The sequence below is a fragment of the Arthrobacter sp. 2MCAF15 genome (assembly GCF_052115605.1).
Classification (GTDB): Bacteria; Actinomycetota; Actinomycetes; order Actinomycetales; family Micrococcaceae; genus Arthrobacter.
In genome coordinates, this window is record NZ_JBFRGZ010000001.1 from 57,029 (window position 1) to 287,714 (window position 230,686).

Here is a 230,686-nt window from a genome sequence, read left to right on the forward strand (position 1 = left end):
ACGACATCGCGCAGCCTGCCCAGACGGTCGCCCAATGGGTCGAAAACGTCCAGTCCGAGGAGGCGCGCGACAAACACCCGCGAAAGATTCGTGCTCACTCATACAGGCTACCGAGTCTGCTCTCTTTTAGCTGAATTTCCAGCCGGAGACCAGTCGGATAGGTGAGAATGGGCATATGTCAAACATTTTTGGTGCTCCCAGGGCCGGTGCCCCCGGCTCGGACGAGGCCCGCGCCGTCCCGAGAGGCGACGTCGTCGGTTCGTACAACTCCTACCTGGATGCCCAGAAGGCGGTGGACTACCTGGCAGACCAGCAGTTCCCCGTGCAGATGGTGTCGATCGTGGGCAACGACCTGAAGATGGTGGAGCGGGTGACCGGCAGGCTGACCTATCCCCGGGTGGCCCTGTCCGGCGCCCTCAGCGGCATGTGGTTCGGCCTGTTCGTCGGCGTGATGCTGTCCTTCTTCTCCACGACCCCCGGTTATTTCTCGATTGTGACGTCCGTGCTGATGGGTGCCGCGTTCTTCATGCTCTTTGGCATCGTCACGTATGCCATGCAGCGCGGCAAGCGGGACTTCACGTCTACGAGCCAGGTGGTGGCGACCAACTACGACGTGGTGGTCTCCTTCGAGGCCGCCGGTGAGGCGCGGCGCCTGCTCCACCAGCTGCCTATGACGCCGCATGACGCGTCCGGGGCAACAGCGGGCAGCTACGTCCAGCACGATTACCGGCACCAGGAACCGCAGCAGCCCAGCCCGCAGCAGCCCGGGCAGCAGGGCCCCGCGCCGCAGCGCCCCGCAGGCTGGAACGATCCGTACGGCCAGCGGGCGCCGGAGACCGGCAATGATCCGGCGGGACAGTACCAGGGCGGTGCGCCGCAGCAGGCAGGAGCCTCAGGCCAGGCCCCGGCGGCATCCGCCGGCGCGGCGGAGGAGACAGCCCGCCCGGCCGGCAGGGTGTCCGGAGTGAGCTACCCGGACCTCCCGGACGGCCGCCCGCAATACGGGGTCAGGGTCACGGACGGCGACAAGCCCGCGCCGGGCCAGGACGGCCAGCAGCCCTAACCGGCGGCACGCCGTAGCCACATAAAAAGTAGCTCCAGAAAAGTAGCCACATAAAAAGTAGCCACATAAAAAGCAGCCGCAGAAAAAGGGAGGGTCCACAGGGACCCTCCCTTTTTCGGCGCTTCTATCGTCTCCGCGGGACGGACGTTACGGCGTCTGGCTGTCGGCTTCCAGGTAGATGCCCGCCATCCAGGACTCGACGTCGTCGGCCTTGCGCGGCAGGGCGGCGCTGAGGTTGACCGGGCCGCCGGCCGTCATGAGGATGTCGTCCTCGATCCGGACGCCGATGCCACGGTATTCCTCGGGGATGCCGATGTCCTCGTTCTTGAAGTACAGGCCCGGTTCGATCGTGAACACCATTCCGGGCGTGAGCACGCCGTCGAGGTAGAGTTCCCGCTTCGCCTGGGCGCAGTCGTGGACGTCGAGGCCGAGGTGGTGGCTGGTGCCGTGCGGCATCCAGCGGCGGTGCTGCTGGCCCTCGGTGCTGACGGCTTCCTCCAGGGAGACGGGCAGGAGCCCCCATTCGGCGAGCCGTTCCGCCAGCACTGTGGTGGCTGCGGTGTGGATGTCCCGGAACTTGGTGCCCGGCTGGGCGGCGGCAAAGCCGGCGTCGGCGGCGTCGAGCACTGCCTCGTAGACCTTGCGTTGGATGTCGGTGAACTTGCCGTTGGCCGGCAGCGTGCGCGTGACGTCGGCCGTGTACAGCGAGTCGGCCTCGACCCCTGCGTCCAGGAGCAGCAGTTCGCCGGCGTTGACCTTGCCGGTGTTCCGGGTCCAGTGCAGCACGGTGGCGTTGTTGCCGGAGGCGGCGATGGTGTCGTAGCCGAGCTCGTTGCCTTCCTCCCGGGCGCGGGCGAAGAACGCCCCTTCCACCACGCGCTCGCCGCGGTGGTGGGTCAGCGCCCGGGGGAGCGCCTTGACGACCTCCGTGAAGCCGGCCACGGTGGCGGCGACGGCGGTCTTCATCTGTTCGATTTCCCACTCGTCCTTGAGCAGGCGCAGTTCCGAGAGGGCCTCGCTGAGCTTTTCGTCCAGGGCGTCCAGCACGCTCAGGTCAAGGTTGTCCGGGTCCTTGGCCGTGTTGTAGCGGGCGGTGTCAACCAGGGCGTCGATGTTCTCGTCTACCTTGCGGACCAGTCTGATGGAGATTCCGCCGATCTCGGGCGCGCCGACGTTTTTGGTGATGGCGAGTTCGAGTTCGGCGATGTCTGCCGTGTCCAGGCCGAGCTTGGCCTTGAACTCCTCCAGGGTCGGGCGGGCGCCGATCCAGAACTCCCCGGACCGGGAATCGGCGTAGAACTGCTCGGTGTCGCGGCCGGCCAGCGGGCGGAAGTACAAGGTGGCGTGGTGGTTGCCGCCGTCGTCGCCCGTACCTTCGGCCACCGGTTCCAGGATCAGGACCGCATCCGGCTCGTGGTCCAGGCCGAGGCCGGTGAGGTGCGCGAAGGCCGAGTGCGGCCGGAAGCGGTAGTCGCAGTCGTTCGAGCGGACTTTCAGCGGGCCGGCGGGGATGACCAGGCGTTCACCTTTGAACAGGCCTGAGATGGAGCGGCGCCTGGCTGCGGCGTGACCCGCGACGGCGTCCCGTTCGGGGAGTTGCTGCGTGGCCGGCGCCCAGTTGCTGGCCATGAAGGCCTTGAAAGCGTCCGAGCTGGGCCGCTGCGAGCGGTTGTTGACGCGCTCTTCGAGGGGCTGGGAAGCGGAGATTAGGGTGTTATCTGCATCGTTCACCGTCCCATAGTCTCACCAGCGCCGCGGCTTAGGCCAACGGCGCGCCACCGCCGCCGGGCGGCCGGGCCGGTGGAGGCGGAGGCTTTGATCCGGCCATCTACTACGCTGGTGGGGTGAGGATTGACCTGCATGCCCACTCCAACGTTTCCGACGGCACCCAGGCGCCGGCCGATGTCATTGCGTCCGCCGCCGCTGCCGGGCTCGACGTCGTGGCCCTGACCGATCATGATTCCACCGCCGGGTGGGCCGAGGCCGCCGCCGCGGCCCGGAAAACGGGGGTCGCCCTGGTCCCGGGCATGGAGATCTCGTGCCGGACGGCGGAAGGCATCAGCGTCCACCTGCTCAGCTACCTCCACGACCCCGCGCATCCCGGGCTGCTTGAGGAAATCACCAAGTCCAAGGATGCCAGGCGCACGAGGGCCCAGAAGATGGTCACCCTGCTCTCGGAGGACTACCCGCTGACGTGGGACGACGTGATCCACCACGTCGCGCCGGGCGCCACCCTCGGCCGCCCGCACATCGCCGACGCGCTGGTCGCCGCGGGCGTGGTGGAAGACCGGGCCGAGGCCTTCGGTTCCATCCTGACCGGACGCTCGCGCTACTGGGTGCAGCACTACGCGCCGGAGCCGGCGCTCGCCGTCGCACTGGTCCGCGCAGCCGGTGGCGTGCCGGTGTTCGCCCACCCCGTCGCGTCTGCCCGCGGCCGGATCGTGGGGGAGCAGACCTACCGGGAGATGATCGACGCCGGGCTGGCAGGCCTGGAAATCTACCACCGGGACAATCCCGAGGAGGGCCGGACGTTCCTCCGCCGGATCGCCGAACAATACGGCCTGCTGGTCACGGGATCCTCCGACTACCACGGCACTGGGAAGCCGAACCTGCTGGGTGAAAACCTGACCAGCCCGGAAGTCTTTGCCCGCATCGAGGACATGGGGACCGGCTCGTCCGTGGTGCGCTGAGGCTGCCCCGGACCCAGTTGCGCTATCACTTAGCGTCCCTCAGGGGCCGGAATGGCCCCGAATGGCAGCCACAAGTGATAGCGCAACCGGCAGGTTGGCACGGACCGCGGGGCCGGGGCGGCGCGTCAGGGCGTCGGGAACGACGTGAACTGCGCCTTAGCGGCGAGTCGCTTGGTCATGACATCGACGGCGGCCAGGTTCTGGTCCACGCACACGAACCTGCGGTCGAGTTTCGCGGCCACCGCTCCGAGCGTGCCGGAACCGGCGAAGAAATCCAGGCACCAGTCGCCCGGCCGGCTCGAAGCCGCAACCACGCGGCGGATGAGCCCCTCCGGCTTCTGCGTGGGATACCCGGTTTTCTCCTTGCCGGTCGGCGAAACGATGGTGTGCCACCAGACGTCCGTGGGAAGCTTGCCGAGCTCGCGCTTGGCGGGCGTGACGAGCCCGGGCGCCATGTACGGCTCACGGTCCACCTCGGCGCTGTCGAAGTGGTACTTCGCCGGGTTCTTGACGTAGACAAGGATGTTGTCGTGCTTGGTGGGCCACCGGTACTTGGCCCGGGCACCGTAGTCGTACGCCCAGATGATCTCGTTCAGGAAGCATTCCCTGCCGAAGATGGCGTCCAGCATGACCTTCGCGTAGTGCACCTCGCGGTAGTCCAGGTGCAGGTACAGGGTGCCGTCGTCGGCCAGGAGCCGCCAGGCCTCCACGAGCCGGGGCTCCAGGAAGGACCAGTAGTCGCTGAAGGCGTCGTCGTAGCTGTGCAGCGCGCCCTTGATCGTGTCATAGGACCGGCCCTTGAATCCGACGCGGTCGCCCTCGCCGCCGGCGTTGAGCACCATCTTGGTTTCCTGGCGCTTCTGGACGCGCCCGGTGTTGAAGGGCGGATCCACGTAGATCAGTGTGAAGGCGCCGTCCGGCAGCGTGGGGAGGTATTCCGCGTTGTCCGCGTGAACCACCAGGTTGCTGCCGTCCGGCGCCCAGACGGTGTCAGTCATGGAGGGGATTAGGCCTCGGCGCCGCTCGGCTGTGCGTCGCCGCCTGCAACAACCTCGCCGTTGCGCCGACGGGTGCGGGTCCGGCGGCGGGCACGGGTTGCCCGGTCCACCTCGGTAGGAGCGCTGGCCGAAGCGGCCCGCGCAGACGCGGCCGACGCGGGGGCCTGGGCCGAAGCCTCAGCCGGGGCGGCGGCAGCGGAGTCCGTGGCGGCCGGACGGCGACGGCGCGAAGCCGGGCGTCCGCCGTTTTCGCCGGCAGGGGCGCCGCCGCTGCGGCGGTTCTCGCGGCCGCCTTCACGGGAGTCGCGGCTGCCGGAGCGTGCGCCGTCGCGGGAGGAGCGTCCGCTGTCCTTTGTGCCGGGGCGTGAGTTCTTCTTGCCGGTCTCGCCGAGGTCCTCGAGGACCTCCGCGTCGACGCCGGCCAGCACACGCTTGTCGCGGGGCAGCCGGCCCTTGGTGCCCTCGGGGATGTCGAGTTCCTCGAAGAGGTGGGGTGAGGAGGAATACGTCTCCACGGGCTCGGGGTAGCTCAGGCCCAGGGCCTTGTTGATGAGCCCCCAGCGCGGCATGTCGTCCCAGTCGACAAAGGTCACGGCCGTGCCCTTGTTGCCGGCGCGGCCCGTGCGGCCCACGCGGTGCAGGTAGATCTTTTCGTCTTCGACGCACTGGTAGTTGATCACGTGCGTGACGTCGTCGACGTCGATGCCGCGGGCGGCGACGTCGGTGGCCACGAGGACGTCCACCTTGTTGTTGCGGAAGGCACGCAGTGCCTGTTCGCGGGCGCCCTGGCCGAGGTCGCCGTGGATGGCGGCCGCAGCGAAGCCGCGGTCCACGAGTTCCTCGGCCACCTTCGCAGCGGTGCGCTTGGTCTTGGTGAAGATGATGGTGCGGCCACGGCCGCGGGCCTGCAGGATCCGGGCTACGACCTCGACCTTGTCCATGCTGTGCGCACGGTAGATCAGCTGGCGGATGTCGCGCTTGGTCAGGCCTTCGTCGTCCGGGTCCGCGGCGCGGATGTGGGTCGGCTGGGTCATGTAGCGGCGGGCCATGGCGATGACCGGGCCGGGCATGGTGGCGGAGAACAGGAGCGTCTGGCGGACGGCGGGCGTGCCGGCGATCAGGGTTTCCACGTCCGGCAGGAAGCCGAGGTCCAGCATTTCGTCGGCCTCGTCGAGGATGACGATCTTGACGTTCTTCAGGCTCAGGTGCTTCTGCTTGTACAGGTCGATCAGGCGGCCGGGGGTGCCGACAACGATTTCGACGCCGTTCTGCAGCGACTCGACCTGCGGCTCGTAGGCTCGGCCGCCGTAGATCGTGGCGATGCGGGCGTTGCGCTTCTTGGCGGCGTTCTCGAGGTCCTTGGCCACCTGGACGGCGAGCTCGCGGGTGGGCACGATCACCAGGGCCTGCGGGGCGCCGGGAACGGCCAGTTTGTCGAAGCCGGCGTCGTCACGGCCCACGACGCGCTGCAGCGCCGGGATGCCGAAGCCGAGGGTTTTACCCGTACCGGTCTTGGCCTGGCCGATGATGTCGTGCCCGGCCAGTGCGACCGGAAGCGTCATGGCCTGGATGGGGAAGGGGTGGGTAATGCCGGCGTCGGCCAGCGATTCCACGATGTCCGCACGGACGTTGAAGTCGGCGAAGGTCTTTTCGGCAATCTCGTGCGGCTTTTCGTCCGAGATGATGGTTTCTTCAGGCTCGATGGTCTCCGTGCCGGAATCATCGATCAGAAGCTGGTGCGTGTGCAATTCACTCACAGGGGAGTTTCCTTATTCATTTTGGGCTGCGCTGCTTGCTCAACGGGGCCGGCCATTGGCCGTTCCGGAGCACGCTCGGGCGCGCAAGCAAATCCAGTGGAAGCCGATCGCGGGCTATCTAAATGCTGGCACTGGGGACCAGCGGGTGGATCTCAAGATCGCGTAGGGGCGGGCTTGTTGAATTCGAAAATCATGGAAATCAACGACCGGGCATCCATTTCTACCTCTCCAGTCTAGCTGTACCACGGGCGGATCCTCGACTGGACCCATGAACGGACCCGTGGACTGACCACGGGAGCCCGCCCGGCAGGGGACTGTCAGGGGCCGGGCAATGGACCGTCAGCCCACGAGCTCCAGCTGGATTTCGCGGGTGGCGATGTCCGAGGACACCACCCGGACCCGGACTTGGGTGCCCGGTTCCAGGTCRCCGGGGCAGCGTGCGGTCACGGCGGGTTCGGCGATCTGGACCATCCCGGACGGGCCGTTGCCGTTTCCGTTGGACTTGCCGCCGTTCCCGTTGCCGTTCGCCTTGCCGGCCGTGCCGCCGTTCCCATTGCCGTTCCCGTCGCCGCCGGTGGTGCTCTTCGCCGGCTTCGAACCGGAGATGACGACGGCGTCGAATTCCTGGCCGATGTGGTTGACCAGCAGGGCAGCCTCCACGGTGTCCAATGCCAGCCGCTCCAGCTTTGCGGCGAGCTGGTCCGAGGTGCCCATGATCGCCGGAAGGGACGGCAGGGCCGCCCGGGCCCAGTCCGGAACCTCGGTGCCGCTGCTCAGGGCTTCACAGATCACCAGCACGAAGCGGTCCACCAGCCGCCGCAAAGGCGCCGTGGAATGGGCGTAGGCGGCGCCGATGGCTGACTGTACGGCGGCTTGGGGTACTGTCCCGTCGAAGTGCGTGTACCCGGCGCCACGGAAAAGCATGCCGGCCGAATGCACAATGGCCAGCTGCCGGGGGTCGGTGGGGTCCAGGGTCCGCAGGTACTCGCCGTAGCCCATTTCTCCGTCCCAGGGCTTGCCAAGGGCGTGGGTCTGGCGGTGGAAATGCCGCAGCGACGCCTCGTCCGGGGCGGGCATGGTGCGCAGGATGCCGACCTTGCCCTGGAGCATGAGTGCGGCGGCGGCCATTCCGGTCATGAGGGAAATCTGGGCGTTCCAGTCCTCCACCGGCAGCGGCGGGGCCGCGACAATCCGGTAGCCGCCGTCGGGCAGCTGCTGGATTTCCTGTTCGGGCATGTTCAGGCTTGCCCCGCCGCGCAGGCGTTCGAGTTCCACCCGCTTGATGCCGACCTCTTTGAGCAGCTGCAGCACGGGCGTGGCCGTGCCGGCGTCGAGGTCGGCCTGGACGGCCTTGTAGCTGAGTTTCGCTCGGCTGCGGACCCGGGCCCGGCGCACAAGGACCGATGTCACCTCTGCCGCGGCGTCGAGCCCGAACTCCCAGACGAACGCGGAGCACAGCTGACCTGCGAGCAGACTGCCGGCGGCCTCGCTGATGATCTCCGGATGCAGCGGAATCCTGCCGTCGGGGGTGTAGAAGGTCTGCCCGCGGCGCCGGGTCTCGGCGTCGAGCGCCCCGCCCGGGGCGACAAACGACGGGACGTCGGCGATGGCGTAGAACACCTTGTAGCCCTTGTCATCCCGTTCGATGAACAGGGCCTGGTCGAGGTCGGTGGACGATGCCGGGTCGATGGTCACGAACTCGACGTGCGTGAGGTCCAGGTCCGGGAGCTTGTGCTCGGCCACGGCCGCCGCCGCGTCGCGCAGCACGTCCTCGGGAAACGGGCCGGGCAGTTCCAGGGTAGTGCGCAACGCCTTGAGGGCCCCGGCCAGCTGGTTCTGCTGCTCGTGGACACTGGGGGTCAGGCGATGATGGGACACGAAAATCAGGGTAGCCCGATTTCCGCCATTAGTCTTGGATCATGAGCGCAACTCCGGAGGATCCTGCCCTCTACAACAGCTTCCTGGCGGATCTGCTGGGAGTGATGGCGTACGGCGAGCTTTCCGCCTTCGAACGGCTCTCTTCCAGTGCCGGATATTCGCCCACACTGCGTGACCGTGCCGTGCTGGGCAGGATGGCGGTGGCCGAGTTCCAGCACTACGAACTCATCCGGGCACGGCTCGAGGATATGGGCCTGGACACGGAGGCTGCCATGCTGCCGTTCCAGCCCTCGGTGGACCTCTTCCATGAGCGCACACGCCCGGCGGACTGGTACGAGGCGCTCATGAAGGCCTACGTGATCGACACGGTCTCCGCGGACTTTTACAGCGCCGTCGGCGTGTACGTCGACGCCGGGACCCGGGAGCTGATCGCACAGGTCCGCTCCACCGGCGAGTCCACGGGTGTGCTGCAGGAGCGCCTCAAGGCGGCCCTGGCCGATGACCCCCGGCTGGCGTCACGCCTGGCGCTGTGGGCCCGGCGCCTGCTGGGCGAGGTCCTGACCCATGCCCAGCGGGTGAGCCTTGAGCACGCATTCCTGGGCGGGCTGTCGGGACTGGGCGACGCGGATGCCAGGGCACTGGTGGTGGGTCTGACGGCCGAGCTCGCAGCGAACCACGCGCGAAGGATGGCAGGACTGGGGCTCCCCGGCTAGGTTCCGGGCGGGGGTTTCACCGGGCCGAGGGTTCACTGCCAGGGACGGCCCAGGGCGCCGGCCAGGTTCAGGGCGGGGGAACCTGTTCAGGAACCAGCGTTCAGGAGTCGGCGTTCAGGAATCAGCGGCGTCCAGTGCCGCCAGCAGTGCACCGGCGGCGTGGGCCGGATCGTCGGCGTCGGTGATGGCCCGGACCACCACGATCCGCCGGGCGCCGGCGTCGACTACCTGCTCCACGTTGCCGAGGTCGATCCCGCCGATCGCAAACCACGGCAACAGGCTTTCCGTCCGGCCGTCGGGGTTTCCGGCGCCCTCGGCGTCCGCCTGGCCGGTTGCCTGGGCGGCGTAACGGACCAGGTCGAGGCCGACGGCGGCGCGCCCCGGCTTGGTGGGAGTCGCCCACACGGGCCCCACACAGAAGTAGTCCAGTCCCTTGCGGCTGGGAGAAGCAGCAACAGCGGCGTCCACCTGTTCCGGGGTGTGGGTGGACAGGCCGATCACGGCGTCTTTGCCCAGGAAGCCGCGGGCTGCGTCCAGCGAAATGTCCTTCTGGCCGATATGGAACACCGGGGCCCCGGACAGGGAGGCGATGTCCGCCCGGTCGTTGACGGCCCACAGCCGTCCGTGGCGCTGCGCCGCGGCGTGCAGGACCTCCAGGAGTTCCAGTTCCTCGGCCGCCTCGAGCGACTTGTCGCGCAGCTGGATGATGTCCACTCCGCCGGCGAAGGCGGCGTCCACGAAGTCCTCGAAGTCGCCGCGGTCCCTGCGGGCGTCGGTGCACAAGTAGAGGCGGGCGGTGGTGTGGAGGTGGTCCTGGCTCATGGGACCAGCCTAGTTCCTCTAAACTGGGCGCATACCGCGGGAGCCCGCAGCAGCCATGGAGCCGCTGCCCGGCTGAGAGGGCGTCAGAGCCGACCGCTTGACCTGATCCGGCTAGTACCGGCGTAGGGAAGGAATTTTTCATGGGCACACAAGTGGGCACACAAGTAGGCACACAAACCGCGCGTGAAGCCGTGGCCGCAGATGACGCCACCGCCCGGGATTGTTACACCGGAGACGCATCCACTCACGGAATCACCGCAGGGGACATCACCGCAGACGTTGCCGTGATCGGCGGCGGGGTGATCGGCCACGGCATCGCCTTCGAGGCCAGCCGCGCGGGCCGGTCCGTGGTCCTGATCGATGATTCTCCCGGCACCGGAGCGAGCTGGGCCGCGGCCGGCATGCTCGCCCCCGTCAGCGAGCTGCACTACCAGGAGGAGCAGCTGCTGGAGCTGATGCTCGAGTCTTCCCGGCTGTGGCCCGGATTCGCGGCCGGGCTCGACGCCGGTCCCGTTGGCCAGGACTCCCGGGCGGGTACCGGGTATTTGACGACGCCGACGCTCGCCGTCGGGGCGGACGCGGCGGACCGGCGCGCGCTCGCGGACCTGAGGGAAGTCCAGAAAGCCTGCGGCCTCAGCGTGGAACCGCTGACAGTGCGCGAGGCACGGGGCCGGGAGCCCCTGCTGAGCCCCGGCATCTCGTGTGCCTTCGACATCCCGGCCGACCACCAGGTGGATCCCCGCCTGCTGATCGCCCGGATTGCCGGCGTCCTGGCCGCGGAGGACCGCGGCAGCTTCATCCGGCGGCGCGCTGCAGGGCTGCTGTGGCAGGACGGCAACGTTGCAGGGGTCCGCCTCGATGGCGGCGGTAACGTACGCGCCGCGGAAACCGTGGTCGCCAACGGGCTCGGCGCCGCCGATCTTGGCGAATTGCCCGCCGGGCTCACACTGCCGCTGCGGCCCGTCTACGGTGACATCCTCCGGCTCCGCGTGCCCGCGCACCTGCAGCCGCTGCTCACGGCCACCGTGCGCGGGATGGTGCGCGGGGTCCCGGTGTACATCGTGCCCCGCCAGGACGGGACCGTGGTGATTGGTGCCACCCAGCGCGAGGACGGCCCGTCGGATCCGCAGGCGGTGTCGGCCGGCGGCGTCTACCAGCTGCTGCGGGACGCGCAGCAGCTGGTGCCCGCCGTCGCCGAACTGGAGCTCCTGGAAGCCACGGCGCGGGCGCGGCCCGGCACGCCGGACAACGCCCCGCTGCTTGGCCGGGTCGGCCGCCCGGGCGGCGGGGATGTCCCCGGACTCATCATCGCCACAGGTTTCTTCCGGCACGGGGTCCTGCTCACCCCGGCGGCTGCCGCCGTGTGCCGCCAACTCATGGACGGGACGCCGGACCCGCGCTGGGCCGGTTTCCGCCCCGACCGTTTTTCCCGCATCCCGGACACGTTCGGGGACAGTCCCAAGAAGGAAGCAGCATGAACATCAGACTGAACGGAACGGAGCAAAGCGTCGCCGACGGCGCCTCCGTCAGCACGCTCGTGAGCCAGCTCACGGGCCGGAGCATCGGCCCCGACGGCCAGGCCGCCGACGGCCGGAAACTCGGTGTCGCCGTGGCCCGCAACGCCGAAGTGGTGCCGCGCAGCCAGTGGCACGCCACGGCGCTCGCCGACGGCGACGACGTCGAACTTGTCACGGCAGTCCAGGGAGGATGACCAGCATGAACGAGACCACACTGGCAGGAACACCGGCCGTGCAGGCGCGCGGGGCGGTGGCCGATCCGTTGGTGATCGACGGCGTGGCGCTTGGGTCCCGCCTCATCATGGGCACCGGCGGCGCGCCGAGCCTGGACGGGCTGGGTGCGGCGCTTGTTGCCTCCGGAACTGAGCTGACCACGGTGGCGATGCGCCGCTATTCGCCGGCGGAGACGGGCTCGCTGTTCCAGCTGCTCGAGGACCAGCAGATCCGGGTGCTGCCCAACACGGCTGGCTGTTTCACCGCCAAGGACGCCATCCTCACCGCCGAACTGGCCCGCGAAGCCCTGGAAACGGACTGGGTCAAACTCGAAGTCATTGCCGATGAGCACACCTTGCTGCCGGACGCCGTCGAACTCGTGGACGCAACCGAACAGCTTGTCGCCCGCGGATTCAAGGTCTTCGCCTACACCAACGACGACCCCGTGCTTGCCCTCCGGCTGGAAAACCTCGGCGCCACGGCCGTGATGCCGCTCGGCGCCCCGATCGGCACCGGGCTGGGCATCCTGAACCCGCACAATATCGAGCTGATCGTCTCGCGGGCGTCCGTGCCGGTGGTCCTGGATGCCGGAATCGGCACGGCCTCGGACGCGGCGCTGGCGATGGAACTTGGCTGCGACGCCGTGCTGCTGGCAACGGCCGTGACCCGGGCCCAGAACCCCGTGCTCATGGGGGAGGCCTTCAAACACGCTGTCATCGCCGGTAGGCTGGCAAAAAAGGCCGGCAGGATTCCGCGCCGCGAGCACGCCCTGGCGTCCTCGGCGATGGAGGGCCGGGCCGAGTTCCTGTAGGCAAGTTCCTGCAGGACAGGGTCCGGCTTCGCCCGCCGGCCCATTCGCCCAACCAGCACAGGAGCCTGCAGTGCCAGCCACGGACGACGTCCTTACCCGGCCACAGATCGATCAGGCCCTGGCGGGCCTTCCGGATTGGCGGTACCGCCTGGGCGGCCTGGTGACGGTCTACAAATGTCCGACGTCGGCCGCGGCGCTGGAACTTGTTGCCGCCGTCGGGCGCGTGGCCGAGGACCAGAACCACCACCCGGACCTGGACTGGCGCTACAACCGCGTGTTCCTGCGTTTCACCTCCCACGACGCGGGCACGGAGGTCACGTCCCGGGACGTCCGGGCCGCGGCGGCAGTCAGCGGGGCGGCCCAGGGCGCCGGCGCCGCCGCAGAGCCGGGCCTGTACCGGACGGTGGAAATCGCCATCGATTCGGAGGACCCCGCCGGGGTTTCGGAGGTTTGGCGGGTCGCCCTCGGCTACCGCAAGGGCCGGTTCGGCGACCTCGTGGACCCCTACGGACGCGGGCCCGGACTGTGGTTCCAGGAGACCTCCACCCCGAACGCCAACCGCATCCACCTGGACATCCACCGGAGCAAGGCCGAATCCGGGCCCGTCCTGGAAAAGACCGCGGCGACCGGGGCCTTAATGAACCGTGACCACGCACCCAAGTGGGTGGTGGTCACGGATGCGCAGGGTAACCGGCTGTGCCTGTGCACCGAGGACGGCCACGAGCCGGACCTGCCGGCGTAGCGCCTAGAGCTTCAGGATGCCGGTGAGCCGATCGGTGTCCTGCCGGGTCCGGGATTTGCCCAGGTAGATGACGGCCGCGATCGACGCCGCCGCGCCGAGGACCATCGGCAGGATCCATGGGATCCAGGTCAGGCCCGGCTGGTAGCCAAACCCGGCCGCCATGAAGATGATCCAGCTCAGCATGCCGACAGCCGTTGCGACTCCCGCCGGGACGCTGATCCCGTATTTCGTGTGCCGCTTGTCGTTGGCCCACACCACAAAGCCCGCAGCAACGGTCACCATGGCGACCACAATCAGGGAAAGCATTCAGGACACCTCGCGCTAGTCAAGAAAACGGCTGTGAAAATGGTTTGGAAAACCGGCTGTGAACGGGTTGTGAAGCCGCTCCAACGCCGGCCGGCCTGAGCCTAGAGTGCGCCGAAACCGACGCGGCGGGCTTCTTCTGCCCCGATTTCAACGTAGCCCAACACGTTGGCGGGGACGATCACCAGGCGGCCCTTGTCATCCTTCAGGCGAAGTTCGCCGCCCTTGGCGATCGCGTCGCCCACCACCTTGGCGACGGCGTCGGCGTCCTGGGCCGATTCGAGGACTATTTCGCGGCCAATGTTCTGAATACCAATCTTTACTTCCACAGCAAGGCCTCCCAGCCAGTCAAAACCGCATAAACGTCTTAGGTCAATCTCTAGTTGTACTCTAGGTCTCTTTGGGGAAGCGGGAGATTCCGCGCCAAGCTAAACGGTAGATCAGGTCGCTGGCCACATCGAGATCCAGGTTTCCGTCCGTTTCCAGCCAGTACCGGGCGCTCACCTGTGCCAGTCCGGCCAGTCCGCGGCCCAAAAGCTGGGATTCCAGTTCCGGAAGCTTGGTGTCCTCGGCGATGACGCGTGCGACGGCGTCGGCAAAGGTCTTGTTGAAGGCTTCCAGCCGCGCGCTGACGTCGGGATCGTTGATCAGGTCAGATTCGAAGACGAGCCGGTGCGCCTGGTCGTCGTGGGCGATGAAGCGGAAGTACGCGCGCATGACCGCCTGGACGCGTTCGTCATTGTCCGAGGTGGAGTTCAGGGCGCCCAGCAGGAGGTCGATCAGCTTGCTCAGGTGGCTGTCCAGCAGGGCCAGATAGAGGTCCCGCTTGGACGGGAAGTGCTGGTACAGCACCGGCTTGCTGACATGGGCGGTCTCGGCGATCTCATCCATGGCGGCCCCGTGGTAGCCGTTCGCCACGAAGACCTCCTGCGCTGCCGCCAGCAGCTGCGCCCGGCGTTCATCACGGGGCAGCCGTGCCGAGCGCTGTCCGCTCCGCGTTTGCCCGGCCGGCGGCTTGCCGGTCTCGTCCCGCTCCACCGGTGCCTGATGAACCACTGTCGGCCTTCTTTCCCTCTACATCCACTTGCCCGCAGGGCACTCAACTGAAAAACACTCAACTGAAAAGAACCCTACGGAAAAGCACTCAACTGCTGTGCACTGCATTCAACTACACTTTACGCGCGGGTAATATGACCTGGCGGTATCTTCGGGCATAGATTGAAGTATGGCTTCCAAGTTCACCGCCCCCGGTGCCCCCGCAACGCCCCCGACGCAGCTGGATCCGCTGCCAGGACCGCTGGTTGACCCGGCATCGGAGCTCAGCCCTGCGGAGGTGGAACGCTATTCGCGCCACCTGATCATTCCCGAGATCGGCGCGATCGGCCAACGACGCCTCAAGAACGCGAAGGTCCTGGTGATCGGGGCAGGAGGCCTGGGATCCCCGGCCCTGCTGTACCTCGCCGCCGCCGGTGTCGGCACACTCGGCATCGTTGACGACGACGACGTCGACCTCAGCAACCTCCAGCGGCAGATCATCCATGGCGTCGCGGACGTGGGCCGGCCCAAAATCGAGTCCGCCCGCGATGCCATTGCGGCCCTGAACCCGCTAGTGGACGTCCGGCTCCACAACGTCCGCCTCGACGCGTCCAACGCACTGGGACTCTTCGCCGACTACGACCTCATCCTCGACGGCGCCGACAACTTCGCCACCCGCTACCTCGTCAACGACGCCGCCGCCATCCTCGGCAAGCCCTACGTCTGGGGATCGATCTTCCGCTTCGACGGCCAGGTAAGCGTCTTCTGGGAACAGTTCGGGCCCACGTACCGGGACCTCTACCCGGAGGCGCCGCCTGCCGGATCCGTGCCCTCCTGCGGCGAAGGCGGCGTGTTCGGCATGCTCTGCGCCGCCGTCGGAGCGCTGATGGTGACCGAGGCCGTCAAGCTGATCACCGGCGTCGGCCGGTCCCTGCTGGGCCGGCTGGCCCTCTATGATGCGCTGGGCGGGACCTGGCGCGAGATCAAAGTGGCCCGGGATCCCGCGGCCGAGCGCATCACCGAACTCACCGACTACGAGGCGTTCTGCGGGATCACCCCGACGGCGGACGCGGGAACCGAGCACACTGTCACGGCCACCCAGCTCGCCACGATGCTGGCCTCGCGCAACGCCGGGCTCAAGGACTTCCAGCTCGTGGACGTGCGGGAGCAGGGGGAGTACGAGATCGTCCGCATCGACGGCTCAGTGCTGATCCCGCAGGGCCGCATCCTTGCCGGGGAAGCGTGGCAGGAACTGCCGCAGGATGCCGATATCGTCTTCCACTGCAAGGCCGGAACACGGTCCGCCGCCGTCCTGTCCGCCGCCCGCGCCGCCGGATACCAGCGCGTCAGCCACCTCGAGGGCGGCATCCTTGCCTGGGTGCGCGACGTCGAACCCGGGAAGCCGGTGTACTGAGCCGTTTTACTGAGACCATGACCCAGAACAACAGCGAGGAACCCAGCATGACATCCCAGCGCAAGATTGGCTCCGGCTTTAGCCGGGATTCGACGGCGGCCGAGGTGATTGCCGGCATCGACCTGACCGGGAAGACCGCGATTGTCACGGGCGGCTACTCGGGCCTGGGCCTGGAGACCGTGCGGGCCCTGGCCTCCGCCGGCGCCAGCGTTGTGGTGCCGGCCCGGCGCCCCGAACACGCCCGCGATGTCCTCGCAGAGTCCGGGCTGTCCCCGGAAACCGGCGGCGGCGACGTCAGCGTCGCCGCACTGGATCTTGCCGACCGGGCCAGTGTGAAGGAGTTCGCCGCCGGCTTCCTGGCCGGTGCGGCGCCCGGCACGAGTCGCAGCCTGGACATCCTCATCAACAATGCCGCCATCATGGCAAGCCCGGAGCACAGGGTGGGTCCGGGCTGGGAAGCGCAGTTCGCCACGAACCACCTGGGCCACTTTGCCCTCACCAACCTGCTGTGGCCGGCACTCTCCGCAGCGCCGGGAGCCCGCGTGGTCTCGCTGTCCTCCACCGGCCACAAGCTCTCGCCGATCCGCTTCGATGACATCAACTTCGACGCCGGCTACGACAAGTGGCGGGCCTACGGCCAGGCCAAAACGGCCAACGCGCTCTTCGCCGTCCAGCTCGACGCCCTGGGCCGGGACTTCGGCGTGCGCGCCTTCGCTGTGCATCCCGGCGGGATCATGACCGAACTGCAGCGCCACCTGCCGCGCGAGGAGATGATCGCGGCAGGCTGGATGGACGAGCACGGCACGCTCGACCCCCGGTTCAAGACACCGGCGCAGGGCGCCGCCACCTCAGTTTGGGCCGCGACGGCGCCGGCCCTGGAGGGGATGGGCGGCGTCTACTGCGAGGACTGCGAGATTGCCGAACCCACGGTGACGGGATCGCCCGAAGCGAGGATCAGGGGCGTGGATGCCCATGCCGTGGACCCGGAAGCCGCCGCCCGGCTGTGGCAGCTGTCGGCCGAAATGACCGGGATCAACGCTTTCCCCGGGTAGGCGGGTAAACCAGTTAAACCGGGTAGGCGCGGGAGCCGGTGGGCCGTGGAGCGCGGGAACCGGCTACGCGGTTTCGCGGATGTCGCCGGCGCCGCGGTTCCCGGGGCCGTGGTCCGCGGTGCCGGGGCCCGCATCAGTGTGATCCACGGGGCACGCGGCCGCGGTACCGGGAGCACCGGCGGCCGCTGCGCCGGCGGAGGGCTCCACCGTGATGCCGTACAGCGCCTCCAGGGCGGCAACGTAGGCGTCCTGCTGACCGTTGGAGGCCAGCTCGCGTGCCCGGACGGTGGGGACGTGCAGCAGTTGTTTCACCATGCGGCGCAGGGCGAACTCGACTTCCTCCGCGGCGGCGGTGCAGCCGTGCCGGGCGCGGACCTTTTCCATTTCCGCGTCCAGGACGTTCATCGTGTGGCGGCGCAGCGCGACAATCGCCGAGTCCACGGACCGGGCCTCGCGCTCCTGTTCGAAGGCGCTGGCCGCCCCGGACACGATGCTGCTGGCCTGTTCGAGCGACTCTGCCTGTTCCTGCGGCGCCGCGAGGCGTACGGATTCCAGCGTGAGGAGTTCGACGCCGTCGAGGTCGCCCACGGCGGGGTCAAAGTCATGGGTCAGGGCGAGGTCGATCGCGATGAGCTGCTGGGGCGAGTTCGCCCGGATCCGGGCGAGTTCGTCCGCTTCGACCCGGCTGTCGGAGCCGCTGCAGCCGATCATGACGTCGGCCGCGGCCACGGCGGCCGGAAGCGTGTCCTCATCCAGGGCGGTGCCGCCCCGGGTGGCAACGAAACCTGCGGCGCGGCCGGAGGAGGAATAGACATGGACGTCGGTGCAGCCGCGTTCGCGCAGCAGCGACATGGTGGCTCCGGCATAGGCGCCGGTCCCGAAGACGACTGCTTTCTTGGCTGACCAGTCAGGGTTTTCAGAGAGGTCCGTTGCCAGATCCAGCGCCACGGAGACGATGGAGAGGCCGCGCGAACCCAGCGCCGTCTGGGCGCCGACGTCTTTGGCGGTTTTGGATGCGGCCTGGAACAACCGGACCAGGCCGGAGCTGGCGGTGCCCTCGTGCTGAGCGGTGATCAGGGCGCGGCGGACCTGGCCGGCAATTTCGCGTTCGCCGACCACGGCGGAGTCCAGCCCCGAACTGACCGCGAAGAGGTGCTGGCTGACCTCGGCGCCGGTTCGGGTGCTAAAGGCGCGGGAGACGATCTGGTCGTTGAGTCCGCTGGCGCCGCTGATCTGCGTGATGAGGGCTGCCCGGGCTGCGCCGACCGCGTCGGCATGGGGGGCCTCGCCATAGATTTCCAGGCGGTTGCAGGTGGCAAGGACAACGGCACCCGCCACGGCCGGCGATCCGGCGAGGGCGGATGTGGCGAGCCCTGAAGCGCCGGTGCTCAACTGAGCAACGGTTTCGAGGTCGATGTCGGCGTGTGTAGCCACCAATGAAAAAAGAACCACAGCATCACCATCATAGCTTTTTCGTGCCCGTGTAGAACAACTGTCCGGGAGTGGGCTCAGGCACGCTGGCCTGTGATTCCCGCCACGGCGCAGCACTCGTGGCCAGTGTGAGAGTCGGCGTGACAGGCTGTCGTTATCTTTTGGACACAAATTTGGGCACAATCGAAGTCATGACTCCAAGCGCTGCGGCACGTGCCGGCACGACAAATTCCAGTACGTCCGAGACCGGTGCAGCCGACAGTGCTGCCCATAAGGGCGCCGTCGCCGGTGGCGCCAGCGGCCTCGATGCCGGCCACCCGCTGATGGACGGCCGCACGGCGGATTCGCCTCTGATCACCGCCTATCGCGGCGGCAAGCCCTCCCGCCGCCCCGTCTGGTTCATGCGGCAGGCCGGCCGCTCGCTGCCCGAATACCTCAAGATCCGTGAGGGCGTGGCGATGCTGGACTCGTGCCTGCGCCCGGAGCTGGCTTCCGAGATCACGCTGCAGCCGGTCCGCCGCCACGACGTCGATGCCGCCATCTTCTTCTCGGACATTGTCATCCCGCTCAAGCTGGCCGGCGTCGGCGTGGACATCGTGCCCGGCGTGGGCCCCGTCCTGGACGTGCCGGTCCGCACGGCCGCGGACGTCGCCGCCCTGCCGCAGCTGACCTGGGAAGCCCTGGAGCCCATCCGCGAAGCCGTCCGGCTCACCGTGGCCCAGCTCGGGAGCACCCCGCTGATCGGTTTCGCCGGCGCGCCCTTTACCCTGGCGGCCTACATGGTGGAAGGCAAGCCGTCCCGCGACCACCTCGGCCCGCGCACCATGATGCACGCCGATCCGGAAACCTGGACTGCGCTGGCCAACTGGGCCGCCGACGCCTCCGGCATGTTCCTCCGCGCCCAGTTGGAGGCCGGGGCCTCGGCCGCGCAGCTCTTCGACTCCTGGGCCGGTTCACTGGGACTGGCCGACTACCAGCGCTTCGTTGCGCCGGCGTCGTCCCGTGCCCTGGACCATGTGCGCCACCTCGGCGCGCCGTTGATCCACTTCGGCACTGGCACCTCGGAACTGCTCGTCGCGATGCGCGACGTCGGCGTCGACGTCGTGGGGGTCGACTACCGGCTGCCGCTGGACGAAGCCAACCGCCGCCTCGGCGGCACCGTTCCGCTGCAAGGCAACATCGACCCGGCCCTGCTCTCGGCACCATGGGAGATCCTCGAAGCGCACGTCCGCGACGTGATCGCGGCCGGTTCCGCCGCGCCCGGGCATGTGGTGAACCTCGGCCACGGCGTGCCGCCGGAGACCGATCCCGACGTGCTGACCCGCGTGGTCGAACTCATCCACTCCATCGCTCCGGAGTAACGGCGTGGACGCAGGCGCCGCAGGGGCGCCCACGCAGCGCACCGCCGTCGTGATCGGGGGCGGGATTTCCGGCCTGCTGGCGGCCCGGGAGTTCGCCCGCGCCGGCGTACCCACCACGGTCCTGGAAGCCAGTGATGTTTGGGGCGGCTGCGTCGGCAGCCATGCCGTGGCCGGATTGACCCTGGACAGCGGGGCGGAGTCTTTCGCGACCCGCACGTCCGCGGTGGCCGATCTTGCGGCGGAGCTTGGGATTGCCGGCGAGATCGTCGCGCCGAACCCCGGCGGAGCCTGGGTCCAACTGCCGGACGGCCCGCGTGAACTGCCCAAGACGGGGGTGCTGGGCATCCCCGCCAGCCCCTGGGACCCGGAAGTCCGCCGGTCACTGGGTCTGCTGGGGTCCCTCCGCGCCTCCATCGACGCAGTACTGCCGGCCTCGCTGGGCACGGGGGCCGAGGCCACGAGCGTGTCCGAGCTTGTCCGCCGCAGGATGGGCAGGCGTGTGCTGGACCGGCTCGTCGCACCGGTGGTCGGCGGTGTCCACTCGGCCGACCCCGCAGTGCTCGACGTCGACATGGTGGCCCCCGGGCTGCGGGCCGGGATCCGCCAGCACGGTTCCCTCGCCGCCGCCGTCGCGGCGCAGCGCCGGGGAGCGAAGGCCCAGCCCGCAGGGCTCCGGAAGAACGAGTCCGCCGGGCTGCGGAAGGCCGGATCCGCCGTCGCGGGCCTCCGCGGCGGAATGCATACCCTCGTGGCCGCACTGCTGGCCGATCTGCGCCAGCGCGGCGTCACCCTGCTCAGCGGCACGCCGGCACGGTCCGTGCGGCGCACCGCCGACGGCTGGCAGGTCGTCACGGACGGGGCCACGTTCGACGCCGGGCTCCTGGCCGTTGCGCTGGACGGTCCCGCCGCCGTCGCGCTGCTGGCCGAATCCCTGCCCGAACTTGACCGGCTTCGCCCCGATGCCGGACCCGACGTCAGCCTGGTCACCCTCGTGGTGGACCTCCCGGCCCTGGACGCGGCGCCACGTGGCACCGGCATCCTCGTGGCCCCGCAGAGCCCTGGCCTGCAGGCCAAGGCGTTGACGCACGCCACGGCCAAGTGGGCCTGGCTGGCGGACCGGACCGGGCCCGGGAGGCATGTGCTTCGGCTCTCGTACGGACGGGCTGTTGCTCCGGGGGCTGTTGCTCCGGGGGCTGACACTCCCCGGGCTGTTGTTCCCCGTGCCACGCCGGATTCCCGTGGCGGGGGAGCGGCGCCCGCGTCGCGCTCGGACGAGGAACTGTTCCGGGCCGCGCTGGCTGACGCTTCGGCGCTGCTGGGCGTGCCGGTCAGCGCGGGCGATGTGGCGGGCTGGGACGTGGTCCGTTGGGCCGGGGCGCTGCCGTTTGCGTCCCTCGGCCACAGGCACCGCGTCGCGGCTGTCCGGGGCATTTGCGCCGCGGACGGCACGCTTGCCGTCGTGGGCGGCTGGCTGTCGGGGAACGGCCTGGCCGCGATCGTCGCGGACACCCCGTCGCAGGTCAGACGCCTGTTGCCGTGAAATTGCAGGCCGCGAAGGCGGTTCGGCCAGCCCCTGGCGCACCCTCAGTCACAGGAACCACAACGGCTCCAAAGACACTCTGAACCACACCGCCCCATGGGTTACCTGCCGGTATTCCGCGGTCTTTGGCCGGTTTTCCCTCACCGTGGATTCCGGCTAGGCTCGATGACCATGGTTATTTTCAGGTCCAAGGTGTCAACAACGAAGACCAGAGGCCATAGGAGCCTCCGACGCGGCGCACTGGCAGCCGCACTCGGGGCGGTATTGGCTGCAACCGCGGGCGTTCCGGCCTCCCATGCGGCCACGGAATTGTCCGCGGCGGCGTCCACTCCGCCGTCGGCCCAGGGCTCGCTGACCCTCGGCCTGGACGACGTGCTGGACAGCCTGCTGGGTTCCTCGACGACGCCGAGCTCCTCGCCGTCTGCCAAGTCGGAGTCAACCCCGTCAAAGTCGCCCTCGCGCAGCAGCAGCCCTCAGCCCACCATCCCCGAGTCCTCCAGCCCCGCCCCGAGCAGCCCCCAGCCCGGCACTCCGGATCCCACGGCCTCCGGCACCGGCGCCCCGCCGGCCAGCACGCCGTCCGCCACAGCCGCGCAGCCGTCGGCGCCGCAGGGCCCCGGCGCACCGGTGACTGCCCCGGAGACGGGTGTGCCCACCGCAGGCGGGGCGGCCGGATCCGTTCCGACGATGCCGGGCAGCGGACAGACTGACGGCCAGCCGGCCGGGAGTGGCAGTGGTGCCGAACAGGCGTCCGGGTCCCAGCCCGGAGCCGCTGCGCCGGCCGCCGGCACCCCGGCGTCGACCTCGGCCGCAGCGCGGCCTTCCTCGACCGGTTCAGCCACGGCGGAATCGACCAGTGCGCACACCATGGGCAAGGGGCATTCGGGGAATTCCTCCCTGCAGGCCACGGCAGCAGTGGAACCCGCAGGACCGTCTCCGCTGATCGGCTGGGGCATCTGCCTGGTGGCAGTCTCGATCGGCGCCGGCGTTGCAGCCGTCCGGATGCGACGGAGCTGACGGCCCGCCTGCCGCGCACGCGACACCGTACCCGGCAACCCACTGCACCGAGCTCCCCACTGCACCGCACTCCCCACCGCACCCGCCTCCGTGTGAAATAAAGCACTTCTACAGCTCGTAGAAGTGCTTTTTTTCGACTTAGCTGGGGAGAGGAGGCAGACTGGTATGCATGAGCCACACTTCTGCCGAATCTGTCACTAAAACCGGAATGTCAGCCCCCGGAGAATCAGTCGCCGGGGCATCGGCGCCCCAAGATTCAACCGAGCAGTTCTTCACCCTCTGGACCGTTTTCAAGCGGTCCGCGGACGTCCTGCGCGGCGCCGACGCAGCCGAGGACTTCGAATCCCTCATGAAGAGTCTCGCCGAGGCCGGCGTCGTCCACCGCGGGAGCTACGACGTTTCCGCCATGCGCGCCGATGCGGACATCATGGTCTGGCTGCACGGCCCCCGGCCGGAAGCGCTGCAGCGCGCGGTCCGGGACATCCGGCGCAGCAAGCTGTTCGCCGGCACCGAGATCGTCTGGTCCGCCATGGGCGTGCACCGCGAGGCCGAATTCGCCAAGAACCACACCCCGGCATTCTCCCGCGGCGTGGAACCCGCAGAGTGGCTCTGCGTCTACCCCTTCGTCCGCTCCTACGAGTGGTACCTCCTCCCGGACGCCGAACGCGGCGCCATGCTCCGAGACCACGGCATGCTGGGCCGCGACTTCCCCCAGGTCATCTCCAACACCGTCTCCTCCTTCGCCCTGGGCGACTGGGAATGGATCCTCGGACTGGAAGCGCCCGAACTCGTCGACCTCGTGGACCTGATGCGGCACCTGCGCGCCACCGAAGCCCGCCACCATGTCCGGGAAGAGATCCCCTTCTATACGGGCCGCCGCGTCACCGCCGCCGAGATTGCCGAGGTCCTTGCATGAGTCCGCTGGATCCCCAGGAATCCGCCGCCTCAGTAACCGCCGCGAACACCGTCACCGATGCCGGCCGGATGGCCCCCAAGGAGTATGACGCCGTCCTGCTCGCCTCCTTCGGCGGGCCCGAAGGCCAGGAGGACGTCATCCCGTTCCTCCGCAACGTCACCCGCGGCCGCGGCATCCCCGACGAACGGCTCGAGGAGGTCTCGCACCACTACCGGGCCAACGGCGGCATCAGCCCCATCAACGGACAGAACCGCCAGCTCAAGGCCGCCCTCGAGGCCGAACTTGCCGGCCGCGGCATCGGGCTGCCCGTGTTCTGGGGCAACCGCAACTGGGACCCGTACATCCCGCAGACCCTCCAGGAGATCTACGACGCCGGCCACCGCAAGGTCCTCATGCTCACCACGAGCGCCTACTCCTGCTACTCCAGCTGCCGCCAATACCGTGAGGACATCGGCCTGGCACTAACGGAAACCGGTCTCGACGGCAAGCTCGAGGTCGACAAGGTGCGCCAGTACTTCGACCACCCCGGCTTCGTGGAAYCGTTCATCGAGGGCACCGCCGCCGGCCTCGCCGACGTCCGCGCCCAGCTGGCCGCGGCCGGCACCCCGGACGCTCCGGTGCACATCGTGTTCGCGACGCACTCCATCCCGACCCGCGACGCCGAGGCAGCCGGGCGGTCCGAGGGCGAGCCCCGCCATTTCGAGGAAGATTCCGCCTACGCCGCGCAGCACCTGGCCAATGCGAGCGAGATCATCCGCCGGGTGGAGGCCGGGACGGGCCTCACCGCGCCGTGGTCCCTCGTCTACCAGTCCCGTTCCGGGGCCCCGCACGTGCCGTGGCTGGAACCGGACATCAACGACGCCATCGAGGAGCTCGCGGGCCAGGGCGTCAAGGGCATCGTGATTGTGCCCCTGGGCTTTGTCAGCGACCACATGGAAGTCGTCTGGGACCTGGACACCGAGGCGCTGGAGACCTGCGCCAAACTGGACCTCGCCGCCACCCGCGTCCCCACCCCCGGAACGCACCGCAAGTTTGTGGCAGGTCTCGTGGACCTGATCTGCGAGCGGACCACCTCGAACAACATCGCCGAACGGCCCCACCTGACCAATCTCGGCCCGTGGTACGACATCTGCCGCCCCGGCTGCTGCGCGAACTTCCGCGGCGAAAAGCCCACCATCGCCGGAGCCGACACCACGGTCGGGACGGGCCACGCGCCCTACCCGGCCACACCCGCGGCTGAGGACATGAGTGCACCGGCGGCGGGCCGGGGGACCCCATGACCGTCCGGATCGGCACCCGCGCCAGCAAGCTTGCCCTGACCCAGACCCAGCAGACCGCGGACCAGCTTGCCGCCGTCGGCGGGTTCCCTGTTGAACTGGTCCACGTCCGGACCGAGGGCGATGTCCTGAAAGGCTCGCTGTCCCAGATGGGCGGAACCGGCGTCTTTGTCGCCGCGCTGCGCGATGCCCTGCTCCAAGACAAATGCGACGTCGCCGTGCATTCGCTCAAGGACCTCCCGACGGGTCCGGCCCTCGGCCTGAGCCTCGCGGCCACGCCGAAACGCGTCGACGTCCGGGACGTCCTGTGCGCCCGCGACGGGCTCAAGCTCGCCGACCTGCCAAACGGTGCCAGCGTCGGTACTGGCTCTCCCCGCCGCGCGGCCCAGCTCCGCGCCGCGCGTCCTGACCTGGACATCCGGGACATCCGCGGCAACGTGGACACCCGGCTGGGGCGCGTCCCCGGGCTGCCGGGCAACACGACCGACGCCGTCGTCGACGGCAAGTCCTGCGACCTTGACGCCGTCGTGCTCGCCGCCGCCGGGCTGCACCGGATCGGCCGGCTCGACGCCGTCAGCGAGTACCTCGAAACCGACGTCATGCTGCCCGCCGCAGGGCAGGGTGCCCTGGCGATCGAATGCCGCACCGCCGATGCGCCCCGCAGGGCCGGTTCCACGGCGGGCTCCCAAGGGGTGCTGGCGCAGGCCCTCGCGGCCCTCGATGACCTTGACACCCGGCTCGCCGTGACGGCCGAACGCGCACTGCTGGCCCGGCTCGAAGCCGGATGCGCCGCCCCCGTGGGAGCCTACGGCTACCGCAAGGGCAGCATGCTTTACCTCGAAGCCGTGGTCTGCGCGGTCGACGGCACGGCAACGGTCCGCGACAAGAAGGCCACCGACGGGCTCACCGAAGTCGGGGCGACGCTGCTGGGGATCGAGCTGGCGGAAGTCCTGCTGGCCCGCGGCGCCGCCGACATCGCGGACCTGGCCGCTTCCTGAACCGCGGATTCCACGACTTCATGGGACGGCACAGCGACCGCAACCACACGGACGGGCCATCAGGCATGAGGGTGCCGAATGGCGCCCGGGTGCTGGTTGCCCGCAGCCCGGACCGCGCGGGGGAGCTCGTCACGGCCCTGCGCGGTGTCGGAGCCGAACCCCTGCTCCTGCCACTGATCGACTTCGAGCAGGCCAACGACCAGCACTCCCTCGACGTCGCCTTTGACGCCCTCGGTGCCGGGGCCTACACGTGGCTGGTGATCAGCAGCGTGACCACCGTCCAGGCCCTCGAGGCGAAGGCCGCCGAACGCGGCACCTCGCTCAGCGACTGGCTGCCCGGCCGCCTCCTCGTGGCCACGATCGGCCCGGCGACCCGCCGGGTCCTGGAATCCCGGGGCATCAGCGTCGACCTTGCACCCAGGGGACAGCAATCCGGAACCGGCCTGCTCGACATCTGGCCCGAGAACCAGGGCAGCGTACTGCTGCCCCAGGCGGACATTGCCGACCCGCGGCTCCGCAAGGGCCTCGAGGCCCGCGGCGCCGCCGTCCAGGCCGTCACCGCCTACAACACTGTCGACTATCCGGCCGACCCGCGCCGCGCCTTGCCCGCCTGCCCGGTGGCCGTGCCCCAGGCCTTGGCACAAGAGGGCAGTCCAGCCGGGGAGGACGCACCCGTGCTCACTGCGGCCGAGGCGAAGGTGGAAATCGGTGCCGGCCGGCTGCACGCCGTCGTCGCCGCCTCGCCCAGCGCCGCCCGCCGCATCCACGCGGACCTCGCCCCGCTGGGCGCGTGCCGCTTCGTCGCCATCGGGCGCTCGACGGCGGCCGAGGCGGAGTCCCTCGGACTCACCGTCGCCGCTGTCGCCCAGGAACCGACGGCGTCGGGCCTGGTCGCCGCCGTCGTCCGGTCCCTTGACCACCAGCCCCCCTCACCTCATCCGTCAGTCGCAGAGCCCTCAGCAAAGGACACCATATGAGCTTCCCGACCCACCGGCCACGCCGGCTCCGCACCACCCCGGCCATGCGCCGGCTGACGGCCGAACACCGGCTCTCGGCCTCGGAGCTCATCCTGCCGGCCTTCATCCGCGAGGGCCTGACCGAGCCCAACCCGATTGCCTCAATGCCCGGCGTGCAGCAGCACACCACCGAGTCACTCAAGCGGGCCGCCGCCGAGGCCGTGCAGCTGGGCATCGGCGGCATCATGCTCTTCGGCGTCCCCGCGGTTCGGGATGCGCGCGGGACGGCCTCCCTGGACCCCGACGGCGTGCTGAACAAAGCCATCCGGGACGTCCGCGCCGAGGTCGGCGACGAGCTCGTGGTCATGAGCGACGTGTGCCTCGACGAATTCACCGACCACGGACACTGTGGTGTCCTCGACGCCAACGGCTACGTCGACAACGATGCCACCCTGGAGATCTACGGCCAGATGGCGGTCGCGCAGGCCGAGGCCGGCGCCCACGTCCTGGGCCCCTCCGGCATGATGGACGGCCAGGTCGCCGCGATCCGGCAGGCCCTCGAGGACGCCGGGCACGCCAACACCGCCATTGTGGCCTACGCCGCGAAGTACGCCTCCGCGTTCTACGGCCCGTTCCGCGAGGCCGTGGACTCGCAGCTGACCGGCGACCGCCGCACCTACCAGATGGACGCCGCCAACCGACGGGAGGCCATCCTCGAGGTGGACCTGGACCTGGCCGAAGGCGCCGACATGGTCATGGTGAAGCCGGCCATGAGCTACCTGGACATCCTCGCCGACGTCGCCGCCATGAGCCCGGTCCCCGTGGCCGCCTACCAGATTTCCGGCGAGTACTCGATGATCGAGGCCGCCGCCGCCAACGGCTGGATCGACCGCCGGGCCGCGATCACCGAGTCTGTCCTGGGCATCAAGCGCGCCGGCGCCAACATGGTGCTGACGTACTGGGCGAGCGAGCTTGCCGGCTGGCTGAAGGAATCCCGGTGAGCACGGCCCCCGAGCCCCGGGTCTCCGCTCCCGTTTCCACACCCACGGCCCCGGTGGGACCCAACCGCATCCTGCTGGGCCTGAACACCTTCGGCGACGTCGGCGTCTTCCCGGACGGGCACCCCGTCCCGCACGCCCAGGTCCTGCGCCAGCTCCTGGAACAGGCCGAGCTCGCGGAGGAGGTCGGCCTGCACGCCTTCGCCGTGGGGGAGCACCACCGCCGCGATTTTGCGGTGTCCGCCCCCGAAGTCTTCCTGGCCGCCGCGGCCGCCCGCACCAAGCACATCCGGCTCGGTTCCGCCGTGACGGTCCTCAGCTCCGATGACCCGATCCGGGTTTTCCAGCGCTTCGCCACGGTGGATGCCATCTCCAACGGCCGCGCCGAGGTGATGCTGGGCCGCGGATCGTTCATCGAATCCTTCCCGCTGTTCGGCCTCGACCTGGCCGACTACGAGGTCCTCTTCGAGGAAAAACTTGAGCTCTTTGACAAGGTCCGGGCACAGAAACCGGTCCATTGGGAGGGCCGCACCCGGCCGGCCCTCAGCGGACTGAGCGTCTATCCGCCGCTGGAACACCACCTGCTGCCGACCTGGATCGGCGTAGGCGGCACTCCCGAATCGGTGCTTCGGTGCGCCGAGTACGGCTACCCGATCATCTTCGCGATCATCGGCGGCCAGCCGCGGTCCTTCGCGCCCCTGGCCAACCTCTACCGCGAGGCGATGGCCAAGTACGGCCACCCGATGCAGCAGATGGCCACGCATTCACCCGGCCACGTCGCCGCCACGGACGAGGAAGCCCGGGAAGAGTTCTTCCCGCACTGGCTCGACCAGCGGAACCGGATCGGGGCCGAACGCGGCTGGGGCCCGGCGAGCCGGGGCGAATTCGACGCGATGTGCACGCCCGAGGGAGCCCTTTACGTGGGCTCGCCGGAGACCGTGGCCGCGAAGATCGCCCTGCTCAAGAAGAACCTGGGCGTGGACCGGTTTGACCTCAAATACAGCAACGGCACCCTGCCGCACGCGGCCATGATGCGCTCCATCGAACTGTTCGGCACCGAAGTGGCGCCCCGCGTCGCGGCGCTGCTGGCCGGGCCGTCTGCCGGTTCGCCGGCGGCGCACTGACCGGGCCGGCGAACTGAAAGAATAGGAACCATGACTTCCAGCATGCCTCGCAACGAGGAACTCTTTGACCGCGCCCGCCAGCTGATGCCCGGCGGCGTGAACTCGCCGGTGCGCGCCTTCGGCTCCGTGGGCGGGACGCCGCGTTTCATGGTGTCCGCCAAGGGCGCCTACCTGACCGATGCCGACGGCGCCGACTACGTCGACCTCGTCTGCTCCTGGGGCCCGGCGCTGCTGGGACACGCCCACCCGGAGGTCCTGGCCGCCGTGCATGCCGCCGTCGACCGCGGACTGTCCTTCGGCGCATCGACGCCGGACGAGGCCAACCTCGCCGCCATCGTCAAGGAGCGCGTCCCGGCCGCCGAACGCGTCCGGATGGTCTCCACCGGCACCGAAGCCACCATGACCGCCGTCCGGCTGGCCCGCGGCTTCACCGGGCGGAACCTCATCATCAAGTTCGCCGGCTGCTACCACGGCCACCTCGACGGCCTCCTCGCCGCCGCAGGCTCCGGCCTGGCGACCCTCGCGCTGCCCGGCTCGGCCGGCGTCACGGCCGCGACTGCCGCCGAAACCCTCGTGCTGCCCTACAACGACCTCGACGCCGTCGAAGCCGCCTTCGCGGCGCACGGTCCCAATATTGCCGCCGTCATCACGGAGGCCGCTCCCGCCAACATGGGCGTGGTGACCCCCGGCGAGGGCTTCAACGCCGGCCTTGCCCGGATCACCCGCGAGCACGGTGCCCTGCTGATCCTTGACGAAGTCCTGACCGGCTTCCGTACCGGCTACTCCGGCTACTGGGGCCTGACCGGAGGTGCCGCCGACACCGCCGAACCGTGGACCCCGGACCTGCTGACGTTCGGGAAGGTGATCGGCGGCGGCATGCCGACGGCGGCCCTCGGCGGACGCGCCGACGTCATGGACTACCTCGCGCCGCTGGGCCCGGTCTACCAGGCCGGAACGCTGTCCGGTAACCCGGTGGCCATGGCCGCCGGCGTCGCGACACTCACCCACGCCACACCCGAGGTGTATTCGTTCGTGGACGCCCGCTCTCTGGAGCTCTCCGCGGCGCTGTCTTCCGCGCTCGATGCGGCCGGGGTGGACCACTCCATCCAGCGGGCGGGCAACCTGTTCTCCGTGGCCTTCGGCACGGCCGCCCGGGGCGTCCACAACTACGACGACGCCCAGGGCCAGGAAGTGTTCCGCTACGCCCCGTTCTTCCACTCCATGCTGGACTCCGGGGTCTACCTGCCGCCGTCGGTCTTCGAGGCCTGGTTCCTCTCCGCCGCGCACGACGACGCCGCGATGAACCGGATCTTCGACGCCCTGCCGGCCGCGGCGAAGGCGGCGGCCGCCGCAACGCAGTAGCCTGATCCTTTAAAGCACTAATGGCACCCGCAGCCGCGGGTGCCATTAGTCGTTTAACACTGCCATTAGCAGCGGCGAACTACAGAACGTCGGAGAGGAAGCCCTGCAGCCGTTCGGTCCGCGGGCTGGTGAAGATCTGTTCCGGCGGACCGGACTCCACCACCACACCGCCGTCCATGAACGTGACTGTGTCCGAGACATTGCGGGAGAAGCCCATCTCGTGGGTCACCACCACCATGGTCATCCCGCCCTTGGCGAGGTCGGCCATCAGCGCCAGCACACCCTTGACGAGCTCCGGGTCGAGGGCCGAGGTGGCCTCATCGAAGAACATCACTTCCGGCTTCATGGCCAGGGCGCGCGCAATGGCGACGCGCTGCTGCTGGCCACCGGAGAGATTGGCAGGACGCGCGTCGGCCTTGTGTTTGAGCCCCACCAGGTCGAGCTGCTCGAGCGCCTCGGCCCGGGCCTGCTCGGCCGGCAGCTTGCGCAGCTTCCGCAGCGCCAGGGATACGTTGTCCACCACGGTCTTGTGCGGGAACAGATTGAACTGCTGGAACACCATGCCGATCCGCTGCCGCAGCTCGTCCGGGTTGTCCTTCAGGACCGAGCGGCCATCCAGCAGGATGTCGCCCTGATCCGGTTCGATCAGGCGGTTCATGACCCGCAGCAGGGTGGACTTGCCGGATCCGGAGGGGCCGATCACCGAGGCGGTGGTGCCCGTCTCGACGTGCAGGTCGATGCCGCGCAAGACGTGGTTCGAGCCGAAGGACAGGTGCAGGTTCTTGCCGGAGAGTGAACCGGAAGCGAATTGGCTCATGCCTGTGCTCCCTTCCCGATCAGGGCCGCGGCGTCGTCCGGCTGCCGTTTCTCCGGACGGCCGGTGCGCAGGCGGTTGTCGATGTAGTTGACCAAGTGAGTGAGCGGAACGGTCAGGATGAGGTACATGATCGCCGCGGCAACCAGCGGCGACAGGTTCCCCGTGTTGGCCGCGGCGTCGTTACCGATGCGGAAGATCTCGCGCTGGCTGGCCACCAGGCCCAGCAGGTAGATCAGGGACGAGTCCTTGATCAGGGTGATGAACTGGTTGACCAGGGCCGGAAGCACGCGTCGGATGCCCTGCGGAATCACCACGAGGCGCATGGAGGAGTTGTACGTGAAGCCCAGGGCGCGGGAGGCTTCCAGCTGCCCCWTTTCCACGCTCTGGATGCCTGAACGGAAGATCTCGCCGATGTAGGCCGCCGCCATGAGCGTCAGGGCGAAGATGGCGAGCGGGAACGGGTTGGTGGATCCGGTCGTTACCCGGATCACGGGCCCCAGCCCGAGGCCGATCAGGAGGATGACCACAATCGCCGGGACGCCGCGGAACACGTCCGTGTAGATCCGGGAGAGCAACCGCAGGGCAGTGACGCGGGACGTGCCCATGATGGCCAGGACCATGCCCAGGATGCACCCGAGCACGCCCGAGGAAACCGCCAGGATCAGCGTGTTTGGCAGGCCGACCATGATCATTTTCGGCAGGACGGCCGCCATCGCCCCCCAGTCAAAGAAGGTGTTCGCGAGTTGATCGAGTGCATCCATGGACTAGGACTTCGGAACGGTGACGGCCTTGGAACCCGGGGACCACGTGGCCGGGGTCTCGCGGTCCGGGTACCATTCCTTGGTCAGCTTGGACCAGGTACCGTCGGCGATGACGGCGTCCAGGCCGGAGTTCAGCGCGTCAATGAGCGGCTGGTTTTCCTTGTTGACGGCGTAGGCGGTGAAGTTCTGGGTGTTCACAACCGACTCGGCGATGACCGTGCCGTCGCCGTCCTTGACTTGGCCGGTGGCCTGCTGGGACGGTGCAACCCAGGCGTCAACCTGGCCGCTCTTCAGGTTGGCGTAGGCGGTGTTGTAGTCCTCGAAGCGGACGGGCTCGATCTGGAGCGTGTTGGTGACATAGTCATCCTGCACGGTGCCCTGGACCACGGCAATGCGGGTGTCCTTGGTCAGATCCTTGAAACCCTTGACGTTGGAGTCCTTCTTGGCCACCACGGCCATGTAACCGAAGTCGTAACCGTTGGTGAAGCCGACGGTCTTGCGGCGGGCGTCAGTGGTGGAGATCGACGAGGACCCGAGGTCGAACTGCTTGTTCTGGACCTGGGCAAGCAGCGACGCGAAGCCGGTTGCCTTGAACTCCACCTTGAGGCCCAGCTTGTCCGCAATGGCGCGCAGGAGCTCGTTGTCGTAGCCCGTGAACTTGCCGGACTGGTCGATGTAGATGTTCGGCGGGGCGTCCGACAGGGTTCCTACCGTGAGGGTTCCATCGCTGATCAGGCCCAGCTTGGACTTGTCGATCTTGTCCAGGGGAGTGACGTCCTTGGTGGTGTATTTGTCCGTGGATTTCTGGTCGCTGCCCTGGAGGGCATCGGACGGTGACGCCGTTGTCTGCGCCGCGCCGCCGCCGCACGCTGCAAGGGAGACCGCCACGGCGATGGCCACGGGAACGGTAGTCAGCCACTTCAAGGCTTTGCTTTTCATCACGCAATCACTTTCGTCTGAAATTCAGTGGGTCGCGGGAGGCTCATCGGGCCCCAGGCTGCTGGCTTGGGCGCCGGGTGGAGCAGGCACACCGCGAAATATAATTGTGTCACCCGACATGGACGCCTTTTCAATTCGAATGAATCGGGGATCGGGTGCACATTTTGCGAAGTATCTTCAGGAAGCGGCGTGATCGACGGTGATCCGGGTGGCGGCGGAAGGGCCGGGCGGAATGATCGGCGCGGGATCATGCGGCAGTCGGGAGCGCCGGCCGGTGTGACTTCGGTCCCAATTGCTGGAATTGCGTGCAGCGGGGGGCTAGTTGGGTCTTACCGAGGGCGAACGTTTCCTTTTAAGAAGTCCGCCCGCGCGCGAGGGCAGTCCGTCTGCACGCGAAGCAAGTGCGCCCGCACCCGCTTGCGGGCGTCCGGAAGCCCGGGCGTGGAAATCTAGAAGTCGCCGCGGCTGGCGTCCTCAGGCGGCAGGACGGGCCAATCGCCTTCGATCACTGCAGCCGGCTTCGTCTTGCGCAGGTAGCTCTGGAAATCAGCGGCCTGCGACGAGGCCCATTCGACCTGGAGCTGGTGCAGGTTGCCCGCCGGCATCCTGAGCTTGGGAAATTTTCCGGCCATGGCATCGAGCATGCGCAGCGTTGCCAGGGCATCGGCCGCCGAGGTGTGGGCGTTGTCCAGGCTGACGCCGTACTCCTCGCACAAGGCGGTGAGCGTGCGCTTGCCCTTGCGGTACCGGTCCACCTGCTTGTTCATGATGTAGGGGTCCAGGACGGGGAACCGGCTCAGCTGCGGGACGCCGTAGCGGGCAGACTCGGCAGCGAGCACGGTGAAGTCGTAGCTGGCGTTGAACGCAATGACGGGCACGCCGGTGTCGAACAGCTCCTGCAGCACAGCGGCGAGTTCGCGCGTCACCTCCACGGCGGGCCTGCCGTCGCGGCGGGCCTGCTCAGTAGTGATCCCGTGGACGTCGCTGGCCTCGGTCGGAATCTCCACGCCGGGGTCGGCGAGCCACTCGTGTTCCTTGATCACTTCGCCGCTGGAGTCCACGAGGGTGACCGAGGCGGTGACGATCCGCGCCGAGCGGGAATTGCGGCCCGTCGTTTCGAGGTCGAATGCTGCGCGGGGAAGGCTGTTCCAGGTGCTCATGCTTCAACGCTACCTGCTGCCTCCGACAGTTCTTGACCACCGTGTCGGCGTGCCTTCAGGGCTTGGGGCCGGGCGTGCAACGGCTAGGCTGGATCGATGCGGACGGAGTATGTGGAGGCGGTGCTGGAGCTCGTGGCGTTGATCCCGGCCGGCGCGGCGGTGGCCTACGGCGACGTCGCGGAACTCCTCGGTGCCGGCGGCCCGCGCCAGGTCGGTTCGGTCATGAGCCACCATGGAAGCAGCGTGCCCTGGTGGCGTGTCCTGAGGTCCAGCGGGGACGCCCCGCCCGGCCTCGAACACGAGGCCCTTTCGCTCTACCTGCAGGAAGGGACGCCCCTGCTGGGCAGGTACCAGGATTTCCTCCGTACCGGAGATGGACGGTGGCGCGTTGACTTGGCCTCCGGCCGGTGGGCGCCCACCGACGCCGACTTCGACAGGATCGACGCGATCGCCGAGCGCCTCGAGCGGGCGTCCCATAAGTTGTCGGTCCCCGATGATGAAATGACTGTGTGAGTACCTCCAGCACAGCACTGCGCCTCCTGCCGCCCCGGACCCACCACAGCGCAATCCCCGTGCTGTCGCCGGACCAGCTCGACGCCGTCGAGGTCCCGCCCGGCTCCGGGCCTGTGCTGGTGCCCGGCGCACCCGGCACCGGCAAGTCGACGGTCCTCGTCGAGGCTGCCGTCCGCCGCACCCTGCGAGACGGCCTGGACCCGGAGCGGATGCTCATCCTCGCTCCCGGCAGGCTCGCCGCGGATACCCTCCGTGACCGCTTCACGGCCCGCCTGGACCGGAGCCTGAGCACGACGCCGGCCAGGACCTGGGCGTCATATGCCTTCGATCTGATCCGCCGCGCCAAGGCCGAAGGCATCCTCCCGCTGCCCCGTCAGCCGAAGCTGCTCTCCGGCCCGGAACAGGACCTGATTATCAAGGAACTGCTGGAGGGGCATGCGCTGCCCGGCCTCGAACTGCCGTGGCCGGAGGACCTCGACGCCGCCCTGCAGACCCGCGGCTTCCGGCAGGAAGTGCGCCAGCTCTTTGACCGGATCATCGAGTCCGGGCGGACGGCCGAAGATCTCGTGATGTTGGCCAGGCGGTGCAACCGGCCCGACTGGATTCCGGCGGCCGCCTTGTACTCCGAGTACCGCGACGTCCTGGACCTGCGCATGCCCGAGGCCTTCGACCCGGCCGGCATCATCACCGCCGCGCGCCAGATCTTCCAGGACTTCCCGGATTTCCTCGCCGCCGAACGCGACCGCCTCCAGCTGATTCTCGTGGATGACATCCAGGAGGCGAACCCCGCCGTCTTTGAATTGCTTGCCGACATCGCCGCAGGCAAGGACGTCATCGTCACCGCCTCGCCGGACACCGTGGTCCAGGGCTTCCGCGGGGCACGCCCCGATCTAGTGGCGGAGCTTCCCCGCCTCCTGGCGGCCGACGGCGCAATCCTGGAGCGTCCGCTGTGGACCGCCCACCGGCAGGCACCGGCCGTGGCGGAGGCCTGGTTGTCGGTCGCCGGGCGCATCTCCCGCAGGTCCGGCGGGCAGTCCGCGCGCCGGCTAGAACAGCCCGGAGCGGTCCCGACGCCGGACGGGCCGGACAGCGTGGACGGCCCAGCTCACGGCCCTGCAAACAGCGCAGCTGACGGCCGAGGCGGGACTGTCGAAGCCCACCTGCTGCCGTCCCCGGTCCACGAACTGCGGTACGTGGCGCAGCGCATCCTCGAAGCCCAGCTGAACGACGCCCGGGAACTCGGGGACATTGCCGTGATCGTGCGCAACGGCGGCCAGCTCAGCCAACTGCAGCGGTACCTCGCCGGACAGGGGATTCCGGTCCGGATTCCCGTCGCTGAATCCGCTGTCCGTGACGAGGTTGCGGTCCGTCCTTTGCTGGATGCCTATGCGGTTGCCCTGGACCCCGCCGCGCTCACGCCCGAATCAGCCGTGTCCTTGCTGACCTCCCGGATCGGCGGCGCAACCTCGATTGAACTGAGGAGGCTGCGGCAGTCGCTGCGCCGCGAGGAACTCCTGGGCGGTGGCGGACGCACCAGCGACACTCTCCTGGTCGAGGCCCTGCTGGAGCCCGGGGGACTGGCGACGCTGGGCATCGAGGGGCACTCGGCCCGCCGGATCGCCCGGATGATCCGCGCGGGCCGGGACACTGCAGAGGCCCCCGGAGGCAACGCCGAGACGGTGCTCTGGGCGCTCTGGCATTCCACCGGCCTCGCCGCCCGCTGGACCGAGGCCGCCCTCGCCGGAGGGTCGGCCGGTGCCCGGGCCGACCGTGACCTCGATGCCATGATGGCGCTGTTCCATACCGCAGAACGCTTCGTGGACCAGCTCCCCGGTTCCGGACCGGAGCAGTTCCTTGAATACCTGCTAAGCCAGGAACTTCCCATGGATACCCTGGCAGCCAGGGCACAGCTGGAAGACGCCGTGGAGCTCATGACCCCCGCCAGCGCCGCCGGCCGGGAGTGGCCGGTAGTGATTGTCCCGGGGCTTCAGGAAGGCGTGTGGCCCAACACGCGGCTGCGCGGCGAGCTGCTCGGCAGCACATTGTTCGCCGATGCCGTCGAACACGGCGTGGACTATGCCATGCGGCTGGATCCGCTCAGCAGGCTGCGGGAAATCCGCTATGACGAGCTCCGGAGCTTTTCGACCGCGGTGTCCCGGGCCCGGCAGGTGCTGATCTGCACGGCCGTGTCCTCCGAGGATGAGCAGCCCTCCTCGTTCCTGGACTATGTGGCGCCGCTGCGGCACGGACAGGACCGCAGGGGCTTTACCACGGTGGAGCGTCCGCTGACCCTCCGGGCCCTCGTGGCGGAACTTCGCCAGCACGCCCAGCTCGACCCCAAGGCTGCCGAATCGGCCGAAGCAGCGGCGGTGCTGGGAGTCCTGGCCACCGCCCAGCCGCCTGTTCCGGGCGCCCACCCCGCGAGCTGGTGGGGGCTGGCCGAGCTGACCTCCGAAGAGCCGGTCGTTCCGCCGGGCGGTACCGTGTTCGTGTCGCCCTCGAAGGTCGAAACAGTACAGAAATCGCCGCTGGACTGGTTCGTCCAGGCCGCGGGCGGAGAAGCCGCGACGGATTTTGCCCGCAGCCTGGGAACCCTGGTCCACGCCATTGCGCAGGACCTCCCGGACGCCTCGGGCGGCGAATACGTCGCGGAGCTTGTCCGGCGCTGGCCCACACTGGGAATGAAGGACAACTGGGAAGGCAAACTGGACTTCCAGCGTGCCGAATCCATGGTCCGCAAACTCGCCCAGTACGTCCTCGTGATGCGCAGCGAGGGCAGAAGCCTTGTCGGCGTCGAACAGGACTTTGAGGTCAAGCTCCCGGACGTCACGGCGGAGGCGGTCGCCTCCGCCGTGCCGGTCGGGCCCGCGGTGCCTGCAGGAGCCGAGACCGGCGACGGCGAGGGCATCGGGCCGGCGCGGCCCGCGGTGCTCCGGGGCCAGGTCGACCGGCTGGAGATCGACGCCGAGGGCCGGCTGGTGATCGTGGACCTCAAGACCGGCAAACGCCAGCCCGGCAAGGCGGATCTGGACCGTCACCCGCAGCTCGGCGCCTACCAGGCTGCCGTGCTGGCCGGTGGTTTTGCCGGTCCGGACGACGGACCCCCGCCGCTTCCTGGCGGGGCCGTTCTGGCCCAGCTTGGGACCACCACAAAGAGCCCAGGCATCCAAAGCCAGGCTCCACTGGACCCGAACGAGAACTGGGCGCTGGAGATGGTCGGTGACGCTGCCCGCGTCATGTCGGGCAGTACTTTCCAGGCCCGCCATGACCCGTCCAAGGGAGGCCACGGCGGCCACGGCTGCCGGCTCCCGGAAGTGTGCCCGCTGTGCGTGCGGGGAAAGCAGGTTACTGAATGACCCCCGAGGCACCGGCGACCGGCCCGGCCGACCCGCATCCCGCCCCGGACGCCGGCCCCCTTCCCGGGCCGCTCCCCAAACCGCGGTTTAGCCCGGAGGAGCTGTCCGCGATGCTGGGGGAGAGCAACAGCCCCACTGCCGAACAGTCCCTGATCATTTCCTCGCCGCTCACTCCGCGGCTGGTGATCGCCGGCGCGGGTTCGGGAAAGACTGCCACCATGGCGGACCGGGTGGTATGGCTCGTCGCCAACGGCTGGGTCCGGCCGGAGGAAGTCCTCGGCGTCACCTTCACCCGCAAGGCCGCCGGTGAACTCGCCTCGCGGATCCGGGCCAAGCTTGCCTCGCTGCAGCGCATCGCCGCGGCGGACACCGGCAACACCGTCTTCCCCGCAGGGTTGCTGAGCACGGACGCGCTCGAGCCCAAGGTCTCCACCTACCACTCCTATGCGAGCGGCATCGTGTCCGACTATGGCCTCCGCCTCGGCGTCGAACGCGACGTCGTGTTGCTCGGCGGCGCCCAGTCGTTCCAGCTCGCCAGCGAGGTCGTGGAAGCCTTCGACGGCGACTACGAACACTTCCGGTCCGCCAAATCGACCCTCGTCAAGGCCGTGATCCAGCTGGCAGGAGAATGCGCGGAGCACCTGCAGGACCCGGCCCAGGTCCGTGCCTGGCTGCTGGAGCGGATCGCCGAGTTTGACTCGCTCCCGTACGTCGCGGACGCCAAGAAGAACCCTACCCAGGCCGCAGGCGAGCTCGGCGCGATGCTGCGCACCCGGGCCAGCGTCGCGGACATGGTGGGCCGCTACTCCGTGGCGAAGCGCGCCCGCGGCGCCCTGGACTTTGGCGACCTCGTGGCCCTGGCGGCGCGGGTGGCCAACGAGATTCCGGTCGCCGCCCACACGGAACGCCAGCGCTACAAGGTGGTGCTGCTTGACGAGTTCCAGGACACGTCCCACGCCCAGCTGGTGCTCTTCTCCAGGCTCTTCGGCGACGGCCATGCCGTCACCGCGGTGGGCGACCCGAACCAGTCCATCTACGGATTCCGCGGAGCGTCCGCCGGACAGCTCTTCCACTTCGTTCGCGAATTCCCCGTCCGCGTCGGCGGCGACGGTACCGACACAGGCCACGGCGACGGCGATGAACAGGGAAGCGGCCAGGCCGCGGCGGCCGGGCGCTATGCGGTGGCGCCGACCTCGTACCTAACCACCGCGTGGCGCAACGGGCGCAACATCCTGGCCACGGCAAACCTCATTTCGGCCCCGCTGAGCAAGGCCGCGGCGACCCTCGGCGCCGCCGGGGCCAGGGACACCGCCGATGCCGTCGAGGTCCCGCCCCTGCAGCCCAGCCCGGTCGCGGTCCAGGGCAGGGTGGTGATGGGCCGGTTCGCCACGGACGAGGCTGAGGCCGCGGCGATCGCCGGTGACGTGCTGAAATTCCGTGTGACGGACTTCGACGCCCGGCCGGCGGCCGATCCTGTGCCGCCCGCCATGGCCGTCCTTTGCCGTCGCCGCGCGCAGATGGAATGCATTCGCCGGGAGTTCGAACTCCGTGGCATTCCCTATGAAATCGTCGGGCTCGGCGGGCTGCTGGACACCCCCGAAATCATCGATCTTGTCGCCACGCTCCGGGTCCTGGCCGACCCCGGCCGCTCGGACTCCCTCATGCGCCTGCTGGCCGGCGCGCGGTGGCGGATCGGCCCGGCGGACCTGATGGCCCTGCGGGACTGGTCCAGTTACCTCGCCCGCCGACGGGGCCGTCCCGGCAGCAACGAGGACGACGCAGAGGACACAGTTGATGACGCCGTGGTTGAGGGCGACATCACGGACGCCGCCAGCCTGGTCGAGGCCCTGGACTGGCTGCCCCGCGACGGCTGGACTTCGGCGCACGGCCGCAGGCTGAGCCCCGAGGCCCGGGACCGTCTGCAGCGGCTTTCGGAGGAGCTGCGGCAGCTGCGCAGCTACATGGGGGATGACCTCACCACCTTGCTGGGCGAGGTCGAACGGGCCATGCTCCTGGACATCGAAGTTGCGGCGCGGCCCGGGATCAGCAYCCACCAGGCGCGCCGCAACCTGGACGCTTTCCAGGACGCTGCCGCCGGGTTCCTGCACACCTCCCAGCGGGTCGACGTCCTGGCGTTCCTCGCGTGGCTGGAAGCCGCCGCGGCCGAGGAGAACGGCCTGGACGCCGCCGCGCCCGAGGTGAACCACGAGGCCGTCCAGCTCCTGACGGTGCATGCCTCCAAAGGCCTGGAATGGGATGTCGTGTTCGTTCCGGGACTCAACTCCGGGGCGTTTCCGAGCAGCAGGGACTCGCGGTGGAGCAGTGGCAGCGCGGCCCTGCCGTGGCCGTTGCGCGGTGATCGCACCGACCTGCCCCAGTGGGACCTGGACCAGCCGGACCAGAAGGGCTGGCTCGACGCCGAGAAGGAGTTCAAGTCCGCCGTCCAGACGCACGGTGAAGCCGAGGAACGGCGTCTGGCCTACGTGGCGTACACGCGAGCCAAACACGTGCTGTGGATTTCAAGTGCCGCCTGGGTCGGATCCCGGGCCGGTTTGGCCGAGATGTCGCCCTTCCTCGCCGAGCTCGAGGGTCTCACCGCGGACGGCGGAGCCGAAATCCACCCGCTGTCCGTCAGCGAGGACGCGCTGCCGGCGGAAAGCCCCTTGACTTCCGAACTCGAAGTCGCCGCGTGGCCCTATGATCCCCTCGAAGGCCCGCAGGACCCCCGGACGGGGAAGCGGCTTCGGCTTGTTCCGGGGCGGCGGGCCGCCATGGAATCCGCCGCGGCCCGTGTCCTGCAGGCGATGGACGCAGGCCCGGACAGCCACATGGACCCCACCCCGGGCGGCCACCCGGCTGCGGCCCTGTCGCATTCGAGTGTCGACGACGTCCGGCGTCACGTCCTGCGCGGCCCCGCAGCCGGGTGGGCGAAGGAGGCAGCCACGCTGCTGGAACGCCGGTCCCGGCGTTCGGTGGTCCAGGACGTGCATCTGCCCGGCCATATCTCGGCGTCCACCCTCGTGGACCTGGAAGATGACGCAGGCTCCGTCGTGGCCCGCCTGCGGAGGCCGGTCCCGCGCGAACCGGGGATGTCCGCCCGCAAAGGCACGGCCTTCCACGCCTGGGTGGAGGAATACTTCGGCGCCGCCGGCATGCTGGACCTTGGCGAGGCTGCCGGCGCTGACGACCACATCGATGAGGCCTACGGCCTGGACTCCATGGTGGAGACGTTCCGCCAGTCCGAATGGGCCCACCGCGCCCCCGCCCATGTTGAAGTCCCGGTCGAGACCCGGATTGGCGACGTCGTGGTCCGGGGCAGGATCGACGCCGTGTTCCGCGACGCCGACGGCGGCTGGGATCTCGTGGACTGGAAAACCGGGCGCCGCCCCTCGGCGGGGCAGCTGAAGGTGAAGGCTGTCCAGCTCGCCGTGTACCGCCTGGCCTGGGCCCGGCTCAAGGGGGTCCCGTTGGAGGACGTGCGGGCAGCGTTCTACTACGTGGCCGACAACCAGGTGGTCCGTCCACATGACCTCGGATCAGCAGAAAAGCTGGAGGAAATCGTGGCCGCAGCGCTGGGGAGGCCGGCGGCGGCGACGGGCGCCTAGCGGGTCGGGGTGTCTACCACCGTGATGGCGGCGGTTGAGGTCTCCTCGCCTGAATCGGGCGCAGTTGCGGAAACAGGCCGCACCACCGCGATCGACTGCGTCGACGTGTCGTCGACGGCGGGAGCCGCAACCTCGGCGTCGGAGTCCTGGGCCCCGGCCTGCGAGGCGGCCTGCGGGGCGTCCTCCGCCGCGTCAGCGGACTTGGATTCGGAGTTGTCAGCGGCAACCATCGCTGCGTCAGGCCTGGTCTCTTCAGCTGCCGTCGCTTCAGATTCCGTCGCGTCAGCCTCCGCCTCACGGGGGATGGGCGTGACGTGCACAGCGGGCGTGGCACCGATCTCCGCAGGGGCAGGGGCAGGGGCAGCGGCTGCCGGTACGGTATCGGGGACCGGCTCCATGGGCAGCAGCGTGACCTTACCGACGGCGGGCGGTGTCCCCCCGGCCGGAGCGGCTGGGGCGGCTGAAGCTGCCGGCGCGGCCGGAGCCGCCGTCGGCGCTTCGTCACCGTCACCGGCCTGGCCTGCCCCGGATTCGTGGGCTGCGACCGGCTGCGGGAGCGGCTCAACGCTGATGGGCTGGCCGCCGTGTTCGGCCACGTCGTCGGCCAATGCGGCGAGCATGGACTCTGCCTCATCGATCATGTCCTCGTTGCCGGCGGCCAGGCCCTTGACCAGGTACTGCGCCAGGGCGAATTCGGCGGACAGTGCCGCCCGCCGCAGCAGGTGGGCATCGGGCACGTCGCGCCGGCTGGAGGTGTAGTGATCCAGGACCGCGTTGACAAAGTCCTGCTCGTTGGACGCGACCAGCCAGGCCATGTCGTCCGCCGGGTCGCCGATCCGTAGGTCGGTCCAGCCCGTCACTGCGGTCACGCGGTCGCCGTCGACCAGCAGGTTGTCCTCGTGGAGGTCGCCGTGGACAACGCAGGGATTGAAGCGCCAGAGCGAGACGTCTTCCATGGCGTGTTCCCAGCGCCGCAACAGCAGCGGCGGGATTTTTCCGGTCGTGGCGGCCTGGTCGAGTTCATTGAGGCGCCGTTGGCGGAATTCGTTGGGTGTGTAACTGGGCAGGTCGGCATTGCTCACAAGCGACCGTGGCAGGTCATGGATCGCGGCCAACGCCGCCCCGATTTCGCGGGCCACGCCGGGCGATCCGCTGCTGAGCTCGTCCAGGGAGCGCGTGGCGCCGGCCAGATGGGAGTAGACAAAGGTGCTGAGCTGGCCCTGCCGGACTGTTCCCGCCACCGTGGGCATGAGGAATGGCAGCTCGGCGCGGATGCCGGGAGCGAAGGCCCGCAGGACCAGGAATTCGGTTTCCAGCCGGGCACTGGCTTCGGCGTGCCGGGGGGAGCGGACGCGCCAACGCTTGCCCTCGGAGTCCAGCAGGAGGGCCGCGTCGAAGTCCGCCGGATCGTCGGGCGCAGAGCTGACGGCGGTCGGGGTCAGGCCGGGTACCGCCGCCGTTGCCACGGCTGCCAGTTCGATAGGTTTCCTTCTCACCCTTCCACGGTAGATTGAGCGGCGCCTAAGACGGCGATGCACTCCGGCGAGTCTTGAGATCGGCGTCAAATGAGGGGCAAATGTCGGATAAATCAGCGGCAAAGGGCCCCTTCCGGGCCAGCCTTCCAGCGCGCGGCCGCATGGGAGGCAAATGTCAATTGTCTGCCCGAGTCAGTACGGTGGGTACATGAGTCTTGCGGAGTCACCGGCACCTTCTAAAGGATCGTCACAAGCGTCAGGGCAAACCCCCTCCGAATCACCGGCACCCGAAGCGGCGTCGCCCGTGCAGCTCCTGCCGGCAAACCACCTGATGGAGACGGTCCTGCCGGTGCTCCCGGCGCTGATCGACCGCGGATCCGTTGCCCGGCAGAAGCCCGGAATGCTGGCGGAGCTGGTCGGCGCGGGCTCGGCGCAGGCCGTGGTGCTCTCCGGACGCCAGGCGCTGGTCAGCGGCAACAGCCTGGTACTCCTGAATGCGGCCGAGCTCTCCGGGCATCTGGAGAACACCCCGTACGCCCCGGAACAGGTGATCTACCTGGGATCGGCCCTGCCCGGTTCGAACCTCGACCCGGGCACCGAGCTCGTCCTCTTCGTCCTCCCGGCCCAGTTCGAAGTCCGGGCCGAGGAGTTCGAGGCCCACGTGGCGGGCATCCCCGGCGATGCCCAGTGGGCGGGGTTCCGCGAGGTCGCCGCGCGCTTGGACGCCACGGACACGGCACTGTTCATCGAAGCCAGTGCCATCGCCAACTGGCACGCCACCCACACCCACTGCCCGCGCTGCGGCACGCCCACGCAGCCGGAAGCCGGCGGCTGGGTCCGGCGCTGCCCGGCGGACAACTCCGAGCACTTTCCCCGGACGGATCCGGCCATCATCGTGACCGTGGTGGGTGCCGACGGGAGGCTGCTCCTCGGCGGGGGCGGCCCTCTTGACGCCAAGAACTATTCGACCCTCGCCGGCTTCGTAGAACCGGGGGAGTCGCTTGAACAGGCGGTCAAGCGCGAGATCGCCGAGGAAGTGGGCGTCCGTGTGACCGCCTCCCAGTACCTCGGATCGCAGTCCTGGCCGTTCCCGGCGTCCCTGATGCTCGGATTCACGGCCACCACGGAGGACACCGAAGCCCGGCCCGACGGCGTTGAGGTCACCAGGGCGCGCTGGTTCAGCCGGAGCGAACTGCAGGCCGCAATCCTCAGCGGCGAGATCGTCATCTCCAGCCGGCTCTCCATCGCCCGGTCCCTCATTGAACACTGGTACGGCGGCGTCATAGCGGACGCCGCGGACAGCGCCTGACATTGTCTTTCAGGCTGACACTGCCTGCCTCCCCAACCGCAGGACACCGACTACCGACTGAGCAGCAAAAGTGACCCCAGAAAAAGTGACCCCAGAGAAACTGAACTTCAGCACTGTTCCCGGCTTGGAGACATCCGACGGCCCCACGTCCGACGCCGCCGCATCCGGCGCCCCCGGCGGCACGTCCGACGTCGCCGCCGAACCGGACTCCCGCTCGCTGGAGGAACGGATCCTCGGCGGCCTCGACGCCGAGCAGCGCGAGGTCGCCAGCACCCTGCAGGGACCCATGTGCGTGCTTGCCGGTGCCGGCACCGGCAAGACCCGCGCCATCACGCACCGGATCGCCTACGGCGTCCACTCCGGGGTATACAGCCCGCAGCGGCTCCTGGCAGTCACCTTCACGGCCCGGGCGGCCGCCGAGATGCGCAGCCGGCTCCGTGACCTCGGGGTCGGCAATGTCCAGGCCCGGACCTTTCACGCCGCGGCGCTGCGCCAGCTGCAGTTCTTCTGGCCGCAGGCCGTCGGAGGTGCCCTGCCCAACCTGCTGGACCACAAGGCACAGATGATTGCCGAGGCCGCGAGGCGGCTCCGGCTCAGCACCGACCGCGCCTCCATCCGCGACCTCGCCTCCGAAATCGAGTGGGCCAAGGTGTCCATGCTGACACCGGCGAACTACCTGGAAAACGCCCAGGGCCGCGGCAACCCGGGCGGCTTCGACCTGACGGCCGTGGCCCGGGTCTTCCAGTCCTACGAGGACGTCAAGACCGACCGCAACGTCATCGACTTCGAGGACGTGCTGCTGATCACCGTGGGTATCCTGCAGGAGGACCCCAAGGTGGCGGCGACTGTCCGGGAGCAGTACCGGCACTTCGTGGTGGACGAGTACCAGGACGTCTCGCCGCTGCAGCAGCGGCTCCTGGAGCTGTGGCTGGGCGGACGCGACGAGCTCTGCGTCGTGGGCGACGCCAGCCAGACCATCTACTCCTTCACCGGCGCCTCCCCGAAGCACCTGCTCGGCTTCAAGGGGATGTATCCCGAGGCCCACGTGGTCAAGCTGATCCGGGACTACCGTTCCACGCCCCAGGTTGTCAGGCTCGCCAACGACCTCCTCGCGGGCCGGCGCAGCGGAGGCCCGGCGGCGGACGCCGCCTGGGCCACGCCGCTGCAGCTCGTGGCGCAACGGCCGGCGGGCCCGGTGCCCCGGTTCACCGAATGTTCGGACGACGAGGCGGAGGCCGCCACGGTTGCCGCCCGGATCCGCGAACTCCTCGACGCCGGCACCCCGGCCAGCCAGGTCGCCGTGCTTTTCCGCACCAACGGGCAGTCCGAAGCCTACGAACAGGCGCTGGCCTCGGCCGGGATCGGGTACCAGCTGCGCGGCGGTGAGCGGTTCTTCGCCCGCAAGGAGGTCAGGGACGCCATCCTGCAGCTTCGGGCCGCCACCCGGGCGGTCGCCGAAACCGCCTCGCCCGAGCCGCTCGGGCAGCTTGTCCGCGACATCGTCGCTTCCCTCGGCTACACCGACGCGGCACCGCACAGTGGCGGTGCGCTCCGGGAGCGCTGGGAATCGCTGGCCGCCCTCGTGGCGCTGGCCGACGAACTCGTCATCAGCAGGGGAACGCAGTTCTCACTCTCGGACTTCGTCAACGAGCTCCAGGAGCGGTCGCTGGCACAGCATGCACCGACCGTCCAGGGAGTCACCCTCGCATCGCTGCACGCCGCCAAGGGACTGGAATGGGACGCCGTCTTCCTCGTGGGGCTCAGCGAAGGGCTCATGCCCATCTCGTTCGCGGACAGCCCGGAGGCGGTGGACGAGGAACGCCGGCTCCTGTATGTGGGCATCACCCGCGCCCGCGAACACCTGTCCTTGTCCTGGTCCACCGCCCGGACGCCGGGCGGCCGGGCCAACCGCAAGCCCTCACGCTTCCTGGACGGCCTGCGTCCCGACTCGGTGGCCAGCTCCCAGCTCCGGGGCAAGGGGGCGGCGCCGCGCCGGAAGGCGGCCGTTCCGGCGTCGTGCAGGGTCTGCGGCAGCATGCTCTCCAGCGGTGCGGAGCGCAAGGTGGGGCGCTGCAACCAGTGCCCGCCCACGTACGAGGAACAGACGTTTGACGCCCTGCGGCAGTGGCGGAAAGAGGTGGCCCTCGAGGCGGACGTCCCGGCTTTTGTCGTGTTCACTGATGCCACGCTGACCGCCATCGCCGAGGCGCGGCCCGACTCGTTGGAACAGCTGGCCAAACTCGCCGGCGTGGGTCCGTCCAAGCTGGAGAAGTATGGCGAGGCCGTCCTGGTGGTCCTGGCCGAGAGCACAGTGCAGTGATGTCCGGTGCAGTGATGCCCGGTGCAAAAAAGTCCGGTGCAAAAACGTCCGGCGCAAAAATGTCCGGCCAATCCGGGTCGCCGGGCCCCGGCGCCGTTCCGGCGGCCACGCCGCTGACCACCGCCGACGGCGCCCCGGTGGTGGTCCGCCGGTCCGCCCGCCGACGCCGGACCGTCGCCGCGTTCTGGGAAGACGGCACCGCCGTGGTCGCCATCCCCGCGTCGTTCAGCAGGGCACAGGAACGGGAATGGGTGCACCGCATGCTCGAAAAGCTGCGGCTCCAAGGGGCCCGGGGCGCGCGCGGCACCGGCCGGCGGCGGCCCCGCAGTGACGCCGACCTTGCCGCCCACGCCGCCGAACTGTCAGCGAAGTACTTCGGCGGCAGGGCAGTGCCCTCCTCGGTCCGCTGGGTCACGAACCAGAATTCGCGGTGGGGCTCGGCGACACCGTCCGAAGGAACCATCCGGCTCTCGGCGAAGCTGCAGCCCATGCCGCAGTGGGTCATCGACTATGTATTGCTCCACGAGCTCGCCCACCTCCTGGTGGCGGGCCACGACGCCGCATTCTGGCGGCTGCTGCAGGCGTACCCGGAGACGGAGCGTGCCAAGGCCTTCCTGGACGGGGTCTCGTTCGCGACCTCACGCGGCTTGGCTTCCGCTGACGCTGCCGGCGGCGGATACGACGAAGCCCCGGACGGAACCGAAGTCCCGGCCGGGGCCCACTAGCGCTCGAACCGCCTCAGGCACTAGGCCTTGGGCTTGCCGCCCTCTTCCGGTCCGCTGTCCTCTGTTCCGCTGTCCTCTGTTCCGCCGTTCTCTGTTCCGCCGTCGGGGCGGTCCTCGTTGCTGGCCGCCTCGTCGTCGTTGGCAGCCGGCTCCTGGCCGGTGCCGGTGCCCTCGGTGCCGGCGGGCTCGTCGAATCCTCCGTTAAGGAGCTTCTGCAGGGCGTCGTCCACTTCGCTGTCGCTGGCCTCGGCAAGTTTCCGGCGTTCGCTGAAGCCCTGCGGATCGTCCAGGTCCTCGGCTGTGGGCAGCAGGTCAGGGTGCTGCCAGACGGCGTCGCGGCCCTCTACGCCGCGCTCGTTCTTGAGCGAGGCCCACAGCGTGGCCGCTTCCCGGAGCCGGCGCGGCCGCAATTCGAGCCCCACCAGTGAGGAAAACGCGTGCTCCGCGGGGCCCCCGGTAGCCCGGCGCCGCCGGACCGTTTCGCGCAAGGCAGCGGCGTTAGGCAGCAGCTTCTCTGTCGCGCCCCAGCTCAGTTCGTCCACCCAGCCTTCCACCAGTGCGAGGGCCGTCTCGAGCTTTTCGAGGGCCTGCTCCTGGGCAGGCGTGCGCTGCGGCATGAAGACACCCTGCGAGAGCGCCTCCTGGATACCCTCGGGGTTGCTGGGATCGATCTCCCGGGCGAGTTCTTCGATCTTGGACGTGTCGATGTGGATGCCGCGGGCGTAGGCCTCGATCGCGCCCAGCAGGTGTCCGCGCAGCCAGGGGACCTGGACGAACAGGCGGGCGTGCGCCGCTTCACGCACGGCGAGGAAGAGCCGGATGTCGTTCTCCGGCAGGCTGAGGCCCTCACCGAACTTCGCCACGTTGGCCGGCAGGAGAGCCATCTCGAGGTCTGCCAGGGGCACACCGATATCGGTGGAGCTGACCACCTCGGCCGAGAGCGCGCCGATCGCCTGGCCAAGCTGCATGCCGAAGATCGCGCCGCCCATGTTCTGGATCATGGAGGAGGCGCCGCCCATCATGGACTTCATTTCCTCGGGCATCTGCTCGGTCATGGCGGCGGAGAGCGCATTGGCAATGCTGTTGGCCACGGGCTCGGTCAGCCGCTTCCATGTTCCGAGCGTTTCCTCGACCCACTCGGCGCGGGACCACGCCCGGCCGATCAGGCCCGTGGCCGGAAGGCCGGTGACCTGGTCGAGCCAGAGTTCGGCCAGCCGGAGGGCCTCGTCGACCTCCCTCGACTGCTGGGCGGTGACCGAGGGATCGGATCCGCTGGCGGCAACCCGCCGGGCGTTCTCGTGCGCCAGCTGCCAATTGACGGGCCCTTCCGAGGGGGCGCTCATCATCGCCTGGACCTGGGAGAACATCTGGGCCAGGAGGTTGGGATCGTCCGGGAGGCCGGCAGCCTTGGCTAGTTCGGCGGGGTCGATATTGCCCATGCCCTGGCCGCCCATCAGGTTCTTGAGCATTTCGGCCAGGGGATCCTTGGGTTCCTCGTCGCCATTGGACGGATTGAGTGGGTTGGAGGTCATGATCCCGCCGATCGTCGGTGTGGCTGCTTCTCAACTTTCACGGTACCCCCCGGCGAGAGCGGCTGTCTGCCGAAACCGCGCCACGTTCGCTGTAGGCAAAGAGCGGTCCGGGGTGCTAAGCGCGTAGGCTTGGAAGTTGGAATATTTGCACGCGGCAGCCTCGCGGTAGGCTGCGGCCCTGGTGCGTGGTCGCGGTGTCCTGTCAGGCTTGTCAGGGCCGCCCCTCGTGCCGGCACGGAGAGGTCGTTCAATGACAGTCACCCAAGGTGAACAGCCCGCCAGCGACCCCGCGGCCGGCCCCGTCCGGGGCAGGAGAGCGCGGCTGGCCGGCATTCGTGCGCCCCGCAAGCGCAACAACCGGTCCTCGGCCATGCTGGTCTCGGGGCTGCTAGCCGTGGCCCTGGGCATCACTGCGGTGAGCCTGCCGGTGCCGTACGTGGTCGAATCTCCCGGGCCCACCTTCAACACCATCGGTCAGGACAACGGCAAACCGGTCATCAGCGTTACCGGCCATGAGACGTTTCCCGCCAAAGGCAGCCTGGACCTCACCACCGTCTATGTCGACGGCGGCCCGAGCGGTCCGGTGACCGTCTTCGAGGCGTTTTCGGCTTGGCTGAACGGCACGAAGGCCGTCTACCCCCAGGAGCTCCTGTTCCCGACCGGCGTCACCAAGGAACAGTCCCAGCAGGAAAGCGCCACCGCGATGACGACCTCCCAGGAGAACGCCATCGCCTCGGCAATGAAAGAACTGAATATTCCGTTCGGGCAGAAACTGCAGGTCGCCGGCCTCCCGGACGACTCCGCTTCGAAGGGGCTGCTGCAGGACGGAGACGTTCTGGTCTCCATCAACGGCAAACCCATCACAGCGCTGGCCGTCGTCCAGGCCGAACTGGCCGCCGGGAACGGCAAACCCGTCAAGGTCGTCGCGGAACGCGCCGGCGCGCAGGTGCCCGTCACCATCACCCCGGCCAAAAACAGCGCGGGGCGCTATATCCTCGGCGTACTGCTGCAATACAAGTTCACCTTCCCCTTTGACGTCACGATCTCCCTCGATAAAGTCGGCGGCCCCAGCGCTGGCATGATGTTCGCGCTCGGCATCATCGACACCGTCACCCCCGGTGACCTGACCGGGGGCAAGCACATCGCGGGGACCGGAACCATCACCCCGGACGGTGCCGTGGGTCCCATCGGCGGGATCGCCCAGAAAATGCACGGGGCGCGGTCCGGCGGCGCCACCTTGTTCCTGGCCCCCGCGGCCAACTGCGACGACGTCGTGGGCCACATTCCCGACGGCCTGCAGGTGGTCAGGGTCGAGAACCTCACCGAGGCCCGCAAAGCGGTGGAACTGGCCGCGTCAGGCGGCGACACATCGGGCCTCCCTGTCTGCACCAGCAACTAGACTGGCCGCGGAACTAAGCGCCGGCCCCAGTCGTGGCACTAATGACGGCCGCCGCCGTCCCGCCGGGACCCTGCTGCAGGGCCCTGACGGAACGGCAGCGGCGGCCGCTAGAATGCATCAACCCCGGCACGGCCGGCACTTAGTCGCAGGACTGAGTTACAGCAGCGACTAATAACTAAAAACCAGCAGTAGACGACCAGCTATGAGGTACCGAGTTTGTCCCGTCCCGCCAGCACTGTCCCGCCCGGAAGACCCCCGACACGACGCGGCGCCCTGACGCCGACGCTGATCATCGTGGCCTTGATAGTGGTCGGGTTCATCTTCTTCGCCAACGTTTGGACGGATGTCCTCTGGTATCAACAGCTGGGCTTCTTCGAAGTGTTCATGACCGAGAACCTGGCCAGGATCGGGATCTTCCTGGCAGGGTTCGCCGCCATGTTTACCGCCGTCTTCTTCGCCATCCGCGTGGCGTACCATGCGCGGCCGGTGTACGCGCCCGATTCGGAAATCCGGGACAACCTGAACCGCTATCAGGCCCAGCTCGAACCGGTCCGCCGCGTGGTGATGGTTGGACTTCCCATCCTCTTTGGCCTGTTCGCCGGCAGCGCCGCCGCCAGCCAGTGGCAAAAAGTCCTGCTGTTCCTGAACCAGGAGCCCTTCGGCCAGAACGATCCGCAGTTCGGCCTGGATATCAGCTTCTACCTCATGACCCTTCCGTTCCTCGGTTTCGTCACCGGGTTCCTCATCAGCGTCACGGTGGTCGCGGGCCTTGCCGGCATCCTCACCCACTACCTTTACGGCAGCATCCGGATCATGGAACGCGGGATCTTCACCAGCCGCGCCGCCCAGATCCACCTGGCTGTCACCGGCACAGCCTTCCTGCTGCTGATGGGCGTCAACTTCTGGCTGGACCGCTATTCCACAGTGCAGAACAACAGCGGGCGCTGGGCGGGCGCGCTGTACACGGACGTGAACGCCGTCATTCCGACCAAGGCCATCCTGGCGGTGGCCGCTGCGATCGTCGCCGTGCTGTTCATCGTCGCCGCGGTGATCGGCAAGTGGCGCCTTCCCGTGATCGGCACCGCCATGCTCATCATCACGGCCATCCTGGCCGGCGGCGTCTACCCCTGGGTCATCCAGCAATTCCAGGTCCGGCCTTCGGAGCAGACACTGGAGAACCAATACATCCAGCGGAACATCGCCATGACCCGTGCCGCCTACGGCCTGGATAAGGTCCAGGAAAAGCGGTACAACGCCACCACTGCCGCCACCACCGGCGCGCTGGCCCCCGATGCGCAAACCACCGCCAACATCCGCTTGCTGGATCCGAACCTGATCTCGGATGCGTTCTCCCAGCTTGAGCAGTACCGGCCCTATTACCAGTTCCCCAGCGCCCTGAATGTGGACCGCTACGAGATCGACGGCAAGATCCAGGACACGGTCATCGCCGTCCGTGAACTCAACCCGGACGGGCTGGCCACCAACCAGCAGTCATGGCTGAACCGCCACGTCGTCTACACCCACGGCTACGGCGTCGTTGCCGCCAAGGGCAACAAGTTCACCGTTGACGGCAAACCGGACTTCCTGCAGTCCGGCATCCCGTCCAACGGCGCACTCGGCAACGATTCGACGTACCAGCCCCGCATCTACTTCGGCCAGGACTCGCCCGACTACTCGATCGTGGGCGCCCCGGCCGGCGCCGCGCACCGCGAGCAGGACAGGCCCGCGGGCAAGGAAGGCGACGCCGAAACCCAGTACACCTTCACCGGCAACGGCGGCCCGAACGTCGGCAGCTTCTTCAACAAGATCCTCTACGCCATCAAGTTCCAGTCCTCGGACCTGCTGCTTTCGGACGGCGTGAACGCAGAATCCCAGATCCTCTACGACCGCAACCCGCGGGACCGCGTCGAGAAGGTAGCGCCCTACCTGACCGTGGACGGCAACCCCTACCCCGCCGTCGTCGACGGCCGGGTGAAGTGGATCGTGGACGGATACACCACGAGCCCGTACTTCCCATACTCGCAGCAGGAGCAGCTCTCCGCGGCCACGGCCGATTCGCAGACCGCCGCGAACCGGACGGTAGCCCTGCCGAACAGCACGGTGAACTACATCCGCAACTCGGTCAAGGCCACAGTGGATGCCTACGACGGCTCCGTGACCCTGTACGCCTGGGATGACCAGGACCCGGTGCTGAAGGCGTGGGAGAAGATCTTCCCGACGTCGGTGAAGCCGTATTCGGAGATGTCCGGCCAGCTCATGAGCCACGTGCGGTACCCCGAGGACCTTTTCAAGGTCCAGCGGGAGCTCCTGGGCCGCTACCACGTGACCAATCCGGACAGTTTCTACACCAACATTGATGCCTGGTCCGTTCCTAACGACCCGACCGTCAAGGACGAGGTCAAGCAGCCGCCGTACTACATGTCGCTGAAGATGCCCGACCAGGACAAGCCCGCGTTCCAGCTGACCTCCTCGTTCATCCCGCAGGTGGTCAACGGCAACGCCCGCAACGTGCTCTACGGCTTCCTGGCCGCGGACTCTGACGCAGGCAACCAGAAGGGCGTCAAGGCGGACAGCTACGGCCAGCTCAGGCTCCTGCAAATCCCGCCGGAAACCCAGGTCCCCGGCCCCGGCCAGGCACAGAACAAGTTCAACTCCGACCCCACCGTTTCGCAGGCCCTGAACCTGCTGCGCCAGGGTGCCTCCGCGGTGCTCAACGGCAACCTCCTGACGTTGCCGGTAGGCGGCGGCATGGCGTACGTCCAGCCCGTCTATCTGCGCTCTACGGGTGAAACCTCCTACCCGACCCTGCAGCGCGTCCTGGTGGCGTTCGGCGACAAGATCGGGTTCGCACCCACTCTGGATGAGGCGCTGAACCAGCTGTTCGGTGGAAACTCAGGTGCCGCGGCAGGGGACTCGGCCAACAAGGGGCAGACCCCGGCCACGCCCACCACACCCGGGGGTACACCGGCAGCGCCTGGCACCACCGACGCGAAGGCGGAGCTGAAGGCCGCCCTGGACGACGCCAGCGCCGCGATCAAGGCCGGCCAGGACGCCCTGGCGAAGGGTGACTTCGCGACCTACGGCGACCAGCAGAAGAAGCTGGCCGCGGCGCTGCAGAAGGCGCTCGAGGCCGAGGCGAAGCTGGAAACCCCGGCACCGGCCGGTACGGCCACGCCGGCGCCGTCGGCCAGCCCGTCGGCGACGGCGGGCGGCTAGCCCCGCGCGGAGCCGGTCCCGTGCCGTACGCAGACCACAGGCCGGGTTTGCCCTCCACAGAGAGGGCAGGCCCGGCCTGTGGCGTTCGACGGCGGCTACCGCGGGCGGCGAGATGCACATCACGTCACCTCGATTTGGCCTCAAGTTCACCGGCAGGTAGAGTTGATCTTGCGACGCGGGGTGGAGCAGTTCGGTAGCTCGCTGGGCTCATAACCCAGAGGTCACAGGTTCAAATCCTGTCCCCGCAACTGGAGAAAAGGTCCGGAACACTGGAAACAGTGTTCCGGACCTTTTGCTTTAAGCGCCGCGGGCCCGCCCCGGATGCGGTCCGGGGGCACTTTTGGCACGGACGCGCCGAGGAGGCTGGACGCAGGGGCCGGAATGGTGTCCAAAGGAGCCCCGGTCGGCCGGCGGCCATCCCCGATTGCGCCCACCAGGGCTAGGAATGGGGCAGTGGTCAGGGCGGCCCGGAAACTAGGGTAGAGTTGATCAAGCGACGCGGGGTGGAGCAGTTCGGTAGCTCGCTGGGCTCATAACCCAGAGGTCACAGGTTCAAATCCTGTCCCCGCAACCGAGGAACACCAGCAGGACAAACTGCAAGATATAGGAAAGGCCCGGATCTGATGATCCGGGCCTTTCCTTTTGCCCCCGCGGACTGCTACCTCTGCAGGTGGCCACTTCTTCCGCGCGGCGCAACCCGGGCCGGAACTCATGGGCCCGGGTTGCCGGTCGTCTGCCGGTCGTCAGCGTCGTCAGCCGTCCTTGAGCCGCTGATATGTGGCCAGGGCACGTGCCCGGGTCTCAGCAAGGTCCACGATGGGTCCAGGGTAGCCGTTGGCGCCGTCAGGGGCCTTCCAGGGCTCGTGGACCGCCTTGTCGTCCAGGCCGGCCAGTTCGGGGATGTAGCCGCGGAGGTAACGGCCGGCGGCGTCGAACTTCTTGCTCTGGGTGACCGGGTTGAAGATCCGGAAATACGGCGAGGCGTCGGCGCCCGAGCCCGCCACCCACTGCCAGTTGGCCGGATTGCTCGCGGCGTCGGCGTCCACCAAGGTGTCCCAGAACCAGGCCTCGCCCAGCCGCCAGTCCGCCAGCAGGTTCTTCACCAGGAAGGACGCGGCCGCCATGCGCACGCGGTTGTGCATCCAGCCGGTCTGCCAGAGCTGGCGCATGCCGGCGTCAACCAGTGGATATCCCGTGTGGCCCTGCTGCCAGGCTTCCAGCTCGTCTCCCGACGGCGGCTGCCACTGAAAGCCGTCGAATTCCGGCCGGTAGTTCCGCGTCGCCAGGTCAGGATTCTCGTACAGCAGCTGCCAGCAGAACTCCCGCCAGCCAAGCTCGGAGCGGAAGACGCCGACGTCGGCCGGTGCGCCCGGCGGAAAACTGTCCCGCAGCGTGTGCCAGATCCGGAAGGGGCTGAYTTCGCCAAAGCGCAGATGCGGGGAGAGCCGGGACGTGCCTTCGACCCCGGGAATGTCACGGCCGGTGCCATATTCCGCTGCCGGCCCCTCCACGAAATCCATCAGGCGGCCGTGGGCGCCGGCTTCCCCGGGTGTCCAGGTGCCAGCCAGCCCCGTGCTCCAGTCGGGGTCGCGGGGGAGCAGGCCCCAGTGCTCGAGCGTGTCACCGGCCGGTGGTCCGCCGGCACTGCTGGCTGCCGGAGCAGGCAGCCGGTCCGGGGCGGCCAGCGGTTGCCGGGGCTCGGCGCCGGCCAGGCAGGCCTTCCAGAACGGCGTGAAGACTTTGTAGGGCCCCCCGCTGCCGGTCCGGACGGTCCATGGCTCAAACATGAGGTTGGCTTGGAAGCTGGTGGCCCTGATGCCCTCCTCAGCGGCCCAGCTCTTCAGGGCGGCGTCGATGCTGCGCTCAGGCTCGCTGTACCGGCGGTTCCACAGCAGCGTGTCGGCAGAGGTGTCCGCGGCGAGGTCTTTGATGATCCCCTCAGCCGGGCCGCGACGGAGCACCAGCCTGGACCCCATGGCCTCCAGCGCCGCGGCGAGCCCGGCCAGGGAGTGGTGGAGCCACCACTTGACCGCCCCGCCCAGGGGCCGGACGCCGGGAGACTCCTCATCCAGGACGTAAACGACGGTCAGTGGCGTGCCCAGGGCCGCGGCCTCCGACAGGGCGGGATTGTCGTCCAGCCGGAGGTCGTCGCGGAGCCAGACAAGGGTCGAAGACATGAAACCACGGTACACGCGCGGCCGCGGGTACCGTGCAATGGCGGTAACGGTGCAAGGGCAAGGGCAAGGGCAAGGGCAATGGCAAGGGCCGGCCCCCGGCGGGCGAACCTGGAGTCAGGTGCACCCGCCGGAGACCGGCCCTGGTCAAACGTGCGTGCGGAAGGCACTTCCGGCAAAGTCCGCCGGAAGGGTCAGGTCACAGCTTGTCGAAGTCTGCCTCGTCCACCGTGGAGTCGGACGCAGCCGGGGTGGCGCCCGTGCCGATGGCCGCGGGGGAGCCGCCGGACTTCAGCGCCGCCAGCCGGGCTTCGATCTCGGTCTGCTCGCCCAGGTCCTCCAGTGAATTGAACTGGGCGTCCAGGCTCGAGGCGGCGAGCTCCTGCTGGCCGCGGACCTTGGCTTCCTCGCGGCGGATCTTCTCTTCAAAGCGGCCCACCTCGGACGTGGGGTCCATGATGTTGATGCTCTTGAGGGCGTCGTGGACCTGGCTCTGTGCCTCGACGGTCTTGGACCGGGCCACCAGCTCATTGCGCTTGCTGGTCAGTTCGTTGAGCTTGCCCTTCATCTGGTCCAGGCCCTGCTTGAGCTTGTCCACCACCTCGGACTGGGAGGCGATGTTCGGCTCGGCGGCCTTGGCCTCGTTCTCGGAGGCGATCTGGCGCTGCAGCGCAACTTTGGCCAGGTTGTTGAACTTCTCGGCGTCGCCGGCGTCGCCCTTGGCGCGGTATTCATCGGCTTTTCGCGACGCGGCGAGGGCCTTGTTGCCCCAGTCGTGGGCGTTGCGGACGTCCTCGTTGTAGTCGTCCTGGAGCATGCGCAGGTTGCCAATGGTCTGGGCCACGGCGGACTCGGCCTCCGCGATGTTGTTCGTGTAGTCACGGACCATCTGATCCAGCATTTTCTGCGGATCCTCGGCCTGGTCCAGCAAAGAGTTGATGTTGGCCTTTGCCAGCTGCGCCATGCGGCCGAAAATGGACTGCTTAACCATGGTGTTACCTTTCGTCCTGCTCTGATGTCTCACTGAATCCAGTGATCAGATGATGTGTGTCGCTTCTAGTCGCTGTCCGCCGGTTGTGGCCGGCGCGTGGTCTGTGGTGAATCGCATCGCTGTTTCCCGGTGCTGTTTCAGGTCCGGTTGCGGCAACGGGTCAGAAACTCCCGGAGTCGCCGCCGCCGAAGTCGCCGCCGCCGCCAAAGTCGCCGCCGCCGCCCCAGCCTCCGCCGGAATCGTCGCCGCCCCAGCTGCCTCCGCCTCCACCCCAGCCTCCGCCGCCTCCGCCGTGGAGGATTGAGTTGATGAGGATTCCGCCGAGGATCGCCCCGCCGAGCCCGCCTCCGCCGCTGCCGCCGAACATCCCGCCGCGGCCATAGCCCTGGTTGGCGTAGCCGCCGAACTGGTCAACATCGGACTGGGCCAGCTGCGCGGCCTGGGCCGCCAGCGCGTAGGCCTGCTGGGCGTACTGAAGTGCGGTGACCGGGTCGGTGCGGGAGATGGACAGCGCATAGTCCAGGTTGCGCTGGGCTTCCGCCAGGCGTGTGCGGGCGTCGGTGCCCACGCCGCCGCGGCGGGCGGTGATGTAGTCCGACGTCGCGCTGATCTGGGCCTGGGCCGACATGATGCTCTGCTGCAGTGACGCCTGGGCGCGGCGCGCCTGTTCCTGCTGGTCGCGGATTCCGCCCAGCGACTGGTCGAGTGTCTGGTGCGCCGCTTCGACGCGTTCCAGGGTGGCGATGGGATCGATCTTGCCGCCCTGGATTTCTGCCTTCACCTGGGCCAGCGCTGCCTCCACTGCGGCCACCGGACCGGAAAGCTCCGGATGGGCGCCGGACTGGAGCATCGCTTTCGCCTGGGCCAGGTCCTGGGCAGTGTCGACGACGGCGGATTCCAGGCCGCTGCGCGCCTCGTCGAGGCTGCCAGCCACCTTGGTGATGGCCCCGATCAGCACGTTGGTCTGGTGCAGGCTCTCTTCGGCCGCACGCACAGCCACCGCGGCAAGGCCGTTCTCGCCGGCGGCGAGCTTTTCCTGCGCCGCGGTTGAGGCGTTCTGCACGAATTCGAGGCGTTCCTTGGCCTGCTTGATATTGTCCGCAACCTGGACCAGGGCGCTCTCGGCGTACTTGGCGCGCAGGTCCGTCAGCGATTGTTCGGCGCTGGCGATCTTGGCCTCGGCTTCCGCGGCTCCGGCACCGACGGCGGCGAGGGCCTGCGGGGCGTTTTTCTCCAGCTCCCGGAGGGAATCGAAGTCCGCCTTTTGCTCCTGCAGTGATGCCAGAGCTGCCTCGGAGCGGCGGATGATTTCGCCAAGCCAGCTCCGTTGCTGCTCCTCGGTGTCGGGGATGTGGTCGTCCAGCTGCTGCTGCAGCTTGAACGATTCCGTCATGTGCCCCTTGGCCTCCTGCAGCGCCTTGGTGAAGTTGCCCACCGCCGAGTCACCGTATTGGGCCTGGGCGAATCCAAGTTCCTGTTCGCTGGACTTGATGGCGTCATCGGCCTCGATCAGCAGCGAATCGCTCTTGCGGCGCAGTTCAGCAACGGTCAGGCCCGCCAGCGGATCCAGCTCCGCACCCTGGGGTCCGTAGGACGCCCCGGCACCCTTGCCGGCCTTCTTCCGGCGGTTGCGGAAGTACAGGTAAGCTCCGCCACCTGCCACGGCCACGACGCCGACTCCCACCAGGACGGCGCTGCCCGCTCCGGCGTCGGAGGGCACAGTGCCGCTGCCGCCGGACGCCGCGTCGCCCACCGCGCCAGCGGTATCAATGGCCGCCTGCGCGAAGTCGCGCTTCCCGCCGGCCAGGTTCGGGACTATGGCGTTCTGGGTGATGTCGGACGTCTTGGGGTAGATCGCGCTGGCCGAGTTGGGCGAGAAGTAGTAGTGCCCGTCGTCGGACATGGTGAGGATGACGTCAGCCTTGCCCATGCCCTTGTTCGTTGCGACAGCCTGGGCCCACGCCTTGGGGTCGGCAGGGTTCTCGAAGGTCTTTGCCGTAATGACATAGAGGTTGTACTTGTGGTCCTTCAGGAGCTTCTGGATGGCGTCCTGGACCTCGGCCTTGCGGCCGCCGAGCACGTTGCCGCTGTCCACGATGTTCTGCCCGGACGGAATAGTCACCGGATCTTCGGCCAAAGCTGGAGCGGCGGGGAGCGCCAGCAATCCAGCGACGCCGAGGACGGCGAGGAAACGATTCAACTTAGACCGCATGTGCAACCCTTCAGCACTTCTGGGACCGGTTCGGTCGAACCAGCCGTCACAGAAAGCAGCAGCGCCCCCACGCAGATGTAAAGCCGCAGGTCGCTGTGGCATTTCCATTTGATTCTATGGTGCACCCAAATGGCAGTCCACCTAGGGGAATATGCCACCAGCGAAACGCGCCTAAACTGGGAAACACAGGCCTGCAGGCCGCAAGCTATCCGTTCAGGAACCTCCCAGCAAATGTCCGCTCTAGTGTCAGCCAGAGCGTCCATAGTTATAGGCAGACGAGGATGAAAGGAAGTCTCATGACTGAGAACCCAGTGCCGGGTGCGTCACCGGAGCCGACACCACAGAACCGGGAACCAGCGGCAGCGCAGGAGGGCTCACCGGAGCAGACGCATGCTGTTGGTGCGTCCGAGGCGGCGCCCGGTAGCCCGGCGAGCCCGGCACCTGAGAACCCGACCCTCCGGCTGGACCGCGCCGAGGACGGCGCGCCGCGTCCGGTCTACCAGCAGCAGCCCTCCGAGCCCCAGCGCTCCGCCGCGGATACCCAGCAGTTCGGCGCACCCGCCCAGCAAAATTCAGCCCAGAATACTCAGGCCCAGAATACTCAGGCCCCGATCAATCAGGCCCAGCAGGCGGGCCCTTACGGCGGATCGTCCCAGCCCGGCCAGGGGCACGGCCAGCCCGACCAGCCCACCCACCCGCCTTACGGCCAGGCGCAGCACGGCCAGGCCCAGTACGGACAGCCGCAGTATGGCCAGTCCCAGTACGGTCCTGCACCCTACGTTGCCCACTCCGGTGGCCAGCCGCCGCAGGGGCCGTCCTATCCTTCCGGCTCGAGCTTTGCGAACAACCCGGCGCATGCCCCCAAGCGCAAGGCGGCCTTCGGCGTGCCGACCCTCGTGGCCAGCATCGTTGCGGCCGGCCTGATCGGCGGCGGCGTGGTGGCTGGCAGCAACGCCCTGCTGGCGGACCGTTCGTCCACGGCGGCCACAAGCAGCACCACCCAGGCAGGGCCGGTGATCGTCAACAACCGCGAAGACGTCAACGCCATCACCGCCGCCGCCCTCAAGGCTTCTCCCAGTGTTGTGACCATCAAGGCAACCAGCGGCAGTGACGGCGGCACCGGCAGCGGAATCATCCTCGACGCCGAGGGCCACGTGCTCACGAACACCCACGTTGTCACGCTCGACGGCAAGGCCGCTAACGCCACCGTGGAGGTCCGGACGAGCGAGGGCAAGGTTTTCTCCGCGAAGGTCGTCGGCACTGATCCGCTCTCCGACCTCGCCGTGATCAAGATCGATAATCCCTCGGGCCTGGTCCCGGCAACGCTGGGCGACTCCGGGAAGCTCAACGTCGGGGACACCGCCGTCGCCATCGGATCGCCGCTGGGACTCACCGGCACGGTCACGGACGGCATAGTCTCGACACTGAACCGGACCATCAGCGTGGCGTCCTCGGCCGCGCCGAAGAACGGTGCGGACAATTCCCAGGGCGGTGACCAGGGCTTCCAGTTCGCGCCTCCGGGCGGCGGCCAGACCCCCAGCACCGCGGATCAGGGATCCATTTCGATCAACGTCATCCAGACCGATGCGGCCATCAACCCGGGCAACTCCGGCGGCGCGCTGGTGAACACCAAGGGCGAAATCATCGGCGTCAACGTCGCGATTGCCTCCGCCGGCGGCGACTCGGCCACCGGCAGCAGCAGCGGCAACATCGGTGTGGGCTTCAGCATCCCGATCAACAACGCCAAGCGCGTGGCCCAGGAGATCATCAGCAACGGCAAAGCCTCGCACGGGCAGTTCGGCGTAAGCGTGAAGGCCAAGGCCGCAGGCTCGTCCTCCTCCGGGTTCTCGGTGGGCGCTGAGGTCGCGACCGTCGAGTCCGGCTCGGCCGCTGACAAGGCCGGGGTCAAGGTCGGCGACGTCGTGACGAAGTTCCAGAACCTGACCATAAGCGATCCCAACCAGCTGACCGCAGCAGTGCGCGAACAGGCGGCGGGTGCCACGGTCAAGGTCACGGTCCTGCGCGGCGGCCAGCAGAAGGATCTCGACGTTACCCTCGGCACTGCACCCGAACAGTAGAACCAGAACAGTAGAACCAGAACAGTAGAACCACTGCAATAAAAAGCACGGCAGGCAGTGACAGCAAGGCCGGGCCGCACCGAATGTGAAATGGTGCGGCCCGGCCTTTTGCGTGCCGGTCCTCTGCCGGTGGGGACTGGTGGTCCGGCTTGCCCGGCGGGGGCGCTGACACAGGCGTTAACCGTGGCCGCGTTGCTGGGCAGCTATATGGTTAGCTAGGAACAGCCCGGCTGCCGGGCGTTCCGTGGCCATGACCCCGCCAGGGGCGGCTATCCACCCGCATGGAAGGCTGCTGTAGACACAGTGGAAGAAACTTTGAAAATCATTGTGCTGGTCAAGCACGTCCCGGATGCGCAGTTCGACCGTCACCTCACCGGTGGGGCCAACACCGTGGACCGCTCCGAAAGCATCCTGTCCGAGCTGGATGAGTACGCCCTGGAGGCTGCGCTGCAGCTGACCGAGGCCCGCGGCGGGGAAGCTGCCGGCAACAAGGTCATCGCCCTGAGCATGGGGCCGGCCGGCGCCGTCAATGCGGTCAAGAAGTCCCTCCAGATCGGCGCCAGTGAAGGCGTGCACCTCAGCGATGAGGCCCTTGCCGGTTCCGACGCCGCGGCCACGTCGCTGGCCCTGGCCGCCGCGATCCGCCACCTGGGCGCGGACGCCCCGGCGGACCTCATCATCACCGGCATGGCCTCCACGGACGGCGAGACCTCGCTGGTTCCTGCCCAGCTCGCTGAGCGGCTGGGGCTTCCGCAGGTCACCTTTGCCGCATCGCTGGAGCTCGACGCCGGCAAGCTCACCGCCCGCCGCGACGGCGACACGCACGCGGACACCATTGAGGCCGACCTGCCCGCCGTCGTGTCCGTCACCGACCAGATCAATGATCCCCGGTACCCGAACTTCAAGGGCATCATGGCGGCGAAGAAGAAGACCATCACCACCTTGAGCCTGGCCGACATCGGCGTCGACGCGGCCCAGGTGGGCGCGTCCGGTTCCTGGACCGGCGTCGAGACCGCAGAGGCCCGCCCGCCGCGCACGGCCGGCACCATCATCACGGACGAAGGCGACGCCGGCATCCAGCTGGTCGAGTTCCTGGCCGCCCAGAAGCTGCTCTAAGGGGATTAACCGAATATGGCAAAAGTACTCGTTTTCATCGACAACCCCGGCAAGGCGCTGAAGAAGTCCAGCCTGGAACTGCTCACGATCGCCCGGTCCCTGGGTGAGAGTGTTGCTGCCGTCAACGGCGAACTGCACGACGACGCCGCCTCGGCCCTGGCGGCCTACGGCATAGGCGCGCTGTACGTCCCGTCCGCGGCTGACCTCGACGACTACCTCGTGGGACCCAAGGCATCCTTCCTGGCTGCCGCCGTGGGCGCTGCCGGGGCGGACGTGGTCCTGGCCGAGAACTCGGCCGAGGGTAAGGAGATCGCCGCGCGGCTCAGCATCAAGCTCGGCGCGGGTGTCATCACCGACGTCGTGGCCGTGGACCCGGACGGAACAGCACACAAATCGGTGCTTGCCGGCTCCTACACCACCACGGCGAAGGCCACGACGCCCGTTTCGGTGCTGACCGTGAAGCCCAACAGCGTCACGCCCGAGCCCGCGGTCACCGCCACGGCGCCGGAAAGCACCACCGTGCAGGTTCCTGCCGATGCCACCGCGGCCGCCGCCCGGGTCACGGCCCGCAGCGAAAAGCCTGCCAGCGGACGCCCCGACCTGACCGAGGCCCGGATCGTCGTGGCCGGAGGCCGCGGCGTGGACGGCGACTTCGGTCCGCTGGAGGACCTTGCCGACGCCCTGGGCGCGGCCATCGGCGCCTCGCGGGCCGCCACGGACGCCGGCTGGATCGGCCACGACGCGCAGATCGGCCAAACCGGCAAGACGGTTTCGCCGCAGCTCTACATCTCCGCAGGAATTTCCGGGGCCATCCAGCAGAAAGCCGGCATGCAGACCGCGAAGGTGATTGTCGCCGTGAACAAGGACGCCGAATCGCCGGTTTTCGAGATCGCGGACTTCGGCGTTGTGGGCGACCTCTTCCAGGTCCTGCCGCAGGCTACCGCGGAAATCAAGAAGCGCAAAGGCTGACCGCATGAACACCAACGCCGTTCCGGCGCAAAGCCCGTTCGACCCGGAAACCTCCCGGATCGAGCGGGTGCTTTGTTTCACGGCCCACCCTGACGACATCGACTTCGGCGCCGCCGGCACCGTGGCGGCCTGGACCGCCGCCGGAGTCCAGGTCAGCTACTGCATCATGACTGACGGCGACGCCGGGGGCTTTGATCCCGGGCAGCGCGAGGAAATCGTGCGGCTGCGCATTGCGGAGCAGGAGCGCGCCGCTGCCCTGGTCGGCGTCACTGACATCCATTACCTGCATCAGCGGGACGGCTACCTCGAACCCTCGCATGAGGTGATGCGCGAGGTGGTGCGCCTGATCCGTGAGCTGAAGCCCGACGTCGTGGTGTCCATGCATCCGGAACGGAACTGGAACCGGATCCAGAAGAGCCATCCTGATCACCTGGCCGTGGGGGAGGCTGTGACCCGTGCCGTGTACCCCGCGCTGGAAAACCCCTTCGCGTACCCGGAGCTGGCCGAGGCCGGGCTGGAGGCCTACAAGCTGCCCTGGCTGTGGCTCTTCGCCGGGCCGGAAGAGCGCGAAAACCACTTCGTGGACGTCACGGAGCACGTGGACAGCAAGCTTGCCGCCATCCATATCCACGTCAGCCAACACCCCGACGTCGACGCCATGGAGCGCACGGTCCGCGGCCTGATGCTCGGCACCGGGGCCCGTGCCGGACTTCCCGCCGGACGCAGCGCCGAGGCGTTCCATGTCGTAACAGTCAACGGCCAGGGGACCATCGCCGGGTTCTAGTGTTGCCGCAGCACAACCTCTGCCATAAGCTGGCCTCTGTTTAAATCATATTTATTTGATGGAAGGCAGACTTTGATGGCGAAGACTGCGCAACACCCCGTTCTTGTGATCATGGGCGTCTCCGGATCCGGCAAATCAACTGTCGCCGGACTGCTGGCCGGCCGGCTGGGCTGGGACCTTGCCGAGGGCGACGACCTCCACCCCGAATCAAACGTGGCGAAGATGCACGCAGGCCAGCCGCTGACCGACGAGGACCGGTGGCCCTGGCTGGAAAGTATCGCCGACTGGATCCGTGCCCACACAGAGGCCGGGACTCCCGGCGTCGTGACCTGCTCGGCGCTTAAGAAGCGGTACCGGGACATCCTGCGCGGCGAAGGGGTGGTCTTCGTGTTCCTCGAGGGGTCACGGGACAAAATCTCGGACCGGCTGGCCTCCCGTCACGGGCACTTCATGCCCCCGGCCCTGTTGGAGTCCCAGTTCGACGCGCTCGAAGCGCCCACGCCGGACGAAAACTCTATTTCCCTGTCCGTCTCCGCAACGCCTGCGGAAGAAGCCCAGGAAATCATCACCCGACTTAATCTCGACGCTGCCGACGCCAGGCCCTGAGCCTTCCCGCGTTCTGCCGCGACCAAGGAATTTTTGTGAAATCTCTGATAGCAATGCAGCTTCCGGCTGCCGTTGAAGCCGGGTCCGGCGTCAACACCCAACTACTGATCATCGCGGGCCTGGGCATCGCCCTGCTCGTTGTGCTGATCGCCAAGTTCAAGTTCCACCCCTTCCTGGCCCTGATCCTGGGGTCCGGTTTCGTCGGCCTCGCCGCCGGCGTGGAACCTGCGAAGGTGATCATCAACTTCGAAGACGGTGTGGGCGGCGTCCTGAAGGAAGTTGGCCTGCTGGTCGCGCTCGGCGCGATGCTGGGCAAGCTGCTCGCTGACTCCGGCGGCGCCAACCGGGTGGTCGACACCCTCCTGGCCAAGGCCACCGGAAACAAGCTGGTCTGGTCCATCACCCTAGTGGCAGTCATCATCGGCCTGCCGATGTTCTTCGAGATCGGGCTCGTCCTGCTCCTGCCGGTGATCGTCCTGGTCACGCAGCGTTCGAAGATGCCGCTCATGCGCATCGCCATCCCGGCGCTGGCTGGCCTGTCCGTGCTGCACGGCCTGGTGCCCCCGCACCCGGGACCGCTGATCGCGATCAGCGCCGTCAAGGCCGAACTCGGCACCACGCTGGCCCTCGGCATCCTGGTTGCCATCCCCACGGTGATCATTTGTGGTCCGCTGTTTTCGCGCCTCGCGGCCAGGTGGGTGCCGGTTGGCGCCCCCGCCGTCGCCGGCGGCGTCGACACCGTGCACGGCGCGGACATGGAGGGCGTCAAGCGCCCGCCGAGCTTCCTCGTCACGCTGCTGACCATTCTCTTCCCGGTGGTGCTCATGCTCCTCAGGGCGGTCGTGGACATCATCTGGCCGGACCCCAAGACGGCCCCGGCCATCCGGATGTTCTTCGACTTCGTCGGCCAGCCGCTCGTGGCCATGACGCTGGCCGTCCTGCTGGCCATGGTGACCTTCGGCTACGCCGTGGGACTCAATGGTGCCTTGATCACGAAAAAGATCAGCGCCAGCCTCGGCCCGATCGCGGGAATCCTGCTGATCGTCGGCGCGGGCGGCGGCTTCAAGCAGACGCTGATCGGCGCCGGCGTGGGGGACTCCGTGAAGGCCTGGGCGGAGGGGACCAACATGTCCGTCCTTGTGCTGGGCTTCATCGTGGCCGTTGCCCTGCGCCTGGCGACCGGTTCGGCCACCGTCGCGACCGTGACCGCCGCCGGCATCGTGGCACCGCTGGCGAGTTCACTGACACCGACCCACGCCGCTTTGCTGGCTCTCGCGATCGGCGCCGGCTCGCTCTTCTTCTCGCACGTGAATGACGCCGGGTTCTGGCTCGTCAAGGAGCTGTTCGGACTCAGCGTGGGCCAGACGTTCAAGACCTGGTCGGTCATGGAGACGCTGATCTCCGTGATCAGCTTCGGCCTGGTCATGCTGCTCTCGACGGTCTTATAGCTGTACGGGCGGGGCAGCAACGCCGTCGTTTGATGCCTTAAAGACGACAATGCCGCCCGGCCTTGGCACCCTTCTACGGAAGGAGCCAAGGCCGGGCGGCTTTGTCGTCTCAGGGATACCTGGAGTCGTGCGGCTCCGGGTATCCCGCCGGACTGCTAGGCGTTCAGCGGCGCTGCTGCCACGGTCGGCAGCGTTGGCGACGCGGATCCGCCCTCGGGTTCCACGGTAATGCCCAGGGCTGCGGCGGAACCGATGCCCTTGACCACTGCGGGCTTGGCCAGGGCTTTGGCGTCCATGAGGCCCTGCGATATCGGTGCCGAGCCGTCCTTGGGGATCAGCCACATCTGGTAGACCTTGCCCGCGGGCGGAGCCGGGACGCCGTTCATTTTGACGACGGCGGCGTCCCTGGACGCGGAAATCGTGACCGTCGCGGTACCGCCTCCGTTGACCTCAACGGTGGCCTGGCGGACGTCGCTGGCCTGCATCACCTGGTTCAGCGGATCGTTCTGGTTGGCCACATACGCGCTCACTCCCACGCCGCCGAGGGCGATCACGCCGGCAGCGGCGACGCCGACAAGCCAGTTCCGCATGCCCTGAGGCCGGCGGCGTTCTTCCCTGCGCTTGCGGGCGGCACCGAGTTCGTCAGTGGCGGGCACTCCGGAGCTCTCGCCAACCGGATTCGGCATCACGGGCGCGGTCCCCGGTCCCGTGCCGGGCAAAGGTACCACCACAGGGGCCTGCACCGATGTCTGCGCCGGCAAGGTGGACATGATCCGGTCCAACAGTCCGGGCGGGGGCTCTTCCTCGGCGGTGAAGCTGGCGGCCAGGGTCTCCCGGGCCTGCCGGACACGCTCGTTGAAGGCATTCTTCTCTGCTGCCGGTGCGGAAGCGAGGAAGTGCTCGATCGCGGCGCGTTCGGCGTCGTCCACGGCGTTGAGGGCGTATACCTCGGCAAGGTCCACGAGGCGCCCGGAAGCCAGGTCAGCGGAGATCTCTGCGGTGAAGCCGCCGGGGAGGCGGCTGTTGTCATGCGGATTCATGTCGGTCAATTCAGCTCACCCCCAAGCAGGTCTTCAGTCGGATTAGTCCATCGCGGATGCGGGACTTGATGGTAGGAACCGCGGCGTTCAGCCGCTCGGCCACTTCGCGGTAGGTGAGGCCGCCGTAGTATGCCAGGCGCACGGACTCCTGTTGCGTCTCGGTGAGCGTCTCCAGGCACCGGACCACGGCCTCGGCCTCGAGCCGGCTGCCGACCTCGTCAGAGACGGAATCGTGGTCGATTTCCTGGCTGCTGGCGCCGTACTTGGCTTCGCGGTCGGTGGCGGACTGCGATGAGCGGACCTTGTCAACGGCCCTGCGGTGGGAGATGGTCATCAGCCAGGCGAGCGGGCTGCCGGCCGCGGGATTGAACTTGGAAGCGTTCTGCCAGACCTGCAGGAAGACTTCCTGCGTGGTGTCCTCGCTGAGTTCGGTGTCGATCAGGACCCGGCGGGCCATGCCGAATACGCGCCTCGAGGTGAGGCTGTAGAATTCCGCGAACGCTGCCTGGTCGCCCTGCGCAATCAGTTCGAGCAGGCTGCCGAGCCGGCCGTTGATGTCGGCTGAGGTACCCGCAGGTGCTGCGGCCTCGGGGTTCGGGGCATTCGGAGTATCCATCACCCCCAAGCATAAGGCGCCAATGGGCGCCCGCGGGCCAAGAGGTGCTGCATGCGGCGACGGGCCGGGCCCTGCCTCCCGCGCAGGGTGTCTATCCACCGGGGCTCGTTCCAGATGTACTGTTCTCACCCGCCTCTCCTCGCTTCCTTCCGTTTTGTCCCCAAAAAACGTGCTGAGTTGACGGTCTTGTGTCCGCCTTCAGAAGTGATTCGGTGCGACCCTGAACCCGGATGGGCGGTGCCTGCAGGATTCTTTGCCGCGGGCTCCTCACCCGGGGCAGCCAACGGTCCTGCCGGCTCCCCGCGGTGGACCCGTTACAGCTTGGCGCCCGCGAACCCGTTCTGCCGCCACGCCTCATAGACAGCGATGGACGCCGCGTTGGCCAGGTTCAGCGAGCGGAGCGCCGGCAGCATCGGCAGGCGGACGCGGGACGTCACCCGCGGACTGTATTTGATCTCCTCGGGCAAGCCCACGGATTCAGGACCAAACAGAAGGACATCGCCCGCGCGGTATTGGATGTCGGTGTACGTCGTTTCGCCGTCGGAGGTGAAGGCAAAGACCCGCTCCGGCTGCAGCGCCGCCCAGGCCGCGTCGATGTCCGGGTGCACGGTTACGACGGCGAGATCGTGGTAATCCAGGCCGGCCCGGCGCAGCTTGGCATCGGAAAAATCAAAGCCCAGCGGCTCCACCAGATGCAGTTCGGCGCCCGTGATGGCTGCCAGCCTGATGGCGTTTCCGGTATTGCCGGGGATTTCGGGGGTGTGGAAGAGGATGCGGAACACCTGTCCATCCTAGCGAGCCGCCGGCTAGTGCATTCCACCAAGGAGGCGCGCCAGCACGGGAACGTTGACCGTGTTGGGTGCCGGTCCCGAGCTGAGGAACTGCTTGAGGCCGCGGGCCAGTCCGGCGGCGTTGACCACCTCGACAAGCCCCGAACCCTCTGCGTACCCGCCGCCCTGGCCCCCGGCTGTGCGCCGGTGCCGGTCGATCACCGGCTGGTGCAGATTGCCGTCCGTGCTGTGGACAACAATCCAGCCCGTGACATTGAGCTCGGGAAATATGTCCTGCATCCGGCGCACCACGTGGGCCAGCTGGGGCGGGGCGACGGATCGTCCGCCGTGCGTCAGCGTGCTCCCGTTCCAGGCGTACGCGCCCGGCGGCAGCAGCATGGACCCGATGATCGCGAGCCGGTACCCCGCCAGGACGGCGTGGTCGATGTGGCTGTTGTCCGCCGGGGACTGCAGCCCGTTGATCAGGCGCGCCGCCGGAATGGCGGCCAGTATCTGCCTGCTGATCAGCTGCACGGTGCGCATCTCGCGCTGGATCCGGGCCTCGGCCCCGAAGATCCCGCGCTTTCGGGGCATTCCGTGGACCTGCTGCCGGGCCACGCCGGCGGGTATCAGGGGTACCGCGGCCACCGCGTCGAACTGCTCGAACGGGGGAACATAGACGGGCGCGTCCGCCGCCGTGTTCCGCGGCGTGTTGGGGCGGCGCACGTTGGCCGAGGCCCGGCTGCCCGCGGCCGGCGCATCGAAGTGGGCGCCCTCGTCGCCGGCCGGAGCCGAATATGCGCTGCCATAGGAACGGTCATAGTCTGCACGGCGCTTGGTATCGATAAGCGTCTCGTAGGCGAGGGTGACGCGCCGGAACGCTGCGGGATCGCCGCCTTGGTCCGGGTGGGCGAGCCGGGCGGCCTTGCGGTACGCCACTTTGATGTCCTTCTCCGTCGCCGTCACGGGGATCCCTAGGACCTGGTAATGCGAGCTGCTGCCCTGCGTCAAACAGAGATCCTTTTCATCGTTGGTGCCGGCGCTGAGGATGCCGGACCGTTCGCGGGCGCCCGGCGTGCCCAGTTTAACCGGCTGGAGGAATAACGAGCGCGCGCACCGGGATGGTTCCCGGCGGCTGGCATAATTGCGCGCATGATAATCGCCGTCGCCGTCAACCCGCGCGCATCCTTTGGCCGGGGGCGGCATGCCGGGAAGGAAGCGGCGGCGCATTTCCGGACCGCCGGAGCGGATGTCCTGCTGCTGTGCGAGGAGAGTTATTCAGAGCTGGCGCAGGCGGTCGAGGGAGCGCTGGCATCGGGAGTGGATGCCCTGGTGATGGTGGGCGGCGACGGCATGGTCCACCTCGGGCTCAACGCGCTCGCCGTTGCGGGGGACGGGGGCAGGGTTCCGCTGGGCATCATTCCCACCGGGACCGGCAACGATATGGCGCGGGCGCTGGGACTACCGCTGCACAACCTCCCGGCGGCCTGCGGACGGGTGCTGCAATCCCTGGCCGACGGCGGCCGGATGATCGACGCCGGGAGGATCACCACGGGAGGAACTTCCTGCTGGTTCGCGGGCGCCGTCTCGGCCGGGTTCGATGCCGCCGTCAACGAACGGGCCAATGACTGGCGCTGGCCGCGCGGCAAGATCCGCTACCAGCTCGCCATGCTTCGCGAGCTGGCCTCGTTCCGGGCCATCGAATACACGGTGACTGCCGACGGCGAGCGGTGGCGGCAGCGGGCCATGCTGATTTCCGTGGCCAACGGCCAGTCGATCGGCGGCGGGATGAAGATCGTTCCGGGGGCGGTGCTCGATGACGGCCGCCTGGACCTGTTTGTTGTCAGCCGGTTGTCCCGGGCCGGCCTGCTGGCCGTGTTCCCCAAGGTCTTTTCCGGCAGGCACGTGGGCCACCCCGCCGTGCACATTCGCCGGGTCCGAACGGTGGAACTCGCGGCCAGCAATATTGTGGCCTACGCCGACGGCGAGCGGATCGGGGCGCTCCCGATGACCATCGAGGTCGTTCCGCGCGCCGTCTGTATTCTGGCGTAGCAGCCGGGCAAACCTGCGCTACGCAGCCGCCTGCGCGGACCTGCGCGGGGACAGCCTGTTCAGGGCCAGGGCGCCCACGAGCAGCCCGAAGTCCCGCAGCGCGACGTCATAGAAGCTGCCGAGGACAATCAGGTTGATGATGATGCCCAGCAGCCAGGCGGCCACGAGTGCCGACCCGAAGCGCGGGCGCAGCGCCACCATCACCCCGGCGAGGATTTCCACCACGCCAACGATGTACATGATGGTCTGGGCCGGAAGCGGGACTACCGACGTCGCCACCGGAGCCAGATACATGGTCCAGTCGGTCAGCAGGTTCGTGAACTTGTCCAGGCCGAACAGGATCGGCGCCACCGTGAAGACGGTCCGCAGCAGCAGGAAGGCCTGGCGGTGCGGGTCCGCCTTGAGCTGCTGGGCCGACGTGGCGAGGACTGGGGAAGCTTTCATGGCACGCTCCTTCTAAAAGTTGATATCTAGATTTTAGAACCCCGCCTGACGATTAAGCAATGATTCTTGTTTTTAGAGATATTCTTGGTTCATGACCAAACTTCCGTGGAATAACCGGCTCACGGCGGTCGCGTCCCTGGGCGACGAGACCCGCAGGAGGCTGTTCGACTTCGTCGCCTCGGCGGCAGGCGCCGTCGGCCGGGACGACGCCGCCAAGGCCGTAGGCCTGGCCCGCAGCACAGCGTCGTTCCACCTGGACCGGCTGGTGAAGGACGGGCTGCTGGCCGTGGAGTTCCGCAAGCTCGGGGGCCGGGAGGGCCCCGGCTCGGGCCGGCCCGCCAAGCTGTACCGGGCCGCCGTGGACGAGGTGGCGGCCTCCGTCCCGGACCGCCACTATGACCTCGCCGCAGAATTGCTGGTTTCGGCGATCGAGGCTGCGGGCAGCGACGGCGGATCTGCCCGGGATGCCCTGCTGCGGGCGGCCCGCGCCAAGGGGGAGTCGGCGGGTGAAGAGGCAGCCCGTGCAACCGGAGGCGGGGCGGCGCCGGAAGCCGCCGGCCCGCAGGGCGGTGCCACCCCGTTCGCGGACTTCCTGGTGGGGCAGGGCTACTGCCCGGCGGACGACGGCGCCGGGGGACTGGTGCTGTTGAACTGCCCGTTCCACCGCCTCGCCGCCGGCCACGCGGACGTGGTCTGCGCGATGAACGGGGCCTTCCTCGGCGGGGCCACTGCGGCCCTGGGAATCGACCCGGGCCGGGTGGAGGCGCTGGCCATCGAAGATCTCAGGAAGCAGGGGGGCGCGCAGCCCGGGCAGTGCTGTGCCCGGATTCTTCCAGCGTGACCGATGGCGTGCCCTTGATTCCGGTCAGCAGGACGCCGGCGACCACCATGAGGCCGCCGGCGATCTGCACCAGGCTGAGCGGTGTCCCCAGCATCACGGTAATGATGGCTGTGAAGACAACCATCAGGTTCAGGTAGTTTCCCGCGGTTCCCGGCGGCGTGGTCTTCAGCGCCAGGTTCCAGAAAAGGTAGGAACCCAAGGAAGGGAACAGTGCGATATACGCCAGTGACCAGCCTTCGGCCGAGGTATCGGGGAACCGTACGTTCAGGGCGAGGGCGAAGGGCGCCAGCATCACGGCCGCAATCACCACCTGCACGGCGGTGGCCGAGATGGCCGGCACATCCAGCCGGCGGGCAATGATTGTGTAAAAGCTCCAGACGAGGATCGCGCCGGTCATCATGAGCTCGCCGGTGTTGATGGAGAGGCTGAACACCCGTGCCAGGTCACCCCGGGTCAGTACGGTCAGCACACCCAGCAGGCCAAGGCAGATGCCGAGCCAGCCCAGTCGGGTGGTCCGCTCCCGCAGCAGGAGAATCGCCATCACCACGATCAGGGCCGGGTTCGCGGCCGTAATGAGGGCAGCGTTCATAGCGGACGTGTACCCGAGTGCGCCGTAAAGGAGCAGTGTGTAGCCGATCATGCCCAGGACGCTCAGCACCAGGAGCGCGGGCCAGCGGCGCAGCACCGCGCGCGAGTCCGGCTTCTCGACACAGTGGGCCAGGAGCAGCAGCGGCGCAGCGGCCAGGGTCCAGCGCCAGAAGGTCAGTTCCAGGGGCGTCATTGAGGCGGCCGCAGCGTGTCCGACCACGAAATTGCCGGACCAGAACAAGGTGGCCAACACCAGGTAGAGGGACGCTTTCACCGCACGAATCTACACCCGCCCGCCGCCCTTCCGGGCGCCTCGGCCCAGCGCAGCCGCAGGCGCCCGGCAACGCCGCCTGCAGGACCCGCAGGTAGAATTGGGCTGTGCCTGTATACCTCGACCATGCCGCCACCACCACGCTCGCCCCGGAGGCGCTGGCCGCGCTGACGCGCGAGCTGGCCCGGACCGGCAACCCTTCCTCGCTGCATGGATCGGGCCGCCGTGCCCGGCGCTCTGTGGAGGACGCCAGGGAGGTGCTGGCGGCCGCGGCGGGGGCACATCCCTCCGAGGTCATCTTCACCTCGGGCGGGACCGAGGCCGACAACCTGGCGGTCAAGGGCCTGTACTGGGCCCGCCGCGCCGAGGACCCGGCGCGCACGCGTATCCTGTGTTCCGCCGTCGAGCACCATGCGGTGCAGGACGGCGTCGAATGGCTCGAACGCCACGAGGGCGCCGAGGTCTGCTGGCTCCCGGTGGACGCCGCGGGCGTCGTCGACCTCGCCGTGCTTGAGGCCGAGCTGTCCCGGGACCCCGCGACGATCGCGCTGGTGACCGTCATGTGGGCCAACAATGAGGTCGGAACCATCCAGCCGGTCGCCCGGATCGTGGAGCTGGCACACGCCGTCGGCGTGCCCGTCCACTCCGACGCCGTCCAGGCGTTCGGGTCCGTGCCCGTGGACTTCCGCGCGATTGGCCTCGATGCCATGGCTGTCTCCGGGCACAAGATCGGCGGCCCGGTCGGCGTCGGCGCTCTCATCCTGGGCCGGGCGGTGAAGCTGACCCCGGTCCAGCACGGCGGCGGGCAGGAACGCGACGTACGCTCCGGGACCCTGGACACGGCGTCGATCGCCGCTTTTGCCGCGGCCGCCGAGGCCGTCGCCGCGAAACTCCCCGAGGAGGCCGCCAGGATCGGGGCCCTTCGGGACCGTCTGATTGGGGGCGTCCTGCAGGCCGTGCCCGAGGCCGTGCTGCGAGGCGCCCCGGGCGCGGGGCGGTTGCCTGGCAACGCGCACTTCACCTTCCCCGGCTGCGAGGGAGACTCCCTGCTGTTCCTGCTGGATCTCGCCGGCGTCGAGTCCTCCACCGGCTCCGCCTGCACCGCAGGTGTTCCGAGGCCCTCCCACGTGCTGCTCGCCATGGGCCTGGATGAGGACACGGCGAGGGGTGCTCAGCGGTTTACCCTCGGGCATTCCTCGACCGACGCCGACGTCGACGCCCTGCTTGCCGCGCTGCCGGGCGCCTATGCTCGGGCCCGCCAGGCCGGCATGGCCGGACACGAATCCAGCATCCAGACCGCGGGAACGGTTGCCCGTGAATCCGCGCGGCAGGCCTCCACCGGCAGCTAAGCCAATAGCTGGTCCAGCGGGGTAGAGGCGTCCGCGAGCAGCTCCGGGCTGACGGCAGCGCGTGCGCCGATGAGCGCCTTGATTGCCTTTTGCGGCTTGGCGGCGCGGGGCCAGTTCACGTTCATCCCGGCAACCACCTGGCCCTCGCGCTGCCAGAAGGCCAGGAACTCCCTGTCCGCCAGCGAGCCACGGATCACCGGCGCCCCGGCAACGAGCGTCGGGAAACCCGAGTACTCCATGCTGACCTCGAACTGGTCCGTATAGAAATACGGGATCGTATCCAGGGCGGCATCCAGGCCGAGCATGGCCCGGCCGGCGACTTTGCCGCCGTTGAGGGCGTTGGACCAGTGCTCGCTGCGGTGGTGCTCGCCGGTGAACGGGTGCAGGGCATTGGCGACGTCACCTGCGGCGAAGATCCCGGGCGCCGAGGTCCGCAGGGACGCGTCCGTGAGGATACCGTTGCGAAGGTCGATCCCGGCCGCCTCGGCCAGCCCCACCTCGGGCACCACGCCCACGGCAATGACCACAAGGTCCGCCGGGAGGAGCTCGCCGGTGTTGGTGCGGACACCGGTCACCCGTCCGGACGTCCCCGTGATTTCCGCGGCCGAGGCCGGCAGCCGGAACCGCACGCCGTGGGCCTCGTGCAGCTCGCGGAAGAAGCCACCCAGGTCCGGGCCGATCGCCGCCTCCAGCGGCACCTCTTCGAGTCCCATCAAGGTGACGGTGTTGCCGTAGCTGCTGGCGGCGGCGGCCAGTTCCATCCCGATCCAGCCGGACCCGACCATGACCACATTCAGGCCGCCCTCGGCCAGACGGGCACGCAGGCGGCGGCTGTCCTCCACCGTGCGGAACGTGCTGACGCCGTCGAGCCCGCTGCCAGGCAGCGGGATGCTGCGCGGCCGCGCTCCCGTGGCGAGCAGCAGGGAAGCGTACTCCAGCCGCCCGCCGTCGCCCAGGACCACGGCCCGGCCGCCCGGGTCTACCTCCGTGACGTGGGCACCGAGCCGGAGCTCGACGTCGTTCTCCGCGTACCAGTCCGCGGGCACCACCGGGAGGGCATCCTCGCCCGCCTTGCCGAGCAGGTACTCCTTGGACAGCGGCGGCCGCAGGTACGGCGCGTGGGACTCGGAAGCGAGCACCGCAATCCGGCCGGAGAAGCCCTCGGCGCGCAGCGTCTTGGCCGCCGTGGCGCCCGCGAGGCCGCCGCCCACGATCACGATGTCGTCATTGGCCATGGTCTGCTCGATTCCGCGTCTGGGCGCATCAGGTTCTAAACCGCTTCGGTTTCTTAAACGGCATCTGTTTCTAAAACTGCTTGCTCTGACGCTAGAAGCGCGAAGCTGCGCCGTCAAGGCTTTTTGGGCGAGGATTCGGCGTGGCGATAGAATGGCGTGGCAGGCATTGTGCTATCTCCGCGGACCCAGCGTCAGTGACAGTGGGTGCCTGCGACCCCCTGAACCCTAAAGAAAGACATGATGCGAGTTCTTGCAGCCATGAGCGGCGGCGTCGATTCCGCCGTTGCCGCCGCCCGCGCCGTCGAGGCGGGGCACGACGTCGTCGGCGTCCACCTCGCGCTGTCCCGGATGCCGGGCACCCTGCGGACCGGCAGCCGCGGCTGCTGCACAATCGAGGACTCCCGTGACGCCTGGCGCGCCTGCGACATCCTCGGGATCCCGTACTACGTGTGGGATTTTTCCGAGCGCTTCAAGGAAGATGTGGTCCAGGACTTCATCGATGAATACGCCGCCGGGCGCACCCCCAACCCGTGCATGCGCTGCAACGAGCGGATCAAGTTCGCGGCCCTGCTGGAGAAGGCGATCGCGCTGGGCTTCGACGCCGTGTGTACCGGCCACTACGCCAAGGTCATCACCGACGCCGACGGCAATCCCGAGCTGCACCGCGCCGCCGACTGGGCCAAGGACCAGAGCTACGTGCTCGGCGTGCTCACCCACGAGCAGCTCAAGCACTCCATGTTCCCGCTCGCGGAGACGCCGTCCAAGGCCGAGGTCCGCGCGGAGGCGGAGCGCCGAGGACTCTCTGTGGCCAACAAGCCGGACAGCCACGACATCTGCTTCATCCCCGACGGCGACACCGCCGGCTGGCTCGCCGAGAAGATCGACATGACCACCGGTGACATCGTGGATGAGTCCGGCGCGAAGGTCGGCGAGCACCCGGGCGCCAACGCGTTCACCGTGGGCCAGCGCCGGGGGCTCAAGCTCGGCACGCCGGCCGCGGATGGCAAGCCGCGGTTCGTGCTGGAGATCCGGCCCAAGGAAAACAAGGTGGTGGTGGGCCCGGAGGCGCTGCTCGCCATCGATGAGATCCGCGGCATCAAGGTTTCCTGGGCGGGGCTGCCCATCGCAGAAGTGGCCACGTGCGAGGAGTTCGACTGCTACGCCCAGGTCCGCGCCCATGGCGACCCGGTCCCCGCCCGCGCTCACATGGCCGGTGACGAGCTCGTGGTCACCCTCGCCGAGCCGTTGCGCGGCGTGGCCCCCGGCCAGACTGTGGTGCTCTACCAGGGCAGCCGTGTGCTGGGCCAGGCCACGATCGATGCCGCCCGCTCGCTGCAGCGGGCCGCACTCTAGGCGCCCGCCACACCCAGACCCCACGCAATCAAACGAAGGGCCCCGCCACGTGGCGGGGCCCTTCGTCGCGTTGCCCCGGCTTGCCGCGGGCGTTGCAGATGCGCCCGCTACCTGTCGAAGATCCGGGCAGAATCCTGAAGAAAATGAGAGAAACCTTCGAATCGTGTAAATTTTGTGTCTCAACTCACAAAATGCAACGATTCACCGAATGGTTGTCTGGTTGAATCTAGGAATCAGCAAAGCGTGCCGCCCATCGAGTCATTCGTTTCACTTTGGGCTGCGCTAGAACGCATCGAACAGAAAGTTCACAGATGGCAATGAACAAAAAGGCCTGGCAGAGCGTCATCGCGCTGGCCGGGGTTTCCGCCTTTGCACTGACGGCCTGCACAGGGCCGACCGGCGGCGCTGGCGGGTCATCAGCCGCAGCAAGCGGTCCGATCGCCTACGGCACCACGGACAAGGTCACCGCCTTGGATCCTGCGGGCGCGTATGACAACGGTTCGTTTATGGTGATGAACCAGATCTACTCTTTCCTCCTCAACTCGAAGCCCGGCAGCGCAGATCCCGTGCCGGACCTGGCCGAGTCTGCGTCCTTCACCTCGCCGACCGAGTACACGGTCAAGCTCAAGCCGGGCCTCAAGTGGGCCAACGGGCACACGCTCGACTCCAAGGACGTCAAGTTCTCCTTCGACCGGCAGACCAAGATCAACGATCCCGCCGGCCCCGCCAGCCTGCTGACCAACATCGACAGCATCACCGCCCCCGATGCCAACACCGTGGTCTTCAAGCTGAAGCAGGCAAACGACCAGACCTTTGCTCAGATCCTCAGCAGCCCCGCCGCGCCGATCGTGGACGATGAAGTCTTCCCGGCCGACAAACTGCTTGACGACGACTCGATCGTTAAGGCCAAGGCGTTCTACGGCCAGTACGTGATCGACACGTACAAGAAGAACGAGCTGGTCAGCTTCAAGGCATTCCCGGATTACCAGGGAGTCCTCGGCAAGCCGGCCAACGATGCCGCCACGATCAAGTACTACGCCGACCCCACCAACATGAAGCTGGACATCCAGCAGGGGAACATCGACGTCGCGAACCGCAGCCTGAGCGCCACCGACGTCGATGACCTGAAGAAGGACTCCAAGGTCAAGGTCAACATTGGCCCCGGCGGCGAAATCCGCTACATCACGTTCAACTACGACACCATGCCGTTCGGCGCGAAGGCTCCGGATGCAGATCCGGCCAAGGCGCTCGCCGTTCGCCAGGCCATCGCGAACCTCGTTGACCGCCAGTCCATCGCGGACCAGGTCTACAAGGGCACCTACCTGCCGCTGTACTCCAACGTTCCCAGCGGTTTCCTCGGCGCCAACGAATCGTTCAAGGACGCTTACGGCGACGCCGGCAAGCCCAGCCTGGACAAGGCCAAGAAAGTCCTGGCCGACGCCGGTGTGACGACCCCCGTCTCGATGAACCTGCAGTACAACCCGGACCACTACGGCAAGTCCTCCGGCGACGAGTACGCCATGATCAAGGACCAGCTGGAGAAGTCCGGCTTGTTCAAGGTCAACCTGCAGTCCACGGAATGGGTCACCTACAGCAAGGCCAGCCGGGCCGATGAGTATCCCCTGTTCCAGTTTGGCTGGTTCCCGGACTTCAGCGACGCCGACAACTACCTGACCCCGTTCTTCCCGGAGGGCGGCTTCCTGAAGAACCACTACAACAACCCGACCGTCAACGACCTGATCAGCAAGCAGCTCACCACCGTTGATAAGACTGAACGCGAGTCCACGATCAAGGATGCGCAGAATGCCCTCGCCAAGGACATCTCCACGCTTCCGTTGCTCCAGGGCGCGCAGGTTGCCATTTCCGGCAGCGGTGTCAAGGGTGTCGATTCCACCCTCGATGCCTCCTTCAAGTTCCGTTTGGGAACTATTTCCAAGTAAGGCTGCATCCGTGCTGTCCTGACCAGCCTGCGAGGCGGGGCGCCCTGAAGGCGCCCCGCCTTTGCTGGTCATTGCCGCACCCCGCAGTTCACGCCGGCCCGCCCAAGGCCGCGACAGCACAATCTTAGGTACCAATGACAACATTGACTGAGGCGCCACTAAACGACGCCGACGGACTTCTTCCGTCCAAGAAAAAATCCTCGGGTGGGGGCTTGGGGACCTACATCCTGGTCCGGTTCTTCCTGATCATTCCGACCATTTTCATTTTGGTGACTTTGGTCTTCTTCCTGATGCGGGTCATCGGCGACCCCATCACCGCAGCCCAGGGCGGCAGGCTTCCCCCGGAGGCGCTCGCGCAGCGCATCCACGACGCCGGCTACGACCGCCCGATCCTCGTGCAGTACCTCGAATACGTTGGCCAGGTGGCGACCGGCAATTTCGGCACCACCATCACCGACCGCCGGCCCGTTGTCGAAATGATCATCACCTTTGGCACGGCAACCTTGGAACTGGCCATCAATGCCCTCATCGTGGCGCTTTTGGTCGGCATCCCGCTCGGGCTCATCTCCGCCTACAAACGCGATAAGGCGCCCGACGCCGTCCTGCGGTTCTTCGCCATCCTCTGCTATGCCACCCCGGTATTCTTCGCCGGCCTGCTGATGAAGCTGGCCTTCTCCGTCTGGCTCGGCTGGCTGCCCGTCGCAGGACGGGCCTCCACTAGGACCGAACTGGCCATGGGAAGCCTGGCCGCACCGACCGGGATCTACTGGCTGGATGCCTTGCGCAGCGGCAACATGGCTGCGTTCGGCGACGTCGCGTCCCATTCAGTCCTCCCCGCACTCACTCTGGGGCTGCTGACGGCAGGGGTCTTCCTGCGGCTGGTCCGCACCAACGTCATCGGAACACTGGGCAAGGACTACGTCGAGGCCGGCAGGTCCCGCGGCGTCAGCAATTTCCGGCTCGTGACCAAGCATGCCTACAAGCCTGCCCTGATTCCGATCATCACGGTCATGGGGCTCCAGATTGCCCTCCTGCTCGGCGGCGCCGTCCTCACTGAGTCCACCTTCGAGTGGAAGGGCCTCGGCTACCAGCTGGTGCAATACCTGAACGCCCGCGACTTCGTCGCCGTCCAGGGAATCGTCGTAATGCTGGCGGTTATCGTTGCCGTCACGAACTTCATCGTGGACGTCGTCGCAGCCCTGATCGACCCGCGAGTGAGGTACTAACCATGAATGCAACCAAAGTAAGCGGGCGCAAGCAGCCCCTCTTCTACCGGCTGCCGGTGATCTCGCATTTCCGCTCGAGCGTCGGGCTGCAGCGCGGCATGCTCGTCACCGGCATGGTCCTGTCCGTCGTCTTCCTGCTCGTCGCCGTGTTTGCGCCGTGGATCGCGCCCTACGGGTTTGCCCAGCTCAGCGACGCGGCGGGTCCCTTCCCGACACAGCAGCCCCCCAGTCCGGCCCACATCTGGGGCACCACGGTGGGCGGCTATGACGTCTATTCCCGAGTGCTCTGGGGTGCCCAGACGGCCGCGGTGGTCATCATCGTCGCCGTGGCCATGTCAATCTTCCTCGGCGTAGCCCTCGGCCTCGTCAGTGGATACTTCGGCGGCTGGCTCGATCGGTTGCTCGTGGTGATCGCCGATGCGATCTACGCTTTCCCGTCCCTGCTGCTGGCCATCGTGATGTCAATAGTCATCAGCCACGGCCAGTCCAGTTTCTGGGGAGGCATTGTTGCCTGCTCCATCTCCATCTCGGTGGTGTTCGTCCCGCAGTACTTCCGCGTTATCCGGGCCGAGACCATCCGGCTAAAGGCGGAGCCGTACGTCGAGTCAGCCAAGGTGGTGGGTGCCTCAAGCGTTCGCATCATGGGTCGGCACATCTTCAAGAACGCAACCCGCACGCTGCCATTGATTTTCACGTTGAATGCGTCCGAGGCCATCCTGACCCTGGCGGGCCTCGGCTTCCTCGGGTTCGGCATCGAACCGACCTCTGCCGCCGAGTGGGGCTACGACCTGAACAAGGCCATAGCAGACGCCTCCTCGGGCATCTGGTGGACCGGTGTTTACCCCGGTACGGCGATCGTCCTGACCGTGCTTGGGCTGACCCTCGTCGGTGAAAGCATCAACGACCTCAACGATCCCCGCCTGCGGGGCCGGAAGAAGGCTGTGGCGGGCAAGAGCGGACCTGACTCCACCGCCGGTGCCCAGGCTGCACTCGAAGCAGAATCGAGAGTTCTATGACCATCAACATCGACAAGCCTGGCCAGGGCGCGGGCCCGGTCCTGGACATCGACCGCCTCAAGGTCACGTTCGCCACTGATGCCGGGGACGTGTACGCCGTCAAGGACGTCAGCCTCCAGGTCAACCCCGGCGAGGTTGTGGCCATCGTTGGCGAATCGGGATCCGGCAAGACTGTAACGGCCAAGACCATCCTGGGACTCTTGCCGGAGACGGCTATCAGTCAGGGCGCGGTCCTGATCAACGGCAACAACGTCATCAGCGTCAGCGAGGCGAAACTGCGGGAGATCAGGGGCCGCGATGTGGCCATGGTGTTCCAGGAACCATCCACCGCCCTTAACCCGGTCTTCACCGTGGGCTGGCAGATCGCCGAAGGAATCCGCGCACACGCCGGCACTGGCGGCCGCAGCAAGGTCTCGGCCAAGGAAGCCAAGGCGCGGGCAATTGAAGCCCTCCGCAAAGTGGGCATCCCGGACCCGGAAACGCGGGTCAACTACTACCCGCACCAGTTCTCGGGCGGCCAGAAACAGCGCGTTGTGATTGCCGCAGCGCTGGCCCTGAACCCTGGCCTCATCGTGGCGGACGAGCCGACGACCGCCCTGGACGTCACCGTGCAGGCCGAGATCCTTGAACTGCTGCGGGACCTGCGCGACAACTACGGAACGTCCATCGTTCTGATTACGCACAATATGGGCGTTGTCGCCGACCTCGCCGACCGCGTCGTGGTCATGTATCAAGGCGACGTTGTGGAGGAGGCATCCTCACGGGTGCTCTTCGCCCAGCCCAAGGAGGACTACACCAAGAAGCTCCTCGCCGCTGTGCCGCACCTGGGACGCAACTCCGCGTCGGAGGGCATGGTGGAGCGCGCCCACCAGGGCGGCAAAGTGCTGGTTGAGGCCAAGAACCTGACCATCGAGTACCCGGGGCGGCTGGGCAGCCCGGCCTTCAAGGCCGTTGACGGCGTCAGCTTCACCGTGTCCGAAGGCGAAGTTTTCGGTCTCGTGGGGGAGTCCGGTTCCGGCAAGACCACCATCGGCCGGGCGATCGCGGGACTCAACAGGACCACGGGCGGCAGCCTGAATGTGCTGGGTTACGAAATGCTGAACTTCAAGGAGCGCACCTTCAAGCCGCTCCGCAAGGAGATCGGCTTCGTGTTCCAGGACCCGGCGGCCTCGTTCAACCCGCAGCTGACCATCGGCGACTGTGTGGCGGAACCGCTGATCATCCACTCCAACCCGACCGCGGCTGAGGCGCGCAAGCGGGTCGGTGAGCTGCTCGAGTCAGTGCAGCTGCCGGCGTCGTACGCTGACCGGTTCCCGCACGAACTCTCCGGCGGGCAGCGCCAGCGTGCCTCCCTGGCGCGGGCGCTCATCCTGAACCCGAAGCTGCTTATCGCGGATGAGCCGACCTCGGCCCTGGACGTGTCCGTGCAGGCCGTGGTGCTGGAGCTGTTCAAGGAAATCCAGCAGGAGTTCGGCTTCGCGGCCCTGTTCATCAGCCATGACCTCGCCGTGGTGGACATGCTCTCCCACTGGGTCGGGGTGCTCTACAAGGGCAAGATGGTAGAGCAGGGCCTCGGTAACCAGGTGATGGGCAACCCGCAGCACGACTACACGAAGAAGCTCATCGCTTCCTTGCCTGTTCCGGATCCCGACGAGCAGGCCAGGCGCCGCGAGGCGTTCAAGGCCGTGCTTCACAGCTAGGCCCACCGCCAAGGGACATGCCCACCGTTCACCATGAACGGTGGGCATGTCCCTTTTGCGTGCCGGGCCAGGCCCCTGCAACGGTGCTTAACAGCCGAAGGCATTAGCCGCCGTGCCCCTAGACTGGATCAATGACCGAGCAGAACCTCAATCTTCCTGAAACCGATTCCTACGACCCGGCGGCGAGCTCCCTGGCCGGTTCCGTGGACCCCGCGGTGATGGCGGAGCTGTTGTCGATCCGCTCCAGCATCGACAACATCGATGCCACCCTCGTCTTCCTCCTGGCCGAGCGCTTCAAGGCGACCCAGAAGGTCGGCTTCCTCAAGGCCGCGCACCAACTTCCCGCCGGGGACCCCGGCCGGGAAACGGCCCAGATCGCCCGGCTGCGGCACCTCGCCGCCGAGGCCCACCTCGACCCGGCATTCGCGGAGAAATTCCTGAACTTCATCATCGGTGAGGTCATCCGCCACCACGAGGCCATTGCCGAAGACCACCAGGCCGCCCAGGCCTCCGGCTCCGCGGACGCAGCCCGCACCGCAGACGCCTGACCATGGCCGGAACAGACTCGCCCGCTCCGGGGCAAGTGACCGCGACGGGCCTGGGCCCGTGGCCGGGCGAGGACCCGGCTGAGGCCGCCCGCATCATCCGCGGTGAACTGGGCAGCCCGCACCTGCCGTTCCTTGCCGAACTTCCCGACCGCGGCGTCGGCTCCGATTCACTGGGCCGGACCGCGTCCCTGCTCGTGGAGCTGGCAGTCGACGTCCAGCCGCATGGCTGGAGGTTCGTGGACCGTCCCGGCAAGGACCTGCAGCGGGCAAAGTCAGCCCTGTCCACCGACATCAACATCCTGGCGGACGTGATCGGGGCCGAGGAAGCGCCGTCAGAGGATATCAAGATCCAGCTGCGCGGGCCGCTCAGCCTTGCCGCCGGCCTGCACCTGCACAACGGGGAACGGGCCCTGATCGACTTTGGCGCCCGACGCGAGATTGCGGCTTCGCTGGCAGCGGGTGTGGAAGGTTACCTCAAACGGGTGGCAGAGGCTGCCCCAGGTGCCCGGATCGTGGTCCAGATCGACGAACCTGAGATTGCCTCCGTGCTGGCCGGCACCATTCCCACCTCCAGCGGTTACCGGACCCTGCGCTCGGTGCCGGGCCGGGAAGTCACCGAGTCCTGGCAATTGGTCATCGACGCGCTCCGGGCCGCCGGCGCCGTGGAAACCGTCGTGGCCGTCTCCGAGGTCGAGGCTCCCTTCGAGCGGATCCTGGCGGCAGGCGCCGACGGAATCGCCGTGCCGCTCCGGGCCCTGACCTCGCGCCAGTGGGAACAACTCGCGGGCGCGGTGGAGGCCGGCAAGCGGCTCTGGGCCGGCGCGCTGGACGTGACGGATCCCGCCGCGAGACTGCCCAGGGTTGGCGACGTCGTGGAAAACGTGTGGCGCCCGTGGCGGCAACTGGGTCTGCCGGCGTCCACGCTGGGGGCGCTGAGGGTCACGCCGTCGGAGGGGCTGGCGTTGTACACACCGGCCGCGGCGAGGGCGGTCCTGACCCGGCTGACCCAGGTGGCGGACGGACTCAACCAGCTCGCCCTCGGCTAGCCAGCCGCCGGGCCCGCCGGCGATGCAGGCTGGGGATCAGATCCTGCTCTCCCAACCGTCCGGACGTGCGTGCCCGGGAAGGTAGCCCGGCGTCGCCACACCGCCGGGATAGGGCTCGAGCCGGTAGTCGAAGTGGCCGGCGTACACCAGGACCAGGCCGAGCTGGGGCTGGATCACCTTGACCTGGATCCGGTGGCGGCCGCCGTCCTGCGGCTCCCACCACTGCTCGGCATAGGCCTTGGCGTCGAGCGCCGCCGGCAGCGGAATCCGCAATGGACCCAGGAACAGCCGGGAGGCCTCGGAGACGCCGCGGAGCCTGCCCTCGGGCGTCACGCTGAGATTGAGGTCGGTGGTGAGCCGCCGGAACCTGCCCACGTAGTCCACGAGCCGCGGCCGGCTCCCGGATTCGTCAAGGCTGGTGGTGTCGTGGAACAGCCGGGTGGTTCCGGGGAAGAAGATCTCGCGCCGGGCCGTCAGGCTTGACCTGCCGAACGGGTCCAGATGGGCGTGGTTTTCGATCCGGAAGCGGACGCCCTCGCCGTATTCGGGGAAGAAGGCCTGCTCGCCGGCGGTGAGCCGCAGCAGGGGCCTCAGCCAGGCCTGCCGGCAGCCGACGACGTCGAAGACCCCCTCGCCGACGCCATAGTGGCCGGACCCAGGCGCCAACGCGAAGTATTCTTGGAGTTCCGGCTGCAGCCGGGCAGAGTCAGGGCCCAGGGCGCGCTTGTAGATGGGGGTGTTCACGGGTTCCTCCTGCGGTCCGGGCCGGTGTAAGGGGCTTTTCCACAGCATGCAGGACATGGCGGCAATTGTCACAACTTTCCGGCGCATCGGCGCGGTCCGGGCCGCCACGGCACGCCCGCCTGCGCCATGCCGGTGGGCCGCCCGATACGACAAAGCCAATTCAATGGGGGAATATATAACTATGAAGGCACGCATTCTGGTAGTGGACGATGACGAGGCGCTCGCCGAGATGATCGGTATTGTGCTGCGCAATGACGGCTTCGAACCCGTCTTCTGCGCCGACGGAGCAAAGGCGCTGGACGTGTTCCGCTCCTCCAAGCCGGACCTCGTCCTGCTCGACCTGATGCTTCCGGGCATGGACGGCATTGAAGTGTGCCGCCAGGTCCGTGCCGAGTCGGACGTCCCGATCGTGATGCTGACCGCCAAAGCGGATACCTCGGACGTGGTCCGCGGCCTGGAGTCCGGGGCCGATGACTACGTTCCCAAGCCTTTCAAACCCGCCGAGCTGGTCGCCCGCGTCCGGGCCCGGCTTCGCCCGGGCGACCAGAAGGCCCCGGAAACGCTGCGGATCGCCGACGTCACCATCGACGTCGCCGGCCACCTGGTCAGCCGCGGCAACGACCGGATTTCCCTGACGCCGCTGGAATTCGACCTCCTTGTCGCCCTCGCCCGCAAGCCCTGGCAGGTGTTTACGCGTGAACTGCTCCTGGAGCAGGTCTGGGGCTACCGGCACGCCGCCGACACCCGGCTGGTCAATGTCCATGTCCAGCGGCTGAGGTCCAAGATTGAACGCGATCCAGAAGCCCCCGAAGTTGTATTGACGGTCCGTGGTGTCGGCTATAAAGCAGGTTCCTGAGCCTGCGGACCGCAGTGTCCCGCAGAGCATAGCGACGGCGGAGTCGCCGGAAATGACGCCGGAAATGACGCAAGACACGGCGCCGGCAATGATGCCGGGCACGGCGCCGGCAGAGTTGTCCGCAGAGCCATCCGCCCCGTCCGCCCCGCCCGCCGTCGACCTCGACGGCGAGCCCGCCGTCGTACCCGAAATCCTGCACGAGCCCGGGGCGTCCCCTGCCGGCGGCGGACCGGGTCTTTGGCGCGGATTCGCCTTCCGGACCCGGCTGTGGGCCAAACGCGCGAGGATCGTTGGCGTCCGGGTCGCACGCCTGGTCCGGACCGGGGGACGGCGCTTCTGGCCCGGCGTCCTCTACCTGCTCCGCTCGGTGCAGAAGAAGTGGCGGCGTTCGCTGCAGTTCCGGACCGTCCTGACCACGCTCCTGCTGGCCATCGGCTCGTTCGCGGTCGTTGGCGCTTACCTGTCCAACCAGATCGCCAACAACCTGTTCCAGGAGCGGCTGGCCCAGGCCGAATCGGAGACGCGCTACAACGTCAAGCAAGTCCAGGACACCTTCGACGGCGCCCAGGTCACGGACCAGTCCAGCGTCATCACGCTGGTTTACGACACCCTGAACGCCGTCGAGGGCCGCGGGTCCGTGATCCAGCGGCGCTACGTATTCGAGGCGATGCCGGAGCAGACCAAGCCGCGCAACCGCTGGGTTGAATCCCGGGCCTCCGACCAGCTCACCATCGGCGTCATCCCCCCGGACCTGCGCAAAGCCGTGCAGGACTCCGGCAAGGACCAGTACTGGGCCTCCACGCAGTTCCCCGTGGGGACCGAGGACCGGCCCGGCATCGCTGTCGGCAACAAGGTGACCTTCAACGGCACCGTCTACGAGCTTTACCTCATCTACGACCTCAACACGGCGCAGAAGACACTGGACGAGATCCAGAACGTCCTGCTGGCCGGCGGTGCACTGCTGGTGCTGATGATCGGCGGCRTCGCCTGGTATGTCACCCGCAACGTGGTCAGCCCGGTCAGCCATGCCGCCGTCGTCTCGGAGAAGCTCGCGGCCGGGCAGCTGCAGGAACGCATGGTGGTCAAGGGCGAGGACGAGGTCGCCCGGCTCGGTGCCTCGTTCAACCACATGGCGGCAAGCCTCCAGGAGCAAATCACGCAGCTGGCCACGCTCTCGCAAATGCAGCAGCGGTTCGTCTCCGATGTCTCCCACGAGCTCCGCACGCCGCTGACCACGGTGCGCATGGCCGCGGAAGTCCTTTATGACGCGCGCGAGGATTTCGACCCCATCAACAAGCGGTCCGCAGAGCTGCTCTACAACCAGGTGGAGCGCTTCCAGTCGCTCCTGGCGGACCTCCTGGAAATTTCCCGCTTTGACGCGGGCGCGGCCACCCTCGACGCCGAACCAACGGACATTGTGCAGCTCGTGGCGCACGTCATTGAGGGGGTGGCTCCGGTCGCCGCCGAATATGGCTCAGCCGTGACCCTCAACGCCCCGGCCGGCAGCATCATTGTCGACATGGACGACCGCAGGATCGACCGGATCCTGCGCAACCTCATCCTGAACGCCCTTGAACACGGCGAGGGCCGGCCCGTCAACGTCTCCGTCGCCGCCAACGGCACTTCGGTGGCCGTGGCCGTACGGGATCACGGCATCGGCATGACCCCGGCTGAGGCCGCCCGCGTCTTCGACCGCTTCTGGCGCGCCGATCCCGCCCGGGCCCGCACCACGGGCGGCAGCGGGCTGGGCCTGTCCATCGCCGCGGAGGACACCAAGCTCCACGACGGCTGGCTGCAGGCGTGGGGGAGCAAGGGCCACGGCTCGAACTTCCGCCTGACCCTTCCGCTGCGCCGCGACGAGCCGATCACCAAGTCCCCGCTCCAGCTCGAGCCGGTGCACGTCGGGCTCCCGGCGGCGGGAACCCAGCGGACCGTCGTGCTGCTGGACCCGCCGCGAACCGCTGAAGCCTCGCCGGGGACCCCGGAGACCGGCGCCCGCGGGGCGGCTGCAAACGGCGCCACAGATGATTTTGCTGATGACTTCGCTGATGACTTCACTGGCGTCGGCGGGGCAAACCCGGACGGCGGCGGCGCCGTCGGCGGGGCAAACCCGGACGGCGGACCGGCCGGCCCCGGGGGAACTGGGACGGAGGGCAGGGCATGAGCAGTGTTTCCATGTCGGGAAAATTCACCCGGGTGGGGGCAGCGTTGCTTGCTGTGCTCCTGCTGCTGTTGACCTCGTGCGCCCAGATTCCGCGCTCCGGGCCTGTGGGCAAGAGCACGGACGAGAGCGCGGGAAACCCCAACGCCCCGGTCTTCTTCCCGTCCGCGCCGCGTCCGGGCGCGGGACCCGAGGCTGTCATCGAGGACTTCTACCTGGCCGGCAGCGGCTATGAGGACGACTACGCCGTGGCCCGGCAGTACCTCACCCAGGGTTCGTCGGTGACCTGGAAACCGGACCAGCGGGCCCTCGTTTTCCGAAAGGCCACCGTGGTGGCCACCGGCGTCGAAAACGTCTTCAACTACCAGCTCGACGTCGCCTATTCGGTGGACGCCGACGGCGTGGCCACGCAGCTTCCCGAAGGCACCACCGAGAGCATCCCGGTCACGCTGACCCAGGTGGACGGCGAGTGGCGGATCTCCGATCTCCCGGACGGGACGGCCATTCCGGAAGAGACCTTCAAGGTCATCTACGGCGCGTACCCGATCTATTTCTACGACCCCACGTTCACGTACGCCGTGCCGGACGTCCGGTGGTTCATCCGCAAGAAGACCGTCAAGGCCATGACGAGCGCCCTGCTGGGCGGACCTGCCCCGTACCTCAAGGGCGCCGTCGTCAGTGCGTTCCCGTCCGGCATCAAGCTGGCACGCGAGTCCGTGCCCGTGGTCTCCGGCGCAGCGCAGGTCGATCTCACCGCCAAGGACCTCGTCGACGCCTCCAACGAGGACCGGCTGCGGATGCAGACCCAGCTGGCCCTGACGTTCCGCAGCCAGCCGGATGTCATCAATGTCGAGCTCCGGGCAAACCAGGACCTGGTGCGTGTCGAGGACAACGGAACGGTCCTGCCCCCTGTCCGGGATGAAAGCATCCCCGCCCACCAGATCGCCGTCAGCAACAACGACCTGGTCCGGTACGAGAACAACCGGCTCTCGCCGCTGCCTGACATCCAGTCCGTCGCGGCCCTCTCGCCGCGGGCACCTGCGGAGTCGACCGAGTCGCAGGCCGCCGCGTTCCTCAACGCCGCCCGCACCACGCTGTACTCGATCGTTCCGGGCCAGCCTGCCAGGGCATTGACCACGCGGGCCTCGCTGTCCAGGCCGTCCTTCGGCCGGTACGACTGGGTCTGGACCGCCGGACCGGGTGCAGCCGGAGCCACGGAAGTGGTGGCCTACCGGCCCGTCGGCGTGGCGGAGAGCGCCAACGTGCCCACTGTCACCCTGACGCCGGGTTGGCTAGCCGGGAGGACCGTCAAGGAGTTCCGGATTTCCCGGGACGGCACGCGTGCGCTGGTCATTTCGGAGCAGAACGGGAAGAGCAAAGTCCAGATCACCGGGATCATCCGGAACGCGGACGGCACGCCAAGGGACCTGACCGTGCCCCTGACGCTGCTCACCCCCCGGGATCCGGACCAGGGAGTCTGGGTGGATGACACCACGGTCGCGGTCATGAAGGCCTCCGCCAGCGATGCCGTCACCCCCGAGCTGTTGTCCCTGACTTCAGCGGAGCCGCAGCAGCTGGCGCCGTGGCCCGGTCTCACTGCCCTCAGCGCAGGCAACGGCACATCCGAGATCTACGGCCAGTCAGCGGAAGGGATCTTCCAGCGGCTGGGCAACGGCTGGTCACCGCAGCTCAAGGGACCGATCGACCCGTCGTTCCCCGGCTGACCGGGGAGTTGTCCACATAGCGGCCTGCGGCGCTGCCACCGACGCCGTCCCCGGTCCAGGATCGGAGCATGAACAGCCACGCAGCCCGGCAGGCAGCACAGCAGACAACCCAACACACCGGACAGGACATCGGGCACGGACGGCCGGCCGCGGATCCGGACCTTGCCCCGGCCGCAGCCACATCGGCGCGGCACCGCGGCAGCTACGCCCGGCCGCTGGCGAGGCTGTGCGACAGGACGGCCGAGGCAGCGGGGGAGGTGGTCGCCCTGGCCATTCCCGTGGACTGCGTTTGCTGCGGCGCGGAAGACTCGGCGCTCTGCGGCGCTTGCTCCCGGCAGCTCCGCCTGCTGACGCTGAAGCCGTTCCGGGCCGAGGCCCAGGCCCCGGCCCTGATGGACATGGACGGCTCGGTGCTGTTGCCCGTGGTGGCAGCAGGGGCCTACCGGGCAGAGCTGGCCCAGTGCCTGCTGTCCTTCAAAAGCCATGGGCAGCAGCGGCTGGCCGGCGAGCTGGCCCGGGGCCTGGCGCGGGCCCTGCACGCCGCGGCCGGGCAGGCGCAGGGTCTCGTCCTCGTCCCCGTGCCCACAAGCTCCGCCGCATACCGCAAACGCGGTTTCAGCCCCGTCCATCTCCTGCTCCGCCGGCTCGTCCGCGGCGGCGAAATCCCGCGCTTCACCGTCGCCGATGCCCTCCGAAAAACGCGGCCGCCGGCGGTGAGTTGGATGCCGCTCGAACTGCTGCGGTCCCGCCGGAACGGGGAGCGGTACCTGCGCGGCGGACAGAAAGGACTGGACCGCGGTGCCCGCGCTTTGCGGGTCCGCGGGTCCATGCGGGCCCGAGCCGGCCCCTGGTCGCCGCAGGTCGGGGGACGGCCCTGCATCATCGTCGATGACGTGCTGACCACCGGCGCGACCCTGGCGGAGGCGGCCCGCGCGCTGCGGGCTGCGGGGGCCATTGTCAGCGGTGCCGTGGTGGTGGCCGCGACACGCCCGCCTGCCCCTGCCGACGTCGGCGTCGCCAGGCCCGACATGGCGGGCGTGAAGGGCGGGACGTAAAAAAATAAACCGTAAAAGGATGAATAACAGGTGTCTATGAACTAACGTCGATGATGGGTACCAAGAACAGATGTACCTGTCGATAGCGGCTCGGAAAGGGGCTCGACTGTCAGTCAGATCGGCCCCGGGAAGTACCGCCGTCGTGTCACCGAAGTCATTTGGAGGGCACCATGGAGTTCATGATTAGCGGACGCAACTTGACGGTCTCAGACCGATTCCGCGAATATGCCGACGACAAGATCTCAAAGATCGCGTCGCTGGGAGACAAGGTCCAGAGGGTAGACGCGAAGGTCACCAAGGAGACCAAAGCCCGCCAGACCGCCGAATCGCTCACGGTTGAGTTGACAGTCCTGGGGCGCGGCCCGGTTATCCGCGCAGAGGCGAGTGCCGCCGACAAGTTCGCCGCGTTCGACCTCGCTTACAACAAGCTTCTTGAACGCCTGCGCAGGGCCAGGGACCGCAGGAAGGTCCACCACGGCCGGCACACCCCGAAGTCCGTCACCGAGGCGACAGCAGCCCTCGAACCGGCCAGCCCCAGCGAACCTCTTTACGTGGAGGCGGCGCACCAGCAGGAGACCCAAACGCCGGCGGCGGAGAAGTCGCCCTACGATGTCGAGAACGATATTCCGGCCGGCGATTCGCCCGTGCTGATCCGCCGGAAGGTGTTCCCCGCGGCCCAGATCACCCTCGATGACGCCGTCGACAACATGGAACTTGTGGGTCACGACTTCTACCTTTTCGTGGACAAGGAAACCAAGGCGCCGTCGGTCGTTTACCGGCGCGAGGGCTGGACGTACGGGGTCATCTCCTTGGACCAGACGTGCGAGCCCGGACATTCGAGTCTGGAAGAGAAAATCCTGGCCTACCGTTCAGAGGATGAGCCCGCCAGCGCATAAGCTGGGGCAAAACATCCGACGAAGGGACTAACGTGCAAGCATCGCTGAGCCTGTCACAGGCACGGCGGATCGCATTGGCAGCCCAGGGATTGGACAAAGTACGGCCCGCCGGACCCGTGAGCGCACGGGCGGTGGGCCGTACCTTTGCCCGGCTGCACTTGGTCCAGATCGACTCCGTCAATGTGGTGTCCCGCAGCCACTTCCTGCCATTCTTCTCGCGGCTGGGCAACTACGACCGCACCATCTTGCAGCGGATGGCCGGGACCCACCCCCGCCGGATGATCGAGTACTGGGCCCACGAAGCGTGCTTCATCCGCCCGGACCACTTCCAGGATCTCGTGCAGTGGCAGAACCGCAAATGGGTGGGCGCGCACACCATGGACCCGGAACTGCGCAACGGCGTGGCGGCACGGGTGCTGGAAACCCTGGCGGCCGGGAAACCAATGACAGCGGGCGAACTGACGGCCAGGCTCGGCCATGTGGAGGACCGGCAGCAGGACAACTGGGGCTGGAACTGGAATGTGGTCAAGAGGGTGCTGGAACATCTGTTCGAAGAGGGCCTTGTCTCCGCATCGTCGCGGACCGAATCCTTCGAACGGCGCTATATGCTCACCGCCAGGGTGCTGCCCGGGCCGGGAGGAACGCCGGAGCCCGAACCGGACGCGGCCGCCGCGATGGACCGTTTGATCGACGCCGCGGCCCAGGCCCACGGTATTGGGACCGTGCGGTGCTTCGCGGACTATTTCCGGACGCCGCAGAAAGCCGCCGCCGTGTCAGTCGCGAACCTCGTGGACACCGGCCGGCTGCAGCCGGTGAAGGTCGCCGGCTGGGACCGGCCGCTGTACCGTCACGCAGAGGCCAAACTTCCGCGTTCAGCCACCGGCCGGGCGCTCCTGAGCCCCTTCGACTCCCTGGTGTTCGAACGCCGCCGGCTCGAGGAACTGTTCGGGTTCCACTACCGGATCGAGATCTACACTCCGGAGCCGAAGCGGAAGTACGGCTACTACGTCCTGCCGTTCCTTCTCCGCGACGGGATCGTCGCGCGGGTGGACCTCAAGGCGGACCGGGCCGGCGGCTGGCTCCTGGTCAGGGCCGCCCACGCCGAACCCGGCGCGCCGGCGGACACCGCCGTCGAACTGGCCGCGGAACTGCACCTCATGGCAGAGTGGCTGGGACTGGCCGGGGTTGTTGTCTCGCCAACGGGGGACCTCGCGCCGGCGCTCGCCGAAGCCGTGGCTGCCCGGTAAACAGCAGTATCCGCTGTGAGGGAACAGGCGCCACCGGCCCTGCGTCTCTCCCGTAGACTGAACACGCCAGAATTCGGCAGATTGAGACTGGGAGCAATTTCACGTGGCATCACTTATCGAAAAACTTCTCCGCACGGGTGACAAAAAAACCCTGCGGCAACTGCGGAACTATGCCGATTCCATTAATGCCCTGGAGAGCTCCTTCCAGACCTTCACGGACGCCGAGCTCCGCGAGGAGACGGACCGTCTGCGCGAACGCCACCAGGCCGGCGAAAAGCTCGACGATCTGCTGCCCGAAGCGTTCGCTGCGGTACGCGAAGCCTCCTCCCGTACCCTTGGCATGCGCCACTTCGACGTGCAGCTCATGGGCGGCGCCGCCCTGCACCTGGGCAACATCGCCGAGATGAAGACCGGTGAGGGCAAGACCCTGGTGGCCACTGCTCCGGCCTACCTCAATGCCCTCTCCGGCAAGGGCGTCCACGTAGTCACCGTGAACGACTACCTCGCCGAATACCAGTCCGACCTCATGGGCCGCGTCTACCGCTTCCTTGGCCTGACCAGCGGCTGCATCCTCTCCAACCAGGACCCCTCGCTGCGCCGCGAGCAGTACGCCGCGGACATCACCTACGGCACCAACAACGAATTCGGCTTCGACTACCTGCGCGACAACATGGCGTGGGACAGTTCCGAACTCGTCCAGCGCGGCCACCACTTCGCCGTCGTTGACGAAGTGGACTCGATCCTGATCGATGAGGCCCGCACCCCGCTCATCATCTCTGGCCCTGCCCAGGGCGATACCAACCGCTGGTACAGCGAATTCGCCAAGGTGGTCACCCGCCTGCACGCCGAGACCGACTACGAAGTGGATGAGAAGAAGCGCACCGTCGGTGTCCTGGAGGCCGGCATCGAAAAGGTCGAGGACTACCTCGGCATCCACAACCTCTACGAGTCCGCCAACACGCCCCTGATCGGCTTCCTGAACAACGCCATCAAGGCCAAGGAACTGTTCAAGCGCGACAAGGACTACGTCATCCTCGACGGCGAGGTGCTGATCGTCGATGAGCACACCGGCCGCATCCTCGCCGGCCGACGCTACAACGAGGGCATGCACCAGGCCATCGAAGCCAAGGAAGGCGTCGAGATCAAGGCCGAAAACCAGACCCTCGCCACAGTCACGCTGCAGAACTACTTCCGCATGTACGACAAGCTCGCGGGCATGACCGGCACGGCCGAGACCGAGGCCGCCGAGTTCATGAGCACCTACAAGCTCGGCGTCGTCGCGATTCCCACCAACCGCGACATGACGCGCATTGACCAGGCCGACCTCGTCTACAAGAACGAGACCGTCAAGTTCGACGCCGTGGTCCAAGACATCGCCGAACGCCACGAAAACGGCCAGCCGGTCCTCGTGGGCACTACCAGCGTCGAGAAGAGCGAATACCTCTCCCGGCTGCTGGCCAAGGAAGGCGTCCGGCACGAGGTCCTGAACGCCAAGAACCACGCCCGTGAAGCGTCCATTGTGGCCCAGGCCGGCCGCAAGGGCGCCGTAACCGTCGCGACCAACATGGCCGGCCGCGGTACCGACATCATGCTCGGCGGCAACGCCGAGTTCACCGCCGTCGCCGAACTGGCCAAGCGGGGCCTGGACCCGGAGGAAAACTCCGAGGAATACGAGGCCGCATGGCCCGAGGCGTTCGAGTCTGCCAAGCAGGCCGTCAAGGACGAGCACGAGGAAGTCCTGAACCTGGGCGGCCTCTACGTTCTGGGTACCGAACGGCACGAGTCCCGCCGCATCGACAACCAGCTCCGCGGACGTTCCGGACGCCAGGGCGACCCGGGCGAGTCCCGGTTCTACCTCTCGCTGACCGATGACCTCATGCGCCTGTTCAACTCCGGCGCGGCCGAACGGCTCATGAACAGCTCGGTGCCGGACGACGTCGCGCTCGAATCCAAGCTCGTCTCCCGTGCCATTGCCTCGGCCCAGGGCCAGGTGGAAGGCCGCAACGCCGAGCAGCGCAAGAACGTGCTGAAGTACGACGACGTCCTGAACCGCCAGCGCGAGGCCATCTACGGTGACCGGCGCCGCATCCTGGAAGGCGACGACCTCCACGAGAAGGTCCAGTACTTCCTCGAAGACACCATCAACGCGTTCATTGACGCGGCCACGGCCGAGGGCACCGGCGACGACTGGGACTTCAACCTGCTCTGGTCCAACCTCAAGACCCTGTACCCGGTGAGCTTCACGCCGCGCGACGTCATTGACGAGGCCGGCGGCAAGTCCCGCATCACCGTCGACTTCCTCCGCGAAGAGATCCTCTCCGATGCCCGCCTGGTCTACCAGGCCAGGGAACAGGCGATCGGCTCCGAGAGCATGCGCGAACTGGAGCGCCGGGTGGTGCTGTCCGTCATCGGGCGGAAGTGGCAGGAACACCTCTACGAGATGGACTACCTCAAGGAGGGCATCGGGCTCCGCGCTATGGCCCAGCGCGATCCGCTGGTCGAGTACCAGCGCGAGGGCTTCATCATGTTCCAGGCCATGATGGAGGCCATCCGCGAGGAGAGCGTCGGCTTCCTGTTCAACCTCGACGTCGAAGTGACGCCGGCCGAGGACGTTGTAGTGGCGGACGCCGAGGGCCAGCACACCGAACACCACGAGCCGCAGATCCACGCGGCCGGACTCGAAGCTCCGGAGAAGCCCGCGCAGCTGCAGTACACCGCCCCTGGCGAGGACGGTGCCGCCCAGACCCGGATCGAGGCGAAGAGCTCCGGGCGATCGGGAAACCCGGCCAAGGCCGCCGCCCAGGACATCGGTCGCCGCGCGGCAAAGAAGAAGCGGCGCTAGGCACGAAGCCAACGCAAGGGAGGACCGGAGCAACTGCTCCGGTCCTCCCGCGTTTCCGCCTCCTTTCCCTGACAGGCCCGGCCCGGTCAGGGACGGCCCGGTTCCTGCCTGTTGCTGGCTGTTGGGGGCTGGTTCTGCCTTCGGTCCGCTGCCTTGGATTGCGTCCCCGCCGTTCAGCCGATTTCCAGCACGGTGACGCGCCAGGCAACTGTGCCTCGCTCCAGTCGCAGCGCGACCGCGCGGACCCGTGCTTCCTCGACCACCACAGCGCTGGCCTCGTAGATGCCATCAGACACGCGGCAGGCCCGGACGGTCCGCACGGACGGGTTACGGTGCAGCCGGCCCGCTGTTGGCGAGCTGCCGGAGGCGACCCGGCGGGTCAGCGCGGCGCGGTGCTGCAGGGCCGCCAGGCAACGCGGATCCAGGCGGCGGGAGAGCTGCTGGGCCGGCCGGGTGCCGGCCAGCACCTCTATGGCGGCCTGCACGGTGCTGCGCGAGATCGCACAAACCTCGCGGGCTTCGTCAACGACCTGCAGGGGCGGAGCGGCCGCAGCGGCGTGGATGGCCGGCGTTGCCGTGCCGGACACAACCCGGAGGGCAGGGACGTGCGGGACTGGGGTAGCCGCGGCCGGGCGGATCCCGGTGATTGCGTTCATGACGGTTCCTTTGCTGATGGCGGGTGACGGATGGAGGTGATGCTTCTGGGGGTGAGGCTCCTGCGGGTGCGGGTGCTGATGTTCGTGCGGATTGCTGGTTCTGGGTGTTCGGCCGGCCTTGTCGCGGCACGGCAGGTGACTTAGCCTCCCGGCGGGAGGATGAGGACCTGTCCGGGCCGCAGCAGGTGCGGGTTGGGTCCGATCGCTTCGCGGTTGCCCGCATACAGCCGGGGCCACTCCCGGGCGATGTCGGCGTCGGACGCGAACGGCCCCAGCGACGCCGCGGCGATGCTCCACAGTGAGTCGCCGGACCTGACCGTCACCTCCCTGCGGGCGGCAGGAGTGTCCTGCGACCGCACGGGGCGTGCGGTGAGAGGGCCGGCATCCACGATCGGACTCAGCGGCTTCCATCGTGGATCCACCCCCGTAGCGGCGGCTGGACCGTGCGGCTCCGGCACTGGAGCCTGCCCGGTTGACGGTGTCCACGACGCCGATACCGCTGCCTGGGCGGGCCCGCCCGGGCCGGACCCGTCGGGTGCGGTGGCCGCGGTGGCCAAAGGTGCGGTCAGCAGTTGCAGCCCGACGGCGGCGAGAACCAGCCGTCGCATGAACGCCGGACTGAACCGGCCCGTGGCGGCCGCCGCGCGGGTCCTTCCGAGTCGGTCGAGCATTGCCGCTGCGACGGCGATGCCGAAGGACATCACCCACCAGGTGATGACGATCAGCCCGGCGGTATTTGCCGCGATCCCGAGCTGGTCCTCGAAGGAAAGCGACTGCTGGCGCGCCGAAGCCGACTGCCACCGCTGGACGAGGAAACTTCCCGTGGCCGCGAGGAAGATCCCCAGCAGCAAAATGACCGCGGCCATGGCCGCGTCGGCCCGAACCGTTTGCCGGGCCCCGGACAGGGCCACGCCCGCGGCCCCGGCCTGAGACTGGGACTGGGAATGCGTTCCTCGTGTCCGGTCCATGGCTCCTGCCTCCTTTCGTTCAACATCGTTTGATATCATTTGATGTTGTTTGATTACTTTTAATGCTCTTGATGGAAGTCTGGTCCCGTAAGGATCCGTTTGTCTAGATCCAGTCCATTGCCTGTGGATTGTCGGCCGGCTGTGGAATCCCGGACAGCGGTGGACTGAGCGGTGGACTGACCCCTGGATTCACCTGCCGATTGACCGGTGCGGTAGGCGCGCCTACGCTGGCGCCATGCGGTGGGACGCCCTGTTTGACGACATGGAGGCACAGCTGGCTGCGCGCCAGCGGCTGGATTTTGAGGCGGAAATTGCCGAACGCGCACTCGTGGAGTCGGCTGGGGTGGAGCTCGCGGACCGGCTCCGCGGGTCCCTCGGGCTGAGGATCCGCGTGCAGGTGTCCTCAGGGTCGTCGTTCGAGGGCGAGCTCAGCCACGCAGGCAGCGAAGCCCTGGTGCTTGATGAGTCCCAACATCAGGTACTCATTCCCTACGCGGCGGCCGCACAGTATGTGGGTCTTTCACGGGTGGCGGTCACCGAGCCGTCCGCCGTGCGCCGGCGGCTCGGTTTGGGCAGCGCCCTGCGCGGGCTCGCCAGGAACCGGGCACGGGTAACAGTTTTTGTCGCGCGCGGGCGGGCAGAGGCGGGGCTTCACGGCGCCATTGAAACGGTGGGCCGGGATTTCCTGGACCTGGCCGTGACCCGCGAGGGCCAGGAACGGGCTGCGGCAAGCGCCCGGCAGGTGGTGAGCATTCCTTTCGGCGCCCTGGCGGGCATCAGGTCCGCCGGAGCCGCGGGCGGCTAGTCAACACCGCGGGCTCAACTCCCGGCAGACTTCGCCTTCGCCTCTTCGATCATCCGGCTGGCCTCGGCATAGCGTTCCTGGATGTACTGCTCCAGCATTTTCTCCTCGACACGCCACTGGCCGCGTCCGCCCACCTGGATGGCCTTCAGCTCGCCGCTGCGGACCAGCGCATAAGCGGCCGGGGAGTTGATCTGGAGCTGCTCGGCAACATCTGCGAGAGTCAGGAATCGGGGCATGAGTCCATTTTGCCACCGTTGATGCCTCTTGGTGCCGTTATCCACAGTTTGCGTCTGTTTGGCCGTGGATCTTCCGCCGGGACCGCCCGGGCGTAACAATAGGGGATGTCCGGCATCCCGGGAACGGACGGCGACGACAGGGGGAGCGGACGCATGAGTGGAAGCGCGGCAGCCGAAGGGGCCCGTTTGAAGAGGCCGTCCTGGAAGGACCCCCGGCTCCTCGTCGGAATCCTGCTGGTCCTGGCATCCGTGGTGGGCGTTGTCTCGCTGGTCGGCGCCGCGGACCAGACCACCGAGGCGTATGCGGCGCGCGAGCCGATCGCCGTCGGCGAGACACTTACGCTCGAGAAGGTGCACCGGGTCAAAGTACGGCTCGGCGACGTGGAGCAGCACTATCTGACCCCGGAGGCCGGCCTGGAATCCGGGCTTGTGGCCGTGCAGAGGATCGGCAAGGACCAGCTGCTGCCGCGCGAAAGCGTCGGCCGGCTCGATGGGCTGGACCGCAAGCCGGTCGCCGTCACCGTTGAGGACAATCTCCCCGCCCAGGCCGTGGCGGGCTCCCGCGTGGACGTCTGGGTGGCGTTGCCGGACACCCGCAACGGCTTCAGCGAGCCCACCCTGCTCCTGTCCGGCGCAGAAATTGCGCAGGTCACCGCGGGCAGCAGTGCCCTGGGTTCCTCCCGGTCCACAGTGGTGATGGTGCTCGTGCCAGACGCCCAGATGCCCAAGCTGCTGGGAGCCCAGGCCAACAAAGCAAAGATCGCGGTCGTGTGGAATCCGGGCGGTGCCGCCCGATGAGCATTCCCGTGGTGACTGTGGGGGATTCCCGCGACGATCTGGTCGGCGGTTTGGAACGGCTGCACGGACCCGTCTCCGTTGTCCGGCGGTGCGGCGAACTGGCGGAACTGCTGGCAGCCTGCCAGAGCGGGCTGGCCCGCGCCGCCGTCGTCGCGACGGGAAGCGAAGAGCTGACGGCCTCGCTGGTGGACCGGCTGTCCGCCGTCGGGGTGGTGGTCATCGCCCTGACCGACAATCCGGAGGAAACGGCCCGGCTGCGGACCATCGGAGTGGCCGCAGAAGCCCGTGCCGTTGATGCCGCAGCCCTGGCGTCGCGGATTTCTGCAGCGGTGGCCCAGCTCAGCGGCGACGGACACCGCCAGGAGCCAGCCGCGGCCGACGTCGACTCCGCCTCTTCCGCCGCAGCCACGGCCGCTGGACAGTCGCCGCGGCCATCCGTAGCGCACGCCGCAGGCACCCGCAGCGATGCCGCGAAGGGCCGGATCATAGCGGTCTGGGGCCCGGCCGGCGCGCCGGGCCGCACCCTGGTGGCCGCCAACATCGCAGGTGAGCTGGCCGCGGAAGGACAATCCGTGCTGCTGGTCGATGCCGACAGTTACGGCGCCAGCGTGGCCGCCCTCCTGGGGCTGCTCGATGAGGCTGCCGGGCTGGCGCAGGCCTGCCGGCTGGCAGACCAAGGGCTGCTCGACGCCGAGGCCCTGCTCAGGATCGCCACCACCGTGGCGACCAAGGCCGGAACGTTCCGCGTGCTCACCGGGATCACGCGGGCGGACCGCTGGACCGAATTGCGTGCCGCGGCGCTCACGCTGGTCCTCGAGCGGGCACGCGAGATCGCCGATGTCACTGTGGTGGACACCGGCTTCTGCCTCGAAGCCGATGACGAGCTGGGCTTTGACGCGGGCGCGCCGCGGCGCAACGCCGCGACCCTGAGGAGCCTGGAACTGGCCGACACAGTCTTTGCCGTCGGAGCGGCCGACTCCATAGGAGTGCCGAGGCTGGTCCGCGGCCTGGCCGAGCTTCAGGCAGCCGTCCCGCAGGCATCACCCCAGGTGGTCATGAACAAAGTCCGCGCCGCCGCCGTCGGCCGGTCGCCGGAACGCCAACTCCGGGCGGCATGGGAGCGCTACGGCCCGGCGGTGTCCCTGTCGGCGTTCCTGCCGTCGGACCCCGCGGCGAGCGATGCGGCGCTGCTCTCGGGGGCGCTTTTGCTCGAATCAGCCCCCGAATCCGAGCTGCGGCGGGCGATCGCCAAATTGGTTTGTGCACCTGACCAGCGAAACACGAAATCCTTTGTCTTTTCTTCCACAGCACGGCGCCGGACAAACGGTTAGGGTCATCGTAAGGGCCGCAAAGAGGCGGCTGTGAACTTCTTTTATGGAGGCGTTTCGATGTCGTCTGGGTCCAGCGTGGAGGATCAGCCCGTTTCGATCAGTGGTAGCAAGAGCTACCTCGGGGATTACTACGAGCACCTCGCGGAGGAGGACTTCCGGGCATATCCGGAGGAAGTCCTGACGGCAAGGGCCGATACCCACCGCCAAATCGCGGCGACCCGGCTGCCCGGCGTCGCGAACATTGCCATCCATGACGAGGCCGACTGCACCGTCCTGTACATCGTCACCGATGACATGCCCTTCCTCGTGGACTCCGTCAATGCCGAACTGGTCCGCCAGAACGCCCCCATCCACCTCGTGCTCCACCCGCTTTTCGTGGTGACCCGCAACCGCGAGACCGGAGAACTGGTCAAAGTCGCGCGCGTCCCCTCCCACCTGGGCATCTCCAGCGGAGACACGGCGGCCATGCCGAACCTCTCCCACCTGATCGCCGAGGGCGACAACTCCTCGCACATGGAATCCTGGATCGCCGTCGAAATCGACCTCGCCGGCGAGGACAAGCGCGCGGAACTCGTCAAGGGAATCTCCCGGGTGCTCGGCGACGTCCGCGCCGCCGTCGAAGACTGGCCGAAGATGCGCACGAAGGCCCTTGAAATCGCCGCGGACCTGGACCGGCTGGCCAACCGGGCGCAAATTGCCGAGCTCCGCCAGGCCCAGGACCTGCTCCGCTGGCTCGATGACGGAAACTTCACCTTCCTCGGCTACCGCGAATACGACCTCGTGAACGAGTCCGGCGAGGATGTGCTGGAACTGCGCGAGGAAAGCGGACTGGGCCTGCTCCGCGCCGGCGCGGACACCCGCCAAATCCAGCACCTGACCGAGGCCGGCAGGAAGAAGGCCCGCGAGAAGCGCGCCCTCGTCATCACCAAGGCAAACTCGCGCTCCACCGTGCACCGCCCCGCATACCTGGACTACATCGGCGTCAAGAGCTTCGACGCCGCGGGCAACGTCAACGGGGAACGGCGCTTCATCGGCCTCTTCGCCACGACCGCTTACGCCGGATCCGTCCGGGACATCCCGGTGGTCCGGGAAAAAGTGGCCGCTGTGCTGCACGACGCCGGCTTCCCGCCGGATTCCCACTCGGGCAAGGACCTGCTGGGCATCCTCGAAACCTATCCGCGCGACGAGCTCTTCCAGATCGAAATCCCGGACCTCGCCGCCATCGCAACTGGCATCCAGCGGCTTCAGGAACGCCGCCGGACCCGGCTCTTCCTGCGCCCCGACATCTACGGACGGTTTATGTCCGCCGTGGTCTACCTGCCGCGCGACCGCTACACCACCAACGTCCGCCTGCGCATTGAGCAGGAACTGCGGGAGACGTTCAACGCCGTGTCCATCGACTACGAGGCGCGGATGACCGAATCCGCGCTGGCCCGCCTGTTCTTCCGGATCCGGCTGCCGAAGGACGCCGATGTCAGCCACGTCAACAGCGATGAGCTGGAGAAGCGCCTGGTCCGGGCCGCCCGTTCCTGGGGCGAAGGCATCTCCGAGGTCCTGCGCGCCCGCGCCGACAGCGGCGGATCCGGCGTCAGGGAGGACGGGTCCAAGGAACTGGCCGCTGTCTGGGCCGAGGCGTTCCCGGCCAGCTATCGCGTGGACTACGAGATCGAAGACGCGCTGGAGGACATCGACCGCTTCGAGAAGTACGGCGCCGCGGCCGAACGTGCCGCGGAGGCCGCCAAGGAGCTGCCCGGCGTCCACGTCTACCTGCCCGAAGGTGCCGGAGCCACGCTGGAAGAGGACGCCCGGGTCAAGCTCTACATGCTCGAGCCAAAGAGCCTGAGCCAGATCCTGCCGTACTTCCATAACCTGGGCCTCGAGGTGCTGGACGAACGCCCGTTCGAGATCGAGACCGCGGATCACCGGGACTTCTTCCTCTACGACCTCGGCCTCAAGTACCCCGCCGGAGTGGATCCCCGCGCCACGGGCCAGCTGCTGGCCGAGTCCTTCGGCGCCGCTGTCACCGGCGCCGTGGAGTCGGACAGCTTCGACCGGCTCGTTCTGCGCGAGGGCATGCACTGGCGCCAGGTGGTCGTGCTGCGCGCCTACGCCAAGTACATGCGGCAAATGGGCAACACCAACTCCTTCGGCTTCCTGGCCGACACCCTGCTGGCGAACCCGGATGTCACCCGGGGACTCAGCGCCCTGTTCGCGGCACGCTTTGACCCGGCGCTCAGCGACGCCGACCGCCTGCTCAAGGAGATCGAGGTCCTCGCCGGACTGGATGAGGCGATCGAGCAGGTCGCGACCCTCGACGCCGACCGGGTGCTGCGGACCTTCAAGAACCTGATCCAGGCCACGCTTCGGACCAACTACTACCAGAACAAGGCCCACCTGAGCTTCAAACTGGATCCTTCGCGGATCGAGGGCCTGCCGTTCCCGCGCCCCATGTTCGAGATCTGGGTCTACTCTCCCCGGGTCGAGGGTGTCCACCTCCGCTTCGGCAAGGTGGCCCGCGGCGGGCTGCGCTGGTCCGACCGGCGAGAGGACTTCCGCACCGAAATCCTGGGCCTGGTCAAGGCGCAGACTGTCAAGAACGCCGTGATCGTCCCGACCGGCGCCAAGGGCGGCTTCTACGCGAAGCAGCTGCCGGACCCGGCCGCTGACCGCAGCGCCTGGATGGCCGAGGGCATCGAAAGCTACAAGACCTTCATCCGCGGCCTGCTGGACATCACGGACAACCTCATCACGACGCCGGAAGGCGAAACGCTGGTGCCGCCGGCCGACGTCGTGCGCCATGACGACGACGATTCCTACCTCGTGGTGGCAGCAGACAAGGGCACGGCGTCCTTCTCCGACGTCGCCAACGGCCTGGCCGCGGAATACGGCTTCTGGCTCGGCGACGCGTTCGCCTCCGGCGGCTCGGTGGGCTATGACCACAAGGCCATGGGCATCACCGCCCGCGGCGCCTGGGAGTCGGTCAAGCGCCACTTCAGCGAGCTGGACCTCGACACACAGTCCGAACCGTTCACGGTCGTGGGCGTGGGCGACATGTCCGGAGACGTGTTCGGCAACGGCATGCTGCTCTCCAAGCACATCCGTCTGCTGGCAGCCTTCGACCACCGGCACATCTTCCTGGATCCCACGCCGGACGAGGCAACGTCCTACGCGGAGCGCCTGCGGCTCTTTGAACTGCCTCGGTCATCCTGGGACGACTACAACAAGTCGCTCATCAGCGAAGGCGGCGGCGTCTTTGCCCGGCAGGCCAAGTCGATCCCCGTGTCGGCACAGGTCCGCGCCGCCCTCGGCCTCCCTGAGGGCACCACGGAGCTGAGCCCGCCGGAACTCCTGCGCGCCATCCTCCTCGCGCCGGCGGACCTGCTCTACAACGGCGGCATCGGCACTTACGTAAAAGCCAGCACCGAAACGAATGCCGAGGTCGGCGACAAGGCCAACGACTCCATCCGCGTCGACGGCCGCGAGCTGCGGGTCAAGGTGGTCGGTGAAGGCGGAAACCTGGGCATGACCCAGCGCGGACGCATCGAGGCAGCGCTCCAGGGCGTCATCCTCAACACCGACGCGATCGACAACTCGGCCGGCGTTGACTGCTCGGACCACGAGGTCAACATCAAGATCTTCGTGGACCGGATGGTCGCGGCCGGCAAGCTTGACCCTGCCGAACGTGCGGACTTCCTGGCATCCATGACCGAGGAGGTCGGCCGGCTGGTACTCGAGGACAACATCGACCAGAACATCCTCCTGCTCAACGACCGCATGCGGGTCTCCGAATGGAGCCCCAGCTACGAACGGCTCATGGACTGGCTGGAAAAGTCTGCCGACCTCAAGCGCGACCTCGAGGCGCTGCCCACCACGGCCACGTTGCAGGAGCGCCTGGAACAGGGCCAGGGGCTGACGTCCCCGGAACTTTCGGTCCTGGCCGCTTACGCCAAGATCGAACTTGCCAGCGCGCTGCGCGACAGCGACCTCGCCGATGACCCGTGGTTCCGCACGACGCTGCGGGCCTACTTCCCGAAGCAGCTGCGGGAGAGGTTCGACGCCGAACTGGACACCCACCCGCTGCGCCGCGAAATCATCGCGACCGTGGTTGCCAACGACATGATCAACCTCGGCGGCATTACCTTCGCGTTCCGCACGATTGAGGAAACCTCGGCCACGGAATCCGCCGTAGCCAAGGCGTTCGTGGCCCTCCGCGAGGTCTACGAGCTGGACATCATGGTCAAGGAACTCAACGAACTGCCGGCGTCGTTCCCGACTGAACACTGGAGCACCGTCCACCTGGACATCCGGCGGCTCCTGGACCGCGCCGTCCGGTGGCTCCTGGGCCAGGGTTCCGCGTCCCGTCCCATTGCCGACATCGTGGCCGAATTCAAGCCGCTCATGGATCCCATGCGGGCCCGGCTGCTGGACTACCTCCGCGGCGACGACCGCGCCCGTGTGGCCGAATGGCTGGAGAAGGCGCGCGGCTGGGACCTTCCCGAGGACCTGGCACACCGCTGGGCGGAGCTGTTCGAGAGCTTCGTGCTCCTGGACATCGCCAAGATCGTCCATGTCAGCCCGGAATCCGTGGCCGACATTGCCCACGTGTATTACACGGTGTTTAACCGCTTCCACGCAGATTCGCTCCTCGAACGCATCACCAAGCTTCCGAGGGCGGACCGCTGGCAGGCTTTGGCCCGCGCAGCCCTGCGCGATGACCTCTACTCCACCGTCTCGGACATGACGACGGCGGTCCTGGAGAGCACTCCGGCCGGGACGCCCGCGGAAGAGAGGCTGGTGGCCTGGGAAGGCCAGAATGTGGAGCAGCTCGGCCGGGCGAAGTCCATGTTTGACGAGGTCAATGCCCTCGAGGCCGATGACATGGCCTCGCTGTCGGTAGCATTGAGGCTCTTGAGGTCAATCGTTCGACGCTAGGGGCTGCCGTCCCCGGTGTCGCAAATGGAGGTGCTGTGGCAATCTTTACGGACCCTATCAGGGAGCATGCTGATTTTGGGCCGGGGGACGCCGAGTGGCTGCACCTCCTGGTCGGCGACTGGCAGATGGTCGCCGACCTCGCGTTCGCCGACCTTGCCCTGTGGTTCCCGCATCCTGAGTTCGGCTACGTGGCACTCGCCCACGTCCGCCCCTCCACCACGCACACGGTGTTCCACGCCGACTTCGTGGGGGAGGGGATCAGGTCGGACCTGCAGCCGCTGGTCGACAAGGCCTGGGAGAGCCGCGCGATCGAACGCTCCAACGAGACCAACTGGAGCAGCGACATGGCCCTGCGGGTCGAGGCGGTCCCGATGGTCCGCAACGGCCGCACCCTTGCCGTCGTGACCTCGCACATGGACCTCTCCAGTTCGCGGATGCCCTCACGCCTTGAGCTCACCTACCGCCAATGCGCCTACGATCTGTTGCGCATGGGAACCCTGGGGCTGTGGCCGGACTTCGCGTCGCCCACGGGCTCGCGGCGCGGCGCCCCCCGCGTGGGTGACGGCCTGATCAGGCTCGACGCCGAGGGGATCGTGCAGTACGCCAGCCCCAACGGCGTTTCCGCGTTCCGCCGCCTCGGTGACGGCGAGTCCCTCGAGGGCCGGTCCCTCGCCGAGGTGACCGCCGGGCTCCTGAAGGACCGGCGCATGGTCGATGAGACACTGCCGCTCGTCGTCACGGGCCGCATGCCGTGGCGCAGCGAAATTGAGTCGCGCGGCGTCAGCCTATCTTTGCGGGCCATCCCGCTGCGCGACGAGCAGCAGCGGTTCGGGGCCCTTGTCCTGTGCCGGGACGTTTCGGAGCTGCGTCGCCGGGAGATGGAACTGGTCACCAAGGACGCCACTATCCGCGAGATCCACCACCGGGTGAAGAACAACCTGCAGACTGTGGCCGCCCTGCTGCGGATGCAGTCGCGGCGCATGGTCAGCGACGAGGCCAAGCAGGGGCTCGAGCAGGCCATGCGGCGGGTGGCGACCATTGCCCTCGTCCACGAGACGCTGTCGCAGGGCCTGACCCAGAGCGTTGACTTTGACGAGCTGATCGGCCGCCAGTTCCGGCTTTCGGCCGAGGTCGCCTCGCCCTCGCAGCAGGTCAAGACCCAGCGTTCTGGACTCTTCGGGGACCTGCCGAGCGACTTCGCCACCCCGTTGGCCCTCGTTATCAACGAACTGGTCACGAACGCCGTCGAGCACGGGCTCGAAGGTCGGACCGGTACTGTCTGGCTGGTGGCCGACCGCTCAGAAACCGAGGACGGCGACGAACTTCTCACCGTGAGGGTGGAGGACGACGGCGTCGGGCTGCCCGACACGCCGTACACCGAGGGTCTTGGCCTGCAGATCGTGCGCACACTGGTCATGAGCGAGCTCGGCGGCACCATCCACTGGCAGGCCAGGGAGGGCGGGGGAACCGCAGTCCAGATTGTCCTGAGCCTTACGGCGCGTTGAGGGCTTAAACGGGCAATGGCCGCGGACCCGTGGGTCCGCGGCCATTGCTGCTGTTTGGTGCTTGGCGGCCGGAATTCCGGCAGCGGGATCAGGAAGCGCGCCGTGCCCGTGCTGCGCGGCGCTTCAGGGCGCGGCGTTCGTCCTCGCTCATGCCGCCCCAGACGCCGGCGTCCTGGCCGGACTCCAGAGCCCATTGCAGGCAGGTGTCCACGACGGGGCAGCGCCGGCAAACGCTTTTCGCTTCCTCGATCTGCAGGAGGGCAGGGCCGGTGTTTCCTACGGGGAAGAACAGCTCCGGGTCCTTGTCAAGGCAGGCTGCGCGATTACGCCAATCCATGCTGATCAGTCACTCCATTCCTGGGAACTCGTTAAATGCCTTTGTGAAATTATTCACTAGAGGCTTCATAAGAAAAGGGCCCATTGGGGCCCCCTCGGTCATCTGGATTAAGCGTGTCATGTTAACGCTGTGTAAACAAGGGGTAATAGAGGTCAGGATGCCTCGAGACCGTGAGCGATGCATCACATTCAGTGGCGGCGTCCTCACATCTAGACGACTATGTCCGGTAGTGTGCCAGTGTGTCAAGGCCCCCTGTGAACCCTGAAGACCCGCATGAAAATGCCGGCGAAGACCCGCATGAAAATGCCCGTGAAGACCCGCGTGAAAATGCCGGCGAAAACGGTGAAGACCATGCCGGTGAAAATTCGCTCCCGCGCCCAGCCGGAGAATCGGCCGGAGCCGCCGCCGGGGACTCTGCCGGAATCTCTGTGCGGCCACGCGGAATTATTGTCATCGCGGTCGTCGTCGCGCTGGAGGCCGCGGCGCTGCTCGTGGCCGGYGGCTGGTACGGAACTCAGCTCCTGACCGGCGCGCCTGTCCTCTCCTTCTGGGGCGCAGTCTTCACGCTGTGCCTGCTTCTGGCGTTCTCCATATGGCTCTTTGCCGTGGCACGTTTTTTGCTGCGCGGGTTCCGTTGGCCGCGGGCAGGTGCACTGGTGGCCCAGCTCTTCGTACTGACCATTGGCTTCCCGACCCTGACAGGCGGTTATCCGGTGGCCGGGCTGGCCATGCTCATCCCCGCTGTGACCGCGATCGTGCTCCTGTTCGACAAGCGGGTCATAGCCTTCGCCTCACGGGCCGCCGGAGCCCCGCCCGCTCTCTAGCGGGCCGTCTCGGGCCTCATGCTGCCCGGGGAGTAAGCGGAGCTGCCTGCCGGCAGGCCACGCCGCAGCCAACTGGACCGGCGTTGCCCGGCCGTCGGAAATGACGACGGCGCGTCCCGGCGGAGGGCTGTCTTCCGCGTCAAACCGGACCCCAAACGGCTCTCCATCCATGAGCCCCCGCGGACAAATCAGGACCGCCCGTCCCTGGCTGCGGGCGATGGCAGCGAGGACCACCCGTTGCCCGAAGGCCGGGCCGAATCCCGCAGCGAGGATCACGCTCCAGCCAAGACTGTTCAGGGCCGCCAGGGCGCTGTTGGCCTCCTGTGAAAGCAGGTCAGCGTCGTCCGCGAGCGCTATCGCTGTGCGGTCCAGGACGCCCCTGAGCGCGCTGGCGTGGACATCGGGCCAGTACTTGCCGGGATCGGTGCCCCGCTGCGGCGCGAGCCAGGTGCGGCCACGGTTCATCCGCGGGAGCGCAGCCAGCAGGCTGCTCTTTCCGGATCCGGGGCCGCCGAGGACCGCGAGGACGCCACCGTCCGGCAACCGAACTGCCTCCGTCCGAAGTTCGTCGCCGCCGACCCCGAGGAGCAGCGGTGCTGCCGGCTGGCCCGGGCCGGAGCTGCCGCCGCGGGCCAGCACCTCGTCCACGGTCACCAACGCAGGCAGCGGGTCCACACGGAAGGGCCTCGTCGCGATTGCCCCGCCAGTGGCGTACGGCGCGCCGGTGACCGCTGGTTCAAACAGCTGGGCCGCGTGGCCGCTCGCCAGGGGGCCCGGCACAAAGGCGCCGAACACAGCGACGCGGCCGGAGACCGGTTCCAGCGCCGGCAGCCGCGGCCACGCAAGTCGGCCCTCTTCGGTGGAACCTGCGGGAAAGTAGATCCGGTTTGGCAGGCCAGCAAAAAACCTGGCTGTCACGAGCTCGCGCCCGCCGGAGGCGATGACCGTAATCGCCGCCCTGGAACCGTCCCGCACGATGTCGTGAACCAGGTCTTCGGCCCACGCCAACGGCCCGGAACGGAAGGCCGAAACCCAGGCACCCCAGCCACTGAGCACCAGAACGAGCCCGGGCCGTGGTCCGGCCGCGGGTGCACTCAACCGTGACGTGACCTCTTCGGCGACCCGCCGCAGCACCCGGGCGGCCCGGCGGACTTCGTGCAGGCCGGCCACGGCGCCGACCCGGGGGGCCGCTGCGGCGGCGCTGAAGGCACCGGCGGCGTCGAGTATGTATAAGTGCGACTCCACGGTGCGGTTCAGGAGCTGATCGACAGCGAGGACCACGGCGGCGTCGGCGGTGCCCGCGCCAGCCTCGACAAGGCCCAGATTCCCATGCCCGGCAGGGCTCCAGTCCAGCGCAGCGACGCATTGGAGTTCGGGCAGGTCCACTCGGCCCAGCCGGACCGTGTTTCGGTCGCCGGACCGGGAATCGGGATATGACAACTGCAGCGGCAGGCGATCTGCCACCGGCCGGCGGGGCCGCCGCCCGCCGGAATCCTGCCACAGGCGCACAACCGTGTCGATGAGCGGCGCCGCCCCCTGGGCCGGAGTCTTGACCGGGCCGCCGTCGGGATCATCGTCGCCGGCGGAGTCACCGGGGCGAAGCCCGGCAACGGCCTGCGGCCGCATCAGATGCTCCGTGGCCGTACGGACAGTGACCGCTCCCTCCGTCATCGCAGCGACCCCGGGCGTCAGCGTGGCCGTCTGGAACTCCTCGGGGGCCTGTGCGCCGCGGCTCAGGAACGCCCGTCCGGGACGTGTGATGGGGATGGCGGCCGCGAGTCCAGAGCCCATGACGTCGAAAGATTCGGGCCCGGACTGGACCCGGAGGGCAATGGAGGAGGTGACATTGGCCCTGATGTCGGCGTTCAGTGCTCCCTGCGGGCGCTGAGTGGCCATGATCAGATGGATCCCAAGTGACCGGCCGATGGCGGCGATCCTCATGAGCTCGGAGAGGGCGCCGGGCACTTCATCGACCAGGATCCTGAACTCATCTATGAAGATGACCAGATAAGGGACGGGCGGCCCGGCCGCCTGCGACGACTCATACGCCGCGAGATCCGGGGTCATCGCCCGGGCGAGGAGCTCCTCCCTTCGCCGGACCTCGGCCCGCAACGAAACAAGAGTCCGCTCCACCTCTGCGGCGCCCAGATCCGTCAGCATGCCGACGCAGTGCGGAAGCCCTGCCAGCGGGGCAAGACCCGAGCCGCCCTTGAAATCGATAAAGAGAAGGTTGACGCGGTCCGGTGAGTGGCTGGCCGCAAGGCCCGCGGCCAGAGTCCGCAAGAACTCGGATTTCCCTGAACCGGTGGTTCCCGCGACCAGGAAGTGCGGACCGTCCGCCTTCAGATCGATCCGCAGAGTCCCGAGGATCCCAGCGCCGACGGGCGCACCGAGTCCGGCGTCCGGGCCGCTCCGGGACCAGCGCCTAGAGACTTCCCGCGCTCCGAGGGGAAGGACGTCAGCCAGGTTGCGGCGATCCAGGACTGCCGGCGGGGGAGTTGCCGTGGTGCGCTTCGTAGCACCGAAGCCCCGGCAGAAACGGTCAAAGACCACGGCAGGGACCAGATCGGGGATGAAGACCCTGGGCGAAGCCCCCGCCGTGACGAGGACGCTGCGCCGGCCGAGGACAATTCCAGGGTGTCTTCCGGGGCGCTGCTCCGCCGAGCACTCGATCACCCTCCACCCGTGTGCCGTGGCAAGGGACCGGAACGCCGGCCCCTCACCGGCCGTCCGCGTGCTCGCAGCCGTCCCCGGCGGCCCGGGCGAGTCCCAAAGGATGAGGACTCCGCGGTCGAATCCGCCGCCGGTACCGCCCGTTCCGCTGGGACCGCTGCTACCGCCCGTTCCGCCGGGACCACCGCTACCGCCCGTTCCGCCGGGACCGCCGGGACCACCGCTACCGCCCGTTCCGTCGGCGCCGCCGGTCAAAATGGCAACGGTGGTGGCGTCATGTGCGGATAAGGTGACGCCCGGCAGGAAGCGCGCCGGCAGCGGTAGCGTATCCGCCGGGCCATGCAGGAGCAGGTGGGTGCTGCCGCAGGCCGGATAGGCGGCCAGTTGCATGACGAATGAGCGCACCAGCCCGGCCATGGCGGCCGCGGGGCCATGGACGGTTACCACCTCCGGTGCCGGGTCCAGCGTCAGGGGCACCTGCCCCAGCGGCGGCGGCCGGAAACCGGAATCCGGTGGTTCAATCCGGATATTCGCCGACTGATCCGCCAACCCGAGCCGCAGACAGATGTCCGATGACTGCCCCTCGGCGGTGCGGCCCGCAGCGATCAGTCCCGCCGCGCAGGCGATGGCCAGGTCGGCCGCGGAAGGGGCGGCCCGCCGGCGGCGTTCCCTGTCCTGCACCGTGGCCTGGGCAACTGCGGCGATCAGGTCGCGGCGCTGGCGGCGCCCTGACAGCATGGGGACGAGGACGGAGACGGCAGACACGGCGGTGAAGGCCAGAAACATCCACATGCCGGTGAGAAGTGCCAGCCCGACGCCGACCAGCAGCGGCAGCGCCGCGGCCAGGGCCATGGCGGCCCGGTGGGTGGGGGCGGCGGCGCCGCGGACAACCAGCGGGGCGGCAACGCTGGAGCCCGCGAGAGCCGTCACGGAGTCCGCGGCATTCTCAGGGACGGACGGCGGCCCGAGCCGGAGCGAAATCGTGGAGTCGCCGCACCGGATCGAGGACGCCGTGCTCACCGCGGCGGTCCGCACTTTCCGGCCGTTGATGATGGTCCCGTTGACGCTGCCGAGGTCCACGACGGTGACGTCCGAGTCCGATACGTCCAGGCGGGCGTGCTCCCGGGAGAGCGCGGCATCCGGGATCACGATTTCGGTACCGCTGCGTCCAATCCGGAACCGCCCCCGGTGCAGGGCCACAAGCGTGCCCGCACCCGGCCCGCCCTCCACCGTGAGCAGCAACGTGGCAGCCTGCGGCCGGCCCTGCACGGAGCCGGATGCCGCAGCGCCTTCAACCAACACGGCACCGTGGACCAGGGGAGGCACGCCCACGCTCATAGCGGCGACAGGGGCTCCCCGGACGGACAGCCCGCCAGTCCCGTAGCGCCGCGCGATGGCCGCCTCCAGGTCCGCGCCCGGGCAGCGGTCGGGGACCTGGATGGCCAGCTCAATGAGCTGCCCATCCGGCGTCGAACCTGACGTGGGCGTGGGCGGGGTAGGGACGCTAGGCGTGAGCCCGCAAGGTACGAGCGTGCGGGGTACGAGAGTGCAGTGGAAGATCATCGGCGACATCCTTTCCGGCATGCGGTCCGGGTTCCACGCTAAGGACGTTTCGCCCCTGCCACGCCTGGGAAAGTGACCCATGTGGAAAACGCTCCGGGAAGGGCGGCAAAGCCTGCAAAACGCGGTTCGAGGGCCGGGGCCGGAGGCGGGCACCAGAGGGTGGGCCGAGGCGCGATTCGCCGGTACCCACCGTGTCTCAGGTAGGCTAGATCAGCAGACAATGCACAACATTGAGCTGCCCGCATTCGAACCAGGAGAGTTTGTGACCGCTGACCTCGTCATCGTAGGGTCGGGCTTTTTCGGCCTGACAATCGCAGAACAGGCCGCCACTGAGCTGGGCTTGAAGGTAGTCGTCATCGACCGCCGGCACCACATTGGCGGCAACGCCTACAGCGAAAAGGAAGAGCAGACCGGCATCGAGGTGCACCGCTACGGCGCCCACCTCTTCCACACGTCCAACGACCGCGTTTGGGAGTACGTGAACCGCTTCACGACGTTCACGAACTACGTCCACAAGGTCTACGGCGTGCACAAGGGCGAGGTCTACTCCCTGCCCATCAACCTGGCCACGATCAACCAGTTCTTCCGGGCCAACCTCACCCCCGGGCAGGCTCAGGACCTGATCAAGGAACAGGCAGGCGAACTGGCCGGCACCGATCCGCAGAACCTGAACGACAAGGGCATCCAGCTGATCGGCCGCCCCCTCTACGAAGCGTTCATCAAGCACTACACCGGCAAGCAGTGGCAGACGGATCCGAAGGACCTGCCCGCGAGCATCATCTCCCGCCTCCCGGTGCGCTACAACTATGACAACCGGTACTTCAACGACAAGTACGAGGGCCTGCCGACCAACGGCTACACGGCATGGATCGAAAAGATGGCCGAGCACCCCAACATCGAGGTCAGGCTCAACACGGACTTCTTCGATGAGTCCCACGAGTACAGCAAGGGCAAGGTCGTCGGGAACATCCCGGTCGTTTACACCGGCCCCGTTGACCGCTACTTCGACTATGCCGAAGGCGATCTGTCCTGGCGCACCATCGACTTCGAAGAAGAAGTTCTCGACGTCGGGGACTTCCAGGGCACGTCGGTAGTGAACTACAACGACGAAGACGTCACGTACACCCGCATCATCGAGCCGCGCCACTTCCACCCGGAGCGCGAGTACCAGACGGAGAAGACCGTCGTCATGCGCGAATTCTCCCGTGCGGCAGAGAAGGGCGACGAACCCTACTACCCGATCAATACGCCGACAGACCGCGAGCGGCTGCTCAAGTACCGCGACCTGGCGGCTGCAGAGCAGGATGTACTCTTCGGCGGCCGGCTCGGCACGTACAAGTACCTGGACATGCACATGGCGATCGGCTCGGCCCTGGCCATGTTCGACAACAAGATCCGCCCGCACTTCGAAAGCGGCACCAAGATTGAAAGCGGGGGAGTGGACGCATGAGCGCCGCAACCGATACCCAGGCACAGTCCGTCCAGCAGTGGAGCACCCTCCAGCGGGTCATCCTGCCCAGTGCCAGCCAAATGGACACCGTCCCCCTGTACATGGACATGGGCACGGCGACCGGCATCCAGCTGCCCACGGTCGGCGGCGGCGACGGCAAGAAGGCCCGGGCGCAGTCGTTCAGCAGCTCCACCAAGGAAGCCCACGTTGAAGACTTCCTCTCACGCAGCTCCACCAAGGTCCGTTCGGGAGAACGGGTGTCCTTCGGCAGCTACTTCAACGCGTTCCCGGCGAGCTACTGGCGGCGCTGGACGACGGTGGAGAAAGTGCGCCTCCAGGTCCGCACCCAGGGCACCGGATCGGTCATCGTCTACAAGTCCAACGCCCGCGGATCCCTGCAGCGCGTTGACACCCGGCGCGTCGAGGGCGCGGCGGAGAACACCTTCGAGCTGTCCCTGGCCCCCTTCGGCGACGGCGGCTGGTACTGGTTCGATCTTGTCGCGGGCTCTGAACCGCTGGTCATGGTCGACGCCGAGTGGCAGGGCGCCGCTGTTGACAGGGCGCCCGGTTCAGTCACGCTTCAGATCACGACGCTGAACAAGACCGACTTCTGCCTCAACAACCTCCGGCTGCTGGCTGAAAACCCTGATGCCCTGAAGCACGTCCAGGAGATCCTGCTGGTCGACCAGGGCACCCAAAAGGTCGAGGACGCGGACGGTTTCGCCGACGTCCGCGCTTCACTTGGGGGCAAGCTGCGGATCATCAACCAGTCGAACCTCGGCGGCTCCGGCGGCTTTGCCCGGGGAATGTTCGAGGCCGTGGAAAACGGCAGCGACTACGTCCTGCTGATGGACGACGACATCGTCGTCGAGCCTGAAAGCATCATCCGCCTGCTCACCTTCGCTGACCGCTGCAAGACGCCCACAATCGTCGGCGGCCACATGTTCGATCTCTACAACCGGACGGTTCTCCACACGTTCGGCGAGGTCGTCAACCCGTACCGCTTCCAGCCGTCATTGCCGAGCGAGGACATGGTCCTTGGGCACGATTTCCTCTCGTCAAACCTGCGCCAGACCTCCTGGCTGCACCGCCGCTGCGACGTGGACTACAACGGCTGGTGGATGTGCCTGATTCCGACCGAGGTGATCCGGGAGATCGGCCTTTCGCTGCCCCTGTTCATCAAGTGGGACGATTCGGAGTACGGCCTGCGTGCCAAGGCGCACGGCTTCCCGACCGTCTCCCTGCCGGGTTCGGCCGTGTGGCATGTGTCCTGGATCGACAAGGATGACCTGGTCGGCTGGCAGGCTTATTTCCACGCCCGTAACCGGATTACCGCGGCCCTGCTCCACAGCCCGTACGAATACGGCGGCCGCGTGGTGCGCGAATCGCAGTATGCGGACATCAAGCACCTCGTGTCGATGCAGTACGCCACAGCGCACGGCCGCGGCTGGGCACTCGAAGATGTCCTCAAGGGTCCGTCCGGTTTGGCGGAGCTGCTTCCCACGAAGCTGCCCGAGATCCGCAAGATGATGGCCGGCTACTCGGACTCCATTTTCCGGGCCAACGCGGATGAATTCCCGACGCCGAAGATGGCCAAGCCGCCGCGCCACGGGCATGGCGTATCGCAGCCGTCCAAGGTCACCCTTCTGCCCTGGGCCGCCAAGACGGTCGCACGGCAGCTGTTCCGCCCGGTCACGACGACGAGCGCGGAACGTCCGCAAACCAACATTGCGCACCAGGACAACCGCTGGTGGAGGATCGCGCAGTTCGACAGCGCCATCGTCTCCAACGCCGAAGGCACGGGTGCCTCCTGGTACAAGCGGGACCCCAAGCGCGTGAGGGAAATGCTCACCGAGAGCAGCCGGTTGCACGCCGCCCTGCTCAAGGACTGGAAGTCGCTGAGCAAGCAGTACAAGGCGGCACTGCCCGAGCTCACGTCCCTGGATTCCTGGAAGAAAATCTTCGAAGAGCACACCCAGAGCGAAGTGAAGTAGCGTGACAACCACGATTTCCGGGGAATTGACCCGCCCGGGCCTCGGTGGTGGATTTCGGGATCTTCGCCAGTCCAGTTTTCTGCTGAAACTGCTGGTCCGCAAGGAACTGAAAGTCCGCTACCGGGGCTCGGTCCTGGGCCTGCTCTGGTCCTATGTGAAGCCCGCTGTGCAGTTTCTCGTGTTCTATGTGGCCCTGGGCGTCTTCCTGGGCCTGGAACGCAGTGCAAAAAACCCGGACGGCCTCTCGAACTATGCCGTGTATCTCTTCTCCGGAATCGTGCTGATCAACTTCTTCTCTGAAGCCCTCGGGAACTCCGCGCGATCGATCGTGAACAACGGCAACCTGATCAAGAAGATCTATCTTCCCCGGGAGCTGTTTCCGGTGGCGTCGGTCTGGGTGTCGGCCGTGCACTTCTTCCCCCAGCTGGTTGTCCTGGTGGTCGGATGCGTCTTTGCCGGGTGGCATCCGGACGCGTTCCAGCTTTTGGCGGCGGTAGGCGGATTCGCCATTGTGGGCTTCCTGGCCACCGGGCTCGGCCTGTTGTTCGGGGCCGCCAACGTGTATTTCCGTGATTCGGAAAACCTCGTTGACATGCTCCTGATGGTGGCGACGTGGGCGTCGCCGGTCATGTACTCCTGGACGATGGTGGAAGCAAAGCTGGGCCCGGGGCTCTTCGCCCTCTACCAGGCAAACCCCATCACGGTGGGCGTCGAGTTGTTCCACTACGCCTTCTGGTACCCCACAACTGACGGTTCTGCCGCGATGCCGCCGAACCTGTTCAGCCTGTGGCTGCCGATCGGCATGATCATTTCGCTGGTGGTCCTGGCACTGGGACAGCTAACTTTTCGGCGGCTTGAAGGCCGCTTTGCCCAGGAGCTCTAGATGGCAAACGCGATTGAAGTTTCCAATGTCAGCAAGGAGTTCGTGCTCCGCCACACCCGTTCCATCAAGGAGGCGGTTGTCTGGCTCGTGAAGGGCCGCAAGGGGGATCTTTCCAAGAAGTTCCACGCCCTGAAGGACGTCTCCCTCATGGTGGAAACGGGCGAAACCGTGGCACTGCTCGGCCTCAACGGATCCGGCAAGTCCACCCTGCTGAAGCACATCTCCGGCGTGATGCTCCCGGATTCCGGCAGCGTCTACACGCGCGGCCGCGTGGCGGGCCTGATTGAGGTCGGGGCGGGTTTCCATCCTGACCTGTCCGGGCGCGACAACGTATACCTCAACGGAGCGATCCTGGGGATGACGGAGAAGCAGATTAACGAGCGCTTCGACGCGATCGTGGAATTCTCCGAGATCGGTGAATTCATCGATACGGAAGTCAAGTTCTATTCGTCCGGCATGTACCTGCGCCTGGCGTTCTCCGTGGCGGTCCACACCGACCCCGAGGTCTTCCTGATCGACGAAATCCTCGCCGTGGGTGACGAACCATTCCAGCGCAAGTGCATATCCAAGATTCAGGAACTGGCCGGACACGGCAAGACTCTCGTCGTCGTCAGCCACGACCTCGACCTCGTGTCGCGCATCTGTTCCCGGGGTGTCTATCTCGAGCACGGCAACGTAGTATTCGACGGACCTATTCACGAGGCCGTTGCCCTGCTGCGGGCCTAAAAGCACTACCGCGGCCGGTGCGGCAGCGCGCCAGAAGGGACCATGTCCAATGGACATGGTCCCTTCAGGTTCCCGGCAAGCGCAGACTAGCGCAAAATAACGATGACGTTGTTTGAAAACAGGAAGAGAACTGTGACCACTTTGCCGCCGGCGGCTGTTCTGCCCCAGCCCCAGGGTTACCCCGCGCGAGCCGCGTCCGCCACCGCTTCCGGCACGGGACACAATGGCCGACGGCGACTGGACATTCAGGGGATGCGCACCCTGGCGGTGGGTGCGGTGATCCTCTATCACGTCTGGCCCGATCTTCTCCCCGGCGGGTTCGTCGGCGTCGACGTATTTTTCGTCATCTCCGGCTTCCTGATCGTGGGATCGCTTGTCCAGGAACTGGCACGTACCGGGCGCATCCGGCTTTCGGTCTTCTATGCGAAACGAATCAGGCGCCTGCTGCCCGCTTCCAGCACCGTCCTGCTGGCGACGATCCTGGGTGCTGTGGTCCTGCTGCCGCAGAACCGCTGGCAGTCCATTTCAGTGGACGTCGTCATGTCGGCCCTGCAAGTCCAGAACTGGCATCAGGCATTCAGCGTGGACAGCTATGCGGCGGCGACGGCCCTGGTCTCGCCGGTACAGCATTTTTGGTCACTGGCGGTGGAAGAACAGTTCTACCTGGTGATTCCCGTCATCCTGTTGGCGGGCGTGGCCGTTACCGTGAAACGGCGCTTCAGGATCGAAACCATATCCTTGTGGATCCTGGCCGCGGTGTCGCTGGCATCATTCATCCACAGCGTGGCATTCTCGTCCTCCCAGCATGACATGGCGTACTTTGCGACCAGCACGCGCATGTGGGAGCTCGGCGCCGGAGGTATCGGCGCCCTGCTGATTCCGAAGCTGCGGCTGCGCCCGGTGCCGGACTGGCTTTCGGGCTGGATTGGATTCGGCCTGATCGTCTATTCCGCGGTGGCTTTCTCCGTGGCGATGGACTTCCCCGGCAGCATCGCGGTTGTTCCTGTTGCCGGGACCCTGCTGCTGCTCACAGCGGGTTCGTCCGTCTCAGCCGGGGCCGGCCCCGGCACGTACTCGGTGACGCGGGTCCTCAGCCTGCGGCCCGTCACGTACATCGGCGACCTTTCGTACTCCCTCTACCTGTGGCACTGGCCGGTCGTCGTGGTCTACGTCTTCCACCTCGGGAGGGCTCCGGGCATCATCCAGGGCACAGCGATGGTGGCCATCAGCCTGGCCCTGGCTGTGGCGTCCTACCACCTCGTCGAGCAGAAGTTCCGGCACGGAGCACGCAGCCCGCAGGCGCCTTCACGCGCTGGCCGGTGGGACTCAGTGCGCAGGAATGCCTTCGTCCTGGCAGCGTGCCTGACCGTAGCGGCATCGCTGGCGGCGCTGGCGCCCTGGGCAGTGGTCGAGGCGAAGTCCCAGCAGCTGAACGCAGCCCTGAATCTGCGTGAATATCCTGGCGCGACGGCGTTTGATCCCGGCCGGCCGGCGCCCGTCCCCGGCGATGTACCCGTCCGGCCCGATCCCGGTGTGGCCTCCAAGGATGTGCCGCTGACCTGGTCGGAGACTTGCGGGAACTTCAGCCCGTCCGCCACGGGCGCCGACCAGTGCATTTTCGGGCCGCCGGGCTCATCCCAAACGATGGTCGTCGTCGGGGACTCACACGCCGCGCAATATGTGGATCCGCTGGTGATGGCTGGTTCGGCCGCGGGCTGGAAGGTACAGGCCATGGTCCGAAACGGGTGTCCCTTCACGGCCGCGCCGCCGTCGGACGGCACCACGGTGTACCGCGGTTGCTCCGAGCAGAACAGGGCGACGATGCAGCGAATCCTGCAGCTGCGGCCACGGCTGGTGGTGGTATCGGGAATGGCTCCGGCCGGTTACCGCCAGGCCCTCAACTGGGCGTGGGGCAGCCCGGAAGAACTCGTCAACGGCTATGTCCAGCTCTTGAAGCCCCTTCTGGACGCGGGAATCCGCGTGGCAGTCGTGCCCGACTCGCCCTATCCGGACTTCTCGGCTCCGGATTGCGTGCAGGCCAACGGATCTGATTCGCCTAAGTGCGAGTTCAGGGTTTCCGACGCCGGCGCCGCAGATCCGCTGCAGCTGGCCGGGGCCCGCGTGCCGGGCATCGAGATCCTCGATATGTCCGCCTACTTTTGCAGGAACGGGGTCTGCCCGGCCGTCATCGGCAACGTGCTCGTGTACCGGGACAACCACATGACCAACACCTTTGCCAAGACGCTGGCACCGGCGCTGGCCCGCCAACTCAACTTCTAGGCCCGCGCTTCTGGATCTTGCTCGGGAGCTGAAACGCAGGGCTCAGTTGCCGCAGGCTGTGACCTTGTAGAGCTTCGCCTCGCCCTGGCTGTCAACCAGCCGCACGCCTGGATTTGATGCCAGGTTTCGCAGGCCGGCGGGGGTGTGGTTTCCGCCGTGGACTTCGATCGGGCCAAAGTCGAGGATATAGAACGCGTTCGCATTGCGGACCGCCTGGCACACGCTGGCGTCCGTTGTCACGTTGCCAATCGAATCGTAAATCCGCTGAACATCGGGGGAGACGTAGCTCATGACATGCAGCTGGGCGGATTTGCGGTCGCCCAGGGCGTAGGAGAGCGCCGCACCCGTGTAGGGGTTGTCGATCAGCAGGGCACCCTCGGGAACGGACTGGGGCAGGCGTTTCATGAGCTGGAGCTCGTCGGTGGAGACGAGCGGCGAATCGGCGGCAAGCTTGTAGTTTCTCGCCCCCTGTTCGACCTCAAGCTCCAGGCCGCCTTGCTGGCCGAGGGCCACGGCGGCGACTACCACGGCAGCAATGCCCACGGTTCGATATGCGGCGGTTCCGGTGCGGCCCCAGCGCGGTGAGCCGTCGAGGACCCGTTCGAGGGGCTTGGACCGCTCGCGCACGGCCAGGATACGGCGTCCTGCCCAGTCGATGCCGACGGCGACGAGCAGGACCGCAACCACCGGCAGCAAAGCCGCGATCCGATAGCTGTCGTTGTACCAGACGCCGGTCAGGAGGTCCCGGGTCTCGGACTGCGTAAATCCGGAGACCACAACGAACAGGTACGTGAACAATGCGAAGACGGCGGCTATCCATACACGCTGCCAGCGGTCCTGGAAGCAGGCCCAGAGGCCTAGGAGTACCAGTGGTGCCACAAGCCAGGCCAGTGACAACCCGGTGGGCGAGATGGTGACCGCCTCGCCGATGGCCTTCGGGATGCTCTGGTACGGGCCCCAGAAGGAAGCCTCCAGGGGCGGGCGCAGATTGGTCCACAGGAGGCTGAACGCGACCGCGTAGGCAACCGCCGGCAGGACCAGCCTGGTGACATACAGGCGGGCGCCTGCCTGCTTGCGCCGGAGGGCAGCAGCATAGTGCCACGCGAGTGTCGCGACCATGGGCAACGTCCAGGTCAGCCATGCCATGAACGTTGTGGGGTGCGCGACAATAAGTCCGGCAAGTGCCAGGAGCAGGGCCAAAATGGTGGCGAGGTCGCGGCGGACAAGTCCAGGCGTAAGCCCGGCACAGGAGGCTGCGAGGGCGACGCTCGCCGGCAGCACGCTGATGGCCAGCAGGTTGGGGTAGAGAACTCCGAAGTCCATCATGAGCAGCGGGAAGGCGCCAAGCGACGCCGACGCAATGCCTGTGGCGATGAGCGCGGCGGGGCGGTCCCCGACGACCCACTTGGCCAGGAGCATGCATCCCAGCGGCCAGAAGACGGCAGCCAGCACGATGCTGGTGATGTTGACGGAGAGCGGGACGCTCGCCCCCGTTGCCAGGGCGACGAGGGTAGCTACGGCGTTCCACCCTGCCGGGTAGGCGCCGCCGCCGGTCATGGCGCCAAGGGTCAACGAGGAAGCCTGGCCGGTGTCCAGGGCAAACTTGACCGAATTCAGGTGGAAGACGGCGTCGTAGGTCTGGGAAATGGCCTCGGGGCTGCCGATCAGGTGGATGGAGTGGACGGCAAGGAGCGCGCCGGCGATGACGACGCCGGCGAACGCCGTGAGGTCGCCACGGACGTCCGGAATGTTCAGCGGATTCGGTCCGGTTTTGGCCGGACCGGATGGCCGGAAACGGGCCGCCCAGAGGCCAAGCAAGGCGAGTGCCACCGCCACCGCAGCCACGGGAAGCACCCCGAACCTGACCTTGAGGAAGGGGGTCAGTGTGGATGTGATGACGACGACGCCCACGGTCAACGCAGGGGCCAGCGCCAAGGCGCTAAATCCCCTGAACCGCAGGGCGATGGCGATGATGAGCCCGGGCATGACAAGGACGACGCAGGCGATGAGGACCTGCGGCAAGACGGACAGCCACATGAAGGGTTACGGCTCCAGAAGTCCGAGGAGGTACGCGCCATAGCCGCTCTTGACGAGCGGCTCCGCGCGCTGGCGGAGCTCATCATCGCTCAGGAAGCCCTGGCGCCAGGCGATCTCCTCGGGGGCGCCGATCTTCAGGCCCTGGCGGTTCTCGACCGTCCGGATGAAGTTCGAGGCGTCATTCAGGTCATCAAAGGTTCCGGTGTCGAGCCAGGCCGTTCCGCGGGGCAGGATTTCGACGCGGAGCTTGCCCTTTTCGAGGTAGGTGCGGTTGACGTCGGTGATTTCCAGTTCGCCGCGGGGAGAAGGCTTGAGGTCCTTGGCGATCCCGACGACGTCGTTGTCGTAGAAGTACAGGCCCGGCACTGCATAGTGCGACTTGGGCCGCTCGGGCTTTTCCTCCAGTGAGACTGCTTGGCCGGCATCGTCGAACTCCACGACGCCGTAGGCCTTGGGGTTCTTGACCCAGTAACCAAAGACGGCGCCGCCGTCGATGTCTTCATGTTTACGCAGCTGGGTCCCCATCCCCTGGCCGTAGAAGATGTTGTCGCCCAGCACCAGCGCCACGGTTTCGTTCCCGATGTGTTCCTCACCGAGGATAAAGGCCTGGGCCAGTCCGTCGGGAGAGGCCTGCTGGACATAGGTCAGGCTGATGCCGAACTGCGAGCCGTCTCCCAGGAGGCGCTTGAACTGCTCAGCGTCGTGGGGGGTGGTGATGATCAGGATGTCCCGGATGCCGGCCAGGATCAGCGTCGACAGCGGGTAGTAGATCATCGGCTTGTCATAGACCGGGACGAGCTGCTTGCTGATGCCGTGAGTGATCGGATGAAGTCGAGATCCGGTCCCGCCGGCAAGAATAATTCCGCGCATGGTATACATCCTCTCCTACCCGTCTGCCGTCGGCCAAACCCGCGCAGGGGCATGGTGCTCCCTGCCGTCGGGGTGGCGTCAGACTGTATGCCGGCGGCCGGTCCGACCCCGGAGGCCGTCGACGGCGCCGCGGAGGGCCGAGGTGAGCCGTGCAGAACGGCCGGGGGCCAGCAGGGTCACGATCAGCAGATGCCGAAGATCGGCCCACATTCCGCCGGCCACCCATCCGGGATACCGGCCGGCGTACCGGCGGCCCGTGAGGACACGATTCCTGAAGATGTAGTAGTAGCGCCAGGTCGCCGCGGTGCGTACCTGCAGCGGCCGGCCGCCGGCCGCGACGGGCCGGCCCAACACCCTCGCGTCCACCATTGTTCCGAGCGAGTGGTCGAACTCTGCTGCCGCGAGGACGGTCGGAAGGCCTGCGTGGAGGGCCCGGTAGTAGTACTCAGTGTCGACCAGGTCGATGAAGAGCTCTTCCCAGAACCCGCCGATGGCCTCCAGGGTACTGACCGGGATCAGGAGGCCAGACTGGATCGGTTCCCTGCCCAAGGCGAGCCCGTTCCGGGTTCCGGCACGCAGGACCGGGTTTCCATGAATCCTGGCCGGGGAGATGAGGCCGGGCTCGACGCCCACGGCGCGGGCCTGCGCCGCCGCATCGCGCAGGGCCTGGACGTAGCCCGCGGGCAGGTGGGAGTCCTGATCAACGGTGAGGATGTATTCGGGGTTGCCGCGCTCGCGTGCCGTGCGGACGCCGGCGTTCAAGGCGGCGCCAATGCCCACGTTCTCCGGGAGGCGCACGACGTCTGCACCGGCTGCGGCGACCGCGGCGAAAATGGACTCGTAGCCGGGACCGCCGCCGTCGTCAACCACCACCACGGCTTCCACCTGGTCCTTGAGGGAAATGACGTTGTTGACAAGCGCGGCCGTGGGACGGAATGCGGTAACGACCCCCGTGACGCCGGTGGCGCCCGTGGCAGGGACGAGGGACTTGCCAGTCACGTGGGGATCGCTCACTTTCCGAAGGAATGCCGCAGGAGGATGCCGAGCGTCCCCGAGGCACTTTGCCGGAGCGTGCCGGCGAGGATCAGGAGGGCATGGGCGCGGGAGGTGAGCCGCAGCCGCGCGGCGCGGGCCGCCTTGCGCCAGCCCTTCGCCGTGCACAGCGCCGCGGCCAGATCGAAGAAGTCGCGYTCACCGACGAACCGGGATCCGTCGACGAGTTTCGCGGAGGACGCGCTGCTGGTGTGCCGGCGGTATTCGAAGCAGATCTCGGGGACGATCAGCAGCTCGGCCCCGCCAAGCACCATGTCCATGACCAGGGCGAGGTCCTGGATGACGGGGAAGCCGTCGCGGAAGTCGTAGTCCCGGATCCGGTCGCGGCGGAAGGCAAGGGAGGGCCAGTAGAGCCAGTCGCCGTGCAGGAGGCTCACCGCCAGCCGTTCGCCGGCCACGAGGCGTGGCCCCGTGCCGCGGGGCTTGACCAGCCGCTGCTTGACGATGTCCACCAGGGGAACGGAGGCTTTGCCGTGCTCGTCAATGATCTGGACACCGGGCTGGATTATCCAGGCATCGGGGAACTCGGCGTGTGCGCGGAGCACGACGTCAACGAAGTTTGGCAGCAGCACGTCGTCGCATCCCATGACCACCAGGACGTCCTCGGTGGCCAGCGATACGCAGGTCCTGAAGTTTTCGGTGATTCCGGCGTTCTTGTCCTTGCGGATGTACGTGATCCGGGGGTCATCCATGGCCTCGACGTAGCGCCTGACTTCGTCGCCCGGGTAGGCGTCGTCGACCACTGTGAGGCGCCATTCCGGGCTGGACTGTGCCACAACGCTGTCGACGGCCTGCATCATGTAGCTGACGTCGCCCCAGTACGGGATAAAAATGTCTAATGCCATATCGCCGCGCCTACTTCGCCGTCGGCGTCGCCGGAGCGTCGCCGTCGGAGTCTTGGGAGGACATGTCCTCGACCATGGTCCGGAGGATCGCTACTTCCTCGGCGAGGGTTCGCGTCTCGTCTTCGACCACAGACAGTTCCCAGGACAGGTGCAGGCAGACACCGAGCAGCAGCAGGATGCTGATGATGAACAGCAGGTTGGACGGCAACTGGACGCCGACCCGTTCCGCCACGATCGTCAGCAAGCTGGGAAATGCGGCCAGAATCAGGGTGCCGATCCCGACGAAGAGCCAAAGCGCGGCGTATTTCTCGCGAAGCTTTTTCCGGCGGAGCATCTCGAAGACGACGCCGACGATCGCCAGGGCAAGGAAAAAGGCGGCCCAATTGCCCATCAGACGGCTCCTTCGGCGGCCAGCGCGGGACCGGAAATGGTTGACCGCTTGCGGGTCAGCGCGAACATGAGGGCGAAGACGGACCGGCCGAGATAGACGGCGGCCTTCACGGGGTTGTGGCTGGGCGTGCCTCCCTGCCGCGGGCGCATTTCCACCGGGACTTGGGTCACGCGGCAGCCAGAACGGATCGCCACGACCAGGGAGTCGATGGTGTCGCCCAGATATTCCGCGGGGTAGTGGTCCAGGTACTGGTTGATGGCACGTTCGTTCGCGGCCCGAAAGCCGCTGGTCACGTCCGTGAGCCGGGTCTTGGCCAGCCCGGAAATGACCTTGGCGAGGAGCTGCATGGCCCACTTGCGCGGGCCGCTGACCGTGTAGTCGCCGCGGTCGGCAAATCGGGCTCCGATGGAGATATCGGCGTGCTCCAGGCCTGCCAGGACCTCGTGGATATTGCGCGGATCGTGCTGTCCGTCGGCATCCACCTGGATCACGCGCCGGTAGCCGAGGCGCTGGGCGTACTTGAATCCGGCCCTCATGGCGCCGCCGACCCCAAGGTTGAACGGCAGGGTCAGCACTTTTGCCCCGGCTGTCGTGGCCACGGCGGCCGTGGCATCCGTAGAACCGTCATTGACGACCAGAACATCATAGGGCCGGCCAATGTTGAGCACTTCCCGGACCGTATTCCCCACGGACTCGGCTTCGTTCCACGCCGGCATTATGACCAGCACACGGGTCGAGTCAAGAATTTTCATAGTTCTCCAATATAGCAACGGCCCTCGGGCGGCCGATGGAGTGGGCGGAACCAGGGCAGGGATGTGTGATGGCCCGGGCGAACACGGCGGCGGAGGCGGCCGCCGGCCACGGGCATCTGCCGATCACGCTGCCGATCCTACCTTCCGGCCCTGGCCGCGGGCGGCCGCGGGCAGGATCCGGAGGGACGGGCGCAGCAGGCCAAGGAACAACAGCGCCTCGCTCACGGCCATGCCCAGCGCGACGCCGGGAACATTGGCCGCCGTGCCGGCTGTCACCATCAGGAGCACGCCGACAACTGCCGAGATTGCGGTCCAGATGAGCACCGACCGCTGGCGCTGGGCCGGGATCAGCACGTTCCTGATCAGGGGCGTGGAGGAGGAGATGAAGAAGAAGGACACACCGTAGTACAGGCACGTCAGCGTGTCCGCGCGGACAGCCTCGCCAAACATGACGCCGGAGACCCACGGGCCGAAGAGCGTGAGGAAGATCCCGCCGGCGAGCCCCAGGGCAGCATGTGCAGCGATGGCGAAGAGGTGCCGGCGCCGCGGATCGGCAGCATCGTGTTCCAGGGTCCAGCCCTGGAACGTGTTGCCCAGCGCGACGATCGTGAAGAGTCCCAAGCGGTAGATGGCGTCAGCGGAGGCGAAGCCGGCCGTGGCGGCGGCCGAAGGCACGGTGGCGGTGGCGATCGGAACGGGGGACGAACCGTAGGCGCTTCCGGTGAAGTTGATGCCGGCAGTACCGGCGTTTGGCATGATCTCCCGCAAGACCTTCCGCGGGCTTCGGGGCAGCCAAGTCCCGGGCTCGCCGAACCTGCGGTGGAACGCGACCAGCGCCACCAGCGTCGACACGACGGACACCGCCCCGTACGTCCAGACCTGGCCGGTGACGAGGATGATCGGGGCGCTGATAATGGCCGCGAAGAAGCGGGGGAGTGTGTCGTAGACAGCAAGGATGCGCGGCTGGCCCGTGCCGATGCCGTACCACGCGGGGGAAAACCCCGTCAGTGCCGTCGCCCAGGCCATCGTGATGGCATCGAGGCGGAAGCCTTCTCGGGCCACGAGCGCGACTATCACGCTCATGACGGGCAGGACGAGGACCGCGATCAGGGTCCGCGAACGGATACTGCTGGAATACAGCGCAGCCCGCCTCGGGAAAGCGCCGGCGCGCGCAATTTCAACGGGGCCGGAGATGTTCCAGCTCCAAAGGATGATGGTCGCGGCAAAGATGCCGATGGCTTGGCCGGAGGTGATGCTGGACCATCCGGCGGCCCCCACGACGCGCGAAACGACCGGCAGGAGCAGGAACGGCAGCACCAGCGCCAGCAGCGGCAACACGGTGAAGCCTGCAAGCCTGATCAGAACGGGTCTCATGCGGTACGGTCCTCGTGCTGGGGAGCTTGACCTATCGATGATACGTGATTGCCTGGTACCGGCCGCTGGAACAGGAGTCGCCGCGGGAGTCCCTTAGAGTGGTTCGCATGAACGACGAGAGCGGCACCGGCGAACCGAAGATCAGGGTCAGCGTGTGCATGGCCACCTACAAGGGGGCTGACTTTGTCGGGGAGCAGATAGCGTCCATCCTCGCCGAGCTGGGTCCCGACGACGAACTCGTCGTCGTCGATGATGCGTCGCCCGACGACACCGCCGACGTCGTCGGACGCGTCGGTGATCCCCGGATACGTCTGGTCCGCTCACCGGTCAACCGCGGCTACGTGCGCAGTTTCGAGGAGGCCGTCCGGATCAGCCGGGGAGCGTACGTGTTCCTGTCCGACCAGGACGATATCTGGATTCCCGGCCGGGTGGAGCTGATGCTCGCGGCCATGTCCGATTCCCTGGTGGTCGCCAGCAATTTCGACATGCTGGGCGGCGGCAGCCGGCCCTGGATTCCGCGGCTGAAGTCCGCCGACTCGCGGCGCCACGCCGCGAACCTGTTCGCCATCCTGATCGGATACCGTGCCTACTACGGCTGCGGCATGGCCTTCCGCCGGGAGGCTGCGGGCTACTTCACACCGATTCCCGCCTACGTCCGGGAGTCCCACGATCTCTGGCTGGCCATCTGCGGCAATGAAGCGGGATCGATTGCCCACCTTGACGAGTCGACCATCTACCGCCGGATTCACGAGACCAACCAGACGCCGGCCGGCTGGCGGTCGCTGCCCAAGATCGTCGGCGCCCGCGTGATGCTCGTTCGGCTCATGGTTGAAGCCTTCCGGCGGACCCGCCGCGGTTCTGGGCAGGCAACGGCCGTTCGGTAAGCTGGCTTAATGCAGAAACTCCTCGTTACCGGCGGCGCCGGTTTCATCGGTTCCAACTTTGTCCACTACGTCCTGGAGAACACCGACCATCACGTCACGGTCCTCGACAAGCTCACCTACGCGGGCAATGTGGAGTCGCTGGCGGGCCTGCCTGCAGACCGCTTCACGCTGGTGCAGGGCGACATCTGCGACGCCGTTGTGGTGGAGAGCCTGGTGGCCGCGGCCGACGTCGTGGTCCACTACGCCGCGGAATCCCACAACGACAACTCCCTGCACGATCCGCGCCCGTTCCTGGACACGAACATCATCGGAACGTATACGCTGATCGAGGCCGCGCGGAAGCACAACAAACGCTTCCACCACATTTCCACCGACGAGGTCTACGGCGACCTCGAGCTCGATGACCCGGAGCGGTTCACCGAGAGCACACCGTACAACCCCTCCAGCCCGTACTCCTCGACCAAGGCGGGCTCGGACCTGCTGGTCCGCGCCTGGGTGCGGTCCTTCGGCCTGCAGGCGACCATCAGCAACTGCTCGAACAACTACGGCCCGTACCAGCACGTGGAGAAGTTCATCCCGCGCCAGATCACCAACGTGATCGACGGCATCCGTCCCAAGCTGTACGGCAAGGGCGAGAACGTCCGCGACTGGATCCACGCCAATGACCACTCCTCCGCCGTCCTGGCGATCATCGCCAAGGGCCGGATCGGGGAGACCTACCTGATCGGCGCCGACGGCGAGAAGAACAACAAGGACGTCGTCGAGCTGATCCTCAAGCACATGGGCCAGGCCCCGGACGCGTACGACCACGTGGTGGACCGGCCCGGCCATGACATGCGGTACGCGATCGACTCGGCGAAGCTCCGCGACGAACTCGGCTGGGAGCCGCAGTTCTCCAACTTCGAGGCCGGCATTGAAGACACCATCGCCTGGTACCGGAACAACGAGGACTGGTGGCGGCCGCAGAAGGCCGCCACGGAAGCCAAGTACAAGGAACAGGGCCAGTAGATAATGTCGATCGAGTTCTCAAAAAAGCTCACGGCACACCAAACCCCGATTCCCGGCGTCGTCCTCTACGACCTTCCGGTCCACGGTGACAACCGGGGCTGGTTCAAGGAGAACTGGCAGCGCGAAAAGATGGTGGCCTTGGGCCTGCCCGACTTCCGTCCGGTGCAGAACAACATCTCGTTCAACGAGTCGGCCGGCACCACCCGCGGCATCCACGCCGAGCCGTGGGACAAGTTCATCTCCGTGGCCACGGGCCGGATATTCGGCGCCTGGGTGGACCTGCGCGAAGGCCCGACGTTCGGCGCCGTATTCACCGCCGAGATGGATCCCAGCCAGGCTATCTTCATCCCGCGGGGCGTAGGCAACGCCTTCCAGACCCTGGAAGACAACACCGCGTACACCTACCTCGTCAACGACCACTGGTCCGCGGACGCACAGGGCCAGTACACCTTCCTGAACCTGGCCGACGAGACCGCTGCGATTGCCTGGCCCATTCCCCTGGAACAGGCCGAGCTCTCCGACAAGGACAAGGCGCACCCGCGGCTGGCGGACGTCACCCCGATGCCGCCGAAGAAGACCCTCGTGGTCGGCGCCAACGGCCAGCTCGGCAAGGCCCTGCGCAAACTCTACGACGGCGACCCGTCCGTAGAGTTCGCCGGCCGGGACGAGTTTGACCTCGGTAGCGAGGACGCCTTTGCCGCACGCAACTGGAAGAACTACTCCGCCATCATCAACGCCGCGGCGTACACCGCGGTGGATGCCGCCGAGTCGGCCGAAGGCCGCGCCGCCGCCTGGGCGCTCAACGTCACCGCCGTCGCCCGGCTGGCCCGGACCGCCGTCGAACACGACCTCACGCTGGTCCACGTGTCCTCGGACTACGTCTTCGACGGCACGCGAGCCAGCCACGACGAATCGGAGCCCGTCGCGCCGCTGGGCGTGTACGGCCAGACCAAAGCTGCKGGCGACGCCGTCGTCAGCGTGGTGCCGCGGCACTACATCGTGCGCACCAGCTGGGTGATCGGGGAGGGCAACAACTTTGTCCGGACCATGGCCTCGCTTGCGGACCGCGGCATAGAACCATCGGTGGTTGATGACCAGATCGGGCGGCTGAGCTTCACACAGGACATTGCCGCCGGCATCCGGCACCTGCTGGAAACGGACGCCGACTATGGGGTCTACAACCTCAGCAACGACGGCGAGCGGCAGTCTTGGGCGGACATTGCCGCGGACGTCTACGAGCTGGCCGGCAAGCCGCGGCACGCCGTGACCGGAGTCAGCACGGAGGAGTACTTCAGGGGCAAAACTGTTTCGCCGCGCCCGTTGAACAGCGCCCTCGAGCTGGACAAGATCAAGGCCACCGGGTTCAGTGTTCCTTCCGCGGCTGAGCGGCTGAGCGACTACCTCGGGTCCTGATCCGGCAGAGATCACCCCGGACACCCGGACGCAGAACGGCTCCCGCAATGCGGGAGCCGTTCTGCGTGGTGCGGATCTTGCCGTGGACCTCTAATAAGTGAGCGATTGGCAGCCCAGCAGGGAGTTGTTCAGGCTCAGCGCCGAGACCGCGACGCCGTAGGCGCAGACCCGGTACTGGCCGCGCTGGGTGATGGGGACCGCTGACGTGAAGCCGTGGTCTCCGACAGTGTCAAGGGCCCGGTTCACGTCCGCGCGCTTCAGGTCCGCCGTGAAGGCGTAGCCCTTCCTGATGCCATCAGGCGAAGTCACGTAGATGTGGTCCGGGATGGACTCGGCCGGGAAGGACGGATCGAGGGTCCAGCCCGACGCGATGATTGATGCTTTGCCACCGGAGACCTGGATCGAGGCTGAATCCAGGAAACCCATGGTGGCCGGGGTTGGGTCCGCGTCGATGGATTTGCACCCGAGGAGCGTGTTGCCGGCCGTGACCGGGGCGACGCCGATGGCGTAGGCGCATACGGAGTACCGCCCGGCGCGGGTCAGGGGGACGGACATCTGGAATCCGTGGTCGCCGACGGTGAACAGGGCGGCATTGACGTCGGGCCGTTTGAGGTTTGCCGTATAGGCGTAGCCGGGATTTGATCCGTCAGGAGACTGGACGTAGACGTGGACGGGCACGCTCTTCCACGGCTGCACGGGATCCAGCGCCCAGCCGCTGACCTGGAAATTCGCCGAGTTGGGTGCCTGCCTGAGCGAGAGCGAGTCGTAGGAGCCGAACGGTGCCGGGTTCACGTCGACATTTACGGATTTGCAGGACAGCTGCACGTTTGAGTTTTGCCCGATGCTGTAGACGCACGCGCGGTAGGTTCCTGGAACGGTGGCTTTCACCTGGTAGTCGAAGCCGTGGGCCAGCCCGAGGCCGGTCGCGTCGGCGACATCCTTCCGGGCGACGTTGGCGCTCATCCGGTATCCCGTGGTTTTTCCCGCCGGATCGGTGATGTAGGCATCGGCGTACGTGGAGGCCGCGGTGTTGGCGAGATCGGCCGCCCAGCCCTTGAGCTGCAGCGTGACCTGATCGGCCGTACGGACCTGGCCGAAGCTGTCGAAGGACCCGGTTGGGGCTTCCACACCCGTCGCCCGGAGCGATTTGCAGTCCAGGAGCGTGTTGCCGAAGGCTCCGATGGCGTAGGCGCACACTTTGTAGGTTCCGGAAGCCGTTATCCGGACCGTGCCGTCGAAGCCGTGCGACGCCCCGTAGCCGAGCGCCTGGTCCACGTCCGGCCGTGACTTGTTTGCCAGCCAGGGGTAGCCCGTGGTTTTCCCGGACGGGTCAGTAACGTAGATGTGCGTCTGGATCGACGACGCCACATTGGACAGGTCCGCGGACCAGCCCCGGGCGCGCAGGTAGACCGCGGCGCCGTCGCGGGTCATCGAGAGGTCGTCGAAGGACCCGGTGGGCAGGGGGGTTCCGGCGAAGCGCTGGAGCGAGGGATAGTCCCCGTTCCAGATATTGGAGTCACCCGTGAACGGCCCGGTGCTGCTGTACTGCCACATGCTGTAGACGCTCCAGCTGGAGGGGACCGCCCCGGCGATATCGGTGGCGGACAGCGGGTAGGACGCGACCCACAGCGGATAGTCGCCGAAGCCCGGCGCGTTGGCGGTGCACTGGTTCCACCACAGGGTGTTGGTGTAGATGACGGGGAGACGACCCGTGAGGGCCCGCATGGTGTTCCCGAAGTCACGCACCCAGGACGTCAGCTGCGCGGGTGACATGCCGTAGCAGGTGTTCCCGAAGTAGAAACCGTTGATGGTCCGGCCCGCATAGGGGTTGAACTCGAAGTCCAGGACAGGCGGCATGGTCTTGCCGTCGGCACTCCAGCCGCCACCATTGTTGACGAAGAACCGCGCCTGGTCGGCCCCGGAGGACCAGTTCGGGATCGCGAAGTGGTAGGCGCCCCGGATCATCCCGACGCTGCCGGCGCCCGCGTACTGGGCGCCGAAGGAATCATTGATGAAGTAGTTGCCTTCGCTGGCTTTGACGTACGCGAAGCGTGCGCCCATGTTCCACTGGCTCTGCCAGTTGACGCTCGTCTGGTGGCCGCTGACGTCCAGGCCCTTGACCCCGAACGACGGCGACCAGGTGCCCTGGGTGGTCAGCGTTTCGAGCGCGGCGGACTGGGTGGAGGCCTTAAGGAGTGGCGATGGCGCGCTGACCCGGGCGGAACGCTGGCCCATTTCGGCGCCGCCGGGGCCGATCGCCGCTGCCATTGCGGCAGGGTCCTTCGTGCCACCGGGCTGCGGCGCCGCCTGCGCCGCCTGCGCCGCAGCTTGCGTCGTGGATCCGGGAGCCGGCGCGGAGGGCGTTTTGGCAGGAGTGGCCTTGCCGGCCGCGGCAGCCGGCGCTGGAGCGGTGGTGGCCGGCGTGGTAGCGGGCGCAGGGGTGGCAGTGGGCGACGGCGGGGCGGGCTGCGAGGGCGCGGTGGCAGGGGAGGGCAGCGCAGGCTGCGCCGGTGCGGGCTGCGATAGTTCGAGGGCAGCTGCCGGAGACGGGAGGCCGGTGGCGGCCAGGATGCCGACGGCGAGGAGGATCGCCCCTGCACGGCGGTATCGGTGGCTCATGGGGATAGGTATTGTCCGCTTCATTTTCCGCTCCGGAGCACTGGCACAGCGTAGGATCCATGCCGCACGGGTCTCACGCCCGCGACGCTGCAATGAGAGCTGGACGGGCTAAGAGAATGTCTGACTTAACGCGCTCACCCTAACATCGGCCAACATGTGAGACCAGAGATTCAAGAGTTACCAAAGTGAATGTTGTGATGTTGAAACCTGGCGGTTATCCACATGCACGCCGCCGGCCCTTGTCCCGCCGGTTGCCCGCACCTAGTTTTAACCCAATCGCCCCTCTGAACTGGGGCGGCACTCATTGGGGGGCCACGTGGAGGCTGTACGCATTGTCGAGGACGAGGTCCGCGAGCTGATCCGCCGGCGGGGCCTTGACCCCCTGCGGCAGACCGGAGAAGTCCGGCGCCTTGTCGAGGCGGCGGTCAGCGACTACGACGAGCGGGCCCTCCTGGCGCCGCTGCCTCCGTTGGGTCCGTTGGAGTCCGCCCGGAGATTTGTCTTCGACGCGGTCGCGGGCTTTGGCGCACTCCAACCGTTCCTGGACGATCCGGGTATCGAGGAAATCTGGCTCAACGCGCCAAATGAAATCTATGTGGCGCGAAACGGCGAATCGGAACTGACCTCCGTGTCGCTGACGGACCAGCAGGTCCGGGACCTTGTGGAGCGGATGCTGAAAAGCTCCGGCCGTCGCCTGGACATGTCCTCACCCTTCGTGGACGCTGCCCTCCCGGACGGCTCCCGCCTCCACGTGGTGATCCCGGACGTCACGCGGCGTCACTGGGCCATCAACATCCGCAAGTTCGTCGTCAAAGCCAGCCGGCTGGAGCATCTTGTGGAGCTGGGGACGGTGACGCCGCAGGCGGCCAGGTTCCTCGGGGCGGCCGTCGCCAGCGGGCTCAACATCCTGGTCTCGGGCGCCACGCAGGCCGGCAAGACCACCATGCTCAACTGCCTCGCCGCGAGCATCGGCACCCGGGAACGGGTCATCACGGTGGAGGAAATCTTCGAGCTGCAGCTGCCGCTCCGCGACGTCGTAGGTCTCCAGTGCCGGCAGCCGAACCTGGAGGGTCAGGGGGAGATTCCGCTGCGGCGGCTCGTCAAAGAGGCCTTGCGCATGCGGCCGGACCGGCTGGTGGTCGGTGAAGTCAGGGAGGCGGAGAGCCTGGACATGCTGATTGCTTTGAATTCCGGCCTCCCAGGGATGTGCACCGTCCATGCGAACTCCGCGCACGACGCGGTGACGAAAATTTGTACGCTGCCGTTGCTGGCGGGCGAGAACATCTCCAGCGCGTTCGTCGTCCCCACGGTCGCATCCTGCATCGACCTGGTGGTCCATTGCAGCAGGCACGCCAACGGCCGCCGGCAAGTCACGGAGATCCTCTCACTGGGCCGCAGGGTGGAAAACGGGATTATCGAGTCTTCCATGGTGTTCACGATGTCGGACGGGCAGCTGCTGCCCAAGGCCAATTCCATGCCCGCCGCGGAAAAGTTTGCCCGTTCCGGGTACGACGTCGCGGCGCTGCTGGAGCAGCGCTGATGGCGCCGCTCCTGGGGATGCTGGGCGGGGCCGGCCTCCTCCTGATCTGGTGGTCCGCGTGGGAGAAGCCCGGGAGTGCGCGGCGCAAGCCTCGGACCAGCCGGCTTGAGGACCTCTTGCGGTCGGCGGGCATTGAAAAGGTCAGTGCGGCGGGGCTGCTCGCCTCGTGCCTTGGCGTCGGGGCGTTCACGACACTCGCATTCTTCGCAGTGACCGGTTCGTGGGCGATCTCCGGATGCTTTGGCCTGTTTGGCGGGTGGCTGCCGATGGCCATGGTCCGGTGGCGTGCGCGGAAGCGCACCGCTGTCCTGCGCCAGCTCTGGCCCGACGTCGTTGATCACCTGCGCTCAGCCATCAGGGCCGGACTGTCCCTGCCCGAAGCCCTTATCCAGCTGGGCGACAAAGGCCCCGTGGAGCTTCGCCAGGTGTTTGTGGACTTCGGTTCCGACTACCGTTCGGGAGGCCAATTCGATCCGTCGCTCACCCGGCTCAAGGACCGGCTGGCCGATCCCGTGGCGGATCGGATCGTCGAGGCACTACGGCTCACCAGGGAGGTGGGCGGTTCGGACCTCGGGCGCCTGCTGGGCACGCTCGCCGAGTTCCTGCGGGAGAGTGCCCGGACCAGGAGTGAGCTGGAGGCAAGGCAATCCTGGACAGTCAATGCCGCGCGCCTGGCCGTGGCTGCGCCGTGGATTGTGCTGGTGTTGCTGGCCAGCCGTCCCGAGGCCGTGATGGCCTACAACACCCCGCTCGGGGCGGCCGTTCTTCTGGGCGGCCTTGCTGTCTCCCTGGTGTCTTACGCGGTCATGCTGCGAATTGGTGCGCTGCCGGAAGAACAGCGGGTCCTCCGGTGACGGGGCTGATGGCGGGCGCCACGGTGTGCGGGGCCGTGCTCGGCGCGGGGCTCTGGCTGTTCCTGGTCCGGCTTCCGTTCATGCGCCCGACGACGTTTGTCGAACGCATCGGCCCGCAATTGAGAACCCACAACCTGGAATCCCGGCTCTTGCGGACCGCGCCAAGGAATGTCACCCCGTTTGGGCCGCTGGAACGGATCCTCCGCCCGGCGATCCGGGACGGCGTCAGGTCCCTGGGCCGGATCAACCTTGGCGCCACCGCGTTGAACCGCAGGCTGGCGCGCGCCGGCAGCGCCAAGACGGCGGTGGACTTCCGGGCCGAGCAGCTTCTGTGGGCTGCCGCCGGATTTGTCCTCGCCGTCAGTGCCGTGGCGCTCGCGGGCTCGGCCGGCCGCTTCAGCCCGTTCGTGGCGGTCGTGGCCGTGATGGGGAGCGCCGCTGGCGGGTTCCTGCTCCGGGACTACCTGTTGGGCGCGCACATCAAGAGACGGGAGGCGCTGATGATGGCGGAGTTTCCCAGCATCGCCGAACTGATGGCCCTGGCTGTCAGTGCCGGCGAAAGTGCCACCGGCGCGCTGGACAGGGTCTGCCACAGCGCCAGGGGTGAGCTGGCGCAGGAGTTTGCTCGTGTGCTCGCCGAGACCCGGTCCGGCAAGCCACTCGTCGAGGCCCTGCACGAGTTCTCGTCCCGGACCGACCAGGGGGCGCTGGTGCGTTTCGTTGACGGAATGATCGTCGCCGTCGAGCGCGGAACGCCCCTCGCCGACGTTCTGCGGGCGCAGGCACAGGACGTCCGGGACACAGCCAAGAGGGAGCTCATGGAGTCCGCCGGCAAAAAGGAAATCGGCATGATGGTGCCGCTGGTCTTCGGGGTCCTCCCGCTGACGGTCATCTTCGCGGTCTTCCCTGGCCTGGCCGCGATCAGCCTCGGACTCTAGGAAGCCGGATCCAAGAAAAGTCACATGACGAGGGAACAGGATACGAGAACGTCCCGCACGCCCGGACGGGCGAGCCTGGGCTGAAGCGCACGCTCTGCCAGCGAAGCATCACGAAGTATCGGATCCGAAAAATCAGGACTGCAGAAAAAACTGAAAACCAAGTAACCAAAAAACCAGGAAAGAGGACACGGTGAAGAACTTCGGAACTCGGGTGGCGCTGGTGGCTTGCGCTCTCGGCATGTTGACCTGGTGGTCTCCTGCGACGCGGTTGAGGCAGGAGGACCACGCCGAAAAGGGCGTCCATCATCCCCAACGAGGAGACGTCCCCGGCTGGGTGATGATCACCCTCATGTCGGCGGTTCTCGTGGCCGCCCTGCTGGCCCTCGCCGGCCCGGCACTCGAGGGACTCTTCAACCAGGCCATGGACAAGGTCGGACAGTAGCCGGTGGCAGCCCGGGGCCAGGGGAGCGGGCGCCAAGGCATCGAGCTTCAGGACGGCCAGGGAGCTGAGCGCGGCGCCGCCGTGGTGGACTTTGTGCTGATCGGCTCGTTGCTCACCTTGCTCTTCCTCGCGATCGTCCAGCTCACCTTGGTCATTCACGTCCGGAACACGCTGATTGATGCCGCCGCCTCGGGCGCCAGATACGGAACGTTGGCCGACCGCAATGACGGGGACGCCAGGGACCGGACCGTCCAGCTGATCACCGCGGCGCTCAACCCCGACTTCGCGCGGGACGTGGCTACCAGCGAATCGACTTATCAGGGCATCCGCACACTGGAGGTGACCGTCCGGGCGCCATTGCCGGTCATCGGCTTCATCGGCCCCCGGGCGCTGCTGGAGGTGAAGGGCCATGCGGCAAACCAGCCCTGACCCTGAGCGCGGCACGTCGCCGGAACAGGGGAGCGCCGTGATCGAGTTCGTCTTCCTCTCCGCGCTGCTGATGGTGCCGCTGGTGTACTTCATCATCACCGTGGGCCAGATCCAGGGCGGCTCGTTCGCGGTGGTCGGCGCCGCCGACCAGGCCGCCAAGGTCTACGTGGCCCAACCGGATGCCGCAACCGGCCGGGCCGCCGCCGAGCAGGCCGTTCTCCTGGCGCTCGCCGACTACGGTCAGCCGGCGGAAAATGCGAGCATCGACACCCGCTGCGCGCCTGCGGACTGCCTGGCTCCCGGCTCGGCGGTGACGGTTACAGTCCACCTGACGGTTCCCCTGCCCTTCGTGCCCTTCAGCGACGCGCTGCATCTGAATGCGAGCGAGCTCAGTGCATCGGCAACCCAGCTTGTGGGCAGGTTCCGGTGAGCATCGAAATCCGCCGGGAGGAGGGCCAGGTGGTCGTGCTGAGCATCGGCTTCATCCTGATTGCCCTGCTGGTCGCGACCGTCGTGATGGCCGCCTCCAGCGTCTACCTCGAACACAAGAAACTGCTCTCCCTCGCGGACGGGGCCTCGGTGGCAGCCGCGGACAGCTTCACCCTCGGCCAGCTGGGCAACGCCGGCGGCACGCCGTCCGCGGTCCTGAGCGGGGCCCGGGTGCGCAGCGCCGCCGTCGACTATCTGGGCCGCAACGGCGCGTTCGGACTCTTCAGCGGCCTTACCGTGGCGCCGTCCACAGGCAGCCCGGACGGCGCCACCGCCGTCGTGGTGCTCAGCGCAGCCGTCCACCCGCCGGTCGTGAACTTCCTGGTGCCGGACGGCATCCGGATCGAGGCGACGTCGACGGCGCGGTCCCGCCTCTCCCGCTGAGCCGCCCGTCCACCCCCTGTTGCCCTGTCACTTTGGGCTGCCAAACCGGTCTTTTGGCAACCCAGAGTGATAGGGCAACCGGCTACAGGGCAACGCGGGCGGTCGGGGGGCTAGGACACATAGCGTAGGCTTAAAAAACCATGGCAAACATTGATTTTCCCGCTGAAATCCGCGCGCTGCGGGCCACCTATGCGTCCATCGAGAACGTCTCGAACGTCGAGGCGCTCAAGGAAGACATCGCCGAGCTCAGCGAGCGGGCCGGTGAACCCAACCTGTGGGATGACCCCGCCGCGGCGCAGGTCATCACCTCGAAGCTCTCGCACAAGCAGACAGAGCTCGAGCGGCTCAACAAACTGGTGGCCCGGATCGACGACCTCGAGGTCCTCGTGGAACTCGGCCAGGACGAGGACGACGCCGACTCCATGGGCGAGGCCGCCGCGGAACTCGAATCCGTCCGCAAGGCCCTGGCCGACCTCGAAGTCGTCACGCTGCTCTCCGGCGAATTCGACGAGCGCGAAGCCGTGGTGACCATCCGGGCCGGCGCTGGCGGGGTGGACGCGGCGGACTTCGCCGAAATGCTGCTGCGGATGTACCTGCGCTGGGCCGAACGCCACGGCTACCCGACCACCATCATGGACACCTCCTACGCCGAAGAGGCCGGGCTGAAGTCCGCCACCTTCGAAGTCAAGGCGCCCTACGCCTTCGGCACGCTCAGCGTCGAGGCCGGCACGCACCGCCTGGTCCGGATCAGCCCGTTCGACAACCAGGGCCGCCGCCAGACCTCCTTCGCCGCCGTGGAAGTGATCCCGCTGATCGAGCAGACGGACTCCATCGACATCCCGGACAACGAGATCCGCGTGGACGTGTTCCGCTCCTCCGGCCCCGGCGGCCAGTCGGTCAACACCACCGACTCCGCGGTGCGCCTGACCCACATCCCCACCGGCACCGTGGTGTCGATGCAGAACGAGAAGTCCCAGCTGCAGAACCGCGCGGCAGCCCTGCGCGTGCTGCAGTCCCGCCTCCTGCTGCTGAAGAAGGAACAGGAGGACGCGGAGAAGAAGGCGTTCGCCGGCGACGTCAAGGCCTCGTGGGGCGACCAGATGCGCTCCTACGTCCTGAACCCGTACCAGATGGTCAAGGACCTGCGCACCGAGCACGAGGTCGGCAACACCTCGGCCGTGTTTGACGGCGAAATCGACGATTTCATTGACGCCGGCATCCGCTGGCGGACGGACAACCGCAACGCCGAGAAGTAGGCCCGCGCGTCGATTGGCGCCCCCGCTGGCAGGTCCCTGACAATCGCGCGACACGCCCCGCCGTTCCGGCGGTTCCACCAGGGCCCGTGCGTATAGTCGAGGGGCCGGAGCTCTACTTCCCCCAAACGAAAGCCCTTGCCCCGGCGGCAGAATCGGGCCCCCGCGGCCTCCTCCTGCAGGGTACTTAGGGCCATGATCCGTTTCGAAAATGTCACCAAGGTCTATGACCAGAAGGCGCGGCCGGCGCTGGATTCGATCAACCTTGAGATCGACCGTGGCGAATTCGCCTTCCTTGTCGGCGCCTCCGGCTCCGGCAAATCGACGTTCCTGCGCCTGGTCCTCAAAGAGGACCGCGCCTCCTCCGGCGCCGTCTACGTCGCCGGCCAGAACGTCGCCAACATCTCCAGCTGGCGCGTGCCCCGGCTGCGCCGCGGAATCGGCGTCGTCTTCCAGGACTTCCGGCTGCTGCCGCAGAAGACCGTCTTCGCCAACGTCGCCTTCGCCATGCAGGTCATCGGCAAGAGCCGCAGCGTCATCCGCGACACCGTCCCGGAGGTCCTGAAGACCGTAGGCCTTGAAGGCAAGGAAAACCGGCTCCCGCACGAACTCTCCGGCGGCGAGCAGCAGCGCGTGGCGATCGCCCGCGCCGTCGTGAACCGTCCCGGGATCCTGCTGGCCGACGAACCCACCGGAAACCTTGACCCCACCACCTCCATGGGCATCATGGGCGTGCTGGACAAGATCAACCAGAACGGCACCACCGTGGTGATGGCCACCCACGACGACGACATCGTCAACGAGATGCGCAAGCGGGTGGTGGAGCTCAAGAACGGCGTCGTGATCCGCGATGAGGCCAGAGCCCTCTACACCTCCATGATTCCCGTCGTTGGCCAGTCACGCCGGCTGCGCGACGCCAGCGGCCGCGACGAGCCGCCGCCCGCGGCCCCGCCTCGGGCCGGCTCACGCGCCGAAGCCCGTGCCGAGGTCCGCGCCGCAGGGGAGGCCCAGGCGTGAGGCTTGCATTCATCCTGAGCGAGATCGGCAGCGGCCTGCGCCGCAACCTGTCCATGGTGATCTCCGTGATCCTGGTGACCTTCGTGTCGTTGACCTTCGTTGGCGCCGCCGGCATGCTGCAGCTGCAGATCAACCAGATGAAGGGCTACTGGTACGACAAAGTCCAGGTGGCCATCTTCCTCTGCAGTGACGGTTCGACGGCGCCCGGCTGCGCCACCRGCCCGGCCACGCCGGAGCAGGAGGACAACCTGCGCAAGCTCCTGCAGTCGCCCGCGGTGGCCCAGTACGTCAACGACTTCCAGTACGAGTCCAAAGACGACGCGTACAAGCACTTCAAGGAACAGTTCTCCAATTCCCCGATCGTTGACTCCGTGACCCCGGACCAGCTTCCGGCCTCGTTCCGGATCAACATGAAGGACCCGGAGAAGTACGAGATCATCAGCGAGACCTTCTCCTCCCAGGCCGGTGTGGAGACCGTGATCGACCAGCGGCAGCTGCTGGAGCGGCTGTTCTCGGCCATGAACGCGGCGTCCCTGGTGGCCGTCAGCATCGCCGGCGTAATGATCATCTGCGCCATCTTGCTGATCGCGACCACCATCCGGCTGTCCGCGTTCAGCCGCCGCCGGGAAACAGGCATCATGCGCCTGGTGGGCGCGTCCAAGATGGTCATCCAGCTGCCGTTCATCCTCGAAGGCGTCATCGCCGCAGTGATCGGCGCGGCGCTTGCTTCCGGCACCCTGTGGGCCGTGGCCCACTTCTTCCTGGGCGAGGTCATGTCCAAGCAGTATCCGGACACCGCGTTCATCTCGCCCGGCCAGACCCTGATCCTGGCGCCAGCCCTGATTGGCCTGGGCGTCGTCCTGGCCGGAATTTCCTCCCTGCTGACCCTCCGCCGGTACTTGCGGGTCTAGCTTTGCGCAACGAAAAGGGAATGCTCATGACACCGATGGCCCGCCGCCCCCTCCGGCAGTCCCTCCGGCATCGCCTGGTGGGACGCCGCAGCCGGATGATCAGCGCCACCCTGGCCCTGATCCTGGCCGGGACCATGGGAGCCTCGAGTCCGGTGGCCTTCGCCGACGACCTCGAGGACCAGCAGGCCGCGCTCCGCGACGAGGCCACCCGGGTCCAGCACTCCCTGGAGTTCGTGGACGGCAGGATCGCGCAGGCCGCGGCGGACCTGGTCCTGTACCAGGGCCAGCTCCCCGGAGCCCAGCAGGCCCTCCTGGATGCCCAGGGCCGGGTGGCCGGAGCGGTCCAGGAAGTGGAGGCCCTCGCGGCCCGCGTGGACCTGGCACAGCAGAACAAGGCAAAAATCACGCAGCAGCTCGAATCGGACAAGCAAAAAATTGCTGACACCCGGAAGCTGATCGGGCAGATTGCCACCCAGGCCTATAAGTCCGGCGGCGTCCCGTCCAACCTGTCCCTGTTCTTCGGTTCGAACCAGGGCGGCAGCCTCACGGACACCATCGACCTCGCCGACCAGGCGCTGCGCAGCCAGAACTCCGCGATGGACAAGCTCACCCAGCAGAACGCCACCAACGTCAACGCGCAGGCCCGGCTGGCAGCCGTCGAGGCTGAAATCACCGACCTCAAGGCCAAGGCCGACGCCGCGCTGGCACGGGAAAAAGCCGCCCGGGACGAGGCCCAGGCCAAGAAGGCCGCGGTGGACAAGCTCATCGCTGACACCACCCGGCTCGACGCCGAGCTCCAGGCCGCCAAGCCCGGCATCCAGAAGCAGCTCGCCCAGGTCAAGTCGCAGCAGGACGCCGTCGCCGCTGAAATCGCCGAACGCGACCGGAAACTGCGGGAGGCCTGGGAAGCCGAGCAGCGGCGCATCGCCGAGGCCGCGGCGGCCGCCGCCCGTGCGCAGGGCCAGGCCACCCAGCCGTATGTCCCGCCGGCGCAGGGCTCACCGTCGGCCTTTGGCCTGCAGCACCCGTTCCCGGGCAATATCCCGATCACCTCCGGGTTTGGCTGGCGTGCGACGCCGCCGGGCACCATCGACTTCTACGGCCAGGGCGGCTATATGCACACCGGCATTGACTTCGGCGCCCCCTGCGGCACGCCGGTCTACGCCGCGGCGGCAGGCACCGTCTTTTCGGCGGGCTGGGCCAACGACGGCGGCGGCAACAACGTCAAGATCTCGCACGGCGTCATCCAAGGCAACTCGCTGACCACGATCTACTACCACAACACGTCCGTGGCGGTTTCGGTCGGACAGCACGTCAACCGGGGACAACTGATCGCCTATTCGGGGACCACGGGCAACTCCACCGGATGCCACTCGCACTTCGAGACCTGGCTCAACGGCCGGGCCGTGGACCCGATGAACCTGCTGTAGAACGGCCCTGCCCGGCGAGGGTCCGCGGCTGCGGCGGCGGCCCTGCCGTAAACTGGAAAGGCTCCGCACCATTTGGCCGGAGTGAACCACCAACAAACCTAGGAGTACTACCGTGCCCAAAGAAAGTGGCCGTAAGGTAGTGGCCACCAACCGCAAGGCCCGGCACGACTACCTCATCCTTGACACCTATGAGGCCGGCATTGCGCTGATGGGCACGGAAGTGAAGTCCCTGCGCGAAGGCCATGCCTCGATGGTGGACGGCTTCTGCACGTTCTACAACGACGAGCTGTGGATGGAGGGCATCCATATCCCCGAGTACCACCAGGGGAGCTGGACCAACCACGCCGCGCGCCGCCGTCGGAAGCTGCTGCTGCACCGCGAGGAGCTGACGAAGATCTCGCACAAGATCCGCGAGTCCGGGTTCACGATCGTGCCGCTGCAGCTGTACTTCGTGGACGGCCGCGCCAAAGTCGAGATCGGCGTCGCCCGCGGCAAGAAGGAATACGACAAGCGCCAGACGCTGCGCGAGCAGCAGGACAAGCGCGAGGCGCAGCGGGTCATGCGCGAACGCAACCGCCGCTAGCGGCCACGGGCCCGCAGGGGAATGTTTCCTGGTGGCCGTGCGTTATGATTGGTAGTCCGGGAAGGATACGTAAGTGTCCGGTCCGGGATTGATAAAAAAATACGGGGATGATCGGTTTCGACGATGTTAGTCGCGACAGGTGAAGCGGGCCGAGGATGCAGAATTATCTCGTAAACGCTGTCTGCAAACCAATAAGTGCCGAATCAAAACGCACTGACTTCGCTCTCGCTGCCTAAGCAGTAAGACCAGTCCGTCAGCCCGAGGTTGCTATTGCCCCGGATCCTGGCGTCATTTAGATAGCCACTGCTGTTTACCTCCGTCATCGGGGTAAGCGGGACACTTAGATGACTGGGCCCGGATCAGCCAGCTGTTTGCAGCATGGCCGGGGCCGAGAAACTCCAACGCAAACTGCGCCCGGAGAAGCCCTGACAACACGACATCGGACGGGGGTTCAATTCCCCCCATCTCCACATGGGAGCCCCGGCAAGGGTGCTCCACCCCGTATCGAGAACACAAAACTCCCTGCTGACTTCGGTTGGCGGGGAGTTTTGTGCGTTAACACGGCCGCCCTGGTCGCGGACCCGCAACGTGGTACCCGCGGTGATTGGTGCGGGCCAGAATCCGAAGACCCCTTACGGCTCGCGGACGGATTCTGCATACTTAGCTGGCACGCACTTGTGAAGGAAGGGCATCGTGTTTTCCAGCATCAATGACATTCCGTGGACGGAAATTCTGAAGCAGAAGCATTTCCACCCGGCGCCGCGGGACTGGGAGGACCAAGTGATCTACTTCCTGCTGATTGACCGATTTTCCGATCAAATGGTTCCAGTGCCTCTATTCGACCGACGCCACCAAGGTGGGCTCGCTGGTTGCCGCCGAGCCGCGCAACGGCCTGGCGATCAGGATCGAGGTTCCGCCGGCAGGATTCGGCGTCATGGCGCCCTAGATCAGGCCCTGCCGACGCCTCATGACAAAGGAAAGGGAAGCGCCTCCCGGCGCCTCCCTGCCCGTGTGACCGGAACCCCGTATGACCGGAACCCCGTGTGACCGGAACTACGTGCCGAGGATCTTCGCCTTTTGGGCAACGAACTCTTCCTCGGTGAGGATGCCTTGTTCCTTCAGCGCGCCGAGCTCCTTGAGCTGCTGGATGGCGTCGTCGGTGATGCCTCCTGCCGGTGCGGGTGCCGGGGGAGGAGGTGGCGGCTGCTGGTAGGCAGGTTGCTGGTAAACCTGTTGTGGGGGTGGCTGCTGCTGGGCCATTTGCGCGTCGTAGGCCTCCTGCTGCTTGGCCGCTGTCGCGGCGTCCTTCTCGGCAAACTTATTGGCCTGCCGGCGCTGGACGCGGCCGCTGACCGCCGATGCCGTCCCGGCAACCACTGCTGTCCTCGCCATGCCCCTAAGAAGTCCCATTATTCTGCTCCTGTCACGTCTCGTCTTGTGCGTCAGTGTTACGCGTCGGCTGCCGGCGGCGCGGCGTCGACGGCCTCCAAGGCGTCGAGCGCTTCCATCACGTCCGGTGCGGGGATCCGCGTGCTCGCGATGAGCTCGCCTCCGCTTTCGCGGACGGCGGCGACGAACGGTGCCGCCCAGGTGTTCTCGTAGACAATCAGCGCGGCCACCGTGCCTGGCAGAAGCGTGGCCGCGGCCTCCGCAATGTCGTCATCGCCAAGCAGCCCGGAGCGTGCGCCGTCGAAGTAGGCGAATCCGGCCGCTGGACCGCCGGGGTCGGTCAGTTCGAGCACCTCCACCGTGCCGTCCTCGTTCTTCATGACGACCAGGAGGTCGAAGAGGCGGACCACGCCCTGCTCGACGAGCTTGACGAGTTCTTCGCTGGCCCGTCCCGTCAATCCTGCAATGGGGAACTCGAGGAGTACGAAGTCGACCGGCCCGTGGGCCTCGGTCTCCGGTGTGGTAGTCACTGGCTTTCCTCCGGTCTGTTTCGTGCGCACCGTCCAGCGCGCCTCTCTCTTGCTGTGGGGCAGGATCCCGGCTTTCCCGACGAGGATCTCAAGTCCACTAAAGCGCCACCGGGAGTCCCGCCGCATCATCCGTTTCGGGTGAGCCCACAACACAGCAAAAAAGGCCGGAAGCAACGGCTTCCGGCCTTTTCGCTGTGTCAGCGCTTCTTGATGTGCGACACCTGATCGGTGTGGGCGTCGACGATGTGCTTCGCCTTTTTCTCGGCCCGTTTCTCTTTGATGGTCTTGACCGACTTCTTCGTCGTGCTCTGGTGCGGCGTCTTGTCAGGCATGGTGCTCTCCCTCACGGCAGGGGCCCGGAGTAGCCCCGCCTTTTACGCTACGCCTCGGGGACGGCGGCGTCCACGATGCCGGCGAAGCGGCTGCCGACGCCGTCGTACACACTGCGCACGAGCCCCGGCCCCAGGACAGGGATGTCTCGGGCTTCGTGGTGGGCGCAACAGACATACGTGAAGTCCGGCCACCACTTCTTGGGCCGGGCAGCCTCGGAGAACCCGCAGACCGCGCAGGTGAGCTGGACCCAGACGGGCCGCTTGCCGGTCCGGTTCGCCTTGGACTGGACCAGCCATGCCGGGGGATTGTCCAGCAGCTCGCCGAGCTCGGCCTCGGACAGTCGTGAAGGGATGCCGTGACGGTGCGCCATTTCCAGCGGAATGTCGAGGATCTGGGCTGCTTCACGTCGGGTAACCATCCTTCAACTTTACGGGAACGACGGCGGCCCGTAGCCACCGGGAGCCGGCAGAGGGTCCTCAGCCGGCGAGGTAGATGCCGAGCGCCGCGGCGGCGAGACCCGCGAGGAGGTTCGAGCCTATGTTCAGCGCCGCCGCCCGGTAACGCGTTTCGCTGACCAGGCGAACCGTCGCGGTGCTCCATGAGCTGAAGGTTGTCAGCCCGCCGGCGAGTCCGGTCGCGATGGCTGCGTGCCAGTCGGCTCCCAGCTCCAGGTGGCCGGTCAGTCCCACGGACAAGCCGATGATGAACGAGCCTACGACGTTGACCGCAAACGTGGCCCACGGCCAGTGCGGACGGGAGCCTTGGTGGTGCGCGAACCAGGAGTCGACGGCGAACCGCAGGAGCGCTCCCGCCACCCCGAAGACACCGACCAGGATCGCCGTCATCATCGGGCGCCTCCGCGAAGGTCCGCAATTGCCTTACCGGTTTTCCAGCCGGCAGCGGCGGCCCCGAGGCCCAGGACGAGCGAGAGCGCGAGGTAGGCCAGCCAGGTGGMGTGGAAGCCGGCAATGATCTGCTGGTCAATGGCCATCACCAGCGCCGAAAAAGTGGTGAAGGACCCCAGGATGCCCGGACCGATGCCGGCACGCAGCCAGAAGGCCGTCTGTGGCCGGGCGATCCAGAGGGTGGTCAGGGCGGCCAGGATGAAGCTCCCGGCCACGTTGATCGCCAGCGTGGTCCAGGGCACCGCGCCGGTGCTTTCAGGAAAGACCAGGCCGGCCCCGTAGCGCAGTTCCGTTCCGATCAGCCCGCCGACGGCGACGGCGGACCAGGCCTTCCAGCCCGGAACGCCGGGGCGCGGCACGGTGTGGCGCGGGTCCAGGGCACTCTTCACTCAGCGCACATTTCAATCAAGGGCGGGGACACTGCAGCCCGAGTGCGCGGCATCACTGTGGACCCAGAGTGCGGAGGCGACTTCCTCGGCGAAATCGAATTCGCGCGGTGCCGCGGCGGAACCGATCCGTACCACCATGGGGCCGCCGAAGGGCCGGCGGCCCACCACTTCCACTTCGGCGTCCAGGACGATGTCCTCGGCCGCGAGGTAGCGCAGGAGCTCCGGGTTTTCGTCGCTGATCCGGGTGATCCGGCCGGTATGGCCGTCATCGAGGTCGCTCAGGCGGTGGGCGGCCGGCACCAGGACGGAGCCGTCAGCGGCCGGGATGGGATCGCCGTGCGGGTCCCGGGTAGGGTTCCCCAGCTTGGCCGCCATCCGTTCAATGAACGTGTCGGAGACGGCATGCTCCAGGAGCTCGGCTTCGTCATGGACCTCGTCCCAGCGGTACCCGAGCTCCCGGACGAGGAACGTCTCGATCAGCCGGTGCCGCCGGACCATGGACAGGGCGAGCCGGACGCCGTCGCTGGTGAGAGTGACGGCGCTGTAGGGCTTGTGGTCTACGAGGCCTTGGTCCTTGAGCTTGCGGACCATTTCCGAGACCGAGGAGTTGGCGACGCCAAGGCGCTGCGCCAATTGCGAGGAAGTGATGGGCTTCCGCTGCCACTCGGTGAAGGAATAGATGACCTTGACGTAGTCCTCGATCGAGGAGGAGGGCGTACTGGTCTTCACAGACCTAAGCCTACCGTCAGCTCTTCCCTGCGAACGTGAGCCACAGCAGGACCAGATTAAGTGCCACGACGAGCACGACGCTGATGATGGCTGCGATTCGCAGGGCCATGCCGTCGGCAAACTGGCCCATCAGGGCCTTGTTGCTGGTCAATACAACGAGCGGGACCAGGACAAAGGGAATCCCGAAGCTGAGGACCACCTGGCTTAGGACGAGCGCCCACGTGGGGTCGAAGCCGACGGCCAGCAGGACAACGGCCGGAATCAGGGTCACGACGCGGCGGGCCATGACGGGGATCCGGATCTTGAGCAGGCCCTGCATAATGGTTCCGCCTGCGTAGCAGCCCACGGAGGTGGATGCCAGGCCGGACGCGAGGAGCCCGACCGCGAAGACCACCCCGACGATGGGGCCCAGATTGGCGGTGATGGCGGCGTGCGCGCCCTCGATCGTGTCCGTGCCGTCCTCGCCCCCGAGGGTGGAGGCGGCAAGGAGCAGCATGCCGATGTTGACCACTCCGGCGATGGCCAGCGCGGCCACGACGTCGAGCCGTGTGGCCCGGACCAGGCGGGCGATGGCCGACGGGGGGACATGCAGGTGTTGGTCCGGCCGGTGCCGGTCGCGGGACAGCGCCGAGTGGACGTAGATGGCGTGCGGCATCACGGTAGCGCCGAGCATGCTGGCGGCCAGCAGGACGGTGTCCGGGCCCTGGAAGCCGGGCACGAGGCCGGCCAGGGCTGCCCCCGGATCAGGCGGGCTGATGAACAGACCGGCCAGGAAGCCGATGGTGATGATGCCGAGCAGGAACATGATGATGAATTCGAAGGGCCGCTGTTTTTCCCGGGCCTGCACCGCGAGCAGGAGCATCGACACCGCGCCCACAATCACGGCGCCAAGCGGGAGGGGAAGCCCGAAAAGCAGGTTCAGGGCGATTGCCCCGCCCACCACTTCGGCGAGGTCGGTGGCGGCTGCCACGATTTCGGCCTGCAGCCAAAAGGCGCGGCGGGCGAGCGGTTTGAGCCGCTCGCCCAGGATCTCCGGGAGGCTCTTGCCCGTGACGATACCGAGCTTGGCGGACTGGTACTGGACCAGTACGGCCATGATGTTGGCGGCCACCAGGACCCACACCAGCAGGTAGCCGTACTGCGCGCCGGCGGTCAGGTTGGCGGCCACGTTGCCAGGGTCCACGTAGGCGATAGACGCCACGAATGCCGGCCCCAACAGTCCGATCAGCGCCCTGCGGGCACCCGGATGTTTGTAGGTGCGTGCGTCCTGCGGCGGTTGTTCGTGTCCCTTGACGTCCAGCACTGCCTGCTCCTGTGGTTGGTGCGTCGGCGTTGACGCGATGATCGGCACCGGCTGGGGCCGGCATCAAAGTTACGGATGCCTACAAGTAATTATTAGGCATACCGAAACAATAGGCCCAGCAGGCCCTGCATGCAATCCGGGCGTCAGGTCCGCGTCGCCCGCCACGTCTGGGTCAGGTAGGGGAGTTTGAGGACGTCGCCGGGGGAGTGGCCCAAGTGCTGGTGCAGGTACCAGTCGAGGTTGGCCATGACTTTGGCCCGGGTCGGCTCCGATGCCGCGAGGTAGTAGCTGCGGGACTTGGTCAGCTCCTGGATGTCCTCCGTGGTGACCGGATCCTCCCATCGGGTCAGATGGCTCTCCAGGCCCGTGAACTCAGGGCCCACGGGCGGCCGGAAGTGCGGTTTGTGGACGTCCCCGGCATGCATGATGCGCGAGAGCCGGTGCACCCACGGCACGGCGGTGTCGAGCTGGTTCCAGACCAGGCCAAGGACGCCGTGCGGCCGCAGGATCCGGGCGATCTCGGTACTGGCCAGACGGGGGTCGCACCAGTGCCACGCCTGGGCAACCGTGACCACGTCGAAGGACTCCGGTTCAAGTCCGGTGTCTTCGGCGCGGCCTTCGACGGCGGTGACAGCCGGCAGGGTCCGGCGCAGCTGCCCGAGCATGTCGGCGGAGGGGTCAACGGCAACCGTGCGCAGTCCCCGGGCGACAAGCAGCGCGGTGAACTTGCCCGTGCCGGCGCCAATGTCTGCCGCGTCCCTGGCTCCCGCCGGGATCAGCCAGTTGGCCGAATCCTGCGGATAACCGGGGCGGACACGCTCATAGTGCTCCCCGCCGTCCTGGAAGCTCTGGCCGAGTTCCTGGCGCCGTTCACCGCGCAGTTTGGGACCGGTGTGCAGCTTTGATGCGCTGTGCAGTTTCGGTCCGCTGTGCAGTTTCGATGCGCTGGGCAGCTTGGGTTCGCCGCGTGGCACGTGCGATCTCCTTCGGAAAGGTCCTGCTTGTTGATTCGGATACCTTTCGAATTTACCGTACCCGCGCCGGGCCCTGATTCCGCCGTCCTGCTGGTCCACACGCCCAGCTCGACGCGGCTAGTCCAGGTTGCAGGGGGCGGCACCGGCGGTGCCGGGGGTGTTCGGCGCCCAGTGCGGGTAGGTGCGGGTGTCGTGGGCCGGTACCCAGCGGCCGGCATCCACCACGTAGTCCCAGCCGAGTCCGGTTTGCCGCAGTTGCTGCAGGCCGGCCAGCAGGCGCTCGGCATCCTCCAGCCGTGAGCCGAGGCCGAAGCTCGCGCGCAGGGAGCCGGCGGGCAGGCCGAGCCGCTTGAGCAGCGGGTGGGCGCAGAAGCGGCCGTCGCGCAGGCCAATGCCGTGTTCGGCCGACAGGTAGGCGGCCACCAGCCCGGCGTCGTAGCCTTCGACCGAGAAGTTCACGACGCCGATGGTGCCGGTCTGATCGCCCGCTTCGGAATCGGCAAAGATCCGGTGCACGGTCACGCCTTCGATGTCTTCGAGACCCTCGACCAGGAAGGACCGGATGGCGTCCTCGTGGGCCTGCCACTGCTCCGGGTCCAGTGCCGCGATGACCTGGGTGGCGCGGGCCAGGGCGGCGGCACCCAGGACGTTCGGCGAGCCGCCCTCGTGCCGGGCCGGTCCGGTGGTCCAGCTGACGGAGTCGAGCCGGGCGTCACGGACGGCGCCGCCGCCGGCCAGGTGCGGGGTGCCGGCGTCGAGCCAGTCCGTCCGTCCCACCAGCACGCCGGCGCCGAACGGGGCGTACAGCTTGTGCCCCGAGAAGGCGAGGTAGTCGACGTCGTCCGTTGCGATGTCGATCCGCCGGTGCGGGGCCAGCTGCGCGGCGTCGACGACGATTCTGGCGCCGTACTCGTGCGCCAGTGCGGCGAGGGTCCGGATTGGCAGGATCTCCCCGGTGACATTCGAGGCGCCGGTGACGGCGAGCAGGCTGACGCCGCCACGGGCGAGTTCGTCCCGGAGGCGGTCCACTGTGGCTGCGAGGGTGGGAGCGGCCACGACGCTGCGGTGCGGGACGTTCTGCCAGGGCAGGAGGTTGGCGTGGTGCTCGATGTCGAGATAGAGGACCTCGCCGGCGGGGCGGCCGTCGCGCAGCGGCAGGCAGCCGGCCAGCAGGTTCAGTGAATCGGTGGTGTTGCGCGTGAAGATCACGGAATCGTCCGCACGGCCGCCGACGAAGTCCCGCACAATGTCCCGGGCGTTCTCGTAGACGGAGGTGCTGATCTGCGATGCGTAGCCGGCGCCGCGGTGCACACTCGCGTAGTACGGCAGGATTTCGTTCAGGTAGGCCGAGACGACGGACAGGGCCGGTGCGGAGGCGCCGTAGTCGAGGTTGGCGTAGCGGGCGTAGCCGCCTGTGATCAGCGGGGCCTGGATTTCGGCCCCGGTGACGGCGGCCAGCGGCCGGGCCGCGACGGCACGCCGTCCGTCAGGGCGCGCAGCGTCTGAGCCGGCGTGGAATTCGGGGGCTGCGGGGAAAATGGCAGTTGTCATGGGACCTCACTCGACCAGGACCCCACATGGTGGGAATCCGCGCTTGCCGGGTCCGTTCCGGACCGGCCAGGTCGTCACCCGGGGCACCCCACCGCGAAAGGAGGGTTGCCGGCCAGCAAACCGGGGTTTAGCGCTGGCACTCGTGACCTGCATCGAGCGTAGGACATCAGTGCAGCCGGGGAAAAGGCGCCGGCGATTGTGAAGCGGATTATTACGGACCAGGGCTACGAAGCACGCGGATCCGCCGCCACACGCGCCAGGGGAGGCAAGGTGCGGGCGCCGGCGGGCTGGACACTTAGGCCGAACAGGGCCTCCAGTGCGGCCGCGTAGTCGTGCTGCCGGCCGTCCGCGGCCAGTTCCCGCGCGCGGACTGTTGGAAGGTGAAGCAGCCGGCGGACCATTCGGCGCATCGCCAGGTTCACATCCTCAGCCTGGGCGGCGCTGCCGTGTTGCCGCAGGGCGCGCTCCATTTCAGCTTCGAGGACCTGGTGGACGTGCCGGCGCAGGGCCACGATTGCGGCGTCGGCTGCACGCAGTTCCTCTCGCTTTTCGAAGCGGTGCGCCGCCTGCCGGACCATGGCGCGGGCGAGGCGGAGCGCCTCGGCGTCCGCCGGGGGAGCGGCGGATCCAACAGAGTCCAGGGTGATCAGCTCAACGCCCGGCAGATCCGCCACGCCGGGGTCGAAGTCATGGCTGGGAGCGAGGTCGATGACGGTGAGGGGATGGGCGGTGCCATCCCGCCAATCCGCCAGTTGGGCTGCCCGGATGCGCTTCTCCGTGCCGCTGCAGCCGATGATGATTTCTGCCCGCGCAACGGCGGCGGGCAGCTCCCGGTCCGTCAGCGGCGTGCCACCCCGGCTTGCCACAAACGCCTCCGCCCGGCCGGATTGGGAGAAGACGGAAATGGTGGGGCATCGTTTGCTCCTGAGAATCTCCGCCACGCACGCGGCGTAGGAGCCGGTGCCAAAGAGGACCACGGACGCATCTGCCAGGGACGGCTGTGCTCCTCCGGCGGTGGCCAAATCAAGGGCCACAGATGCTATGGACCTGCTGGCGCTGCCGAGCGCGGCCCGGGCCCCCACAGCCCTGCCGGTGCGGGACGCCTCCTGAAAAAGCCGGACCAGAAGCCCGCCCGCAGTACCCGCAGCCTGTGCTTCAGCCAGGGCGCGCCGGACCTGGCCCGCGACTTGGCGCTCGCCCACCACGACGGAATCCAGGCCGGCTGCAACGGCGAAGAGATGTTCCGCCGCCGACGCCCCGGTGAAGTGCTCGAACAGGCACGCAAGCCGCGCCGCGGGCAGGCTCGCGCAGAGGCGGACCGTACCCAGGGCCTCGGAACAGGCGGCAGCTACAAGGTCCCCGGACGCCACCTCGCAGTAAATCTCGAAGCGGCTGCAGGTGGACAAGACGACGGCCCCGGACACGGCGGAACTGCCGGCGAGCAGATGCTGGCCCAGTTCCGGGGAGACGGCGTGGAGCCTGGCGGCGGACTCTATGTCCAGGTCCCGGTACTTCGCAATGAGGACCAGCAGGACCGGACCGACGCCGGGGTCGGGGGTTTCAGGATCCGCGGGGTGAACCGATCCAGACATGGCTGCCCTCCTGCCACTCGATGCCCGCTCCGCGCCATGACTGACCGTGCCATGACTGACAGTGAAGCTGGGGACAGAGTCGTACAGGGGCCCTTGGGAATCCTTGAGGGTGGAGCCTAGAGGAGGTCGTCGAGCCCGGGGTTGAGCCGCTTGAGCACTTCCGAGTGGAGGATTGAGTTGGTGGCCAGGGCGTTGCCGCCGAAGGGGCCGTCCTCGCCCTCGAGCGAGGTGAAGCGGCCGCCGGCCTCGGTCACGATCGGCACCAGCGCGGCCATGTCGTAAAGGTTCAGTTCGGGTTCGCAGGCGATGTCCACGGCACCCTCGGCCACGAGGCAGTACGACCAGAAGTCGCCGTAGGCGCGGGTCCGCCAGACCTCTTCGGTGAGGCCCATGAACTCGTCCAGGTTCCCGCGCTGCTTCCAGCCGCCCAGGCTGGAGTAGGACAGCGAGGCGTCCTCGAGCCTGGATACGTTGGAGACCTTCAGCCGAGTGGCGGCGGCGAGCGAGCGGCCCGTGTAGGCGCCTGCTCCCTTGGCAGCCCACCAGCGCTTGCCCAGTGCCGGCGCGCTGACGACGCCGACCACCGGCTCGCCCTCGTCGACGAGGGCGATCAGGGTGGCCCAGACCGGGACGCCGCGGACAAAGTTCTTGGTGCCGTCGATCGGGTCGATGATCCAGCGGCGGGAGCCATGGCCCGAGCTGCCGAATTCTTCGCCCAGGACCGCATCGCGCGGACGGGAGCGGGAGAGCTGGCCGCGGATGGCCTCTTCAGCCGACTTGTCGGCATCGGTGACAGGGGTGAGGTCCGGCTTCGTCTCGATCCGAAGGTCGAGCGCCTTGAAGCGGCTCATGGTCTGGGAATCGACGGAATCTGCCAGTACATGGGCAAGGCGCAGGTCATCGTTGTAGCTTGAAGCGGATTGGCTCATGGTTCCAAACTACCGTCAAAGCGGCCCGGCCGCCGGGAGGCCGCGGCACTGCGCCGCCGCCCGCGAACCCGGCTGGCTAGGACACGGTGCCCAGTTCCTTGGTTTCCTGCGCTTCCATCCGCGGGTCCGTGCCCAGCAGCCGGCGCAGGGACGCGAGCCGGGCAGGTCCGGAGGGTCCCGCGTGCCCGGCCGCAACCCACTTATCGACGCCGCAGTTCACGGCGGTGGCGTCGTGTTTGCAGCCGCGTTCGCAGTCATCGGTGCCCGGTTCCAGGTCCGGGAAGGAACGCAGGATCCGGTCCGGGTCCACGTGGGCCRGTCCGAAGGACCGGATGCCGGGGGTGTCGATGATCCAGCTGCCGGCCGGGGCGTCGTTGACCTTCAGTGCCAGCGCCGAGGAGGAAGTGTGGCGGCCGCGGCCGGTCACCGCGTTGACGCCTCCGGTGGCCCGTTCGGCCCCGGTCAGGGCGTTGACCATGGTGGACTTGCCGACGCCGGAATGGCCCAGCATCACGGTGACCTTGCCGTCGAGATAGCCGCGCAGCTGGGACACCGCGTCCTTGTCGAGCCGGGCGGAGAGCCCGTCGTCGGAGCGGGCGTCGATGCCGGAAGCGGCGGAGTCCGCCGTTTTGGAGATGATGACGGGGAAGTCGAGGTGCTGGTAATTGGACAGCAGCTCTGCGGGGTCCTTGACGTCTGCCTTGGTGACGAGCAGCAGCGGCTCAATGCCGGCGTCGTACGCGGCCACCAGCGCGCGGTCGATGAAACCGGTCCGCGGCTCGGGGTTGGCGGCGGCGACCACCACCACCAGCTGGTCGGCGTTGGCCACGACGGCGCGTTCGATCGGATCGGTGTCATCGGCACTGCGGCGCAGCAGCGTCTTGCGGTCCTGGATCTTGACCAGCCGCGCGAGGGTGTCCGGCTCGCCGGTGACGTCCCCCACCAGGGAGACGAAGTCGCCGGCCACCACAGGATTGCGGCGCAGTTCCCGGGCCCGCGCCGCGATGATCTTGCGTTCGCCGGGGGTCCCTTCATCGACGACGGCGGTGTAGCGGCCCCGGTCAACGGTGATGATGCGTCCGGTGACGGCGTCGTCGTGGGCGGGCCGGTCCTTCGTGCGCGGCCGGGTGCCCTTCTTGTTCGGGCGGATCCGGACGTCGGACTCGTCCCAGGAATCAGTGCTGCGTGCCACCGGCGGTGTCCTCATCTGCGGCGGGTCCCTGTGCCAGCATCGCTTCCCAGAGCTGCGGGAAATCGGGCATGGTCTTGGCCGTGGTCGCGATGTCCTCGACCTCCACGCCGGGCACGGCAAGGCCAAGGATGGCGCCGGCGGTGGCCATGCGGTGATCCGCGTAGCTGTGCACCACTCCGCCGTGCAGCGTGGCCGGGCGGATGATGAGACCGTCGGCGGTCTCTTCGGCGTCGCCGCCGAGGCGGGTGATTTCGGCGACGAGGGCGGCGAGCCGGTCCGTTTCGTGGCCCCGGAGGTGGGCGATCCCGGTCAGCCGCGAGGGACCCGCGGCCAGGGCGCAGAGCGCCGCCACTGTCGGGGCGAGCTCGCTGGTCTCGTCGAAGGCGCCGCCCTTGATCTGCGGCCCGCCGGTGACGGTCAGGGTCCCGCGCTCCACGCTCACGTCCGCGCCCATGGCGGTCAGGATACCGCGCCAGAGGTCGCCCACCTGGGTGGTTTCCGCGGGCCAGTTCGGGATCCGCACGGTGCCGCGGGTGGCGAGGGCCGCCGCCAGGAACGGTCCGGCGTTGGAGAGGTCCTGCTCGATCCGCTGGTCGAAGGCGCGGATCGGTCCCGGGGAGACGACCCAGTGGTTCGGCACGGAGTCATCGACCGCCACGCCCACGCCGCGCAGCACGGCCACAGTCATGTTGATGTGGTCCAGGCTTGGCACGGGCTTTCCGACGTGTTCGAGGTGGAGTCCCTCGGTGAAGCGTGCACCGGCCAGCAGCAGGGCCGAGACGAACTGGGACGACGCGCTGGCGTCGATGACGAGGTGTCCGCCGCGCACTTCGCCCGTGCCGTGGACGGTGAAAGGCAGCGACGACGCCGTTCCGCCGTCGGGCGCGCTCACCGCGACACCCAATCCGGTCAGGGCCTCGATGATGGTGCCCATCGGGCGTTTGCGGGCGTGCGGGTCGCCGTCGAAGCGGGATTCGCCACGGCGCAGCGCCGCGACCGGGGGCACAAAGCGCATGACGGTGCCGGCCAGGCCGCAGTCGATGGCGGAGTCCATTGCCGCGTAGTCCAGGCTGATCGGACTGATTTCCAGGTCGGGGCCGAAGGCGCCATCGCCGGGAACCTCGGTGACTGTGGCTCCCAACTGCCGCAGGGCCTCAATCATCAGGGCCGAATCCCGGGAGTGCAGGGGAGCGCGGAGACGGGACGGCCCGTCTGCGAGGGCCGCGAGCACGAGGTACCGGTTGGTCAGGGACTTGGAGCCCGGAACGGTGACGGTGGCATCGACCGGCCGTGCCGCGAAGGGCGCAGGCCAGTGTGGACCGGTGTCGGGAGTATCCAGGCCGGCAGAGTGGGAAGGGGCCGCTGCGGAGGGGGTGGTGCCAGTCATTACCGTCTTAGGCTCCGGCTGTGTGGTCGACGGCCTTGCGGACGACTTTGTCGGCCTTTTTCAGCTGTTTGTTGGTTGTCTTCCGGGCGTCCGCGGCCAGGTGTCCGGCCCGCCAGGCCAGGCTGGGCTTGCCGGCGGTATCGACCGCGGCGAGGAGGACGCCGCCGGTGAGGGAGACGTTTTTCAGGAGCTGCTTGCGGCGGGCGTTGCGGGCCTCCTTGGACGTGATGTCCGCGCTGCGCCATTCGACGTAGGTGTTAAGGACCGAAATCACGGCGAGCACGGTGGCTGCCAGCCGGGCGGACTTGCCCAGAGCGAAGCAGACGCCGGCGCCGACCTGGGTTCCGCCGATCACCCGGGCCAGGACTTTTTCGTTGGGCTGGAACGGCAGCGAGTCGGCCGCGCGGCGCACCAAAGGGGACAACTGTGTGGCGGTGTCGTCCGCGTTCTTGAGCTTGTCCATGCCGGCGAGCACGAAACTGGAGGCGAGCATGGGCCGGGCGAGAAAGCGGACAAACGACATGAATTTCCTCCTGGATGGACGAACCGCGGCTTCACTGCGGGAGAACCGGTTCTAGTCTTGCACTTTTGCGGAATATTTGCCCGCAGCGCGTGGTTGTGAAAGGCAGATCCCAGCAGGCTCAGGAAGGCGGACATTTGACGCGGGTGTTGGACAGGGCGGAACTGGAAACCGGTTCGGGACAAACGTGGGGCCTCGCGCTTCCGGCTGTTCCAGGTGCCCGGCAGAAGGTAACAGTAGACTTGAACGCAATGAGCACCATGGACCCGGCCGTTGCGGCCATGCACGAGGTTGCCGGAAACGACGCCACGCCCACGAAAAGTTCTGCCGCCTTGGAAACCGAGGTGGACGGAAAGCCCCTGGACGTCTCCACCGAGTCCGCGGAAGAGCGCCGTGTGCGCTTTGAGCGTGACGCCATGCAATATGTCGACCAGTTGTATTCGGCGGCCATGAGGATGGCGCGGAATCCCTCCGACGCCGAGGACCTGGTCCAGGAGGCGTACACGAAGGCGTTTTCCGCGTTCCACCAGTACAAGCCCGGAACCAATCTGAAGGCCTGGCTGTACCGCATCCTCACCAACACCTACATCAACCTGTACCGGAAGCGCCAGCGCGAGCCGCTGCAGTCGAATTCGGACACCATCGAGGACTGGCAGCTTGCCCGCGCCGAGTCGCATACCTCGTCCGGACTGCGGTCGGCGGAGGCCGAGGCCCTGGACCACCTGCCCGATTCCGATGTGAAGCGCGCCCTGCAATCGATTCCTGAGGAGTTCCGGCTAGCCGTGTACTTCGCGGACGTCGAGGGATTCGCGTACAAGGAAATTTCAGAGATCATGAACACCCCCATCGGGACCGTCATGTCCCGGCTGCACCGAGGCCGGAAGATGCTGCGGGACATGCTTGCGGACTATGCCGCCGAACGAGGATTCAGGGCCGCCACCGAGTCAAACGACGCGGCCGACAGCAAGAAACAGGAGAACAGGAAATGAGCGACTGCCAGGGACTGGGCGATTGCGACGACGCCCGGATGCAACGTATCTATGAATATCTGGATGGCGCACTCACACATGAGGACATCGCAGAGATCAAGAACCATCTGGACAGTTGCCCGGAGTGCCTGGAGCAGTACGACCTCGAATGCGTCATCCGCGTGATGGTCAAGCGTTCGTGCACCGAAGCGGCTCCGGAAAACCTCAAGAACTCCATCCTGGACCGGATCCACTCGATCCGGACTGTGGAAGCCTGAGCCCTGCACCGCTCACTGCCTGAGGCTGGCGGCACGGCCTAAGGCTCTCCTCACTGCATAAGCGAAAGACCCCGGAACCGTGAGGTTCCGGGGTCTTTCGCTCAAAGCATTCAATCCAAGCTTTTGCTTAGGCGTTGGGGCGCTTACCGTGGTTCGCGCCGCCACGCTTACGGTCACGACGTTTACGTGCACGTTTGCTCATAGCTGGCCTCCTTAATCTTGGTACTCAAAAGAGCTGCCCTCAAGTCTCCCACATCACGGCACGTGCCGCGAACCGGGGGCGCCGTGCGACGGGCCGCGGCCGGGTTGCCCCGGGGGTCAGGCATTGAGCGAATTACGGATCGAGATCCGGGCCTGGTCCAGCACCGTCCTGACGGTTTCGAGCGTGACGGCCGTGACGGGGCTGCTCCCGGCGTGGCGCCGCAGTTCCACCCGCATGTCGTCACGGAAGGCCTGCACCAGCATTTCCGCCTCCTTCAGCCGCCGTTCGCCTTCCGGGGAGTACCACGGGCTGCCAGCGCCCGCGGCGGAACCGGTTCCGCCGGCAGAACCCGCACGGGCCGAGGTCCGCGCCGCCTCCGCCGTCGCCGCGAGGTCGGCCCGGAGGCCGCGCATGTTGACGCGGATGTCCTGGCGAAGGTTGTCGGCGAGACGGCGCACCGAGGCCGAAATGTCGTTCTCGACGCCGGCGAGTTCGTCCCGCCGGCTGTTCAGTTCCAGGAGTCCCGCCGGGGTGATGCTGTAGTTGGTGCGGCGGCCCTCCGTGTGGGTGGCCACCAGCCCTTCCTCCTCAAGCTTGCCCAGGCGCGGGTAGATGGTGCCGGCGCTGGGGGAGTACGTGCCGCCGAAACGCTCGCTGAGGGCCTTGATGAGCTCATAGCCGTGTTTGGGGCCCGACTCGAGGAGGGCGAGCAGGTACAGCCGCAGTGCCCCGTGGGCGAAGACGGGAGGCATCAGCCGGCCGTTTCGGTGTCCACGGTGGGCTGGCCGTGGAAGATCGACGTCTTTCCCGAGACCGAGTTGGTCCGGACCAGCATCAGCTTGGTGTCCGGCCCCGCGATGGTCTGCACCGTGCCGCCGGACTGGTGGGCGTACTTTTGGTCGTCGATAACCACCGCGCCGCTGGCGGACTTGGCGATGATGTCCACTCCGACGTCGTGCGGAAGCCGGATGGTGACGTCACCGGAGACCGAATTGGCGCCAAAGTCCTGGGTGAAGCCGTGCAGGTCGAAGTTCAGGTCGCCGCTGACGGTGTTCGCGCGGATATGGCTGAATTCGCCCGAGGCCGTGACCTCGCCGGAGACGCTCTTGGCGGTCAGGACACCGCGGTGGTTGCGGGCGATCACCTCTCCGCTGACGGTCTTGACCGACAGGTCCCCGGAGGTGCCGTCGGCCAGCACGGATCCGGAGACGGTGTTGAGCCGGGCGTGGCCGCTGGTTCCGGAGACCATGCCGTCGCCGCTCACCGTCCCGGCCTCCACCTCGACTCCGGCCGGCAGGGCGATGCTGATGACCACCGAATTGCTGCTGCCGTTGTTGACGGTGTCCATCAGGTTCTTGAACCAGCCCTGCGGCCCGTGCAGCTGGTGGCGCACTTCCAGGCGGCCGTTGATGACAGAAACCGACAGCGGGTCGCCGTGGATTTCGGACACCTCGACCCGTGCCACATCCTCGTCATGGGTGACGATGTCGAAGCGGCCGCGGACGATGCCGAGCTTGAGGGAGCGGACGTCGTCGACGTCGATTGTCTGCGGGCCGGTCACGGTCCACGAGTTCTCTGACATGGTTCCTCCGGAAAGCGAAAGGTGGCTGGGGACTAACGATATATCGCGACTATGAAGTCACGATATATCGCGCCTGTCGCCCAGGTCAAGATATATCGCGAAAATCCCGGAAGGGTGGGACCAGCAGCTGGCCTGCCGCCGCCGGCGGGACTATTCCGGCGCGTCCAGGCCCAGCCACTGGAACCAGCCGCGGTGCAGCACCAGCCACGCCATCAGGCCATACCCGGCCTGGCCGGGCGTGCCGCCGTTGGCCGCGAGATCCTGGCGCCACTGCTCGTGGTTCAGCAGCGGCGAGAAAGTGTCGACGTACAGGTGCTTGCGGCGCGTGGTGACGTCGGCGAACGCGGTGTTGAGTTCGCCGAGCCTGCGGTTTTGCGCGGGGTCAAGCGTGGGCGGCGGCCCCACGACAAAAACCTCGATCTTGTTCTGGGAGGCTGAGTCCAGGATGTTGGCGAGGTTCAGGCGGCTGCGGGCCGTTGACAGGCCGAACTCAATGTCGCGTCCGGACAGGCCGATCACCAGGCGGTTTTCGTGGTTGTTGCCGAAGCGGCGGCCGGCCTCCTCGAGCCAGCGCGCGGCGATTCCCTCGGTGCCCTCTTCCGGGCACGGCAGGGAGTAGCACTCCAGGGCCATCCCGTCCTGCGGTGTGCGGGCCAGTACCCGGCCCCACCAGCCCAAGGCGCGCGGATCACCGAGCCCGGCCAACAGCTCGTCCCCAACGGCTGCGATCCGCAGCTTCCGATCTTCCACGACTACCTCTTCACTTCAACGCTGTCCATCAAGCTGACCACTAATAGTCCATTAAACAGAACTGCCCGGCCGGAGTGTTGTGTTTCAGTCTCCGGCCGGGCAGTAATGACGCTATTTACGAGCGAATGCCTGCTTGAGCAGGGCGTCCTGTTCCGCCGCGTGGCGCTTCATCGACCCTGCCGCGGTGGAGGCCGAGGCGGGGCGCGAGATGAGCCGGACCCGGCGGTCCAGGGCGTCGGGCAGGTTCAGGCCAATGAACGGCCACGGACCCTGGTTGGCCGGCTCGTCCTGCGCCCAGACCACTTCGGCGTTCGGGTACTTGGCCAGCTCGGCAGCGATCTCGGCGACCGGCAGCGGGTAAAGCTGCTCAACCCGCACGATCGCCGTGGTGGTGTTCTCGGTCTTCTGCCGGGTGGACAGCAGATCGTAGTACAGCCGGCCGGAGACCAGCAGCACGCGTTCGACGGCGTCGGCCTGCAGCTGGGCGTGCTCCGGGATGACGGGGCGGAACGAGCCGGTGGTGAAGTCCTCCACCGAGGACGCCGCGGCCTTCAGGCGCAGCAGCTGCTTCGGCGTGAAGATGATCAGCGGCTTGCGCGGCTTGCTGTAGGCCTGGCGGCGCAGCAGGTGGAAGTGCGAGGCCGACGTCGTGGGGTTGGCCACGATCATGTTCTCCTCGGCGCACATCTGGAGGAACCGCTCGATGCGGGCGGAGGAGTGGTCCGGGCCCTGGCCCTCGTAGCCGTGCGGCAGCATGAGGACCAGCGAGGAGCGCTGGCCCCACTTCTGCTCTGCGGAGGAGATGAACTCATCGATGATGGTCTGCGCACCGTTGACGAAGTCACCGAACTGCGCTTCCCAGAGCACCAGGGCGTCCGGGCGCTCCACGGAGTACCCGTATTCGAAGCCCATGGCGGCGTATTCGGAGAGCAGGGAGTCGTAGATCCACAGCTTGGCCTGGTTGTCCGAGAGGTGGGACAGGGGCAGCCATTCGTCGCCGTTGGCCCGGTCGTGGAAGACGGCGTGACGCTGCACGAAGGTGCCGCGTCGCGAGTCCTGGCCGGCGAGCCGGACGGGGACGCCTTCCATGGTGAGCGAGCCGAACGCGGCAAGTTCGCCGAAGCCCCAGTCGATGCCGCCTTCGCGGGACATCGCTTCACGCTTCTCGAGCAGCTGTTTGAGTTTGGCGTGGACGGTGAAGCCCTCCGGGATTTCGGTGTGGGCCTTGCCGATGCGTGCCAGGGTCTCCGCTGAGATCGCCGTGGAGGCCGGGGCGCTGACACCGGAATCGGACTGCTGCGCCATGGGACGTTCGAGATCGGACACCGCGGCGGAATCGGCCGTGATGATCGGGATCGGGGACGTCTGGGCCGCGTGCGTTTCGGCGAAGACGCGCTCCAGGCGTTCCTGGTAGTCGCGCAGCAGCTGCTCGGCTTCTTCCTCGGTGATGTCGCCGCGGCCGATCAGCGATTCGGTGTACAGCTTACGGACGGAGCGCTTGGCTTCGATCAGGTTGTACATCAGCGGCTGGGTCATCGAGGGGTCGTCGCCCTCGTTGTGGCCGCGGCGGCGGTAGCAGACCATGTCGATGACAACGTCCTTGTGGAACCGCTGGCGGAACTCGTAGGCAAGCTGGCCGATGCGGACCACGGCTTCCGGGTCGTCGCCGTTCACATGGAACACCGGTGCCTGGATCATCTTCGCGACGTCCGTGGAGTACGTGGAGGAACGCGAGGAGGACGGCGCGGTGGTGAAGCCGACCTGGTTGTTGACCACGATGTGGATGGTTCCGCCGGTGCGGTAGCCGCGCAGCTGGGAGAGGTTGAGCGTTTCGGCCACAACGCCCTGGCCGGCGAATGCGGCGTCGCCGTGCACCATGATCGGCAGCACGGGGAAGGCCTCGCCCTGGTCCAGCCGGTCCTGCTTGGCGCGGACGATGCCTTCGAGGACGGAGTCGACCGCCTCGAGGTGGGACGGGTTCGCGGCGAGGTAGACCTTGGTCTCCTTGCCGTTGTCCGAGGTGAAGGTGCCCTCGGTGCCGAGGTGGTACTTCACGTCGCCGGAGCCCTGGACCGAACGGGGGTCCTGGGTGCCTTCGAATTCGCGGAAGACCTGGGCGTAGGTCTTGCCCGCGATGTTGGTGAGCACGTTGAGCCGGCCGCGGTGGGCCATGCCGATCGCCACTTCGTCGAGTTCGTCGTCGGCGGCGTCGGAGATAATGGCGTCCAGCAGCGGAATCAGGGACTCGCCGCCTTCGAGCGAGAAGCGCTTCTGGCCGACGAACTTGGTCTGCAGGAAGGTCTCAAAGGCCTCGGCGGCGTTGAGCTTGGAAACGATGCGCAGCTGCTCGTCGCGGCTCGGCTTCGAGTACGCGTGCTCCAGCTGGTCCTGGAACCACTTGCGCTCGGCGGGGTCCTGGATGTGCATGTATTCGATGCCGGCGGTGCGGCAGTAGGCGTCGCGGAGGACGCCGAGGATGTCGCGGAACTTCAGCATCGGCTTGCCGCCGAAGCCGCCGGTGGGCCACTCGCGGTCCAGGTCCCACAGGGTCAGGCCGTAGGTCAGGACGTCGAGGTCCGGGTGCTTGCGCTGGACGTACTCGAGCGGATCGGTGTCCGCCATGAGGTGGCCGCGCACGCGGTAGGCGTGGATCAGCTGCTGGATCCGGGCGACCTTGTTGATCTCGTCGGCCGGGTCCACCTGCAGGTCCGGGCTCCAGCGTACGGGCTCGTACGGGATGCGCAGGGCCTCGAAGATCTCGTCGTAGAAGTTCTGGGCGCCCAGCAGGAGCTGGTGCACGAGCTTGAGGAACTCGCCGCTGCCGGCACCCTGGATGACGCGATGGTCATAGGTGGAGGTCAGGGTCAGGACCTTGCTGATCGCGTTCTGCGCGATGATCTTCTCGCTGGCACCCTGGAACTCGGCCGGGTAGTCCAGTGCGCCGACGCCGATGATGGCGGCCTGGCCCTTGGACAGGCGGGGCACCGAGTGGACGGTGCCGATGCCGCCGGGGTTGGTCAGGGACACGGTGGTGCCGGAGTGGTCATCCGCCGTCAGCTTGCCGTTGCGGGCGCGCTTGATCAGGTCCTCGTACGTGTGCCAGAACTCGGCGAAGTTAAGGGTCTCCGCCTTCTTGATGTTCGGGACCATGAGCAGGCGGGTGCCGTCAGGCTTGGGCATGTCGATCGCGATGCCGAAGTTCACGTGTGCCGGCTGGACAGCCACCGGCTTGCCGTCGATCTCGTCGTAGTAGACATTCATCGACGGGAACTGGGACAGGGCGCGGATCACGGCGTAGCCGATCAGGTGCGTGAAGGAGACCTTGCCGCCGCGGGCGCGGGCCAGGTTGGAGTTGATGACCACGCGGTTGTCGATGAGCAGCTTTGCCGGGATGGCACGCACACTCGTGGCGGTCGGCACTTCCAGGCTGGTGACCATGTTCGACGCAATGGCCTTGGCCGGGCCGCGCAGGACGGAGACGACGTCCTCTTCCGGCGCCGTCGGGGCCTTTACGTTCTTGGGCAGCTGTGCCGGGATCGGCGCCGTGCCGGGGCCGGCGTCGGAGGTCCTGGCGCCATCCCGGGCGGCGGTGGCCGGGGCCCGCTTCGCTGCGGGAGCCGGGGCGGCGGGGGCAGCCGCGACGGGAGCGGGGGCAGCCGGTGCAGGTGCTGCCTGCGGTGCGGCGGCGGGCGCTACAACGGGAAGTTCACGGGTGGCAGGATGCACAGCTGTCGCGGTGCCGGACGTTCCGTTGGCGGAAGAGGCGTCACTAGCTTCGAAGGATTCGAACAGCGGCCACCACTTGGCGTCAACCGTGTTCTTGTCCTGCTGGTAACGCTCGTACAGTTCGTCAACGAGCCACTCGTTTCCGCCAAATTCCTCTGGTAGACGGTGGCTTGGCTGCTCTGGCACTTGAAATACGCCTCTTCCATGAGTTTGATTCCCTCTGGCTTCCACGGTGCCTCGGCACGACGATTGAGCCAGTCTCTGCGTCCAGTGAACCCAGACCCATGCCAGTCTAGTGAGGATTCTTGCCAAACCGCCAATAAGGGTGACCCAAATCATGATCCGCCCCATCAGCCGCCGAAATGGAGTGAAGAAGTGGTCCAGAATCGGCCGGAATGACGTGCCGGCGGGGCCCGGGACCCGCCCTAGAATCAAAGGAGAACCCGCATGGCGCCAAGCGCGCCAGCCATAGGGTGCCAGCTAAGGAGCAACCGTGCGTTTCCTGAATGAGCCCACCACCGACCTGACGTACTCCGACCTGTTCCTGGTACCGTCCCGCTCGGATGTCACCTCCCGCCTGGACGTCGATCTCACGGCCGACGACGGCACCGGCTCGGCGATACCCCTGGTGGCGGCGAATATGACGGCGGTGACGGGGAAGCGGATGGCCGAGACCATGGCCCGCCGCGGCGGCCTTGGAGTCCTGCCGCAGGACGTCCCGCTCGATGTCATCCGGGATGTCACGGCCTGGATCAAGGGGCGCCACCCGGTCCTGGAGACCCCGGTCACGCTCGCGCCCACCGACACCGTCATAGATGCCCTCCACCTGATGGGCAAGCGGCCGCACGGGGCCGTGGTGGTGGTGGATGAATCCGGCGCCGTCACCGGTGTGGTCCGGGCCGCCGACTGCGAGGGCCAGGACCGGTTCGCGTCCCTGGCCTCCGTCGTCCGCCACCAGCCGCTGGTGCTGGACGCCGCACAGCTTGGGAACGGGTCGGCCGCCGCGGCGGATGCCGCGCAGGCCCTCCGCCGCGCCTTCGAGGCGATGGATGCAGCCGGAACCGACTACGCTCCGGTGCAGCAGGACGGCGTCCTGGCCGGCGTGCTCACCCGCAAGGGCGCCCTGCGCTCCACGCTCTACCGGCCCTCCCTGGACAAGGACGGCCGGCTCAAGGTCGCTGCCGCCGTCGGAATCAACGGTGACGTGGCAGGGCGGGCGGCCGAATTGCTGGCCGCCGGCGTAAACGTGCTGGTCCTCGACACCGCGCACGGCCACCAGCAGAAAATGTTCGACGCCCTGGCTGCCGTGAAGGGACTCAACCCGGGCGTCCCCGTGGTGGCCGGCAATGTCGTCACCGGCGGGGCCACGCGTGAACTCATCGAGGCGGGGGCGGACATCGTCAAGGTCGGCGTGGGTCCGGGCGCCATGTGCACCACCCGAATGATGACGGCCGTGGGCCGTCCGCAGTTCAGCGCCGTCCTGGAATGCTCCGCCGCCGCGCGCGAAGCCGGCGGCCGGGTGTGGGCCGACGGCGGGGTCCGCTACCCGCGCGACGTCGCCCTGGCCCTGGCCGCCGGGGCCAGCCAGGTAATGATCGGCTCCTGGTTTGCCGGTACACACGAAAGCCCCGGGGACTTACAGCTCGACGCTGCCGGCCGGCAGTATAAGGAAAGCTTCGGCATGGCCTCCGCCCGGGCGGTACAGAACCGGAACCAGCGCGAGGGCGCATTTGAGAAGGACCGCAAGGCCCTGTTCGAGGAGGGCATCTCCACGTCCCGCATGTATGTGGACGCGGCGCGGCCCGGCGTCGAGGACCTGCTGGACATGATCACGGCCGGCCTGCGCAGTTCCATGAGCTACGCCGGCGCTGCCGATCTCGCCGCCTTCCGGGAACGTGCCGTGGCTGGCATCCAGTCCGCGGCAGGCTATGAGGAAGGCCGGCCCGTCCCGCAGAGCTGGTGATTCCCGCACACCCCTATGACGCGGGCGGGCGGGGGTTGGCGGCGGCTGCTCCTGTAGACTGAAATTCTTATGGACAGTAAATCTAGGTGCCGGCCTGGGGGCTGTCAGCGGAGAACGGAAACCGTTACCGCGCAGTCCACCCGCAGAGCCGGCAAACCCCGTTCACGCGCCCATCATTCTCCGGCCACGCGCCACCCCGGAGCCTTCCAGGAAACAGGGTCGGCCGCCGCCGACCATCCTCCGCCAGGCAGACCCTTCCAGTATCTACGGCCCCTGCGACGGCCGTTGAATTCCGCCGCCGCCGCTGCCGTGGAAGCAGGCCGCTGACATGGAATGGCTATTTCTCGCAGCAGGCCTCCTGCTCATCCTTGGCACAGGGTTCTTTGTCGCCGTGGAATTTTCTCTCGTCGCCTTGGACCAGGCCACCGTGCAGCGCGCCGTCGATAGCGGCGACACCGCCGCCGAGCCCCTGCTCAAATGTCTCAAGTCGCTCTCCACCCAGCTCTCCAGCTGCCAGCTGGGCATCACCATGACCACCCTGCTGACCGGTTACGTCATGGAACCGTCTGTCGGCAAACTGCTCGAAGGCCCCCTCACCGCTCTCGGCGTCCCGCCCGCGGCGGCCGCCTCCCTCTCCCTGGTCCTCGCAATGGCGCTGGCCACCCTGCTCTCCATGCTGATCGGCGAGCTGGTGCCCAAGAACATGGCCATCGCGCTGTCCTTCCCGGTCGGCAAGGCCGTTGCCCGGCCACAGCTGGTGTTCACCGCCATCTTCAAACCCGCCATCGTGGTGCTGAACGGTTTCTCGAACAAGGTCCTCAACGTCTTTGGTCTGGAGGCCAAGGAGGAAATCTCCGGCGCCCGCACCCCGGCCGAACTGGCCTCGCTCGTCCGTCGCTCCGCGGCCATGGGCACCCTTGACGCCGGGACGGCCAACTTCATTTCCCGGACCCTGAAGTTCTCCGGGCGGACCGCCGCGGACGTCATGACCCCCCGCATCCGCGTGGAGACCATCGACGCCGACCAGCCGGTCTCGGATATCGTCGAGGCCGCCAAACGCACCGGATACTCCCGCTTCCCCGTGATCGGCGAGTCCTCCGATGACATCCGCGGCGTGGTGCATATCAAGAAGGCCATCGCCGTGCCCTCGGACCGCCGCGCCAAGCTGCAGGCAGGGGCCATCATGACCGATGTGCTCCGCGTCCCCGAAACCATCCACCTGGACGCCCTCCTGGCCGAACTGCGCGAGGGCAACCTTCAATTGGCAGTCGTCCTCGACGAGTACGGCGGAACCGCCGGCGTCACCACCCTGGAAGACCTCGTGGAGGAAATCGTCGGGGAAGTGGCCGACGAACACGACAAGGTCCGCCCCGGCCTGCTTCAGAGCGCCTCGGGGGACTGGTACTTCCCCGGCCTGCTCCGGCCCGACGAACTCTCCGAACAGATCCCGGGCCTGACCGTGCCCGATGAGGCTGCCTACGAAACGGTGGGAGGCTACCTCATGAGCCAGCTCGGCCGCATCGCGGCAGTCGGCGACACAGTCGACGTCGACGGCGGGACACTCAGCGTGACCCGAATGGACGGCCGCCGGATCGACCGGATCTGTTTCCGGCCGGCCCGGGAACCCGGCGACGGCGAGCCCGGCAACGAGCCCGGCACCCAGTCCGGCAGCCAGTCCGGCAGCCAGGCAGGTGCCGCATGAGCGACTGGGCCGGAATTTTGTGGCTTGCCCTCCTGCTGGTGGCCAATGCCTTCTTCGTGGCGGCTGAATTCGCTGTCATGTCCGCGCGCCGCAGCCAGATCGAACCGCTGGCCGAAGCCGGCTCCAAGCGGGCCCAGACCACGCTCCGGGCCATGGAAAATGTCTCGCTCATGCTCGCGTGCGCCCAGCTCGGCATCACGGTCTGCTCGCTGCTGATCCTGCTGGTGGCAGAGCCCGCGATCCACCACCTCCTGGCTGTACCGCTGGAAGCGTTGGGCGTTCCTGCGGAGGCCTCCGACATTGTGGCGTTCGCCGTCGCCCTGCTGGTGGTGACGTTCCTGCACGTCACGTTCGGCGAAATGGTGCCCAAGAACATCTCCGTGTCGGTCGCCGACAAGGCGGCGCTGCTGCTGGCACCGCCCCTGATGTTCATCGCGCGCGTGGTCAAGCCCTTCATTGCTGCCCTGAACTGGTCCGCGAACCATATCCTGCGGCTCATGCGGATTGAGCCCAAGGATGAGGTGACGTCCTCCTTCACGCTTGAAGAAGTGCAGTCGATCGTGCAGGAATCCACCCGCCACGGACTTGTGGACGACGACGCCGGACTCATTACCGGAGCGCTGGAGTTCTCCGAACACACGGCCTCGCGGGTGATGGTCCCGCTGGGAAAGCTCGTCATGCTCAAGGCGGCCACCACGCCGGCGGAATTCGAAAAGTCAGTGAGCCGGACCGGGTTCTCGCGCTTCCCGATGCTCGATGACGACGGCATGCTGGCCGGCTACCTCCACATCAAGGACGTGCTGTCCATTCCGGATGCCGGGTACCACGAGCCGATTGCGGAAAGCCGCATCCGGTCGCTGGCGAACCTGGCCATGGACGACGAAATCGAGAAGGCCATGTCCGTCATGCAGCGCACGGGCTCGCATCTGGCCCGCGTGATCGGCCCGGACGGACTGACCCAGGGGGTGCTGTTCCTCGAGGATGTGATCGAGCAGCTTGTCGGAGAAATCCGTGACGCGACGCAGGCCAGGGGCTACCGCAGGCTGGGCCAAGACCAGTAAGGGACAGCCCAGTAGCGGACAGCCCGGTAGCGGACAGGTGCGCTGCGGCCCGCCGTGTATCCCTAAATAGGAATGATTCCTATTTAGGGATACACTCGGGCTGTTGCTATTGCTCCTGATTCTCAATAACAGATCCGAGGTTTCCCGTGCGTCGTCCCGCTGCCCGAGCCATGCTGGCTGGTTTTGCCGGCTTAGGCCTCCTGCTCACCGCGTGCAGTCCGACGGCGGGCGGCTCGCGGGGGACCGCGGGCGACGGCGTGATCGACGTCGTGGCCTCCACCAGCGTCTACGGCGACATCGTCTCGAGCATCGGCGGCGACAAGGTCCGGGTCACCTCGGTCATCAACCGCACCAGCCAGGACCCGCACTCCTACGAGGCAACCACGCAGGACAAGCTGGCGGTCTCCAAGGCGGAGCTCGTGGTGGAGAACGGCGGGGGATACGACGCCTTCATCGACACCCTTGCCACCGACACGGGGCTGGACCACGGCAACATCATCAACGCCGTGGACGTCTCCGGCCTTGCCACCGGAAGTCCGGCACCGGCAACAACTGACGCCGCCGGCCACGCGCACGAGCACGCCGGGCTGAACGAGCACGTCTGGTACAGCCTGCCGGCCATGTCCCGCCTCGCGGACGCCGTCGCCGACAAGCTGGGTTCGCTGGAACCTGGCTCGGCACAGACGTTCCGGACCAACGCTGCGGCCTTCAAGGACTCTCTCGGCGGACTGGAAACCAAGCTCGCCGCCATCAAGGCCTCGGCGGGCCATTCGCCCGTTGCGGTCACCGAACCCGTCCCGCTGTACCTGCTCGAGGACGCCGGACTGGAGAACCAGACCCCGGAGGAGTATACGGCCGCGATCGAGGAAGACGCCGATGTGCCGCCCGCCGTGCTCAAGGCCGCCGCCGACCTCGTGGCATCCCGGGGCGTGAAGCTGCTGGCCTACAATACCCAGACGGAGGGACCCCAGACGGTGACGCTGAAAAAGGCCGCCGAGACCGCCGGCGTCCCGGTAGTGAATTTCAGCGAGACCCTTCCGGACGGCCAGTCCTACCTGCAGTGGATGACCGGGAATGTCGAGAGCATCGGCAAGGCCCTAGGATGATCGGAACAGCGGGAGCAGCAGTCTCCGCGGAAAATCGAGGAAACCCCCTTTGACACCGGTAGTGAGCCTCCGTGGTGCCTCCCTGGCGTTCGGCCAACGGACGCTCTGGGAGGGCCTGGACCTGGACATCAACCCGGGTGAATTCTTTGCCGTGCTCGGTCCCAACGGCAGCGGCAAGACCACCTTCCTGAAGGTCCTGCTGGGGCTGCAGGAACTGAGCACGGGAACGGCAGTTCTCGGCGGCCGTCCCGTTGAGCGGGGTAGCCGCAGGATCGGCTACGTGCCGCAGCAGAAATCATTCGACCCCGACACGCCCCTGCGCGCCCGCGACCTCGTGGCCCTCGGCGTCGACGGCCACCGCTGGGGCATCCGCCTGGGCGGCGCAAAAGTGAACCGGAAGGTCGATGAGCTCCTGGACCTCGTGGGCGCAACCGACTACGCCAAGGTGCCGGTGGGGCAGCTCTCCGGCGGTGAACAGCAGCGCCTGCGCGTGGCCCAGGCCCTCGCTACGGATCCCAACGTGCTGCTGTGCGACGAGCCGTTGCTCTCCCTCGACCTTCAGCACCAGCAGGCCGTCAGCGCCCTGATCAACAAGCAATGCCGGGAGTCGGACAGCGCCGTGGTGTTCGTGACCCACGAGATCAACCCGATCATGGACTACGTGGACCGGGTCCTGTACCTGGCCGGCGGCCGGTTCCGGGTGGGCACGCCCGAGGAGGTCATGACCACCGAGGTGCTCTCGGATTTGTACGGCAGCCACGTTGAAGTCATCCAGGCCAACGGCCGGCTGATTGTCGTGGGGCTGCCGGATGCCACGACGCACCACCACCAGGACGCACACTCCGTCGCGGGCGAGGTGGGCTAGGTGGATCTGGGCAACCTGCTGCATTCAATCTTCAACTTCGAAAACTACGGCGAGCTGCTGGTCCTGGTGCAGAACTCGATCTGGGCCGGCGCCGTCCTGGGGCTGCTGGGCGGACTCATGGGCACCTTCGTGATGAAGCGCGACCTGGCGTTTGCGGTCCACGGCATCTCCGAGCTCTCCTTCGCCGGGGCAGCTTTCGCGCTGCTGATCGGCGCGAACATCATCCTCGGCTCACTGGCGGGATCGGTCCTGGCGGCCGTGGTGCTGGGGGTGATGGGTGTCCGCGCACGGGACAAGAACTCGATCATCGGCGTCATCATGCCCTTCGGGCTGGGCCTGGGCATCCTCTTCCTGTCCCTGTACGAGGGCCGGGCAGCCAACAAGTTCGGCCTGCTCACCGGGCAGATCGTGTCGGTGGGAACGGTCCAGCTGCAGGTCCTCGCGTTCGCCGCCGTCGTGGTGATGCTGGCGCTGGTCGCCATTTGGCGGCCGCTGACCTTTGCCAGCGTCGACCCCGACGTCGCCACCGCCCGCGGCGTGCCCGTGCGCGCCCTGGCCCTGGGTTTCATGGTGCTGCTGGGGATCAGTGTGGCGCTGTCCATTCAGATCGTCGGCGCGCTGCTGGTGCTGGCCCTGCTGATCACGCCGGCCGCTGCGGCCATGCGGGTCACGTCCTCGCCCCGGCTGGTGGTCACGCTGAGCATCCTCTTCGCCATGGCGGCGACCGTGGGAGGCATCCTGCTGGCCCTCGGCGGCCGGCTGCCGATCAGCCCCTATGTGACCACGCTGTCGTTCCTGATCTATGTGGCTTGCCGCGTGATCGGCGGCGCCCGGGCCAAGCGGGGGCTCAACGGCAGGGTGTTGCGGGCCGCCTAAGGCCTCCGTGCCGCGCCCGCTGACGCCCTGGCGGAATTTCCCCATGTTTGGCGGCGGCCTCCGGCGAGTCCCGGCGACCTGCCGGTCAATACCGGTCCATGGGGTCAAAGATGGGGAATTTCCGCAGCCCTGGGGCTACTGGCCGGCTTTCAGGGCCGTGCATTCGGGGCACAGCCCGAAGATTTCCACGGTGTGCTCCACAGCCGTGAAGCCGTGCTCCTTGGCGATCCGCGCCGCCCAGGCTTCAACAGCCGGGGCTTCGACTTCCACGGCCTTGCCGCAGTTGCGGCACAGGAGGTGATGGTGGTGCCCCGTGACGGCGCAGCGCCGGTAGACAGCTTCGCCGTCGGCGTTGCGCAGGACATCCACCAGCCCGTCCTCGGCGAGGGACTGCAGGATCCGGTACGAGGTGGCCAGGGACACCGCGGTGCCGCGCTCCTGGAGGATGCGGTGCAGTTCCTGGGTGCTGACGAAGTCCGCCAGATCGTCCAGGGCGGCACTGACGGCGAGGCGCTGCTTGGTGACACGCTGTTCCTTGCCCTGCGCAGGTGCCGGGGCCTCTGCAGGTGCCGAGGCCGGAACCCGGCTGCTGCCGGCGGTAGCGCCTTGGGACATTGTGGAACTCGCTTCGTCAAAGTGTTCGCGGCTTCTCGCTGCGGGGTGGTGGCAATGTCCAAGATTACCAGCGTGCAGGATCGCCGGCAGAGCTCCGTGGACACCGTGACGGTGGGTGCCTAGGCTGGCCGGATGAAGCTGACCAAATTCACGCATGCCTGTGTCCGTCTCGAGCAGGATGGCCGGGTGCTCGTATTTGACCCGGGGACATTTTCGGAGACGGACCAGGCCCTGGCTGGGGCACATGCGGTGCTCATCACCCACGAGCACGCCGACCACGTGGACGTTGACGCCGTCGCCGCCGCGTTGCAGTCCAATACAGCGCTGGAACTGTTCGCTCCGGAGGGGGTGGCCGCGGCGCTCCGCGGGAAGGCGCCCGACGCCGGGAGCCGGATCCACGCGGCGGCTGCTGGTGAGGAATTTGAGACCTCCGGCTTTGCGGTCAGGACGTTCGGCGGCCAGCACGCGCTCATCCACCCGCAGATCCCCGTCGTGGCCAACGTCGGCTACCTCGTCGATGCCAATGTCTACCACCCGGGGGACTCCTTCGCGATTCCCGACGGCGTGGACGTGAAGACGCTGCTGGTGCCCATCCACGCCCCGTGGAACAAGGTGGGTGAAGTGGTGGACTTTGTGATCGGCGTCCGCGCGCCGCAGGCCTTCCCGATCCATGATGCGCTCCTGAACGACATGGGCCGCGGCCTCATTGAAGGGCACGTGACCCGGATCGGCGCCAAATACGGCACCGAGTACCGGCACCTCTCCAGCGGCGACTCAGCGGAGGTCTAGCCGACGCCGGCCGCAGCCTGCGCTGTTGCGCCTACGCGGGCGCGCTCTACTTCTACGCGGGCGCGCTGGCGGCCGAGGCCGGCCATGTGCCCGTGTTGAAGAACTCGCGCAGCACAGCTTCGTGGGGCTCGGGGTCCAGGCCGTGGGCCTCGAGCCACTCCGTGTTGTAGTAGTTCCCGGCGTAGCGGTCCCCGGCGTCGCACATCAGCGTGACAATGCTGCCCCGCCGGCCATCGGCAATCATCGCTGCGATCAGCTGCCACACGCCCCAGAGGTTGGTGCCGGTGGACGGGCCGGCGTGCAGCCCGGCGTGTTGTTTCAGGTGTCGCATGGCCGCCACGGACGCGGCGTCGGGAACCTGGATCATGTGGTCGATCACGGCGGGCACAAAGCTCGGCTCCATCCGCGGCCGGCCGATGCCCTCGATGCGTGACGGCCCTGCCGTTGCGCTCCCGCCAGCGGCTGCCCCGCCACTGGCTGCCGCGCGGGTGGCGGGCATCCCGCCGTCGGGCCGGCTGTCCCGCCAGCCCGGATAAAACGCGGAGTTTTCCGGATCGACGACGGCGAGCCTGGTCTCGTGGCAGTGGTACCGCAGGTACCGGCCGATCGTGGCGCTGGTCCCGCCGGTGCCGGCCCCGACCACCACCCAGCGGGGGATCGGATGCTCCTCAAGGGCCAGCTGGCCAAAGATCGACTCGGCGATGTTGTTGTTCCCGCGCCAGTCCGTGGCGCGTTCGGCGTACGTGAACTGGTCCATGTAGTGCCCGCCGGTGCTCCTGGCCAGATCCGCGGCGGCGTCATAGACCTCAGAGGCGTGGTCCACCAGATGGCACGAGCCGCCGAACTGCTCGATCAGGGCGATCTTCTCCCGGCTGGTGGTCCGCGTCATCACCGCGATGAAGGGCAGTCCGAGCAGCTGAGCAAAATACGCCTCGGAGACGGCGGTGCTGCCGCTGGACGCCTCAACGATCGTGGTGCCCTCCCGGATCCAGCCGTTGACGAGGCCGAAGAGGAACAGCGAACGCGCCAGCCGGTGCTTGAGGCTGCCTGTGCGGTGGGTGGACTCGTCCTTCAGGTACAGCTGGACGCCCCAGTGTTCGGGGAGCGGCACCGAATACAGGTGCGTGTCGGCAGAGCGGTTGTTTTCGGCGTTGATCCGGCGGACGGCTTCGTCGGCCCAGGCCCGGTCCTGCTGATGCGCGATGTTCACCGCTACAGCCTACCGGGGCGGCGGGACGCCGCAGATAGAGTGGGCGGATGGACACCATTCTTACTGCTGCTGCCCTCAAGGACCGACTGGACGGGCTGGACGGACTGGACGGGGCCAGCGGAACCGGCCAGCGAACCGTGCTCCTCGATGTCCGGTGGGCGCTGGGGGATCCCCACGGCCACGACCACTACCTTCGCGAGCACATCCCTGGAGCCGTCTTCGTCAATCTGGCCACCGAACTCGCCGGACCAGCGGATCCGGGACGCGGAAGGCATCCTCTGCCGCCGCTGGAGCAGTTCCAGGAATCCGCCCGCCGCTGGGGCATCAACGACGGCGACACGGTCATAGCGTACGACGACAGCGGCAATATGGCCGCCGCCCGGCTGTGGTGGATGCTGCGCAATGCGGGTTTCCGCGAGGTTTACCTGCTCGACGGCGGGTTGGCCGCCTGGCGGGACGCGGGATTCGAAGTGGCGGCGGGATCTGAACAGCCGGCGCCCGGGAACGTCACCTTGTCCGAGGCCCACATGCCAGCGATCGACGCCGAGCAAGCCGCTGCCTGGGGCCGGCAAGGACTGTTGTTCGACGCCCGGGCGGCCGAGCGGTACCGAGGGGAAATCGAACCAGTGGATCCGCGCGCGGGCCACATTCCGGGGGCTGTGAGTGCCCCGACCACCGCGAACCTGGAGACCGACGGACGCTTTCTTGGCGCGGCAGAGCTGCGGGCGCGCTTCGAGCGGCTCGGCTACCAGGAAGGCGTCCCCGCTGCCGTTTACTGCGGGTCCGGGGTGACCGCCGCCCATGAAATCGCCGCCCTCGAGATCGCAGGCTTTTCGGCTGCCCTGTATCCGGGATCGTTCTCGGAGTGGTGCCACAGTGCCTCCAACGATGTGGTCACCGGGCCGGAACCGTACGGCGAGGACAAGGTTTCAAAGTAGTCGCCTGAACCGGCTCCTGCCGGACATCGATGTTGAGCGCGCGAAGCTCGGGCCCGCGGCGTCAGCGGTTTCCGCCGATCCCGAGCTGGAGCCCGAGCCCCTGCCCAGGCCGGAGGTGGAGCCCGAGCCCCAGGAGGTCGGCGCCCGCTGACACTCGCAGCCTGCCGCCAAGTTGCAGGGAAGCCGCCCGCTGATCGATTCGATCGGCGGGCGGCTTTTTCGTGCGTGCAACTTCATGCCTGCGATTCGGGATGGCTTGTGGCTCAGTCCCTCGTTCAGGCCGCTAGTGAGCCTGTGGGCCGCACATGCTTGAGCTTCTTCGCGTGGTGGCGGAGTTGGCGTCGTTGGCGGGATCCGGGTTGTTCCGGGGCTGGTGAGCGTAGCTGTGTTCCGGGCAGGGAGGGTGCGGTGGAGTGGTAGGTGTGGCCAGTGGGAGTGGTGAGCTCGAGGGTGTGGCGTGGTCCTTGGATGGCCCGGGCGGTCCAGCCGCGGGTTTCTTTGGTGTGGTTGCAGGCTTCGCAGAGTCCGGCGCCGTTGGCCGCGGTGGTAGGTCCGCCGTTGTGGTGGGAAACGATGTGGTCCAGGTGCCGGATAGGGGCGTCGCAGTATGGAGTACGGCAGGTGTCGTCCCGGGCCTGGATGAAGCGTCGGAGCCATGGCGGGAAGATCCGGGCGCGAGAGTCCATGCCGATCAGCTCTCCGGTGCCGGGATGGGTGTAGAGCCTGCGGAGCCAGACCTTGAACGCGGCTTCATCACCGAAATCTCCGGACGTGTCTGCGCCGCTAGGGGAACCGCCGGCGGGGCCGTCAGGTTCCAACGAGCCGGCGGGGCCGTCGGGTTCCAACGAGTCAGTGGGCCCGGTGGTGACGAGGGCGCGGGCCCATTGGGCGGGAACGGTGCCGTAGCCGGGAAGGCGGGCCGGTTCGCTGTCGGCCTGGAAGAGGGTGCGGTCGGTCATGACGAGCTGGATATCAACCCCGGAAATCCCGCCGGGGTTGCCGGCGGCGCGTTCGACGAGGGCATCGGCCATCAGTTGGCCGCGGCTCCTCGGATCCCCGGCGGCGCGTTGGGTGTCGGCGTGCCGGGCCAGGGCGGTGTACACGGCGACGGCCTGGGCGACGGGCAGCAGAGCGGTCAGATAGGCCATGGTGTCCGGGGCCGGGCGGAGGCTGACGTGCCGTTCGGTGGCGGCGTGCGCGGCCCGGTCCGTCACGGAGCGAGGGGCGCACCGATAGGCGGCGGCCCGGGCTGCGGCGGTGATGGCCCGATCGCCCATCCCGGCAAGGGTGCCGGTGTCCGGGGCGAGTTGGGCGTCGACGGCGGTACGGTCGGCGGCAGTCAGGCAGGCGGTTTCGCGCACGAGGAGGGTGGCGCGCCATTCGTTCAGGACCCCGGTTTCCAGTGCGGTGAGGGTGTGGGGCATCTCGGTGACCAAGGCTTGGGCCAGACCCAGGAGGCGGCCGCCTTTGGCGGGGGATTCGCGCCGGGCCAAAGCGATCTGCGCGCCGACACCCGCCCCGAGTTTATCGGCGGGCATCCCGGCGGCGGCCTGGGCGCGGCGCTGGAGCAGGTCGAAGGTCACCGCGATCCGGGCCTGCGCGGCGGCCGCGGCCGACTTCACGTCCTCGAGTTCCCGGAGCTGGTCGATCATTCCGGCACTGTCCGTGGCCGGGCGGAGGGCGGACACCATCCGCACCAGGTCACCGGCGGACGCCATCAGCGGTGGGTCCGGAACCGCGTCCGGCCCGGCAGCAGGAGCGTGCCCGGCGCGGCCGAAGCCGGTGCCGCCGCGTTCCGCCGGAACCCCTTCGGGCCCCTGATTGCCGTCCATGAACCAAGTCTCCCAAAGGGGTCCGACATTAAAGCGAGGGTGTCAGATTGTCGGCGTTGGAGAGACTCAGCCGGTGGAGTGATTGGGGAATCATTGTGACCGAACCGTGTGGGGTGCTTCCGGAGGAGCTCGCGCGCAAGGCTGCGCCGGCCGGGGTCCATAGTTGCGTTGAAAGCCTGGGGAGTAGCTGCCGGAGGGTGTGGCGGTAGTCGAACCCCGGGGGTACTCCCGCTGCGGCCCGGCCCTCAGTGTGGCGGACCGCCGCAGGGCAACAGAGCGCCGACGGCCGGCGTCGTATGTTCAGCGTGCCGGAGTGACGCCCGCGGCCCACGGACCGGAGTGACGCCCGCGGTCCGCGGACCGGTGAACAGTGCCCACACCGCGGCGGGCCCCATCAAAGTGGAATACGGACCGGGACCGGGGGTAGCGTCAACGTATGACACCTGGACGTCCCGTACCCCCGCCCCTCGCCAAGCCGCTGCCGGATTCCGACACCCCCTCCGGCACCACCGAGCACACCACCGCGGGCAGCGTCGCGCAAACCGCCGGCCCCACCCTGGCCGCCGCGTACGGTGCCACCGCACCGGATAGCGGACTTGTTCCCTTGACCGTGTTCCGCCGGGCGCCGAAGGCGGACGACGTCGAGATCGCCGTCGAATTCTGCGGGTTGTGCCACTCGGACGTGCACGCCACCCGGGGCGAATGGGGCGGCGACACCTATCCGTTGATCCCGGGCCACGAGGTCGTCGGCCGGGTCACCCGGCTCGGCTCCGCCGTCGACGACTTCACGGTGGGTGAGCGCGTGGGCGTGGGCTGCATGGTGGATTCCTGCCGTGAATGCGAAAGCTGCCAGGACGGCCTCGAGCAGTACTGCGAAAACGGCCTGGTGGGAACCTACGGCGCCAAGGATCCCCGCAACGACGGCGCCATCACCCAGGGCGGCTACGCCACCTCCATCGTGGTGGACCGGAACTATGTCCTGCGGGTCCCGGAGACCCTGGATCCTGCCGCCGCCGCACCCCTGCTGTGTGCAGGCGTCACCACGTATTCGCCCCTGAACCACTTCGAGGTCGAGGAAGGCGACGTGGTCGGCGTCGTCGGACTGGGCGGCCTCGGCCACATGGCCGTCAAGATCGCCAAGGCCATGGGCGCCGAGGTCAAGGTCTTCACGACGTCGGAGAACAAGTTCGCCGCGGCGCGCGAGCTGGGCGCCGACGACGTCATCCTCTCCACTGATCCGGCCGCGATGGACGCCGCGAACCGCAGCATCGACGTCATCATCGACACCGTCGCCGCGCCGCACGACCTCAACCCCTACTTCCGCACGCTGCGCCGCGACGGCGCGCTGTTCCAGCTGGGCATGCCCCCGACGGCGATGCCGCCCGTCAATCCCGGGGCTCTGATCCGGCGCCGGATCGCATATGCGGGGTCGCTGATTGGCAGCATCGCCGAGACCCAGGAGATGCTGGATTTCTGCGCCGAACACGGCGTGGTGTCCGACGTCGAGGTGATCGGGGCGGACCAGCTCAACGAAGCTTACGACCGCATGGTGGCCGGAGACGTGAAGTACCGTTTTGTCCTGGACGCCAGCACACTGGGGTCCCCGGCAGAAAAGGCAGACGCGTGAGCACTCTCTTCACCAAAATCATCAAGGGCGAGATCCCGGGCCGCTTTGTGTGGCGCGAGGACGACGTCGTGGCATTCCTGACCATGGGTCCGCTGGCCGACGGCCACACCCTCGTGGTGCCCACTGAGGAAGTGGACCGCTGGACGGACGCCTCGCCGGAGGTCCTTGGCCGGGTCATGGAAGTTGCCCGCAAGATCGGTGCCGTCCAGGTGGACGTGTTCGACGCCTCCCGGGCAGGTCTGATCGTGGCCGGCTACGAAATTAACCATCTGCACGTCCACGTGTGGCCCTCCACCTCGATGGCGGACTTTGATTTCGGCTCGGCGGACCAGCACCCGGATCCGGCCAGGCTGGACGCCAACGCGGAGAAGCTCCGCGAAGGCCTCCGCGCGGCCGGCCACGCCGAGCACGTCCCGGCCGCCTAGAAACGACGCCACCCACGGCCGCCAACTGGCGCCGGCGCAGCACCCCAAGGGGATTACGCCGGCGCCAGCACTTTGTTGAGCGCCGCCCGGATGCGCTTCTCGGACACCGAGTAGGCGGTCCCGAGTTCGACGGCGAAGAGGCTCACCCGCAGTTCTTCGATCATCCAGCGCACGTGGGTTAACTCGGCGCCGGCCCGCCGTCCGGGCAGCAGCGCGGAGACGGCGTCGTCGTAGTCGTCCTCGAGGGCCTGGACGGCGGCCATGTGTTGGGCATCCCGCTGGACGTTGCCCGCCAGCTTCTCTAGGCGTTTCTCGATCGCCGCGAGGTAGCGGGGCAGCTGGCTGAGCTGGGCGTAGCCCGTCCGTGCCACAAAACCCGGGTACACGAGCTGCTCCAGCTGGCTCTTGACGTCGTTGAGCGCGCTGATCAGGGCCAGGCTCGAGGTGCCCTTGAGCTGCTTTTCGATCCGGCGCGTGCTGGCCAGGATGCGCTCGACGACGGCGGTCACCGTGAAGACCGTGTCGATCAGCTCCGCCCGGACAGTCTCGTAGAGCGCCTTGAACGATGCCTCGTCCCAGGGCAGCCCGGCCGGCGTGAGCTTGTCGATGGCGGCCAGGGCGCAGTCAGCGATCAGCGCCGTCACGGAGCCGTGCGGGTTCTGGCTGAACGTCAGTTTCTCCGTGTTGTTCAGGTGCTCCAGGACGTACCGGTCCGGTGGCGGCACCTTGAGGGCAAGGAGCCTGATGACTCCGCCGCGCATGGCTTCCTGCTGTTCGGACGCGGTCTGAAACAGCCGCAGGGCCACGGAAGTTCCCTCGTCCACCAGGGCGGGATAGCCGGTGACGGTGTGCCCGCCCACGCTGCCCTGGACCTGGCGTTCAACGGTTCCGAACGTCCAGTCCTTGAGCCCGGACTTTTCTGTGAACCCGCCAGGGGACGCGGCCGCACCGAGGGGAGGCGCCGACGTGCCCGCCCGCGCCGTCCGGGCCGTTTCCTTCCCGTTCGAGGTCCCGTTCGTGGCAGCTTTGCCCCTGGCCGCCGTCCCCTTCGCCGGTGCCGTAGTGCCAGGTGTGGCGCCGAGGGATTCCGCGATTGCCCGGCGGGTGGCTGGAGCCAGCCGCTCCTGCAGCGCGCTGAGGTCTTTGCCCTCATCCAGGACCTTGCCGCGGGAGTCGACCACCCGGAAGCTTACGCGCAAGTGTGCCGGCACGGCGTCCCAGTTCCAGGAACCCGGCGGGATGACCTGTCCGCGGATCCGGCGCAGCACGAGTTCCAAGGAAGGCTCGAGCTCATCCGTTGCGAGATCGAAGTCGGCTTCCAGCGCCGCGACGGCCTGGCGGGCCACGTCCGGCGCCGGGACGAAGTTCTTGCGGATCTGCTTGGGCAGCGACTTGATGAGCGCCGTCACCAGTTCCACCCGTTGCCCGGGGATCAGCCAGCGGAATGCGGCGTCGTCGAGCTGGTTCAGGAACAGCACCGGGACCTCGGCGGTGACGCCGTCGGACGGATTCGGCGGCGAGCCGGGTGCCACGGGGTGGAACTCGTAGCTCAGCGGCAGTTCGAATCCCTTGTGCAAGAGCGTCTTGGGATAGGCCGATTCGTCCAGGGCCGCGGCGTCCTCGCTGATCAGCAGGGACTTCTCGAAATCGAGCAGCGCCGGATCCTGCTGCCGGGCATCCTTCCACCACTTGTCGAAGTGCCGCTCAGAAACGACGTCAGCGCCGATCCGGGCGTCATAGAACTCGAACAGCGTCTCGTCGTCCACCAGGATGTCCCGGCGCCGCATCCGGGCCTCGAGCTCCTCGACTTCGTGGAGGAGTGCGCGGTTGCGGTGGAAGAACTTGTGGTGGGTCTGCCAGTCACCTTCGACCAGGGCATGGCGGATGAAGAGCTCACGGCAGAGCTCCGGTTCCACCTTGCCGTAGTTGATGCGCCGGCTCGGGATGATGGGCACCCCGTACAGGGTGACCTTTTCGTGGGCCATCACCGAGCCCATCTTCTTGGACCAGTGCGGTTCGCTGTAACTGCGCTTGACCAGGTCCGGGGCCACCTGCTCGGCCCAGAGCGGATCGAACTTCGCCGCGACCCGGGCCCAAAGCCGGCTCGTCTCGACGAGTTCGGCGGCCATTACGAAGGTGGGTGACTTCTTGAACAATGCCGAGCCCGGGAAGATCGCAAAGCGGCTGCCGCGGGCGCCGGCGTACTCGCGCTTGCGCTCGTCGAGGATGCCGACGTGGCTCAGCAGCCCCGAGAGCAGGCTGATGTGGATGCCGTCGTGGTTGCCCACCGGATCGGCAAGGCGCTTGTTGTCCAGGCTGATCCCCAGCGGCCGGGCCATCTGCCGGAGCTGGGCGAACAGGTCCTGCCACTCCCTGACCCGGAGATAGTTGATGAATTCAGTGCGGCAGAGCCGGCGGAACGCCGTGGAGGAGAGCTCCTGCTGCTTCTCCTGCAGGTAGTTCCACAGGTTCAGGTAGCCGGTGAAGTCCGAGTTCTCGTCCCGGAAGCGGGCGTGCTTCTCCGCCGCGAGCTGCTGCTTGTCGGTCGGGCGCTCACGCGGGTCCTGGATGGTCAGGGCGGCGGCCAGGATCATGACTTCGCGGACGCAGCCGCGCTTTCCGGCCTCCACGATCATCCGGCCAAGCCTGGGGTCCACCGGCAGCTGGGCCAGCTGCTGCCCGACGGCGGTGAGTCCGCTTCCGGGGCGGCCGGAACCGCGGCGCTGCCCGCCGTCGCGCTGCCCGACGTCGTCCGTTGGCTCCTGCTGCCGGGCGGCGCTGAGGGCGCCGAGTTCGCGCAGGAGGCTGACGCCGTCGTTGATGGCGCGCGAATCCGGCGGCTCGACGAAGGGGAAGTTCTCCACATCCTTCGGTCCGCGGGCCACGCCCATGGCGGTCATCTGCAGGATGACGGCCGCGAGGTTGGTGCGCAGGATCTCCGGGTCCGTGAAGGGCGGCCGAGACTCGAAGTCCTCCTCGGAGTACAACCGGATCGCGATGCCGTCGGAGACACGGCCACAGCGGCCCGAGCGCTGGTTGGCCGAGGCCTGGGACACGCGCTCGATCGGCAAGCGCTGGACCTTGGTCCGGTGTGAGTAGCGCGAGATGCGCGCGGTGCCGGTGTCGATGACGTACTTGATGCCGGGGACAGTCAGCGAGGTTTCGGCGACGTTGGTGGCCAGCACGATCCGGCGCTTGCTGCCGGGGTGGAAGACCTTGTGCTGCTCCTGCAGGCTCAGCCGCGCGAACAGGGGAAGGACCTCGGTGCCGGCCAGGCGCCGGTTGGACTGGATGCGGGCGTTGAGTGCCTCCGCCGCGTCGCGGATTTCGCGCTCGCCGGAGAAGAAAATCAGAATGTCGCCCGGCGCCTCCGTTGCGAGTTCGTCGACGGCGTCGCACACCGCGTCCAGCGGGTCCCGGTCCTCCTCGAGTTCGTCGTCCGCGGCTGCGCCTTCCCCGGCTCCGTCTTCGGCGCCGCCGGCGGGCTGGGACAGCGGGCGGTAGCGGATTTCCACGGGGAATGTCCGGCCCGAGACCTCGATGATGGGGGAGGGCTCTTCCTCGCTGCCGAAGTGCTTGGCGAAGCGCTCCGGATCGATGGTGGCCGAGGTGATGATGATCTTCAGGTCCGGGCGCTGCGGCAGGATGCGCTTGAGGTAGCCGAGGATGAAGTCGATGTTGAGGCTGCGCTCGTGGGCCTCGTCAATGATGATGGCGTTGTACCTGCGCAGCAGCTTGTCGCGCTGGATTTCCGCCAGCAGGATGCCATCGGTCATGAGCTTGACCTTGGTGGACCGGCTTACCTCGCCGGTGAAGCGGACCTGGAAACCCACTTCCTGGCCGATCTCGACGCCGAGTTCCTCCGCAATGCGCTCGGCCACCGTGCGGGCCGCCAGCCGGCGTGGCTGGGTGTGGCCGATCAGTCCGTTCTCGCCCAGGCCGAGTTCCAGGCACATCTTGGGAATCTGGGTGGTCTTACCCGAGCCTGTCTCGCCGGCGATGATGGTCACCTGGTTGGCCGCGATGGCGGCCATCAGATCTTCGCGGCGCTCGGAAACCGGCAGGTCGGCGGGGTAGGAAATATGAAATGTCATGGCTGGAGACAGTCTACTGGGGCGGCCTGTCTACCGGAGTGGCGACGGCGGACGTTCAGTCACCCTGTTCTGGCACTCCGTTGAACTCCGGTGGTCGCCTGCGCTGCTAAGTCCCGGCACATGTTGAGGGCCCGGTCGGTGACCGGGCCCGATGGGCAGGTGGGCAAAACGTGCGCGGACTCAGAAGTTCCGGAGGGTGTAATTGATGCTCGGCAGGTCCCGGGCCATCCAGTATTCATCCGAGCGGACGGGAGGAGTGTGGCCGAGGCCATCCTTGCGGAGGGCGGCGATCGTGGCGGTGACGCCGGCAAGAACCAGGATGATGAGGGCGATTCCGAGGAGTTCCATACCTCTATGGTTCTCCGGTTCGCCCCCTTAAAAAAGTGGCAGAAAAGACCAAAAAGCTATAATTTCTGCCACTGTTTCTGCCACAATGGAGTCATGATCAAATCAGTGGCAATGATCGTGGTCCCCAACTTCTCGATCTTCGAGTTTGCGACCGCCTTTGAGGTCTTCGGCATAGACCGGTCGGACCGCGGAAACGGCGTGCCAAGCTTCGATTTCCGCGTCTGCGCTCCGGAGCCCGGCGACGTCCCGCTCAAATCCGGCCTGTCCATGCACGTTGGTCTCGGGCTGGAAGCAGCTGCGGACGCGGACCTGGTGGTGATGGCGCCGTACGGCCGCGACGAGGATGTTCCCGAGTCCGTCCTGGACGCATTGCGGGCGGCGCATGCCCGCGGCGCCTGGGTGATGTCCATCTGCTCCGGGGCCTTCGCCCTGGCCCGCGCAGGGCTGCTCGATGGCAGGCGCTGCACCACGCACTGGCACTACTCCCAGGAGCTGGCCAGCCGGTACCCCGCTGTCCTGGTGGATGAAAACGTCCTCTACGTCGAGGACAGCCGGATCATCACCAGCGCCGGCACGGCCGCCGGGATCGATGCCTGCCTGCACCTGATCCGCGTTGAGTTTGGTGCGAAGGTGGCCGCCGCCATCGCCCGGGACATGGTGGTCCCGCCGCACCGGGACGGCGGCCAGGCCCAATATATCGACCGGCCCATTCCGCAGTGCGGCTCGGAGCCCATGGAACAGCTGCTGCAGTGGATGGTGAGGCATCTGGACGAGGAACACGCGGTCAACGAACTGGCAGCCCGGGTCCATATGTCGCCGCGGACGTTCGCGCGGCGCTTCCGCGCGGAAACAGGAGCTACCCCGGCGGCATGGCTCAATTCCCAGCGGGTGCTGCGCGCCCAGGAGCTGCTGGAGACTACGGAGCTCAATATCGACGAAGTGGCGCGGGAAGCCGGCTTCGGGCATTCGGTACTGTTGCGGCACCACTTCGCAAAGGCGCTGGACACGAGCCCCCAGTCCTACAGGCGAACGTTCCGGGGGCACCTGGCCACAGCCTAGGCCGCGGGTCAGCCAAGGCCCGGCGGAGCCGCCTCCTCCTCGGCCGCGGCCCGGGCGCAGTCGACGAGGTCGCGCCATGGTCCTGTCAGCTCACGCTCCGGCAGGACCGCCCGGCGCTGATCGGCCCGGATGCTGTACATGAACCGGTCCGGCTGGCCGGCTGTCCCCACAGTCCCGCCGACGGCGTCCCAGGGGCAGGCCTCGATCAGCGGCTGCCACCGGTCCGTGTCTTCCGGCGGCTCGGGCCGGACAGTCCACGTCAGTTTCATGCCGGCCACGCCGCCGCTGCGCTGGACGATGATCTTCATGGGACTCGGATCTACATGGGACTCGATTTGCGGGGCCTGACTTATCGTCGGGCTCCCGGGAACTTGACCTTCACAGTTTCCCACGCGGAGCGCACGGCGTCATGCTCTTTGGAATCCTCCCCGAAAAGCTCCTTGGCTGACGCGGCAGTGGCCTTGGCGAAGGCGCCGAACGTGGCATTGGGGGACAGTGTGCCGCCCGTCAGGGTCTCGTACCAGATCCGTGCCGGCGCGTCCCAGGCATTGCCGCCGAGGGAGGTGGAAACCAGACAGAACGCACGGTTCGGGATGCCGGAGTTGATGTGCACTCCGCCGTTGTCCGCACTGGTGCGCACGTACCCGTCCATCGAGTCCGGCTGCGGGTCCTTGCCGAGCACGTCGTCGTCGTACGCCGTCCCCGGGGCCTTCATGGACCGCAACGCGGACCCCTGCACCTGGTCCGTGAAGAGGCCCTCGCCGATCAGCCAGCTGGCCTGCGCCGTCGACTGCTTGCGGAAGTACTGCTCGACGAGGGCCCCGAAGACATCGGACATCGACTCATTCAGGGCACCGGCCTGATTGCGGTAGAGAAGCCCGGCGGAGTACTGGGTGACCCCGTGGGTCAGTTCGTGGCCGATCACGCTGAGGGATTTCGTGAACCGCTCGAAGACCTGGCCGTCGCCGTCTCCAAAGACCATTTGCTGGCCGTCCCAGAAAGCGTTGTCATACAGGCGGCCGTAGTGGACGCTGGCATCCAGGTGGAGGCCCTTGCCGTCGATCGAATTCCTTCCGAAGGCTTCCGCGTAGAGCCGGTGCGTGTGCCCCAGGCCGTCATAGGCCTCATCGGCGGCGGGATCGCCGGTGGGCGGTTCGCCTTCTTTGCGGACCACGCTGCCGGGCAGTTGCTCGGCGAACTTGGCGTCGTAGACCGTCCGTTCCGGCGGAGAAGGCTTGATCTCCCGCAGGCCAGGCTGGCCGCCGGGCCCGGGCACTGTGCGGGAGGCCTGGAAGCCAGGCACGTGCTGCAGGGCCTGCTTGGCCGCCCGGGCGGCCAAGGAGAGCTCAGGCTCGCGCTGTGCGGCCAGGCGACGGAGCATATAGGGCGGAACGATGGAGCAGTACGGAGTTGGAACGAACATGAGAGACCCCTTCACGCTACGGGGCGTGCCGGGTAGCCGCCACCGATGAAATCAGACTACGAGCGGGGACTGACATTCGGCAGGGTCAAAGCCGCTGGATTTGCGCGTTTTTCGCCGACCTCGGGCGGATCGGGAAACAAAAAACCCCGCCGTTTCAGTGAAACGGCGGGGTTTTCCGGCGATGCCGGTATTCTGTGCCCTCGATAGGATTCGAACCTACGACCTTCTGCTCCGGAGGCAGACGCTCTATCCCCTGAGCTACGAGGGCATCCAGGGTTCCTGCCGTTACCGGCGGGACGTCCTAGAGCTTAGCAGGAAGGTGGCCTCCAACGGAAAATCGGGATGCCTTTGTGGAGCCATGTGTGCGCCGGCTGCCCAAAATTCCCGTGAAACTCCGGGGCGGATCCGGCCCCTAGCCGGCCCCTCAGTAGCCGGTGAAGGAATCTACATGGACCCGGCGGGCACCCGCGCCACGTGCCGCGGCCCGCAGCGAGCGCACGCTGGCGGGCGAGCCGGAGACGAAGACTTCCCGGCCGCCGATGTCCGGGACCAGCTCCTGGAGGGCCGCCGCGTCAATCCTTCTGGCGCCCGCGTTGTGCATGAAGGCCGGCGGCGCCGAACCGTCGGCAAGCCGCGCCAGGACGCGCGCGCCGCAGCGCTGCAGCTCCTCGGCATAGGCCAGTTCTTCGGGATTCTTTGCCAGGTACAGCAGGACAGTGTCACGGTCAGTTGTCGGCGTCCCGGCTGGGGTTGCGCCTGACGCACCCGCCGGCGCCCCGGCCAGCTGGGCCATGTAGGGGGTGATCCCGATTCCGGCCGCGATGAGGAGCACGGGGGCGGCCGGGTCCCGGGGCAGGACGAAGTCGCCGCCCACGGTGGTCGCGGTAAGAGAGTCGCCAGGTGCAAGGGCCAACAGCGAGCGTTTGGCGGAGGACACGGGCTCAGCCGTCCCGACGCCGATCGTCAGCAGGGGTGCACCGGGGGCGCTTGTCAGGCTGAACACGCGCCGTATTCCCTTCCCATCGCCCTTGCCGGCACGCCGGTCGCGAGCTTTGTCCGGCGGCAGGTGCAGTTCCAGGGACTGCCCGGGGGTGAAGCGCACCTGGCGTTCCGGGCGGAAGCTGAACTCCGTCGTCGTGGGCGTCAGCACCCGGGAACCCTCAAAACGCAGCCGCACCGCGCCCCGCTGCCCGGCGGCGAAGGCGAGCACGTTGCCCACCAGCAGCGCCAGTTCGGGGGAGTTGGCCACGAACCCCAGGTTGTACGGAACGGCGAACAGCACCCCGACGACGGCGGCCAGTGCCAGTTGCTGCCAGCGCCGCGGTGGCAAGGTGAGCGGTTCGGTGAGCATGAAACCGACGAAGAACAGCACCGGACGCTGCGCAAAGGTCTGCCACAGCGCCTCGGGAAGGTCCAGCCCGGCCCGCAGCAGGTCCGCGGCCACGATGGATACGGCCACGACGGTGAAGACGGCGGCCATGATGACTTTGCGGGTCCGGTACAGCACCAGCAGCACCCCCGGCAGCACCAGCAAGAGCATCGACGGTGTGGCCGCCCACCAGGTGGCAATGTTGAGCCCGGTCAGTCCGGCGAGGAAGGCGCCGGCCGCGGCCGGGTTGAAGATGTGGCGGCCGCGCCAGGCCAGCGCATACTTCGAGGCCGAGGCCAGGACGCAGGCCAGGGCGACGCCGCCGATTTCGGCCACCTGGAGTCCCTGGGTCAGCTGGCTGGGCCAGAAAAGGAAGTACAGCAGCAGACCGGTGATGAGCGAGGACTCCGTGTGCGGACGCACGTGGAAGAGCGCGGCCAGCCCCTGGCTGGAGGCGTACGTCAGGCCAAGGCACAGGACCAGGTGGGCCAGCATTTCCGGCAGCCCGAACGTCAGCCAGCCCAACACATTGAGCAGCAGGCTGTAGCCGGCCAGGACGGCCAGGACCCACAGCACCAGCCGGTACATCGTGAGCCGGCCCAAGGCGGTATCCAGCCTCGAGCCGATCGGAGTGGTGGTGATGGCAGTCATGAAAACAGCGCCCCTTCGAATTCGGCTGAATATTCCGCGTGCCCGTCCGAATAGGCCGTGAGCCAGGCGAAATCGAACTCCTGCTCCAGCCGCGGACCGTCGACAAAAAACAATGCTGTGGCGAGCGCATCGGCCACCATCGCCGTCCCGGCCATGGCCCAGCTGGCGACGACGGTGCGCACCGGCGCTCCCGTGGTGCCGTCCAGGACGTGGTGGATCCCGTCGCCCCAGACCCGCCGGTTCGCGGCGGAGGCGCACAAGGCGCCGGCCTCAAGCTGGACCGTGCCAATCGCCTGGGTGGGATCGTAGGGATGCTCAAGGGCCACCACCACAGGATCCGGCCCCGGGTTCAGCAGGTCTCCGCTGGCATCGATGAAGTGCTCGGCGATGCCGTCGTCCCGCAGTTGCGCAGAGAGCAGATCGGCCAATTGCCCTTTGCCGGCCGCGCCGACGTCGATCACCACCGGTGCCGAGGTGGTGAGCACGGTGCCGTGCCAGTCCAGTACGTCCTCCCACCGCGGCGCGGGAAGCGGCGCGCCGCCCGGGCGCAGGGAATAGTTGGCGTCATAGCCCAGGCGCTCCAGGCTGCCTCCGATCAGCGGGGTCATTGCGCCGTCGGTGAGCCGGTACAGCGTGCCGTACAGCTCGGCCAGGGCGGCTGATTCTTCGGGCAGCTCAACGCGGCCAGGCGTTCGGGCGGCGTCCGCAATAAGTGAGTCGGGCCGGAACCGGGACCACGCGGCGTCGTACGTCTCCACCGTGGCGAGCAGTCCACGGCGGTGTTTGCCGGAGAGCCGGGACGGCGTGGAAATCTCCCAGCGGGTCCCGATCCCGTCAAAGCTGAAGTGCGACCAGCCCGGATGAGGCACGATTCCTCTGTTCCTGCTCCTCTGTCCCCGGCAGGGTTACTGGGCCTGTGTCTTGATATCCGCCACGGCCTGGTTGAAGCCGCCGCTGGTCAGCGAGGATCCTGCCACTTTGGACACCTTGATCTCGTCCAGCTTCTTGCCCACCACCTGGGCCTGGATGCCGCTGGCGAACTCGCCCTGGAACTTGCGGGTGTTCGGATTCGACGGGTGCGGGGTGATCTTTACATCGGACACCGAGCCGCCGGCCAGGGTCAGCTCCACGCCGACAGTCTCGGTGCCGTTGGGCGAGGTGTAGTGGCCGTCGGCACTGTACGTGCCGTCCTTGTAGGACCCGGTGCTTGCGGCGGACTCGGACGCCGGAGCCGCGCCCTGGGCGGCCGGCGGCTGCGCGGCCGGGGCGCAGCCAGCCGCGGTTCCGGCGACGGAGAGGCCGGCGATGCCGACGAGGACGCTTTTACGGAAGGCGGAATTCATGCGGGACTCGATTCGTTGCAGGATCGGACAGCCAAAATATCGTGGCACTGACAGAGTTGACGACGTTGTTTTTAGGGTAACGGTTCACCCTTGGTGCGAAGTACCGAAGACCTTGGGTTTTCCCGGATGCGGCCGTGTCCCTCGCGCAGACGTCATGCCGGGCGCGGGATTCCGCGGCACCACGGGCCCACCGGTAGGCTAGAAGTGTGACCCCAGAAGAACTCTCCCTCGCCATATCCGCCTGCCTGAAGGACGCCGTCGCGGCCGGTGACATTGCCCTCTCCGCGGCCGACATCCCGGCTGAGGTGCGCGTGGAGCGCCCGAAGAACAGGGACCACGGGGACTGGGCCACCAACGTCGCCCTGCAGCTGGCCAAGACGGCCGGCACCAACCCGCGGGAGTTCGCGTCCGTCCTGGGCGCCCGACTGAAGACGATCGACGGCGTGTCCGCGGTGGACATCGCCGGGCCCGGCTTCCTGAACATCACCGTGGACGCTGCCGCCGCCGGCACCCTCGCCAAGGCGATCGTCGAGGCCGGACCCGCGTACGGCACGAACACCGCGCTCGCCGGGCACGTGGTCAACATGGAGTTCGTCTCGGCCAACCCCACCGGCCCGCTGCACATCGGCCACACCCGCTGGGCCGCCCTCGGCGACGCGATCGCCCGCGTCCTCCGGGCCTCCGGCGCCGACGTCACGGCCGAGTACTACATCAACGACGCCGGTTCCCAGATGAACGTGTTCGCCAACTCCGTGTTCGCCCGGCTGCACGGCCGGGACGTGCCCGAGGGCGGTTACCCGGGCCAGTACATCGCGGACCTCGGCCACGAGGTGCTCACCGAACACCCCGACATCCGCGAACTCACCGAAGTCGCGGCCCTGCCGGTGATCCGCGGCGCCGCCTACAAGGCACAGATGCACGACATCAAGCAGACGCTGGCCGGGTTTGGCGTCGACTTCGACGTGTTCTTCTCCGAGCAGGAGCTCCACGACGCCGGCGCGATCGAAGACGCCGTCGCCCGGCTGCGTGAGCAGGGCCACGTGTTCGACGACGGCGGCGCGGTCTGGCTGCGCACCACCGACTTCGGCGATGACAAGGACCGCGTGATGATCCGCGCCAACGGTGAGCCGACGTATTTCGCAGCCGACGCCGCCTACTACCTGTCCAAGAAGGACCGCGGCTACACCGAGAAGATCTACCTCCTCGGCGCCGACCACCACGGGTACATCAACCGGCTCAAGGCCATTGCGGCCGCCGCCGGGGACGACCCCGAGGCCAACATCGAGGTCCTGATCGGACAGCTGGTCTCGGTCAACGGCGCCAAGCTGTCCAAGCGCGCCGGCAACATCATCGAGCTCAAGGACCTCATCGCCTGGCTCGGCAAGGACGCCGTCCGGTACTCGCTGGCCCGGTTCCCCGCCGACTCGCCGCTGACGCTTGACCCGGAGCTGCTGAAGAAGCACAGCAACGAAAACCCGGTCTTCTACGTCCAGTACGCCCACGCCCGCTCCCGCGGTGCCGCCCGCAACGCCGTGGCCGCGGGGGTGGAGCGCCGTGTGGACGGCAAAGACAGCTTCAACGCGGCCCTGCTGGATCATGCCACCGAAAACGAGCTGCTCTCGCACCTGGGCAGCTACCCCTCGATCGTGGCCAAGGCCGCCGAGCTGCGCGAGCCGCACCGCGTGGCCCGCCACCTCGAAGTCATCGCCGGCGCCTACCACCGCTGGTACGACGCCTGCCGCGTCGCGCCCCAGGGCGAGGAACCCATCACCGACACTAACCGCACCCGGCTGTGGCTCAACGACGCCACCAGCCAGGTGCTGGCCAACGGACTGGAACTGCTGGGCGTCTCGGCGCCGGAACGGATGTAACCGCCATGACGTCAACACCCAAACAGCAGGAAACCCCAGGACAGTCCCCGCTCGCGCCGGCCTGGCTGGAGGTCCCCGCGGACCTCAACGCCCTCCACGAACCGCTGTGGGCGGGCGGGGTTGCGCGGAACGAGGACGGCGAGCTCACCATCGAGGGCCTGAGCGTCAGCGAGCTGCAGCGCCAGTACGGCACCCCCTTGTTCGTGCTGAGCGAGACCGACTTCCGGGCCCGGGCCCGGGCGTTCAGCGACGCATTCAACGATGCCTTCGCCGATATCTGCGGGGGAGTGGACGTCTACTATGCCGGCAAGTCCTTCCTGTGCACCTCGGTGGTCCGCTGGGTTGAAGAAGAAGGCCTGCGACTGGACACCGCATCCGGCGGCGAACTCGCCGTCGCCGCGCGCGCCGGCATTCCCGGCGCCGACGTCGCGCTGCACGGCAACAACAAGTCCGACGGCGAAATCCACCGTGCACTGGACATGCAGCTGGGCCGGATCGTGGTGGACAGCCTCGACGAGCTCGAACGCGTCGCGGCGATCGCCGCCAACCGCGGCGACACCGCCAGGGTCATGCTGCGGCTGACCCCCGGGGTGCACGCCCACACCCACGAATTCATCGCCACCGCCCACGAGGACCAGAAATTCGGCCTGTCCATGGCCGGGGACTCCACTGAGAAGGCCGGCCTGTCCGCCGCCGAGGAAGCCGTCGCCGCGGCGACCGGGCACGCCAGCATTGAGCTGCTGGGCCTGCACTGCCACATCGGCTCGCAGATCTTCGAACCGGACGGCTTCGCCCTCGCCGCGGAGAAGCTGCTGGACTTCCTGGCCGCGATGCAGGCCAAATACTCGATCGTGCTGCCCGAACTTGACCTCGGGGGCGGCTACGGCATCGCCTACACCCCTGTCGACACCCCGCGCCCGCCCGCCGAGATCGCGCAGGCGATGGCCGCCGTCGTCCGTTCCAAGTGCGCCGCGCTGGGCATCAGCGCCCCGCGGATATCGATCGAACCGGGCCGCGCGATCGTCGGAAGCACCACGTTCACGCTGTATGAGGTCGGCACGCTCAAGACCGTCCGGGTGGATTCCGCCGCCCCGGAGGGCCACAACGCCGCAGAAGACGTTACGTACCCCCGCCGGTATGTGTCGGTGGACGGCGGGATGAGCGACAACCCCCGGCCGGTGCTGTACGACGCGGATTATTCGGCAATTCTCGCCTCCCGCAGCTCCGAAGCGGGGCCGCAGCTGTCCCGAGTGGTGGGCAAACATTGCGAGAGCGGCGACATAGTTGTTAGAGATGTATATCTGCCCGAGGACGTGGCAGCCGGTGATCTGCTTGCTGTACCGGGGACCGGCGCATACTGCTGGGCCCTGTCAAGCAACTACAACTATCTGGCCCGGCCGGGCGTTGTCGCTGTCCGCGATGGATCTGCCCGGCTCATTGTCCGCGGGGAAACCGAAGAAGATCTGCTCAACCGCGACATGGGAGTCTGAATGACCGAATTGCGAACCCTGAAAGTGGCCCTGCTGGGCTGTGGCAACGTTGGGGCCCAGGTTGCGCGGATTCTCATTGACGACGCCGACGCCCTCGCCGCCCGCACGGGCGCACGCCTGGAACTGAGCGGCATCGCTGTGCGCAACCTCGAAGCCGAGCGCGACGTCAAGCTGCCGCAGGAGCTGTTCACCGCGGACGCCGAGACCCTCGTCAAGGACGCCGACCTCGTCATCGAACTCATGGGCGGCATCGAGCCGGCCCGTTCCCTGATCCTGACCGCAATGCGGCACGGTTCCTGCGTTGTCACCGGCAACAAGGCGCTGCTGGCGCAGGACGGCCCCACGCTGTACGAGGAAGCCGACAAGGCCGGGGTGCAGCTCTCCTACGAGGCCGCCGTCGCCGGCGCCATCCCCATCCTGCGCCCCATCCGGGACAGCCTCTCCGGCGACCGGATCACCCGGGTGCTCGGGATTGTCAACGGCACCACCAACTTCATCCTCGACCAGATGGACTCCACCGGGGCGCAGTTCGCCGATGCCCTGGCAGAGGCCCAGCGCCTGGGCTACGCCGAAGCCGATCCCACCGCCGACATCGAAGGCCACGACGCCGCCGCCAAGGCCGCGATCCTTGCCTCGCTGTCCTTCCACACGCGGTTCGCCCTGGAAGATGTCTCGTGCGAGGGCATCACCTCGGTCACCGCGGCAGACATCGCCGCCGCCAAGGATGCCGGCTTCGTCATCAAACTGCTGGCCATTGCCGAGAAACTGGCTGACGAGGACGGCAAGACCGGCGTCTCCGTCCGCGTCCACCCCACGCYGCTGCCCCGCGAGCACCCCCTCGCCGCCGTCCGCGGCGCGTTCAACGCCGTCTTCATCGAAGCCGAGAACGCCGGCGAGCTGATGTTCTACGGCCAGGGCGCCGGCGGCACCCCGACGGCGTCCGCCGTGCTGGGCGACCTCGTTTCCGCTGCCCGCCGCATCGTCCTGGGAGGCCCCGGCCGGACCGAAACCACCACCGGGCACGTGCCCGCGCTGCCCATCGACGCGGCCGTCACGAGCTACTACATCGGACTCGACGTCGCGGACCAGCCCGGAGTCCTGGCCCGGATCGCCCACCTCTTCGCGGAGCACGGCGTGTCCATTGAAATCATGCGGCAGACCATCCACCGCGACGCCGACTCCAACGTGGAGTCGGCCGAGCTGCGGATCGTGACCCACCGTGCCCGGGAATCCGCACTTGCAGCAACCGTCGAGGCCGTCAGGCGCCTGGACGTCATCAATTCCGTCACATCCGTACTGCGGGTAGAAGGGGTCTAAGTGGCTCACCAATGGCGCGGTGTCATCCGCGAATACGCTGATCGTCTTCCTGTCACGGAAGCCACTAAGGTCATCACCCTGGGCGAGGGCGGCACCCCGCTCGTGCACGCCCGCCACCTCTCCGAGCTGACCGGCAGCACCGTCTACCTCAAGGTCGAAGGCATGAACCCGACCGGTTCGTTCAAGGACCGCGGCATGACCATGGCCATGACCGCGGCGGTGGCCTCCGGCGCCAAGGCCGTCGTGTGTGCCTCCACCGGCAACACCTCGGCCTCCGCCGCGGCCTACGCGACGGCGGCCGGGCTGCAGTGCGCGGTGCTGGTCCCCGAGGGCAAGATCTCCATGGGCAAGCTCAGCCAGGCCGTCGCCCACGGCGCCACCCTGCTGCAGGTGGACGGCAACTTCGATGACTGCCTCGACATCGCCCGCAAGCTCGGCGAGTCCTACCCGGTGTTCCTGGTCAACTCCGTCAACCCCGCCCGGATCGAGGGCCAGAAGACCGGCGCCTTCGAAGTGGTGGACGCCCTGGGCGATGCCCCCGACTTCCACGTGCTTCCGGTGGGCAACGCCGGCAACATCAGCGCGTACTGGAAGGGCTACAAGGAGTACTCCGCGCCGTTCGAGTCACCCACCGCCGGGTCGCTGCCCGCCGTCGCCACCAAGACCCCGGTCATGTGGGGCTTCCAGGCCGCCGGCGCTGCCCCGTTCGTGGCCGGCCACCCCATCACCGAGCCGGACACCATCGCCACCGCCATCCGGATCGGCAACCCGGCCTCCTGGGACACCGCTGTTGCGGCCCGGGACGAGTCCGGCGGCGTGATCGAGGCCGTCACGGACGAGGAAATCCTGTCCGCGCACCGCTGGCTCTCCGCCCGGGAGGGCGTCTTCGTGGAGCCCGGCTCCGCTGCCGGCGTCGCCGGACTGATCAAGAAGCACGCGGCCGGTGAAGTGCCGGCCGGCAAGACGATCGTGATCACGGTGACAGGTCACGGCCTCAAGGACCCCCAGTGGGCCCTGCGCACCGAGGACGGCAGCGACGTGCAGCCGGTCAGTGTCTCCAACGACGTCGTCACCGTCGCCGCAGCACTGGGACTGGAAGAAAAATAACGTTGGAAACAACCCTCACCATCCCGGCCGAATCTGCTGCCGGCTCGCCGGCTGTTCCGGCGGGCCAGGTTGTCACCGTCCGGGTGCCGGCCACCAGCGCCAACCTGGGCCCCGGGTACGACAGCCTCGGCGTGGCCCTCACGCTCCATGACACCCTCACCGTGGAAACGCTCGCCAGCGGTGAGCTGGAATTCGAGCTCAGCGGCGAGGGCGCCGAATCGCTGCCCCGCGACGCCACGCACCTGGTGGTCAAGGCCCTCACCGAGGCGCTTCACCGCCTCGGGTACCGGCACGAAGGCCTGCGGATCACGGCGGACAACGTCAACCCGCACGGGCGCGGCCTGGGCTCTTCGGCCTCGGCCGTGGTGGCTGCTGTCAGCGCAGCGAATGCCCTGGTGCCGGAAATATCCCGGCGCGGCCGGGACTGGATCCTCCAGCTCACGAGCGAAATGGAAGGCCACCCGGACAACGTTGCACCCGCCATTTTCGGCGGACTGGCGCTTTCATGGCAGGACAGTGACCAGTACAGCAGCACGAGTGCGTCCGTGGCCGCAGCGGTGGTCCCGGTTGTCGCGGTGCCGGACTATGAGCTCTCCACTGAGGCGGCCCGGGCACTCTTGCCGGCCTCGGTGGGCCACCATGCCGCGGCCATGAACTCAGGGCGTGCCGCCCTGCTGATCCATGCCCTCACCGCCAACCCGGAGTTCCTGCTGCCGGGCACCGAGGACTACCTGCACCAGAGCTACCGCGCCCAGGCCATGCGGCCCAGCGCGGAGCTGATCGGCGCGCTGCGCCGGGCAGGGCACGCCGCCGTCGTCTCCGGTGCAGGACCCACCGTATTGGTCCTGGCCAACGGGGAAGCGGAAGCCGATGAAGTCGTAGACTTCATCGCCGCCCACACGGCGGGCAACACGCCRGAAGTTGGCTGGCGTGTGATGAAGCTGGCCGTGGACGTCGAAGGTGCTAAAGTGGAAGTGCACCGGCGGTAAATACGCAGGCGGTAAATTTATTAACCGTTGTAAGACCGCGATGTTGGCCACGTAGCCTCTCTCATCTTTCACTGCGCAATATTTTCCGGTGCCACCTGCTTTCGGTCTGACGCAGGACTCAGCAGATTTTCTCTGCCCCCTCATACGTCAGCCCGCCGTTCCTCATTTCTCGGAATCGTGCATGGTGAAGCAGTATCCGGCCCTGCTGGTCGAAATCCATCCGGCAAGGCCGAAAATCCCGGCTGCAGATCTGAACTGCAGCCCAGATCAAATCACCGCGTCCAGCTCTTAGTCTGGACGCCGTCGAGGGGGAAGGATCCTTCGTGACCGAAACCACTGAGCTGTCTCCGGCTGTGGATACATCTTCTGCTGCCGGATCTTCGGCAGCACCCGCCAAGAGCAGCGGCCTTGCAGGCCTCAAGCTCGCCCAGCTCCAGGCTCTCGCCAGCCAGCTTGGCATTTCCGGCGGTTCCCGCATGCGCAAGGGTGATCTGGTCACGGCCATTTCCGCCCACCGCGCAGGCACTCCGGTAAGCAAGGCTCCGGCCCGCGCTGCCGAAAAGGCGAGCGACAACGGCACCGTTTCCCAGGCATCAGCCCCGGTAACTGCGCCGGCAACCGCGCCCGCAGCTGCCGCCGAGGAGGCCCCGGCCCAAGAAAGCCCCCGCGCCCGCCGCGGCCGCAGCCGCCGTGCAGGCAGTGACGGAGTCGTCACGACGCCCGCCACCGAGGCACCTGCCGCAGCCCCGGCCGAAGCTCCCGCCGTTTCCGCTGAGTCCGGCACCGCTGACTCCGGGACGCAGGCTGGCGCTGCCGTTTCCGCTCCGGAAACTTCCGACCGCACCCGGCAGCCGCGAACCCGCAACCGCCGTCGCGGCGAGGCCGCCGCGCAGGCCACTGAGGCCGGTGGCCAGGGCGCCGAGGCGCAGGCCGAACAGCCCGCCGCCGAACAGCGCACTGAGCAGCGTGCAGAACAGCGCACCGAGCAGCGTGACCAGCGCACCGAGCAGCGCCAGGGCGAGCCGGGCAACGAAGACGGCCAGCGCCGCGACGCCGCCCGCACCCGTGGCGGCCGCGACGAATCCGCCGGCACCCGCGAGAACACCCGCGACAGCGATGATTCGGACGGCGGAAGCCGCCGGAACCGGCGCAACCGTCGTGACCGCAACGACCGCGGTGACCGCCAGGGTCAGCAGGACAGCCGCGACAACTCCTCGCGCAACGACCGCTTCCGCGATCGCAACGACCGCCGCCGCGGGCGCCAGCAGGGACCGGACGTCGACGACGTCGAGGTCACCGAGGACGACGTCCTGCTGCCGGTCGCCGGTATTCTGGACGTGCTGGAGAACTACGCGTTCATCCGCACCTCGGGCTACCTGCCGGGCCCGAACGACGTCTACGTCTCGCTCGCCCAGGTCAAGAAGTACAACCTGCGCAAGGGCGATGCCTGCGTCGGTGCCATCCGTGCACCGCGCGAAGGCGAAGACCGCAGCCAGCAGTCCGCGCGCCAGAAGTTCAACGCCCTGGTCCGTGTGACCTCGGTGAACGGCAAGACGCCGGAAGAACTCAAGGACCGCGTCGAATTCGCGAAGCTCGTCCCGCTGTACCCCTCCGAGCGCCTGCGCCTCGAGACGGACCCGAAGAAGATCGGCCCCCGCGTTATCGACCTCGTGGCCCCGATCGGCAAGGGCCAGCGCGGCCTGATCGTTTCGCCGCCGAAGGCCGGCAAGACGCTCATCCTGCAGTCCATCGCCAACGCCATCACCACCAACAATCCTGAGGTCCACCTCATGATGGTGCTTGTTGACGAACGCCCCGAAGAAGTCACGGACATGCAGCGCACCGTCAAGGGTGAGGTCATTGCCTCCACCTTCGACCGTCCCGCCGACGACCACACCACCGTGGCCGAGCTTTCCATCGAGCGCGCCAAGCGCCTCGTGGAAATGGGCATGGACGTTGTGGTGCTCCTGGACTCCATGACCCGCCTGGGCCGTGCCTACAACCTGGCAGCACCGGCTTCCGGCCGCATCCTGTCCGGTGGTGTGGACTCCGCCGCGCTGTACCCGCCGAAGCGCTTCTTCGGTGCAGCCCGCAACATCGAAAACGGTGGCTCGCTGACCATCCTGGCAACCGCGCTCGTCGAGACCGGTTCCAAGATGGACGAGGTCATCTTCGAAGAGTTCAAGGGCACCGGCAACATGGAACTGCGCCTGTCCCGCCAGCTCGCGGACAAGCGCATCTTCCCGGCCGTGGACGTCAACGCGTCCGGTACGCGCCGCGAGGAAAACCTGCTTTCCCCCGAGGAAGTCAAGATCATGTGGAAGCTGCGCCGCGTCCTCTCCGGACTCGAAACGCAGCAGAGCCTTGAGCTGCTGACCAACAAGATCCGGGAGACCCAGAGCAACGTCGAGTTCCTCATGCAGGTGCAGAAGACGACGCTTGGTGCGAAGTCCGATAACGACAAGTAGTTGACGTAGGGGTGGGGCCGTCTGTTGTTTAGCCGGCCCCGCCCCTTTGTCGTTCGGTTTTTTGCCGCCCCCGCCCCTACGCGTGGAGGCTCGATCCTGTCGGATCTGAGCCTCCACGCTCCGGCAGGCCCGATGCCACTCCCGGGGCGGCAAAAAACAGAACGACTTGCACTCGTCCCACCCAACGCACGGCGTTACTAGACTTGAGAGAGTCGAAAGAGGTTTGAAAATGTTTGAGTCCGTACAGGGCCTGTTGGATGAGCACGACTCTATCCAGGCCCAGCTGGGGGATCCTGCTGTTTATGCCGACCAGCGGCTGGCCCGGAAGCTGGGGCGGCGTTCTGCCCAGCTGWACGGCATTGTGGAGGCCTACCACCGCTGGGAAGCCATCAGCGATGACCTGGCGGCTGCCAAGGAAATGGCGGACGAGGACCCGGAGTTCGCCGCGGAGGTGCCCGAGCTGGAGGCTGCGCTGGAGACGGCGGCGGCCAAGCTGCGCCGGCTGCTGATTCCGCGGGACCCGGACGATGCCCGCAACGTGATCCTCGAGGTCAAGGGCGGCGAAGGCGGCGACGAAGCTGCGCTGTTCGCCGCGGACCTCCTGCGGATGTACAGCCGTTACGCGGAATCCCGCGGCTGGAAGACCGAGATCATCTCCGCCACCGAATCTGACCTGGGCGGCTACAAAGACGTCCAGATGGCCGTCAAGGGCAACTCCAACGATCCTGCCGAGGGCGTCTACGCCCGGCTCAAGTTCGAAGGCGGCGTGCACCGGGTGCAGCGCGTGCCCGTCACCGAATCCCAGGGCCGCATCCACACCTCGGCCGCCGGCGTGCTGGTGCTGCCCGAAGTGGACGAGCCCGAGGAACTCGAGATCAACCAGAACGATCTCAAAATCGACGTCTACCGCTCCTCGGGTCCCGGCGGGCAGTCGGTCAACACCACCGACTCCGCGGTGCGCATCACCCACCTTCCCACCGGAATCGTCGTCGCGATGCAGAACGAGAAGTCGCAGCTGCAGAACCGTGAAGCCGGCATGCGCGTGCTGCGCGCCCGCATCCTGGCCCACCAGCAGGAGATCATCGACGCCGAAAACTCCGCGCAGCGCAAGTCCCAGATCCGCACCATGGACCGCTCCGAGCGCATCCGTACGTACAACTACCCGGAAAATCGGATCGCGGACCACCGCACCGGATACAAGGCCTACAACCTGGACCAGGTCATGAACGGCGACCTGGAACCGGTAATCCAGTCGGCCATCGAACTGGACGAGCAGTCCCGGCTCGACGCCATCGGCGAATAGGCGCGGCCCACTCGTGATGACAGCAGGTGATGGTCCGAGCCTCGCGGCGGCCGTCAGCGAGGCGACGGCGGTCCTCGCCGCCGCCGGCGTGCCCAGCCCGCGCGTGGACGCCGAGCTCCTCGCCGAGCACCTGCTCGGCGTCGGGCTCGGCCGGCTGCGCGCGCTGATGCTCGGCGACGCGCCAGCCCCTGCGGGCTATGCCGACCTCGTTGCCGAGCGGGCGCAGCGCATCCCGCTGCAGCACATCACGGGCGTGGCGCACTTCCGCTACCTCGAACTCGCCGTCGGTCCCGGCGTGTTCATCCCGCGCCCGGAAACCGAGTCCGTGGTGCAGCTGGTGCTGGACTGGCTCAAGGGCAGGGCCGGATTGGCACACCCGAAGGTGGTGGACCTGGGCACCGGATCCGGCGCGATCGCAGGATCGATCGCGCACGAGGTTCCCGGCGCGGAAGTCCACGCGGTGGAATACAGCGAATTCGCCCACGCCTGGGCGGCGAAAAACCTGTTGCCCCTGGGCGTCCACCTCATCCGCGGCGACCTGCGCGACGCGCTGGGCGAACACAACGGCACGTTCGACGTCGTCGTGTCCAACCCGCCCTACATACCCGCCGAAGCGATCCCCAACGAACCCGAAGTGGCGTTGCACGACCCGCCCGAGGCGCTGTACGGCGGGGGAGCGGACGGGATGGAACTTCCGACGGCGGCGGCGGCCTCGGCTGCCCGCCTGCTGGTGCCCGGCGGCTACTTCGTAATGGAGCACGCCGAAGTCCAATCGGAATGGATCGCCGCGATGCTGAAACGCACCGGGGTGTTCTCCGAGGTCCGGACCCACCGCGACCTCAACGGCAAGGACCGGGCCACCAGCGCAGTGCTGACACAGTCAGAACAAACACTGCAGCACTGACGCCCCCGCAAAAAATCGTGTGACAAGTGATGAAAGAATAGGCCAGTGACGACTAGCTACGATTGCACGGCAGCTGAGCAGCGCGCCGCAGGACTTGAACACGCCCAGCGGGCCATCCGTGAGAGCAAGTGTGTGGTCTTCCCGACCGACACCGTCTACGGTATTGCCGCAGACGCCTTCTCGCCCCTCGGCGTGACCCTGCTGCTTGCGTCCAAGGGCCGGAGCCGGAAGATGCCGCCGCCGGTGCTGATCCCCAGGCTGAACGCCCTCGATGGCCTTGCCACGGACGTCCCGGCCGAGGCGCGGCGGTTGGCCGAGGCGTTCTGGCCCGGGGGACTGACCCTGATCCTGCATGCCCAGCCGTCATTGGACTGGGACCTTGGTGAAACGAAGGGGACCGTTGCCCTGCGGATCCCGGCCGACGAGATCGCCCAGGACCTGCTGACGCTCACCGGCCCCCTCGCCGTGTCCTCCGCGAACCGCACCGGGCAGGCGGCGGCGCGGACCGCAGCGGACGCCGAGGCGCAGCTGGCGGAATCAGTGGAAGTCTACCTCGAGGGCGGACCCCGGCCCGCCGAGGGTGCCGAAGCCCTCGCCTCAACCATCGTGGATGCGACGGTGCAGCCGCTGCGCGTGGTCCGTCAGGGAGCCATCAGCCTCGAACGCCTGCGCGGCGTGGTTCCCGGCCTCCTGGACGTCGACGGCAACGCCCCTGAACGTGAGGACGCTGCCGAAACGGTTGCTGAGGCGGCCGCGCCTGAGGCTGGTGCTGTTGAGGCGGCCGAGCCTGAGGCCGAATCGGCTGTTGAGGCGGCCGTGCCTGAGGCTGACACGGCTGTTGAGGCGGCCGTGCCTGAGGCCGAATCGGCTGTTGAGGCGGCCGTGCCTGAGGCTGACACGGCTGTTGAGGCGGCCGTGCCTGAGGCTGGCGCTGGGCCCGAGGCCGCACCCCGGCCCGCTGCGCCTGAGCCCGGCTCGGCATGACGCTGGAGCGCCAACGCGTCCCATTCCTCGACGTCGACGCTACCCCCGTGACCGTGTCCGAGCTGACAGCCCTCCTTACCGCCTACGTGGCCGAGGGCCGGACCCGGACAGTGGTGGGGCACAACCTGCACAGCGTCACGCTGCTGCACTCCGATCCCGGCTTCCGGTCCTTCTACGACCACAGCGACGTGGTGCTGATCGACGGCGCACCGGTGCTTTGGCTCTGGGCCAAGACGGGCGAAGAGGACGACGGCAGGGGTCCGGTAATGGATTACCGGCTGGGATCGACCGACTGGATTCCCGCGCTGGGCAATGTCGTGGGGCTGCAGCGCATTGCGGTGATCGGTGCAGGCGCCGTGGCCAACGCCGGCGCAGTGGCCAAACTGCGGGAGATTGTCCCCGGGGCGCGGGTGGACGGCATGCCCGGCGAAGACTGGAACCACGACGTTGAGGACGCCGCCGTCCAATGGCTTGCCGGGCTCCGCCCGCAGCTTGTGCTCCTGGGCCTCGGGATGCCGCTGCAGGAACAGGTCCTGGCGCGGCGGCTTCCCATGCTCCCGCCGGCCGTCTACTGCGCCGTCGGCGGCGCCATCGAACAGATTGCCGGCGTGCAGAAGTTGGCGCCGCGCTGGATCGGGCGGCTCGGCCTCGAGTGGGCCTGGCGGCTCATGCTCCACCCGCAGCGGGTGGCCTACCGGGTGTTCGGCGAGCCGTGGGTGCTGCTGGGTTTGCTGCTGCGCCGCCGGCTGGGCCGGCCGGCCCAGGGTCAGTAACCCTAGCCCCCGCAACCCTAGCGCCCGCGGCCCAAGCGTCCGCGGCGCGGCCGGTCAGAACTTCTGGTCCTCCAGCGGACCGAAGCCCTTGCCCCGGAGCCCGGCGGAAAAGGCGCGGAACCAGTCTGCAAGCCCGCGGAGGTCTCCGCTGCGCAGGAAGTAGCCGAGGTAGCCGCCCACATCCGCGACAAAAGACTTGACCCGGAAATGGCGGCGGATCATGTAGCCGCGGTTCCGGTAGTAGAAGTAGCGTTTGAAGGCCGAATCCGGCACGATCACGTGCCACCGCGCGCCGAAGACATGCTTGGTTTCGGAGAAGGCATGCGGGTGGGTGATGGCAGCGGTGGTCACCGTGCCGAAACGGATCCCGGCCTTCCTGAGCCGCAGCGTGAAGTCCACCTCGTCGCCGCGGATGAACAGGCGCATGTCCGGCAGGCCCACTTTGAAGAAGACATCGGAGCGGATCAGGGCGCCGTTGAAGAAGTGACCGTCGTCGGGCAGGAACCCGACCTTCTCCACCTCGGCACGCTCATGCGTGACCTTGCCGTTGAGCCGGAAGAAAAAGGACAGCTGGTCCGGGTGGCCGGGGGCCACGACCAGGGGCACCACGGCGTCCAGGCCGCGGTCCTGCGCCTCGCGGAGCAGCGTGGCAAGGCAATCGGGGTCGGCCGGCTCGGCGTCGTCGTCCATCATCCAGATCCAGTCGGCCCCGCTGGCCACAGCCTTGAGGATGGCGAGCGAGAATCCGCCGGCCCCGCCAAGGTTCGCCTCGGACCTGACATAGTCCACGTTGGCGTGCCGGTCGGCGACATCTTTCGAGGGCACGGTGCCGCTGTCGATGAGGCAAATGGAGCGCACATCGGCGGTCTGGTTATTGATGGCGTCCAGCAGGACCGCCAGCTCCCGGGGACGGTCAAACGTCACGGCAGCGACTGCAACCGAGGGGGTCATCGCGGGGTCCTTTCAGCACGACCGACAGTGGTTTTCCCGCCGGCGGAGGGCCGTGTGACGCGAAGACAGGTGGCCGTTGGCATTAGTATCTTGACTAGAGTCCACTGTAATACAGCCCTGTCAGGCACTACGCACTGCCTGCCCTGCGCACGGCGACGGAGAAGTTTCATTTTTCGAAAGACTGTTCCACGGCAACTTAATTCCCCCCATTTCCGCAGCTCACCGGTGCCTCCGCTGCTGCGGAGCGTTCTGCCGTGTCTTGCCTGCGCGGACCGCGCTGACGGTGCCTGGCTGGTGGTCTTCCCGTGATCATGTACCTGCTCATGATGCTGACGGCAGCGCTCGTGAGCTACGCGGCTACGTGGGGCGCCCGGCTGGTGGGCAACAGGCTGGAACTGTATTCGCCGATCCGCAGCCGTGACATGCATTCCACGCCGATTTCCAGGCTCGGCGGCCTGGGCATCTTCGCGGGGGTCCTGGTCGCACTGGTTACGGCGAGCAATTCGTTCTTCGTCAAGGACATCTTCCGGAACAACACCGCTCCCTGGGGGATCCTCGCCGGGGCCGCCGTGATCGTGCTGGTCGGTGTGGCGGATGACCTGCTGGATCTGCGGTGGTGGATCAAGCTGATCGGCCAGAGCGCCGCGGCACTGGTCGTGGCCACCTGGGGAGTGCGGATGACGATCATCCCGTTCGTCCCCGAGCCGTTCGTGATTCAGAACGAGGCCGTGAGCATCGTGCTGACCGCCGGGCTGATCGTGACCACAATGAACGCCTTCAACTTCATCGACGGACTGGACGGCCTCGCCGCCGGTGTGGCGATCATCGGGGGAGCGGCGTTCTTCCTCACGGCCTACTGGGTCCACCGCACGGCCGTCCTGCTGGACCGTTCGGACCTGGCGACCCTCCTGACCGCCATCGTGGTCGGCAGCTGCGTCGGGTTCCTGCCGCACAACTGGTTCCCCGCGAAGATCTTCATGGGCGATTCCGGGGCCATGCTGATCGGCCTGATCATGGCCTCGGCCGGCATCGTGTCCACCGGCCAGATCAGCTCCGGCCTCTACGACCGGGCCAACGGTATCCCCACGGTCATCCCGATCCTGCTGCCGTTCGCCGTGCTGTTCCTGCCGCTGCTGGACCTGGGCCTTGCGGTGGTCCGGCGCACCGCGCTGGGCAGATCGCCGTGGTCCGCCGACCGCGGGCACCTGCACCACAAGCTGCTGGACATCGGGTACTCGCACCGCGGCGCCGTGGTGCTGATGTACCTGTGGACCTGCATTCTTGCCTTCGGCGGCCTCGCGTTCGCGATCTTCCCCTGGCACATTGTCCTCGCCGTCGATCTGGCCGCCGCGGTCATCATGGCCGTGGTGACGGCCTGGCCGTACCTGCGGCAGCGGGGGCCCGGAGCAATGGCCAGCACACCCGAGTAACCTTTGCCGCCCCCGTCCGACGCGCTTTTCCGAATAATTTCTATCTAATGTAGAATTCAGGGGCGGCGCCACGCCGACCACCTTGACCAGCATCACGCCATCGACGATTGGGATCTCATGACCTCCAACGCCGAACCCGGACCCGCTTCCGGCAACGGACCAGTTGGTGTCTCTGGCCCCACAAAATCCCTGTGGCTCAAACTGCTGGCCTTGAGCTCGGCCGCCTCGGCCGTCGCCTTGGTCCTGACCGGCATCGCCGCCTTCGTCTTCAACGGCGCGGTCGGGTTCTGGTCCTCCCTCTTCGGGGGAGCCCTGGTGATGGCGTTCTTTGCCATCAGCCTCGCGGTGGGCCACTTCGTTGGCCGCAACAACCCTTCCGGAGCGATCGGACTGTTCGTCGCGACGTACTTCGTCAAAGTTGTCGGCTTTGCCGTGGTCCTCTTCGCCATCGGGACTCCGGACTGGCTGCACGGCCGCTGGTTCCTGATTGGCGCCGTCGTGACTGTCGTGTTTTGGCAGGCAGCCGAAATTTACGGTTTCAGCAAGGCCAGGCTCCAAATTTACAACGACCCCGAAACCCGAAAAGACGGCACAGATGTTTAGCCGCAAAAAGGGCCAACGGCCAGTCACCGGACCGCTTGCCGGACAAATTAACAAGCCAGCCAAAACACCTAAAACCACAGCCGGTGCCCCCGGTGTATCGACGGATGGCAGCGACGGCGGATACAACGCCGGGATCGCCGTCTTCAGCTACATTGTTGGCGGAATCATCGTCTGGAGTTTGATAGGGTGGGGACTGGATAATCTGTGGGGAACCCGCTGGATTGTGCTCGCAGGCGCTCTGCTTGGAGCTGCGGGAGGGTTCTATCTTTCTCATATGCACGGCCTCACCAGCAACAGAACTTCAGCTGATGACGGCGATGCTGCACGTGGCCCGTCCCAGGACGAGGAACAGTAATGCCAAATAATTTCACAGGGGGAGAGGCGGGCAGTGATGTCGCCGGTCCCCGACCAACGCCCAATGATGGACACTGCAGAGAGGAAACGCGTTGATCGCGCTTGCGCTCCCGGCCCAAGATTCAGGAACCTTCACGCCTCCTGGAATTGAAGAACTTCACCTGCCGGCTATCCTGCCTTGGGGTGCGGCCGAAGGATTTTCCAAGCAGATGCTGCTGGTTATCCTCTCGGTCGTCATTATCGCTACATTCTTTCTGCTAGCTGCGCGGAAGCAGCAGCTCGTCCCCGGCAAGCTGCAGTTCGCAGGCGAGGCCGCTTATAGCTTCGTCCGCAACGGCATTGCCAAGGACATCATCGGCGGCCGGGACTTCATGAAGTACGTCCCGCTGTTGTTCACCCTCTTCTTCTTCATCCTGGTGAACAACATCTACGGTGCAATCCCGCTGATCCAGCTTCCGACCTTCTCGCACGTCGGCGGTGCCTACGTGCTCGCGGGGATCGTGTACGTCACCTGGATCGCCATCGGCGTCAGGAAGAACGGCCTGAAGTACTTCAAGCTCGCTACGGTTCCTACCGGCGTTCCCTGGTACATCCTCCCGATCGTTATCCCGATCGAGATCATCTCCAACTTCCTGGTCCGCCCGGTCACGCACAGCCTCCGTCTGTTCGCCACCATGCTGGCCGGCCACCTGATCGTCATGATCGCGGGAGCGGGCATTGAGTTCCTCGTGATGCAGGAAAGCGTCCTCATGAAGGGCGCGTCCGTACTCGTCCTTGGTGGCGCCATCGCGATGTACATGCTCGAAGCGCTGATCATGGTGCTGCAGGCCTACGTCTTCACGCTGCTGACCGCGATCTACATCGAAGGCGCGCTGCACGCCGACAGCCACTAGGCATCACGCCAGCGGGCGCTATGCCAACCGGCACCACGCCAGCAGGCACAACATAGTCTTCCCCTCACGGGGATGAAGCAACCCAAACAACCTGCCACATGGGTGGCATCTTGAAAGGAAGAAAAATGGAAGGCTCCATCAACGGCTCCATCAACCTCGTCGGCTACGGCCTCTCCGCCATCGGCGGTGGTATCGGTGTGGGTCTCGTGTTCGCCGCTTACATCAACGGTGTGGCACGTCAGCCGGAAGCCCAGCGCGTCCTGCAGCCGATCGCATTCCTCGGCCTCGCGCTTACTGAAGCCCTCGCCATCCTTGGCCTGGTCTTCGCGTTCGTTCTCAAGTAAACAGAACAACCGAACATCCAGAACCGAGTAGATAAGGACGGGTGAAATATGAATCAAGCGATCATCTCAGCCGCCACTGAAGGCGGTACTAACCCCCTTGTTCCCAATCCCTGGGAAATGCTTGTTGTCTTCGCCGGCTTTGCTCTCCTCATGTACATCGTGGTCAAGTACGTTGTCCCGATGTTCGAGAAGACCTTCGCGGAGCGGGCCGAAGCCATCGAGGGCGGCATTGCCAAGGCCGAACAGGCCCAGGCCGAGGCCTCCGCAGCCCTCGAAGAGTACAAGCAGCAGCTCACGGAAGCCCGCGCCGAAGCCAACCGCATCCGTGAGGAAGCACGCGCCGAAGGTGCCCAGATCCTTGCAGAGCTGAAGGAGAAGGCGGCTGCCGAGTCGGCCCGCATCACCGCACAGGCCCACGCGCAGATCGAATCCGAGCGCCAGGCGGCCGTTGTGTCGCTCCGCGCGGAGGTCGGCACGCTGGCCACGACGCTGGCAAGCCGCATCGTCGGCGAAGCACTGAGCGACGATGCACGGTCGGCCCGAGTGGTGGACCGCTTCCTGGCAGATCTGGAGAACCAGAACGCGGGTGTAGCTAAGTAATGGCAGGTGTATCGAGCGAATCGCTGGCCGCTGCGCTGGCGGCCTTGGAAGCAAAGCTTCCCTCCGCGTCGCTGCAGTTGGCAACGGAACTGTTCGGAATCCTGGGGACCGTGGACAGCTCCGCTGGTTTGCGGCGGGCCCTGACTGACCCGTCCCGCAGCGGTGACGAAAAGTCGGCGCTGGTCAAGCAGCTCTTCAGCGGGAAAGTATCCGCTGACGCTGTTCAGATCGCTGCCGGACTGGCCAGCTCCCGCTGGGCATCCGCACGGGATATCGGCGATGCACTCGAGACTCTTGCCGCTTCGGTGGTCATCGCTGTTGCCGAGAACAAGTCGGCCGTCTCTGCCTCCGGGCTCACCGGACTGGAAGCGCTGGAGAACGATCTGTTCTCCTTCAACCAGGCCGTCGAGTCCAGCCACGAGGTCCAGCGTGCTCTGTCCGAGCCGCAGGCCAGCCCGGCCGCCAAGGTGACCCTCGCGGAAAAGCTCGTACCTGGTGCGAGCGAGGAAGCGAAAGTCCTGATCGGACAGGCCGTCACGGCACCGCGCGGGCTCAAGGTCACCAAGCTGGTTCGCCGTTTCGCCGAGCTCGCCGCCAAGCGCCAGCAGCGCTGGATTGCAACGGTCAGCGTCACCCGTCCGCTGACGGCGACCCAGACCAGCCGCTTGCAGCTGGGGCTGAACGCCCTCTACGGTCGCGAGCTCAAGATCAACCTGAACGTTGACCCGGCACTTATCGGTGGAATCCGGATCCAGGTTGGTGACGAAGTGGTTGACGCTTCCGTCGCCGCCCGCCTGGGCCAGCTCCAGCGCCAGATCGCCTAGCCAGCCGGACAAGCACAACCTAACGACAAGAAACCCCGGTCATCGTGAGCAACGATGATCACGAAAACAGGAGAGCAGGGACTGCAGATGGCCGAATTGACCATCAACGCCGACGACGTCCGTAATGCGTTGAACGAGTTCGCGGCGTCCTACGAACCCGGAAACGCAGAGCGCGTAGAGGTCGGCCGTGTAACAACCGCAGGTGACGGCATCGCCCGTGTTGAGGGCCTTCCCTCGGTCATGGCGAACGAGCTGCTTCGCTTCGAAGACGGCACTCTGGGCCTGGCCCAGAACCTCGACGTCCGCGAGATCGGTGTCATCATCCTCGGTGACTTCACCGGAATCGAAGAAGGCCAGGAAGTCCACCGCACCGGGCAGGTTCTGTCCGTGCCGGTTGGCGACGCCTTCCTCGGCCGCGTGGTTGACCCGCTGGGCCAGCCCATCGATGACCTCGGCGACATCAAGGCCGAGACCACCCGTGCCCTGGAACTCCAGGCACCGGGCGTGACCCAGCGTAAGTCGGTCCACGAGCCGATGCAGACCGGGCTCAAGGCTATCGACGCCATGATCCCGATCGGCCGCGGCCAGCGTCAGCTGATCATCGGTGACCGCCAGACCGGCAAGTCCGCCATCGCCATCGACACGATCATCAACCAGAAGGCCAACTGGGCTTCGGGCGACGTGAAGAAGCAGGTGCGCTGCATCTACGTAGCCATCGGCCAGAAGGCGTCCACGATCGCGGCCGTCCGCCAGACCCTCGAGGACAACGGCGCACTGGAATACACCACCATTGTGGCTTCCCCCGCGTCCGACCCCGCAGGCTTCAAGTACCTGGCACCGTACGCCGGCTCGGCCATCGGCCAGCACTGGATGTACGGCGGCAAGCACGTCCTCATCGTGTTCGATGACCTGTCCAAGCAGGCCGAGGCCTACCGTGCAGTGTCACTGCTGCTCCGCCGCCCGCCGGGACGCGAAGCCTACCCGGGCGACGTCTTCTACTTGCACTCCCGCTTGCTGGAGCGTTGTGCCAAGCTCTCCGACGAGCTCGGTGCAGGCTCGATGACCGGCCTGCCGCTGATCGAGACCAAGGCGAACGACGTTTCCGCCTACATCCCGACCAACGTGATCTCCATCACCGATGGCCAGATCTTCCTGCAGTCGGACCTCTTCAACGCCAACCAGCGCCCCGCTGTCGACGTCGGTGTGTCCGTCTCCCGCGTCGGTGGCGCCGCACAGGTCAAGTCCATGAAGAAGGTCTCCGGTACCTTGAAGCTGGAACTGGCCCAGTACCGCGACATGCAGGCCTTCGCCATGTTTGCCTCGGACCTGGACGCCGCATCGCGCCAGCAGCTGACCCGTGGTGCCCGCCTGATGGAACTGCTCAAGCAGGGCCAGTACTCGCCGTTCCCGGTCGAGAACCAGGTCGTCTCCATCTGGGCCGGCACCAACGGCTACCTGGACGACGTTCCGGTTGAGGACATCAACCGCTTCGAGACCGAGTTCCTCGAGCACCTGAAGCACAAGTCCTCGATCCTGACGACGCTGGCACAGACCAACGTCATGGACGATGACACCGCGGAAGCGCTGAAGACCTCGATCGTGGCCTTCAAGAAGGGCTTCTTCGGCGAGGGCGACAACCTCCTGGTTGGTGCGGGGCACGAGGAGCACGCCGCCATCGACGAGGCTCAGGTCGACCAGGAAAAAATCGTCAAGCAGAAGCGCTAGTTTCGCTGGCAGGGACTGCCGGGACCCCGAGGGGTTCCGGCAGTCCCGGCCACCGGGATCTTAGGAAAGGATAAGTATGGGAGCCCAGATTCGGGTCTACCGCCAGAAGATCAGCTCGACGACGTCGATGCGCAAGATCTTCAAGGCGATGGAACTGATCGCTACCTCGCGCATCGGCAAGGCCCGCGCACGCGTAGCGGCTTCACTGCCTTACGCAAACGCGATTACGCGTGCCGTTTCTGCTGTCGCAAGCCAGAGCGAAATCGACCACCCGTTGGTCACCGAGCCCGAGCAGATCCGCCGCGCCGCCGTCCTGGTAATCACCTCGGACCGTGGCCTTGCAGGTTCCTACTCGGCCAGCGTGCTCAAGCAGGCCGAAGGCCTCACCGAGCTGCTGCGTGAGGAAGGCAAGGAAGTCAAGACATACGTACTCGGCCGCAAGGCACAGGCGTACTTCGACTTCCGCAACCGTCCCTACGCGCGGGTATGGACCGGCAACACGGACGCACCGGAGTTTGCTACGGCGCAGGAAATCGGCGCCGCACTGCTCGAGGACTTCGCTACGGCATTTGAAGAGGACGGCGTGGACGAGATCCACGTTGTCTACACCCGCTTCAAGTCGATGGTCACCCAGGAGCCGACGGTCGTCCGCCTGCTTCCCCTCGAGGTTGTCGAAGAGCAGGCTGCGTCCGAATCGGACCTCCTGCCGCTCTACGAGTTCGAACCGGAAGCCGAGCAGGTTCTCGACGCCCTGCTTCCGCGCTACATCGAATCACGTATTTTCGCCGCCATGTTGCAGGCAGCAGCTTCCGAGCTGGCAGCCCGTCAGCGGGCGATGAAGTCCGCCGGCGACAACGCCACGGACCTCATCAAGAAGTACACGCGTCTGCGCAACACTGCCCGCCAGGCTGAGATTACGCAGGAGCTTTCCGAAATTGTGGCCGGTGCCGACGCCTTGAGCGCGTCCTAGCCAGCACGGTTCCGGATCCAGCTGTACCTGCACCAAAAGATAAACTTAACCCCCACGCCATCTACTGAGTGAAGTGAGAGAGATGACTGCCACCGCTACCGAACACGTAGCCGCAACGACCGGTGCTACCGGCCGCATTGCACGTGTTATTGGCCCGGTTGTCGACGTCGAATTCCCGGCTGACGCAATCCCCTCGATTTACAACGCACTCACCACGGAGATTACTCTCAACGGTGAGACCAAGACCATCACGTTCGAGACCGCCCTGCACTTGGGTGACAACCTCATTCGCGCCATCTCCCTGCAGGCTACCGACGGACTCGTCCGCGGCACCAACGTAGTGGACACCGGCTCGCCCATCACCGTTCCCGTTGGCGACGGCGTCAAGGGCCACATCTTCAACGTCCTCGGCAAGCCGCTGGACGTTGACGAGTCCGAGATCCAGGCTTCGGACCACTGGGCGATCCACCGCAAGGCTCCCGCCTTCGCGACGCTCGAGGGTTCCACCGAAATGCTGGAAACCGGCATCAAGGTCATCGACCTCCTCACCCCTTACATCAAGGGTGGAAAGATCGGCCTGTTCGGCGGCGCCGGTGTCGGCAAGACCGTTTTGATCCAGGAAATGATCACCCGTGTTGCCCGCAACTTCGGTGGCACCTCGGTGTTCGCCGGCGTCGGCGAGCGTACCCGTGAAGGCAACGACCTCTGGGTTGAAATGGAAGAGGCAGGCGTCCTCAAGGACACCGCCCTTGTATTCGGCCAGATGGATGAGCCGCCGGGAACGCGTCTGCGCGTGGCACTGTCCGCCCTGACCATGGCGGAGTACTTCCGCGATGTGCAAAACCAGGACGTGCTGCTCTTCATCGACAACATCTTCCGCTTCACCCAGGCAGGCTCCGAGGTTTCCACCCTCCTCGGTCGCATGCCCTCGGCCGTGGGCTACCAGCCCAACCTGGCTGACGAGATGGGCCTCCTCCAGGAGCGCATCACGTCCACCAAGGGCCACTCCATCACCTCGATGCAGGCCATCTACGTTCCCGCAGATGACTACACCGACCCGGCTCCGGCCACGACCTTCGCACACCTGGACGCGACCACGGAACTTTCCCGTGAAATCGCTTCCCGTGGTCTGTACCCGGCCGTTGACCCGCTGACGTCGACCTCCCGAATCCTGGACCCCCAGTACATCGGCAAGGACCACTACAACACGGCTGTCCGTGTGAAGCAGATCCTGCAGAAGAACAAGGAACTCCAGGACATCATCGCCATCCTTGGCGTTGACGAACTCTCTGAAGAGGACAAGATCGTCGTGTCGCGTGCACGCCGCATCCAGCAGTTCCTCTCGCAGAACACCTACACCGCCAAGCAGTTCACCGGCGTCGAGGGCTCCACCGTGTCCATCAAGGACACCGTTGAAGGCTTCACCGCGATCTGCGACGGCGAACTCGACCACGTGGCAGAGCAGGCGTTCTTCAACGTCGGCGGCCTGGACGACGTCGAGCGCCAGTGGGCCAAGATCCAGGAACAGACCAAGTAATATGGCTGAGCTTGAGGTTGAGATTGTCGCAGCGGACCACTTCGTGTGGTCYGGAGCGGCCAAGATGGTCAAGGCCCGCACCAGCGATGGTGAAATCGGAATCCTGCCCGGCCACTCGCCCCTGCTGGCGATTCTGGCCGAAGGTGAGCTGGCAATCGAGCCGGTGTCCGGGGACCGTATTGCTGTAGCTGTCGACGGCGGATTCTTCTCCGTCGACAACAACAGGGTGGTCATTGTTGCTGACAACGCCCAAATGGGCGAATCGGCTACTGCGGGGATCCGCTAGCACGACCTTGATGAACGATATTGGTTTGCCGTTCATCGTCCTGGCAACGGCGTTTGCGTTGCTGGCCTTTGCACTGTGCCTTGCGGGGGTGCGCCGCTTCAATCTGCGGCGTGCCCTCGGCACAGTGGACGCCTCCATTTGCACGGCTGGAAAGAGCTGGCAGATGGGGGTTTGTCGTTATCAGGACAACGACCTCGAATGGTTCCGCCTGGCCTCACTGAGCGTCCGTCCCAAACACACGTACCGGCGCAGCTCCCTGGAGCTGCTGGGCCGGCGCAAACCCACTGATTCCGAACTCCTCAAGGTCCAGCCCGACGCCGTAATCGTGGAGCTCCGCTACGAGGGGCAGCAGGTCCTTCTCGCCATGCGGTTCGACGCCTACACAGGGTTGTCGTCCTGGCTCGAGGCCGGACCCGTCATCGGCGTCGGGACCTGGCGCTAGCCCCCGTGGACTACCTCAATGACCTCCGCCTGGTTGACGGGCCGGTGGTGTGGTTCACGTGGTTCGCCGGTGCGGCCGGCCTGGCCTACCTCCTCTGGCACGCCGTTCTCCGTCCCACCTCTTTCCGGAACACCGCTTTCCGCCAGCGTCTCCGGCAAGAGGGGCAGCACCCGCCCGTTCCGGCCGCCGTCGTCGTGGCTGCCGTGATCCTGCTCGCCGCGGCGCTGACTGCGGCCGTGCACTGGTTCCTGATCTACGCGATTTCCGTATTCGCCGACGAGCTGCCAGCGGAGCCCCTCGCCTGGTCCGTGGCCGCCGTCGTCGCCCTGCTCTTGTGGCTCATGGGCCTTGCCGGCCTGTGGGCGAGCCGGGGCAGCCGCACCAATCGCTGGCGCCCAAGCGCCGCCGCCACGGCCGCCGTCCTGGCCGTCTTCCTGCTTGCCGCGGCCCAGATCAACATCTATTTCGGCTTGAACCACACCGTCAGTGACCTCACCGGCACGGCCGTGGCCCGGATCCAGCCGCTCGAGGCAGGCCTGACACGCGCGGCCGACGGCCCCGCCGCAATCGGGCTCGCCCACTGGCAGGCGCCCGCGGACCTTCCCGGCGGCGTCGTCCGCAGGGCTGTCATCCCCGGCACGCTCTCCGGCTTCCAGAGCCGGGAGGCGTACCTATACCTGCCGCCGGCCTACCAGAGTTCGCCCCGCCCCGCGCTGCCGGTACTGGTCCTCTTTTCCGGCCAGCCAGGGTCGCCGTCAGACTGGCACACCGGGGGAGCGCTCCGGGGCCGGCTGGACCGGTTCGCCGCACAGCACGCCGGGGTGGCGCCTGTGACGGTGGTGGTCGATCCGAACGGGTCGCCGTCGGGAAACACCCTGTGCATGGACAGCAGGATTGCCCGGGCGGACACCTTCTTGTCCCGTGACGTTCCGGACTGGATCAACCGCACCCTCGACGTCGATCCGGATTCCCGTCAGTGGGCCGTGGGCGGGTTTTCCTTCGGCGGCACGTGTGCCATGCAGATGGTGACAAGGCATCCCGACGTCTACAACGCGGCGCTGGCCTTCTCCAGCGAGAACGAGCCGGCCCTCGCGAAGGAACGCGCCAAGACCATCGAGGCCTCCTTCGGTGCCGACACCGCGGCCTTCGACCGGCAGACTCCGCTGAACCTCATGGCGGAACAGCGGTTCGACGGCCACGGGGTGTACTTCGCCGCAGGAGACCGGGACCCGGAATTCACCGGCTACATGGACCTGCTCTCCGATGCTGCACGCCGCGCCGGCTTCAGCGTCGAAGCCCACCGGATCGCCAACACGGGGCACTCCTGGGACACGGTATCCAACGGCCTGCCCGGCAGCCTGGACTTCCTGGCCCGGCGCTGGGGGATCTCGCCATGAGCCAGGCCAACACCGGCAGCACGCAGACCGCCGCGGGCAAGGGACCCCAGGGGGCGTCGTTGCTGGGCGTCGGACGGCAGGGCCTGCGCCGGACACTCGCGCATTTCCGTGCCGTCCCGTTCACGCTGGCGGTCCTCGCGGCGTTCCTGGTCATCGGGGCGCTCACGGGCAGTTTCCTCTCCGGGCCGCCGCACGCCCTGTTGCCCATCGCCTCGGTCACGGCGCCGGGGCTCATGGCGGGGCACTGGTGGTCGATGTTCACCTCCCTGTTCTTCGCCACGAATCTGCTGGCCTACCTCGCGGCGTCACTGATGATCCTGCTGCTCCTGGGCCTCGCGGAGCGGCATCTGGGTACGCTGCGGACGGCCGTGTTCTTCTTTGTGGGCCAGTTTGCGGCTGTGACGCTGTTCCTGCTTGTGACGCAGGTGGCCCGGTATATCGGTGACGGCTGGCTTGGACTCATGGTCAACGCTCGGCTGATCGGCCCGTACGCCGCGGTCCTGGCCGTTGCGCTGGCCGCCAGCGGGCTCCTGCCCGCACTGTGGCAGCGGCGGCTGCGGACCGCCGGGCTGTCGGCGTCCCTGCTGCTGGTGCTCTACGTCGGGCACCCGGAAACGGTCGTCGGGCTCTGCGGAGCCCTCGCCGGACTGGCCGCGGGCTGGTGGATCCAGGACGACCGGGGGACCCTGCACCGCCACCGTTCCACCGGACGGGAAACGCGCAACCTGCTGGCGCTCACGGTCGCGATCTTTGCCGTGGGACCGATCCTGACGGCCGCCGTCAGCAGCCCCACCGGCCCCCTGGCCCTGTTGCGCGACGTCGTCGTGAACCCGCTGCCCACGCTGGGCCAGCTGGAGCAGAACTGCGGCGGGTCGGTTGATGTCAGCTGCCTGGAGGCCGGCCGGGCGGGATTCGCCGGTCCGCTGGGCCTCGCGCTGGCCGTGGTCCCGGTGGTCCTGCTGTTGATCTGCGCGGACGGCATACGGCACGGCCGCCGCCTTGCCCTGCGGATCGCCATCATTGTCCAGCTGGCCGTGACCGCCCTGGCCGCCGTGTACCTTGCCCTGTTCGCGCGCATTCCGCACTACCCCAACCGGCCGCGCACGGCCGTGATGGGTTCAGGCTTCGTCCACGTCCTTCCGCTCGTGGCCGTTCCGCTGCTGCTGGCAATGCTGCTCTGGCTCAACCGCAGGCAGTTCCGGGTGGAGACGGCTCCGCGGGCACGGCAGATTCTGGGCATGGTGGTCGGCGGGACGTGGCTGGGGCTCGCCGGGGCCTACACGGTGGCGTGGCTGGCGGCCGGCGGGATGGACCGCGACGGCGGACTTCTGGGCCTGACGGCGGAACTCACCCGACAGTACCTGCCGCTGCCCATTCCCGGCGTCTACAGCCGGCTCTTCCAGAACCGCTACCCCGTGGAGTCCTTTCTGTTCGCCTTCGCCGGGATCATCTTCTGGGGCGTCGCCCTGGCAGCGGTCTGGTTGGTCCTGCGCCGGCGGCTGCACGGTACCGGGATGAACAGCACCGACGTCGGCTCCGGGGACCGGGACACGGCCCGTGAGCTCATCCGCCAAGGGGGAGACTCGCTGTCCTGGATGGCGCTCTGGGAACCGAACAAATACTGGTTTACACCGGACCGGCGCGGCGGTGTGGCCTATCAGCAGCACGGCAACGTCGCCCTGACCCTGGCGGGCCCGTTCGGACCCGCTGCCCTCCATGAGGCGACTGCGGCGGGGTTTATGCGCTACTGCGCCGAGCACGCCCTGATCCCGTGTTTCTACTCCTGCACCGACCAGCTGTGGCCAATGCTGCGCGCCCGCGGTTTCCGCCGTGTGGCCGTGGCGCAGGAAACCCGGCTCGCCGTGCGCGAACTGGAGTTCAAGGGCAAGGAATGGCAGAACGTCCGCACGGCGCTGAACCGCGCGGCCAAGACCGGTGTCCAGGCCGTGTGGGGGCGCTACAGCGATTTCCCGGCGCCGCTGCGGACACAGCTCAGCGAGGTCTCCGAAGAATGGGCCGCGCAAAAGCAGGTCCCGGAAATGGGTTTCACGCTCGGCAGCATGGACGAGCTCGACGACGACGAAGTGCTGTGCTGCCTGGCGGTGGACGTCGAAGGACGGGTGCACGGCGTGACGAGCTGGCTGCCGGTGTACCGGGACGGGCAGCTGGTGAGCTGGACCCTGGATTTCATGCGCCGGCGCGGTGACGCCTTCCCGGGTGTGATGGAGTTCCTCATTGCCTCGGCCGTGCAGGAGCTCAAGGGTACGGTCGAGGTGATCTCCCTGTCCGGCTCGCCGCTGGCGAAGGACCAGGCCGGAGACGACCCGGGGGACATTGGTGACACCGGACCGGAGGGGCTGGCGGGGATTCTTGATGTCGTGGGCCGGGCCCTGGAACCGGTCTACGGCTTCCGCTCGCTGGCAACGTTCAAGTCGCGTTTCAAGCCGGACTACCGCACGCTTTACCTTTACTACCAGGATCCGCTGCAATTGCCTGCGATGGGCCGTGCGCTGAGCCGCGCGTATCTTCCCGGCTTGTCCGTCCGGCAGAGCGCACGCCTGCTCCGCACCCTGGTTCGTTAGCAGGGTTCGTAAGCAGGGTTCGTCAGCCTGCGGCGTTTCCCATTCGCGGGGCCGCGGCAATTCGGGGCAACAATGCATCCGGGCCAAAAGCGCAGGACGGGAACACCGCGCCCAACAATGCACAAAAAATGATCCCCGGCACAAATGCCGGGGATCATTTTTGATGCCGGAAATGCCCTAAAGCAGTTCCTGGCGGGCGAAGACTAGACCAGCGTTACGCCGGTAGCCTGGGGGCCCTTGGCGCCCTGGCCGATCTCGAACTGAACGCGCTGGTTCTCGTCGAGGGTCTTGAAGCCGCCGGTCTGGATCTCGGAGTAGTGAACGAAGACATCGCCGTCGGAGTCATCCGGGGTGATGAAGCCGAAGCCCTTTTCTGCGTTGAACCACTTGACGGTTCCCTGTGCCATTTGTTTCTCCTCATTGTGGATCTTGAATAAGTCCGGCGCACTTCGCACCGCACTTGGTCACTCTGCGAGAAGAACCTTTGGCGTCGGCCGGATTCCCGGACCTTGGCGGCAGGAGCTTCACGCTCGCAACATGTCTTGCGAGCATGAAAAAACACCTACACAAAGACTCGTATAAGAATTTCATGACACTTGCGTCAGGTCAACGGGCGAACGGGAGAATTGCATAAATTTTGTGCAAAGAACCCCTTAACGCGAATCCTCGCCATGCAAAGCCCCTCGCAGCGTGCCTAGAAGAGCCTTGATTCGCTATCGTCAACGCCGCGCATGGCGTCGTAGTCCAGGGTCACGCAGTCAATTCCGCGGTCCTTGGCGAGGACTTTGGCCTGCGGCTTGATCTGCTGGGCTGCGAAGATTCCCCGAACCGGGGCCAGCAGGGGATCCCGATTGAGCAGTTCCAGGTACCGGGTGAGCTGTTCGACGCCGTCGATGTCGCCGCGCCGCTTCAGTTCAATGGCCACGGTGGCGCCGTCAGCGTCGCGGGCAAGGATGTCCACGGGGCCGATCGCGGTGAAGTACTCGCGGCGGATCAGCGAAAACCCGGTGCCGAGCAGTTCGATCTGGGCGGCCAGGAGCCGCTGGAGGTCCGCCTCGACGCCGTCCTTGATCAGTCCGGGGTCCTGGCCCAGTTCATGGGACGTATCGTGCAGCTGCTCATGAATGTTGATGATGAGCCGGTCATCGGTCTTGGCGGACTGAACCGTCCACTGCTCGACGACGCCGACCTCGACGTCGACCTCGTCCGGCGTGGAGACCCGCAGGGACGCGGGAGGGCTCATCCAGTTCAGGGGTTTGTAGGATCCGCCATCGGAATGGACCAGGACGGAGCCGTCGGCCTTGACCAGCAGGAGCCTTGTGGCCAGTGGCAGGTGGGCTTTGAGGCGGCCGACGTAATCAACGGAGCAGCGGGCTATGACTAAACGCACCCGGTCCACTCTACCGTCTGCGGATCGGTCCCCGGGCTGGGGCTGGCGTCCGGCTGGGGCAGAATGGAGTCATGCCCCGTTCCAACCGTCCCCGCCGCGCAGGCTCTGCCAAGACAGGTTCTGCAAGCACAGGTGCCGGCAAGGGCGCAGCCGGAAAGGGCAACGCCGGAGCCAGGACCGGCCCGGCGCCGGAGCTTGACCTGGAGCGCGCCCGCTCAGGGTTCGCCCGGCGGGAAAGCGCTCCGGACGGTGAATGGATGGTCCGCTCCATGACCGCGAGCCGTGCCGAGAAGACCTACATCTGCCCGGGCTGCTCCACCGCCGTGCTGCCGGGGATCGCCCACCTGGTGGTCTGGTCCGAGGACCACCTTTTCGGCGCCGCCGCGGGCCTCGCCGAGCGCCGCCACTGGCACAGCAACTGCTGGACCTCGCGGAGCTACCGGTATCGCTGACAGGCACCGCTAGGCAGTTTCGCTAAGGTGGAGGGCATGACTTTTGATCCCGCGTCGTACGTCTTCACCCAGCCGTCCGCGCCGACCGCCATCCGCGCCTCCACCGTCCTCCCGGCCCGCCGCGAGAACGTCGAACTCCGCACCTCGGACGGGCACCGGCTGGTGGGCGAGCTCGCGGTCCCGGAGTCCGGCGAGATCAAGGCAACACTCATCACGCTGCACCCGCTGCCGACGCACGGCGGCTTCATGGATTCTCACGTCTACCGCAAGGCCTCCTACCGGCTGCCGGCCCTCGCCGGGATCGCCGTGCTGCGCTTCAACACCCGGGGCACGTCATCGCCGCGCGGGACCAGTGGGGGAGCCTTCGAGGAAGGCATCGGCGAGCGTCTCGACGTCGAGGCCGCCGTGCGGTTCGCCGTGGACCGGGGCCTGCCGAACCGGTGGCTCGTGGGCTGGTCCTTCGGCACCGAGCTCGCCCTCATGTACGGCGCCGCTGAGCCCGTTGCTTCGGAGATCGAGGGGGCCATCCTGCTCTCGCCGCCGCTGCACCGGGCAACGGACGTGCACCTGAAGGAATGGGCGCAGGCGGCCAAGCCGCTGAAGGTGCTGGTCCCCGAACATGACGACTACCTGCAGCCGGCGGCCGCGGCGGCGAGGTTCGCGCTCGTGCCGCRGGCACAGGTGATAGGGGTCGACGGCGCCAAGCACCTGTGGGTGGGGGAGAAATACGCCGGACGGGTGCTCAACGAGATCGTGGACGAGGTTCTCCCCGGCAGCGCCGGAAATGGAAGCGCCGGGACCGTGCTGCCGCAGGAATGGGACGGGCCTGTCGCCACCGCGCACTGACTGCTAGCGGCTGTCCTGGCGGGCGATGTAGATTTCCTTGACCAGCAGCATGATCGCGGCCGCGGTGGGGATGGCGATCAGGGCGCCGAGCACGCCCAGCAGGCTGCCGCCGGCGATGACCGAGATGACGGCCACGGCCCCCGGCACCGCCACGGCCTTCTGCATGATCCGCGGTGAGATGAAGTACGCCTCGAACTGGAGGTAGGCGAAGTAGCAGATCGCGAAGACCAGCGCCGTCTGCCATCCGGCCGTCAGCGCCACGAGCGTCACCAGGAACCCGGCAATCATGCCGCCCACGAGCGGGATGAACGCCAGCAGGGCCACCACGAACGCCAGCAGCGTGGCGAACGGCACCCCGATGATCGACATCACGATGAAGGCGAAGGTGGCGTTCAGCACTGCGACGGCGGCCTGGCCGATCACGTAGTTGCCCACCGAACCGGTGATTTCCTCCGCCAGGGCCTGGACCCGGGGCCGGCGCGAGCGCGGCGCGAGACGGTAGCCCCACTTCTTCATGGCCGGAAGCGCGGCGAGGAAGTACAGGCTCAGGACCAGCACGATCAGGGCGCCGAACAGCCCGTTGGCCACGGTGGAGCCGAAGCCGACCACGCCGCCGAAGATGCCGCCCATGGCCTCGGGGTTGTTGACGAACTTCTCCAGCTCCTGGGAGATGCGGTCCCGGATGCCGAACTGGCTGTCGACGTTCCGGAAGAAGTCCGAGTCGATGAACTCCTGGACCCATTTGGGCGCCTGCTGCACGATCTGCGTGACCTGCTGCACGATCGTGGGGATCAGGGTGGCGAAAAATGCGGCGACAGCCACTGCCAGGGTGGAAACGGACAGAAGGATGCCGGCCGCCCGGGGGACATTCCTGCGTTCGAGCCAGCGCACCACCGGGTCCAGTCCCAGGGTGATGAAGAGCGCCGTGACGATCCACAACAGCAGCTGGGTCGTGTTCGAACCGATCCAGTAGACCAGGAGCGCGACGCCGACGCCGACCGTGCCCATGAAACCCATGTACAGCGGGTGCTGGGCGGACATCCGGGGACCGGGACTGCCGAAGGGGGCATCGGACCCGGCAGCAGCCTCGGCCTCGTGCTCCGGCGGCATCTCGAAACGGATCCTCGGCTGGGCCCCCGGCAGTGGCTGGCGCAGGCGCCGGGCCGCGGACAAAAGGAGGTTGGCCGCGGCATTCCTGGGGCTGGCGGCTGATGGCCGGGGGCCGGAATCAGATGGCTGGGGCCCGCGTTCCTGGCTGCCGGATTCCTGGGCTTCATCTTGTCCGGCGGCGGACGAATCCGTGTGTTCAGTCACTGCGTTGAAGGCCCTTAATTCTCTGCGGCGCCCCTGGGGCGGCGCTGGTGTGATGATCACCGCAAACACTATCAGCAGGCTTGTCAGCACACGGGTGGAGGCCCGGCGCGGGGGCCGTCGATGGGTCCGGGCCGGGCCGCCGATCTGACTCGCCGGTAACAAAATGGTTACTATTGAAGCTAACTGTCCGCTGATGATAGGTAGTATTTTGCGTTTCAAGACTGCAGTCGCCCTGGTGCTGCTTGGCCTCCTGACCCTCCTGGCCGGAATTGGCCAGAAGACGTTCTGGGCTCCACCGGAGACCATCACGGCCACCGCACAGGCCGATACTGCCGCCCCGCTGACCGTTTTCGACGAGAAGCTCAGGACGCTGCATCCCGGGACCGTGAAGATCCAGGTCAAGGGTGAAGGTGCCTTCATGCTGGCCGCGGGCCGGCCGGACGACGTCGACGCCTGGGTCGGCAAGACGGCGCACAATACTGTCGCCGGCGTCTCGGATGACGGCAAGGCGCTGCAGGTGACGCACACCGACGGCGATGCTGCCGCGCCGTCGCCCGCCGGATCCGATCTCTGGGTCAGCACCGAGAACGCCACCGGAGACATGGACTACTCCTGGAACCCGCCGGCCGACGGCGACTGGTCCCTCCTGCTCGCGGCGGACGGCACCAAACCCGCCCCCAGCTCCATCACCATGACCTTCCCGAACGACACCTCCACGCCGTGGGCCATTCCGTTCATGGTGCTCGGCGGCCTCCTGATCATTGCCGGCGGCGCGATGCTGGTCCTCAAGCCGAAGGGCAACAAGCCAGGGACCCGGACCGGCGGCGGAGACGGCGGCGCGGGCGACAGCTCATTCGCCCGCCGCGTGCAGGCCAAGGCCACGGCGCGGCGCGGGGGACAGGGGTCGGCTGCCGGCACGCAGGAGCCTGCCGCACCTGAATCCGCTGCAACCGCTGCACCTGAAACGACAGCACCGGAAACCACGCCGCAGCCGACTGTGCCCGGAAAAACAGTGCCCGGCAAAACTGTGCCCGGCAAAACTATGGCGGAGAAGGCAGCCCCCGAGCAGCGCAGGGGCTCCGTTCTCTCCGGCGGGATGCGCCGTTCCGGCATCGTGGTTGCCGTGCTGACGGCCACCGCCGTCGCCGGAACGTCGGTGGCGGCCCAGGCCAGCCAGACGCCCGCTCCGTCACCCAGTGCTCCTGCCGCCAGTGCTCCGGCTTCGGATGCAGCGGCCCCGGGCGCTGCCGCCGAGGGGCAGGCCGGCGACGCTCCGGTGCTGCTGGACGCCCAGTTCCGCCGCGTCCTGGAACAGGTTGCCGGTGCCGTCGACGCAGGAGACGCTGCCAAGGACGCAGCCAAGCTGGCGCCGCGGGTGGCGAGCTCCGAGCTGCAGGTGCGCACGGAGAACTACAAAATCCGCTCGCAGGCGGCCTCCGTTGAGGCCCGCATGCCCGTCCGCGCCACCAAGCTGCTGACCACTGTGGTCACCAACAAGCGCAGCTGGCCCCGCTCCGTGATGGCCGTGACACAGGGCGACGGCAACGTTGTCCCGCAGCTGCTGACCCTGACCCAGGCCTCCCCGCGGGAGAACTACAAGCTGGTCAGCAGCACGCCGCTGCAGCCGGGCGCCACCTTCCCGGCGATCGGGCGTGCCGGCACGGAGACGCTCGCGTCCTCGGACAAGTCCGGACTCCTGTACAGCGGTGACGAGGCGATGGCCGGGCTGGGTGACCGCCTGACCACGGCCGACTCCGCCTTCAAGGACAAGCTCGTCGAAGGACAGTCCTCCCCGTACATCGCGGACACGCTCGCCTACCAGGCCGACGTCGTCAGCTCGGGCGTCAACGGCACGTTCGCCTTCAGCCACAAGCCGGCCGCCGGGAACACTGTGGTGTTCCGTACGGCCGATGGCGGGGCCCTGGTCCTGGGGCGCCTGAACTTCGCGTTCGACGGCACTCCGAAGGCCGACGGGGACAAGCTCACGATCGGCGACGACGCGGCTGCCCTGGCCGGCGGCAAGGAGACCAGCACCGGCATGGTGCTGAACTTCGCCGAGTCCGTGGCTGTCTACGTTCCGCCCGCCGGTTCCAAGGATCCGATGAAGCTCGTGGCCGCCACCCGCGGCCTGGTGGGGGCGGCTTTCAAGTAGCCGTCGCCGGCGGGCGCGGTGGCGCCTGGCGGGACTTCAATGGCTAGAGTGGAGCTATGACAACGCCAGCTTCCCGCCCGGTCCCGCCAGTTGCCGCCAGCCCGCTGAACCTGCGCGGCGCCGTCGATCTTTCCGCTTTGAAACAGCGTCCCGCCCCCGCGGCTCCGGGCCCCGCCGCCACCGGGCCGGCCGGTTCTGCCGCCGCCCCCGCGGCGGACGCCGGCGCCGAGCAGGGCCGGCCGCTGCGTGTGGACGTGACCGAGGGCAACTTCCAGGAGCTCGTGCAGCTCTCGGCCCAGGTGCCCGTGGTGATCGCCCTCTGGGCCTCCTACTCACCGGGCTCCGACCAGCTGGTGGACGTCCTCGAACGCATCGTCGAGAGCTACGACGGCCGCCTGGTCCTCGGAGCCGCCGACATCGACGTCTTCCCGGAGCTGGCCCAGGCCTTCCAGGTCCAGGCCGTGCCGACCGCTGTCGCCGTCGTCAAGGGCCAGCCTGTCCCGCTCTTCCAGGGCGGCGCGGACGAGCAGCAGGTACGCAGCCTGTTCGACGAACTCCTCAAGGTCGCGGCCGCCAACGGCGTGACCGGGCAGATCGGAGCCGGCGCCGCCGGTAACGGGAATCCCGCCGGGGAACCGGAGGCCCCGCCGCTGCCGCCGCTGCACCAGGAAGCATTCGACGCGATCGAGGCCGGCGACTACGCGGCCGCCGCCGCGGCCTACCGGCAGGCGCTGACCGAGATGCCCACCGACGCCGAGGCCAAGGCGGGCCTGGCGCAGGTGGAACTCATGGAGCGCCTGCAGTCCTTCTCCGGGCCCGAGGCAGATGACCTCCGCCGGCTCGCCGCCGATGAGCCGGACAACCTCGATGCCCAGCTCGGCGTCGCGGACCTGGACATCGCCGGTGGCCACATCGAGGACGGCCTTGGCCGGATCGTGACGTTCATCGGCCGGAACTTCGGCCCGGAACGGGAGACCGCCCGGGTCCGGCTGCTGGAACTTTTCGACGTCGTCGGCACCGGTGACGAGCGCGTCGCCAAGGCCCGCCAGGGACTGGCCCGGGTGCTGTTCTAGTGGGATCGGCCCTCTTCGCGCCGCTGGACCTGAGGTCCCTGCGGCTGCAGCACCGTGGCTGGGTGTCCCCGATGTGCCAGTACAGCTGCGAGCCGGGGACCGGCGAGGGGGTGCCGACCGACTGGCACCTCATGCATCTGGGCTCCTTTGCCACCGGCGGAGCGGCCCTCATCCTCACCGAGGCCAACTCCGTGAACGCCGCGGGCAGGATCAGCCCCCGCGACGCCGGCCTCTACAACGATGACCAGGCCGCGGCCTGGGAACGCATCACCGCCTTCGTGCACCGCCATGGCACGGCAGAGGCCAAGATCGGCACACAGCTGGCGCATGCCGGCCGCAAGGCGTCCTCCTACTGGCCGTTCTCCGGCAAGACGGGCAGCGTGCCGGGGTCCGAGGGCGGCTGGGACACCGTGGGGCCAGGAACCGGTGCGTTCGACGGTTACGCGCCGCCGTCGGCCATGACCGAAGCTCAGATCGACGGCGTGATCGCCGACTTCGCCGCCGCAGCCGTGCGGGCCGTCGATGCAGGGTTCGACACGATCGAAATCCATGGCGCCCACGGCTACCTGCTGCACCAGTTCCAGAGCCCGCTGGTCAATGACCGCACGGACCGCTGGGGCGGGGACGAGACCGGCCGGAACCGGCTCACGCTGGCCGTGGTGGACGCCGTCCGCGCCGTCATTCCGGACTCGATGCCCCTGTTGCTGCGGATCTCGGCCTCGGACTGGGCGCCGGGCGGCATCGAGGCCGAGGCCTCGGTCCGGATGGCGGGCGCCGCCGCGGAACGCGGAGTGGACCTTGTGGACGTTTCCAGCGGCGGGGCCGTTGCCCACCAGCAGATTCCCGTCGGCCCCGGCTACCAGACCGGGTTCTCGGCCCGGATCCGGCGCGAAACCGGGGTCAAGACCGGCACCGTGGGGCTCCTGACCTCGGCCGGGCAGGCCGAGCACGCGGTGGCCACCGGCCAGGCCGACGGCGTGTTCATCGCCCGGGCCGCGCTGCGGGACCCGCACTGGTGGCTGCGGGCCGCGTTCGAGCTTGGCCATGACCTTGCGTGGCCGCCGCAATACGAGCGCGCCAGGCCCCGGCACTCCTTCTAGCGCAGTCCAAGGCGGTACCCCCCAGTGCTGTACGTCTTAGGACAGTAGGTCTAAGGGAAGGACTCCAGGAACTTACGCCTTGCGGACGATCCTTTTCGCGCCCCGGGACGGTTAGTCTGGCGTCATGACTTTCCAGCCTCCGCTGCCGCCTGGCCCGTCGTCGCCGCCGGCGTCTGTCCTGCAGGTGCCTGCCTTGTCCCTGCTCGGCCTCGCCAAGCGCTTCGGCGACAAAATCGCTGTCGACGGCATCAGCCTGGACGTCCCGGCCGGGTCCTTCTACGGGGTGGTCGGCCCTAACGGCGCCGGCAAGACCACCACGCTGTCCATGGCCACGGGCCTGCTGCGCCCCGACTTCGGGACCGCACTTGTTCACGGCGTCGACGTCTGGCAGCACCCCCTGGAAGCCAAGAAGCTGATGGGAATCCTGCCCGACGGCGTCCGGCTGTTCGACCGCCTCAGCGGCGAACAGCTGGTCACCTACGCCGGCCTGCTGCGCGGGATGGACCGGGAAATGGTGGCGTCGCGGGTGGCGGAACTGCTCGCCGCGCTGGATCTCGGCAACGATGCCGGCACGCTGGTGGTGGACTACTCCGCCGGCATGACCAAGAAGATCGCGCTGGCCTCGGCGCTGATCCACGCCCCGCGGCTCCTGGTCCTGGACGAGCCGTTCGAATCGGTGGATCCCATCTCGGCGGCGAACATCCGCGACATCCTGGAACGCTACGTTTCCTCGGGCGGAACCGTCATCGTCTCCAGCCACGTCATGGACCTGGTCCAGCGCATGTGCGACCACGTTGCCGTCGTCGCCGGCGGACGGGTCCTGGCCGCCGGCACCGTGGAGGACGTCCGCGCCGGGGCCAGTCTCGAGGACCGCTTTGTGCAGCTCGTGGGCGGCCGGAACCACACGGAAGGCCTGGAATGGTTGCGCACCTTCTAAGGCTCAAACTGGCCCTGCTGCGCAACAGCGTCCGGCGCAGCCCGTGGCAGCTGGTAGGCCTCGGGATCGGTGCCCTGTATGCCCTGGGTTTGGTCGGCATTTGCGCGGCCGGGCTCCTGGTCCTCCGCGGCCAGGAGATCGAGCTCGCGCAGACCGTGGTGGTCCTGGGCGGCGCGGCGGCCCTGCTGGGCTGGGCCATTATCCCCGTCGCGGTCTCCGCGGCAGACATGACCCTGGACCCGGCCCGCTTCACCACCTTCGCCGTGCCCATGCCGCAGCTGCTGGCGGGGCTGGCGCTGGGCGGCCTGATCGGCATACCGGGCCTTGCGACCTCGCTGGTGGCGTTCGCCACCGTGGGGACGTGGTCCCGCAGCGTGCCTGCCGCGGCCGGCGCGCTCGTCGGCGCGGCACTGGGCGTGCTGAGCTGCGTGGTGCTCTCCAAGGTCGTGACCACCGCGACGGCCGGCCTGGCCAGCTCCCGGCGCTTCAAGGACATCAGCGCCGTCGCCTTCCTGATTCCCCTGGTCCTGACGGGCCCCATCCTGGCGGGGGTCGCGAAGGGGATTGCCGATTCCGGCGATTTCCTGGTCGGACTGGCCCGGACACTGTCCTGGACGCCCGCCGGGGCCGCGTTCTCGCTCGGCGGCGAGGTGGCCGCTGGCCATTACGGTGCGGCTGCCGCGAAATTCCTCATCGCCGTGGCCACGCTGGCTGGCCTGGCCGTGGCGTGGAAGGTCCTGTTGCAGCGGGCCCTGGTAACACCGCCCTACGCGGGGACCTCCAAACGGCGGACCGGTGGCCCGGGCCTGTTCAGGCTGCTCCCGGCGACGCCGGCCGCCGCCGTCGCCGCCAGGTGCCTGTACTACTGGCTCCGGGACCCCCGCTACGCCGGCGCGCTGGTGGTGGTTCCGCTCCTGCCCGTGCTGTTCCTGTTCCAGGGCAGCCAGAGCGGGTTCTATGGCCCGTTCCAGTTCGTGGGGCCGCTGACGGCATTCCTGCTGGCCTGGTCCATTTCCACCGACGTCTCCTACGACAGCACCGCGTTCGCCCTGCACGTGGCCACCGGTGTGCGCGGCGCCGACGACCGGCTCGGCCGGGCCCTGGCGTGCCTGAGCTTCGCGCTGCCCGTGGTGCTGATCTTCAGCGTCGGCCCGTTCTTCGTCACCGGCGACTGGGACAAGCTGCCCGCGGTCCTGGGCCTCTCGCTCGGCGTCCTGTTCACCGGCCTGGGCCTGGCCTCGGTGATCTCGGCGCGCTACACCGTCAGCGTCCCGTTGCCGGGGGACAGCCCCTTCAAGAAGCCGCCGGGAAACGTGGCCCAGACACTCGCCGTGCAGTTCGGCGGCATGGGCATCCTCATGGTCCTCGTCGCGCCCGAAGCGGCGCTCGTGGCCGCGCAGTTCATCACCGGCAGCCCCGTGCCGGGCTGGATCGCGCTGGTCCTGGGCCCCGCGCTGGGCCTGGCCCTGTTCGCCGTCGGTGTCCGGGCCGGCGGAGCATGGCTGGACCGGCGGGCGCCGGAGCTGCTGGCACAACTGGCCGTCAACCGCTGAGGGGTGCATGCTGGGAGTGCGCAGTCTCGGGACTGCACAGTATCGGGACAGCACAGCATCGAGCACCCGGCAAAAGGCAGGGACCATGGAAGTTGTGATCCTTCCCGCCAGCAAGCAGATCGCGTCGCTGGCGGCGGATGCGGTGGAGGCCCTTCTTCGCCGCAAGCCCGACGCCGTGCTGGGCCTGGCCACAGGGTCCACGCCGCTGCCGATCTACGGTGAGCTGGCCCTGCGGCACGAGCGCGACGGCCTGGATTTCAGCCAGGCACAGGCGTTCGCCCTGGACGAGTACGTGGGCCTGCCGGCGGGCCACCCGGAGTCCTACCGTGAGGTGATCGCGCGCGAATTCACCGCACGGGTCAACATCAGCCCGGCCAACGTCCACGTGCCCGACGGCGCCGCGGAGGACATCCCGGCTGCCTGCCGGGCCTATGAGGACGCAATCCGCGCCTCCGGGGGCGTTGACCTGCAGCTGCTCGGCGTCGGAACGGACGGCCACATCGGCTTCAACGAACCAGGCTCCTCCCTGGCCTCCCGGACGAGGATCAAGACCCTGATCGAGCAGACACGCCGGGACAACGCGCGTTTTTTCGGCAGCCTGGCCGATGTGCCGCATCACGTCCTGACCCAGGGCCTGGGCACCATCCTGGATGCCCGCCACGTCATCCTGGCCGCCACCGGTGCGCAAAAGGCCCAGGCCGTCCGGGATCTCGTGGAGGGCCCCGTCGCCGCCATCTGTGCGGCGTCCGTGCTGCAGCTGCACCCGCATGCCACCATCCTCGTGGACGAGGCGGCGGCGTCGTCGCTTCGGCTGGCGGACTACTACCGCCACAGCTATGAGCACAAACCTCCCTGGCAGGGCCTGTAGGCTCGCGCGGCGCCGTCCCGCCGGTCCGGCGGAGCCCATCCAACGGCTAAGATGGGTGTCATGACTAGCATGACCGATCCTCTCGAAAACGATCCGATGCGCGAGCTCTCCGGAGCCGGGACGTCAACGGCCACGATCGAGCGCGAGGAACTGCGCCAGGAAGTGGAACCCGGCGACCGGGAACGCTTCTCGCACTACGTGCGCAAGGAAAAGATCATGGAATCGGCGCTGACCGGTGAACCGGTCATCGCGCTCTGCGGCAAGGTCTGGACACCGGGCCGGGACCCGCAGAAGTTCCCCGTCTGCCCCGAATGCAAGGAAGTTTACGAGGGCCTGCGCCCCGGGAACGACGGCGGCAAGGGCTCCGGCGACAAGTAACGCTTCGCACGGGATCCGCTAGCCGTCCCTGGTCCGGCGTCTTTTGACGGCACTTCCTTTTGGCACGTCTTTTTTTGCGCTTCTTCAGGTGCTTGGCCGCGCCGCTGTGTTCTTCCTGTTCTTCTGTTTCCGGTCCCTGCTGTCCGGTTCCTGCCTTACGGTCCATCCGAAAAAGATTGGTGTTTTTGTGCTTAATTGGGTTTCCCCGTCGGCTGCAGCCATGCGCGGATGGAGGGCGCCTCAATGACAGAGACACTTTTCGGCGGCCCCACGCTTCCTCCCGCGTATCCCGAGCGGGCAGCCTGGGGCACCGCCCCCAAGCTGCGCGCCTGGCAGCAGGAGGCGCTGGACAACTACTTCAGCACCCACCCCAAGGATTTCCTCGCCGTCGCGACCCCCGGCGCGGGTAAGACGACGTTCGCCCTGCGCGTGGCGTCCATGCTCATCGACTCCGGTGTGGTCAACCGCGTGACGATCGTGGCGCCGACCGACCACCTGAAGCGCCAGTGGGCCGACGCGGCTGCCAAGGTGGGCATCGCGATCGACCCGAACTTCAAGAACGCCGACGGCCAGCACGGCCGCGGGTTCATCGGCGTCGCGGTGACGTACGCCCAGGTGGCCAGCAAGCCCATGCTCCACCGGGCCAAGACCGAAGCCGCACGCACGCTGGTGATCCTGGACGAGATCCACCACGGCGGCGAGGCGCTCTCCTGGGGTGACGGCCTCCGCGAGGCGTTCGACCCCGCGGCCCGCCGGCTCTCCCTGACCGGCACCCCGTTCCGTTCCGACACCTCGCCCATCCCGTTCGTGGAGTACGCCGAGGACCGGGACGGGATCCGGCGCTCCAAGGCCGACTACACCTACGGCTACGGCAAGGCCCTTCGCGACCACGTGGTCCGCCCGGTGATGTTCATGGCGTACTCCGGCCAGATGCGCTGGCGCACGAGTGCCGGAGACGAAATGGCCGCATCGCTCGGCGAGTCGGCCGTCACGAAGGACATCACCTCACAGGCCTGGCGGACCGCGCTGAACCCGGCCGGCGAATGGATCCCCGCCGTCCTCGCCGGCGCGGACAAACGGCTCAGCGAAGTCCGGCGCAGTGTCCCGGATGCCGGCGGCCTGGTCATCGCCACCGACCACGAGGACGCCCGCGCGTACGCCGGGCAGCTGAAGAAGATCACCGGCGAGTCGCCCACCGTCATCCTTTCCGACGACGCCAAGGCCTCCAGCAAGATCGAGGAATTCACCGCCAGCGAGAAGCGCTGGATGGTGGCCGTCCGGATGGTCTCCGAAGGCGTGGACGTCCCGCGGCTGTCCGTCGGCGTCTATGCCACCTCGACGTCCACCCCGCTGTTCTTCGCCCAGGCCGTGGGACGCTTCGTGCGTGCCCGCAAGCGCGGCGAGACGGCATCGGTCTTCCTGCC

The 230,686-nt window shown here is 67.4% G+C and carries 198 protein-coding genes, 3 tRNA genes, 1 other RNA gene and 2 riboswitches (2 of these 204 cut by a window edge); of the genes, 127 read left to right on the forward strand and 75 right to left on the reverse strand.

Annotated features, from left to right (window positions below):
- A protein-coding gene (locus tag AB4089_RS00265; protein WP_441407354.1) for a magnesium transporter MgtE N-terminal domain-containing protein crosses the window boundary here: on the reverse strand, positions 1 to 98 show its 5' portion. 1,186 nt of this gene lie to the left of the window's left edge; only the first 98 of its 1,284 coding nucleotides appear in the window; its start codon is at positions 96 to 98; its stop codon lies off the left edge, out of view.
- A gap of 77 nt (positions 99 to 175) precedes the next feature.
- On the opposite strand from AB4089_RS00265, the gene AB4089_RS00270 reads away from it, so the two are divergent.
- On the forward strand, positions 176 to 1,063 hold the full coding sequence (locus AB4089_RS00270; RefSeq protein ID WP_441407355.1) for a general stress protein: 888 nt from the start codon (positions 176 to 178) through the stop codon (positions 1,061 to 1,063).
- 147 nt (positions 1,064 to 1,210) lie between these two features.
- Here AB4089_RS00270 and AB4089_RS00275 read toward each other — a convergent pair whose 3' ends face one another.
- Complete coding sequence (locus AB4089_RS00275) at positions 1,211 to 2,794, reverse strand: aminopeptidase P family protein (RefSeq protein WP_441407356.1); 1,584 nt, start codon at positions 2,792 to 2,794, stop codon at positions 1,211 to 1,213.
- A 113-nt stretch (positions 2,795 to 2,907) separates the two neighbouring features.
- On the opposite strand from AB4089_RS00275, the gene AB4089_RS00280 reads away from it, so the two are divergent.
- A complete protein-coding gene (locus AB4089_RS00280) occupies positions 2,908 to 3,753 on the forward strand; it encodes a PHP domain-containing protein (protein ID WP_441407357.1) in 846 nt (281 codons plus the stop codon).
- Positions 3,754 to 3,878: 125 nt separating this feature from the next.
- Here the strand turns inward: AB4089_RS00280 and AB4089_RS00285 are convergent, their stop codons facing one another.
- From AB4089_RS00285 to AB4089_RS00295, 3 genes are all read right to left on the reverse strand, one after another.
- Positions 3,879 to 4,751, reverse strand: coding sequence for a DNA-methyltransferase (locus tag AB4089_RS00285; protein ID WP_441407358.1), 873 nt, complete (start codon positions 4,749 to 4,751; stop codon positions 3,879 to 3,881).
- An 8-nt stretch (positions 4,752 to 4,759) separates the two neighbouring features.
- Complete coding sequence (locus AB4089_RS00290) at positions 4,760 to 6,508, reverse strand: DEAD/DEAH box helicase (RefSeq protein ID WP_441407359.1); 1,749 nt, start codon at positions 6,506 to 6,508, stop codon at positions 4,760 to 4,762.
- 339 nt (positions 6,509 to 6,847) lie between these two features.
- Entirely contained in the window at positions 6,848 to 8,386 is a 1,539-nt protein-coding gene (locus AB4089_RS00295; RefSeq protein WP_441407360.1) for an RNB domain-containing ribonuclease, read from the reverse strand.
- Positions 8,387 to 8,427: 41 nt separating this feature from the next.
- Between AB4089_RS00295 and AB4089_RS00300 the strand changes: the two genes are divergently transcribed.
- Positions 8,428 to 9,099, forward strand: coding sequence for a ferritin-like fold-containing protein (locus tag AB4089_RS00300; protein ID WP_441407361.1), 672 nt, complete (start codon positions 8,428 to 8,430; stop codon positions 9,097 to 9,099).
- Between the two features lie 114 nt (positions 9,100 to 9,213).
- Here AB4089_RS00300 and AB4089_RS00305 read toward each other — a convergent pair whose 3' ends face one another.
- The gene (locus AB4089_RS00305) at positions 9,214 to 9,921 is read right to left on the reverse strand and encodes a thiamine phosphate synthase (RefSeq protein ID WP_441407362.1); all 708 of its coding nucleotides are present in this window, start codon (positions 9,919 to 9,921) and stop codon (positions 9,214 to 9,216) included.
- Between the two features lie 26 nt (positions 9,922 to 9,947).
- A riboswitch (TPP riboswitch) is annotated at positions 9,948 to 10,068 on the forward strand.
- On the opposite strand from AB4089_RS00305, the gene thiO reads away from it, so the two are divergent.
- The 4 genes from thiO to AB4089_RS00325 all read left to right on the forward strand — a co-directional run bounded on the left by thiO (position 10,062) and on the right by AB4089_RS00325 (position 13,204).
- On the forward strand, positions 10,062 to 11,399 hold the full coding sequence (gene thiO / locus AB4089_RS00310; protein ID WP_441407363.1) for a glycine oxidase ThiO: 1,338 nt from the start codon (positions 10,062 to 10,064) through the stop codon (positions 11,397 to 11,399). Its footprint overlaps the riboswitch before it by 7 nt.
- Positions 11,396 to 11,632 carry a sulfur carrier protein ThiS gene (gene thiS, locus AB4089_RS00315; RefSeq protein ID WP_390204050.1) on the forward strand — a complete coding sequence of 79 codons (237 nt, stop codon included), beginning with the start codon at positions 11,396 to 11,398 and terminating at the stop codon, positions 11,630 to 11,632. The genes thiO and thiS overlap by 4 nt, the downstream gene beginning before the upstream one ends.
- Positions 11,633 to 11,637: 5 nt before the next feature.
- Positions 11,638 to 12,462, forward strand: coding sequence for a thiazole synthase (locus AB4089_RS00320; protein ID WP_441407364.1), 825 nt, complete (start codon positions 11,638 to 11,640; stop codon positions 12,460 to 12,462).
- A gap of 70 nt (positions 12,463 to 12,532) precedes the next feature.
- A complete protein-coding gene (locus AB4089_RS00325) occupies positions 12,533 to 13,204 on the forward strand; it encodes a 4a-hydroxytetrahydrobiopterin dehydratase (RefSeq protein WP_441407365.1) in 672 nt (223 codons plus the stop codon).
- Between the two features lie 3 nt (positions 13,205 to 13,207).
- Here AB4089_RS00325 and AB4089_RS00330 read toward each other — a convergent pair whose 3' ends face one another.
- From AB4089_RS00330 to AB4089_RS00340, 3 genes are all read right to left on the reverse strand, one after another.
- Complete coding sequence (locus tag AB4089_RS00330; RefSeq protein WP_441407366.1) at positions 13,208 to 13,510, reverse strand: hypothetical protein; 303 nt, start codon at positions 13,508 to 13,510, stop codon at positions 13,208 to 13,210.
- 101 nt (positions 13,511 to 13,611) lie between these two features.
- Positions 13,612 to 13,836, reverse strand: coding sequence for a DUF3107 domain-containing protein (locus tag AB4089_RS00335; RefSeq protein WP_441407367.1), 225 nt, complete (start codon positions 13,834 to 13,836; stop codon positions 13,612 to 13,614).
- A 61-nt stretch (positions 13,837 to 13,897) separates the two neighbouring features.
- Positions 13,898 to 14,545, reverse strand: a complete 648-nt coding sequence (locus AB4089_RS00340) for a TetR/AcrR family transcriptional regulator (protein WP_441407660.1) — start codon at positions 14,543 to 14,545, stop codon at positions 13,898 to 13,900.
- Between the two features lie 187 nt (positions 14,546 to 14,732).
- Between AB4089_RS00340 and moeB the strand changes: the two genes are divergently transcribed.
- Complete coding sequence (moeB, locus tag AB4089_RS00345; protein WP_441407368.1) at positions 14,733 to 15,956, forward strand: molybdopterin-synthase adenylyltransferase MoeB; 1,224 nt, start codon at positions 14,733 to 14,735, stop codon at positions 15,954 to 15,956.
- A 17-nt stretch (positions 15,957 to 15,973) separates the two neighbouring features.
- Complete coding sequence (locus tag AB4089_RS00350) at positions 15,974 to 17,008, forward strand: SDR family NAD(P)-dependent oxidoreductase (protein WP_441407369.1); 1,035 nt, start codon at positions 15,974 to 15,976, stop codon at positions 17,006 to 17,008.
- Positions 17,009 to 17,071: 63 nt separating this feature from the next.
- Here AB4089_RS00350 and AB4089_RS00355 read toward each other — a convergent pair whose 3' ends face one another.
- On the reverse strand, positions 17,072 to 18,460 hold the full coding sequence (locus AB4089_RS00355; RefSeq protein WP_441407370.1) for a glutamyl-tRNA reductase: 1,389 nt from the start codon (positions 18,458 to 18,460) through the stop codon (positions 17,072 to 17,074).
- Positions 18,461 to 18,630: 170 nt separating this feature from the next.
- Here AB4089_RS00355 and hemE point away from each other — a divergent pair, with 170 nt between their 5' ends.
- From hemE to hemL, 10 genes are all read left to right on the forward strand, one after another.
- Entirely contained in the window at positions 18,631 to 19,800 is a 1,170-nt protein-coding gene (gene hemE, locus AB4089_RS00360) for a uroporphyrinogen decarboxylase (protein WP_441407371.1), read from the forward strand.
- 4 nt (positions 19,801 to 19,804) lie between these two features.
- Positions 19,805 to 21,340: a protoporphyrinogen oxidase gene (gene hemG / locus AB4089_RS00365; RefSeq protein WP_441407372.1), complete on the forward strand. Its 1,536-nt coding sequence runs from the start codon at positions 19,805 to 19,807 to the stop codon at positions 21,338 to 21,340.
- A 264-nt stretch (positions 21,341 to 21,604) separates the two neighbouring features.
- Entirely contained in the window at positions 21,605 to 22,357 is a 753-nt protein-coding gene (locus AB4089_RS00370) for a hypothetical protein (RefSeq protein ID WP_441407373.1), read from the forward strand.
- 169 nt (positions 22,358 to 22,526) lie between these two features.
- Positions 22,527 to 23,273, forward strand: a complete 747-nt coding sequence (gene hemQ / locus AB4089_RS00375; RefSeq protein ID WP_441407374.1) for a hydrogen peroxide-dependent heme synthase — start codon at positions 22,527 to 22,529, stop codon at positions 23,271 to 23,273.
- Positions 23,270 to 24,553 (forward strand): ferrochelatase, encoded by a 1,284-nt coding sequence (locus tag AB4089_RS00380; protein WP_441407375.1) that lies wholly within the window; start codon positions 23,270 to 23,272, stop codon positions 24,551 to 24,553. The genes hemQ and AB4089_RS00380 overlap by 4 nt, the downstream gene beginning before the upstream one ends.
- Entirely contained in the window at positions 24,550 to 25,548 is a 999-nt protein-coding gene (gene hemC, locus AB4089_RS00385; RefSeq protein WP_441407376.1) for a hydroxymethylbilane synthase, read from the forward strand. Before AB4089_RS00380 ends, hemC begins: the two co-directional genes overlap by 4 nt.
- 20 nt (positions 25,549 to 25,568) lie before the next feature.
- Entirely contained in the window at positions 25,569 to 26,525 is a 957-nt protein-coding gene (locus tag AB4089_RS00390; RefSeq protein WP_441407377.1) for a uroporphyrinogen-III synthase, read from the forward strand.
- Positions 26,522 to 27,505, forward strand: a complete 984-nt coding sequence (hemB, locus tag AB4089_RS00395; RefSeq protein ID WP_441407378.1) for a porphobilinogen synthase — start codon at positions 26,522 to 26,524, stop codon at positions 27,503 to 27,505. Before AB4089_RS00390 ends, hemB begins: the two co-directional genes overlap by 4 nt.
- Positions 27,502 to 28,626, forward strand: a complete 1,125-nt coding sequence (locus AB4089_RS00400; protein ID WP_441407379.1) for an LLM class flavin-dependent oxidoreductase — start codon at positions 27,502 to 27,504, stop codon at positions 28,624 to 28,626. The genes hemB and AB4089_RS00400 overlap by 4 nt, the downstream gene beginning before the upstream one ends.
- 30 nt (positions 28,627 to 28,656) lie before the next feature.
- A complete protein-coding gene (gene hemL / locus AB4089_RS00405; RefSeq protein WP_441407380.1) occupies positions 28,657 to 29,988 on the forward strand; it encodes a glutamate-1-semialdehyde 2,1-aminomutase in 1,332 nt (443 codons plus the stop codon).
- Positions 29,989 to 30,067: 79 nt separating this feature from the next.
- On the opposite strand, the gene AB4089_RS00410 is transcribed toward hemL, so the two are convergent.
- The 4 genes from AB4089_RS00410 to AB4089_RS00425 form a co-directional block, all read right to left on the reverse strand.
- Complete coding sequence (locus AB4089_RS00410) at positions 30,068 to 30,805, reverse strand: amino acid ABC transporter ATP-binding protein (RefSeq protein WP_441407381.1); 738 nt, start codon at positions 30,803 to 30,805, stop codon at positions 30,068 to 30,070.
- A complete protein-coding gene (locus AB4089_RS00415; protein WP_441407382.1) occupies positions 30,802 to 31,566 on the reverse strand; it encodes an amino acid ABC transporter permease in 765 nt (254 codons plus the stop codon). The genes AB4089_RS00410 and AB4089_RS00415 overlap by 4 nt, the downstream gene beginning before the upstream one ends.
- A gap of 3 nt (positions 31,567 to 31,569) precedes the next feature.
- Positions 31,570 to 32,505 (reverse strand): ABC transporter substrate-binding protein, encoded by a 936-nt coding sequence (locus tag AB4089_RS00420; protein ID WP_441407661.1) that lies wholly within the window; start codon positions 32,503 to 32,505, stop codon positions 31,570 to 31,572.
- Between the two features lie 449 nt (positions 32,506 to 32,954).
- On the reverse strand, positions 32,955 to 33,665 hold the full coding sequence (locus AB4089_RS00425) for a 3'-5' exonuclease (protein ID WP_441407383.1): 711 nt from the start codon (positions 33,663 to 33,665) through the stop codon (positions 32,955 to 32,957).
- Between the two features lie 96 nt (positions 33,666 to 33,761).
- Between AB4089_RS00425 and AB4089_RS00430 the strand changes: the two genes are divergently transcribed.
- From AB4089_RS00430 to AB4089_RS00440, 3 genes are all read left to right on the forward strand, one after another.
- Positions 33,762 to 34,178 carry an MGMT family protein gene (locus tag AB4089_RS00430; protein ID WP_441407384.1) on the forward strand — a complete coding sequence of 139 codons (417 nt, stop codon included), beginning with the start codon at positions 33,762 to 33,764 and terminating at the stop codon, positions 34,176 to 34,178.
- Positions 34,175 to 37,534: an ATP-dependent helicase gene (locus tag AB4089_RS00435; RefSeq protein WP_441407385.1), complete on the forward strand. Its 3,360-nt coding sequence runs from the start codon at positions 34,175 to 34,177 to the stop codon at positions 37,532 to 37,534. The genes AB4089_RS00430 and AB4089_RS00435 overlap by 4 nt, the downstream gene beginning before the upstream one ends.
- A 110-nt stretch (positions 37,535 to 37,644) precedes the next feature.
- Positions 37,645 to 41,139, forward strand: coding sequence for an ATP-dependent helicase (locus AB4089_RS00440; RefSeq protein ID WP_441407662.1), 3,495 nt, complete (start codon positions 37,645 to 37,647; stop codon positions 41,137 to 41,139).
- On the opposite strand, the gene AB4089_RS00445 is transcribed toward AB4089_RS00440, so the two are convergent.
- On the reverse strand, positions 41,136 to 42,635 hold the full coding sequence (locus tag AB4089_RS00445; protein ID WP_441407386.1) for a phosphotransferase: 1,500 nt from the start codon (positions 42,633 to 42,635) through the stop codon (positions 41,136 to 41,138). The genes AB4089_RS00440 and AB4089_RS00445 overlap by 4 nt on opposite strands.
- A gap of 187 nt (positions 42,636 to 42,822) precedes the next feature.
- On the opposite strand from AB4089_RS00445, the gene nudC reads away from it, so the two are divergent.
- The 3 genes from nudC to AB4089_RS00460 all read left to right on the forward strand — a co-directional run bounded on the left by nudC (position 42,823) and on the right by AB4089_RS00460 (position 46,968).
- Positions 42,823 to 43,923 carry an NAD(+) diphosphatase gene (nudC, locus tag AB4089_RS00450; RefSeq protein WP_441407387.1) on the forward strand — a complete coding sequence of 367 codons (1,101 nt, stop codon included), beginning with the start codon at positions 42,823 to 42,825 and terminating at the stop codon, positions 43,921 to 43,923.
- Positions 43,924 to 44,140: 217 nt separating this feature from the next.
- Positions 44,141 to 46,243, forward strand: coding sequence for an ATP-dependent DNA helicase UvrD2 (locus AB4089_RS00455; protein ID WP_441407663.1), 2,103 nt, complete (start codon positions 44,141 to 44,143; stop codon positions 46,241 to 46,243).
- 59 nt (positions 46,244 to 46,302) lie between these two features.
- Entirely contained in the window at positions 46,303 to 46,968 is a 666-nt protein-coding gene (locus AB4089_RS00460; RefSeq protein WP_441407388.1) for a M48 metallopeptidase family protein, read from the forward strand.
- 20 nt (positions 46,969 to 46,988) lie between these two features.
- Here the strand turns inward: AB4089_RS00460 and AB4089_RS00465 are convergent, their stop codons facing one another.
- Positions 46,989 to 48,500, reverse strand: a complete 1,512-nt coding sequence (locus AB4089_RS00465) for a zinc-dependent metalloprotease (RefSeq protein WP_441407389.1) — start codon at positions 48,498 to 48,500, stop codon at positions 46,989 to 46,991.
- A 250-nt stretch (positions 48,501 to 48,750) separates the two neighbouring features.
- On the opposite strand from AB4089_RS00465, the gene AB4089_RS00470 reads away from it, so the two are divergent.
- From AB4089_RS00470 to AB4089_RS00485, 4 genes are all read left to right on the forward strand, one after another.
- Positions 48,751 to 49,899, forward strand: a complete 1,149-nt coding sequence (locus AB4089_RS00470; RefSeq protein ID WP_441407390.1) for a YlbL family protein — start codon at positions 48,751 to 48,753, stop codon at positions 49,897 to 49,899.
- Between the two features lie 216 nt (positions 49,900 to 50,115).
- The gene (locus AB4089_RS00475; RefSeq protein WP_441407391.1) at positions 50,116 to 53,115 is read left to right on the forward strand and encodes a UPF0182 family membrane protein; all 3,000 of its coding nucleotides are present in this window, start codon (positions 50,116 to 50,118) and stop codon (positions 53,113 to 53,115) included.
- Between the two features lie 174 nt (positions 53,116 to 53,289).
- Positions 53,290 to 53,363 (forward strand) — tRNA-Met (locus AB4089_RS00480).
- A 249-nt stretch (positions 53,364 to 53,612) separates the two neighbouring features.
- A tRNA-Met gene (locus AB4089_RS00485) sits at positions 53,613 to 53,686 on the forward strand.
- A 181-nt stretch (positions 53,687 to 53,867) separates the two neighbouring features.
- On the opposite strand, the gene AB4089_RS00490 is transcribed toward AB4089_RS00485, so the two are convergent.
- From AB4089_RS00490 to AB4089_RS00500, 3 genes are all read right to left on the reverse strand, one after another.
- Positions 53,868 to 55,292: a cryptochrome/photolyase family protein gene (locus tag AB4089_RS00490; RefSeq protein ID WP_441407392.1), complete on the reverse strand. Its 1,425-nt coding sequence runs from the start codon at positions 55,290 to 55,292 to the stop codon at positions 53,868 to 53,870.
- 196 nt (positions 55,293 to 55,488) lie between these two features.
- Entirely contained in the window at positions 55,489 to 56,280 is a 792-nt protein-coding gene (locus tag AB4089_RS00495; RefSeq protein ID WP_441407393.1) for a PspA/IM30 family protein, read from the reverse strand.
- Between the two features lie 160 nt (positions 56,281 to 56,440).
- Complete coding sequence (locus tag AB4089_RS00500) at positions 56,441 to 58,492, reverse strand: TPM domain-containing protein (RefSeq protein ID WP_441407394.1); 2,052 nt, start codon at positions 58,490 to 58,492, stop codon at positions 56,441 to 56,443.
- Positions 58,493 to 58,788: 296 nt separating this feature from the next.
- Here AB4089_RS00500 and AB4089_RS00505 point away from each other — a divergent pair, with 296 nt between their 5' ends.
- The 6 genes from AB4089_RS00505 to AB4089_RS00530 all read left to right on the forward strand — a co-directional run bounded on the left by AB4089_RS00505 (position 58,789) and on the right by AB4089_RS00530 (position 65,493).
- Entirely contained in the window at positions 58,789 to 60,570 is a 1,782-nt protein-coding gene (locus tag AB4089_RS00505; protein WP_441407395.1) for a trypsin-like peptidase domain-containing protein, read from the forward strand.
- A gap of 315 nt (positions 60,571 to 60,885) precedes the next feature.
- The gene (locus tag AB4089_RS00510) at positions 60,886 to 61,686 is read left to right on the forward strand and encodes an electron transfer flavoprotein subunit beta/FixA family protein (protein ID WP_441407396.1); all 801 of its coding nucleotides are present in this window, start codon (positions 60,886 to 60,888) and stop codon (positions 61,684 to 61,686) included.
- 15 nt (positions 61,687 to 61,701) lie between these two features.
- Positions 61,702 to 62,655, forward strand: a complete 954-nt coding sequence (locus AB4089_RS00515) for an electron transfer flavoprotein subunit alpha/FixB family protein (RefSeq protein WP_441407397.1) — start codon at positions 61,702 to 61,704, stop codon at positions 62,653 to 62,655.
- Positions 62,656 to 62,659: 4 nt separating this feature from the next.
- Positions 62,660 to 63,439, forward strand: coding sequence for a PIG-L deacetylase family protein (locus AB4089_RS00520; RefSeq protein WP_441407398.1), 780 nt, complete (start codon positions 62,660 to 62,662; stop codon positions 63,437 to 63,439).
- Between the two features lie 75 nt (positions 63,440 to 63,514).
- On the forward strand, positions 63,515 to 64,045 hold the full coding sequence (locus tag AB4089_RS00525; RefSeq protein WP_441407399.1) for a gluconokinase: 531 nt from the start codon (positions 63,515 to 63,517) through the stop codon (positions 64,043 to 64,045).
- Positions 64,046 to 64,098: 53 nt separating this feature from the next.
- On the forward strand, positions 64,099 to 65,493 hold the full coding sequence (locus AB4089_RS00530; RefSeq protein WP_441407664.1) for a GntT/GntP/DsdX family permease: 1,395 nt from the start codon (positions 64,099 to 64,101) through the stop codon (positions 65,491 to 65,493).
- A 155-nt stretch (positions 65,494 to 65,648) separates the two neighbouring features.
- Here the strand turns inward: AB4089_RS00530 and AB4089_RS00535 are convergent, their stop codons facing one another.
- The 4 genes from AB4089_RS00535 to AB4089_RS00550 form a co-directional block, all read right to left on the reverse strand.
- On the reverse strand, positions 65,649 to 66,533 hold the full coding sequence (locus AB4089_RS00535) for an anti-sigma factor (RefSeq protein WP_441407400.1): 885 nt from the start codon (positions 66,531 to 66,533) through the stop codon (positions 65,649 to 65,651).
- 10 nt (positions 66,534 to 66,543) lie between these two features.
- The gene (gene sigK, locus AB4089_RS00540) at positions 66,544 to 67,149 is read right to left on the reverse strand and encodes an ECF RNA polymerase sigma factor SigK (RefSeq protein ID WP_441407401.1); all 606 of its coding nucleotides are present in this window, start codon (positions 67,147 to 67,149) and stop codon (positions 66,544 to 66,546) included.
- 314 nt (positions 67,150 to 67,463) lie between these two features.
- On the reverse strand, positions 67,464 to 67,931 hold the full coding sequence (locus AB4089_RS00545; protein ID WP_441407402.1) for a tRNA (cytidine(34)-2'-O)-methyltransferase: 468 nt from the start codon (positions 67,929 to 67,931) through the stop codon (positions 67,464 to 67,466).
- 24 nt (positions 67,932 to 67,955) lie between these two features.
- Entirely contained in the window at positions 67,956 to 68,930 is a 975-nt protein-coding gene (locus tag AB4089_RS00550; RefSeq protein WP_441407403.1) for a J domain-containing protein, read from the reverse strand.
- Positions 68,931 to 69,071: 141 nt separating this feature from the next.
- Between AB4089_RS00550 and AB4089_RS00555 the strand changes: the two genes are divergently transcribed.
- Complete coding sequence (locus AB4089_RS00555; RefSeq protein ID WP_441407404.1) at positions 69,072 to 69,971, forward strand: diacylglycerol/lipid kinase family protein; 900 nt, start codon at positions 69,072 to 69,074, stop codon at positions 69,969 to 69,971.
- 18 nt (positions 69,972 to 69,989) lie between these two features.
- On the opposite strand, the gene AB4089_RS00560 is transcribed toward AB4089_RS00555, so the two are convergent.
- Positions 69,990 to 70,415, reverse strand: a complete 426-nt coding sequence (locus AB4089_RS00560) for a hypothetical protein (protein ID WP_441407405.1) — start codon at positions 70,413 to 70,415, stop codon at positions 69,990 to 69,992.
- Positions 70,416 to 70,506: 91 nt separating this feature from the next.
- Between AB4089_RS00560 and AB4089_RS00565 the strand changes: the two genes are divergently transcribed.
- On the forward strand, positions 70,507 to 71,256 hold the full coding sequence (locus AB4089_RS00565) for a helix-turn-helix transcriptional regulator (protein WP_441407406.1): 750 nt from the start codon (positions 70,507 to 70,509) through the stop codon (positions 71,254 to 71,256).
- Here the strand turns inward: AB4089_RS00565 and AB4089_RS00570 are convergent.
- Positions 71,198 to 72,118 (reverse strand): DMT family transporter, encoded by a 921-nt coding sequence (locus tag AB4089_RS00570; protein WP_441407407.1) that lies wholly within the window; start codon positions 72,116 to 72,118, stop codon positions 71,198 to 71,200. The genes AB4089_RS00565 and AB4089_RS00570 overlap by 59 nt on opposite strands.
- Positions 72,119 to 72,222: 104 nt before the next feature.
- On the opposite strand from AB4089_RS00570, the gene AB4089_RS00575 reads away from it, so the two are divergent.
- The gene (locus AB4089_RS00575; RefSeq protein ID WP_441407408.1) at positions 72,223 to 73,464 is read left to right on the forward strand and encodes a cysteine desulfurase family protein; all 1,242 of its coding nucleotides are present in this window, start codon (positions 72,223 to 72,225) and stop codon (positions 73,462 to 73,464) included.
- Here the strand turns inward: AB4089_RS00575 and AB4089_RS00580 are convergent.
- Positions 73,461 to 74,699 (reverse strand): NAD(P)/FAD-dependent oxidoreductase, encoded by a 1,239-nt coding sequence (locus AB4089_RS00580; protein WP_441407409.1) that lies wholly within the window; start codon positions 74,697 to 74,699, stop codon positions 73,461 to 73,463. The two genes, AB4089_RS00575 and AB4089_RS00580, sit on opposite strands and share 4 nt — an antisense overlap.
- A 258-nt stretch (positions 74,700 to 74,957) precedes the next feature.
- Here AB4089_RS00580 and mnmA point away from each other — a divergent pair, with 258 nt between their 5' ends.
- The 7 genes from mnmA to AB4089_RS00615 all read left to right on the forward strand — a co-directional run bounded on the left by mnmA (position 74,958) and on the right by AB4089_RS00615 (position 83,528).
- Entirely contained in the window at positions 74,958 to 76,052 is a 1,095-nt protein-coding gene (gene mnmA / locus AB4089_RS00585; RefSeq protein ID WP_441407665.1) for a tRNA 2-thiouridine(34) synthase MnmA, read from the forward strand.
- A 311-nt stretch (positions 76,053 to 76,363) separates the two neighbouring features.
- On the forward strand, positions 76,364 to 77,992 hold the full coding sequence (locus AB4089_RS00590; RefSeq protein WP_441407410.1) for an ABC transporter substrate-binding protein: 1,629 nt from the start codon (positions 76,364 to 76,366) through the stop codon (positions 77,990 to 77,992).
- A 134-nt stretch (positions 77,993 to 78,126) separates the two neighbouring features.
- Positions 78,127 to 79,218, forward strand: a complete 1,092-nt coding sequence (locus AB4089_RS00595; protein WP_441407411.1) for an ABC transporter permease — start codon at positions 78,127 to 78,129, stop codon at positions 79,216 to 79,218.
- 2 nt (positions 79,219 to 79,220) lie between these two features.
- Entirely contained in the window at positions 79,221 to 80,234 is a 1,014-nt protein-coding gene (locus AB4089_RS00600) for an ABC transporter permease (RefSeq protein ID WP_441407412.1), read from the forward strand.
- On the forward strand, positions 80,231 to 81,934 hold the full coding sequence (locus AB4089_RS00605; protein ID WP_277522784.1) for an ABC transporter ATP-binding protein: 1,704 nt from the start codon (positions 80,231 to 80,233) through the stop codon (positions 81,932 to 81,934). The genes AB4089_RS00600 and AB4089_RS00605 overlap by 4 nt, the downstream gene beginning before the upstream one ends.
- Before the next feature lie 131 nt (positions 81,935 to 82,065).
- Positions 82,066 to 82,482 carry a chorismate mutase gene (locus tag AB4089_RS00610; RefSeq protein ID WP_441407413.1) on the forward strand — a complete coding sequence of 139 codons (417 nt, stop codon included), beginning with the start codon at positions 82,066 to 82,068 and terminating at the stop codon, positions 82,480 to 82,482.
- A 2-nt stretch (positions 82,483 to 82,484) separates the two neighbouring features.
- Positions 82,485 to 83,528, forward strand: a complete 1,044-nt coding sequence (locus AB4089_RS00615) for a hypothetical protein (protein WP_441407414.1) — start codon at positions 82,485 to 82,487, stop codon at positions 83,526 to 83,528.
- A gap of 36 nt (positions 83,529 to 83,564) precedes the next feature.
- Here AB4089_RS00615 and AB4089_RS00620 read toward each other — a convergent pair whose 3' ends face one another.
- The gene (locus AB4089_RS00620; protein WP_441407415.1) at positions 83,565 to 84,272 is read right to left on the reverse strand and encodes a DUF4166 domain-containing protein; all 708 of its coding nucleotides are present in this window, start codon (positions 84,270 to 84,272) and stop codon (positions 83,565 to 83,567) included.
- 181 nt (positions 84,273 to 84,453) lie between these two features.
- Between AB4089_RS00620 and mtrA the strand changes: the two genes are divergently transcribed.
- The 7 genes from mtrA to secA all read left to right on the forward strand — a co-directional run bounded on the left by mtrA (position 84,454) and on the right by secA (position 95,053).
- Positions 84,454 to 85,128: an MtrAB system response regulator MtrA gene (gene mtrA / locus AB4089_RS00625; protein ID WP_441407416.1), complete on the forward strand. Its 675-nt coding sequence runs from the start codon at positions 84,454 to 84,456 to the stop codon at positions 85,126 to 85,128.
- A 64-nt stretch (positions 85,129 to 85,192) separates the two neighbouring features.
- Positions 85,193 to 87,292 (forward strand): MtrAB system histidine kinase MtrB, encoded by a 2,100-nt coding sequence (gene mtrB / locus AB4089_RS00630; protein ID WP_441407417.1) that lies wholly within the window; start codon positions 85,193 to 85,195, stop codon positions 87,290 to 87,292.
- Positions 87,289 to 89,013, forward strand: a complete 1,725-nt coding sequence (locus AB4089_RS00635) for an LpqB family beta-propeller domain-containing protein (protein ID WP_441407418.1) — start codon at positions 87,289 to 87,291, stop codon at positions 89,011 to 89,013. The genes mtrB and AB4089_RS00635 overlap by 4 nt, the downstream gene beginning before the upstream one ends.
- A gap of 68 nt (positions 89,014 to 89,081) precedes the next feature.
- The gene (locus AB4089_RS00640; RefSeq protein ID WP_441407419.1) at positions 89,082 to 90,068 is read left to right on the forward strand and encodes a ComF family protein; all 987 of its coding nucleotides are present in this window, start codon (positions 89,082 to 89,084) and stop codon (positions 90,066 to 90,068) included.
- Positions 90,069 to 90,238: 170 nt separating this feature from the next.
- On the forward strand, positions 90,239 to 90,964 hold the full coding sequence (hpf, locus tag AB4089_RS00645) for a ribosome hibernation-promoting factor, HPF/YfiA family (RefSeq protein WP_441407420.1): 726 nt from the start codon (positions 90,239 to 90,241) through the stop codon (positions 90,962 to 90,964).
- 32 nt (positions 90,965 to 90,996) lie between these two features.
- Positions 90,997 to 92,211 carry a winged helix-turn-helix domain-containing protein gene (locus tag AB4089_RS00650; RefSeq protein WP_441407421.1) on the forward strand — a complete coding sequence of 405 codons (1,215 nt, stop codon included), beginning with the start codon at positions 90,997 to 90,999 and terminating at the stop codon, positions 92,209 to 92,211.
- 103 nt (positions 92,212 to 92,314) lie between these two features.
- A complete protein-coding gene (gene secA, locus AB4089_RS00655) occupies positions 92,315 to 95,053 on the forward strand; it encodes a preprotein translocase subunit SecA (RefSeq protein ID WP_441407422.1) in 2,739 nt (912 codons plus the stop codon).
- 173 nt (positions 95,054 to 95,226) lie between these two features.
- Here secA and AB4089_RS00660 read toward each other — a convergent pair whose 3' ends face one another.
- Positions 95,227 to 95,709, reverse strand: coding sequence for an Rv3235 family protein (locus tag AB4089_RS00660; protein WP_441407423.1), 483 nt, complete (start codon positions 95,707 to 95,709; stop codon positions 95,227 to 95,229).
- A gap of 140 nt (positions 95,710 to 95,849) precedes the next feature.
- Positions 95,850 to 96,677 (reverse strand): LysM peptidoglycan-binding domain-containing protein, encoded by an 828-nt coding sequence (locus AB4089_RS00665; protein ID WP_441407424.1) that lies wholly within the window; start codon positions 96,675 to 96,677, stop codon positions 95,850 to 95,852.
- Positions 96,678 to 96,912: 235 nt separating this feature from the next.
- On the opposite strand from AB4089_RS00665, the gene AB4089_RS00670 reads away from it, so the two are divergent.
- Positions 96,913 to 97,482 (forward strand): hypothetical protein, encoded by a 570-nt coding sequence (locus tag AB4089_RS00670; protein ID WP_441407425.1) that lies wholly within the window; start codon positions 96,913 to 96,915, stop codon positions 97,480 to 97,482.
- A 14-nt stretch (positions 97,483 to 97,496) separates the two neighbouring features.
- Here the strand turns inward: AB4089_RS00670 and AB4089_RS00675 are convergent, their stop codons facing one another.
- Entirely contained in the window at positions 97,497 to 97,718 is a 222-nt protein-coding gene (locus AB4089_RS00675; RefSeq protein WP_018775212.1) for a helix-turn-helix domain-containing protein, read from the reverse strand.
- Between the two features lie 153 nt (positions 97,719 to 97,871).
- On the opposite strand from AB4089_RS00675, the gene AB4089_RS00680 reads away from it, so the two are divergent.
- Genes AB4089_RS00680 through AB4089_RS00695 form a run of 4 tightly spaced genes read left to right on the forward strand, consistent with a single transcriptional unit; the run spans position 97,872 to position 106,284 of the window.
- Positions 97,872 to 98,516, forward strand: a complete 645-nt coding sequence (locus AB4089_RS00680) for a hypothetical protein (protein WP_441407426.1) — start codon at positions 97,872 to 97,874, stop codon at positions 98,514 to 98,516.
- Positions 98,513 to 99,847, forward strand: coding sequence for an AAA family ATPase (locus tag AB4089_RS00685; protein WP_441407427.1), 1,335 nt, complete (start codon positions 98,513 to 98,515; stop codon positions 99,845 to 99,847). The genes AB4089_RS00680 and AB4089_RS00685 overlap by 4 nt, the downstream gene beginning before the upstream one ends.
- Before the next feature lie 57 nt (positions 99,848 to 99,904).
- On the forward strand, positions 99,905 to 104,779 hold the full coding sequence (locus AB4089_RS00690; RefSeq protein WP_441407428.1) for an NAD-glutamate dehydrogenase: 4,875 nt from the start codon (positions 99,905 to 99,907) through the stop codon (positions 104,777 to 104,779).
- Between the two features lie 35 nt (positions 104,780 to 104,814).
- Entirely contained in the window at positions 104,815 to 106,284 is a 1,470-nt protein-coding gene (locus AB4089_RS00695) for a sensor histidine kinase (protein ID WP_441407429.1), read from the forward strand.
- A gap of 88 nt (positions 106,285 to 106,372) precedes the next feature.
- On the opposite strand, the gene AB4089_RS00700 is transcribed toward AB4089_RS00695, so the two are convergent.
- Positions 106,373 to 106,621 (reverse strand): WhiB family transcriptional regulator, encoded by a 249-nt coding sequence (locus tag AB4089_RS00700; protein WP_003804966.1) that lies wholly within the window; start codon positions 106,619 to 106,621, stop codon positions 106,373 to 106,375.
- Positions 106,622 to 107,049: 428 nt separating this feature from the next.
- Between AB4089_RS00700 and AB4089_RS00705 the strand changes: the two genes are divergently transcribed.
- Positions 107,050 to 107,445, forward strand: coding sequence for a hypothetical protein (locus AB4089_RS00705; RefSeq protein ID WP_441407430.1), 396 nt, complete (start codon positions 107,050 to 107,052; stop codon positions 107,443 to 107,445).
- On the opposite strand, the gene AB4089_RS00710 is transcribed toward AB4089_RS00705, so the two are convergent.
- Entirely contained in the window at positions 107,413 to 111,681 is a 4,269-nt protein-coding gene (locus AB4089_RS00710) for an FtsK/SpoIIIE domain-containing protein (protein ID WP_441407431.1), read from the reverse strand. The genes AB4089_RS00705 and AB4089_RS00710 overlap by 33 nt on opposite strands.
- 262 nt (positions 111,682 to 111,943) lie before the next feature.
- Between AB4089_RS00710 and glf the strand changes: the two genes are divergently transcribed.
- The 5 genes from glf (at position 111,944) to AB4089_RS00735 (ending at position 119,014) form a co-directional block, all read left to right on the forward strand.
- Complete coding sequence (gene glf / locus AB4089_RS00715; protein WP_441407666.1) at positions 111,944 to 113,131, forward strand: UDP-galactopyranose mutase; 1,188 nt, start codon at positions 111,944 to 111,946, stop codon at positions 113,129 to 113,131.
- A complete protein-coding gene (locus AB4089_RS00720) occupies positions 113,128 to 115,125 on the forward strand; it encodes a glycosyltransferase (protein WP_441407432.1) in 1,998 nt (665 codons plus the stop codon). The genes glf and AB4089_RS00720 overlap by 4 nt, the downstream gene beginning before the upstream one ends.
- A gap of 1 nt (position 115,126) precedes the next feature.
- A complete protein-coding gene (locus AB4089_RS00725; RefSeq protein ID WP_441407433.1) occupies positions 115,127 to 116,008 on the forward strand; it encodes an ABC transporter permease in 882 nt (293 codons plus the stop codon).
- Positions 116,009 to 116,734, forward strand: a complete 726-nt coding sequence (locus AB4089_RS00730; protein ID WP_441407434.1) for an ABC transporter ATP-binding protein — start codon at positions 116,009 to 116,011, stop codon at positions 116,732 to 116,734. It begins immediately after the preceding gene.
- Between the two features lie 252 nt (positions 116,735 to 116,986).
- Complete coding sequence (locus AB4089_RS00735; RefSeq protein ID WP_441407435.1) at positions 116,987 to 119,014, forward strand: acyltransferase family protein; 2,028 nt, start codon at positions 116,987 to 116,989, stop codon at positions 119,012 to 119,014.
- 42 nt (positions 119,015 to 119,056) lie between these two features.
- Here AB4089_RS00735 and AB4089_RS00740 read toward each other — a convergent pair whose 3' ends face one another.
- The 7 genes from AB4089_RS00740 to AB4089_RS00770 form a co-directional block, all read right to left on the reverse strand.
- Positions 119,057 to 121,051, reverse strand: a complete 1,995-nt coding sequence (locus AB4089_RS00740) for a DUF6541 family protein (RefSeq protein WP_441407436.1) — start codon at positions 121,049 to 121,051, stop codon at positions 119,057 to 119,059.
- A gap of 6 nt (positions 121,052 to 121,057) precedes the next feature.
- Positions 121,058 to 121,921, reverse strand: coding sequence for a glucose-1-phosphate thymidylyltransferase RfbA (gene rfbA, locus AB4089_RS00745; protein WP_441407437.1), 864 nt, complete (start codon positions 121,919 to 121,921; stop codon positions 121,058 to 121,060).
- A gap of 78 nt (positions 121,922 to 121,999) precedes the next feature.
- Positions 122,000 to 122,920 (reverse strand): glycosyltransferase, encoded by a 921-nt coding sequence (locus AB4089_RS00750; RefSeq protein WP_441407438.1) that lies wholly within the window; start codon positions 122,918 to 122,920, stop codon positions 122,000 to 122,002.
- Positions 122,921 to 122,931: 11 nt separating this feature from the next.
- On the reverse strand, positions 122,932 to 123,819 hold the full coding sequence (locus AB4089_RS00755; protein ID WP_441407439.1) for a glycosyltransferase: 888 nt from the start codon (positions 123,817 to 123,819) through the stop codon (positions 122,932 to 122,934).
- Positions 123,820 to 123,829: 10 nt separating this feature from the next.
- Positions 123,830 to 124,210: a DUF2304 domain-containing protein gene (locus AB4089_RS00760; protein WP_441407440.1), complete on the reverse strand. Its 381-nt coding sequence runs from the start codon at positions 124,208 to 124,210 to the stop codon at positions 123,830 to 123,832.
- Complete coding sequence (locus AB4089_RS00765) at positions 124,210 to 124,962, reverse strand: glycosyltransferase family 2 protein (RefSeq protein ID WP_441407441.1); 753 nt, start codon at positions 124,960 to 124,962, stop codon at positions 124,210 to 124,212. The genes AB4089_RS00760 and AB4089_RS00765 overlap by 1 nt, the downstream gene beginning before the upstream one ends.
- Positions 124,963 to 125,085: 123 nt before the next feature.
- Entirely contained in the window at positions 125,086 to 126,336 is a 1,251-nt protein-coding gene (locus AB4089_RS00770; protein ID WP_441407442.1) for a polysaccharide biosynthesis protein, read from the reverse strand.
- Between the two features lie 107 nt (positions 126,337 to 126,443).
- On the opposite strand from AB4089_RS00770, the gene AB4089_RS00775 reads away from it, so the two are divergent.
- The 3 genes from AB4089_RS00775 to AB4089_RS00785 are packed head-to-tail and all read left to right on the forward strand — an operon-like array spanning position 126,444 to position 129,641.
- Entirely contained in the window at positions 126,444 to 127,220 is a 777-nt protein-coding gene (locus AB4089_RS00775; protein ID WP_441407443.1) for a glycosyltransferase, read from the forward strand.
- Between the two features lie 9 nt (positions 127,221 to 127,229).
- On the forward strand, positions 127,230 to 128,228 hold the full coding sequence (gene rfbB / locus AB4089_RS00780) for a dTDP-glucose 4,6-dehydratase (RefSeq protein ID WP_441407444.1): 999 nt from the start codon (positions 127,230 to 127,232) through the stop codon (positions 128,226 to 128,228).
- A 3-nt stretch (positions 128,229 to 128,231) separates the two neighbouring features.
- The gene (locus tag AB4089_RS00785) at positions 128,232 to 129,641 is read left to right on the forward strand and encodes a sugar nucleotide-binding protein (RefSeq protein ID WP_441407445.1); all 1,410 of its coding nucleotides are present in this window, start codon (positions 128,232 to 128,234) and stop codon (positions 129,639 to 129,641) included.
- Positions 129,642 to 129,731: 90 nt separating this feature from the next.
- Here the strand turns inward: AB4089_RS00785 and AB4089_RS00790 are convergent, their stop codons facing one another.
- Positions 129,732 to 132,260, reverse strand: coding sequence for a lysozyme (locus tag AB4089_RS00790; RefSeq protein WP_441407446.1), 2,529 nt, complete (start codon positions 132,258 to 132,260; stop codon positions 129,732 to 129,734).
- Between the two features lie 316 nt (positions 132,261 to 132,576).
- Here AB4089_RS00790 and AB4089_RS00795 point away from each other — a divergent pair, with 316 nt between their 5' ends.
- The 14 genes from AB4089_RS00795 (at position 132,577) to AB4089_RS00860 (ending at position 143,476) form a co-directional block, all read left to right on the forward strand.
- Complete coding sequence (locus AB4089_RS00795) at positions 132,577 to 133,800, forward strand: CpaF family protein (protein WP_441407447.1); 1,224 nt, start codon at positions 132,577 to 132,579, stop codon at positions 133,798 to 133,800.
- Positions 133,800 to 134,654: a type II secretion system F family protein gene (locus AB4089_RS00800; RefSeq protein ID WP_441407448.1), complete on the forward strand. Its 855-nt coding sequence runs from the start codon at positions 133,800 to 133,802 to the stop codon at positions 134,652 to 134,654. The genes AB4089_RS00795 and AB4089_RS00800 overlap by 1 nt, the downstream gene beginning before the upstream one ends.
- 8 nt (positions 134,655 to 134,662) lie before the next feature.
- Complete coding sequence (locus AB4089_RS00805) at positions 134,663 to 135,592, forward strand: type II secretion system F family protein (protein WP_441407667.1); 930 nt, start codon at positions 134,663 to 134,665, stop codon at positions 135,590 to 135,592.
- Between the two features lie 190 nt (positions 135,593 to 135,782).
- Positions 135,783 to 136,034: a hypothetical protein gene (locus tag AB4089_RS00810; protein WP_441407449.1), complete on the forward strand. Its 252-nt coding sequence runs from the start codon at positions 135,783 to 135,785 to the stop codon at positions 136,032 to 136,034.
- 39 nt (positions 136,035 to 136,073) lie between these two features.
- Positions 136,074 to 136,463: a TadE family protein gene (locus AB4089_RS00815; protein ID WP_441407668.1), complete on the forward strand. Its 390-nt coding sequence runs from the start codon at positions 136,074 to 136,076 to the stop codon at positions 136,461 to 136,463.
- Positions 136,444 to 136,893 (forward strand): hypothetical protein, encoded by a 450-nt coding sequence (locus AB4089_RS00820; RefSeq protein WP_441407450.1) that lies wholly within the window; start codon positions 136,444 to 136,446, stop codon positions 136,891 to 136,893. Before AB4089_RS00815 ends, AB4089_RS00820 begins: the two co-directional genes overlap by 20 nt.
- On the forward strand, positions 136,890 to 137,336 hold the full coding sequence (locus AB4089_RS00825) for a pilus assembly protein TadG-related protein (protein WP_441407451.1): 447 nt from the start codon (positions 136,890 to 136,892) through the stop codon (positions 137,334 to 137,336). Before AB4089_RS00820 ends, AB4089_RS00825 begins: the two co-directional genes overlap by 4 nt.
- A 140-nt stretch (positions 137,337 to 137,476) precedes the next feature.
- Positions 137,477 to 138,592 (forward strand): peptide chain release factor 2, encoded by a 1,116-nt coding sequence (prfB, locus tag AB4089_RS00830; protein WP_018775243.1) that lies wholly within the window; start codon positions 137,477 to 137,479, stop codon positions 138,590 to 138,592.
- A gap of 192 nt (positions 138,593 to 138,784) precedes the next feature.
- Positions 138,785 to 139,606: a cell division ATP-binding protein FtsE gene (ftsE, locus tag AB4089_RS00835; RefSeq protein WP_441407452.1), complete on the forward strand. Its 822-nt coding sequence runs from the start codon at positions 138,785 to 138,787 to the stop codon at positions 139,604 to 139,606.
- On the forward strand, positions 139,603 to 140,517 hold the full coding sequence (gene ftsX, locus AB4089_RS00840) for a permease-like cell division protein FtsX (RefSeq protein ID WP_441407453.1): 915 nt from the start codon (positions 139,603 to 139,605) through the stop codon (positions 140,515 to 140,517). Before ftsE ends, ftsX begins: the two co-directional genes overlap by 4 nt.
- Before the next feature lie 26 nt (positions 140,518 to 140,543).
- The gene (locus tag AB4089_RS00845) at positions 140,544 to 141,947 is read left to right on the forward strand and encodes a peptidoglycan DD-metalloendopeptidase family protein (RefSeq protein ID WP_441407454.1); all 1,404 of its coding nucleotides are present in this window, start codon (positions 140,544 to 140,546) and stop codon (positions 141,945 to 141,947) included.
- A 112-nt stretch (positions 141,948 to 142,059) separates the two neighbouring features.
- The gene (gene smpB, locus AB4089_RS00850) at positions 142,060 to 142,530 is read left to right on the forward strand and encodes an SsrA-binding protein SmpB (protein ID WP_090581234.1); all 471 of its coding nucleotides are present in this window, start codon (positions 142,060 to 142,062) and stop codon (positions 142,528 to 142,530) included.
- Between the two features lie 103 nt (positions 142,531 to 142,633).
- Positions 142,634 to 143,003: a transfer-messenger RNA gene (gene ssrA / locus AB4089_RS00855) on the forward strand.
- Positions 143,004 to 143,329: 326 nt separating this feature from the next.
- Positions 143,330 to 143,476 (forward strand): hypothetical protein, encoded by a 147-nt coding sequence (locus AB4089_RS00860; RefSeq protein WP_441407455.1) that lies wholly within the window; start codon positions 143,330 to 143,332, stop codon positions 143,474 to 143,476.
- 107 nt (positions 143,477 to 143,583) lie between these two features.
- Here the strand turns inward: AB4089_RS00860 and AB4089_RS00865 are convergent, their stop codons facing one another.
- The 15 genes from AB4089_RS00865 to AB4089_RS00935 form a co-directional block, all read right to left on the reverse strand.
- Entirely contained in the window at positions 143,584 to 143,940 is a 357-nt protein-coding gene (locus AB4089_RS00865; RefSeq protein ID WP_441407456.1) for an SHOCT domain-containing protein, read from the reverse strand.
- Between the two features lie 38 nt (positions 143,941 to 143,978).
- The gene (locus AB4089_RS00870) at positions 143,979 to 144,449 is read right to left on the reverse strand and encodes a DUF6325 family protein (RefSeq protein ID WP_441407457.1); all 471 of its coding nucleotides are present in this window, start codon (positions 144,447 to 144,449) and stop codon (positions 143,979 to 143,981) included.
- Between the two features lie 197 nt (positions 144,450 to 144,646).
- A complete protein-coding gene (locus tag AB4089_RS00875; RefSeq protein ID WP_390203933.1) occupies positions 144,647 to 144,781 on the reverse strand; it encodes a hypothetical protein in 135 nt (44 codons plus the stop codon).
- A gap of 47 nt (positions 144,782 to 144,828) precedes the next feature.
- Positions 144,829 to 145,200 carry a hypothetical protein gene (locus AB4089_RS00880; RefSeq protein ID WP_223979876.1) on the reverse strand — a complete coding sequence of 124 codons (372 nt, stop codon included), beginning with the start codon at positions 145,198 to 145,200 and terminating at the stop codon, positions 144,829 to 144,831.
- Between the two features lie 58 nt (positions 145,201 to 145,258).
- Positions 145,259 to 145,627: a fluoride efflux transporter CrcB gene (crcB, locus tag AB4089_RS00885; protein ID WP_441407669.1), complete on the reverse strand. Its 369-nt coding sequence runs from the start codon at positions 145,625 to 145,627 to the stop codon at positions 145,259 to 145,261.
- Entirely contained in the window at positions 145,627 to 146,076 is a 450-nt protein-coding gene (locus AB4089_RS00890; protein ID WP_441407458.1) for a fluoride efflux transporter FluC, read from the reverse strand. The genes crcB and AB4089_RS00890 overlap by 1 nt, the downstream gene beginning before the upstream one ends.
- 12 nt (positions 146,077 to 146,088) lie before the next feature.
- Positions 146,089 to 146,805, reverse strand: a complete 717-nt coding sequence (locus tag AB4089_RS00895) for a metal-dependent transcriptional regulator (protein ID WP_441407459.1) — start codon at positions 146,803 to 146,805, stop codon at positions 146,089 to 146,091.
- A 16-nt stretch (positions 146,806 to 146,821) separates the two neighbouring features.
- Positions 146,822 to 148,108, reverse strand: a complete 1,287-nt coding sequence (locus AB4089_RS00900) for an Nramp family divalent metal transporter (protein ID WP_441407460.1) — start codon at positions 148,106 to 148,108, stop codon at positions 146,822 to 146,824.
- A 143-nt stretch (positions 148,109 to 148,251) separates the two neighbouring features.
- Positions 148,252 to 149,025 (reverse strand): class I SAM-dependent methyltransferase, encoded by a 774-nt coding sequence (locus AB4089_RS00905; RefSeq protein WP_441407670.1) that lies wholly within the window; start codon positions 149,023 to 149,025, stop codon positions 148,252 to 148,254.
- Positions 149,026 to 149,199: 174 nt separating this feature from the next.
- Complete coding sequence (locus AB4089_RS00910) at positions 149,200 to 150,633, reverse strand: aminotransferase class V-fold PLP-dependent enzyme (protein ID WP_441407461.1); 1,434 nt, start codon at positions 150,631 to 150,633, stop codon at positions 149,200 to 149,202.
- A gap of 34 nt (positions 150,634 to 150,667) precedes the next feature.
- Positions 150,668 to 150,781, reverse strand: a riboswitch (SAM riboswitch).
- Positions 150,782 to 150,857: 76 nt separating this feature from the next.
- The gene (locus AB4089_RS00915) at positions 150,858 to 152,225 is read right to left on the reverse strand and encodes a glutamyl-tRNA reductase (protein ID WP_441407462.1); all 1,368 of its coding nucleotides are present in this window, start codon (positions 152,223 to 152,225) and stop codon (positions 150,858 to 150,860) included.
- Between the two features lie 116 nt (positions 152,226 to 152,341).
- Positions 152,342 to 153,154 (reverse strand): histidinol-phosphatase, encoded by an 813-nt coding sequence (gene hisN, locus AB4089_RS00920; protein ID WP_441407463.1) that lies wholly within the window; start codon positions 153,152 to 153,154, stop codon positions 152,342 to 152,344.
- A 76-nt stretch (positions 153,155 to 153,230) separates the two neighbouring features.
- The gene (gene rsgA / locus AB4089_RS00925; protein WP_441407464.1) at positions 153,231 to 154,346 is read right to left on the reverse strand and encodes a ribosome small subunit-dependent GTPase A; all 1,116 of its coding nucleotides are present in this window, start codon (positions 154,344 to 154,346) and stop codon (positions 153,231 to 153,233) included.
- The gene (aroA, locus tag AB4089_RS00930; RefSeq protein ID WP_441407465.1) at positions 154,330 to 155,733 is read right to left on the reverse strand and encodes a 3-phosphoshikimate 1-carboxyvinyltransferase; all 1,404 of its coding nucleotides are present in this window, start codon (positions 155,731 to 155,733) and stop codon (positions 154,330 to 154,332) included. Before aroA ends, rsgA begins: the two co-directional genes overlap by 17 nt.
- Before the next feature lie 7 nt (positions 155,734 to 155,740).
- Positions 155,741 to 156,256, reverse strand: a complete 516-nt coding sequence (locus AB4089_RS00935; RefSeq protein WP_441407466.1) for a DoxX family protein — start codon at positions 156,254 to 156,256, stop codon at positions 155,741 to 155,743.
- A gap of 248 nt (positions 156,257 to 156,504) precedes the next feature.
- Between AB4089_RS00935 and AB4089_RS00940 the strand changes: the two genes are divergently transcribed.
- Positions 156,505 to 157,242, forward strand: coding sequence for a sigma-70 family RNA polymerase sigma factor (locus AB4089_RS00940; RefSeq protein WP_441407467.1), 738 nt, complete (start codon positions 156,505 to 156,507; stop codon positions 157,240 to 157,242).
- Complete coding sequence (gene rsrA / locus AB4089_RS00945) at positions 157,239 to 157,499, forward strand: mycothiol system anti-sigma-R factor (RefSeq protein WP_390203920.1); 261 nt, start codon at positions 157,239 to 157,241, stop codon at positions 157,497 to 157,499. Before AB4089_RS00940 ends, rsrA begins: the two co-directional genes overlap by 4 nt.
- A gap of 127 nt (positions 157,500 to 157,626) precedes the next feature.
- Here the strand turns inward: rsrA and AB4089_RS00950 are convergent, their stop codons facing one another.
- The 5 genes from AB4089_RS00950 to AB4089_RS00970 all read right to left on the reverse strand — a co-directional run bounded on the left by AB4089_RS00950 (position 157,627) and on the right by AB4089_RS00970 (position 163,945).
- Entirely contained in the window at positions 157,627 to 157,701 is a 75-nt protein-coding gene (locus AB4089_RS00950) for a 50S ribosomal protein bL37 (protein ID WP_104061284.1), read from the reverse strand.
- 116 nt (positions 157,702 to 157,817) lie between these two features.
- On the reverse strand, positions 157,818 to 158,453 hold the full coding sequence (locus AB4089_RS00955) for a PadR family transcriptional regulator (RefSeq protein WP_441407468.1): 636 nt from the start codon (positions 158,451 to 158,453) through the stop codon (positions 157,818 to 157,820).
- Complete coding sequence (locus tag AB4089_RS00960; protein WP_441407469.1) at positions 158,453 to 159,283, reverse strand: DUF4097 family beta strand repeat-containing protein; 831 nt, start codon at positions 159,281 to 159,283, stop codon at positions 158,453 to 158,455. The genes AB4089_RS00955 and AB4089_RS00960 overlap by 1 nt, the downstream gene beginning before the upstream one ends.
- A gap of 150 nt (positions 159,284 to 159,433) precedes the next feature.
- Positions 159,434 to 160,033 carry a GDSL-type esterase/lipase family protein gene (locus tag AB4089_RS00965; protein WP_441407470.1) on the reverse strand — a complete coding sequence of 200 codons (600 nt, stop codon included), beginning with the start codon at positions 160,031 to 160,033 and terminating at the stop codon, positions 159,434 to 159,436.
- 111 nt (positions 160,034 to 160,144) lie between these two features.
- A complete protein-coding gene (locus AB4089_RS00970) occupies positions 160,145 to 163,945 on the reverse strand; it encodes a multifunctional oxoglutarate decarboxylase/oxoglutarate dehydrogenase thiamine pyrophosphate-binding subunit/dihydrolipoyllysine-residue succinyltransferase subunit (RefSeq protein WP_441407471.1) in 3,801 nt (1,266 codons plus the stop codon).
- 307 nt (positions 163,946 to 164,252) lie between these two features.
- Here AB4089_RS00970 and AB4089_RS00975 point away from each other — a divergent pair, with 307 nt between their 5' ends.
- The 6 genes from AB4089_RS00975 to AB4089_RS01000 all read left to right on the forward strand — a co-directional run bounded on the left by AB4089_RS00975 (position 164,253) and on the right by AB4089_RS01000 (position 171,332).
- Positions 164,253 to 165,722: a GuaB1 family IMP dehydrogenase-related protein gene (locus AB4089_RS00975; RefSeq protein WP_441407472.1), complete on the forward strand. Its 1,470-nt coding sequence runs from the start codon at positions 164,253 to 164,255 to the stop codon at positions 165,720 to 165,722.
- Between the two features lie 328 nt (positions 165,723 to 166,050).
- Positions 166,051 to 167,424 (forward strand): hemolysin family protein, encoded by a 1,374-nt coding sequence (locus AB4089_RS00980; protein WP_441407473.1) that lies wholly within the window; start codon positions 166,051 to 166,053, stop codon positions 167,422 to 167,424.
- Positions 167,421 to 168,485: a hemolysin family protein gene (locus AB4089_RS00985; RefSeq protein ID WP_441407474.1), complete on the forward strand. Its 1,065-nt coding sequence runs from the start codon at positions 167,421 to 167,423 to the stop codon at positions 168,483 to 168,485. Before AB4089_RS00980 ends, AB4089_RS00985 begins: the two co-directional genes overlap by 4 nt.
- A gap of 146 nt (positions 168,486 to 168,631) precedes the next feature.
- Complete coding sequence (locus tag AB4089_RS00990) at positions 168,632 to 169,591, forward strand: metal ABC transporter solute-binding protein, Zn/Mn family (protein WP_441407475.1); 960 nt, start codon at positions 168,632 to 168,634, stop codon at positions 169,589 to 169,591.
- A 49-nt stretch (positions 169,592 to 169,640) separates the two neighbouring features.
- The gene (locus tag AB4089_RS00995; RefSeq protein ID WP_441407476.1) at positions 169,641 to 170,456 is read left to right on the forward strand and encodes a metal ABC transporter ATP-binding protein; all 816 of its coding nucleotides are present in this window, start codon (positions 169,641 to 169,643) and stop codon (positions 170,454 to 170,456) included.
- Positions 170,457 to 171,332 carry a metal ABC transporter permease gene (locus tag AB4089_RS01000; protein ID WP_441407477.1) on the forward strand — a complete coding sequence of 292 codons (876 nt, stop codon included), beginning with the start codon at positions 170,457 to 170,459 and terminating at the stop codon, positions 171,330 to 171,332.
- Positions 171,333 to 171,467: 135 nt separating this feature from the next.
- Here the strand turns inward: AB4089_RS01000 and AB4089_RS01005 are convergent, their stop codons facing one another.
- Complete coding sequence (locus AB4089_RS01005) at positions 171,468 to 171,947, reverse strand: Fur family transcriptional regulator (protein WP_441407478.1); 480 nt, start codon at positions 171,945 to 171,947, stop codon at positions 171,468 to 171,470.
- Between the two features lie 132 nt (positions 171,948 to 172,079).
- Between AB4089_RS01005 and AB4089_RS01010 the strand changes: the two genes are divergently transcribed.
- Complete coding sequence (locus tag AB4089_RS01010) at positions 172,080 to 172,736, forward strand: MBL fold metallo-hydrolase (protein WP_441407479.1); 657 nt, start codon at positions 172,080 to 172,082, stop codon at positions 172,734 to 172,736.
- 52 nt (positions 172,737 to 172,788) lie between these two features.
- Here the strand turns inward: AB4089_RS01010 and AB4089_RS01015 are convergent, their stop codons facing one another.
- Positions 172,789 to 173,946: a PLP-dependent cysteine synthase family protein gene (locus tag AB4089_RS01015; RefSeq protein ID WP_441407480.1), complete on the reverse strand. Its 1,158-nt coding sequence runs from the start codon at positions 173,944 to 173,946 to the stop codon at positions 172,789 to 172,791.
- Between the two features lie 47 nt (positions 173,947 to 173,993).
- Between AB4089_RS01015 and AB4089_RS01020 the strand changes: the two genes are divergently transcribed.
- A complete protein-coding gene (locus tag AB4089_RS01020) occupies positions 173,994 to 174,884 on the forward strand; it encodes a sulfurtransferase (RefSeq protein WP_441407481.1) in 891 nt (296 codons plus the stop codon).
- A gap of 275 nt (positions 174,885 to 175,159) precedes the next feature.
- Here AB4089_RS01020 and AB4089_RS01025 read toward each other — a convergent pair whose 3' ends face one another.
- On the reverse strand, positions 175,160 to 176,575 hold the full coding sequence (locus AB4089_RS01025) for an HNH endonuclease (protein WP_441407671.1): 1,416 nt from the start codon (positions 176,573 to 176,575) through the stop codon (positions 175,160 to 175,162).
- A gap of 577 nt (positions 176,576 to 177,152) precedes the next feature.
- Between AB4089_RS01025 and AB4089_RS01030 the strand changes: the two genes are divergently transcribed.
- Together AB4089_RS01030 and AB4089_RS01035 are read left to right on the forward strand one after the other, a co-directional pair.
- The gene (locus AB4089_RS01030; RefSeq protein WP_441407482.1) at positions 177,153 to 178,343 is read left to right on the forward strand and encodes an NAD(P)-dependent alcohol dehydrogenase; all 1,191 of its coding nucleotides are present in this window, start codon (positions 177,153 to 177,155) and stop codon (positions 178,341 to 178,343) included.
- Entirely contained in the window at positions 178,340 to 178,768 is a 429-nt protein-coding gene (locus AB4089_RS01035; RefSeq protein WP_441407483.1) for an HIT family protein, read from the forward strand. Before AB4089_RS01030 ends, AB4089_RS01035 begins: the two co-directional genes overlap by 4 nt.
- Before the next feature lie 53 nt (positions 178,769 to 178,821).
- Here AB4089_RS01035 and hrpA read toward each other — a convergent pair whose 3' ends face one another.
- Positions 178,822 to 182,862: an ATP-dependent RNA helicase HrpA gene (hrpA, locus tag AB4089_RS01040; protein ID WP_441407484.1), complete on the reverse strand. Its 4,041-nt coding sequence runs from the start codon at positions 182,860 to 182,862 to the stop codon at positions 178,822 to 178,824.
- Between the two features lie 180 nt (positions 182,863 to 183,042).
- Positions 183,043 to 183,210 (reverse strand): hypothetical protein, encoded by a 168-nt coding sequence (locus AB4089_RS01045; RefSeq protein ID WP_441407485.1) that lies wholly within the window; start codon positions 183,208 to 183,210, stop codon positions 183,043 to 183,045.
- 93 nt (positions 183,211 to 183,303) lie between these two features.
- Here AB4089_RS01045 and AB4089_RS01050 point away from each other — a divergent pair, with 93 nt between their 5' ends.
- A complete protein-coding gene (locus tag AB4089_RS01050; RefSeq protein WP_441407486.1) occupies positions 183,304 to 184,269 on the forward strand; it encodes a GlxA family transcriptional regulator in 966 nt (321 codons plus the stop codon).
- 8 nt (positions 184,270 to 184,277) lie between these two features.
- Here AB4089_RS01050 and AB4089_RS01055 read toward each other — a convergent pair whose 3' ends face one another.
- The 6 genes from AB4089_RS01055 to AB4089_RS01080 all read right to left on the reverse strand — a co-directional run bounded on the left by AB4089_RS01055 (position 184,278) and on the right by AB4089_RS01080 (position 189,055).
- Positions 184,278 to 184,577, reverse strand: a complete 300-nt coding sequence (locus AB4089_RS01055) for a protealysin inhibitor emfourin (protein ID WP_441407487.1) — start codon at positions 184,575 to 184,577, stop codon at positions 184,278 to 184,280.
- 41 nt (positions 184,578 to 184,618) lie between these two features.
- The gene (locus tag AB4089_RS01060; RefSeq protein WP_441407488.1) at positions 184,619 to 185,692 is read right to left on the reverse strand and encodes a M4 family metallopeptidase; all 1,074 of its coding nucleotides are present in this window, start codon (positions 185,690 to 185,692) and stop codon (positions 184,619 to 184,621) included.
- Between the two features lie 195 nt (positions 185,693 to 185,887).
- Positions 185,888 to 185,960, reverse strand: a tRNA-Arg gene (locus AB4089_RS01065).
- Between the two features lie 156 nt (positions 185,961 to 186,116).
- Positions 186,117 to 187,712, reverse strand: coding sequence for an FAD-dependent oxidoreductase (locus AB4089_RS01070; protein WP_441407489.1), 1,596 nt, complete (start codon positions 187,710 to 187,712; stop codon positions 186,117 to 186,119).
- Positions 187,709 to 188,581 (reverse strand): FAD:protein FMN transferase, encoded by an 873-nt coding sequence (locus AB4089_RS01075; RefSeq protein ID WP_441407490.1) that lies wholly within the window; start codon positions 188,579 to 188,581, stop codon positions 187,709 to 187,711. The genes AB4089_RS01070 and AB4089_RS01075 overlap by 4 nt, the downstream gene beginning before the upstream one ends.
- Positions 188,582 to 188,617: 36 nt before the next feature.
- The gene (locus tag AB4089_RS01080; RefSeq protein ID WP_441407491.1) at positions 188,618 to 189,055 is read right to left on the reverse strand and encodes an FMN-binding protein; all 438 of its coding nucleotides are present in this window, start codon (positions 189,053 to 189,055) and stop codon (positions 188,618 to 188,620) included.
- 206 nt (positions 189,056 to 189,261) lie between these two features.
- Between AB4089_RS01080 and argS the strand changes: the two genes are divergently transcribed.
- From argS to AB4089_RS01130, 10 genes are all read left to right on the forward strand, one after another.
- Positions 189,262 to 190,926, forward strand: coding sequence for an arginine--tRNA ligase (gene argS / locus AB4089_RS01085; RefSeq protein ID WP_441407492.1), 1,665 nt, complete (start codon positions 189,262 to 189,264; stop codon positions 190,924 to 190,926).
- 5 nt (positions 190,927 to 190,931) lie between these two features.
- A complete protein-coding gene (gene lysA, locus AB4089_RS01090) occupies positions 190,932 to 192,416 on the forward strand; it encodes a diaminopimelate decarboxylase (protein WP_441407493.1) in 1,485 nt (494 codons plus the stop codon).
- A complete protein-coding gene (locus AB4089_RS01095; protein WP_441407494.1) occupies positions 192,417 to 193,733 on the forward strand; it encodes a homoserine dehydrogenase in 1,317 nt (438 codons plus the stop codon).
- Entirely contained in the window at positions 193,734 to 194,840 is a 1,107-nt protein-coding gene (gene thrC, locus AB4089_RS01100; RefSeq protein ID WP_441407495.1) for a threonine synthase, read from the forward strand.
- A gap of 2 nt (positions 194,841 to 194,842) precedes the next feature.
- Entirely contained in the window at positions 194,843 to 195,829 is a 987-nt protein-coding gene (gene thrB, locus AB4089_RS01105) for a homoserine kinase (RefSeq protein WP_441407496.1), read from the forward strand.
- A gap of 323 nt (positions 195,830 to 196,152) precedes the next feature.
- Positions 196,153 to 198,297 (forward strand): transcription termination factor Rho, encoded by a 2,145-nt coding sequence (gene rho / locus AB4089_RS01110; protein WP_441407497.1) that lies wholly within the window; start codon positions 196,153 to 196,155, stop codon positions 198,295 to 198,297.
- Between the two features lie 229 nt (positions 198,298 to 198,526).
- On the forward strand, positions 198,527 to 199,600 hold the full coding sequence (gene prfA, locus AB4089_RS01115) for a peptide chain release factor 1 (protein WP_441407498.1): 1,074 nt from the start codon (positions 198,527 to 198,529) through the stop codon (positions 199,598 to 199,600).
- Positions 199,601 to 199,616: 16 nt separating this feature from the next.
- A complete protein-coding gene (gene prmC / locus AB4089_RS01120) occupies positions 199,617 to 200,504 on the forward strand; it encodes a peptide chain release factor N(5)-glutamine methyltransferase (RefSeq protein WP_441407672.1) in 888 nt (295 codons plus the stop codon).
- Positions 200,505 to 200,549: 45 nt separating this feature from the next.
- Positions 200,550 to 201,488 carry an L-threonylcarbamoyladenylate synthase gene (locus AB4089_RS01125; protein ID WP_441407499.1) on the forward strand — a complete coding sequence of 313 codons (939 nt, stop codon included), beginning with the start codon at positions 200,550 to 200,552 and terminating at the stop codon, positions 201,486 to 201,488.
- Positions 201,485 to 202,261, forward strand: coding sequence for a WecB/TagA/CpsF family glycosyltransferase (locus tag AB4089_RS01130; RefSeq protein ID WP_441407500.1), 777 nt, complete (start codon positions 201,485 to 201,487; stop codon positions 202,259 to 202,261). Before AB4089_RS01125 ends, AB4089_RS01130 begins: the two co-directional genes overlap by 4 nt.
- A 54-nt stretch (positions 202,262 to 202,315) precedes the next feature.
- Here AB4089_RS01130 and AB4089_RS01135 read toward each other — a convergent pair whose 3' ends face one another.
- On the reverse strand, positions 202,316 to 203,212 hold the full coding sequence (locus AB4089_RS01135) for a glycosyltransferase (protein ID WP_441407501.1): 897 nt from the start codon (positions 203,210 to 203,212) through the stop codon (positions 202,316 to 202,318).
- Between the two features lie 305 nt (positions 203,213 to 203,517).
- Here AB4089_RS01135 and AB4089_RS01140 point away from each other — a divergent pair, with 305 nt between their 5' ends.
- The 14 genes from AB4089_RS01140 to AB4089_RS01205 all read left to right on the forward strand — a co-directional run bounded on the left by AB4089_RS01140 (position 203,518) and on the right by AB4089_RS01205 (position 217,199).
- Positions 203,518 to 204,642, forward strand: a complete 1,125-nt coding sequence (locus tag AB4089_RS01140; protein ID WP_441407502.1) for an MraY family glycosyltransferase — start codon at positions 203,518 to 203,520, stop codon at positions 204,640 to 204,642.
- Between the two features lie 117 nt (positions 204,643 to 204,759).
- Positions 204,760 to 205,245, forward strand: a complete 486-nt coding sequence (locus AB4089_RS01145) for a hypothetical protein (protein WP_441407503.1) — start codon at positions 204,760 to 204,762, stop codon at positions 205,243 to 205,245.
- Entirely contained in the window at positions 205,238 to 205,600 is a 363-nt protein-coding gene (locus tag AB4089_RS01150) for a hypothetical protein (RefSeq protein ID WP_441407504.1), read from the forward strand. The genes AB4089_RS01145 and AB4089_RS01150 overlap by 8 nt, the downstream gene beginning before the upstream one ends.
- A 91-nt stretch (positions 205,601 to 205,691) precedes the next feature.
- Positions 205,692 to 206,492: a F0F1 ATP synthase subunit A gene (gene atpB / locus AB4089_RS01155; protein ID WP_441407505.1), complete on the forward strand. Its 801-nt coding sequence runs from the start codon at positions 205,692 to 205,694 to the stop codon at positions 206,490 to 206,492.
- Positions 206,493 to 206,617: 125 nt separating this feature from the next.
- A complete protein-coding gene (gene atpE, locus AB4089_RS01160; RefSeq protein ID WP_091559519.1) occupies positions 206,618 to 206,836 on the forward strand; it encodes an ATP synthase F0 subunit C in 219 nt (72 codons plus the stop codon).
- A gap of 48 nt (positions 206,837 to 206,884) precedes the next feature.
- A complete protein-coding gene (locus AB4089_RS01165; RefSeq protein WP_441407506.1) occupies positions 206,885 to 207,436 on the forward strand; it encodes a F0F1 ATP synthase subunit B in 552 nt (183 codons plus the stop codon).
- A complete protein-coding gene (locus AB4089_RS01170; RefSeq protein WP_441407507.1) occupies positions 207,436 to 208,260 on the forward strand; it encodes a F0F1 ATP synthase subunit delta in 825 nt (274 codons plus the stop codon). Before AB4089_RS01165 ends, AB4089_RS01170 begins: the two co-directional genes overlap by 1 nt.
- A gap of 87 nt (positions 208,261 to 208,347) precedes the next feature.
- Entirely contained in the window at positions 208,348 to 209,985 is a 1,638-nt protein-coding gene (atpA, locus tag AB4089_RS01175; RefSeq protein ID WP_441407673.1) for a F0F1 ATP synthase subunit alpha, read from the forward strand.
- A 76-nt stretch (positions 209,986 to 210,061) separates the two neighbouring features.
- A complete protein-coding gene (locus AB4089_RS01180) occupies positions 210,062 to 210,955 on the forward strand; it encodes a F0F1 ATP synthase subunit gamma (protein ID WP_441407508.1) in 894 nt (297 codons plus the stop codon).
- Between the two features lie 82 nt (positions 210,956 to 211,037).
- Positions 211,038 to 212,492: a F0F1 ATP synthase subunit beta gene (atpD, locus tag AB4089_RS01185; protein WP_441407509.1), complete on the forward strand. Its 1,455-nt coding sequence runs from the start codon at positions 211,038 to 211,040 to the stop codon at positions 212,490 to 212,492.
- A gap of 1 nt (position 212,493) precedes the next feature.
- The gene (locus AB4089_RS01190) at positions 212,494 to 212,778 is read left to right on the forward strand and encodes a F0F1 ATP synthase subunit epsilon (RefSeq protein WP_441407510.1); all 285 of its coding nucleotides are present in this window, start codon (positions 212,494 to 212,496) and stop codon (positions 212,776 to 212,778) included.
- Between the two features lie 10 nt (positions 212,779 to 212,788).
- Positions 212,789 to 213,220, forward strand: coding sequence for a DUF2550 domain-containing protein (locus tag AB4089_RS01195; RefSeq protein ID WP_441407511.1), 432 nt, complete (start codon positions 212,789 to 212,791; stop codon positions 213,218 to 213,220).
- Positions 213,221 to 213,225: 5 nt separating this feature from the next.
- Entirely contained in the window at positions 213,226 to 214,617 is a 1,392-nt protein-coding gene (locus AB4089_RS01200) for an alpha/beta hydrolase (protein ID WP_441407512.1), read from the forward strand.
- Positions 214,614 to 217,199, forward strand: coding sequence for a bifunctional lysylphosphatidylglycerol flippase/synthetase MprF (locus AB4089_RS01205; RefSeq protein ID WP_441407513.1), 2,586 nt, complete (start codon positions 214,614 to 214,616; stop codon positions 217,197 to 217,199). Before AB4089_RS01200 ends, AB4089_RS01205 begins: the two co-directional genes overlap by 4 nt.
- Before the next feature lie 203 nt (positions 217,200 to 217,402).
- Here the strand turns inward: AB4089_RS01205 and AB4089_RS01210 are convergent, their stop codons facing one another.
- Both AB4089_RS01210 and nucS read right to left on the reverse strand, forming a co-directional pair.
- The gene (locus tag AB4089_RS01210) at positions 217,403 to 217,606 is read right to left on the reverse strand and encodes a cold-shock protein (RefSeq protein WP_011692441.1); all 204 of its coding nucleotides are present in this window, start codon (positions 217,604 to 217,606) and stop codon (positions 217,403 to 217,405) included.
- A 287-nt stretch (positions 217,607 to 217,893) separates the two neighbouring features.
- Positions 217,894 to 218,589: an endonuclease NucS gene (gene nucS / locus AB4089_RS01215; RefSeq protein WP_026266819.1), complete on the reverse strand. Its 696-nt coding sequence runs from the start codon at positions 218,587 to 218,589 to the stop codon at positions 217,894 to 217,896.
- A gap of 71 nt (positions 218,590 to 218,660) precedes the next feature.
- Between nucS and AB4089_RS01220 the strand changes: the two genes are divergently transcribed.
- Positions 218,661 to 219,041 carry an ATP/GTP-binding protein gene (locus AB4089_RS01220; RefSeq protein WP_441407514.1) on the forward strand — a complete coding sequence of 127 codons (381 nt, stop codon included), beginning with the start codon at positions 218,661 to 218,663 and terminating at the stop codon, positions 219,039 to 219,041.
- A 36-nt stretch (positions 219,042 to 219,077) separates the two neighbouring features.
- The gene (locus AB4089_RS01225) at positions 219,078 to 219,887 is read left to right on the forward strand and encodes an alpha/beta hydrolase (RefSeq protein ID WP_441407515.1); all 810 of its coding nucleotides are present in this window, start codon (positions 219,078 to 219,080) and stop codon (positions 219,885 to 219,887) included.
- Positions 219,888 to 219,890: 3 nt separating this feature from the next.
- Here the strand turns inward: AB4089_RS01225 and AB4089_RS01230 are convergent, their stop codons facing one another.
- Positions 219,891 to 221,060: an AI-2E family transporter gene (locus AB4089_RS01230; RefSeq protein ID WP_441407674.1), complete on the reverse strand. Its 1,170-nt coding sequence runs from the start codon at positions 221,058 to 221,060 to the stop codon at positions 219,891 to 219,893.
- A 334-nt stretch (positions 221,061 to 221,394) separates the two neighbouring features.
- On the opposite strand from AB4089_RS01230, the gene AB4089_RS01235 reads away from it, so the two are divergent.
- The 8 genes from AB4089_RS01235 to AB4089_RS01270 all read left to right on the forward strand — a co-directional run.
- Positions 221,395 to 223,353, forward strand: coding sequence for a hypothetical protein (locus AB4089_RS01235; protein WP_441407516.1), 1,959 nt, complete (start codon positions 221,395 to 221,397; stop codon positions 223,351 to 223,353).
- Between the two features lie 56 nt (positions 223,354 to 223,409).
- Entirely contained in the window at positions 223,410 to 224,426 is a 1,017-nt protein-coding gene (locus AB4089_RS01240; protein WP_441407517.1) for a co-chaperone YbbN, read from the forward strand.
- Positions 224,426 to 225,526: an NADH:flavin oxidoreductase/NADH oxidase gene (locus AB4089_RS01245; protein ID WP_441407518.1), complete on the forward strand. Its 1,101-nt coding sequence runs from the start codon at positions 224,426 to 224,428 to the stop codon at positions 225,524 to 225,526. The genes AB4089_RS01240 and AB4089_RS01245 overlap by 1 nt, the downstream gene beginning before the upstream one ends.
- Before the next feature lie 124 nt (positions 225,527 to 225,650).
- Entirely contained in the window at positions 225,651 to 226,463 is an 813-nt protein-coding gene (locus AB4089_RS01250; protein ID WP_441407519.1) for an ABC transporter ATP-binding protein, read from the forward strand.
- On the forward strand, positions 226,445 to 228,016 hold the full coding sequence (locus tag AB4089_RS01255) for a transporter (RefSeq protein ID WP_441407686.1): 1,572 nt from the start codon (positions 226,445 to 226,447) through the stop codon (positions 228,014 to 228,016). The genes AB4089_RS01250 and AB4089_RS01255 overlap by 19 nt, the downstream gene beginning before the upstream one ends.
- A gap of 85 nt (positions 228,017 to 228,101) precedes the next feature.
- The gene (nagB, locus tag AB4089_RS01260; RefSeq protein WP_441407520.1) at positions 228,102 to 228,884 is read left to right on the forward strand and encodes a glucosamine-6-phosphate deaminase; all 783 of its coding nucleotides are present in this window, start codon (positions 228,102 to 228,104) and stop codon (positions 228,882 to 228,884) included.
- A gap of 60 nt (positions 228,885 to 228,944) precedes the next feature.
- Positions 228,945 to 229,262 carry a DUF3039 domain-containing protein gene (locus AB4089_RS01265; protein ID WP_370122952.1) on the forward strand — a complete coding sequence of 106 codons (318 nt, stop codon included), beginning with the start codon at positions 228,945 to 228,947 and terminating at the stop codon, positions 229,260 to 229,262.
- A 243-nt stretch (positions 229,263 to 229,505) separates the two neighbouring features.
- On the forward strand, positions 229,506 to 230,686 hold the 5' portion of the coding sequence (locus AB4089_RS01270; RefSeq protein ID WP_441407521.1) for a DEAD/DEAH box helicase. The gene runs 604 nt beyond the window's last position; the window shows 1,181 of its 1,785 coding nt (coding positions 1-1,181); its start codon is at positions 229,506 to 229,508; its stop codon lies beyond the right edge, outside the window.

What these genes read in the sequence shown, in the direction of transcription:
- AB4089_RS00270 (WP_441407355.1), top strand. Translation starts at nt 176, where the DNA reads ATGTCAAACATTTTTGGTGCTCCCAGGGCCGGTGCCCCCGGCTCGGAC.
- AB4089_RS00285 (WP_441407358.1), bottom strand. Translation starts at nt 4,751, where the DNA reads ATGACTGACACCGTCTGGGCGCCGGACGGCAGCAACCTGGTGGTTCAC.
- AB4089_RS00300 (WP_441407361.1), top strand. Translation starts at nt 8,428, where the DNA reads ATGAGCGCAACTCCGGAGGATCCTGCCCTCTACAACAGCTTCCTGGCG.
- AB4089_RS00305 (WP_441407362.1), bottom strand. Translation starts at nt 9,921, where the DNA reads ATGAGCCAGGACCACCTCCACACCACCGCCCGCCTCTACTTGTGCACC.
- thiO (WP_441407363.1), top strand. Translation starts at nt 10,062, where the DNA reads ATGGGCACACAAGTGGGCACACAAGTAGGCACACAAACCGCGCGTGAA.
- thiS (WP_390204050.1), top strand. Translation starts at nt 11,396, where the DNA reads ATGAACATCAGACTGAACGGAACGGAGCAAAGCGTCGCCGACGGCGCC.
- AB4089_RS00320 (WP_441407364.1), top strand. Translation starts at nt 11,638, where the DNA reads ATGAACGAGACCACACTGGCAGGAACACCGGCCGTGCAGGCGCGCGGG.
- AB4089_RS00330 (WP_441407366.1), bottom strand. Translation starts at nt 13,510, where the DNA reads ATGCTTTCCCTGATTGTGGTCGCCATGGTGACCGTTGCTGCGGGCTTT.
- moeB (WP_441407368.1), top strand. Translation starts at nt 14,733, where the DNA reads ATGGCTTCCAAGTTCACCGCCCCCGGTGCCCCCGCAACGCCCCCGACG.
- AB4089_RS00350 (WP_441407369.1), top strand. Translation starts at nt 15,974, where the DNA reads ATGACCCAGAACAACAGCGAGGAACCCAGCATGACATCCCAGCGCAAG.
- hemE (WP_441407371.1), top strand. Translation starts at nt 18,631, where the DNA reads ATGACTCCAAGCGCTGCGGCACGTGCCGGCACGACAAATTCCAGTACG.
- hemQ (WP_441407374.1), top strand. Translation starts at nt 22,527, where the DNA reads ATGAGCCACACTTCTGCCGAATCTGTCACTAAAACCGGAATGTCAGCC.
- hemC (WP_441407376.1), top strand. Translation starts at nt 24,550, where the DNA reads ATGACCGTCCGGATCGGCACCCGCGCCAGCAAGCTTGCCCTGACCCAG.
- AB4089_RS00390 (WP_441407377.1), top strand. Translation starts at nt 25,569, where the DNA reads ATGGGACGGCACAGCGACCGCAACCACACGGACGGGCCATCAGGCATG.
- hemB (WP_441407378.1), top strand. Translation starts at nt 26,522, where the DNA reads ATGAGCTTCCCGACCCACCGGCCACGCCGGCTCCGCACCACCCCGGCC.
- hemL (WP_441407380.1), top strand. Translation starts at nt 28,657, where the DNA reads ATGACTTCCAGCATGCCTCGCAACGAGGAACTCTTTGACCGCGCCCGC.
- AB4089_RS00410 (WP_441407381.1), bottom strand. Translation starts at nt 30,805, where the DNA reads ATGAGCCAATTCGCTTCCGGTTCACTCTCCGGCAAGAACCTGCACCTG.
- AB4089_RS00420 (WP_441407661.1), bottom strand. Translation starts at nt 32,505, where the DNA reads ATGAAAAGCAAAGCCTTGAAGTGGCTGACTACCGTTCCCGTGGCCATC.
- AB4089_RS00425 (WP_441407383.1), bottom strand. Translation starts at nt 33,665, where the DNA reads ATGAGCACCTGGAACAGCCTTCCCCGCGCAGCATTCGACCTCGAAACG.
- AB4089_RS00430 (WP_441407384.1), top strand. Translation starts at nt 33,762, where the DNA reads ATGCGGACGGAGTATGTGGAGGCGGTGCTGGAGCTCGTGGCGTTGATC.
- nudC (WP_441407387.1), top strand. Translation starts at nt 42,823, where the DNA reads ATGAGTCTTGCGGAGTCACCGGCACCTTCTAAAGGATCGTCACAAGCG.
- AB4089_RS00460 (WP_441407388.1), top strand. Translation starts at nt 46,303, where the DNA reads ATGTCCGGCCAATCCGGGTCGCCGGGCCCCGGCGCCGTTCCGGCGGCC.
- AB4089_RS00465 (WP_441407389.1), bottom strand. Translation starts at nt 48,500, where the DNA reads ATGACCTCCAACCCACTCAATCCGTCCAATGGCGACGAGGAACCCAAG.
- AB4089_RS00470 (WP_441407390.1), top strand. Translation starts at nt 48,751, where the DNA reads ATGACAGTCACCCAAGGTGAACAGCCCGCCAGCGACCCCGCGGCCGGC.
- AB4089_RS00495 (WP_441407393.1), bottom strand. Translation starts at nt 56,280, where the DNA reads ATGGTTAAGCAGTCCATTTTCGGCCGCATGGCGCAGCTGGCAAAGGCC.
- AB4089_RS00500 (WP_441407394.1), bottom strand. Translation starts at nt 58,492, where the DNA reads ATGCGGTCTAAGTTGAATCGTTTCCTCGCCGTCCTCGGCGTCGCTGGA.
- AB4089_RS00505 (WP_441407395.1), top strand. Translation starts at nt 58,789, where the DNA reads ATGACTGAGAACCCAGTGCCGGGTGCGTCACCGGAGCCGACACCACAG.
- AB4089_RS00515 (WP_441407397.1), top strand. Translation starts at nt 61,702, where the DNA reads ATGGCAAAAGTACTCGTTTTCATCGACAACCCCGGCAAGGCGCTGAAG.
- AB4089_RS00520 (WP_441407398.1), top strand. Translation starts at nt 62,660, where the DNA reads ATGAACACCAACGCCGTTCCGGCGCAAAGCCCGTTCGACCCGGAAACC.
- AB4089_RS00525 (WP_441407399.1), top strand. Translation starts at nt 63,515, where the DNA reads ATGGCGAAGACTGCGCAACACCCCGTTCTTGTGATCATGGGCGTCTCC.
- AB4089_RS00530 (WP_441407664.1), top strand. Translation starts at nt 64,099, where the DNA reads ATGCAGCTTCCGGCTGCCGTTGAAGCCGGGTCCGGCGTCAACACCCAA.
- AB4089_RS00535 (WP_441407400.1), bottom strand. Translation starts at nt 66,533, where the DNA reads ATGAATCCGCATGACAACAGCCGCCTCCCCGGCGGCTTCACCGCAGAG.
- sigK (WP_441407401.1), bottom strand. Translation starts at nt 67,149, where the DNA reads ATGGATACTCCGAATGCCCCGAACCCCGAGGCCGCAGCACCTGCGGGT.
- AB4089_RS00555 (WP_441407404.1), top strand. Translation starts at nt 69,072, where the DNA reads ATGATAATCGCCGTCGCCGTCAACCCGCGCGCATCCTTTGGCCGGGGG.
- AB4089_RS00560 (WP_441407405.1), bottom strand. Translation starts at nt 70,415, where the DNA reads ATGAAAGCTTCCCCAGTCCTCGCCACGTCGGCCCAGCAGCTCAAGGCG.
- AB4089_RS00565 (WP_441407406.1), top strand. Translation starts at nt 70,507, where the DNA reads ATGACCAAACTTCCGTGGAATAACCGGCTCACGGCGGTCGCGTCCCTG.
- AB4089_RS00580 (WP_441407409.1), bottom strand. Translation starts at nt 74,699, where the DNA reads ATGGCCAATGACGACATCGTGATCGTGGGCGGCGGCCTCGCGGGCGCC.
- mnmA (WP_441407665.1), top strand. Translation starts at nt 74,958, where the DNA reads ATGAGCGGCGGCGTCGATTCCGCCGTTGCCGCCGCCCGCGCCGTCGAG.
- AB4089_RS00590 (WP_441407410.1), top strand. Translation starts at nt 76,364, where the DNA reads ATGGCAATGAACAAAAAGGCCTGGCAGAGCGTCATCGCGCTGGCCGGG.
- AB4089_RS00595 (WP_441407411.1), top strand. Translation starts at nt 78,127, where the DNA reads ATGACAACATTGACTGAGGCGCCACTAAACGACGCCGACGGACTTCTT.
- AB4089_RS00600 (WP_441407412.1), top strand. Translation starts at nt 79,221, where the DNA reads ATGAATGCAACCAAAGTAAGCGGGCGCAAGCAGCCCCTCTTCTACCGG.
- AB4089_RS00605 (WP_277522784.1), top strand. Translation starts at nt 80,231, where the DNA reads ATGACCATCAACATCGACAAGCCTGGCCAGGGCGCGGGCCCGGTCCTG.
- AB4089_RS00610 (WP_441407413.1), top strand. Translation starts at nt 82,066, where the DNA reads ATGACCGAGCAGAACCTCAATCTTCCTGAAACCGATTCCTACGACCCG.
- AB4089_RS00615 (WP_441407414.1), top strand. Translation starts at nt 82,485, where the DNA reads ATGGCCGGAACAGACTCGCCCGCTCCGGGGCAAGTGACCGCGACGGGC.
- mtrA (WP_441407416.1), top strand. Translation starts at nt 84,454, where the DNA reads ATGAAGGCACGCATTCTGGTAGTGGACGATGACGAGGCGCTCGCCGAG.
- AB4089_RS00635 (WP_441407418.1), top strand. Translation starts at nt 87,289, where the DNA reads ATGAGCAGTGTTTCCATGTCGGGAAAATTCACCCGGGTGGGGGCAGCG.
- AB4089_RS00640 (WP_441407419.1), top strand. Translation starts at nt 89,082, where the DNA reads ATGAACAGCCACGCAGCCCGGCAGGCAGCACAGCAGACAACCCAACAC.
- hpf (WP_441407420.1), top strand. Translation starts at nt 90,239, where the DNA reads ATGGAGTTCATGATTAGCGGACGCAACTTGACGGTCTCAGACCGATTC.
- AB4089_RS00660 (WP_441407423.1), bottom strand. Translation starts at nt 95,709, where the DNA reads ATGAACGCAATCACCGGGATCCGCCCGGCCGCGGCTACCCCAGTCCCG.
- AB4089_RS00665 (WP_441407424.1), bottom strand. Translation starts at nt 96,677, where the DNA reads ATGGACCGGACACGAGGAACGCATTCCCAGTCCCAGTCTCAGGCCGGG.
- AB4089_RS00670 (WP_441407425.1), top strand. Translation starts at nt 96,913, where the DNA reads ATGCGGTGGGACGCCCTGTTTGACGACATGGAGGCACAGCTGGCTGCG.
- AB4089_RS00675 (WP_018775212.1), bottom strand. Translation starts at nt 97,718, where the DNA reads ATGCCCCGATTCCTGACTCTCGCAGATGTTGCCGAGCAGCTCCAGATC.
- AB4089_RS00680 (WP_441407426.1), top strand. Translation starts at nt 97,872, where the DNA reads ATGAGTGGAAGCGCGGCAGCCGAAGGGGCCCGTTTGAAGAGGCCGTCC.
- AB4089_RS00685 (WP_441407427.1), top strand. Translation starts at nt 98,513, where the DNA reads ATGAGCATTCCCGTGGTGACTGTGGGGGATTCCCGCGACGATCTGGTC.
- AB4089_RS00690 (WP_441407428.1), top strand. Translation starts at nt 99,905, where the DNA reads ATGTCGTCTGGGTCCAGCGTGGAGGATCAGCCCGTTTCGATCAGTGGT.
- AB4089_RS00700 (WP_003804966.1), bottom strand. Translation starts at nt 106,621, where the DNA reads ATGGATTGGCGTAATCGCGCAGCCTGCCTTGACAAGGACCCGGAGCTG.
- AB4089_RS00710 (WP_441407431.1), bottom strand. Translation starts at nt 111,681, where the DNA reads ATGATCTTCCACTGCACTCTCGTACCCCGCACGCTCGTACCTTGCGGG.
- AB4089_RS00720 (WP_441407432.1), top strand. Translation starts at nt 113,128, where the DNA reads ATGAGCGCCGCAACCGATACCCAGGCACAGTCCGTCCAGCAGTGGAGC.
- AB4089_RS00730 (WP_441407434.1), top strand. Translation starts at nt 116,009, where the DNA reads ATGGCAAACGCGATTGAAGTTTCCAATGTCAGCAAGGAGTTCGTGCTC.
- AB4089_RS00735 (WP_441407435.1), top strand. Translation starts at nt 116,987, where the DNA reads ATGCGCACCCTGGCGGTGGGTGCGGTGATCCTCTATCACGTCTGGCCC.
- AB4089_RS00740 (WP_441407436.1), bottom strand. Translation starts at nt 121,051, where the DNA reads ATGTGGCTGTCCGTCTTGCCGCAGGTCCTCATCGCCTGCGTCGTCCTT.
- rfbA (WP_441407437.1), bottom strand. Translation starts at nt 121,921, where the DNA reads ATGCGCGGAATTATTCTTGCCGGCGGGACCGGATCTCGACTTCATCCG.
- AB4089_RS00760 (WP_441407440.1), bottom strand. Translation starts at nt 124,210, where the DNA reads ATGGGCAATTGGGCCGCCTTTTTCCTTGCCCTGGCGATCGTCGGCGTC.
- AB4089_RS00765 (WP_441407441.1), bottom strand. Translation starts at nt 124,962, where the DNA reads ATGAAAATTCTTGACTCGACCCGTGTGCTGGTCATAATGCCGGCGTGG.
- AB4089_RS00770 (WP_441407442.1), bottom strand. Translation starts at nt 126,336, where the DNA reads ATGAGACCCGTTCTGATCAGGCTTGCAGGCTTCACCGTGTTGCCGCTG.
- AB4089_RS00775 (WP_441407443.1), top strand. Translation starts at nt 126,444, where the DNA reads ATGAACGACGAGAGCGGCACCGGCGAACCGAAGATCAGGGTCAGCGTG.
- rfbB (WP_441407444.1), top strand. Translation starts at nt 127,230, where the DNA reads ATGCAGAAACTCCTCGTTACCGGCGGCGCCGGTTTCATCGGTTCCAAC.
- AB4089_RS00790 (WP_441407446.1), bottom strand. Translation starts at nt 132,260, where the DNA reads ATGAGCCACCGATACCGCCGTGCAGGGGCGATCCTCCTCGCCGTCGGC.
- AB4089_RS00800 (WP_441407448.1), top strand. Translation starts at nt 133,800, where the DNA reads ATGGCGCCGCTCCTGGGGATGCTGGGCGGGGCCGGCCTCCTCCTGATC.
- AB4089_RS00805 (WP_441407667.1), top strand. Translation starts at nt 134,663, where the DNA reads ATGGCGGGCGCCACGGTGTGCGGGGCCGTGCTCGGCGCGGGGCTCTGG.
- AB4089_RS00820 (WP_441407450.1), top strand. Translation starts at nt 136,444, where the DNA reads ATGCGGCAAACCAGCCCTGACCCTGAGCGCGGCACGTCGCCGGAACAG.
- prfB (WP_018775243.1), top strand. Translation starts at nt 137,477, where the DNA reads ATGGCAAACATTGATTTTCCCGCTGAAATCCGCGCGCTGCGGGCCACC.
- ftsE (WP_441407452.1), top strand. Translation starts at nt 138,785, where the DNA reads ATGATCCGTTTCGAAAATGTCACCAAGGTCTATGACCAGAAGGCGCGG.
- AB4089_RS00845 (WP_441407454.1), top strand. Translation starts at nt 140,544, where the DNA reads ATGACACCGATGGCCCGCCGCCCCCTCCGGCAGTCCCTCCGGCATCGC.
- AB4089_RS00865 (WP_441407456.1), bottom strand. Translation starts at nt 143,940, where the DNA reads ATGGGACTTCTTAGGGGCATGGCGAGGACAGCAGTGGTTGCCGGGACG.
- AB4089_RS00875 (WP_390203933.1), bottom strand. Translation starts at nt 144,781, where the DNA reads ATGCCTGACAAGACGCCGCACCAGAGCACGACGAAGAAGTCGGTCAAG.
- AB4089_RS00880 (WP_223979876.1), bottom strand. Translation starts at nt 145,200, where the DNA reads ATGGTTACCCGACGTGAAGCAGCCCAGATCCTCGACATTCCGCTGGAA.
- crcB (WP_441407669.1), bottom strand. Translation starts at nt 145,627, where the DNA reads ATGACGGCGATCCTGGTCGGTGTCTTCGGGGTGGCGGGAGCGCTCCTG.
- AB4089_RS00910 (WP_441407461.1), bottom strand. Translation starts at nt 150,633, where the DNA reads ATGACAACTGCCATTTTCCCCGCAGCCCCCGAATTCCACGCCGGCTCA.
- AB4089_RS00915 (WP_441407462.1), bottom strand. Translation starts at nt 152,225, where the DNA reads ATGTCTGGATCGGTTCACCCCGCGGATCCTGAAACCCCCGACCCCGGC.
- hisN (WP_441407463.1), bottom strand. Translation starts at nt 153,154, where the DNA reads ATGAGCCAATCCGCTTCAAGCTACAACGATGACCTGCGCCTTGCCCAT.
- aroA (WP_441407465.1), bottom strand. Translation starts at nt 155,733, where the DNA reads ATGACTGGCACCACCCCCTCCGCAGCGGCCCCTTCCCACTCTGCCGGC.
- AB4089_RS00935 (WP_441407466.1), bottom strand. Translation starts at nt 156,256, where the DNA reads ATGTCGTTTGTCCGCTTTCTCGCCCGGCCCATGCTCGCCTCCAGTTTC.
- AB4089_RS00940 (WP_441407467.1), top strand. Translation starts at nt 156,505, where the DNA reads ATGAGCACCATGGACCCGGCCGTTGCGGCCATGCACGAGGTTGCCGGA.
- rsrA (WP_390203920.1), top strand. Translation starts at nt 157,239, where the DNA reads ATGAGCGACTGCCAGGGACTGGGCGATTGCGACGACGCCCGGATGCAA.
- AB4089_RS00955 (WP_441407468.1), bottom strand. Translation starts at nt 158,453, where the DNA reads ATGCCTCCCGTCTTCGCCCACGGGGCACTGCGGCTGTACCTGCTCGCC.
- AB4089_RS00960 (WP_441407469.1), bottom strand. Translation starts at nt 159,283, where the DNA reads ATGTCAGAGAACTCGTGGACCGTGACCGGCCCGCAGACAATCGACGTC.
- AB4089_RS00980 (WP_441407473.1), top strand. Translation starts at nt 166,051, where the DNA reads ATGGAATGGCTATTTCTCGCAGCAGGCCTCCTGCTCATCCTTGGCACA.
- AB4089_RS00985 (WP_441407474.1), top strand. Translation starts at nt 167,421, where the DNA reads ATGAGCGACTGGGCCGGAATTTTGTGGCTTGCCCTCCTGCTGGTGGCC.
- AB4089_RS01005 (WP_441407478.1), bottom strand. Translation starts at nt 171,947, where the DNA reads ATGTCCCAAGGCGCTACCGCCGGCAGCAGCCGGGTTCCGGCCTCGGCA.
- AB4089_RS01010 (WP_441407479.1), top strand. Translation starts at nt 172,080, where the DNA reads ATGAAGCTGACCAAATTCACGCATGCCTGTGTCCGTCTCGAGCAGGAT.
- AB4089_RS01020 (WP_441407481.1), top strand. Translation starts at nt 173,994, where the DNA reads ATGGACACCATTCTTACTGCTGCTGCCCTCAAGGACCGACTGGACGGG.
- AB4089_RS01025 (WP_441407671.1), bottom strand. Translation starts at nt 176,575, where the DNA reads ATGGTGTCCGCCCTCCGCCCGGCCACGGACAGTGCCGGAATGATCGAC.
- AB4089_RS01030 (WP_441407482.1), top strand. Translation starts at nt 177,153, where the DNA reads ATGACACCTGGACGTCCCGTACCCCCGCCCCTCGCCAAGCCGCTGCCG.
- hrpA (WP_441407484.1), bottom strand. Translation starts at nt 182,862, where the DNA reads ATGACATTTCATATTTCCTACCCCGCCGACCTGCCGGTTTCCGAGCGC.
- AB4089_RS01045 (WP_441407485.1), bottom strand. Translation starts at nt 183,210, where the DNA reads ATGGAACTCCTCGGAATCGCCCTCATCATCCTGGTTCTTGCCGGCGTC.
- AB4089_RS01050 (WP_441407486.1), top strand. Translation starts at nt 183,304, where the DNA reads ATGATCAAATCAGTGGCAATGATCGTGGTCCCCAACTTCTCGATCTTC.
- AB4089_RS01055 (WP_441407487.1), bottom strand. Translation starts at nt 184,577, where the DNA reads ATGAAGATCATCGTCCAGCGCAGCGGCGGCGTGGCCGGCATGAAACTG.
- AB4089_RS01060 (WP_441407488.1), bottom strand. Translation starts at nt 185,692, where the DNA reads ATGTTCGTTCCAACTCCGTACTGCTCCATCGTTCCGCCCTATATGCTC.
- AB4089_RS01070 (WP_441407489.1), bottom strand. Translation starts at nt 187,712, where the DNA reads ATGACTGCCATCACCACCACTCCGATCGGCTCGAGGCTGGATACCGCC.
- AB4089_RS01080 (WP_441407491.1), bottom strand. Translation starts at nt 189,055, where the DNA reads ATGAATTCCGCCTTCCGTAAAAGCGTCCTCGTCGGCATCGCCGGCCTC.
- lysA (WP_441407493.1), top strand. Translation starts at nt 190,932, where the DNA reads ATGACGTCAACACCCAAACAGCAGGAAACCCCAGGACAGTCCCCGCTC.
- prmC (WP_441407672.1), top strand. Translation starts at nt 199,617, where the DNA reads ATGACAGCAGGTGATGGTCCGAGCCTCGCGGCGGCCGTCAGCGAGGCG.
- AB4089_RS01130 (WP_441407500.1), top strand. Translation starts at nt 201,485, where the DNA reads ATGACGCTGGAGCGCCAACGCGTCCCATTCCTCGACGTCGACGCTACC.
- AB4089_RS01135 (WP_441407501.1), bottom strand. Translation starts at nt 203,212, where the DNA reads ATGACCCCCTCGGTTGCAGTCGCTGCCGTGACGTTTGACCGTCCCCGG.
- AB4089_RS01145 (WP_441407503.1), top strand. Translation starts at nt 204,760, where the DNA reads ATGACCTCCAACGCCGAACCCGGACCCGCTTCCGGCAACGGACCAGTT.
- AB4089_RS01150 (WP_441407504.1), top strand. Translation starts at nt 205,238, where the DNA reads ATGTTTAGCCGCAAAAAGGGCCAACGGCCAGTCACCGGACCGCTTGCC.
- atpE (WP_091559519.1), top strand. Translation starts at nt 206,618, where the DNA reads ATGGAAGGCTCCATCAACGGCTCCATCAACCTCGTCGGCTACGGCCTC.
- AB4089_RS01165 (WP_441407506.1), top strand. Translation starts at nt 206,885, where the DNA reads ATGAATCAAGCGATCATCTCAGCCGCCACTGAAGGCGGTACTAACCCC.
- AB4089_RS01170 (WP_441407507.1), top strand. Translation starts at nt 207,436, where the DNA reads ATGGCAGGTGTATCGAGCGAATCGCTGGCCGCTGCGCTGGCGGCCTTG.
- atpA (WP_441407673.1), top strand. Translation starts at nt 208,348, where the DNA reads ATGGCCGAATTGACCATCAACGCCGACGACGTCCGTAATGCGTTGAAC.
- AB4089_RS01180 (WP_441407508.1), top strand. Translation starts at nt 210,062, where the DNA reads ATGGGAGCCCAGATTCGGGTCTACCGCCAGAAGATCAGCTCGACGACG.
- atpD (WP_441407509.1), top strand. Translation starts at nt 211,038, where the DNA reads ATGACTGCCACCGCTACCGAACACGTAGCCGCAACGACCGGTGCTACC.
- AB4089_RS01195 (WP_441407511.1), top strand. Translation starts at nt 212,789, where the DNA reads ATGAACGATATTGGTTTGCCGTTCATCGTCCTGGCAACGGCGTTTGCG.
- AB4089_RS01205 (WP_441407513.1), top strand. Translation starts at nt 214,614, where the DNA reads ATGAGCCAGGCCAACACCGGCAGCACGCAGACCGCCGCGGGCAAGGGA.
- AB4089_RS01210 (WP_011692441.1), bottom strand. Translation starts at nt 217,606, where the DNA reads ATGGCACAGGGAACCGTCAAGTGGTTCAACGCAGAAAAGGGCTTCGGC.
- AB4089_RS01220 (WP_441407514.1), top strand. Translation starts at nt 218,661, where the DNA reads ATGCCCCGTTCCAACCGTCCCCGCCGCGCAGGCTCTGCCAAGACAGGT.
- AB4089_RS01235 (WP_441407516.1), top strand. Translation starts at nt 221,395, where the DNA reads ATGATAGGTAGTATTTTGCGTTTCAAGACTGCAGTCGCCCTGGTGCTG.
- AB4089_RS01240 (WP_441407517.1), top strand. Translation starts at nt 223,410, where the DNA reads ATGACAACGCCAGCTTCCCGCCCGGTCCCGCCAGTTGCCGCCAGCCCG.
- AB4089_RS01250 (WP_441407519.1), top strand. Translation starts at nt 225,651, where the DNA reads ATGACTTTCCAGCCTCCGCTGCCGCCTGGCCCGTCGTCGCCGCCGGCG.
- AB4089_RS01255 (WP_441407686.1), top strand. Translation starts at nt 226,445, where the DNA reads ATGGTTGCGCACCTTCTAAGGCTCAAACTGGCCCTGCTGCGCAACAGC.
- nagB (WP_441407520.1), top strand. Translation starts at nt 228,102, where the DNA reads ATGGAAGTTGTGATCCTTCCCGCCAGCAAGCAGATCGCGTCGCTGGCG.
- AB4089_RS01265 (WP_370122952.1), top strand. Translation starts at nt 228,945, where the DNA reads ATGACTAGCATGACCGATCCTCTCGAAAACGATCCGATGCGCGAGCTC.